Annotated in this window: 201 protein-coding genes, 4 pseudogenes, 1 riboswitch and 1 other annotated feature (2 of these 207 running past the window's edge); of the genes and pseudogenes, 95 read left to right on the top strand and 110 right to left on the bottom strand. The window is 57.9% G+C overall.

What is annotated here, in order from left to right; genetic code table 11:
* From lpxB to rpsB, 14 genes are all read right to left on the bottom strand, one after another.
* On the bottom strand, nt 1-144 hold the start of the coding sequence (gene lpxB, locus KHQ26_RS10445; RefSeq protein WP_004177355.1) for a lipid-A-disaccharide synthase. The gene continues 1,008 nt to the left of window position 1, outside the view; the window shows 144 of its 1,152 coding nt (coding positions 1-144); its start codon is at nt 142-144; its stop codon lies beyond the left edge, outside the window.
* Nucleotides 144-932, bottom strand: a complete 789-nt coding sequence (lpxA, locus tag KHQ26_RS10440) for an acyl-ACP--UDP-N-acetylglucosamine O-acyltransferase (protein ID WP_004177356.1) — start codon at nt 930-932, stop codon at nt 144-146. The genes lpxB and lpxA overlap by 1 nt, the downstream gene beginning before the upstream one ends.
* Nucleotides 933-935: 3 nt before the next feature.
* Nucleotides 936-1,391 (bottom strand): 3-hydroxyacyl-ACP dehydratase FabZ, encoded by a 456-nt coding sequence (gene fabZ, locus KHQ26_RS10435; RefSeq protein WP_004145858.1) that lies wholly within the window; start codon nt 1,389-1,391, stop codon nt 936-938.
* 105 nt (nt 1,392-1,496) lie between these two features.
* On the bottom strand, nt 1,497-2,522 hold the full coding sequence (gene lpxD / locus KHQ26_RS10430) for a UDP-3-O-(3-hydroxymyristoyl)glucosamine N-acyltransferase (protein WP_002889327.1): 1,026 nt from the start codon (nt 2,520-2,522) through the stop codon (nt 1,497-1,499).
* 3 nt (nt 2,523-2,525) lie between these two features.
* On the bottom strand, nt 2,526-3,011 hold the full coding sequence (gene skp, locus KHQ26_RS10425) for a molecular chaperone Skp (RefSeq protein ID WP_002889325.1): 486 nt from the start codon (nt 3,009-3,011) through the stop codon (nt 2,526-2,528).
* 121 nt (nt 3,012-3,132) lie between these two features.
* Entirely contained in the window at nt 3,133-5,562 is a 2,430-nt protein-coding gene (gene bamA / locus KHQ26_RS10420) for an outer membrane protein assembly factor BamA (protein ID WP_004177357.1), read from the bottom strand.
* Between the two features lie 31 nt (nt 5,563-5,593).
* Complete coding sequence (rseP, locus tag KHQ26_RS10415; RefSeq protein WP_211777880.1) at nt 5,594-6,946, bottom strand: sigma E protease regulator RseP; 1,353 nt, start codon at nt 6,944-6,946, stop codon at nt 5,594-5,596.
* Between the two features lie 11 nt (nt 6,947-6,957).
* Nucleotides 6,958-7,815 (bottom strand): phosphatidate cytidylyltransferase, encoded by an 858-nt coding sequence (cdsA, locus tag KHQ26_RS10410; RefSeq protein WP_002889318.1) that lies wholly within the window; start codon nt 7,813-7,815, stop codon nt 6,958-6,960.
* A gap of 12 nt (nt 7,816-7,827) precedes the next feature.
* Nucleotides 7,828-8,586, bottom strand: a complete 759-nt coding sequence (ispU, locus tag KHQ26_RS10405) for a (2E,6E)-farnesyl-diphosphate-specific ditrans,polycis-undecaprenyl-diphosphate synthase (RefSeq protein WP_002889316.1) — start codon at nt 8,584-8,586, stop codon at nt 7,828-7,830.
* Between the two features lie 237 nt (nt 8,587-8,823).
* Nucleotides 8,824-10,026 (bottom strand): 1-deoxy-D-xylulose-5-phosphate reductoisomerase, encoded by a 1,203-nt coding sequence (gene ispC / locus KHQ26_RS10400; RefSeq protein ID WP_020804565.1) that lies wholly within the window; start codon nt 10,024-10,026, stop codon nt 8,824-8,826.
* A 228-nt stretch (nt 10,027-10,254) separates the two neighbouring features.
* Complete coding sequence (gene frr / locus KHQ26_RS10395) at nt 10,255-10,812, bottom strand: ribosome recycling factor (protein ID WP_002889308.1); 558 nt, start codon at nt 10,810-10,812, stop codon at nt 10,255-10,257.
* Nucleotides 10,813-10,962: 150 nt separating this feature from the next.
* The gene (pyrH, locus tag KHQ26_RS10390) at nt 10,963-11,688 is read right to left on the bottom strand and encodes a UMP kinase (RefSeq protein WP_002889306.1); all 726 of its coding nucleotides are present in this window, start codon (nt 11,686-11,688) and stop codon (nt 10,963-10,965) included.
* A gap of 150 nt (nt 11,689-11,838) precedes the next feature.
* The gene (gene tsf / locus KHQ26_RS10385; RefSeq protein ID WP_004151930.1) at nt 11,839-12,690 is read right to left on the bottom strand and encodes a translation elongation factor Ts; all 852 of its coding nucleotides are present in this window, start codon (nt 12,688-12,690) and stop codon (nt 11,839-11,841) included.
* A 119-nt stretch (nt 12,691-12,809) separates the two neighbouring features.
* Nucleotides 12,810-13,535, bottom strand: coding sequence for a 30S ribosomal protein S2 (gene rpsB, locus KHQ26_RS10380; RefSeq protein WP_002889299.1), 726 nt, complete (start codon nt 13,533-13,535; stop codon nt 12,810-12,812).
* Between the two features lie 322 nt (nt 13,536-13,857).
* Here rpsB and map point away from each other — a divergent pair, with 322 nt between their 5' ends.
* The 4 genes from map (at nt 13,858) to KHQ26_RS10360 (ending at nt 18,722) form a co-directional block, all read left to right on the top strand.
* Nucleotides 13,858-14,652: a type I methionyl aminopeptidase gene (gene map / locus KHQ26_RS10375; RefSeq protein WP_004212705.1), complete on the top strand. Its 795-nt coding sequence runs from the start codon at nt 13,858-13,860 to the stop codon at nt 14,650-14,652.
* A gap of 57 nt (nt 14,653-14,709) precedes the next feature.
* Nucleotides 14,710-17,373, top strand: coding sequence for a bifunctional uridylyltransferase/uridylyl-removing protein GlnD (gene glnD / locus KHQ26_RS10370; RefSeq protein WP_004151931.1), 2,664 nt, complete (start codon nt 14,710-14,712; stop codon nt 17,371-17,373).
* Nucleotides 17,374-17,403: 30 nt separating this feature from the next.
* Nucleotides 17,404-18,228 carry a 2,3,4,5-tetrahydropyridine-2,6-dicarboxylate N-succinyltransferase gene (gene dapD, locus KHQ26_RS10365; protein WP_002889295.1) on the top strand — a complete coding sequence of 275 codons (825 nt, stop codon included), beginning with the start codon at nt 17,404-17,406 and terminating at the stop codon, nt 18,226-18,228.
* A 107-nt stretch (nt 18,229-18,335) separates the two neighbouring features.
* On the top strand, nt 18,336-18,722 hold the full coding sequence (locus KHQ26_RS10360; RefSeq protein ID WP_002889292.1) for a DUF3461 family protein: 387 nt from the start codon (nt 18,336-18,338) through the stop codon (nt 18,720-18,722).
* Nucleotides 18,723-18,840: 118 nt separating this feature from the next.
* Here the strand turns inward: KHQ26_RS10360 and cdaR are convergent, their stop codons facing one another.
* From cdaR to dgt, 3 genes are all read right to left on the bottom strand, one after another.
* Nucleotides 18,841-19,998: a DNA-binding transcriptional regulator CdaR gene (gene cdaR / locus KHQ26_RS10355; RefSeq protein WP_002889289.1), complete on the bottom strand. Its 1,158-nt coding sequence runs from the start codon at nt 19,996-19,998 to the stop codon at nt 18,841-18,843.
* Nucleotides 19,999-20,164: 166 nt separating this feature from the next.
* Complete coding sequence (gene degP, locus KHQ26_RS10350; protein WP_004145870.1) at nt 20,165-21,598, bottom strand: serine endoprotease DegP; 1,434 nt, start codon at nt 21,596-21,598, stop codon at nt 20,165-20,167.
* 134 nt (nt 21,599-21,732) lie between these two features.
* Entirely contained in the window at nt 21,733-23,247 is a 1,515-nt protein-coding gene (dgt, locus tag KHQ26_RS10345; RefSeq protein WP_004145871.1) for a dGTPase, read from the bottom strand.
* A gap of 83 nt (nt 23,248-23,330) precedes the next feature.
* Here dgt and mtnN point away from each other — a divergent pair, with 83 nt between their 5' ends.
* From mtnN to KHQ26_RS10330, 3 genes are read left to right on the top strand one after another with little or no spacing between them, the layout of a single operon-like run.
* Nucleotides 23,331-24,029, top strand: a complete 699-nt coding sequence (gene mtnN / locus KHQ26_RS10340; RefSeq protein ID WP_002889282.1) for a 5'-methylthioadenosine/S-adenosylhomocysteine nucleosidase — start codon at nt 23,331-23,333, stop codon at nt 24,027-24,029.
* Nucleotides 24,022-24,822 (top strand): vitamin B12 ABC transporter substrate-binding protein BtuF, encoded by an 801-nt coding sequence (gene btuF / locus KHQ26_RS10335; protein ID WP_020804557.1) that lies wholly within the window; start codon nt 24,022-24,024, stop codon nt 24,820-24,822. Before mtnN ends, btuF begins: the two co-directional genes overlap by 8 nt.
* 36 nt (nt 24,823-24,858) lie before the next feature.
* Nucleotides 24,859-25,482: a TRIC cation channel family protein gene (locus KHQ26_RS10330; RefSeq protein WP_002889277.1), complete on the top strand. Its 624-nt coding sequence runs from the start codon at nt 24,859-24,861 to the stop codon at nt 25,480-25,482.
* 71 nt (nt 25,483-25,553) lie between these two features.
* On the opposite strand, the gene erpA is transcribed toward KHQ26_RS10330, so the two are convergent.
* Nucleotides 25,554-25,898, bottom strand: a complete 345-nt coding sequence (gene erpA, locus KHQ26_RS10325) for an iron-sulfur cluster insertion protein ErpA (protein ID WP_002889275.1) — start codon at nt 25,896-25,898, stop codon at nt 25,554-25,556.
* Between the two features lie 81 nt (nt 25,899-25,979).
* Nucleotides 25,980-27,398: a H(+)/Cl(-) exchange transporter ClcA gene (gene clcA, locus KHQ26_RS10320; protein ID WP_032411169.1), complete on the bottom strand. Its 1,419-nt coding sequence runs from the start codon at nt 27,396-27,398 to the stop codon at nt 25,980-25,982.
* 180 nt (nt 27,399-27,578) lie between these two features.
* Between clcA and hemL the strand changes: the two genes are divergently transcribed.
* The gene (gene hemL / locus KHQ26_RS10315; RefSeq protein ID WP_002889272.1) at nt 27,579-28,859 is read left to right on the top strand and encodes a glutamate-1-semialdehyde 2,1-aminomutase; all 1,281 of its coding nucleotides are present in this window, start codon (nt 27,579-27,581) and stop codon (nt 28,857-28,859) included.
* Nucleotides 28,860-28,995: 136 nt separating this feature from the next.
* Here the strand turns inward: hemL and fhuB are convergent, their stop codons facing one another.
* From fhuB to mrcB, 5 genes are all read right to left on the bottom strand, one after another.
* Nucleotides 28,996-30,978 (bottom strand): Fe(3+)-hydroxamate ABC transporter permease FhuB, encoded by a 1,983-nt coding sequence (fhuB, locus tag KHQ26_RS10310; RefSeq protein ID WP_004147134.1) that lies wholly within the window; start codon nt 30,976-30,978, stop codon nt 28,996-28,998.
* Nucleotides 30,975-31,865, bottom strand: coding sequence for a Fe(3+)-hydroxamate ABC transporter substrate-binding protein FhuD (gene fhuD / locus KHQ26_RS10305; RefSeq protein WP_004178627.1), 891 nt, complete (start codon nt 31,863-31,865; stop codon nt 30,975-30,977). The genes fhuB and fhuD overlap by 4 nt, the downstream gene beginning before the upstream one ends.
* Nucleotides 31,865-32,662, bottom strand: coding sequence for a Fe3+-hydroxamate ABC transporter ATP-binding protein FhuC (gene fhuC / locus KHQ26_RS10300; RefSeq protein ID WP_002889212.1), 798 nt, complete (start codon nt 32,660-32,662; stop codon nt 31,865-31,867). The genes fhuD and fhuC overlap by 1 nt, the downstream gene beginning before the upstream one ends.
* 45 nt (nt 32,663-32,707) lie before the next feature.
* Nucleotides 32,708-34,915 (bottom strand): ferrichrome porin FhuA, encoded by a 2,208-nt coding sequence (gene fhuA / locus KHQ26_RS10295; protein ID WP_004178624.1) that lies wholly within the window; start codon nt 34,913-34,915, stop codon nt 32,708-32,710.
* A gap of 234 nt (nt 34,916-35,149) precedes the next feature.
* Nucleotides 35,150-37,702, bottom strand: coding sequence for a bifunctional glycosyl transferase/transpeptidase (gene mrcB / locus KHQ26_RS10290; RefSeq protein WP_002889208.1), 2,553 nt, complete (start codon nt 37,700-37,702; stop codon nt 35,150-35,152).
* Nucleotides 37,703-38,092: 390 nt separating this feature from the next.
* Between mrcB and KHQ26_RS26035 the strand changes: the two are divergent.
* A pseudogene (locus KHQ26_RS26035) lies at nt 38,093-38,164 on the top strand (hypothetical protein); the annotation flags it as partial.
* A 125-nt stretch (nt 38,165-38,289) separates the two neighbouring features.
* Nucleotides 38,290-38,664 carry a type II secretion system pilot lipoprotein GspS gene (gene gspS, locus KHQ26_RS10285; RefSeq protein WP_032409075.1) on the top strand — a complete coding sequence of 125 codons (375 nt, stop codon included), beginning with the start codon at nt 38,290-38,292 and terminating at the stop codon, nt 38,662-38,664.
* A gap of 38 nt (nt 38,665-38,702) precedes the next feature.
* Here the strand turns inward: gspS and gspB are convergent, their stop codons facing one another.
* On the bottom strand, nt 38,703-39,260 hold the full coding sequence (gspB, locus tag KHQ26_RS10280) for a type II secretion system assembly factor GspB (RefSeq protein WP_004183054.1): 558 nt from the start codon (nt 39,258-39,260) through the stop codon (nt 38,703-38,705).
* A gap of 256 nt (nt 39,261-39,516) precedes the next feature.
* Complete coding sequence (gene pulA, locus KHQ26_RS10275; protein ID WP_023279275.1) at nt 39,517-42,825, bottom strand: pullulanase-type alpha-1,6-glucosidase; 3,309 nt, start codon at nt 42,823-42,825, stop codon at nt 39,517-39,519.
* A gap of 184 nt (nt 42,826-43,009) precedes the next feature.
* Here pulA and KHQ26_RS10270 point away from each other — a divergent pair, with 184 nt between their 5' ends.
* The 14 genes from KHQ26_RS10270 to KHQ26_RS10205 are packed head-to-tail and all read left to right on the top strand — an operon-like array spanning nt 43,010 to nt 54,750.
* Nucleotides 43,010-43,147, top strand: coding sequence for a hypothetical protein (locus KHQ26_RS10270; RefSeq protein ID WP_004219434.1), 138 nt, complete (start codon nt 43,010-43,012; stop codon nt 43,145-43,147).
* Nucleotides 43,132-43,974 (top strand): type II secretion system protein GspC, encoded by an 843-nt coding sequence (gene gspC / locus KHQ26_RS10265; protein WP_029497040.1) that lies wholly within the window; start codon nt 43,132-43,134, stop codon nt 43,972-43,974. Before KHQ26_RS10270 ends, gspC begins: the two co-directional genes overlap by 16 nt.
* Nucleotides 43,975-43,983: 9 nt before the next feature.
* The gene (gene pulD, locus KHQ26_RS10260) at nt 43,984-45,957 is read left to right on the top strand and encodes a GspD family T2SS secretin variant PulD (protein WP_004194880.1); all 1,974 of its coding nucleotides are present in this window, start codon (nt 43,984-43,986) and stop codon (nt 45,955-45,957) included.
* The gene (gspE, locus tag KHQ26_RS10255; RefSeq protein WP_012737417.1) at nt 45,954-47,447 is read left to right on the top strand and encodes a type II secretion system ATPase GspE; all 1,494 of its coding nucleotides are present in this window, start codon (nt 45,954-45,956) and stop codon (nt 47,445-47,447) included. Before pulD ends, gspE (KHQ26_RS10255) begins: the two co-directional genes overlap by 4 nt.
* A gap of 1 nt (nt 47,448) precedes the next feature.
* Nucleotides 47,449-48,663: a type II secretion system inner membrane protein GspF gene (gspF, locus tag KHQ26_RS10250; protein ID WP_004177382.1), complete on the top strand. Its 1,215-nt coding sequence runs from the start codon at nt 47,449-47,451 to the stop codon at nt 48,661-48,663.
* 20 nt (nt 48,664-48,683) lie between these two features.
* The gene (gene gspG, locus KHQ26_RS10245) at nt 48,684-49,106 is read left to right on the top strand and encodes a type II secretion system major pseudopilin GspG (RefSeq protein WP_002889054.1); all 423 of its coding nucleotides are present in this window, start codon (nt 48,684-48,686) and stop codon (nt 49,104-49,106) included.
* Entirely contained in the window at nt 49,106-49,621 is a 516-nt protein-coding gene (gene gspH, locus KHQ26_RS10240) for a type II secretion system minor pseudopilin GspH (RefSeq protein ID WP_020804560.1), read from the top strand. The genes gspG and gspH overlap by 1 nt, the downstream gene beginning before the upstream one ends.
* The gene (gene gspI, locus KHQ26_RS10235; RefSeq protein WP_002889025.1) at nt 49,618-49,983 is read left to right on the top strand and encodes a type II secretion system minor pseudopilin GspI; all 366 of its coding nucleotides are present in this window, start codon (nt 49,618-49,620) and stop codon (nt 49,981-49,983) included. Before gspH ends, gspI begins: the two co-directional genes overlap by 4 nt.
* Nucleotides 49,980-50,576 (top strand): type II secretion system minor pseudopilin GspJ, encoded by a 597-nt coding sequence (gene gspJ / locus KHQ26_RS10230; protein WP_032411156.1) that lies wholly within the window; start codon nt 49,980-49,982, stop codon nt 50,574-50,576. The genes gspI and gspJ overlap by 4 nt, the downstream gene beginning before the upstream one ends.
* Nucleotides 50,573-51,559 (top strand): type II secretion system minor pseudopilin GspK, encoded by a 987-nt coding sequence (gspK, locus tag KHQ26_RS10225; RefSeq protein ID WP_004183041.1) that lies wholly within the window; start codon nt 50,573-50,575, stop codon nt 51,557-51,559. Before gspJ ends, gspK begins: the two co-directional genes overlap by 4 nt.
* Complete coding sequence (gene gspL / locus KHQ26_RS10220) at nt 51,546-52,739, top strand: type II secretion system protein GspL (RefSeq protein WP_020804558.1); 1,194 nt, start codon at nt 51,546-51,548, stop codon at nt 52,737-52,739. The genes gspK and gspL overlap by 14 nt, the downstream gene beginning before the upstream one ends.
* Nucleotides 52,732-53,217: a type II secretion system protein M gene (locus KHQ26_RS10215; RefSeq protein ID WP_004145896.1), complete on the top strand. Its 486-nt coding sequence runs from the start codon at nt 52,732-52,734 to the stop codon at nt 53,215-53,217. Before gspL ends, KHQ26_RS10215 begins: the two co-directional genes overlap by 8 nt.
* Nucleotides 53,207-53,953: a type II secretion system protein N gene (locus KHQ26_RS10210; RefSeq protein WP_004145897.1), complete on the top strand. Its 747-nt coding sequence runs from the start codon at nt 53,207-53,209 to the stop codon at nt 53,951-53,953. Before KHQ26_RS10215 ends, KHQ26_RS10210 begins: the two co-directional genes overlap by 11 nt.
* A complete protein-coding gene (locus KHQ26_RS10205) occupies nt 53,950-54,750 on the top strand; it encodes a prepilin peptidase (RefSeq protein WP_004213441.1) in 801 nt (266 codons plus the stop codon). Before KHQ26_RS10210 ends, KHQ26_RS10205 begins: the two co-directional genes overlap by 4 nt.
* A 47-nt stretch (nt 54,751-54,797) precedes the next feature.
* On the opposite strand, the gene hrpB is transcribed toward KHQ26_RS10205, so the two are convergent.
* Nucleotides 54,798-57,227, bottom strand: a complete 2,430-nt coding sequence (gene hrpB / locus KHQ26_RS10200; RefSeq protein ID WP_020804570.1) for an ATP-dependent helicase HrpB — start codon at nt 57,225-57,227, stop codon at nt 54,798-54,800.
* Nucleotides 57,228-57,299: 72 nt separating this feature from the next.
* Between hrpB and thpR the strand changes: the two genes are divergently transcribed.
* From thpR to panD, 9 genes are all read left to right on the top strand, one after another.
* Nucleotides 57,300-57,836, top strand: coding sequence for an RNA 2',3'-cyclic phosphodiesterase (gene thpR / locus KHQ26_RS10195; protein WP_004177389.1), 537 nt, complete (start codon nt 57,300-57,302; stop codon nt 57,834-57,836).
* The gene (gene sfsA / locus KHQ26_RS10190) at nt 57,836-58,552 is read left to right on the top strand and encodes a DNA/RNA nuclease SfsA (RefSeq protein ID WP_002888848.1); all 717 of its coding nucleotides are present in this window, start codon (nt 57,836-57,838) and stop codon (nt 58,550-58,552) included. The genes thpR and sfsA overlap by 1 nt, the downstream gene beginning before the upstream one ends.
* A gap of 162 nt (nt 58,553-58,714) precedes the next feature.
* Nucleotides 58,715-59,170, top strand: coding sequence for an RNA polymerase-binding protein DksA (dksA, locus tag KHQ26_RS10185; RefSeq protein WP_002888845.1), 456 nt, complete (start codon nt 58,715-58,717; stop codon nt 59,168-59,170).
* Nucleotides 59,171-59,229: 59 nt separating this feature from the next.
* Nucleotides 59,230-60,111: a tRNA glutamyl-Q(34) synthetase GluQRS gene (gluQRS, locus tag KHQ26_RS10180; RefSeq protein WP_004145903.1), complete on the top strand. Its 882-nt coding sequence runs from the start codon at nt 59,230-59,232 to the stop codon at nt 60,109-60,111.
* A gap of 62 nt (nt 60,112-60,173) precedes the next feature.
* On the top strand, nt 60,174-61,568 hold the full coding sequence (gene pcnB / locus KHQ26_RS10175) for a polynucleotide adenylyltransferase PcnB (protein ID WP_071526609.1): 1,395 nt from the start codon (nt 60,174-60,176) through the stop codon (nt 61,566-61,568).
* Complete coding sequence (folK, locus tag KHQ26_RS10170) at nt 61,565-62,044, top strand: 2-amino-4-hydroxy-6-hydroxymethyldihydropteridine diphosphokinase (protein WP_032411151.1); 480 nt, start codon at nt 61,565-61,567, stop codon at nt 62,042-62,044. The genes pcnB and folK overlap by 4 nt, the downstream gene beginning before the upstream one ends.
* Nucleotides 62,045-62,164: 120 nt before the next feature.
* A complete protein-coding gene (panB, locus tag KHQ26_RS10165; RefSeq protein ID WP_002888841.1) occupies nt 62,165-62,956 on the top strand; it encodes a 3-methyl-2-oxobutanoate hydroxymethyltransferase in 792 nt (263 codons plus the stop codon).
* An 11-nt stretch (nt 62,957-62,967) separates the two neighbouring features.
* Entirely contained in the window at nt 62,968-63,822 is an 855-nt protein-coding gene (gene panC, locus KHQ26_RS10160) for a pantoate--beta-alanine ligase (protein WP_002888835.1), read from the top strand.
* A 92-nt stretch (nt 63,823-63,914) separates the two neighbouring features.
* A complete protein-coding gene (gene panD, locus KHQ26_RS10155; RefSeq protein WP_002888834.1) occupies nt 63,915-64,295 on the top strand; it encodes an aspartate 1-decarboxylase in 381 nt (126 codons plus the stop codon).
* Between the two features lie 35 nt (nt 64,296-64,330).
* On the opposite strand, the gene KHQ26_RS10150 is transcribed toward panD, so the two are convergent.
* The 4 genes from KHQ26_RS10150 to KHQ26_RS10135 all read right to left on the bottom strand — a co-directional run bounded on the left by KHQ26_RS10150 (nt 64,331) and on the right by KHQ26_RS10135 (nt 67,899).
* On the bottom strand, nt 64,331-65,584 hold the full coding sequence (locus tag KHQ26_RS10150; protein ID WP_020804568.1) for a polysaccharide deacetylase family protein: 1,254 nt from the start codon (nt 65,582-65,584) through the stop codon (nt 64,331-64,333).
* Nucleotides 65,585-65,642: 58 nt separating this feature from the next.
* Entirely contained in the window at nt 65,643-66,083 is a 441-nt protein-coding gene (locus KHQ26_RS10145) for a PTS sugar transporter subunit IIA (RefSeq protein ID WP_004177394.1), read from the bottom strand.
* A gap of 122 nt (nt 66,084-66,205) precedes the next feature.
* Nucleotides 66,206-66,976, bottom strand: coding sequence for an ABC transporter permease (locus KHQ26_RS10140; protein WP_002888827.1), 771 nt, complete (start codon nt 66,974-66,976; stop codon nt 66,206-66,208).
* On the bottom strand, nt 66,973-67,899 hold the full coding sequence (locus KHQ26_RS10135) for an ABC transporter ATP-binding protein (RefSeq protein WP_002888823.1): 927 nt from the start codon (nt 67,897-67,899) through the stop codon (nt 66,973-66,975). Before KHQ26_RS10135 ends, KHQ26_RS10140 begins: the two co-directional genes overlap by 4 nt.
* 184 nt (nt 67,900-68,083) lie before the next feature.
* On the opposite strand from KHQ26_RS10135, the gene can reads away from it, so the two are divergent.
* The gene (gene can / locus KHQ26_RS10130) at nt 68,084-68,746 is read left to right on the top strand and encodes a carbonate dehydratase (protein ID WP_002888821.1); all 663 of its coding nucleotides are present in this window, start codon (nt 68,084-68,086) and stop codon (nt 68,744-68,746) included.
* A 59-nt stretch (nt 68,747-68,805) separates the two neighbouring features.
* Here the strand turns inward: can and hpt are convergent, their stop codons facing one another.
* Together hpt and KHQ26_RS10120 are read right to left on the bottom strand one after the other, a co-directional pair.
* On the bottom strand, nt 68,806-69,342 hold the full coding sequence (gene hpt / locus KHQ26_RS10125) for a hypoxanthine phosphoribosyltransferase (RefSeq protein ID WP_002888819.1): 537 nt from the start codon (nt 69,340-69,342) through the stop codon (nt 68,806-68,808).
* Nucleotides 69,343-69,346: 4 nt separating this feature from the next.
* Entirely contained in the window at nt 69,347-69,466 is a 120-nt protein-coding gene (locus KHQ26_RS10120) for a hypothetical protein (RefSeq protein WP_012542835.1), read from the bottom strand.
* Between the two features lie 80 nt (nt 69,467-69,546).
* Between KHQ26_RS10120 and KHQ26_RS10115 the strand changes: the two genes are divergently transcribed.
* The gene (locus KHQ26_RS10115) at nt 69,547-71,937 is read left to right on the top strand and encodes a glucose/quinate/shikimate family membrane-bound PQQ-dependent dehydrogenase (RefSeq protein WP_004177396.1); all 2,391 of its coding nucleotides are present in this window, start codon (nt 69,547-69,549) and stop codon (nt 71,935-71,937) included.
* Between the two features lie 83 nt (nt 71,938-72,020).
* Here the strand turns inward: KHQ26_RS10115 and cueO are convergent, their stop codons facing one another.
* Nucleotides 72,021-73,619 (bottom strand): multicopper oxidase CueO, encoded by a 1,599-nt coding sequence (gene cueO / locus KHQ26_RS10110; RefSeq protein ID WP_020804572.1) that lies wholly within the window; start codon nt 73,617-73,619, stop codon nt 72,021-72,023.
* A 145-nt stretch (nt 73,620-73,764) separates the two neighbouring features.
* On the opposite strand from cueO, the gene KHQ26_RS10105 reads away from it, so the two are divergent.
* From KHQ26_RS10105 to speD, 6 genes and pseudogenes are all read left to right on the top strand, one after another.
* A complete protein-coding gene (locus KHQ26_RS10105) occupies nt 73,765-74,112 on the top strand; it encodes a YacC family pilotin-like protein (RefSeq protein WP_002888808.1) in 348 nt (115 codons plus the stop codon).
* A gap of 247 nt (nt 74,113-74,359) precedes the next feature.
* Nucleotides 74,360-74,770 (top strand): hypothetical protein, encoded by a 411-nt coding sequence (locus KHQ26_RS10100; protein ID WP_004145917.1) that lies wholly within the window; start codon nt 74,360-74,362, stop codon nt 74,768-74,770.
* 581 nt (nt 74,771-75,351) lie between these two features.
* A pseudogene (locus KHQ26_RS10095) lies at nt 75,352-75,591 on the top strand (peptidylprolyl isomerase); the annotation flags it as partial.
* Between the two features lie 9 nt (nt 75,592-75,600).
* Nucleotides 75,601-76,793: pseudogene (locus tag KHQ26_RS10090) on the top strand (FKBP-type peptidyl-prolyl cis-trans isomerase).
* 149 nt (nt 76,794-76,942) lie between these two features.
* Nucleotides 76,943-77,803 carry a polyamine aminopropyltransferase gene (speE, locus tag KHQ26_RS10085; protein ID WP_002888741.1) on the top strand — a complete coding sequence of 287 codons (861 nt, stop codon included), beginning with the start codon at nt 76,943-76,945 and terminating at the stop codon, nt 77,801-77,803.
* 24 nt (nt 77,804-77,827) lie between these two features.
* Nucleotides 77,828-78,622 (top strand): adenosylmethionine decarboxylase, encoded by a 795-nt coding sequence (speD, locus tag KHQ26_RS10080; RefSeq protein WP_002888739.1) that lies wholly within the window; start codon nt 77,828-77,830, stop codon nt 78,620-78,622.
* Nucleotides 78,623-78,694: 72 nt separating this feature from the next.
* Here speD and yacL read toward each other — a convergent pair whose 3' ends face one another.
* Both yacL and acnB read right to left on the bottom strand, forming a co-directional pair.
* A complete protein-coding gene (yacL, locus tag KHQ26_RS10075; RefSeq protein WP_002888737.1) occupies nt 78,695-79,057 on the bottom strand; it encodes a protein YacL in 363 nt (120 codons plus the stop codon).
* Nucleotides 79,058-79,243: 186 nt separating this feature from the next.
* Entirely contained in the window at nt 79,244-81,841 is a 2,598-nt protein-coding gene (gene acnB, locus KHQ26_RS10070) for a bifunctional aconitate hydratase 2/2-methylisocitrate dehydratase (protein ID WP_002888735.1), read from the bottom strand.
* A gap of 431 nt (nt 81,842-82,272) precedes the next feature.
* Here acnB and KHQ26_RS10065 point away from each other — a divergent pair, with 431 nt between their 5' ends.
* Together KHQ26_RS10065 and KHQ26_RS10060 are read left to right on the top strand one after the other, a co-directional pair.
* Nucleotides 82,273-83,880, top strand: coding sequence for a DUF3300 domain-containing protein (locus KHQ26_RS10065; protein ID WP_020805132.1), 1,608 nt, complete (start codon nt 82,273-82,275; stop codon nt 83,878-83,880).
* An 11-nt stretch (nt 83,881-83,891) separates the two neighbouring features.
* The gene (locus KHQ26_RS10060) at nt 83,892-84,698 is read left to right on the top strand and encodes a DUF2950 family protein (protein WP_002888733.1); all 807 of its coding nucleotides are present in this window, start codon (nt 83,892-83,894) and stop codon (nt 84,696-84,698) included.
* Between the two features lie 45 nt (nt 84,699-84,743).
* Here the strand turns inward: KHQ26_RS10060 and KHQ26_RS10055 are convergent, their stop codons facing one another.
* The 5 genes from KHQ26_RS10055 to pdhR all read right to left on the bottom strand — a co-directional run bounded on the left by KHQ26_RS10055 (nt 84,744) and on the right by pdhR (nt 92,315).
* Nucleotides 84,744-85,028, bottom strand: coding sequence for a hypothetical protein (locus KHQ26_RS10055; RefSeq protein WP_004177403.1), 285 nt, complete (start codon nt 85,026-85,028; stop codon nt 84,744-84,746).
* Between the two features lie 163 nt (nt 85,029-85,191).
* Complete coding sequence (gene lpdA / locus KHQ26_RS10050; RefSeq protein WP_002888731.1) at nt 85,192-86,616, bottom strand: dihydrolipoyl dehydrogenase; 1,425 nt, start codon at nt 86,614-86,616, stop codon at nt 85,192-85,194.
* 206 nt (nt 86,617-86,822) lie between these two features.
* Complete coding sequence (gene aceF, locus KHQ26_RS10045) at nt 86,823-88,721, bottom strand: pyruvate dehydrogenase complex dihydrolipoyllysine-residue acetyltransferase (protein WP_004178598.1); 1,899 nt, start codon at nt 88,719-88,721, stop codon at nt 86,823-86,825.
* Nucleotides 88,722-88,735: 14 nt separating this feature from the next.
* A complete protein-coding gene (aceE, locus tag KHQ26_RS10040; protein ID WP_002888700.1) occupies nt 88,736-91,399 on the bottom strand; it encodes a pyruvate dehydrogenase (acetyl-transferring), homodimeric type in 2,664 nt (887 codons plus the stop codon).
* Between the two features lie 136 nt (nt 91,400-91,535).
* Nucleotides 91,536-92,315 carry a pyruvate dehydrogenase complex transcriptional repressor PdhR gene (gene pdhR, locus KHQ26_RS10035; RefSeq protein ID WP_002888699.1) on the bottom strand — a complete coding sequence of 260 codons (780 nt, stop codon included), beginning with the start codon at nt 92,313-92,315 and terminating at the stop codon, nt 91,536-91,538.
* A gap of 642 nt (nt 92,316-92,957) precedes the next feature.
* Between pdhR and aroP the strand changes: the two genes are divergently transcribed.
* The 3 genes from aroP to KHQ26_RS10020 all read left to right on the top strand — a co-directional run bounded on the left by aroP (nt 92,958) and on the right by KHQ26_RS10020 (nt 96,869).
* Nucleotides 92,958-94,328, top strand: coding sequence for an aromatic amino acid transporter AroP (gene aroP, locus KHQ26_RS10030; protein ID WP_004147090.1), 1,371 nt, complete (start codon nt 92,958-92,960; stop codon nt 94,326-94,328).
* Nucleotides 94,329-94,512: 184 nt separating this feature from the next.
* Nucleotides 94,513-95,919, top strand: coding sequence for a glycoside-pentoside-hexuronide (GPH):cation symporter (locus tag KHQ26_RS10025; RefSeq protein WP_004145929.1), 1,407 nt, complete (start codon nt 94,513-94,515; stop codon nt 95,917-95,919).
* Complete coding sequence (locus KHQ26_RS10020; RefSeq protein ID WP_004177405.1) at nt 95,919-96,869, top strand: family 43 glycosylhydrolase; 951 nt, start codon at nt 95,919-95,921, stop codon at nt 96,867-96,869. The genes KHQ26_RS10025 and KHQ26_RS10020 overlap by 1 nt, the downstream gene beginning before the upstream one ends.
* A 235-nt stretch (nt 96,870-97,104) precedes the next feature.
* On the opposite strand, the gene ampE is transcribed toward KHQ26_RS10020, so the two are convergent.
* Both ampE and ampD read right to left on the bottom strand, forming a co-directional pair.
* Nucleotides 97,105-97,959 carry a beta-lactamase regulator AmpE gene (gene ampE, locus KHQ26_RS10015; RefSeq protein ID WP_004177406.1) on the bottom strand — a complete coding sequence of 285 codons (855 nt, stop codon included), beginning with the start codon at nt 97,957-97,959 and terminating at the stop codon, nt 97,105-97,107.
* Nucleotides 97,956-98,519 (bottom strand): 1,6-anhydro-N-acetylmuramyl-L-alanine amidase AmpD, encoded by a 564-nt coding sequence (ampD, locus tag KHQ26_RS10010; protein ID WP_002888692.1) that lies wholly within the window; start codon nt 98,517-98,519, stop codon nt 97,956-97,958. The genes ampE and ampD overlap by 4 nt, the downstream gene beginning before the upstream one ends.
* A 133-nt stretch (nt 98,520-98,652) precedes the next feature.
* On the opposite strand from ampD, the gene nadC reads away from it, so the two are divergent.
* From nadC to hofC, 4 genes are all read left to right on the top strand, one after another.
* Nucleotides 98,653-99,546: a carboxylating nicotinate-nucleotide diphosphorylase gene (gene nadC / locus KHQ26_RS10005; RefSeq protein WP_002888684.1), complete on the top strand. Its 894-nt coding sequence runs from the start codon at nt 98,653-98,655 to the stop codon at nt 99,544-99,546.
* Between the two features lie 181 nt (nt 99,547-99,727).
* Entirely contained in the window at nt 99,728-100,159 is a 432-nt protein-coding gene (gene ppdD / locus KHQ26_RS10000) for a prepilin peptidase-dependent pilin (RefSeq protein WP_002888683.1), read from the top strand.
* A gap of 10 nt (nt 100,160-100,169) precedes the next feature.
* Complete coding sequence (gene gspE / locus KHQ26_RS09995) at nt 100,170-101,555, top strand: type II secretion system protein GspE (RefSeq protein WP_020805134.1); 1,386 nt, start codon at nt 100,170-100,172, stop codon at nt 101,553-101,555.
* The gene (gene hofC, locus KHQ26_RS09990; RefSeq protein ID WP_020805126.1) at nt 101,545-102,750 is read left to right on the top strand and encodes a protein transport protein HofC; all 1,206 of its coding nucleotides are present in this window, start codon (nt 101,545-101,547) and stop codon (nt 102,748-102,750) included. The genes gspE (KHQ26_RS09995) and hofC overlap by 11 nt, the downstream gene beginning before the upstream one ends.
* A gap of 36 nt (nt 102,751-102,786) precedes the next feature.
* Here hofC and KHQ26_RS09985 read toward each other — a convergent pair whose 3' ends face one another.
* Entirely contained in the window at nt 102,787-103,830 is a 1,044-nt protein-coding gene (locus tag KHQ26_RS09985; protein WP_004145938.1) for a GMP reductase, read from the bottom strand.
* A gap of 343 nt (nt 103,831-104,173) precedes the next feature.
* Between KHQ26_RS09985 and coaE the strand changes: the two genes are divergently transcribed.
* From coaE to yacG, 3 genes are read left to right on the top strand one after another with little or no spacing between them, the layout of a single operon-like run.
* Nucleotides 104,174-104,794 carry a dephospho-CoA kinase gene (coaE, locus tag KHQ26_RS09980; RefSeq protein ID WP_029496935.1) on the top strand — a complete coding sequence of 207 codons (621 nt, stop codon included), beginning with the start codon at nt 104,174-104,176 and terminating at the stop codon, nt 104,792-104,794.
* A complete protein-coding gene (gene zapD / locus KHQ26_RS09975; RefSeq protein ID WP_004178596.1) occupies nt 104,794-105,537 on the top strand; it encodes a cell division protein ZapD in 744 nt (247 codons plus the stop codon). The genes coaE and zapD overlap by 1 nt, the downstream gene beginning before the upstream one ends.
* A 9-nt stretch (nt 105,538-105,546) precedes the next feature.
* Nucleotides 105,547-105,741, top strand: a complete 195-nt coding sequence (gene yacG, locus KHQ26_RS09970; protein ID WP_002888644.1) for a DNA gyrase inhibitor YacG — start codon at nt 105,547-105,549, stop codon at nt 105,739-105,741.
* 52 nt (nt 105,742-105,793) lie between these two features.
* Here the strand turns inward: yacG and mutT are convergent, their stop codons facing one another.
* The 23 genes from mutT to leuO form a co-directional block, all read right to left on the bottom strand.
* Nucleotides 105,794-106,186, bottom strand: coding sequence for an 8-oxo-dGTP diphosphatase MutT (mutT, locus tag KHQ26_RS09965; RefSeq protein ID WP_004145942.1), 393 nt, complete (start codon nt 106,184-106,186; stop codon nt 105,794-105,796).
* Between the two features lie 58 nt (nt 106,187-106,244).
* Nucleotides 106,245-108,950: a preprotein translocase subunit SecA gene (gene secA, locus KHQ26_RS09960; RefSeq protein ID WP_020805137.1), complete on the bottom strand. Its 2,706-nt coding sequence runs from the start codon at nt 108,948-108,950 to the stop codon at nt 106,245-106,247.
* 62 nt (nt 108,951-109,012) lie between these two features.
* The gene (secM, locus tag KHQ26_RS09955) at nt 109,013-109,510 is read right to left on the bottom strand and encodes a secA translation cis-regulator SecM (RefSeq protein ID WP_002888635.1); all 498 of its coding nucleotides are present in this window, start codon (nt 109,508-109,510) and stop codon (nt 109,013-109,015) included.
* A gap of 322 nt (nt 109,511-109,832) precedes the next feature.
* Nucleotides 109,833-110,750, bottom strand: coding sequence for a UDP-3-O-acyl-N-acetylglucosamine deacetylase (gene lpxC, locus KHQ26_RS09950; protein WP_002888632.1), 918 nt, complete (start codon nt 110,748-110,750; stop codon nt 109,833-109,835).
* Nucleotides 110,751-110,850: 100 nt separating this feature from the next.
* Nucleotides 110,851-112,002: a cell division protein FtsZ gene (gene ftsZ / locus KHQ26_RS09945; protein ID WP_002888628.1), complete on the bottom strand. Its 1,152-nt coding sequence runs from the start codon at nt 112,000-112,002 to the stop codon at nt 110,851-110,853.
* A gap of 62 nt (nt 112,003-112,064) precedes the next feature.
* On the bottom strand, nt 112,065-113,327 hold the full coding sequence (gene ftsA, locus KHQ26_RS09940; protein ID WP_002888625.1) for a cell division protein FtsA: 1,263 nt from the start codon (nt 113,325-113,327) through the stop codon (nt 112,065-112,067).
* Nucleotides 113,324-114,154: a cell division protein FtsQ gene (gene ftsQ / locus KHQ26_RS09935; RefSeq protein ID WP_002888624.1), complete on the bottom strand. Its 831-nt coding sequence runs from the start codon at nt 114,152-114,154 to the stop codon at nt 113,324-113,326. Before ftsQ ends, ftsA begins: the two co-directional genes overlap by 4 nt.
* A 1-nt stretch (nt 114,155) precedes the next feature.
* The gene (locus KHQ26_RS09930) at nt 114,156-115,076 is read right to left on the bottom strand and encodes a D-alanine--D-alanine ligase (RefSeq protein ID WP_002888623.1); all 921 of its coding nucleotides are present in this window, start codon (nt 115,074-115,076) and stop codon (nt 114,156-114,158) included.
* Nucleotides 115,069-116,544: a UDP-N-acetylmuramate--L-alanine ligase gene (gene murC / locus KHQ26_RS09925; RefSeq protein WP_004145947.1), complete on the bottom strand. Its 1,476-nt coding sequence runs from the start codon at nt 116,542-116,544 to the stop codon at nt 115,069-115,071. The genes KHQ26_RS09930 and murC overlap by 8 nt, the downstream gene beginning before the upstream one ends.
* Before the next feature lie 47 nt (nt 116,545-116,591).
* Entirely contained in the window at nt 116,592-117,662 is a 1,071-nt protein-coding gene (gene murG, locus KHQ26_RS09920) for an undecaprenyldiphospho-muramoylpentapeptide beta-N-acetylglucosaminyltransferase (RefSeq protein WP_002888566.1), read from the bottom strand.
* Entirely contained in the window at nt 117,659-118,933 is a 1,275-nt protein-coding gene (gene ftsW / locus KHQ26_RS09915; RefSeq protein WP_002888565.1) for a cell division protein FtsW, read from the bottom strand. Before ftsW ends, murG begins: the two co-directional genes overlap by 4 nt.
* A complete protein-coding gene (gene murD / locus KHQ26_RS09910) occupies nt 118,933-120,249 on the bottom strand; it encodes a UDP-N-acetylmuramoyl-L-alanine--D-glutamate ligase (protein WP_004151364.1) in 1,317 nt (438 codons plus the stop codon). The genes ftsW and murD overlap by 1 nt, the downstream gene beginning before the upstream one ends.
* Before the next feature lie 2 nt (nt 120,250-120,251).
* On the bottom strand, nt 120,252-121,334 hold the full coding sequence (gene mraY / locus KHQ26_RS09905; RefSeq protein ID WP_002888562.1) for a phospho-N-acetylmuramoyl-pentapeptide-transferase: 1,083 nt from the start codon (nt 121,332-121,334) through the stop codon (nt 120,252-120,254).
* Nucleotides 121,328-122,686: a UDP-N-acetylmuramoyl-tripeptide--D-alanyl-D-alanine ligase gene (gene murF / locus KHQ26_RS09900; protein WP_020805131.1), complete on the bottom strand. Its 1,359-nt coding sequence runs from the start codon at nt 122,684-122,686 to the stop codon at nt 121,328-121,330. The genes mraY and murF overlap by 7 nt, the downstream gene beginning before the upstream one ends.
* The gene (gene murE / locus KHQ26_RS09895; protein WP_004147071.1) at nt 122,683-124,170 is read right to left on the bottom strand and encodes a UDP-N-acetylmuramoyl-L-alanyl-D-glutamate--2,6-diaminopimelate ligase; all 1,488 of its coding nucleotides are present in this window, start codon (nt 124,168-124,170) and stop codon (nt 122,683-122,685) included. Before murE ends, murF begins: the two co-directional genes overlap by 4 nt.
* Nucleotides 124,157-125,923 (bottom strand): peptidoglycan glycosyltransferase FtsI, encoded by a 1,767-nt coding sequence (locus tag KHQ26_RS09890; protein ID WP_002888559.1) that lies wholly within the window; start codon nt 125,921-125,923, stop codon nt 124,157-124,159. Before KHQ26_RS09890 ends, murE begins: the two co-directional genes overlap by 14 nt.
* A gap of 15 nt (nt 125,924-125,938) precedes the next feature.
* Nucleotides 125,939-126,304 carry a cell division protein FtsL gene (ftsL, locus tag KHQ26_RS09885; RefSeq protein ID WP_029496936.1) on the bottom strand — a complete coding sequence of 122 codons (366 nt, stop codon included), beginning with the start codon at nt 126,302-126,304 and terminating at the stop codon, nt 125,939-125,941.
* On the bottom strand, nt 126,301-127,242 hold the full coding sequence (gene rsmH, locus KHQ26_RS09880) for a 16S rRNA (cytosine(1402)-N(4))-methyltransferase RsmH (protein WP_002888547.1): 942 nt from the start codon (nt 127,240-127,242) through the stop codon (nt 126,301-126,303). Before rsmH ends, ftsL begins: the two co-directional genes overlap by 4 nt.
* 2 nt (nt 127,243-127,244) lie before the next feature.
* Nucleotides 127,245-127,703, bottom strand: coding sequence for a division/cell wall cluster transcriptional repressor MraZ (mraZ, locus tag KHQ26_RS09875; RefSeq protein WP_002888541.1), 459 nt, complete (start codon nt 127,701-127,703; stop codon nt 127,245-127,247).
* A gap of 640 nt (nt 127,704-128,343) precedes the next feature.
* Complete coding sequence (gene cra, locus KHQ26_RS09870) at nt 128,344-129,348, bottom strand: catabolite repressor/activator (protein ID WP_004145952.1); 1,005 nt, start codon at nt 129,346-129,348, stop codon at nt 128,344-128,346.
* 180 nt (nt 129,349-129,528) lie between these two features.
* The gene (ilvN, locus tag KHQ26_RS09865; protein WP_002888536.1) at nt 129,529-130,020 is read right to left on the bottom strand and encodes an acetolactate synthase small subunit; all 492 of its coding nucleotides are present in this window, start codon (nt 130,018-130,020) and stop codon (nt 129,529-129,531) included.
* Between the two features lie 2 nt (nt 130,021-130,022).
* The gene (gene ilvI, locus KHQ26_RS09860) at nt 130,023-131,747 is read right to left on the bottom strand and encodes an acetolactate synthase 3 large subunit (RefSeq protein ID WP_002888534.1); all 1,725 of its coding nucleotides are present in this window, start codon (nt 131,745-131,747) and stop codon (nt 130,023-130,025) included.
* A gap of 394 nt (nt 131,748-132,141) precedes the next feature.
* The gene (gene leuO / locus KHQ26_RS09855; RefSeq protein ID WP_004192013.1) at nt 132,142-133,110 is read right to left on the bottom strand and encodes a transcriptional regulator LeuO; all 969 of its coding nucleotides are present in this window, start codon (nt 133,108-133,110) and stop codon (nt 132,142-132,144) included.
* 613 nt (nt 133,111-133,723) lie between these two features.
* Here leuO and leuL point away from each other — a divergent pair.
* The 9 genes from leuL to aroD all read left to right on the top strand — a co-directional run bounded on the left by leuL (nt 133,724) and on the right by aroD (nt 143,902).
* Nucleotides 133,724-133,810 carry a leu operon leader peptide gene (gene leuL, locus KHQ26_RS09850; protein WP_004222662.1) on the top strand — a complete coding sequence of 29 codons (87 nt, stop codon included), beginning with the start codon at nt 133,724-133,726 and terminating at the stop codon, nt 133,808-133,810.
* Between the two features lie 95 nt (nt 133,811-133,905).
* Nucleotides 133,906-135,477 (top strand): 2-isopropylmalate synthase, encoded by a 1,572-nt coding sequence (gene leuA, locus KHQ26_RS09845; RefSeq protein ID WP_004178594.1) that lies wholly within the window; start codon nt 133,906-133,908, stop codon nt 135,475-135,477.
* Nucleotides 135,477-136,568 (top strand): 3-isopropylmalate dehydrogenase, encoded by a 1,092-nt coding sequence (leuB, locus tag KHQ26_RS09840; RefSeq protein ID WP_002888487.1) that lies wholly within the window; start codon nt 135,477-135,479, stop codon nt 136,566-136,568. The genes leuA and leuB overlap by 1 nt, the downstream gene beginning before the upstream one ends.
* Nucleotides 136,569-136,570: 2 nt before the next feature.
* Entirely contained in the window at nt 136,571-137,971 is a 1,401-nt protein-coding gene (leuC, locus tag KHQ26_RS09835) for a 3-isopropylmalate dehydratase large subunit (protein ID WP_004177417.1), read from the top strand.
* A gap of 10 nt (nt 137,972-137,981) precedes the next feature.
* Complete coding sequence (leuD, locus tag KHQ26_RS09830; protein WP_002888481.1) at nt 137,982-138,587, top strand: 3-isopropylmalate dehydratase small subunit; 606 nt, start codon at nt 137,982-137,984, stop codon at nt 138,585-138,587.
* 395 nt (nt 138,588-138,982) lie between these two features.
* On the top strand, nt 138,983-141,016 hold the full coding sequence (locus tag KHQ26_RS09825; RefSeq protein ID WP_016529137.1) for an FAD-dependent oxidoreductase: 2,034 nt from the start codon (nt 138,983-138,985) through the stop codon (nt 141,014-141,016).
* Nucleotides 141,017-141,027: 11 nt separating this feature from the next.
* Nucleotides 141,028-141,891, top strand: coding sequence for a shikimate dehydrogenase (locus KHQ26_RS09820; protein WP_020805144.1), 864 nt, complete (start codon nt 141,028-141,030; stop codon nt 141,889-141,891).
* A 10-nt stretch (nt 141,892-141,901) separates the two neighbouring features.
* The gene (locus KHQ26_RS09815; RefSeq protein ID WP_004222656.1) at nt 141,902-143,116 is read left to right on the top strand and encodes an MFS transporter; all 1,215 of its coding nucleotides are present in this window, start codon (nt 141,902-141,904) and stop codon (nt 143,114-143,116) included.
* 30 nt (nt 143,117-143,146) lie between these two features.
* Nucleotides 143,147-143,902 carry a type I 3-dehydroquinate dehydratase gene (gene aroD, locus KHQ26_RS09810; RefSeq protein ID WP_004177420.1) on the top strand — a complete coding sequence of 252 codons (756 nt, stop codon included), beginning with the start codon at nt 143,147-143,149 and terminating at the stop codon, nt 143,900-143,902.
* A gap of 37 nt (nt 143,903-143,939) precedes the next feature.
* On the opposite strand, the gene KHQ26_RS09805 is transcribed toward aroD, so the two are convergent.
* The gene (locus tag KHQ26_RS09805; protein WP_032411141.1) at nt 143,940-144,836 is read right to left on the bottom strand and encodes a LysR family transcriptional regulator; all 897 of its coding nucleotides are present in this window, start codon (nt 144,834-144,836) and stop codon (nt 143,940-143,942) included.
* Nucleotides 144,837-145,067: 231 nt separating this feature from the next.
* On the opposite strand from KHQ26_RS09805, the gene KHQ26_RS09800 reads away from it, so the two are divergent.
* The gene (locus KHQ26_RS09800) at nt 145,068-146,378 is read left to right on the top strand and encodes an MFS transporter (protein WP_004151366.1); all 1,311 of its coding nucleotides are present in this window, start codon (nt 145,068-145,070) and stop codon (nt 146,376-146,378) included.
* A 33-nt stretch (nt 146,379-146,411) separates the two neighbouring features.
* Here the strand turns inward: KHQ26_RS09800 and KHQ26_RS09795 are convergent, their stop codons facing one another.
* Together KHQ26_RS09795 and sgrT are read right to left on the bottom strand one after the other, a co-directional pair.
* Nucleotides 146,412-147,596: a sugar efflux transporter gene (locus KHQ26_RS09795; protein ID WP_004147046.1), complete on the bottom strand. Its 1,185-nt coding sequence runs from the start codon at nt 147,594-147,596 to the stop codon at nt 146,412-146,414.
* A gap of 267 nt (nt 147,597-147,863) precedes the next feature.
* A complete protein-coding gene (sgrT, locus tag KHQ26_RS09790; RefSeq protein ID WP_002888448.1) occupies nt 147,864-148,016 on the bottom strand; it encodes a glucose uptake inhibitor SgrT in 153 nt (50 codons plus the stop codon).
* An 87-nt stretch (nt 148,017-148,103) separates the two neighbouring features.
* On the opposite strand from sgrT, the gene sgrR reads away from it, so the two are divergent.
* The 4 genes from sgrR (at nt 148,104) to thiQ (ending at nt 153,303) form a co-directional block, all read left to right on the top strand.
* Nucleotides 148,104-149,759: an HTH-type transcriptional regulator SgrR gene (gene sgrR, locus KHQ26_RS09785; protein ID WP_002888446.1), complete on the top strand. Its 1,656-nt coding sequence runs from the start codon at nt 148,104-148,106 to the stop codon at nt 149,757-149,759.
* Nucleotides 149,760-149,796: 37 nt separating this feature from the next.
* Nucleotides 149,797-150,016: riboswitch (TPP riboswitch) on the top strand.
* 32 nt (nt 150,017-150,048) lie between these two features.
* A complete protein-coding gene (gene thiB, locus KHQ26_RS09780; protein ID WP_002888444.1) occupies nt 150,049-151,032 on the top strand; it encodes a thiamine ABC transporter substrate binding subunit in 984 nt (327 codons plus the stop codon).
* Entirely contained in the window at nt 151,008-152,618 is a 1,611-nt protein-coding gene (thiP, locus tag KHQ26_RS09775; protein WP_002888430.1) for a thiamine/thiamine pyrophosphate ABC transporter permease ThiP, read from the top strand. Before thiB ends, thiP begins: the two co-directional genes overlap by 25 nt.
* Complete coding sequence (gene thiQ / locus KHQ26_RS09770) at nt 152,602-153,303, top strand: thiamine ABC transporter ATP-binding protein ThiQ (RefSeq protein WP_004145970.1); 702 nt, start codon at nt 152,602-152,604, stop codon at nt 153,301-153,303. Before thiP ends, thiQ begins: the two co-directional genes overlap by 17 nt.
* On the opposite strand, the gene KHQ26_RS09765 is transcribed toward thiQ, so the two are convergent.
* Nucleotides 153,290-154,057 carry a DedA family protein gene (locus KHQ26_RS09765; RefSeq protein WP_002888373.1) on the bottom strand — a complete coding sequence of 256 codons (768 nt, stop codon included), beginning with the start codon at nt 154,055-154,057 and terminating at the stop codon, nt 153,290-153,292. The genes thiQ and KHQ26_RS09765 overlap by 14 nt on opposite strands.
* Before the next feature lie 128 nt (nt 154,058-154,185).
* Nucleotides 154,186-155,031 carry an arabinose operon transcriptional regulator AraC gene (araC, locus tag KHQ26_RS09760; protein ID WP_004145972.1) on the bottom strand — a complete coding sequence of 282 codons (846 nt, stop codon included), beginning with the start codon at nt 155,029-155,031 and terminating at the stop codon, nt 154,186-154,188.
* A 337-nt stretch (nt 155,032-155,368) separates the two neighbouring features.
* Here araC and araB point away from each other — a divergent pair, with 337 nt between their 5' ends.
* From araB to rluA, 6 genes are all read left to right on the top strand, one after another.
* Entirely contained in the window at nt 155,369-157,078 is a 1,710-nt protein-coding gene (araB, locus tag KHQ26_RS09755; protein WP_029496938.1) for a ribulokinase, read from the top strand.
* Between the two features lie 10 nt (nt 157,079-157,088).
* Nucleotides 157,089-158,591, top strand: a complete 1,503-nt coding sequence (gene araA, locus KHQ26_RS09750) for an L-arabinose isomerase (RefSeq protein ID WP_004177424.1) — start codon at nt 157,089-157,091, stop codon at nt 158,589-158,591.
* A 137-nt stretch (nt 158,592-158,728) separates the two neighbouring features.
* Complete coding sequence (gene araD / locus KHQ26_RS09745; RefSeq protein WP_016531719.1) at nt 158,729-159,424, top strand: L-ribulose-5-phosphate 4-epimerase; 696 nt, start codon at nt 158,729-158,731, stop codon at nt 159,422-159,424.
* 175 nt (nt 159,425-159,599) lie between these two features.
* Entirely contained in the window at nt 159,600-161,957 is a 2,358-nt protein-coding gene (gene polB / locus KHQ26_RS09740; RefSeq protein ID WP_049125623.1) for a DNA polymerase II, read from the top strand.
* Nucleotides 161,958-162,144: 187 nt separating this feature from the next.
* A complete protein-coding gene (gene rapA / locus KHQ26_RS09735) occupies nt 162,145-165,051 on the top strand; it encodes an RNA polymerase-associated protein RapA (protein WP_004178574.1) in 2,907 nt (968 codons plus the stop codon).
* Between the two features lie 12 nt (nt 165,052-165,063).
* Nucleotides 165,064-165,723, top strand: a complete 660-nt coding sequence (rluA, locus tag KHQ26_RS09730) for a bifunctional tRNA pseudouridine(32) synthase/23S rRNA pseudouridine(746) synthase RluA (RefSeq protein ID WP_020805145.1) — start codon at nt 165,064-165,066, stop codon at nt 165,721-165,723.
* Between the two features lie 74 nt (nt 165,724-165,797).
* On the opposite strand, the gene citX is transcribed toward rluA, so the two are convergent.
* A complete protein-coding gene (gene citX / locus KHQ26_RS09725) occupies nt 165,798-166,337 on the bottom strand; it encodes a citrate lyase holo-[acyl-carrier protein] synthase (protein WP_002888347.1) in 540 nt (179 codons plus the stop codon).
* A 179-nt stretch (nt 166,338-166,516) separates the two neighbouring features.
* The gene (locus KHQ26_RS09720) at nt 166,517-167,881 is read right to left on the bottom strand and encodes a 2-hydroxycarboxylate transporter family protein (RefSeq protein WP_002888345.1); all 1,365 of its coding nucleotides are present in this window, start codon (nt 167,879-167,881) and stop codon (nt 166,517-166,519) included.
* Between the two features lie 324 nt (nt 167,882-168,205).
* Here KHQ26_RS09720 and KHQ26_RS09715 point away from each other — a divergent pair, with 324 nt between their 5' ends.
* Nucleotides 168,206-169,831 (top strand): ATP-binding protein, encoded by a 1,626-nt coding sequence (locus KHQ26_RS09715; RefSeq protein WP_004192048.1) that lies wholly within the window; start codon nt 168,206-168,208, stop codon nt 169,829-169,831.
* On the top strand, nt 169,821-170,519 hold the full coding sequence (locus tag KHQ26_RS09710; protein ID WP_020805142.1) for a response regulator: 699 nt from the start codon (nt 169,821-169,823) through the stop codon (nt 170,517-170,519). The genes KHQ26_RS09715 and KHQ26_RS09710 overlap by 11 nt, the downstream gene beginning before the upstream one ends.
* 32 nt (nt 170,520-170,551) lie before the next feature.
* Here KHQ26_RS09710 and djlA read toward each other — a convergent pair whose 3' ends face one another.
* A complete protein-coding gene (djlA, locus tag KHQ26_RS09705) occupies nt 170,552-171,379 on the bottom strand; it encodes a co-chaperone DjlA (RefSeq protein WP_002888332.1) in 828 nt (275 codons plus the stop codon).
* A 243-nt stretch (nt 171,380-171,622) separates the two neighbouring features.
* Here djlA and lptD point away from each other — a divergent pair, with 243 nt between their 5' ends.
* Genes lptD through apaH form a run of 6 tightly spaced genes read left to right on the top strand, consistent with a single transcriptional unit; the run spans nt 171,623 to nt 178,358 of the window.
* On the top strand, nt 171,623-173,971 hold the full coding sequence (gene lptD / locus KHQ26_RS09700; protein WP_004147026.1) for an LPS assembly protein LptD: 2,349 nt from the start codon (nt 171,623-171,625) through the stop codon (nt 173,969-173,971).
* A 54-nt stretch (nt 173,972-174,025) separates the two neighbouring features.
* Nucleotides 174,026-175,312: a peptidylprolyl isomerase SurA gene (gene surA, locus KHQ26_RS09695; RefSeq protein ID WP_002888329.1), complete on the top strand. Its 1,287-nt coding sequence runs from the start codon at nt 174,026-174,028 to the stop codon at nt 175,310-175,312.
* A 5-nt stretch (nt 175,313-175,317) separates the two neighbouring features.
* Nucleotides 175,318-176,307, top strand: coding sequence for a 4-hydroxythreonine-4-phosphate dehydrogenase PdxA (gene pdxA, locus KHQ26_RS09690; protein ID WP_002888327.1), 990 nt, complete (start codon nt 175,318-175,320; stop codon nt 176,305-176,307).
* Nucleotides 176,304-177,125, top strand: a complete 822-nt coding sequence (gene rsmA / locus KHQ26_RS09685) for a 16S rRNA (adenine(1518)-N(6)/adenine(1519)-N(6))-dimethyltransferase RsmA (protein WP_002888324.1) — start codon at nt 176,304-176,306, stop codon at nt 177,123-177,125. The genes pdxA and rsmA overlap by 4 nt, the downstream gene beginning before the upstream one ends.
* A gap of 2 nt (nt 177,126-177,127) precedes the next feature.
* The gene (apaG, locus tag KHQ26_RS09680; protein WP_002888323.1) at nt 177,128-177,505 is read left to right on the top strand and encodes a Co2+/Mg2+ efflux protein ApaG; all 378 of its coding nucleotides are present in this window, start codon (nt 177,128-177,130) and stop codon (nt 177,503-177,505) included.
* A gap of 4 nt (nt 177,506-177,509) precedes the next feature.
* On the top strand, nt 177,510-178,358 hold the full coding sequence (gene apaH / locus KHQ26_RS09675; RefSeq protein WP_002888321.1) for a bis(5'-nucleosyl)-tetraphosphatase (symmetrical) ApaH: 849 nt from the start codon (nt 177,510-177,512) through the stop codon (nt 178,356-178,358).
* Between the two features lie 251 nt (nt 178,359-178,609).
* Here the strand turns inward: apaH and folA are convergent, their stop codons facing one another.
* The 12 genes from folA to citC all read right to left on the bottom strand — a co-directional run bounded on the left by folA (nt 178,610) and on the right by citC (nt 192,909).
* Nucleotides 178,610-179,089: a type 3 dihydrofolate reductase gene (gene folA, locus KHQ26_RS09670; protein ID WP_002888320.1), complete on the bottom strand. Its 480-nt coding sequence runs from the start codon at nt 179,087-179,089 to the stop codon at nt 178,610-178,612.
* 173 nt (nt 179,090-179,262) lie between these two features.
* Complete coding sequence (gene kefC, locus KHQ26_RS09665) at nt 179,263-181,128, bottom strand: glutathione-regulated potassium-efflux system protein KefC (RefSeq protein ID WP_004145992.1); 1,866 nt, start codon at nt 181,126-181,128, stop codon at nt 179,263-179,265.
* The gene (gene kefF, locus KHQ26_RS09660; protein WP_002888068.1) at nt 181,121-181,654 is read right to left on the bottom strand and encodes a glutathione-regulated potassium-efflux system oxidoreductase KefF; all 534 of its coding nucleotides are present in this window, start codon (nt 181,652-181,654) and stop codon (nt 181,121-181,123) included. Before kefF ends, kefC begins: the two co-directional genes overlap by 8 nt.
* A gap of 131 nt (nt 181,655-181,785) precedes the next feature.
* The gene (locus tag KHQ26_RS09655; RefSeq protein ID WP_002888059.1) at nt 181,786-182,019 is read right to left on the bottom strand and encodes a YgdI/YgdR family lipoprotein; all 234 of its coding nucleotides are present in this window, start codon (nt 182,017-182,019) and stop codon (nt 181,786-181,788) included.
* Between the two features lie 167 nt (nt 182,020-182,186).
* On the bottom strand, nt 182,187-185,411 hold the full coding sequence (carB, locus tag KHQ26_RS09650; protein WP_020805127.1) for a carbamoyl-phosphate synthase large subunit: 3,225 nt from the start codon (nt 185,409-185,411) through the stop codon (nt 182,187-182,189).
* A 159-nt stretch (nt 185,412-185,570) separates the two neighbouring features.
* The gene (gene carA / locus KHQ26_RS09645; protein WP_004177433.1) at nt 185,571-186,719 is read right to left on the bottom strand and encodes a glutamine-hydrolyzing carbamoyl-phosphate synthase small subunit; all 1,149 of its coding nucleotides are present in this window, start codon (nt 186,717-186,719) and stop codon (nt 185,571-185,573) included.
* A 457-nt stretch (nt 186,720-187,176) separates the two neighbouring features.
* Complete coding sequence (gene dapB / locus KHQ26_RS09640) at nt 187,177-187,998, bottom strand: 4-hydroxy-tetrahydrodipicolinate reductase (protein ID WP_004177440.1); 822 nt, start codon at nt 187,996-187,998, stop codon at nt 187,177-187,179.
* A 228-nt stretch (nt 187,999-188,226) separates the two neighbouring features.
* Nucleotides 188,227-189,135 (bottom strand): triphosphoribosyl-dephospho-CoA synthase CitG, encoded by a 909-nt coding sequence (gene citG / locus KHQ26_RS09635; RefSeq protein WP_004222628.1) that lies wholly within the window; start codon nt 189,133-189,135, stop codon nt 188,227-188,229.
* A gap of 18 nt (nt 189,136-189,153) precedes the next feature.
* The gene (gene citF / locus KHQ26_RS09630; RefSeq protein ID WP_004222627.1) at nt 189,154-190,680 is read right to left on the bottom strand and encodes a citrate lyase subunit alpha; all 1,527 of its coding nucleotides are present in this window, start codon (nt 190,678-190,680) and stop codon (nt 189,154-189,156) included.
* 10 nt (nt 190,681-190,690) lie between these two features.
* The gene (citE, locus tag KHQ26_RS09625; RefSeq protein ID WP_004151372.1) at nt 190,691-191,560 is read right to left on the bottom strand and encodes a citrate (pro-3S)-lyase subunit beta; all 870 of its coding nucleotides are present in this window, start codon (nt 191,558-191,560) and stop codon (nt 190,691-190,693) included.
* Nucleotides 191,557-191,850, bottom strand: a complete 294-nt coding sequence (gene citD / locus KHQ26_RS09620; protein WP_009309208.1) for a citrate lyase acyl carrier protein — start codon at nt 191,848-191,850, stop codon at nt 191,557-191,559. Before citD ends, citE begins: the two co-directional genes overlap by 4 nt.
* Before the next feature lie 30 nt (nt 191,851-191,880).
* Nucleotides 191,881-192,909 (bottom strand): [citrate (pro-3S)-lyase] ligase, encoded by a 1,029-nt coding sequence (citC, locus tag KHQ26_RS09615; RefSeq protein WP_032411128.1) that lies wholly within the window; start codon nt 192,907-192,909, stop codon nt 191,881-191,883.
* A 256-nt stretch (nt 192,910-193,165) separates the two neighbouring features.
* On the opposite strand from citC, the gene citS reads away from it, so the two are divergent.
* From citS to KHQ26_RS09585, 6 genes are all read left to right on the top strand, one after another.
* A complete protein-coding gene (gene citS / locus KHQ26_RS09610; RefSeq protein ID WP_004151375.1) occupies nt 193,166-194,506 on the top strand; it encodes a citrate/sodium symporter CitS in 1,341 nt (446 codons plus the stop codon).
* Between the two features lie 155 nt (nt 194,507-194,661).
* On the top strand, nt 194,662-194,913 hold the full coding sequence (locus KHQ26_RS09605; protein ID WP_020805147.1) for an oxaloacetate decarboxylase subunit gamma: 252 nt from the start codon (nt 194,662-194,664) through the stop codon (nt 194,911-194,913).
* 15 nt (nt 194,914-194,928) lie between these two features.
* Complete coding sequence (gene oadA / locus KHQ26_RS09600; RefSeq protein WP_020805133.1) at nt 194,929-196,713, top strand: sodium-extruding oxaloacetate decarboxylase subunit alpha; 1,785 nt, start codon at nt 194,929-194,931, stop codon at nt 196,711-196,713.
* Between the two features lie 15 nt (nt 196,714-196,728).
* Nucleotides 196,729-198,030, top strand: a complete 1,302-nt coding sequence (locus tag KHQ26_RS09595; RefSeq protein ID WP_004147009.1) for an oxalacetate decarboxylase subunit beta — start codon at nt 196,729-196,731, stop codon at nt 198,028-198,030.
* A 171-nt stretch (nt 198,031-198,201) separates the two neighbouring features.
* Nucleotides 198,202-199,830, top strand: a complete 1,629-nt coding sequence (locus tag KHQ26_RS09590; RefSeq protein ID WP_004151379.1) for an ATP-binding protein — start codon at nt 198,202-198,204, stop codon at nt 199,828-199,830.
* Complete coding sequence (locus tag KHQ26_RS09585; RefSeq protein ID WP_004222618.1) at nt 199,823-200,527, top strand: response regulator; 705 nt, start codon at nt 199,823-199,825, stop codon at nt 200,525-200,527. The genes KHQ26_RS09590 and KHQ26_RS09585 overlap by 8 nt, the downstream gene beginning before the upstream one ends.
* A 5-nt stretch (nt 200,528-200,532) precedes the next feature.
* Here the strand turns inward: KHQ26_RS09585 and KHQ26_RS09580 are convergent, their stop codons facing one another.
* Complete coding sequence (locus tag KHQ26_RS09580) at nt 200,533-201,162, bottom strand: hypothetical protein (RefSeq protein WP_016946248.1); 630 nt, start codon at nt 201,160-201,162, stop codon at nt 200,533-200,535.
* Between the two features lie 92 nt (nt 201,163-201,254).
* Here KHQ26_RS09580 and KHQ26_RS09575 point away from each other — a divergent pair, with 92 nt between their 5' ends.
* Nucleotides 201,255-202,184, top strand: coding sequence for a LysR family transcriptional regulator (locus KHQ26_RS09575; RefSeq protein ID WP_009309189.1), 930 nt, complete (start codon nt 201,255-201,257; stop codon nt 202,182-202,184).
* On the opposite strand, the gene KHQ26_RS09570 is transcribed toward KHQ26_RS09575, so the two are convergent.
* From KHQ26_RS09570 to KHQ26_RS26030, 8 genes and pseudogenes are all read right to left on the bottom strand, one after another.
* Entirely contained in the window at nt 202,132-202,497 is a 366-nt protein-coding gene (locus KHQ26_RS09570; RefSeq protein WP_009309187.1) for a DUF805 domain-containing protein, read from the bottom strand. The genes KHQ26_RS09575 and KHQ26_RS09570 overlap by 53 nt on opposite strands.
* A 30-nt stretch (nt 202,498-202,527) precedes the next feature.
* Entirely contained in the window at nt 202,528-203,442 is a 915-nt protein-coding gene (gene rihC, locus KHQ26_RS09565) for a ribonucleoside hydrolase RihC (RefSeq protein ID WP_002887981.1), read from the bottom strand.
* 66 nt (nt 203,443-203,508) lie between these two features.
* Nucleotides 203,509-204,459, bottom strand: a complete 951-nt coding sequence (gene ispH / locus KHQ26_RS09560; protein WP_049124094.1) for a 4-hydroxy-3-methylbut-2-enyl diphosphate reductase — start codon at nt 204,457-204,459, stop codon at nt 203,509-203,511.
* Between the two features lies 1 nt (nt 204,460).
* The gene (fkpB, locus tag KHQ26_RS09555; protein WP_002887976.1) at nt 204,461-204,910 is read right to left on the bottom strand and encodes an FKBP-type peptidyl-prolyl cis-trans isomerase; all 450 of its coding nucleotides are present in this window, start codon (nt 204,908-204,910) and stop codon (nt 204,461-204,463) included.
* Nucleotides 204,911-205,024: 114 nt separating this feature from the next.
* Nucleotides 205,025-205,525: a signal peptidase II gene (gene lspA, locus KHQ26_RS09550; protein WP_002887973.1), complete on the bottom strand. Its 501-nt coding sequence runs from the start codon at nt 205,523-205,525 to the stop codon at nt 205,025-205,027.
* Entirely contained in the window at nt 205,525-208,341 is a 2,817-nt protein-coding gene (ileS, locus tag KHQ26_RS09545) for an isoleucine--tRNA ligase (protein ID WP_004212580.1), read from the bottom strand. Before ileS ends, lspA begins: the two co-directional genes overlap by 1 nt.
* A 43-nt stretch (nt 208,342-208,384) precedes the next feature.
* The gene (gene ribF, locus KHQ26_RS09540; protein ID WP_002887969.1) at nt 208,385-209,323 is read right to left on the bottom strand and encodes a bifunctional riboflavin kinase/FAD synthetase; all 939 of its coding nucleotides are present in this window, start codon (nt 209,321-209,323) and stop codon (nt 208,385-208,387) included.
* A 7-nt stretch (nt 209,324-209,330) separates the two neighbouring features.
* Nucleotides 209,331-209,536: pseudogene (locus KHQ26_RS26030) on the bottom strand (DUF2575 domain-containing protein); the annotation flags it as partial.
* A gap of 116 nt (nt 209,537-209,652) precedes the next feature.
* Here KHQ26_RS26030 and rpsT point away from each other — a divergent pair.
* A complete protein-coding gene (gene rpsT, locus KHQ26_RS09535) occupies nt 209,653-209,916 on the top strand; it encodes a 30S ribosomal protein S20 (RefSeq protein WP_002887965.1) in 264 nt (87 codons plus the stop codon).
* 119 nt (nt 209,917-210,035) lie between these two features.
* On the opposite strand, the gene nhaR is transcribed toward rpsT, so the two are convergent.
* The 4 genes from nhaR to dnaK form a co-directional block, all read right to left on the bottom strand.
* Nucleotides 210,036-210,932, bottom strand: a complete 897-nt coding sequence (nhaR, locus tag KHQ26_RS09530) for a transcriptional activator NhaR (protein WP_002887961.1) — start codon at nt 210,930-210,932, stop codon at nt 210,036-210,038.
* Nucleotides 210,933-210,986: 54 nt separating this feature from the next.
* Complete coding sequence (nhaA, locus tag KHQ26_RS09525) at nt 210,987-212,162, bottom strand: Na+/H+ antiporter NhaA (RefSeq protein WP_004192071.1); 1,176 nt, start codon at nt 212,160-212,162, stop codon at nt 210,987-210,989.
* Between the two features lie 177 nt (nt 212,163-212,339).
* Nucleotides 212,340-213,473, bottom strand: coding sequence for a molecular chaperone DnaJ (gene dnaJ / locus KHQ26_RS09520; protein WP_002887955.1), 1,134 nt, complete (start codon nt 213,471-213,473; stop codon nt 212,340-212,342).
* Between the two features lie 87 nt (nt 213,474-213,560).
* On the bottom strand, nt 213,561-215,477 hold the full coding sequence (gene dnaK / locus KHQ26_RS09515; RefSeq protein WP_004146997.1) for a molecular chaperone DnaK: 1,917 nt from the start codon (nt 215,475-215,477) through the stop codon (nt 213,561-213,563).
* Nucleotides 215,478-215,862: 385 nt separating this feature from the next.
* On the opposite strand from dnaK, the gene KHQ26_RS09510 reads away from it, so the two are divergent.
* The 3 genes from KHQ26_RS09510 (at nt 215,863) to satP (ending at nt 217,699) form a co-directional block, all read left to right on the top strand.
* Entirely contained in the window at nt 215,863-216,267 is a 405-nt protein-coding gene (locus KHQ26_RS09510) for a DUF2541 family protein (protein ID WP_004182892.1), read from the top strand.
* A 27-nt stretch (nt 216,268-216,294) separates the two neighbouring features.
* A complete protein-coding gene (gene msyB, locus KHQ26_RS09505; protein WP_004146011.1) occupies nt 216,295-217,044 on the top strand; it encodes an acidic protein MsyB in 750 nt (249 codons plus the stop codon).
* 88 nt (nt 217,045-217,132) lie between these two features.
* The gene (gene satP / locus KHQ26_RS09500; protein ID WP_029496939.1) at nt 217,133-217,699 is read left to right on the top strand and encodes an acetate uptake transporter; all 567 of its coding nucleotides are present in this window, start codon (nt 217,133-217,135) and stop codon (nt 217,697-217,699) included.
* 62 nt (nt 217,700-217,761) lie between these two features.
* Here the strand turns inward: satP and KHQ26_RS09495 are convergent, their stop codons facing one another.
* From KHQ26_RS09495 to tal, 3 genes are all read right to left on the bottom strand, one after another.
* A complete protein-coding gene (locus KHQ26_RS09495; protein ID WP_004146012.1) occupies nt 217,762-219,066 on the bottom strand; it encodes an MFS transporter in 1,305 nt (434 codons plus the stop codon).
* A gap of 119 nt (nt 219,067-219,185) precedes the next feature.
* Nucleotides 219,186-219,773, bottom strand: a complete 588-nt coding sequence (mog, locus tag KHQ26_RS09490) for a molybdopterin adenylyltransferase (protein ID WP_002887898.1) — start codon at nt 219,771-219,773, stop codon at nt 219,186-219,188.
* Nucleotides 219,774-219,872: 99 nt separating this feature from the next.
* A complete protein-coding gene (gene tal, locus KHQ26_RS09485; protein WP_002887897.1) occupies nt 219,873-220,826 on the bottom strand; it encodes a transaldolase in 954 nt (317 codons plus the stop codon).
* 202 nt (nt 220,827-221,028) lie between these two features.
* Between tal and KHQ26_RS09480 the strand changes: the two genes are divergently transcribed.
* Both KHQ26_RS09480 and yaaA read left to right on the top strand, forming a co-directional pair.
* A complete protein-coding gene (locus tag KHQ26_RS09480) occupies nt 221,029-222,459 on the top strand; it encodes an alanine/glycine:cation symporter family protein (RefSeq protein ID WP_002887871.1) in 1,431 nt (476 codons plus the stop codon).
* Between the two features lie 77 nt (nt 222,460-222,536).
* Complete coding sequence (gene yaaA / locus KHQ26_RS09475) at nt 222,537-223,310, top strand: peroxide stress protein YaaA (RefSeq protein ID WP_004178561.1); 774 nt, start codon at nt 222,537-222,539, stop codon at nt 223,308-223,310.
* Between the two features lie 68 nt (nt 223,311-223,378).
* Here yaaA and KHQ26_RS09470 read toward each other — a convergent pair whose 3' ends face one another.
* From KHQ26_RS09470 to yjjY, 7 genes are all read right to left on the bottom strand, one after another.
* The gene (locus KHQ26_RS09470; protein ID WP_002887866.1) at nt 223,379-223,756 is read right to left on the bottom strand and encodes a hypothetical protein; all 378 of its coding nucleotides are present in this window, start codon (nt 223,754-223,756) and stop codon (nt 223,379-223,381) included.
* A gap of 314 nt (nt 223,757-224,070) precedes the next feature.
* Nucleotides 224,071-225,351: a threonine synthase gene (thrC, locus tag KHQ26_RS09465; RefSeq protein ID WP_002887863.1), complete on the bottom strand. Its 1,281-nt coding sequence runs from the start codon at nt 225,349-225,351 to the stop codon at nt 224,071-224,073.
* 3 nt (nt 225,352-225,354) lie between these two features.
* Nucleotides 225,355-226,284: a homoserine kinase gene (gene thrB, locus KHQ26_RS09460; RefSeq protein WP_002887853.1), complete on the bottom strand. Its 930-nt coding sequence runs from the start codon at nt 226,282-226,284 to the stop codon at nt 225,355-225,357.
* Between the two features lies 1 nt (nt 226,285).
* Nucleotides 226,286-228,748 carry a bifunctional aspartate kinase/homoserine dehydrogenase I gene (thrA, locus tag KHQ26_RS09455; protein ID WP_002887848.1) on the bottom strand — a complete coding sequence of 821 codons (2,463 nt, stop codon included), beginning with the start codon at nt 228,746-228,748 and terminating at the stop codon, nt 226,286-226,288.
* A 25-nt stretch (nt 228,749-228,773) separates the two neighbouring features.
* Nucleotides 228,774-228,891: a sequence feature (Thr leader region), on the bottom strand.
* Entirely contained in the window at nt 228,830-228,898 is a 69-nt protein-coding gene (gene thrL, locus KHQ26_RS09450; protein ID WP_004222578.1) for a thr operon leader peptide, read from the bottom strand. It overlaps the preceding feature by 62 nt.
* Before the next feature lie 211 nt (nt 228,899-229,109).
* Nucleotides 229,110-229,796, bottom strand: a complete 687-nt coding sequence (locus KHQ26_RS09445) for a tRNA/rRNA methyltransferase (protein WP_020805146.1) — start codon at nt 229,794-229,796, stop codon at nt 229,110-229,112.
* 396 nt (nt 229,797-230,192) lie between these two features.
* A complete protein-coding gene (yjjY, locus tag KHQ26_RS09440) occupies nt 230,193-230,333 on the bottom strand; it encodes a protein YjjY (RefSeq protein ID WP_004146984.1) in 141 nt (46 codons plus the stop codon).
* Nucleotides 230,334-230,428: 95 nt separating this feature from the next.
* Here yjjY and arcA point away from each other — a divergent pair, with 95 nt between their 5' ends.
* Nucleotides 230,429-230,686: the 5' end (the start) of a two-component system response regulator ArcA gene (gene arcA, locus KHQ26_RS09435; RefSeq protein ID WP_002887843.1), read on the top strand. 459 nt of this gene lie beyond the right edge of the window; 258 of the gene's 717 nt are visible here — the first part of the coding sequence; its start codon is at nt 230,429-230,431; its stop codon lies beyond the right edge, outside the window.

Below are 230,686 nucleotides of genomic sequence, written 5' to 3'. Positions count from 1 at the left end.
CGCCTGCATTAGCGGCCCCGCCACGCCGACAAAGCGCGCATTCGGGATGCGTGCTTTAAGCGCGCGGATGAGACCAGCGCCTAGAATATCGCCGGAGGTTTCTCCGGCGACCAGGGCAATCGTCAGGGGACGCTGTTCAGCCATTAACGAATCAAGCCGCGGGTAGAACGAGCGAAGAAATCGACAAACGGCTGAACCTCAGGATGCTGAGCAGCCAGTTCGGCAATTTCCGGCTTGGCTTCTTCCAGCGTTTTGCCGCTGCGGTACAGCAGTTTATACGCGTTGCGGATCGCGGTGATTGCTTCCCGGCTGAAGCCGCGGCGTTTCAGCCCTTCGATGTTAACGCCGAACGGCGTCGCATGGTTGCCCTGGGCAATTACGAACGGCGGAACGTCCTGCGCCACGCCGGAGCAGCCGCCAACCATAACGTGTGAGCCAATGACGCAGAACTGATGCACCGCCGTCATGCCGCCGATAATGACATAATCATCCAGCGAAACATGGCCCGCGAGCGTCGCGTTATTGGCCAGAATGCAGCGATCGCCAAGCGTACAATCGTGCGCCACGTGGGCGTTGATCATCAGCAGGTTATCGTTGCCCACCTTTGTTAATCCACCGCCCTGTACTGTGCCGCGATGAATGGTGACGCTTTCGCGAATGCGGTTGCGATCGCCAATTTCCACCCGGGTCGGTTCGCCAGCATATTTCAGATCCTGGTTAACTTCGCCGATGGAAGCGAACTGATAGATCTCATTGTCACGGCCGATTTTGGTGTGGCCGTTAACGACAACGTGAGACTTCAGCACGGAGCCTTCGCCGATTTCGACGTTAGCGCCAACAATACAAAACGGACCAATGTGGACGTTAGCGCCAATCACGGCGCCTTCTTCTACAATGGCGGTAGGATGAACAAAAGCGGTTTTATCAATCACGTATCAGGCCTCCCGGCTACGCGCACACATCATCGTCGCTTCGCAAACCACTTTACCGTCAACCAGCGCAACGCCTTTGAAACGGGTTAGGCCGCGGCGGGTTTTCTCGAAAGTGACTTCCATAATCATCTGATCGCCTGGTACTACCGGGCGTTTGAAGCGTGCTTCATCGATACCCGCGAAGTAGTACAGCTCGCCTGGTTCCAGTTTTCCGACGCTTTTGAACGCCAGAATCCCGGTGGCTTGCGCCATTGCTTCCAGAATCAGGACGCCCGGCAAAATCGGCTTACCAGGGAAGTGCCCCTGGAAAAACGGCTCGTTTACAGAAACATTTTTTACTGCGCGCAGAAAACGACCTTCTTCAAAATCCAGCACGCGGTCTACCAGCAGGAACGGGTAACGGTGAGGCAGAAGTTCCAGAATCTCTTCAATGTGCAGAGTATGAGTGTCAGTAGTCAAAATACTCTTCCTGTCTAAATGTACTAAAAGGCAATAATAACACGGCCTGCGGCAATCTTTTAGCGAATGCAACAGGCCGGAAATGTCATGTGACCAAATGATGAATTAGTCTTGTTGATTAACCTTGCGCTCAATCGCTTTCAGGCGCTTGCTCATCTCGTCGATATTCATCACCAGCGCAGCGGTTTTACGCCACGCCTTGTTCGGCTGCAGCGGAATACCGGAGGAATATACGCCAGGTTCGCTGATAGGACGCATCACCATCCCCATCCCCGTGACGGTGACCTTATCGCAGATTTCCATATGGCCGTTAATCACGCTGGCGCCGCCAATCATGCAGTAGCGGCCAATTTTCAGGCTGCCCGCCATGATAACGCCGCCAGCGACCGCGGTATTGTCGCCAATCACCACGTTATGCGCAATCTGGCACTGGTTATCGATGATAACCCCGTTGCCAATCACGGTATCGTCCAGCGCACCACGGTCAATCGTGGTGCAGGCGCCGATCTCCACGCGATCGCCAATAATGACGCGACCCAGCTGCGGGATCTTCACCCAGTTACCGCGATCGTTAGCGTAGCCGAAGCCATCCGCGCCAATCACCGTGCTGGACTGAATCAGGCAATTCTCGCCGATCTCAATCTCATGGTAAACGGTCACATTAGCCCACAAACGCGAGCCGGCGCCTATTTTCGTATTTTTCCCAACGAAGCAGCCTGCGCCGATAACTACGTTATCGCCCAGCACTACGCCGGATTCGATAACCGCGTTGGCGCCGATGGCAACGTTACTACCCAGCTTCGCCGACGGATCGATGACCGCGCTCGGCGCGATATCCTGAGCCGGCTGCGGCGTGGTATCCAGAATTTGAGCCATGCGCGCGTAGGTCAGGTAGGGGTTACGCACTACCAGAGCGGCGCTATGGGCAAAAGGTAAATCATCCTGCGTCATCACAACGGCAGAAGCCTGGCAAGCGGCCAGGTGCTCACGGTACTTAGGGTTGACCATGAAAGTGATTTGGCCCGTTTTCGCGCTCTGCATGGACGCAACGCCGGTGATGACGATATCGCCATCACCGTGTAATTCTGCATCCAACTGCTGCGCGAGATCAGCCAGTCGAATTGAAGGCATTACTTATTTAACCTGTTTCAGCACATCAGCGGTGATGTCTTTTACATCGCTGCTGTTATATGCAACGGCATTCGCGTCAACCACCAGATCGATGCTCTGATCTTTCGCTACGCTCTGTACGGCAGTCTGGATACGGGTAACCAGTTTGCCACGCTCTTCGTTGGAACGACGTGCGCGATCCTGTTCAAACGCCTGCGCTTTCTGGGAGAAGGTCTGGCGCTGTGCCATCACGTCTTTTTCCAGTTTGGTACGATCGGCGCCCGGCTTCATGGACTGCAGACGCTGCATTTTGGACTGCAGGTCGCCTTCCATACGCTGCAGTTCGCTAGCGCGGCCTTTGAACTCGTTTTCCAGCGTGTTGGAAACGCCAGTTTTCTGGGCAACCTGTTGGAACAGGCTGTTCATGTTCACCAGGGCAATTTTATCTGCCGCCTGAGCGGAAGTTACCATTGCCAAACCCAGACCTGCAGCTAATAACCACTTTTTCACAATAAACTCCTTACCATCCCATGAGTACCCAGGGGTACCGTTATTTGCGTGGCGAGGCGATAAACGCGTTATCGCCTACGGTCAGCGCTATACTGCACTTGCATTCCGTTGCCGCCAACAATTACCAGGTTTTACCAATGTTAAACTGGAACTGTTCGGCTTTGTCTCCATCGTACTTTTTGAACGGTTGGGCGTAGGAGAAGACCAACGGCCCCAACGGCGACATCCACTGCACGGCAATACCCGCAGACATACGGATGTTGCTCGGATCGCTGTAATCCGGATAACCCGCGTACGCGCTCGAATCCCAGTGAGTATCCCATACGGTACCCATATCCCAGAAGACGGAAGTCCGGACCGAGTTCGCATATTTGTCACTAATAAACGGCGTCGGGGTAATCAGCTCAAGGCTGGCCACCGCCATCGCGTTACCGCCAACCGCATCATCGGATTTACACGGTGCGGATTCGGTGCTCTTACAGTCATTGGTATAACCGCTATCGCCATCATGACGGCTGCTCGACGGGAAGTACACCGCCTTCGGACCAATGGTGTTCGACTGGAAGCCACGCACGGTGCTGGAACCACCGGCATAGAAGTTCTCATAGAACGGCATCTCTTTGCCGCCGATACCATCGCCATAACCAAAGCGCGTACGACCCAGTACTACCCACTGATGATCGTTGTCGATCGGCACGTAGGTCGCGGTATCCAGCGTCGCTTTGTAGTACTCGTTGTCTGAGCCCGGAATGGTCACCTTACCGTTCAGGTTGACGCGCGAACCTTCCGTTGGGAAGAAGCCGCGGTCAAGCTTGTTATAGGTCCAACCGTAGTTGAAGGTGAAGTCATTCGCACTGAACGAGTTCCGGTCGTTGGTGTTGTCCGGATACTGGCCCATCGAGTTAAGGTAACGCCACATTGCCACCTGCGGCTGCATATTGGACAGGGAGTTATGCACATAACCGACGCCGGCGCGCAGCGTGTTGTATTCATTGACCGGGAAGCCCAGCGTAATGTCTGTACCATAGCTTTTGTTGGTATAGTCAGACAGATCCGCATCGTTTGCATCAAAGTCATTATAGAAGACACGACCGCCGAGGCTTACACCGTCTACGGTGAAGTACGGGTTGGTCACCGACAGCTCGGTATAGGTCTGGTAGTCGTTTTTGGTACCGTTGATCCCGACAGCATAGCCAGTACCTAACCAGTTATCCTGCTGAACGCCCGCCTGGAAGCTGACGCCGCTCTCGGTGCCGTAGCCGATACCGAAGTTGAAGCTACCGGTGTTACGCTCTTTCACCTTGTAGACAACGTCGACCTGGTCCGGGCTGCCCGGCACGCGCTGGGTATCAGTATCCACCGTTTCAAAGAAACCTAAACGATTGAGACGGTCTTTACCCTGATCGACGAGGTCGCTGCCCAGCCATGCGCCTTCCATCTGGCGCATTTCGCGGCGCAGTACGGCATCTTTAGAGGTGTCGTTGCCTTCGAAGCGAATTTTACGCACGTAATAACGGTTGCCTGCGTCGACGTTAACGTGCAGCTTAACGGTTTTATCGCTGTCGTTGATCTCCGGCTGCGACTGCACGCGCGGATAGGCGTAACCATAACGACCCAACAGTTTCTTGATGTCGTTTTCCATCTTGGTCACTTTCGCGCCGTTGTACAGTTCGCCTGGCTCAACTTTAGTCAGCGCTTCGATTTCCGCGGAATGGCCAGCGAGGTTGCCCGTCACCTGCACTCCGGAAAACTTGTACTGATCGCCTTCGGTGATGTTGACGGTGATGTAGATCCCTTTCTTATCCGGCGTCAGGCTGACCTGGGTAGAATCGATGTTGAAACGGGCATAGCCGCGATCCAGGTAGTAGCTGCGCAGGGTTTCAAGGTCGCCCGCTAGCTTCTGCTTCTGGTATTTACGGTCGCCGACCACGTTCCACCACGGCACCTCATCGCGCAGCTGGAAGTGGGAGATCAGCTCATCGGTCGAAAACGCATGGTTGCCGACGATGTTGATCTGTTGAATTTTTGCGGAGACGCCTTCCTGGAAGACCAGCTTCAAATCGACACGGTTACGCGGCAGCGGCGTAACGACTGCTTTGACGCTGGCGCTGTATTTACCGACGCTGTAGTAGAAGTCTTCAAGACCCTTCTCGATATCCGCGATGGTCGTGCGGTCAAGCGACTCGCCCACCCGAACGCCTGAGGCCTCAAGGTTCTGCTTCAGCATGTCATCTTTCACCGACTTGTTGCCGGAGAAGGTGATGCTGGCGATCGTCGGACGCTCTTTCACCTGCACCAGCAGGGTATCACCATCGCGCAGGACGCGGACGTCCTCGAAGTTGCCAGTGGCAAACAGCGCGCGAATAGTGTTACTGATATCATCGTCGGTCACCGTATCGCCAGGACGCACTGGCATACTGAGGAGGGCCGCACCAACAGCGACACGCTGCAAGCCTTCGAAATGAATGTCCTTCACCACGAACCCTTCAGCACCGTATACAGTCGCGCTGCTAAACAGCAGCGACGCTATGAGCAACTTTTTCATCGCCATCGTTATTATGCGTTCTTCCTAACAAACTCTCTTATAACCGAGAGAAATCATTGAAAAGTGCAAGCCCCATTAACAGCACCAGCAGTATTGAGCCAATGCGATAACTAAAGTCTTGAACTCGCTCGGATACCGGCCCGCCCTTCAGCTTTTCAATCGCTAAAAACAGCAGATGTCCCCCATCCAGTACGGGTAGAGGGAACAGGTTGATGATTCCGAGGTTCACGCTAATCAGCGCCAGGAACATCAGATAATAAATCAACCCAAACTCCGCTGACATTCCAGCCCCCTGAGCGATAGAGATCGGCCCACTGAGGTTGTTCAGTTTGACATCACCGGTTATCAATTTACCCAGCATCCTGACCGTCAGCGACATCAGCTGCCAGGTTTTATCCGTGGCTTCAGCGATGGCGGCAAACGGTCCGTACTGACGTACTGTCTTGTATTCTTCAGGCAGCGGGATGACCTTTGGCACCACCCCTGCGAACCCTTCCGCCTTACCTTTCACCGTTTTCGCATCCGGCGTCAGGGTTAACGGCAGCACACTCCCCTGCCGTTCAATCTCCAGCGCCAGCGCTTTGCCCGGATTATCGCGCACCAGATTAACAAACGTCATCCACTGCGTTAACGGTTGACCATCGACTTTAACGATCCGGTCGCCCGCTTGCAAACCCGCTTTCTGGGCTGCCGATCCCGCCTGAACCTCAGCCAGCACCGTATCAATCTGCGCGCTGCGCGGCTGGATCCCCAGCGAGGTCACGGGATCTTGCTTGTCTGGCTCAAACGACCAGTGCCGCAGATCGACGATTTTATCCTGGCGCTGATTGGTCCCGAAAGGGGCGACGGTAACTATTGTTTGCGGGTTGCCGATTTTGGCCACCAGCTGCAGACGCACCGCATCCCAATCAGGCGTTTCGATACCATCTATCGCTTTAAGTTCCGTTCCTTTTGCAATTTGTGATTGCGCGGCAACCGAATTGGGCGTTATTTCACCCACCACCGGCCGCACGCCGGGAACGCCGATGATAAAGACCAGCCAGTAAGCAAAGATAGCGAAAATGAAGTTAGCGATGGGGCCGGCGGCAATCACCGCCGCACGCTGACCGACGGTTTTATTGTTGAAGGCATAGTGACGCATCTCCGGCGCCACCGCTTCAACACGCTCATCCAGCATCTTGACGTAGCCGCCCAGTGGGATCAGGGCGATGACGAACTCTGTGCCCTGCTTATCCATCCGCCGCCACAGCGCTTTGCCGAAGCCGATAGAAAAACGCTCAACCCGGATACCGCAGCAGCGCGCCACCCAAAAATGGCCAAACTCATGCACCGTAATCAGTACGCCAAGCGCAATGATAAAAGCCGCCAGATTCCAGAGCACGCTCAGCATATAACCTTCCGTCAAATCGTCCTGAAGACCAACAGTAGCAGACAGGCGAAGACCGGTACCGCCGCCGTCAGGCTGTCGATACGATCGAGAATACCACCATGTCCGGGAATCAAGTGCCCGCTATCCTTAATGCCGGCCTCGCGCTTAAACATACTTTCCGTCAGGTCGCCCAGCACCGAAGCCAGGGCCGCCACCACCGAACAGACCAGCAGCACCGTCGGCGTGACGTCAAGATGGGCCCACACGCCGTAGGCCCAGGAAATCACTGCCGCGGTCAGCAAACCGCCAAAAAAGCCCTGCCAGGTTTTACCCGGTGAGACCTTCGGCGCCAGCTTGTGCTTGCCAAACATTTTACCAAACATATAGGCGCCAGAGTCCGCGCCCCACACCAGGATCATGACGTACAGCAGCCACAGCGCGCCGCTATAGTGGTTATCGGCATAGTGCCAGGCGCGCAGCGCCAGCATGCCCCAGAAAAACGGGACGATGGTCAGAATGCCGAAGATGAGGCGCAGCACCTTAGAGTGGCGCCAGAATGCCGCCGACGCCGGGTATGAGAGCACCAGCAGTAACGCGACGATCCACCAGGCAAAAGAGGCCCATAGCGACCCTTCAACCATCGGTTGATGAACGTCATAGTGGTATTCAGGCAGCAGAAAAAGCATCGCCGCCAGCAGAAGGCCGCACAGCACCGCCAGCCAAACCCGCTGCGACGTCGAGGTAAAACCGCTCAGTTGTCCCCACTCCCAGGCGGCGAGCATACAGACCACCAGGGTGACGATAGCAAAGCCCATCGGCGGCAATAAAAACAATGCCGCAATGACGATGGGGATTAAGACGAAAGCAGATATCAGGCGATACTTCAGCAAAAGTGACCCCCATCAGGCATGACTGCCACCCGGCTCAGTGCCGCCGAAACGACGCTCTCGATTAACAAAGGCATGGAGTGCACCTTCAAAGTCCTGTTCAGCAAAATCGGGCCAAAGAACATCCGTAAAGTAAAGTTCGGCATAGGCAATTTGCCAAATCAGAAAGTTACTTATTCGGTGCTCTCCCCCGGTCCTAATAACTAAATCAACGGGAGCCAGTTCATGCATGCAGACCTGCTGACTCAGCATGTCTTCCGTGATCTGCTCAGGCAGCAGCGTCCCGTCCTGTACCTGTTTCGCCAGCAAACGAACGCCCTGGGTAATATCCCAGCGACCGCCGTAATTGGCTGCAATATTCAGCGTTAAGCCGGTATTGTTTGCGGTTAGCGCTTCCGCTTTGCGGATCCGCTCCTGCAGGCGCGCATTGAAGCGCGTGGTGTCGCCAATAATCCGCAGACGCACATTGTGTCGGTGCAGGCTTTTGACTTCGCTATCCAGCGCCCAGACGAACAGTTCCATCAGCGCACTGACTTCCTGAGCCGGACGGTTCCAGTTTTCGCTGCTGAACGCGTATAACGTTAACGCCTCAATCCCATTATTCGCCGCGAAGGAGACCGCGCGACGCACGGATTTCGCCCCGGCCTTATGCCCGAAAGCGCGAATTTTACCTTGCCGTTTCGCCCAACGGCCGTTGCCATCCATAATAATGGCGACATGACGGCAGCCATGGGTGGGCGATATTTCGCTGACAGTTTGATTAGCAGACAACATCACGCGTTTTAAGTCCATAATAAGGATTAACTAGCCACCAAACAGAGGCCACCGGGCCGCGCTGGATACGCATTTTTATCCGGTGCCGGGGCTGCAGCCAATCGCAGAGAACAACCAAAAGCTTTACGCAAAAAAGCCGTGTTTTGTCACGGCCACCGTAATCTTTAACAACAAAATGCAACGATCGGGTGGCGCAGACTATATCACCGAAGCCTTGCGCCCACAAATATCACCGCGTTACGCCTGCGCAACCAACCGCTGCAGCTGCTGGTGAGCGATTGCGCGCGCCTCGGCGTCGATAACCAGAACATCATCAATGCTTTGCGGCTCCTGCAGGTCCATCTTATCCAGCACCGCCAGGTTAACCGCCGCAATATCGGTAAAGCGGATATCGCCATGCAGAAACGCGGCAACCGACTCTTCATTAGCCGCATTCAGCGTCGTGGTCGCGGCCTGGCCGACGTCAAACGCGTCCATCGCCAGCTTCAGGCACGGATATCGCGTATAGTCCGGCGCGGAGAAGCTCAGATTGCTCAACTGACAGAAGTCCAGCGGTTTAACGCCGGAATTCAGTCGCTGCGGCCAGCCCATGGTATGGGCGATCGGCGTGCGCATATCCGGCTCCCCAAGCTGGGCCAGCACGCTGCCATCCTGATAGCGAACCATCGAGTGGATCACCGACTGCGGATGGATCAGCACTTCCATCTGCTGGGCCGAGGCGTTAAACAGCCAGCGCGCTTCAATATATTCCAGGCCTTTGTTCATCATCGTGGCCGAATCGACGGAGATCTTGCGCCCCATCGACCAGTTGGGATGACGGCAGGCCTGATCCGGGGTCATCGCCGCCAGTTCAGCCACGGCCGTCTCGCGGAAAGGCCCACCGGAGCCGGTCAGCAGGATTGACGAGACGCCATTCCGGGCAAGATCAGCGTATCCCAGATGCTGCTGAATTGTCTCCGGCATACTCTGAAAAATAGCGTTATGCTCGCTATCGACCGGTAGCAATCGCGCCCCCGACTGTTGCACCGCCTCCATGAATAAGCGACCGCAGGTCACCAGCGATTCTTTATTCGCTAACAATACCGTTTTCCCGGCGCGGATCGCCGCCAGCGTCGGCACCAGTCCCGCCGCGCCGACGATTGCCGCCATGACCTGATCGACCTCATCCAGCGCCGCGACCTCGGCCGCCGCCTGCTGGCCGCTTAGCACCTCGGTGCGACTGCCATGCTCATGCAGACCGGTGCGCAACCGCTCAGCGCTTTGCGCATCGTCCATCACCGCGTAACGGGGGGTAAATTCCAGGCATTGTTCAACCATACGGTCAACGTTTTTCCCCGCGACCAGCGCGGCGACGGAAAAGCGACCAGGGTTATGGCGCACCACGTCCAGCGTGCTACAGCCAATGGAGCCGGTCGAACCGAGAACGGTTAATTGCTTCATGAGACGTCCAGAAGAGTGGAAACAGAATAAAAAGCAAAACGCCGCCAGCAAGCCCCTACGCAGCAACTATCGGGGATGAGACGGCGGCATTAGGCCTTCAACTAAGCGCTAAAGGCTACAAGGCCAGCGGTTGCAACGCAATCCCGAGAATTGAGCGTACAGTCTTCTGTACGGCGTTTCAGATTTTACTCAGGCCAGAGCCTGTCTGGCCCGAGTAAGGGCAGAGCATTAGAACTGCATCAGTTCCGCTTCTTTGTCTGCCAGCGCCGCGTCAACTTTTTTGATGGCGGCGTCAGTCATTTTCTGCACGTCGTCCTGAGAACGGCGATCGTCATCTTCGCTGATCTCTTTTTCTTTCAGCAGCGCTTTGACTTTATCGTTGGCGTCACGGCGAACGTTACGCACGGCAACGCGCGCCTGCTCGGCTTCACCACGCACGATCTTGGTCAGGTCTTTACGACGCTCTTCGGTCAGCGGCGGCAGCGGGACACGAATATCGCTGCCGGCAGAGCTTGGGTTCAGACCGAGGTCGGAGGCCATGATCGCTTTTTCAACGGCCGCGGACATAGAACGGTCAAAGACGTTGATTTTCAGGGTACGGGAGTCTTCGACAGTGACGCTGGCCAGCTGGCGCAGCGGGGTCGGAGTACCGTAGTATTCAACAACAATCCCGTCCAGCAGGCTCGGAGAAGCACGACCCGTGCGAATTTTGCTGATTTGGTTTTTGAATGCTTCGACGCATTTTTCCATGCGGATTTCAGCATCTTTTCTGATATCGCTAATCACGTTACGAATCCTTGAAAGCTTGTCTCAGTCAGACCAGACGGGACACCCGTCGGAAAATGAGCTAAGTATAGTCAGATTTAATGAAAATCACCGGGCAATATCCCCGCGAAAGTAAAGCGGAATATTACCCGGATTTGGCGCTGACGGGAATTATTCCGTGATCAATGTGCCTTCTTTTTCGCCCATCACCACGCGACGCAGGGCGCCAGGTTTGTTCATGTTGAAGACGCGAATCGGTAATTTATGGTCACGCGCCAGGGTGAAGGCCGCCAGATCCATGACTTTCAGCTCTTTTTCCAGAACTTCGCTGTAGGTCAGCTGATCGTACATGGTGGCAGAAGGATCTTTTGCCGGGTCAGCGGTGAATACGCCGTCAACCTTAGTGGCTTTCAGCACCACATCGGCTTCAATTTCGATACCGCGCAGGCAGGCTGCGGAATCGGTGGTAAAGAACGGGTTGCCGGTACCAGCGGAGAGGATCACTACGCGGTTGTTGCGCAGCAGGCTGATCGCCTCTGCCCAGCTGTAGTTGTCGCATACGCCGTTCAGCGGAATGGCGGACATCAGACGAGCGTTCACATAGGCGCGGTGGAGCGCATCACGCATTGCCAGGCCGTTCATGACCGTTGCCAGCATGCCCATGTGGTCGCCCACAACGCGGTTCATACCCGCTTTCGCCAGACCAGCACCACGGAACAGGTTACCGCCACCAATTACTACGCCAACCTGAATACCCAGCTCAACCAGCTCTTTGATCTCCTGAGCCATGCGGTCAAGTATGCTTGCATCAATACCGAAGCCTTCTGAGCCCTGCAGCGCTTCGCCACTTAATTTCAGCAGAATACGTTTGTAGACGGGTTTTGCATTGGTAGCCATGTTTCTTTCCTGAGACTGTCAACGAATGAGATGTGTTAATTCCGGCGACATTGTATGTCGCATTTCAGCGCGGCCACTATAAGCAGTTGGCTGAATTTACAAAATGGGCGCAAAAAGAAGCCGCCCTCAGGCGGCTCCTTTTTTTAAAAATTAAGACTGCTTGGACATCGCAGCAACTTCTGCTGCAAAGTCAGTCTCAACTTTCTCAATGCCTTCGCCCACTTCAAAGCGGATGAAGCCAGTCACGTCAGCGTTGTGCTCTTTCAGCAGCTGGCCAACAGATTTGCTCGGCTCCATAACGAAAGGCTGACCAGTCAGAGAAACTTCGCCGGTGAATTTCTTCATGCGGCCTTCAACCATTTTCTCTGCGATTTCTTTCGGCTTACCGGACTGCATCGCGATGTCCAGCTGAACCTGGTACTCTTTCTCTACCACTTCAGCAGACACGTCTTCCGGCTTAACGAATTCCGGCTTGCTTGCAGCAACGTGCATTGCCAGCTGCTTAACCAGCTCTTCGTCAGCGCCTTTAGCGGCAACCAGAACGCCGATACGCGCACCGTGCTGGTAGCTGCCCAGAACGTCGCCTTCCAGAACAGCGATACGACGGATGTTGATGTTCTCGCCGATTTTAGCAACCAGCGCAACACGTTCTTCTTCGAACTGCGCTTTCAGAACTTCAACGTCGGAGATTTTACCTGCAACAGCGGCGTCCAGTACTTTGTCGGCAAATGCCTGGAAACCACCATCTTTAGCAACGAAGTCAGTCTGGCAGTTAACTTCCAGAATGTAACCGTAGTTGCCTTCGATTTTGGTTTTGATCACGCCGTCAGCAGCCACGTTGCCTGCTTTCTTCGCCGCTTTGATCGCGCCGGATTTACGCATGTTTTCGATTGCCAGCTCGATGTCGCCATTCGCTTCAGTCAGCGCTTTTTTGCAATCCATCATGCCTGCGCCAGTACGTTCGCGCAGCTCTTTTACCAGGGAAGCGGTAATTTCAGCCATTCTAAAATCCTCGGGAGATGTGGATACTGCCCGGCCAACGGCCAAACAGCGTAAATTGAAAAAAGGGGCCGATAATGGGCCCCTATTCATACACGGTACTAATAAGGGCTTAAACCTTATTATTCAGCTTCTACGAAGCTTTCTTCCGCCTGAGAAGCCAGGTCCTGAGAGCGACCTTCACGAACGGTAGCAGCAACAGCGCCCAGGTACAGGCTTACTGCGCGGATTGCATCGTCGTTACCCGGGATAACGAAGTCTACGCCGTCCGGATCAGAGTTGGTATCAACGATAGCAAATACCGGGATGCCCAGGTTGTTTGCTTCTTTGATAGCGATGTGCTCGTGGTCAGCGTCGATAACGAACAGTGCGTCCGGCAGGCCGCCCATATCTTTGATACCGCCCAGGCTGTTTTCCAGCTTGTCCAGCTCACGAGTGCGCATCAGCGCTTCTTTCTTGGTCAGCTTGTCGAAAGTACCGTCCTGGGACTGAGTTTCCAGGTCTTTCAGACGTTTGATGGACTGACGAACGGTTTTCCAGTTAGTCAGCATACCGCCCAGCCAGCGATGGTTCACGAAGAACTGATCGCAGCTCAGAGCAGCGTCTTTTACCGCTTCGCTTGCAGCGCGCTTAGTACCAACGAAAAGGATTTTACCTTTACGAGCAGCGATCTTGTTCAGTTCAGCCAGAGCTTCGTTGAACATCGGTACGGTTTTCTCAAGGTTGATGATGTGAACTTTGTTACGCGCGCCGAAGATGAAAGGCTTCATTTTCGGGTTCCAGTAACGGGTCTGGTGACCGAAGTGAACACCAGCCTTGAGCATGTCGCGCATGGAAACAGTTGCCATGTTTAAAACCTCTATAGATTAAATTGGGGTTATGCCTCCACGTATCCCATATTACCGACCCCGAAGGGCACCCCGGAATATGTGCCGATACGTGTGTGTTATTACACAAAGTGAGCTATGTCGCTTACGTCCATCCTTGTGTATCTGAGATGGAACGGAAGTCCGGCGCGCTTTATACCACAAAATCCATCCAGACACCAACTCTTGTTGACGTCGCGTGCTGTTAATGATTCTCAGTTTGGCACCAGCCTGCCCAGACTGTTACCATTGACAGGACTTACTCTATTATTGTCGAAAAAATCGACACTGCTGGACATACTCCATGGCTATCTCTATTAAGACATCTGAAGACATCGAAAAAATGCGCGTTGCCGGCCGTCTGGCCGCCGAAGTGCTGGAAATGATCGAACCCTACGTCAAACCGGGCGTCAGCACCGGCGAACTGGACCGCATCTGTAACGACTATATCGTTAACGAGCAGAAGGCCATTTCCGCCTGCCTCGGCTATCACGGCTATCCGAAATCCGTCTGCATTTCGGTCAATGAAGTGGTCTGTCACGGTATCCCTGATGACGGCAAGCTGCTGAAAGATGGCGATATCGTGAATATCGACGTGACCGTCATTAAAGATGATTTCCATGGCGATACCTCCAAAATGTTTATCGTTGGCAAACCGACGATTCTCGGCGAGCGCCTGTGCCGCATCACTCAGGAAAGCCTGTACCTGGCGCTGAAGATGGTTAAACCGGGGATCAACCTGCGCGCGATCGGCGCGGCGATCCAGAAATTTGTGGAAGCCGAAGGTTTCTCCGTGGTTCGCGAGTACTGTGGCCACGGCATCGGCCGCGGCTTCCATGAAGAGCCTCAGGTACTGCACTACGATTCGCCGGAGACCAACGTCGTACTCAAACCAGGCATGACCTTCACCATCGAGCCGATGGTCAACGCCGGTAAAAAAGAGATCCGCAGCATGAAAGACGGCTGGACGGTGAAAACCAAAGACCGGAGCTTGTCTGCGCAGTACGAGCATACTATTGTGGTGACAGACAACGGCTGCGAAATTCTGACGCTACGCAAGGATGACACCATCCCGGCGATAATCTCGCACGATGAATGATGAAAAGCCGGCGCCCGCCGGCTTTTTTATTAGATAGTTTTTTCTTATGGTGACGCGATGAGCAACTCATTACCTGACACAGCCTCCCCTCTCCTGCCCGTCCCGCCGGAACACCCGGTGAGTTGGCCCCAGGGCGATCTGAACTGTGCCGCAATCAAGGCGCACATCGATACCTTCCAGCACTGGCTGGGCGAGGCGTTTGACTCCGGCATCGTCGCGGAGCAGCTCATCGCGGCGCGCACCGAATTTATCGACCAGTTGCTGCAGCGATTATGGATCGCCTGCGGTTTTGAATCCGTCAGCGACCTGGCGCTGGTCGCCGTCGGCGGCTATGGCCGTGGCGAACTGCACCCGCTCTCAGACGTCGATCTGCTGATCCTCAGTCGTAAAAAACTGCCGGACGACCAGGCGCAAAAAGTCGGCGAACTGCTCACCTTGCTGTGGGACGTCAAGCTGGAGGTGGGCCACAGCGTACGCACCCTCGAAGAGTGCCTGCTGGAAGGTCTCTCGGATCTGACCGTTGCCACCAACTTAATCGAATCGCGCCTGCTGATCGGCGACGTCGCGCTGTTCCTTGAACTGCAAAAACATATTTTTAGCGACGGCTTCTGGCCATCGGAAAAGTTCTTCGCCGCCAAGGTCGAAGAGCAGAACGTCCGTCATCAGCGCTATCATGGCACCAGCTATAACCTCGAGCCGGACGTGAAAAGCAGCCCCGGCGGCTTGCGCGATATCCATACGCTACAGTGGGTGGCTCGCCGCCATTTCGGCGCCACCTCAATGGATGAGATGGTCGGCTTCGGCTTTCTGACCGAAGCCGAGCGCAATGAACTCAATGAGTGTCTGCATCAGCTGTGGCGCATCCGTTTCGCGCTGCATCTCGAACTCACGCGCTATGACAACCGTCTGCTTTTCGACCGCCAGCTCAGCGTGGCCCGCCGGCTAGGCTATGAAGGCGACGGCAACCAGCCGATTGAGCATATGATGAAGGACTTCTTCCGCGTTACCCGCCGGGTGAGCGAGCTGAATCAGATGCTGCTTCAGCTGTTTGAGGAGGCTATCCTCGCCCTGACCGAGGATGAAAAACCACGCCCGATCGATGATGATTTCCAGCTGCGCGGCACCCTTATCGATCTGCGTGACGACACGCTGTTTATTCGCGAACCGCAGGCCATTCTGCGCATGTTTTATATCATGGTGCGCAACAGCACCATCACCGGCATCTACTCAACGACGTTGCGCCATCTGCGCCACGCCCGCCGTCATCTCACCCAGCCGCTGTGCTATATCCCGGAGGCGCGCACGCTCTTTCTTAGTATGCTGCGCCATCAGGGGGCGGTAAGTCGCGGGCTGCTGCCGATGCATCGCCACAGCGTACTGTGGGCCTATATGCCGCAGTGGTCGCATATCGTCGGCCAGATGCAGTTCGACCTGTTTCACGCCTACACCGTCGATGAACACACCGTCCGGGTGATGCTCAAGCTGGAAAGCTTTGCCAAAGAAGAAACCCGCAGCCGCCACCCGCTGTGCGTGGAGCTGTGGCCGCGCTTAACGCACCCGGAGCTGATCTTAATTGCCGCCCTGTTCCACGACATCGCCAAAGGGCGCGGCGGCGACCACTCGATCCTCGGCGCGCAGGATGTGCTGAAGTTTGCCGAGCTGCACGGGCTGAACTCGCGCGAAACGCAGCTGGTCGCCTGGCTGGTGCGTCACCACCTGCTGATGTCGGTCACCGCCCAGCGGCGCGATATTCAGGATCCGGAGGTGATTAAGCAGTTCGCCGAGGAGGTGCAAACGGAAAATCGTCTGCGCTATCTGGTGTGTCTGACCGTCGCCGATATCTGCGCCACCAACGAAACCTTGTGGAACAGCTGGAAGCAGAGCCTGCTGCGTGAACTCTATTTCGCCACCGAGAAGCAGCTGCGTCGCGGCATGCAAAGCACCCCGGACATGCGCGAACGAGTGCGTCACCATCAGCTGCAGGCGCTGGCCCTGCTGCGGATGGACAATATTAATGAAGAGGCGCTGCATCAGATCTGGAACCGCTGCCGCGCCAACTATTTCGTGCGACATACGCCGACGCAGCTCGCCTGGCACGCCCGCAACCTGCTGCGCCACGATCTGAATAAACCGATGATCCTGCTGAGCTCGCAGGCTACCCGCGGTGGTACGGAGATTTTTATCTGGAGCCCGGATCGCCCTTACCTGTTCGCCGCGGTGTGTGGCGAACTTGACCGTCGCAACCTCAGCGTCCACGACGCGCAGATCTTCACCACCCGCGACGGTATGGCGATGGATACCTTTATCGTCCTTGAGCCCGACGGCAGCCCCCTTTCCGCCGACCGCCACGAGGCGATCCGCCAGGGGCTGGAGCAGACCATCACTCAGCGCAGCTGGCAGCCTCCGGCCCCGCGTCGTCAGGCGGCAAAGCTACGCCATTTTTCCGTGGACACCGAGGTGAATTTCCTGCCGACCCATACCGACCGAAAATCGTTTCTGGAGCTGATAGCGCTCGACCAGCCCGGGCTGCTCGCCCGCGTCGGGCAGGTGTTCGCCGACCTCGGGATATCGCTTCACGGGGCGCGAATTACGACAATTGGTGAGCGAGTAGAAGATTTATTTATAATCGCCACCGCCGACCGGCGTGCCCTTAATAATGAGCTGCAACAAGAAGTGCAACAACGGTTGACAGCGGCCCTCAATCCAAACGATAAAGGGTGACGTATTTTTTTTAGTGAATGGAAAGAAACAATGCAGCAGTTACAGAACGTTATTGAGTCCGCTTTCGAGCGTCGCGCCGACATTACGCCGGCTAATGTGGATACCGTGACCCGCGAAGCGGTTAACCAGGTTATCGCCCTTCTTGATTCCGGCGCGCTGCGCGTCGCTGAGAAGATCGACGGTCAGTGGGTAACGCATCAGTGGCTGAAGAAGGCGGTACTGCTCTCTTTCCGTATTAACGATAACCAGGTTATCGATGGTGCGGAAAGCCGCTACTTCGATAAAGTGCCGATGAAATTCGCTGACTACGACGAAGCGCGTTTCCAGAAAGAAGGTTTCCGCGTGGTACCGCCGGCCGCCGTGCGCCAGGGCGCGTTCATCGCCCGCAACACTGTGCTGATGCCGTCCTACGTTAACATCGGCGCCTACGTTGACGAAGGCACCATGGTTGATACCTGGGCCACCGTCGGCTCCTGCGCACAGATCGGTAAAAACGTGCATCTGTCCGGCGGTGTCGGCATCGGTGGCGTACTGGAGCCGCTGCAGGCGAACCCGACCATCATCGAAGATAACTGCTTCATCGGCGCGCGCTCTGAAGTGGTTGAAGGGGTGATTGTCGAAGAAGGCTCCGTCATCTCCATGGGCGTTTACCTCGGTCAGAGCACCAAAATCTACGATCGCGAAACCGGCGAAGTCTTCTACGGCCGCGTACCGGCTGGCTCGGTGGTGGTCTCAGGCAACCTGCCGTCGAAAGATGGTAAATACAGCCTGTACTGCGCGGTGATTGTGAAGAAAGTCGATGCCAAAACCCGCGGCAAGGTCGGCATTAACGAGCTGCTGCGCACCATCGACTAAAGCAAATAAAAAGCGGGAGATATCCCGCTTTTTTTATATTTGATGCTGGCGAAAATGGATTTTTTCGTTAATTATTCAATGGTTATGATGCTATCAAAGGTACCGTTATGTACGATAATCTGAAAAGTCTTGGCATTACCAACCCTGATGAGATCGATCGCTATAGCCTGCGGCAGGAAGCTAACAACGACATTCTGAAAATCTATTTTCAGAAAGACAAAGGCGAATTCTTCGCCAAGAGCGTGAAGTTCAAATATCCGCGTCAGCGCAAAACCGTCGTCGCCGACGGCGTCGGCCAGGGCTACAAAGAGGTCCAGGAGATCAGCCCCAATCTGCGCTACGTTATCGACGAGCTGGATCAGATCTGCCAGCGCGATCGCACTGAAATCGATCTCAAGCGTAAAATCCTCGACGATTTACGCCATCTGGAAAGCGTGGTCACCAATAAGATCAGCGAAATCGAAGCCGATCTGGAAAAGCTCACCCGTAAGTAAGAGCATCCCGGCGGCGCGTTGCCTGGCCGGGCTGGTGGTCTCTATCCACTCCAGACAGCATGCATCGTCCAGGCCGGGTATGGCGCGTCGCTGCCCGGCATTTTTTTGCCTCCACGTCTTAGCGTTGTTCGTCCAGCTGCAGCGCGATATACAGCAGCAGCCTGTCGTCAAAGCTACCGAGATCCAGGCCGGTCAGCTCCGAGATACGGTTCAACCGGTACTCCAGCGTATTGCGATGAATAAACAGCGCCTTTGACGTCGCCAGCGGCTGCACGTTATGGCGAAACCACGCCTGCAGCGTCCGCCGCAGCAGCCCGTTGTTGTCCATGGCCTTCAAACGCGCCAGCGGACGGGCCAGCTCATTGGCCTGCCAGCCGCCGCGCAGGCTGTCGAGCAGCACCGGCAGCATCAGATCCTGATAGAAATAACTGCGGCTCTCCGGCATCCGCTGCTTGCCAACCATCATCGTCGTGCGTGCGGTACGGTAAGAGCGGGCGATACTTCCTGGGCCGGTGAAGAAGTTGCCCAGCGCCACGCGAAAGCGCAGCTGGCCATTCTCTTTCATCCTGGCGATAAGCTGCTCGACGCGCCGGACGTGATCGTCAGCGTCCCAGCGGCCAAAGCTGTTCAGCGCCGGTTTCAGCACCACCATTTCCGTGAGCGAGACAATGGCCACCAGATTATTGCGATCGGGGGTGGTCAGCGCGTTCTGTAACTGTTGCAGTTCCGCCATCGCGCTGTCCACGCCGAGCTGACCGCTGTCTACCTCAATCATCGCCACCACGCGCGGCTGATTGAGATCGATGCCTAAACGCTGAGCCCATTCGTTCAGCGCCGGGGTATGCTCTTCCGCCTGAATCAGGTTCATCACCAGCTCTTCGCGCAGACGGCTGTCCTGGGCCAGGAGATGCATCAGCCGCGACTGCTCCAGCATCATCTCTGCTGTCATGCACACCAGCTCGCCATATTTTCGCAGCGACTCCGGCTCGCCGGTCAGGCCGATCACCCCGACGATCTCCCCCTCCAGGCGCAGCGGCAGGTTAATCCCCTGGCGAACCCCGTGCAGATGGCGAGCGACCGCGTCGTCGATATCCACCACCCGCCCCTGGGAGAGGACCAGCAGCGCGCCTTCGTGCAATTCACCAATCCTTTCCCGATCGCCGCTGCCGATGATCCGCCCGCGGGCATCCATCACGTTGATATTGGTATCGATGATGCGCATGGTCCGCGCCACAATATCCTGCGCCATTTTGGTATCAAGATGCCAGCCAGCCATGTAGTCCTCCCCTTTGCTGGGCACCAGCATAAAAGAGTCATCGTCGCGCTGCATTGTGCATTTGCACTAAGCCGGGGTGAGATATGTGGAGTTGTGGGGGCGGTCACAGAACGAAAAAAGCCCCTGCCCTCGGCGAGGGAAGGGGCTGGGAAGCGAGCGCTGGCGGTTACTGCAACAGCAGATAGATAGAGGCGTCGCCGCGCTGAATGTTCAGCGCCAGTACGGACGGTTTGGCGTCGAAGATTTTCCGCAGATCGGCGATGTTTTTCACCGGCTGCTGATTCGCCCCGACGATGACGTCGCCTTTCTTGAGGCCAATCTGTGCCGCCGGGGTACCGGCTTTCACATTATTGACCACCACGCCCTTATCCTGACCCTTATTGCTCATTTCCGCCCCTTCAATCCCGTTGAAGATGGTGCTGGAGTCAACCTGGGTCTGGTTGCTCTGCTGCAGTTCGACGGTCACGGTCACCGGTTTGCCGTCGCGCAGCAGACCAAGCTCAACTTTGCTGCCGATAGGCATGGTGCCGACCTGGGCACGCAACGCGGCGAAGCTGCTGATCGCTTTCCCGTTGAGGGAGGTGATGACATCGCCGGCTTTAATGCCCGCTTTCGCGGCCGCCGAACCTGGCATTACCTGGCTGACGAAGGCCCCGCGCTGGGCATCGACTTTCATCGCTTTCGCCAGCTCAGAGTTCAGTTCGGTGCCCATAATGCCGAGCTCACCGCGTTTCACCTGGCCATATTTCACCATCTGCTCGGTCAGGTTTTTCACCATGTTGCTCGGGATAGCAAAACCGATACCGATGTTGCCGCCGTCCGGCGCCAGAATGGCGGTGTTGATACCGATCAGCTCGCCGTTGAGGTTCACCAGCGCGCCGCCGGAGTTCCCGCGGTTAATCGCCGCATCGGTCTGGATAAAGTTTTCGTAGTTTTCCACGTTGAGGCCGCTACGGCCCAGCGCGGAGACAATCCCGGAGGTCACGGTTTCGCCCAGACCGAACGGGTTGCCGATAGCCACGGTGTAATCACCGACGCGCAGCGCATCGGAGTCGGCAAGCTTAATCGCCGTCAGGTTTTTTGGATCCTGAATCTGAATCAGCGCGATATCAGAGCGCGGATCTTTGCCGACGACTTTGGCATCAAACTTACGGCCATCGCTCAGCTGAACCTTAATCGTGGTGGCGTTGTCCACGACGTGGTTGTTGGTCACCACATACCCTTTGGCGGCATCAATGATGACGCCGGAGCCCAGCGCCATAAATTTCTGCTGCTGGCCGCCGTCAGGCTGACCGCCCTGTCCGCCGCCCTGGCAAAACGGCGAACTCTGGAAAGGAGAACCATCCTGGCAGAACGGCGAATTATCGCCAAAGAACTGCTGGAAGTTACGTGGCATCCGTGGGGTATTAACGGTGGTGCTACCTTCAACGTTAATGCTCACCACCGACGGCATCACCTTCTCCAGCATCGGGGCCAGGCTTGGCATCTGCTGTGCATTAGTGGCCGAAGATGCCGTTTCTGCCGCGCTCGCAGAGAGCGGGGACAACGCCAGACCTAAACTCAGAGCCAGTGCACTCATTGCTAACGTGGTTTTTTTCATCAGTTTCAATCTCAATATCAGGTAACGAAAGTTGCTGTGTACGTGACTATCAGAGTCATTTTATAACGCTAAGTTCCGGAATTAAGTTTCTGGAAAAAGTAAAAATTTATTGTCCATCTTTACAAAACTCCAGCCTATTCCACCGCCATGAGTCGCCGATATTCATCCCACGCATACAAATCCGTCATCCCGCTGATATAGTCCTGAATCAGACGGCAGCGATAATAGTATTCCATCAGCGCAAATTCGGGCGCCGTACGCGCCAGTTTATTTACCGCTTCAACATAGGCCAGCCGGTGACGGGTCGAAAGTTTCTGATACAGCCGGGAGGCAATGGGTAAACGTCGTACCCGCTCCTGCGCTACTAATTCGCTGAAATCCTCCAGCGATAATTTCAGCAGCGGCTGATAGATATCCAACAGGCCGCTGATCACCCGGTAGCCCTGCAATTCCAGCTGCTCAACATCCGGATGGCTAAAGACCTGTTTCATCGCCACATTTTTATAGAGCTCCAGTAGCTGACTGCAATCGCTGTCGTCCTCCAGCAACGCATGATTAAAGTCCCCCGTGAAGATTGCCGGCAGGTTGTCAATAAATCGGCGCGCCGCGTAGGGCACCAGCTTATTCAGCGTATTCACCCGCAAATACATAAAAAACTGATCTTCCGCGCTCTGCTTCAGATAATTGGCTCGCGATTTCTCCCAGGCATTTTCTACTACCTGCGAAAATAACGAGCCTTTTTCATGACTGCCCCAGGCGTCGTAAAGATGCTGATAGAGCTGTTCTGCGCTAAAAATACGTTTTTCCACCGCGTCCTCGAGATCCGCGACGCAATATGAGATGTCATCCGCAGCCTCCATAATCCAGGTTAATGGAAACCGATTGTAAGGCGCGAGATCCAGTTCTTTACGCAAACGCGCGACATACTCTTCTTCGGCTAAATAATAGCCAGGTTTCTTCATTAAATAACTGTGGCTGGCCGGCGTCTCCTCAGACCACCACGCCGGACGAGTATATTTCAGGATACATCCCACCTGCGCCCAGGTCAGGTTCATACGCATTAGCGTATGGACCAGACGAATGCCCTGCGCGTTGCCCTCAAAGCTGCAGAGATCCTGGCGCACTTTACGGCGCAGCGCATTAAGCGATGTCTCTCCGTCATGCAGGCGTAAGGCCTGCACTTCGCAGCGATCGTCGGTCAGCGGCTGCCCGAGCGCATCGCCGGGCGCCAGGCGCTGACGGAACCAGTCGTTAATCGCCGCTTCGCCAAAATGGCCAAACGGGGGATTGCCGATATCGTGCATCAGGCAGGCCATCTCAACCACGCTCTCGAATGGCCCGGTCAGCTCTTCCAGGCCATACTCTTCCAGCAGCCTCAGCTCTTTCAGCCGGCTCAGCACCTCTTTGGCGATATAGCGCCCCACCTGCTGCACCTCCAGCGAGTGGGTCAGGCGAGTGCGCACCGCCGCGTTGCGCTCGAGCGGGAAGACCTGAGTTTTTTGCTGCAGGCGGCGGATTGCCGGCGAGTTGACGATCCGTCCCCGATCGCTTTCAAAGATCCGCAGGATGTCGCGCTCCGTCTCCACCCGCGGCGGCGAACGGAAGCGTCGACGCCAGTTTATCTTGTTGCGAAAATCAATCTTTGCCATAGCCTCTCCCGCGCGAGCAATACGCTTCCCCTTAAGCGCATGATAGACTATGCAACTAAACCTGACACATCGCGAGTAAATCTATGAAAATTGGCATTATTGGCGCTATGGAAGAGGAAGTTACCCTTCTGCGCGACAAAATCGAAAACCGCCAGACCATCACCATTGGCGGAAGCGAAATCTATACCGGCCAACTTCACGGCGTTGACGTCGCTCTGCTGAAGTCTGGTATCGGAAAAGTAGCGGCGGCGATGGGCGCGACCCTGCTGCTGGAGCGCTGCCAGCCTGACGTGATCATTAATACCGGTTCTGCCGGCGGCCTGGCGTCGACGCTGAAGGTCGGCGATATCGTCGTCTCCGATGAAGCGCGCTACCACGACGCCGACGTCACCGCCTTCGGCTATGAATACGGCCAGCTCCCTGGCTGCCCGGCGGGTTTTAAGGCGGATGAAAAACTGGTGGCCGCCGCAGAGAGCTGCATTAAAGCGTTAGATCTCAACGCCGTTCGCGGCCTTATCGTTAGCGGGGATGCCTTCATTAACGGCTCTGTCGGTCTGGCGAAGATCCGCCATAATTTCCCGCAGGCGATCGCCGTGGAAATGGAAGCGACCGCCATCGCCCACGTCTGCCATAACTTTAAGGTTCCCTTCGTGGTAGTTCGCGCTATCTCCGACGTGGCCGACCAGCAGTCCCACCTCAGCTTTGAGGAGTTCCTTGCGGTCGCCGCCAGACAGTCCACCCTGATGGTGGAGAATCTGGTACAGAACCTGGCACGTGGCTAAGTCGCTATCCTTCGCGCTTGCCGCGCTGCTGTTACTCGCCCCGGCGTGGCTGCTGGCCGCGCCGCGGGTGATCACCCTCTCCCCCGCCAATACCGAACTGGCCTTTGCCGCCGGGATCACGCCGGTCGGCGTCAGCAGCTATTCCGATTATCCTTCGCAGGCCAAAACGATCGAACAGGTTGCCAGCTGGCAGGGAATGAACCTGGAACGCATCGTGGCGCTCAAGCCAGACGTGGTGCTGGCCTGGCGCGGGGGCAATGCCGAACGCCAGGTTAACCAGCTGCAGTCTCTGGGTATTCACGTCCTGTGGGTACAGACCTCGACCATAGAAGAGATCATCGCTACCCTGCGTGAGCTGGCGCAGTGGAGCCCGCAGCCGGAAAAAGCACAGCAGGCGGCGCAGGCGATGCAGCAGGAATACGATGCGTTGAAAGCGCGCTATGCCAACGCGCCGAAGAAACGCGTCTTCCTGCAGTTCGGCTCCGCACCGCTGTTCACCAGCGGCCCCGGTTCGATTCAGGATCAGGTGCTAAGGCTTTGCGGCGGCGAGAATATCTTCGCCACCAGCCGCGTTCCCTGGCCGCAGGTGAGCCGCGAACAGGTGCTGACCCGCCAGCCGCAGGCGATCGTGGTGACCGGGGATGCCAGCCGCATTGCCGAAGCGCAGCGCTTTTGGCAACATCAGCTCACCATTTCGTTGATTGCGTTACACAGCGACTGGTTTGAACGCGCCGGCCCACGTATTATCCTCGCCGCCAAACAACTTTGTGCGGCGCTTGACCAGGTAAAATAATCATCCGGCACACCGGATGTTCAGTGGGAATCAACGATGCTTGTCTATTGGCTGGATATTATTGGCACAGCTGTCTTCGCGATCTCCGGCGTACTGCTGGCCGGAAAACTGCGTATGGACCCATTCGGCGTGCTGGTGTTAGGGGTAGTGACGGCGGTAGGCGGCGGGACCATCCGCGACATGGCGCTGGCGAATGGCCCGGTATTCTGGGTCAAAGATCCCACCGATCTGGTGGTGGCGATGGTCACCAGCATGCTGACCATCCTGCTGGTCCGCCAGCCTCGCCGGCTGCCGAAATGGATCCTGCCCGTTCTTGATGCCGTCGGTCTGGCGGTGTTTGTCGGCATTGGCGTCAATAAAGCTTTTCTCGCTGGCAGCGGCCCGCTGGTCGCGGTGTGCATGGGGGTGGTGACCGGCGTCGGCGGCGGGATTATTCGCGACGTGCTGGCGCGGGAAATTCCTATGATTCTGCGTACCGAAATCTACGCCACCGCCTGTATCGTCGGCGGTATTGTCCACGCCACGGCACACGACACCTTTCATCTCCCGCTGGAGAATTCGGCAATGATGGGGATGGTGGTCACCCTGGTAATTCGTCTGGCGGCTATTCGCTGGCATCTGAAGCTGCCGACGTTTGCCCTGGACGATAACGGTCGGTAATAAAAGCAAAACGGTAACCTTAAGGTTACCGTTTTTAGGGTTTGCTCCCTCCCGCTGGGGGAGAACTCGCTTTAAACGCTGAACGAGGAGCCGCAGCCGCAGGTGCTTTTCGCGTTCGGATTGGTCACGATAAAGCGCGAACCTTCCAGCCCTTCGGTATAGTCGACCGAGCCGCCGACCAGATACTGCAGGCTCATCGGGTCAACCACCAGGCCGACGCCCTGTTTCTCAATGGTCATATCCCCTTCGTTCACCTGATCGTCAAAGGTGAAGCCATACTGGAAACCGCTGCAACCGCCGCCGGTGATATACACGCGCAGTTTCAGGTTCGGATTATCTTCATCCGCAATCAGGTGTTTTACTTTATTGGCTGCGGCTTCGGTAAACTCCAGCGGCAACGCTACGTCATCACTCATTTTCTGCTCCCATTGATACTTCCGGCCGGTTAAAGAATAACCGGACCTTTTGAGCCATTATCTAATACCCTGGTAAATCGTTCAAGTATTCTCCCGGGGAGCCTGCTGCGCTTTTGCCGCCTGCTCGGCTTCCTGCTTCGCCAGAGTACGCTGCAGAATGGTCGAATACAAAGGCTTACCGCCGAGGAATTGCGCCAGTAGTGTTGCGCCAAGGCAGGTAATAATCATTGGCAAAATGAGCTGATAGTTATCGGTCATCTCCAGCACCAGCACGATCCCGGTCAGCGGCGCACGCACCGAGGCGGCGAGCAGCGCCCCCATACCGGCAATCGCGAAGGTGCCGGCATCGAGATGGTAGGCCGGAAACAGCGGAATAGCCGCCATGCCGAACGCCGTGCCCAGCAGCGTGCCGAGCGCCAATATAGGCGCGAAAATGCCCCCTGGCGCGCCGGAAGAGAAGCAGATCAGCGTGGTCACCACGCGGGCAATAAAGATAAACAGCAGCAGTCCGACGGAGAAGTTACCGGCAGCGGCGATAGGGATCAAGTTAAAGCCACCGCCCACCGCGGAGGGCTGCATCAGCCCCAGCAGACCGCAGAGCCCGCCGATTAATCCGCCAATCAACACCCATTTTTTGATGTTGCCGCCGTGGATGCGCTGGAACAGATCCTGAGTGCGCAGCACCAGAAAATTAAACAGCGGGCCAAAGCAGCCAAACAGCATGCCCAGCACCAGATACAGCCATAGGGTATTTACCGGGGCGTTGCTTAGTTTACCCACCTCAATGATCGCCGCTTCGCCGTTGAAAATGCGAAACACAATGCTCGACATGATCACGCCGGTAAACACCGCTTTAATGGAGATCAGATTGTAGCGGAACTGCGGGCGCATCTCTTCGATGATAAACAGAATACCGGCCAGCGGCGCATTAAAGGCCGCCGAAAGCCCCGACGCCGCACCGGTCGCCAACAGCGTATGCCGCGCTTCCGGACTGCGCATGCGGAAAACGTCCAGCACCATGCGCCCAATGTTGCCGCCAAGCTGTACCATCGGTCCTTCACGACCCAGCACCATCCCGGCGCCAAGGGTCCCCATGCCGCCAACGAATTTCACCGGCAGCACGCGCCACCAGCGCACCGGCCGCAGCTCCTCCAGCGCGCCCTCAATTTCCGGAATCCCGGAGCCGCCGGCCTCCGGCGCAAAGCGACGCACCAGAAAATAGCCGACCATCGCCAGCAGCGCCGACAGGATAAACGCCAGCGGCCAGACCAGATACCAGTGGTCCGCCACCTGCGCCAGCGCGCCGATCCGCTGGTTCTGCACCCAGTTCACGCTCTTTTCAAAGGCGACGCCCACCAGCCCCGCCAGCGTGCCGACCACTGCCGCCATAAACAGCACCGCCAGCGGCGTTTTATCGCGTTGAATCAGACGGCGCACCGCATCGCCGCGACGCACCCGCACAAACTGATGTGCTTCAAAAGAGGGAGTTTCTGCTTTCATGCCGTTATCAATTATTGGTAATACAAATGAAGAGAGCGGCATTTTAGCCGTCCCGGCGCGCTGCGTCGTCAAAAAAATGCCCTTGCGGCACATTGTTTCAATTGGGCAAAACTTTCATAACCATCCTGGAATAACTTAGAATAGCCGATAAAACATTTTTCACGAACCAGGACCCTGGCCATGAGCAAATCTGAAAATCTGTACCACGCTGCGCGCGAACTGATCCCCGGCGGCGTTAACTCGCCGGTGCGCGCTTTCACCGGCGTCGGCGGCACACCGCTGTTTATCGAACGCGCGGATGGCGCTTACCTCTATGACGTGGATGGGAAAGCCTATATCGATTATGTCGGTTCCTGGGGTCCGATGGTGCTGGGCCACAACCACCCGGCTATCCGCAATGCGGTGATCGAGGCGGCATCCCGCGGCCTGAGCTTTGGCGCGCCGACCGAAATGGAAGTGAAAATGGCGGCCCTGGTGACCGAGCTGGTGCCGACCATGGATATGGTGCGGATGGTGAACTCCGGTACCGAAGCCACCATGAGCGCCATTCGCCTGGCGCGCGGCTTCACCGGTCGCGACAAAATCATTAAGTTCGAAGGCTGCTACCACGGCCATGCCGACTGCCTGCTGGTGAAAGCCGGTTCCGGCGCGTTGACCCTCGGCCAGCCGAACTCGCCGGGCGTCCCGGCCGATTTCGCCAAACATACCCTGACCTGCACTTATAACGACCTCGCCTCGGTGCGCGCGGCGTTCGAGCAGTATCCGCAGGAGATCGCCTGCATCATCGTCGAGCCGGTGGCCGGAAATATGAACTGCATTCCGCCGCAGCCGGAATTCCTGCCGGGCCTGCGCGCCCTGTGCGACGAATTTGGCGCCCTGCTGATTATCGACGAAGTGATGACCGGCTTCCGCGTGGCGCTGGCAGGCGCTCAGGCTTACTACGGCGTGGAGCCGGATCTGACCTGTCTGGGGAAAATCATCGGCGGCGGGATGCCGGTAGGCGCCTTCGGCGGCCGCCGTGAGGTAATGGACGCTCTGGCGCCCACCGGTCCGGTCTATCAGGCGGGCACCCTCTCCGGCAACCCGATCGCCATGGCGGCTGGCTTCGCCTGCCTGAACGAAGTGGCGCAGCCGGGGGTCCATGAAACCCTGACTGAACTGACTAACCAGCTGGCGCAAGGCCTGCTGGATGCGGCGCGTGACGCTGGGATCCCGCTGGTGGTCAATAACGTCGGCGGCATGTTCGGCATCTTCTTTACCGATGCCGAAACCGTCACCTGCTATCAGGACGTGGTGAAGTGCGACGTTGAACGCTTCAAGCGCTTCTTCCATCTGATGCTGGAGGAAGGCGTGTACCTGGCGCCGTCAGCGTTTGAGGCCGGCTTTATGTCCGTGGCCCACAGCGAAGAAGATATCGACAACACCATCGACGCCGCGCGTCGGGTATTTGCCAAGCTGTAAGGTGCTTGAATGCCTGGTGGCGCAGGGATTTTCCCGGAGGAGGCGCATTGCGCCTTATCCGGGCTACCAAATCGCACAGCGCTGTAGCCCCGGTAAGCGATAGCGCCACCGGGGATGTTGAAGCCATCCAGGACCGTTAGCGACTCTGCTTTCTCAGCAAATAAATAAAATAAGGCGCGCCGATAAAGGTCGACAGTAGCCCCGCCGGGATCTGATACGGGAACATCATCATCCGTCCGCACCAGTCGGCGAAGACCAGCAGCAGCCCGCCAGTCAGCCCGGAGATCACCATATGCGGTAGGGTTCGCCGGAAGCCCATCATCCGCGCGATATGCGGCGCCATCAGCCCGACAAAGCTCAGCGGGCCGATGGTCAGCGTCGCCGCCGCCGTCAGGCAGGCCGCCAGCAGCAGCAGAACAATCCGCGATGACGTCAGCGCCATGCCCACCGCTCGCGCCGCCTCCCCGCCCAGCGGCAGGATGGTTAACCAGCGACGACAGAGCGGCGCCAGCGCCAGCAGCGCCAGCATTACCGCGCCGCTACGCACCACCCTCTCCGGCGTCGCGCTATATGTCGACCCCGAGATCCACGTCAGGATCTGCGCCATACGCGGATCGCCGCTGGCCTGCAGCATCATCAGCAGCATAGTGAAGGCGGTGCTCAGCGCCATCCCCGCCAGCAGCATCCGATGCGGCGAGAAGCCGCCGCGCCCGGCGGCGAGCATAATGATCAGCAAGGTGGCCGCCGCGCCAAGGCTGCCGGCCGGCAGCAGCCAGCCAAAGGCGTCGCCAGGCACGAAGAACAGCATCAGCACCACGCCAAAAGCCGCGCCGGAGCTGATGCCCAGCACTTCCGGGCTGGCCATCGGGTTGCCGGTCAGGCGCTGGATAATACAGCCGGCGACCGCCAGCATGACCCCGGCGAACAGGGCCGACAGCACCCGCGGCCAGCGCCAGGGCAGCAGTTGCTCCAGCAGATCGCCGTGGGCCCACAGCCAGCCGTGGGCATCGCGACCAAAGGCCAGCGCCACGCTCACCGCCAGCAGCAGCAACGCGACGCCTGCGAGAACAAACCATTGCACATGATAGCGCTCAGGCTGCACATTATCGCCGCCGTTCATCACCGGGGCGCTGATGCTGCGCAACCGCGGCAGCAGCCACAGCAGCAGCGGCGCGCCAATCAGGGCGGTGACCGAGCCGGTGGAGACTTCCCGCCATACCCGGCTCAGCCAGAGGATCACCTGATCGGAAAGCCACAGGAGCAGCGCGCCGATCAGCGCCGCCAGCAGCAGCCGCGCCAGCAGCCGACGGGCGCCAAGCATTTTCGCCAGCAGCGGCGCGAACAGGCCGATAAAGCCGATAATCCCTACCGCGTTCACCAGCAGCGCGCTGATGACGATCGCCAGCGTCAGGGCGCCGAGGCGCGCCAGGGACAGCGCCAGCCCGAGGTTACGCGCCACACCGTCATCGAGCCCCATCAGGGTCAGCGGCCGCAGCAGCAGCAAGGTGAGTATTGCCCCGCCAAGCAGCTGCGGCCACAGGCGCTGCGCCACGCTCCAGTCGGTCTGCGTCAGCGTCCCGGTGCTCCACAGGAACATGCTTTGCAGCTGGTCGTGATGGAAAATCACCATCAGCTGGTTAAGCGCGCCACAGTAAAGGCTGACCACCAGCCCCGCCAGGATCAGCGTTACCGGCGACAGGCGCTTGCCCCACGAGACGCCAAACACCAGCGCGCCCACCAGACAGGCCCCGGCCAGCGCGGCGAATTGCGACGCCAGCACGCCGGGAATAGCCCATAACGTGGTGACCGTTATCCCCAGCTGCGCGCCGGTGGCGACGCCAAGGGTGGTCGGTTCCGCCAGCGGATTACGCAGCACCTGCTGGAACAGGACGCCAACCAGTCCCAGCCCGGCGCCCACCAGCAGCGCAACAGCCAGTCTCGGTAACAAACTGTAATGAAACAACATTTGGGCGATATCATCGACATCCGGCTGCCACAGCGCCTGCCGCCACTGCGCATAGGGCAAGGCGACATTGAGGTTGACGATGCTCAGCGCGAAGGCGACGCCCAGCAGCCCGGCCAGCAGGATAATAGCTAACGGCGAGAGACGCGTATTCATGCCGGTCTCCCCTGGGCATCAGCCAGCACGCGGGCAAAATGCATCGCTGACAGCGTCGCGCCGTAGAACCAAACCGCCGGAACGCGCTGGAAGCGGCCCGCGCGCACGAAGGGCATCGCCTGCCATAGCGGCGTCGCCAGCAGTTGAGCCATATCTCGCTCATTGCCATGGTCGAAACAGATGACATCGGCTTCGTTAAATGCCGCCAGCCTGTCGATGCCAACGCTAACGCTTCCCCAGAATGCCGCTTCGCCGTGCCAGGCGTTTTTAATACCGAAGCGATCAAGCACCTCCTGGAACAGGCAGTTTTCGCCAAACACCAGCACGTGGCGGGGATCGAGCAGAGAGATCATCAGCAGCGGACGATCGCCGCGCCCGGCAAAACGCGGACGCAGGCTCTCCATCAGCGCGTCGAACTCCGCCAGATGGCGCTTCGCCTGCTGCGTTTTGCCCAGCAGATCGGCCATTTCCAGTAGCGAACGCTGGGCCATCGCCAGCGGCCGTTTGCCGTCGCTGAAGGTGAAACCGCGGCCGGGCGCGATACGCGCCAGCTTCTCCGGCGACGGGCCGTAGCCCGCCGACCAGACGATAAACGACGGTTTCATCTGCGTCAGCAGTTCAAGGTTGGGTTCGGTACGCAGACCAACATCGATCACCGAGTCGGGCAGCGCGGGTTCGTTCACCCACAAGCGATAGTTGGGAATATCGGCCACGCCATAGGGCGTCACGCCGAGCGCCAGCAGCAGCTCCGCGGGCAGCCACTCCAGGGCGACCACGCGCTGCGGGTCGACGTCGGCCGCCTGCGCGCCGCGCATCTGCCACAGCAGCGGCGAGAGCGCCATCGCGATCAGCAGGCGGCGTCGGGTTATCAGAGTTGGGTTCATCATCAATAGACAAAGCTTACCGGCGCCGCACCGGCCGGGTGTGGCAGGATCCCCATCGGGATGCCGTAGATCTGTTCCAGAGTGTCGCTGCGCATCAGTTCCGCCGGCGTCCCCTGAGCAATCATTTCTCCGCCGCGCAGGGCCACCAGATAGTCGCAATAGCGGGCCGCCATATTAATATCGTGCAGGACGGCGATCACCGTCAGGCCGCGCTGCTGGCTGAGACGATGCACCAGCGCCAGAACATCGACTTGATGAGCAATATCCAGCGCCGAGGTGGGTTCATCGAGCAGCAGGCAGCGACTGTCCTGCGCCACTAGCATGGCGATCCACGCCCGCTGGCGTTCACCGCCGGAGAGGCTGTCCACCAGACGATGAGCGAGCGGCTTCAGCCCCACCAGCGCAATCGCCTCTTCTACTTTCTCACGGTCCGCTGCGCCAAAGCGACCCAGCGCGCCGTGCCATGGATAGCGGCCGATCGCCACCAGCTCGCGCACCGTCATACCTTCGGCCGGCGGCAGCTGCTGCGGCAGATAGGCCACTTTGCGGGCAAAGGCTTTGCTGCCCCAGCTCTCCAGCGGCTGCCCGTCCAGTAGCACTTCGCCTGCGGAGGGCGGCTGATGACGGCCAAGCATTTTCAGTAACGTCGATTTGCCGGAGCCATTATGGCCGATCAGGCCTGTGACTTTTCCGGTCGGGAAGGTGAGCGAGAGCGGATGGAGCAATGTGCGGCCAGGCACACGGAAAGTGACGCGATCCAGCGCGAAGGTGGTTTCTGCGTGCGGAGTCTGTTCCTGCATAGCGATAACCTGATAGAGGGCGCGGCGAACCGCGCCCGTAGGTGGTTAGAAACGGAAGGTGGCGGTGGCGACGACCTGACGTCCGGCGCCCCAGTAGCAGGCGTATTCGCTGTAGCAACTGGAGACATATTCGCGGTCGAACAGGTTGTTGACGTTGACGCCGACCGACGATCCCGGCAGGCCAAAGCGCGCCAGATCGTATTTCACCGTCGCATCCATCAGCGCATAACCGGCCACACTAAAGGCATCATTTTTCTTACCGGTGCTGGTGTCATTTTTGTAGTAGCTGACCGTTGAACCGATATAGCGCGCCCCGGCCCCAATCGTCAGACCACTCAGCGCGGTTTCGTGGAAGGTATAATCCGCCCACAGGGAGGCCATGTTACGCGGCACTTCCGCCGGACGTTTGCCGTTGAACACCGTATCGTGAGTGTACTCCGCATCGGTGTAGCTGTAGGCTGCGGTGACGTTAATATTGGCGTTCACCGCCGCCTTCGCCTCCAGCTCAAGGCCGCGGGAGCGGATCTCGCCGGTCTGGATGCTGAACGCCTGGTTAGCCGGATCAGCCGTCAGGTTCTTGTCTTTGGTCAGCTGATAGACCGCCGCGGTGACCACCACCGGCATATCTTTCGGCACGTATTTCACGCCGGCTTCATACTGCTTACCGCGCGACGGATCGAACGGCTGGCCGCGGCTGTTGGAACCCGATACCGGTTCAAACGATTCGCTGTAGCTGAAGTACGGAGAGATGCCGTTATCGAACAGGTAGTTGATGCCGCCGCGCCAGCTGAACTGCTGGTCGTGATTCTCCGCCAGGCTGTTGGTGGCGCGGGTTAACGTTGAGGTCGTGGCGTAATCGTAACGGCCGCCCAGGGTCATCACCCATTTATCCCACTCCATCTGATCCTGCGCGTACAGGCCGGTCTGCTCCATCCGGTTGAGGACCGCGTACGGGAAGGTGACCTGAATATTCGGATTGCCGTACTGCGGATTGCTCATGCTGATAGGATCCGCCGTCCCGTAGTCGGCATCCACATCGTTACGCATCCGCGAGTAGTCCACGCCGGTCAGCAGCGTATGGCTGACCGCGCCGGTGGCGAAATCAGACTGCAGCTGGGTATCGACGGTGAAGGTGTTCAGGTGCTCGTCGGAGCGCACGTAGGCGCGATTCATGTAGCCCGGCGCGACATAGCCGTTGCCGTATACCGAACGATAGAGCGTATGCACATCGGCATAGCGCAGGTTCTGCCGCACGGTAAAGGTGTCATCGAACTGATGGGAGAAGCTGTAGCCCACCATCTTCTGGCGGCGGGAGATTTTATTATCGGACTCGCCTTCGTTGAAATCGGTCGGCAGCTTGTGCGCCTTACCGTTGGCGTCGTAATACGGCACCACGGTGCCTTCGCGCGGCAGCCAGCCGTAGTAGCCCGCATCCGGGTCATTCTGGAAGTTGCTCAGGAAGGTGAAGTCGGTTTTATCGTCCGGACGCCAGCTAAAGGAGGGCGCCACCGCGTAGCGAGTCGATTTCGCCATCTGCTGCTGGGCATCCTGACTGCGGCCAAGGCCGGTCAGGCGATACGACCAAACGCCGGCATCATCAATGGCGTCGCTAAAGTCAAACCCGGTCTGCCACAGATTGTCGGTGCCCATCTTAAACTGCACTTCTTTCAGCGGCTCGGTAGTCGGGCGCTTGCTGACCATGCTGACGATACCGCCCGGGTTGCTGTTGCCGTACAGCACCGAGGTTGGCCCGCGCATCACTTCCACGCGCTCGAGGAAGTAAGGATCCATGGAGACTTCAGAGTAGTTATTCCCCTGCAGCTTCATGCCGTCCAGATACTGGTTGGTGTTGACGGTCGTCGAGGTGGTGAAGCCGCGAATGGTGACCACGTCATAGGTGGTCGAACTGCCGCGAGTAGAGAAGACGCTTGGCGTATAGGAGAGCGCCTCTTTTACCGTCGTCGGCTGGCGCATCTCCATCTCCTGGCGCGTCACCACCGACACAGACTGCGGCGTTTTTTCAATCGGGGTATCGGTTTTGGTCGCCGTGGCGGAGCGTTTTGCCGCAATAGTCGGCGCCGGTCCCCAGGCGCTTTCCTGGGCGGCCGGGGCGGCAACGACGGTGATAGTTTCTTCTTGCTTCGGTTGTTCTGCTGCCTGTGCGTAGACAGACATGCCGCTAACCGCCGTGGCTACTACAGCTGCGACTTTACGCAGCGAGTGATTTGGCTGAGCAGTTTTTGGACGCGCCATGGGTATATCTCTGATGAAAGTGAATGATAACGTAAACGAGAATTATTATTATGACGGGCGATATAATAGGCGAAACGTCGAAGGCAAGGCAAGCGATATGCCTGTCGCCGCCGGTCGAAGGCTGAATTAATAACCAGATAGTTATTATGGAGTTAAAGAGCCGTTAACTTTTTTACAGGCATAAAAAAACCCCTTAATACTTTCGTATTAAGGGGTCTGGTCGTGCGGTCAAAATCAGTTACTGCCGAACATATCCTTGATCCAGCCCGCGACGCCGTCGCTCTTTTCCTGCTGCTTCGGCGGCTGTTGCTGCTGTTGCTGCTGCGGCGGCGGTTGCTGCCCGGACTGATTAAACGGATTTTTCGCTTCCTGTTGCTGCAACTGCTGCTGTTGCATCATTTCGCCCTGACGGCACAGCGCATCCGGCTGCGTGGTCCAGACCGGCAGCGAACGCATACCGCCGCTGCAGACGAAGTTGCCGTTGCTGTCCACGCCCATATCAACCACGTCTTCCGGCACCGTCAGCACCAGCGGCGTTGGCGTCTGGTTCGCCAGATAGCGCTGGTAAATCGACATCGCGCCGCTGGCGCCGTACAGTTTGGTCGGCTGGTTATTGTCGCGACCCACCCAGGTGATGGTCACCTGACTACCGTCGATGCCGGCGAACCAGGTATCGACGTTATTGTTGGTGGTCCCGGTTTTCCCCGCCAGATGCAGGCCCGGATACTTCGCCCCCAGCTGACGCCCCGTACCGCGCTGCACCACCTGCTGCATAGTCCACAGCGTCATGTAGGCCGCCTGGGCAGGCACCGCGCGCTCCGCCTGCGGATAGCTCTGGTAGAGCACAGTGCCATCTTCGGCAATCACTGACCGCAGCGCGGAAAGCGGCGCACGGTTCCCACCGCTGGCGATGGTCTGGAAGGCCTGGGCCACTTCAATCGGTGTCAGGTTCAGCGCGCCAAGCAGCATCGACGGCACCGCGTTGAGCTGATTCTTCGGCGCCCCCAGTTTAGTCCAGGTATCGACTACCGCCGGCAAGCCCAGCGCCATCCCGAGGTTAACCGTCGGGACGTTCATCGAGCGAGTCAGGGCATCGACCAGCATCACCTGACCGCTGAAACGACGATCGTCGTTCTGCGGGGACCACGTCTGACCGTTGGACAGGCGAATCGTCACCGGCGCATCGGCGATCCAGGTATTCAGGCGATACTGATTCGGCTGGCTCAGCGCGGTCAGATAGGTCGCCGGCTTGGCCAGAGAACCAATCGATCGGCGGGCCTGCATCGCGCGGTTATAACCGGCGAACTGCGGCTCCGCGCCGCCGACCATCGCCCGCACTTCGCCGGTGAAGCGGTCAACCACCACCATGGCGGTTTCCAGGTCTGCCAGCTTACGCTGTTTCTTCAGAACCGGGATCCCTTCGGAGGCCGCTTTTTCCGCCGCATCCTGCGCCACCGAGTCGAAAGTGGTGAAGATCTTCACGCCGGAGAGATCTTTCACTTTATCGCCCAGCTTCGCCTGCAGTTCCTGACGAACCATCTGCATAAACGCCGGCTGCGGTGAAATCACCCCGCCGCGCGGCTGCACGCCCAGCGGACGGGCGCTGAGCATGTCGTACAGCTCCTGGTCGATAACCTGCTGCTGCTGCAGCAGACGCAGCACCAGATTGCGTCGTTCAAGGGCCAGTTTCGGGTTACGCCACGGGTTATAGACCGACGCCCCTTTCACCATCCCCACCAGCAGCGCCTGCTGGTCGAGGCTCAGCTCTTCCACCGGACGGCCGAAGTAATACAGGCTGGCCAGCGGGAAGCCGCGAATTTCGTTATCGCCGCTCTGGCCGAGGTACACCTCGTTCATATACAGCTCAAGGATGCGATCCTTGCTGTAGCGGGCGTCGACGATCAGCGCCATATACGCTTCGTTGGCTTTACGCCAGTAGGAGCGTTCGCTGGAGAGGAACAGGTTTTTCACCAGCTGTTGGGTCAGGGTACTCGCCCCCTGCACCGTTCGGCCTGCCGTCAGGTTCGCCAGCACCGCGCGGCCGATGGAGTAGAGACTGATCCCATCGTGCTCATAGAAGTGGCGGTCTTCGGTCGCCAGCAGGGTATCCACCAGCAGATCGGGGAAGCCGCTGCGCTTCACGAACAGGCGCTGCTCGCCGTTCGGCGACTGCAGCATGGTGATAAGACGCGGATCGAGGCGGAAGAAACCGAACTGGCGGTTATTATCCATATTCTCGATGGTCTCAAGGTGGTCGCCGTCGAAGGTAAGACGCGCGCGCACCTGCCCTTCCTTACTGTCCGGGAAATCGAACGGACGACGGATCATCTCGATGCTGTTAGCCTGCACGGTATATTCGCCGGGGCGCGTCATCGCGCTGACCTGGCGATACTGCGTGGCGTTGAGCAGACGCACCATCTCGTTTTTGCTGATCTGCATGTCCGGCTCAAGGTTGACCATCCGGCCATAGACCGCGGCCGGCAGCTCCCAGACTTTACCGTCAATGCGGCTGCGGATTTTCTGGTCGAGGTAGACGCCATAGGCGGCAATCAGCACCGCGAAGACAATCCCCAGCTTGACCAGCAGCCACAGCCAGCTGCGCTTCCGACGAGGCTTGCCACCTTTGCCTTTGGCTTTTCTCGGCACCGGTTTCTCATCCTCATAATCATCGTCATCATACTCGTCGTCGTAGTCCTCTTCCCGGACCCGGCGACGGGTGACTTTCTGTTTAGTCGGACGTGAGGGTCTTCCCTTACGTCCGATAGGCTCGCGGTCATCTCCCGCCATGCTTTTTCTCCGCAACGTTCAGGCGCAAAGGCCTGATTCTCAATACTTCCCCTGTTCAGAGGAAGAAGAAATCTCTCAAATTAACGTCCAGGCTGCTTATCCTTCGGACGACAACCTGCTGGCAGGCAGGACGCGCCGCCAGCCTTTCAGAGGGTTGGTTTGCTTCATGTTACATGATACTAACAATAAAAATTCACCATAAAATCATTGTGTTAAACGCATCATCGGCAGAATAAGTCAGAACATAGCACGTAATGTTCAGGGCATACAGGATAGCACTAAAATGCGACATTCTTAACCAGCATTTTACCTCCTGCGCACGTAACAAGATGGGAAAGAGTATGTTTTTTAATAACATAAAAAACGGCGCGCTTCCTGCCGGTCAACGCAGTGGCATCATCCGCGGATGAAAATATATTTTCCCAGCGCCAACGTTTATTATTGATAAAAGTAAAGTCGATTTAGCGCCTTTCCGTTGATAAAAATGAGAGCCTGTTAACATTTATGCAGAATAATATTTTATGATGACACCAGGTAAATATTTGTTAAACTAGCGGCCAGTGATTCATTATTTTGATTACTCTATGATGCGTATTCCGCTTATATTTCCGCTTTGCATGGTAGCCCTTCTCTCTGGCTGCCAACAAAAACCCGCCTCAACGCTCAGCCCGGCTATCAGCAGCCAGGCGCAGCTCGAGCAACTCTCGTCCGTGGCGGCCGGGACGCGCTATCTCAAGAATAAATGTAATCGTAGCGATCTCCCCGCTGATGAAACGATATATCGGGCAGCGGTGAATGTCGGTAAAGCGCGCGGATGGGGAAATATTGACGTGGCGACGTTAAGCCCAAATAGCGACCGGCTTTACCAACAGCTATTACAGGACAGTACCCCGGAAGCCACACAGTGCAGTCAATTTAATCGTCAGCTCGCGCCATTTATTGCCAGCTTGCGCAGCGACTAAGCGAAATATCCTCAGCGCGCCGGTTATTGTGCGCGCTTTTATTCCTCTTTCGGCTCCTCGTCAATTTTTCCGCCCGGCCAGTCCTCCAGCGCCGCGAGGGTAAAGGTCGTGCCGTTGAAGCTGAAGATCGTCACATCCTGCTGGATCTGCTCCACCACCAGGTTCGGCAGGGGTGAATCGCCCTCCGTCCACGCTTTGCCGTTTAACACAATGCTGCGCTTTTCCGGTCGCGAGGCGTAGACATGGGCGCTGTAGCGCAGAGGCGGCAGCGTATCGCTGTCCACTTCCGGCGCCGCGGGCGCGCTGGCTTTTGCCGCCGGCGGCGGCGTCTTTGGCGCGGCCTCTCCGGCAGCGGTTAACGGCAGAAGCGCCGCATGCGCCACCGGCAAGGGCAGCGTTTGCGGCGGTGCCGGGTGACGCCACTGCTCGCCGCCAAACCAGCCGAGCGCGATAAATAATCCGGCGTACAGCGGGATAATCCAGCCGGGGATCTGCACCATCCGACCGCGGCTCACCGGCGCATCATCCAGCGAGGACGGCGGCTGATGCGCCACCAGAGGCGGAATGCCTCTTTCACTGTCATCACGAACAATCACAACCGTCTCCTGTTCCCTCACGATAACGAGAAGGCGCCCTTACGGATGCCCCAGACTGCTGACAAAGTGCAATCTTCAGGAAGTGCCCGGCGGCGCTACGCTTGCGCGGGCCTACAGATAACTGCATAACTGTTTGAAATTGCAATCTTTCGTAGGCCGGGTAAGGCGAAAGCCGCCACCCGACAGAAAGGCGAGCACAATAACGAAACAGGTTTGTCATCAGCCAGAGGCGCCCTTACGGGCGCCCTACGTTATGTTATTTACTGCTCACCGGCAGGCCAGCGCCCTGCGACTCGCCCTGCGGCAACTCGAGAACGGCAACCGACCAGGCCGGCAGCGTGACCGAACCGTCAGCGGCAACCTGCACGCCGCTCGCCAGCGACCGGTCGCCCGCCGCCTGCTGAATAGCGCTCAGCTGGAGCGATGTGCCGGCGAAGTCCTGCAGCGTCCGGCTTTCCGGCGCGGCGTTGATCGCCACCACGATGCCGTCGACACGGCTGTCCAGACTGGCGCCAGCCTGCATCCCGTCATCGATGGTCATCACCAGCAGACCCGTCTGCTGATCGGCGCCAGTATTGCGGAAGTCCACGCGCTTCATCACCGTCGCGCCGTCGCCGAGGGTAAACAGCGGAGACGATTTACGCAGCGCGGTCAGCTCCTGATAAAACGCGGTCATCTGCTTGAGCTCCGTTTCACCCGGAGTAGCCACCGCGTCTTTCACCCGGGCGATAATGTCATAATTGCTGCCATCATCGCTGCTGCGCGGCATACCGACGTTGTAGTTGTTGTCCTGCAGGGAGTAGTCCACGCGGTTAAACCAGTCGCCGGAATCATACGAATCGCGGGTAAAGGATTTAGAGCGCAGCAGCTCCGAGCCCTGCTGGTCAAAGGCGATCCCCTGGCCGAGCATCACCGTCGCCAGCGACACCGCCTGCATCCGGACGCGGGTATCGAGATCCGCCTCCTGAGCGGCTTTATAGCTGATCATGTCCCACAGCGTCTGGTTATCGTGTTTTGACACATAGTTCACGACTTCCGTCGGATCAGCCGCATAGCCGCCTGGCGCGCCGTTATAATCAATCTCGCTGCCTCTCTTCACCGCGCCGTCTTTGTCGATCAGCACAAAGTCCGCAAGGTTACCGGCCATGCCGAGACGGGTCAGATCGGCGAGGTGACGCGCCTGATCGTCGCTCAGGGTGGTCAGCTCATTCGGCAGAACGCCAGCCCCGCTGCCCACGCCCTGGTTCTGGCGTAATGCGTCACCGGAGTCGAACGGCCCGCCGCCGCGCACGGCGTCGCGCAGACGATCGGAGAACGTGCCGATCCCGGTGCCTTTGAGATTGATTTGCGAGGCAATTTCAAAGCGATCGCTCTGGTTGGAATCCCAGCCTTCGCCAAAGAAGTAGATATCCGGGTTCAGCGCTTTAATGCGTTCCCAGGCCGAGAGGATCTGCGCTTTCGGGTGGTAGCCCATCAGGTCGAAGCGGAAGCCATCGATCTTATAATCGGTGGTCCATACCGCCAGTGAATCGGCGATAAGCTTGGCGAACATCCGGTGCTCTGGCGCCGAGTCGGAGCAACAGGTAGCCGATTCCACGCTGCCGGTGGTTTCGTTCAGACGCTGGTAGTACCAGGGGACGATCTTATCCAGTACCGAGGTGCGATCGGTCGGGCCGGCGGCGTTGGTGTGGTTGTACACCACGTCCATAATGACGTTCATTCCCAGATCCTGCTTGATCGCCTGAATCATGGTGCGGAACTCTTTAATACGCGCTGTGCCTTCCGGATCGGTGGCGTAGGATCCTTCCGGTACCGTGTAGTGGAACGGATCGTAGCCCCAGTTATAGGAGTCGGTCTGCGCCACCAGCGTATTCAACGCCTGCACCTGCGGGTTATCCTTGCTGTCGTTCTGCTTCAGCTGAGTCAGCACCTCTTCAACCGTCGAACCGCTGTCGCAATAGCCCGCAAACTCGCTGCTCTTCACCGCGCTATTGACCTCGCACAGGCGGCTGAACGGCTGCTGAATATCGGCGACCTTGTCGCTGAACTCATTGACCGTCGCCAGATCGAAGACCGGCAGCAGCTCAATATGGGTCACGCCCGAGGCCGACAGCTGTTTCAGATGCTGGACCATATTGCTTTCCTGGGCGGTGAGCGCCAGATACTTACCGCGCAGCTCCGCAGGCACGGTTTGATCCCAGGCGGAGAGATCGCGAATATGCGATTCGTGAATCGTCATTTTCGCCAGATCGGCTTTGGTTTTCTGCGCGTGCGGCATCGTCAGCCCGTCCCAGCCTTCCGGCTTCAGCGCGCTGTCGTTGAGATCGACCACCTGGCTGTACTCCGAGTTGGTCGACAAACTGTGGGCGTAGGGATCGGTCACTTCGTACTGCTCGACTTTACGCGACTGCGGGTGGTAGACCGTCATCGCGTAGCGGTAGAAGGCGCCCTTCAGGTCGCTTCCCCCCTGCCAGGACCAGGCGCCGGAGGCGCTGTCGCGGGTCATCGGGTGACTGGCTATCACTTTCTTGTCCGCGCTATAGATCACCAGCTCGACCTGCTGCGCCGTGGGCGCCCAGACGCGGAAGGTCACGCCGCTATCGGTTAGCTGGGCGCCATAGCTCAGCGCCTCGGCGGCGGCGGCATAGGTATCGTCCAGCACGCCGGCGGTCTGCACCTGGGTGGCTGAGCTCAGGATCCCATCGCTTTCCGCGGCTATCGCCACCGTCTCGCCCTGCAGCAATTCATCGACGTTAACATCATCCGGCAGTTTAAAGGCTGGATAGCTGGCGAGATGCGGGAAGCGCATGCTTACCTGCTGGTTGACGGTGGTGGGGGTCAGCTTGACATATTTATCGCTAAATTCGCCGTTACTGTCGGCGGCCACCTTACTGCTGTGGCTGTAATAGAGGCGCACAATGGGTTTATTTTCCCCACCCGGCCACAGCAGAGTAGTCTTATCGACCCAGTGCGCATCGGCCAGCGCCACGCCAAAGGCGGCGCGGAAGGCGTCGGCGCGGGAGTCATAGACCGCGCTGTTGCCGGCGATGACCGATACCGTCCGATCGGTGAAATCACTGAAAGAGACGCGCAGGTCGCTGTCGATAAGCTTATTGGTGCCATCGCGGACGATAACGTTGATGCATCCGCTCTCTTTAGTCAGCGGGATCACCCAGTAAGGGCCATATTTGTCGCTGCCGGTCGGCGTGGTGCTGACATCATTCCAGTCCGCCACCGGCGCGCTCAGCGCGTCACAGGTTTCGTTGTTCCATAAATAGAGGTTTTTCGTCGCATAGTCGGCCGGCGTGCTGCTGGTGATGCCGGCGATATCGACGAGATGAATGACAGCCTGCCTGGCGGAAGCCTGCACCGCTTCGCCTGGGACGGCAACGTCCGGTAAGCGGACGACGACATCCTGCGGGTCGGGCGTGCCGGGAGTGCCTGGGTTGCCAGGATTGCCTGGTGAACCCGGTGAGCCAGAGGTAGAAGAGGAAGAGCTGTTATCACAGCCACTCAATAATACTAACGATCCAAGAAATAGGGCATGACAGGTATATCTGAGCATTCGATAGTCCCTAATATGCTTATTAAATTATAAAAGGTAAGAAAGGATGAATATCTTTACAGCGCGCTAATTAGATATTTTTGCTTTCCCAGGCGCAATCATCCCCCACAAATGAGCGGGGGGCGTAGGAAGCCGGGGGAGTAAATCAATAAAGGGAATGACGACCCGAAACCGCAAACTGATTATGATTCGCCACGCTTATCGCCACTCTCCGGCAATAAATAATTCAAAAGCCAATAATCACCTACCTGTTTCGGTAGGGTATTACGCCAACGTGCAGAAAAATAAATTAGCAAAGGAATTAAAATGCCAGTTTCTGTGATGGGGTTAACAAATATAAATAAAGGGATAATTAAATTATTACCACAAATTGTGACGCTCATCATATTAATAACCGCTATCCCACAGCTGGCGAAATTAACCTGGCGCGTGGTATTCCCTGTGAGTCCTGAGGATATTTCCGCCCTACCGTTAACCATGCCTCCGGCGGCAGATCCGGAATTAAAAAATGTGCGGCCCGCATTTACCCTGTTTGGCCTGGCGGTGAAAAATAGCCCCACGCCAACGGATGCTGCCAGTCTCAATCAGGTGCCGGTTTCCAGCCTGAAGCTACGCCTGGCCGGGCTACTCGCCAGCAGCAACCCGGCGCGCTCCATCGCTATTATCGAAAAGGGAAATCAGCAGGTTAGCCTTAGCACGGGCGATCCCCTCCCAGGATATGATGCACGGATCGCCGCCATTCTGCCTGACCGGATCATCGTCAACTATCAGGGGCGCAAAGAGGCCATTTTATTATTTAACGACAGCCGCGCGCCGTCGCCGCCGCCCACCGCCGCGGGCAACCCGCCCCTCGTGAAGCGACTCCGCGAACAGCCGCAAAATATCCTCACTTATTTATCTATTTCGCCGGTACTCAGCGGCGACAAACTGCTGGGTTATCGACTAAACCCTGGCAAAGACGCCTCGCTGTTTCGCCAGTCTGGCCTGCAGGCAAATGATTTGGCGATTGCCTTAAACGGCATCGATTTACGCGACCAGGAGCAAGCGCAACAGGCGCTGCAGAATCTGGCCGACATGACCGAAATAACGCTAACCGTTGAGCGGGAAGGCCAACGACACGATATTGCTTTCGCGCTGGGGGATGAATAATTGCCAACCATGAAACGCCTGCGAAAAATGCTGCCTGCGCTGCTGATATTAACCCCGCTGCTATTTTCTCCGGCCGCCGCGGAGGAATTTTCCGCCAGTTTTAAAGGCACCGATATTCAGGAATTTATCAATACCGTCAGCAAAAACCTGAATAAAACGGTGATTATCGATCCCAGCGTACGCGGTACTATCACCGTGCGCAGTTACGATATGCTCAATGAAGAACAATATTATCAATTCTTCCTCAGCGTGCTGGATGTATATGGCTTCGCCGTGATCAATATGAATAACGGCGTGCTAAAAGTGGTCCGCGCCAAAGACGCCAAGACCTCGGCCGTGCCGGTCGCCAGCGCGGCCGCGCCGGGCGAAGGCGATGAAGTGGTCACCCGGGTGGTGCCCCTGACCAACGTCGCCGCCCGCGATCTCGCCCCGCTGCTCCGCCAGCTGAACGATAACGCTGGCGCCGGCAGCGTGGTCCATTATGAGCCCTCCAACGTACTGCTGATGACCGGCCGCGCGGCGGTTATCAAACGCCTGCTGACCATTGTCGAGCGCGTCGACAACGCCGGGGATCGCAGCGTGGTGACCGTGCCCCTTTCCTGGGCCTCCGCCGCGGAAGTAGTCAAACTGGTTACCGAGCTTAATAAAGATACCAGCAAGTCGGCGCTGCCGGGCTCGATGGTGGCGAACGTGGTGGCCGATGAGCGCACCAACGCGGTACTGGTGAGCGGCGAACCAAACTCGCGCCAGCGCATCATCGCCATGATCAAACAGCTCGACCGCCAGCAGGCGGTACAGGGTAACACCAAAGTGATCTACCTGAAGTACGCCAAAGCCGCCGATCTGGTGGAGGTTCTGACCGGGATCAGCAGCTCGCTGCAGAGCGACAAGCAAAGCGCCAGGCCAGTGGCCGCGATCGACAAAAATATTATTATCAAAGCCCACGGCCAGACCAACGCCCTGATCGTCACCGCGGCGCCGGACGTGATGAACGATCTTGAGCGGGTGATCGCCCAGCTCGATATCCGCCGCCCGCAAGTGCTGGTGGAGGCGATTATTGCCGAAGTGCAGGATGCCGATGGCCTTAATCTCGGTATCCAGTGGGCAAACAAAAACGCCGGCATGACGCAGTTCACCAACAGCGGTTTGCCGATATCGACGGCTATCGCCGGCGCCAACCAGTACAACAAAGACGGTACCATCAGCAGCTCGCTGGCCAGCGCCCTCGGCTCGTTTAACGGTATCGCCGCCGGCTTCTATCAGGGGAACTGGGCGATGCTGCTCACCGCCCTCTCCAGCAGTACCAAGAACGATATTCTGGCCACCCCCAGCATCGTCACCCTCGATAACATGCAAGCCACTTTTAACGTCGGCCAGGAAGTTCCGGTATTAACCGGCTCGCAAACCACCTCCGGCGACAACATCTTCAATACCGTCGAGCGCAAAACCGTCGGCATTAAACTGAAGGTGAAGCCGCAGATTAACGAAGGCGATGCGGTGCTGCTGGAGATTGAGCAGGAGGTATCGAGCGTTGCCGACTCGGCCTCCAGCACCAGCAGCGATCTCGGGGCGACCTTCAATACCCGGACGGTGAATAACGCCGTGCTGGTCGGCAGCGGCGAAACGGTGGTGGTTGGCGGGCTGCTGGATAAAACCGTCACCGATACCGCTGACAAAGTGCCGCTGCTCGGGGATATCCCGGTGATCGGCGCCCTGTTCCGCTCCGACAGCAAGAAAGTGTCGAAACGCAACCTGATGCTGTTTATCCGCCCGACCATCATTCGCGATCGCGATGAGTACCGCCAGGCTTCTTCCGGCCAGTACACCGCCTTCAACAATGCGCAAACTAAACAGCGGGGTAAAGAAAGCAGCGAAGCGTCGCTCAGCAACGACCTGCTGCACATCTATCCGCAGCAGGAGACCCAGGCCTTCCGCCAGGTCAGCGCCGCCATTGACGCCTTCAATCTCGGAGGCCGCCCATGACGCCAGCCGCCGAACGCCGTCCGCTGTTGCCCTTCGCCTGGGCCCGCGCGCACCATCTTGTGCTGCTCAGCGACGGCGAATGCTGCGAAGCGCTGTGCCGCCCCGATACCGCCGCCCGGGCGCTGCTGGAAGCGCGCCGCCTGGCGGACGGCCCGATGCGCGTCAGCCGTCTGGCGCCGGAGGCATTCGAGAAAGTGCTGGTGCTCAGCTATCAGCGTGATTCGGCGGAGGCGCACCGCATGATGGCCGACATCGGCAACGAGCTCGACCTCTATACCCTCGCCGAAGAGCTGCCGGACACCGACGATCTGCTCGACAGCGAGGACGACGCGCCGATCATCCGCCTGATCAACGCCATGCTCACCGAGGCCATCAAAGAGAAAGCCTCGGATATTCATATCGAAACCTACGAGCGCCATCTGCAGATCCGCTTTCGCGTCGACGGCGTGCTGCGCGAAATTCTGCGCCCGCAGCGGCGGCTGGCCGCCCTGTTAATTTCGCGCATCAAGGTGATGGCCAGCCTGGACATTGCCGAAAAGCGGGTCCCTCAGGATGGCCGCATGGCGCTGCGCATCGGCGGGCGAGCAATCGACGTGCGCGTCTCCACCCTGCCCTCCAGCCACGGCGAACGCGTCGTCCTGCGTCTGCTGGACAAAAACAGCGTCAACCTGGATCTGCTGACGCTGGGCATGCCGCCCGCCCTGCTCGATCGGGTCGATGCGCTGATCGCCCGCCCGCACGGCATCATCCTGGTCACCGGTCCGACCGGCTCCGGGAAAAGCACGACGCTCTACGCCGCCCTCAGCCGCCTCGACGCCCGGGAGCGCAACATCATGACCATTGAAGATCCGGTGGAGTATGAGCTGGAGGGCATAGGCCAGACCCAGGTCAACGCCAAAGTCGAGATGACCTTCGCCCGCGGCCTGCGCGCCATCCTGCGCCAGGATCCGGACGTAGTGCTGGTGGGCGAAATCCGCGATGGCGAAACCGCCCAGATCGCCGTTCAGGCCTCGCTGACCGGGCACCTGGTGCTGTCGACCCTGCACACCAACAGCGCGCTGGGCGCCATTTCCCGTCTACAGGATATGGGCGTGGAGCCTTTTTTACTCTCCACCTCGCTGCTGGCGGTGATGTCGCAGCGGCTGGTGCGCCAACTCTGCCCGCACTGCCGTCAGCCCTGGCAGGCGGATGCCAACACCGCCCGGCAGATGGCGGTCCCGGTCGGCGCGCGGCTGTGGCAGCCCAAAGGCTGTCCGGAGTGTAATTTCATCGGCTATCGCGGACGCACCGGGATCCATGAACTGCTGCTGGTTGACGACCGCGTGCGCGCCGCCATCCACCGCGGCGAGAACGAGATCACCCTGATCCAGCAGCTGGGGCCAGCCTGGCAAACCCTGCGTCATGCCGGACGCGACAAAGCGCTGGCGGGGATCACCAGCTGGGAGGAGGTGATGCGGGTCACCGAACAGCAAACGACGGAAAGCGTCTAAGATGGCCCTGTTTCGCTATCAGGCGCTGGACGCGCAGGGCAAAACCCGCCGCGGCCTTCAGCAGGCCGACTCCGCCCGCCACGCCCGCCAGCTGCTGCGGGACAAGGGCTGGCTGGCGCTGGAAGTGACAACTGCCGACCCGGCGCGGCGACTGTGGGCCGGCGGATCCCTTACCCGGCGTACCAGCGCCGGTGATTTAGCCCTGCTCACCCGCCAGCTGGCGACTCTGGTTGCCGCCGGGATCCCGCTGGAAAAGGCGCTCGATGCCGTCGCCCAGCAGTGCGAAAAGCCGTCGCTAAGAACGTTAATGGCCGGGGTGCGCAGCAAAGTGCTCGAAGGCCACTCGCTGGCGGAGGCGATGCGCGGCTATCCCGCCTGCTTCGACGGGCTGTTCTGCGCCATGGTGGCGGCCGGCGAAACCTCCGGCCATCTCGACGGCGTACTGAACCGGCTTGCTGACTATACCGAGCAGCGCCAGCAGCTCCGCGCCCGCCTGCTGCAGGCGATGATCTACCCCATCGTACTGACGCTGGTCGCTATCAGCGTGATCGCCATTCTGCTCTCCACCGTGGTGCCGAAAGTCGTTGAGCAGTTTGTCCATCTTAAACAGGCCCTGCCCTTCTCTACCCGGCTGCTAATGAGCCTGAGCGACATCGTGCGCAGCGCGGGCCCCTGGCTGGCGCTGCTGTCGTTACTGGCGCTGCTGGCGCTGCGCTATCTGCTGCGCCAGCCCGCCCGGCGGCTCGCCTGGGACCGGGCGCTGCTGCGCCTGCCGGTCATCGGCCGCGTGGCCCGCAGCGTCAACAGCGCGCGCTACGCCCGCACCTTAAGCATTCTCAATGCCAGCGCGGTGCCGCTGCTGCTGTCGATGCGCATCAGCGCCGACGTCCTCAGCAACGCCTGGGCGCGCAGCCAGCTGGCGGCGGCCAGCGAATCGGTACGCGAAGGCGTCAGTCTGCATCGGGCGCTGGAATCCACCGCCCTGTTTCCGCCGATGATGCGCTACATGATCGCCAGCGGCGAACAGAGCGGAGAACTGACCGCCATGCTGGAGCGCGCGGCGGAGAACCAGGACCGGGAGCTGAGCGCGCAGATCCAGATGGCCCTCAGCCTGTTTGAGCCTCTGCTGGTGGTCACCATGGCCGGCATGGTGCTGTTTATCGTGCTGGCCATCCTGCAGCCGATCCTGCAACTGAACACCCTTATGAGTATGTAACTGTATTAATGGAGAAAACTATGCAACGGCAACGCGGTTTCACGTTACTGGAAATTATGGTGGTGATCGTCATTCTCGGCATTCTCGCCAGCCTGGTGGTGCCTAACCTGATGGGCAACAAGGAGAAAGCGGACCGCCAGAAAGTCGTCAGCGATCTGGTGGCGCTCGAGGGAGCGCTGGACATGTATAAACTCGACAATAGCCGCTACCCCAACACCGAACAGGGACTGCAGGCGCTGGTGACCGCCCCGGCCGCCGAGCCGCACGCCCGCAACTACCCGGAAGGCGGCTATATCCGCCGTCTGCCGCAGGACCCGTGGGGAAATGAGTATCAGCTGTTAAGCCCGGGTCAGCATGGCGCCATCGACGTCTTCAGCGTCGGCCCGGACGGGATGCCCGACACCAATGACGATATCGGCAACTGGACCCTCGGGAAGAAATAGTGTCTCAGCGCGGTTTCACCCTCCTGGAGATGATGCTGGTCCTGCTGCTGATCGGCGTCAGCGCCAGCATGGTGCTGCTGGCGTTTCCCTCCGCCCGCACCCAGGAGGCCACACAGATCCTGGCGCGCTTTCAGGCGCAACTGGATTTTGTCCGCGAGCGCGGGCAGCAAACCGGTCAGCTCTTCGGCATTATCATCCACCCTGAGCGCTGGCAGTTTATGCGCCTGCAGCCTGCCGACGATAGCGCCCCGGCGGCGGCTGACGACCGGTGGGGCAACGCGCAGTGGCTGCCGCTGCAGGCCGGACGCGTCACCACGGCGGAAACCCTCCCGCGGGCCAGGCTGACGCTGCGCTTTCCCGACGGCCAAGCGTGGACGCCGGACGAGCAGCCCGACGTGCTTATTTTTCCCGGCGGTGAAGTCACGCCGTTTCAGCTGCGGATTGACGCCGCGACGGGCATCAACGTCGACGCCCAGGGCGACAGCCAGCCGCTGGCTGCGCGGGAGCAGCCATGAAGCGTGAAGCCGGAATGACGCTTATCGAAGTGATGGTCGCGCTGGTGATTTTCGCCCTCGCTGGCCTGGCGGTGATGCAGTCCACCCTGCAGCAGACGCGCCAGCTCGGGCGTATGGAAGAGAAAATCCTCGCCAGCTGGCTGGCGGATAACCAGCTGGTGCAGCTGCGGCTGGAGAAACGCTGGCCTGCCCTCAGCTGGTCTGAAACCACCGTGGAGGCCGCCGGGACGCGCTGGTTCGTTCGCTGGCAGGGAGTGGAAACCGCGCTGCCGCAGCTGCGGGCGCTGGACGTGGAGGTCCGGCGGCAAAAAAGCGATCCCGCGCCGCTGGCCACCCTGCGCACCTGGGTGACGCCGCCATGATAACGAAAATGCGCGGTTTCACTCTGATCGAAACGCTGCTGGCGCTGGCTATCCTCGCCGTCCTCAGCGCCGCCGCCGTAATGGTGCTGCAGAACGTCATCCGCGCCGATGGCCTGACCCGCGAGAAAAGCCTGCAGATCGCGGCCCTCCAGCGCGCCTTTCGCCAGATAGCCGACGATGTCACCCACATCATTCCCCGTCGCGCCAGAAACAGCGACACGTTTTTCTTCGCCGGACGTTTCCAGTTGCAGAGCGACGACTGGGGACTGGCCTTCAGCCGCAGCGGCTGGCCAAACCCGCTGGGGATCCTCCCGCGCTCGGAGATCCAGAACGTCAGCTACCGTCTGCGCCAGCAGCAGCTTGAGCGTCTGAGCTTCGATCAGCAGGATCCGCTGACCGGCAGCCAGCCGACGGTCCGGGTGCTGCTGCGCGAGGTAACCGCGTTTCGCCTGCGGTTTTACGCCGACGGGCGCTGGCAGGAAACCTGGGACCGCCCGCAGAGGCTGCCGCAGGGGCTGGAGATCACCCTGACGCTGGCGAACAGCGGGGAGATAACCCGCCTGTTTTTACTCACCCCGGGAGGCGGCCAGTGATAAATCGGCAACGCGGCGTCGCGCTCCTGATGGTGCTGTTCATCCTCGCCCTGATGATGATCCTCGCCAGCGCCATGACCGAGCGCACCGCGGTCATGTATCAGCATACCGCCGTGACCCTCGATAATTTGCAGGCCAGATGGTACGCCCTGGCGGCGGAAAATATGGCCGCCGCGCTGCTGCAACGCGATGCGCTGGACTCGCCCAGTCAAACGAACCTGGCGCAAACCTGGGCGCAGGAGGGGCGCCGCTTTACCCTCGACGATGGCGAAATCCGCGCCACGATCCGCGACGGGCACGCCTGCTTTAACCTCAATGCCATCAACCATCGCACGGATGAGGCTGGCGACGGAACGCCCTACCCGACCGACGTCTTCGTTCGGCTGCTGGCGCTGCTCGGCGAGCCGCCGCTGCGCGCCAGCCAGATCGCCGCCGCCCTTGGCGACTGGACGGACAGCGACGGCCAGCCGCGGCTGAACGGGGCGGAGGACGAGGTCTATATGGCGCAAACCCCGGGCTATCTCGCCGCCAACCAGCCGATGCAGGATGTCAGCGAGTTGCGCCTGCTGGCCGGGATGGACGCCGCGCTCTATCAGCGCCTGCTCCCCTTCGTCTGCGTCCAGCCGGATGACGCGCTGCAGGTCAATGTCAACACCCTGCGCCCCTCCCAGGCCGCCCTGCTGGTGGCCCTCTTTCCCGGCGATCTGACGCTGCAGGAGGCGCAACAGCTGCTGCACAACCGCCCGCGAACCGGGTGGAGCAGCGTCGCCGCCTTTCTCGCGCAGCCGACGCTGCAGAAAACCGATACCACGCTTGCCCGTCCCTGGCTGACGGTGCACAGCGCACGCTTTATCGCCGCTTTTACCGTGGTGACTGGCAATCTCCGCTTTCAGCTGCACAGCGTCCTGCAACAATCGGGGCGCACGTTTACCGTCGTCCAGCGGCGATATGGACTCTCTATGGTGGTCGATGAACAAGATTAATGCTTCTCCCCAGGCCATGCTGATCGTGCGCCTCGCCGCCGCGCAGGCGCCGCTGCACTGGCAACTCTTCGCCCCCGGCGAGCCGCACCACGAGGCCAGCGGCCGGTGGCCGACTGACGACGCCAGCCCTTTCCCGGCGCTGGCTGAGCAGTACCCGGCCTGGGTGCTGATCCCGGCCAGCGACTGCGCGTTTCACTCGCTCACCCTACCGGCGGGCCTGCGTAAACCGCCGCTGCAGGTGGCCCCGTTTCTGCTGGAAGAGCAGCTGGCAGACGATGTGGAAGCCACCCATTTTGCTCTGCTCCACCGCCAGCAGGCCCAGTGCGAGATCGTCGCCGTACAGCGGCAAAAAATGCGCGACTGGCTGGCGCGCTGCGAATCGCTCTCCTTACAGCCCCTGGCGTTGACGCCCGACGTGCTGGCCCTGCCCTGGCAACCGCCGGCGTGGAGCGCGGTGCAGGTGGACGAGCAGTGGCTGATCCGCCACCAGCCGTGGGGCGGCATGGCGGCGGAAAACGTCTGGCTGACGGAGCTGCTGCAGAGCGAGGCGGAAGAGCACGTCATCGACAGCTATTCGCCGCCGCCCGCGGCGCCGGGCGTCTGGCGGGAGCAGCCTGCGCAGACATTGCTGACCCTTGCCGCACGCCATCCGGCAGCGCAGAAACTCAGTCTGCTGCAGGGGGAGTTCGCCGTCCGGCGGCGGTCTGCGCAGGCGAGCTGGCGTCCGGCGCGGTATGCCGCGCTGGCCCTGGCGTTACTGGCAGGGGCAAATAGCGTGCTGGACCATCGCGATCTGGCGCGTCAGGCCGAGGCGGCGCAACAGGCCAGCCGGGCCTTCTATCACCGCTGGTTTCCGACGGAGAAAAAGGTGATTAACCCGCGACTGCAGATGCAGCAGCACCTGCAAACCCTCACCCGTCAGGCGCAGCATGCCCCCCTCGTCGACCGCCTCAGCGCCTTGCAAAACATCCTCAGCGAAACGCCGGGGATCCGTCTGCAAGCGCTGAGCTGGGATGCCGCGGGCAATCGTCTGCAGCTGGATATCGCCGCGGTCTCTTCCCGGGCGCTGGAGCAGTTTACCCAGCGGGCGCAGCCGCGGTTTCGCGTCCGGCCGGGCGACATGATCACGAAACCGGATGGCATTGAGGGACAACTGACGCTGGAGGAAAACGATGGCTAATCTGCTTATCTGGTGGCGGCAGCGCACGCCGTCGGAGCAGCGCCTGTTGCTTGGTCTGACAGGGCTGCTGGCGGCATGCGCCTTCTGGTATGGGCTGTGGCAGCCCTGGCGAGCCCGCGAGGCGCAGTGGCGGCAAACCCTGGTGAAAGAGCAGGCCAGCCTGCGCTGGATGACGGAGCAGGCTCCGCGCCTGCAGCAGCTCAGCCAGCAGCCCGCGCCGGCGGCAAAAGAGGCGCTCACCGCGCTGGTGATGCGCGAGGCGGCGAGCCACGGACTGACGGTCGTCCGCCTGCAGCCGCAGGGAAAACGTCTGCAGATCACCCTTCAGCCCTGCGCTTTCCAGGCGCTGATCGACTGGCTGGACGCTCCGGCGATGCGCGGCGTCAACGCGATCTCGCTGTCCGTGACCGGGCAGCCGTCGCGACCCGGCTGGGTCACGGTCAACCATCTGCTGCTGGAGCGCGACGATGAAGGCTAACTGGATCGCGGGCGGACTGCTGCTGGTCCTCTATCTGTTGTGGCTCACCGCCACGGCTCCGGCGCGCCTGCTGGCCCCCATGCTGCCGCCCGGCGTACAGGTGGGGCAGTTTAGCGGCAGCGTCTGGCGCGGCGCGGCGCAACCGGTCTACTGGCATGGGGAACGGCTTGAACGACTGGCGTGGTCGCTGACCCTGGCGGGCTGGCAGGTCTCTCTCAGCGATCCCCGCGGCGTGATGGGTCAGGCCCGGCTGTGGGGCCTTCGCGATCTGCGCCTACAGGAGGGGCGGCTCACCGCCCCCGCCAGCCTGCTCAGCCGCTGGTTGATGTCGACTATGCCCGTCAAGGCCGCGGGGGAGGTCACCTTCAGCCTGACCGAAGGGCGGTTCAGCGACGGACGCTGCCGGCATATCATCGCCGGAGGCGCGCAGTGGCGGCAGGCCCGACTGCACTCTCCGGTCGGCAGCCTGGAGCTGGCCCAGGTTAATGGCACCTTCCGCTGTACGGTGGACGGCGCCGTGGCGCTGACTCTCCGTCAGGACTCTCATCAGCTGAGCCTCAGCGGCCAGGGGACTCTGTCGCCCGATGGCCGCTATCTGTTTCGCGGCACGCTACAGCCCCGGCAGGGGATGCCGCCGCTGCTGGCGCTGCTGGTCACGCGCCCGACAGCGAATAACGCCCCGGGCCCGACGCCGTGGCAGCTGCAGGGAAAATGGTTACCACAGGAGCAAAAATGACGACACTAGCCGCGTTATCGCTGCACTTTCCCTTTGTCTGGTATGGCTTTCTACTGCTGTTCGGCCTGGCGCTGGGCAGCTTTTACAATGTGGTGATCTATCGTCTGCCGCGCATGTTGACCCAGACCGCGGACGACGAGCGGATAACCCTCAGCACCCCGGGCTCTTCCTGCCCGCAGTGCCGCCAGCCGATCTCCTGGCGGGACAATATCCCGCTGCTCAGTTTCCTCTGGCTGGGCCGTCGCGCCCGCTGCTGTCAGGCGCCCATCGCGTGGAGCTATCCGCTGACCGAGCTGGCCACCGGCCTGCTGTTTATCCTCGCCGGAGCTTTGCTGGCGCCGGGCCTGCCGCTGGCGGGCGGCCTGGTGCTGCTCTCGTTCCTGCTGATACTGGCGCGGATTGACGCCCGGACCCAGCTGCTGCCCGATCGCCTGACTCTGCCCCTGCTGTGGGCCGGGCTGCTGTTCAATCTTAACGAGGTGTACATTGCCCTGCCGGATGCGGTCGCCGGGGCGATGGCCGGTTATCTGGCGCTGTGGTCGGTCTACTGGCTGTTCCGCCTGCTGACCGGGAAAGAGGCGCTGGGCTATGGCGATTTTAAGCTGCTGGCGGCGCTGGGCGCCTGGTGCGGCTGGCAGGTTCTGCCGCAGGTGCTGTTGCTCGCTTCGGCCAGCGGGCTGGTGTGGACCCTACTGCAACGCCTGTGGACCCGGCAGTCGCTGCAGCAGCCGCTGGCCTTCGGCCCCTGGCTGGCGCTGGCCGGCGGGGGTATTTTTCTCTGGCAGCAGATGGTCTAGCGTTTGCGATCCGACTGGCCGGGCAGGATGCCGCCCGGCAGCGGCGGCTACGAGTATTTTTTGCTGCGGCGGGTCGGGGCGGCGTTGGCCGGATCGTCCGGCCAGACGTGCTTCGGATAGCGTCCCTTCATCTCTTTCTGCACCTCGCGGTAGCTCCCTTGCCAGAAGGCGCTCAGATCGCGGGTGATCTGCAGCGGACGCTGGGCAGGCGACAGCAGCTCCAGCACCAGCGGCACCCGCCCCTCGGCGATCACCGGCGTCGTGGCCTCGCCGAACATCTCCTGCATACGCACCGCCAGCGCTGGCGGGTTCTCCGCATGGTATCGGATCGCCAGGCGGCTGCCGGTCGGCACGGTATAGTGCGTCGGCAGCTCGCGATCCAGCTTTTGGCGCAGCGGCCATGGCAGCCAGTCCTGTAGCGCCTGACGCAGATCCAGCGCCTTCAGCGCCCGCAGGGAATGAACGCCGTTCATCTGCGGCAGCAGCCATGTCTCCAGCGAGGCCAGCAGCGAAGCGTCATCCACTGCGGGCCATGCCTCTTCCGGCAGCCACTGCGCCGCACAGTGCAGCCGCAGGCGCAGCTGCTCAGCCTCTGGCGTCCAGTTGAGCACCCCGAGGCCTTTCTCACGAATACCGTTGAGCATCGCCTGATGCAGCTCTGCCTCAGAGGGCTTCGCCAGCGGCTGGGTCTTGATCACCAACTGGCCGATCACCGTCCGCCGCCAGGCTTTCAGCGTCCCCTGCGCTTCATCCCACTCCACCGTGTCGGAACTTTTCGCCAGTTCAGGGCGGGCGGCGATCAGCTCGCCGATTTCCACTGGCAGAGCCAACAGCATGCGGGCATCCGGCGAAGCGCTGCCCTGCAGCAGCAGCGGAGCGATAAGCCATTCATGACGGCCCAGCGCGTCGTCGGCGTCCAGCATCGCGCCCATGCCGTTCGCCAGCTGGTAGCGCCCCTCCTGACCGCGGCGGCGGGCGATGCGATCGGCGAAGGCCGACGCCAGCAGCCCCGCCATTAGCCCGGCATCGGGCTGGCCGCCGCGGCGGGCCAGGCGTTTCATCAGCTGCTGCGCTCGCTGCTGCCAGTTGGCCTGCTGACGGGAAAAGACGGCCCCCAAATCCACCAGTCCGCCGCGCGGCGGCTCCTCGAGGATCGCCGCCAGCTTTGCCGCTGTCGCCGCCTCGTCATCGGTCTGCGCGGCGGCCAGCATCGCCGCCAGCCGCGGCTCGTTGCCAAGCGCTGCCATTTTGCGGCCAAACGCCGACAGCCGCTCGCCGTCCAGCGCCGACAGCGCCTCCAGCAGGCGACGCGCGGCGGCCAGATTGACCGCGGGCGGCTGATCCAGCCAGGCCAGCGCGGCCGGATCGTGGCAGCCCCACTGCAGCAGCTCCAGCAACAGCGCCGACAGATCGCTGTGCAGGATCTCCGGCTCGCTCTGCGCCGCCGCCCGTTCCGCCTGTTCTTTGCCGAGCAAATGCAGGCAGATCCCCGGGGAGAGACGACCGGCGCGTCCGGCACGCTGCGTCATCGATGCCTGGCTGATGCGCTGCGTCACCAGCCGGGTCAGGCCGGTGCGCGGGTCAAAGCGGGCGACCCGCTCCTGGGCGCTGTCGACCACCAGGCGGATCCCCTCGATGGTCAAACTGGTCTCGGCAATATTGGTGGCCAGCACCACTTTGCGCTTCCCGGCCGGCGCCGGGAGGATCGCTTTGCGCTGTTCGCTTAAGGGCAACGCGCCATACAGCGGGCAGAGAATGACATCCTCCGCCACACGCTCCGTCAGCTGTTCCAGAACGCGCTGGATCTCGCCGACGCCGGGCAGAAACAGCAGCATCGATCCCTGTTCATGCCGCAGGAGCTCCGCCGCCGCTACCGCCACCGCCTCATCAAAACGCTGCTGCGCGGAGAGCGGGCTGAAGCGACGCTCCACCGGATAAATGCGCCCCTCCGAGACCACCACCGGCGCCTCCGGCAGCAGACGCTGCAGGCGATCGTTATCGAGGGTCGCCGACATGATCAGCAGCTTGAGATCGTCACGTAACCCCTGCTGGACGTCGAGCAGCAGGGCCAGGGCCAGATCCGCCTGCAGGCTGCGCTCGTGAAACTCATCGAGGATCACCAGCCCCACGCCCGTCAGCTCCGGATCGCGCTGGATCATGCGCGTCAGGATCCCCTCCGTAACCACCTCCAGGCGGGTCTGCGGTCCGACGCAGGTTTCGGCGCGCATGCGGAAACCCACGGTCTCCCCCGGCTTTTCGCCAAGCAGTTCAGCCAGCCGCTGCGCGACATTACGCGCCGCCAGGCGCCTCGGCTCGAGCAGGATAATGCGTCCCGCGATGTTGCCCTCGGCGAGGATCTGCAGCGGCAGCCAGGTCGACTTCCCGGCGCCGGTCGGCGCGTTGAGCAAAACCTGCGGCGCATGCTGCAGGGCGGATAACAGTTCTGGAAGGACAGCGGCAACCGGCAATGAGGACACAAAAGGCTCCGGGGGTTAACATTCTGGGGTTCGCATTGTAGCATCCCCCTAATTCATTACCGAGTCTCTATCATGTCTGAGCCGAAAAGGCTGTTTTTTGCGCTTGAACTGCCGTCTGCCGTCCAGAAGCAGATTGTCCAGTGGCGGGCAACGCACTTCCCCGAAGATGCCGGCAGGCCCGTCGCGGCGGATAATCTTCATCTGACGCTGGCGTTTCTCGGCGAGGTGAGCGCGGAAAAACAGCGGGCGCTGGCCGCTCTCGCTGGTCGCCTGCGCCAGCCGGGCTTTACCCTGACGCTGGACGATGCCGGACAGTGGCTACGTTCGCGAGTGGTGTGGCTCGGAACCCGCCAGCCGCCGCGCGGCCTGCTGCAGCTCGCCAGCATGTTGCGCGCTCAGGCGGCGCGCAGCGGCTGCTATCAGAGCCCGCAGCCGTTTCACCCGCATATTACCCTGTGGCGCGATGCTCGCCAGGCGGTGCCGATCCCGGCCCCCGGCTTTCGCTGGACATTTCCGGTGAACGAGTTCGTGCTCTATGAGTCCAGCTTTAGCCGGGGGCGCACGCGCTACACGGCGCTGGAACGTTATCCGTTTGATAAGGAAAGTTGATGCAGTTTGATCCGCCGTTGCAGCCCGCCATTTTGCTTAAACGTTACAAACGATTTCTTGCTGACGTGGTCACCCCCGATGGCCGCGAGCTGACGCTCCACTGCCCGAATACCGGGGCGATGACCGGCTGCGCCGCCCCGGGCGACACCGTCTGGTATTCCACCTCAGACAATGCGAAGCGCAAATATGCCCACACCTGGGAATTAACTGAAACCCAGCAGGGCGCAGTTATTTGCGTCAATACGCTGCGCGCGAATTCTTTGGCGAAAGAGGCGATTTCCGCCGGAATAATTCCTGAACTTTCAGGCTATAACCAGCTGAAAAGCGAAGTGAAATATGGCGAAGAGAATAGCCGTATCGATATTATGTTACAGGCAGATGACCGACAAAACTGCTATATTGAAGTGAAATCGGTTACGTTGGCGGAGAAAGAATACGGTTATTTTCCCGATGCGGTGACCACGCGCGGTCAGAAGCATCTGCGGGAACTGATGGCCGTCGCGGCAAATGGCGACCGCGCGGTGATTTTATTTGCCGTCCTGCATTCGGCAATTGACCGTTTTTCTCCCGCGCATCATATTGATGCCAGATACGCACAGCTGTTAACAGAAGCCCAGGACAAGGGGGTGGAAATTCTCGCCTGGAAAGCGGAACTTTCTACGACGAGGATGACTCTGAATAAGCCGATCGCCGTGGTGTTAAACCCCGGTAAATAAGTGGCTAAATAGTGTTCGGGTCGCAAGCGCGAATACGCTTTTCTTCACAGGGTTGTCAAGTGTAACGTTTAGATAATTGCTATCCGGAAAAGCATCTGCTATTTATAGCGGCCTGATTTTCCCCCACATGGGGATCGATAGTGCGTGTTAAGGAGAAGCAACATGCAAGAAGGGCAAAACCGTAAAACATCGTCCCTGAGTATTCTCGCCATCGCTGGGGTGGAGCCGTACCAAGAGAAACCGGGCGAAGAGTATATGAACGAAGCCCAGCTGGCGCACTTCAAGCGTATTCTTGAAGCATGGCGTAATCAACTCAGGGATGAAGTGGATCGCACCGTATCGCACATGCAGGATGAAGCAGCTAACTTCCCGGACCCGGTAGACCGTGCCGCCCAGGAAGAAGAGTTCAGCCTGGAACTGCGTAACCGCGACCGCGAACGTAAACTGATCAAAAAGATCGAGAAAACGCTGAAAAAAGTTGAAGACGAAGACTTCGGCTACTGCGAATCCTGCGGCGTGGAGATCGGCATTCGCCGTCTGGAAGCGCGTCCGACAGCGGATCTGTGCATTGACTGCAAAACCCTGGCGGAAATTCGCGAAAAACAGATGGCGGGCTAATCCCCTGCTGCCTCACTCTCTGGCGGGAGTCTCTCCCGCCTGGTTCTGTTGTCCGTACCATGACTGACTCACGCTATATAGGGCGCTTCGCCCCCTCCCCCTCCGGCGAACTCCACTTCGGCTCTCTGATCGCCGCGCTCGGCAGCTACCTGCAAGCCCGCGCGAACCAGGGTATCTGGCGTGTTCGTATTGAAGATATCGACCCGCCGCGCGAAGTCCCCGGCGCCGCCGATACCATCCTGCGCCAGCTTGACCACTACGGTCTGCACTGGGATGGCGACGTGCTGTGGCAGTCGCAACGGCACGAAGCCTACCGCGAGGCGCTGACGTGGCTGGGCGAGCAAGGGCTGAGCTATTACTGCACTTGCACCCGCGCGCGGATCCACGCCGTGGGCGGGATCTACGACGGCCACTGCCGCGATCTCGGGCTGGGGGCGGAAAACGCCGCGCTGCGCCTGCGCCAAACCCGTCCGGTGCTGCAGTTTAGCGACCGTCTGCGCGGCACGCTCATCGCCAATGAGCCGCTGGCGCGTGAGGATTTTATTATCCACCGTCGCGACGGGCTGTTCGCCTACAACCTGGCGGTGGTGGTCGACGACCACTTTCAGGGGATCACCGAGATTGTCCGCGGCGCAGACCTGATTGAGCCGACGGTGCGGCAGATTTCGCTGTATCAGCATTTTGGCTGGCAGGCGCCGGATTACCTCCATCTGCCGCTGGCTCTCAATGGCGACGGCAATAAACTCTCTAAACAAAACCACGCGCCGGCGCTGCCGGAAGGCGATCCGCGCCCCGAAATCGTCCGGGCGCTCCGCTTTCTGAATCAGGCGATCCCCGAGGAGTGGCAGGCCCTGAGCATCGATGATTTACTCGCCCAGGCCGTCGCCAACTGGCAGCCGGCGAAAATCGAGCATTCTCAAATGGCTCCCGCTGAGCTATGATTAGCCGCTATTTTTACACTGTACAGTTGATCTGAAGTCCGTCTGACACTACGAGGTGCACCATTTTTACCCGAGTCGCTAATTTTTGCCGTAAGGTGCTAAGCCGTGAGGAGCGCGAGGCAGAAGCCGCCGTCGAACCAACGCCTATGACGGTGATCCCGCGTGAGCAGCATGCTATTTCCCGCAAAGATATCAGTGAAAACGCCCTCAAGGTCATGTACCGCCTCAACAAGGCGGGCTACGAATCCTGGCTGGTCGGCGGCGGCGTCCGCGACCTGCTGCTTGGCAAAAAGCCAAAAGATTTTGACGTTACCACCAACGCCACGCCGGATCAGGTACGCAAGCTGTTCCGCAACTGCCGTCTGGTTGGGCGACGTTTCCGCCTGGCGCATGTGATGTTCGGGCCGGAAATCATTGAGGTCGCCACCTTCCGTGGCCATCACGAAGGGCATACCACCGATCGCGTCACCTCCCAGCGGGGCCAGAACGGCATGCTGCTGCGCGACAACATCTTCGGCTCGATCGAGGAGGATGCCCAGCGTCGCGACTTCACTATCAACAGCCTCTATTACAGCGTGGCGGACTTTACCGTTCGCGACTACGTCGGCGGCATGAAGGATCTGCAGGACGGCGTGATCCGTCTGATCGGCAACCCGGAAACCCGCTATCGCGAGGATCCAGTGCGCATGCTGCGCGCGGTGCGCTTTGCCGCCAAGCTCAATATGACCATCAGCCCGGAAACGGCTGAACCGCTGCCGCGCCTGGCCGCCCTGCTCCACGATGTGCCGCCGGCGCGTCTGTTCGAAGAAGTGCTCAAGCTGCTGCAGGCCGGGTATGGCTACCAGACCTACATGCTGCTGCGGGAATACAGCCTGTTCCAGCCGCTGTTCCCGACCATCACCCGCTACTTTACCGAGCGCGGCGACAGCCCGATGGAGCGGATCATCAGCCAGGTGCTGAAGAATACCGATACCCGCATTCATAACGATATGCGCGTCAATCCGGCCTTCCTCTTCGCGGTGATGTTCTGGTATCCGCTGCTGGAGACGGCGCAAAAAATCGCTCAGGAGAGCGGCCTGGCGTACTACGACGCCTTCGCCCTGGCGATGAACGATGTGCTGGACGAAGCCTGCCGTACGCTGGCGATCCCTAAGCGCATCACCACCCTTATTCGTGATATCTGGCAGCTGCAGCTGCGCATGTCCCGTCGTCAGGGCAAACGCGCCTGGAAGCTGATGGAGCATCCGAAATTCCGCGCCGCCTATGACCTGCTGGAGCTACGCGCCGGCGCCGAGAACAACCACGAACTGCAGCGCCTGACCAAATGGTGGGGCGAATTCCAGGTCGCCGCGCCGCCGGCGCAAAAAGATATGCTCAACGACCTCGGGGACGATCCGGCGCCGCGCCGTCGTCACCGTCGTCCGCGCAAGCGCGCGCCGCGCCAGGGTAGCGCATGACTCTGGTCTATATCGCTCTTGGCAGCAACCTTGCTTCTCCACTGGAGCAGGCGCAGGCGGCTATCCGCGCCCTGGGCGAAATTCCGCACAGCCGCGTGGTCGCCGTCTCTTCGTTCTACCGCACGCCGCCGCTGGGCCCGCAGGATCAGCCGGACTATCTCAACGCCGCCGTTGCGCTGGAAACCGCCCTGCCCCCCGCGACGCTGCTCGATCATACTCAGCGCATCGAACTGCAGCAGGGGCGAGTGCGCAAAGCCGAACGCTGGGGGCCGCGCACGCTGGACCTCGATATCATGCTGTTTGGCGATGCTGTCATTAACAGCGAGCGCCTGACCGTTCCGCACTACGATATGAAAAACCGCGGCTTTATGCTCTGGCCGCTGTTCGAGATCGCCCCGGACCTTCACTTTCCTGACGGCCTGGCGCTGCGCGCCGTGCTGGATAATCTCGGCGCGGAAAAGCCCGCCAGCTGGTAATCCCCTCTCCCTTTTTTAGCATTTGCGGCGATCGTCGTAATCGGTTGCCCAAAATCATTGCCCCTCTGAATGCTGCTGTTAGAATGCCGGTTAATATGACTTTCATCATCAGGAAATGTTATGAAACCGACCACCATTGCCCTGCTGCAGAAATGCAAACAGGAAAAGAAGCGCTTTGCCACCATTACCGCCTACGATCACAGCTTCGCGAAGCTGTTCGCCGATGAAGGCATAAATGTGCTGCTGGTAGGCGACTCGCTGGGAATGACGGTGCAGGGTCACGACTCCACCCTGCCGGTTACCGTGGAAGATATCGCCTATCACACCCGCGCCGTCCGCCGCGGCGCGCCAAACAGCCTGCTGCTTGCCGACCTGCCGTTCATGGCCTATGCCACCCCCGAGCAGACCTTTGCAAATGCCGCCATCGTGATGCGCGCTGGCGCCAATATGGTCAAACTCGAGGGCGGCGCCTGGCTGGCCGACACCGTGAGGATGCTGGCGGAGCGCGCGGTGCCGGTTTGCGGCCATCTTGGCCTGACGCCGCAGTCGGTGAACGTATTCGGTGGGTATAAAGTGCAGGGTCGCGGCGATGCGGCGCAGACCCTGTTTGAAGACGCGTTAGCGCTGGAGGCGGCGGGTGCGCAGCTGTTGGTCCTGGAGTGCGTGCCGGTTGAACTGGCGAAGCGCATCACCGACGCTCTGACCATTCCAGTGATCGGCATCGGCGCGGGCAACGTCACCGACGGGCAAATCCTCGTGATGCATGACGCTTTCGGCATTACCGGCGGCCACATTCCTAAATTTGCCAAGAATTTCCTTGCCGAAGCGGGCGACATCCGCGCCGCGGTGCGGCAGTATATTGCCGAAGTCGAATCCGGAGTCTATCCGGGCGAAGAACACAGTTTCCATTAAGGAGTCTTGTTGTGCTGATTATTGAATCCGTACTGCTGCTGCGGCAGCATATCCGCCGTCTGCGTCAGGAAGGTAAGCGTATCGCGTTGGTCCCGACAATGGGCAACCTGCATGATGGTCATATGAAGCTGGTTGATGAAGCCAAAGCCAGTGCGGACGTGGTGGTGGTCAGTATTTTCGTCAATCCGATGCAGTTTGACCGCGTCGACGACCTGGCGCGCTACCCGCGCACCTTACAGGATGATTGCGAAAAGCTGAACAAACGTCATGTCGACTTTGTCTTCGCGCCGACGCCGGCGGAAGTGTACCCCCAGGGTACTGAAGGCCAGACCTACGTCGACGTTCCGGGATTGTCCACCATGCTCGAAGGCGCCAGCCGCCCGGGCCATTTCCGCGGCGTGTCGACCATCGTCAGTAAGCTGTTCAACCTTGTTCAACCAGACGTCGCCTGCTTCGGCGAGAAAGACTTCCAGCAGTTGGCGCTGATCCGCAAGATGGTCGCCGATATGGGCTACGACATTGAGATCATCGGCGTGCCGATCGTCCGCGCGAAAGATGGCCTGGCGCTGAGTTCGCGTAACGGCTACCTGACCGCCGACCAGCGCAAAATCGCGCCTGGTCTGTATAAAGTGCTGAGCGCGGTGGCGGAAAAGCTGGCCGCCGGCGATCGGCAGCTCGATGAGATCATCGCTATCGCTGAACAGGAGCTGAATGAGAAAGGCTTCCGCGCCGACGACATTCAGATCCGCGATGCCGACACCCTGCTTGAGCTGACCGATGCCAGCCAGCGCGCGGTGATCCTGATGGCCGCCTGGCTGGGGCAGGCTCGCCTGATCGACAACCGGATCGTCACGCTCGCTCAGTAGACAGCGGGTAAAAATCGGGCAATACTGCCCGGGCTTTTCTCAGGGCGGGCGCCGTGTCCGCTCTGCTACATTAAGGTTGAAGGGTAGAAGTTATGATGCGTAATATGCTGCAGGGCAAGCTCCACCGCGTAAAAGTCACGCAGGCGGACCTGCACTATGAAGGTTCTTGCGCCATTGACCAGGACTTCCTGGATGCGGCCGGTATTCTGGAGAATGAAACTATTCACCTCTGGAACGTCACCAACGGCAACCGTTTCTCCACCTACGCCATTGCCGCCGAGCGGGGCTCCCGGATCATCTCCGTTAACGGCGCCGCCGCGCACTGCGCCAGCGTCGGCGATATTTTGATCATCGCCAGCTTCGTTACCATGTCGGACGAAGAGGCGCGCAGCTGGCAGCCTAACATCGCCTACTTCGAAGGCGACAACGAAATGAAGCGCCAGGCGAAAGCTATTCCGGTACAGGTCGCCTGATGGCCGCGACGCTGCGCTCAGGCGCAGCGTCGGTATTACCCCTGCGGCTGGTTACTGATCAGCCGCGACATCGTCTCCAGCGAATCCGTGCGTAAGATATATAACCGCTTTAACAGAAACGGATTGTCCCCCGGCTTCACCTTCCCACGCACCGTCGTTACCGCCATATGAAACCCGGCGTCATTCGCCGCCTGCACCGCCGTAGCGTTATAGCCGCCGAAGGGATAGGAAAGGTAGAGAACGTGCGGATTAAACTGGCTCAGCGCCCGGCGCGAGCGGGCGAAATCAAACAGAATATTATGGTAATTGCGACTGAATAAAATCGGCCGCCGGCCGGCGTCAACCCGATGCAGGAAGTGAGTATGCGACTGAATATCAAAGACGTCCTGGAGCTGGCGTAGCTCGGAAATGCTCATAAACTGCAGGGATTTCGGATCCCACTTCTGCGGATGGCGCTTAATACGCGAGGAGATAATAAACGCGGTGGCATGGAAACCGTACTGTTTCAGCACCGGATAGGCGTAGCGGTTCACCGATTTCAAGCCATCATCGAAAGTGATCGCCACCGCCCGCGCCGGGAGATTGATTTTATTACGCACATAGCCTTCCAGCTGATACAGGGTCAGCGTGGTATAGCCCTGATCGCGCAGCCAGGTCATCTGATTCGTGAAGGCGCGAACCGAGGTGGTGGTCGACGTATGACGAAAACGGGTGTTCTCTTCATCGCGCAGAATATGGTGATAGGTCAGCACGGGAATACCGTGATCCTCCTGCGCGTCCAGACTACTGACCCACGCCAGCCGGTCGCCAATGCGGATCTGAAACCAGGTCTGATTGAGCCGGTCCTTCAGCTTGCTGAGGATCGGATAGCGCAGATTGTTGGCCAGCGTGCCGAACGGCGCGCTGCTTACCGAGGGAGCGTCATAGAGCGGTGTATCTTTCCAGGTGAGTAAATTTTGGTTACTCAGCGGTTTATTAAGATCCCCCAAACGGTCCTCCACCCGCTGCTTGCCCTGCACCGGCTCGAGATGCCCTTTATCAATAAACCCGGTGCCAAAGCCGAAACGAAACTCATAGTAGTCAGCCGCCGTCGGGACGACTGCGAGGATCTGCCCGGCACGAACATTGCCGACGCTGACCACATGGTTTCCCACCTGCGCCCAGATGACCGCGTCTTCGGTGGTTTGCATATAGCGCACAGCCTTGCCGTGCTGGCTAAGCAGGCTGGCGGAGGCGCTGAGTGAGGTCAGGAAAAGAAGCAGGGTCAAAAATCGGGCAAGCATACGCATCAAACCGTTATACCATCAACGGCGGTTATTGTAACAAAAGCGGTATCTGTCCCGCTGCTTAATTTCCCCAGGCATCATGGCGCAACCGGAACGGGGGGTTCTTCTGCTGCTGATGCCACAGGCTGCTCACCATCGGCCCGCCCGCGCTGACGATCGCCTGGCGAAACGCCACGCTGCTTAACGTGCCTCGCAGGAGATACATTCGCTCAAGGAGTGGATAGCTGACGCCGGAGATCACTTCGCAGTGGGTATGTTTGTGACTCATCAGCGCCGCGGCCCGATAAGGCGCCGCACCGGTTTTGTCAGTGAGAAAAATGACCCCGTCCCCGGAGTCGGTGGCATGCAGCGCATCGCACATCATCCGGCTCAACATATTGCTGCTGAGATTGCGCCAGTAATTGACCGCCCGGCACTGGGCCAGCGGACCAAACTTTTGTTCAAGACGATCCAGCATCTCCTGCGCCAGCTCATCGTGACAGGTAATGACCCATCCGAGCATGCTTCCCTCCTTAGCCAGCGAATAATGTAGCAAGGTGAAGATGACGTATCGGTGATGGGAGTCAAAGATAAGCGGTTAGCGCTTCGCATATTTACTTCAGGAAGCGCTAACCATGATGAGTATCAGCTACGCAGGCCGCGACCGCGCTGAATTAACGACCAGCACAGCAGATAGAAGGCGACAATGAACACCACCAGCACGGCGAAGGTGGTCGCCAACGGGACGTCGTTGATACCGAGGAAGCCGAAGCGAAAACCGCTGATCATGTAGACGATGGGGTTCAGATGCGACAGCCCCTGCCAGAACGGCGGCAGCAGGGTCAGCGAGTAGAACACCCCGCCGAGATAGGTCAGCGGCGTCAGCACAAAGGTCGGGATCAGGCTAATGTCATCGAAGGTCTTGGCAAACACTGCGTTCAGCAGCCCGGCCAGCGAGAACAGCACCGCGGTGAGGAGCAGCGTCAGGGCGACAAACAGCCAGGAGTGAACCTGGAACGGCACAAAGAATAGCGACACCGCGGTCACCAGGATACCTACGCACAGTCCTCGCGCTACCCCGCCGCCCACGTAGCCGGCGATAATCACATGCGTCGGCACTGGCGCCACCAGCAGCTCTTCAATATTGCGCTGAAACTTGGCGCTGAAGAAGGATGAGGCGACGTTGGCGTAAGCGTTAGTGATCACCGCCATCATGATCAGGCCTGGGACGATAAACTGCATATAGGTAAAACCATGCATCTCACCAATGCGCGAGCCGATCAGGTTGCCAAAGATCACGAAATACAGGGTCATGGTGATCACCGGCGGCACCAGCGTCTGCACCCAGATGCGCATAAAACGGTGGATCTCTTTGGTCCAGATGCTTTTCAGCGCGACCCAATAAAGCTGCATCATGCTGATTCTCCTTTTCGCTCATGCACCAGCGTGACAAACAGCTCTTCCAGACGGTTGGCTTTGTTACGCATACTCAGTACCTGCACCCCCTGGGCGCTCAGCTGCGCGAAGACGCTGTTAATTCCCTGCTCACGCAGAACCTCCACTTCCAGCGTCGAGGTATCGACCAGCTGGTACTGGTAGCCTTCGAGCTTCGGCACCGGGCTTTTTGGCGCGAGGTCAAGAATAAAGGTCTCTGACTTCAGCTTCGACAGCAGCGCTTTCATCGAGGTGTTTTCCACCAGCTCGCCGTGCTGGATGATGCCGATGTTGCGACATAGCATTTCGGCCTCTTCGAGATAGTGGGTGGTCAGGATAATGGTGGTTCCGCGATCGTTGAGATCCTTGAGAAAGCCCCACATCGAGCGACGCAGTTCAATATCGACGCCGGCGGTCGGTTCGTCGAGGATCAGCAGCTTCGGCTCATGCATCAACGCGCGGGCGATCATCAGACGGCGCTTCATCCCGCCGGAGAGCATTCTCGCGCGTTCGTTGCGTTTTTCCCACAGGTCGAGCTGTTTTAAATACTTTTCACTGCGGGAAAGGGCTTCTTTACGCTCAACGCCGTAGTAGCCCGCCTGGTTAACGACGATCTGCTGCACGGTTTCGAACGGGTTGAAGTTAAACTCCTGCGGCACCAGGCCAAGCTGGCGCTTGGCATTGACGACGTCTTTCTCCAGATCGTAGCCAAAGACATTGACCTGACCAGAGGTTTTGTTCACCAGCGAGCTGATGATGCCGATGGTCGTGGATTTTCCGGCCCCGTTCGGGCCCAGCAGGGCATAAAAATCCCCCGCTTCGACCTGCAGGTCGATCCCCCGCAGCGCCTGAACCCCGCCGGGATAGGTTTTTTTGAGCTGTTTTAATTCCAGAGCAATGGTCATTAAATATCTCTTCTCGTGTCGTGACACGTCATTAACCCGCCTGACTCACGTTTGCGCTGGACCGGCGCTGACGCCGCCAACGCATCTGCAGCCTGAAGTATCACGGGTTAAGATGGTTTTAAAAAAGGTGAGCTTACCCTATATTAGCGCAACGCACTTACTTGGTTACAGGCCGATAACGTCCATGAATGATATAGATACACTCATCAGCAACAATGCACTATGGTCAAAAATGCTGGTGGAAGAGGACCCCGGCTTTTTTGAGAAACTGTCGCAGACGCAGAAACCGCGCTTCCTGTGGATTGGCTGTTCGGACAGCCGCGTTCCCGCTGAGCGACTCACCGGCCTGGAGCCTGGCGAACTGTTCGTGCATCGTAACGTAGCGAACCTGGTGATCCACACCGATCTCAATTGTCTGTCGGTGGTGCAGTATGCCGTCGATGTCCTGGAAGTCGAGCACATTATTATCTGCGGCCACTACGGCTGCGGCGGCGTGCAGGCGGCGGTGGAGAACCCGGAGCTGGGGCTTATCGACAACTGGCTGCTGCATATCCGCGATATCTGGTTTAAGCACAGCTCGCTGCTCGGTGAAATGCCAGAGGAGCGCCGTCTGGATACCCTTTGTGAACTGAACGTGATGGAACAGGTGTACAATCTGGGACATTCGACGATTATGCAATCCGCGTGGAAGCGCGGACAGAAGGTGACCATCCACGGCTGGGCTTACGGGATTCACGACGGACTGCTGCGCGATCTGGATGTCACCGCTGTGAGCAGGGAAACCCTCGAACAGCGCTATCGCCACGGGATCTCCAACCTCAAGATCAAGCACATCAACCACAGATAGCCTTCAGACTTCGCCACCCTGGAGAGCGCGGCGCGCGCTGTCCAGAGTGGGATATCCCCTTACTCGTCCAGCAGGGTGACTTTGCCGATATACGGCAGATGGCGGTAGCGCTGAGCATAGTCGATACCGTAGCCCACCACGAACTCATCCGGAATCGCGAAACCGACGTATTCAACCGGGACGTTCACTTCGCGGCGGCTGGGTTTATCAAGTAGCGTACAAATGGCCAGCGATTTCGGCTCGCGCAGGCTGAGGATTTCGCGAACTTTAGACAGGGTATTGCCGGAATCGATGATGTCTTCCACGATCAGAACGTCTTTACCACGGATGTCTTCATCCAGATCTTTAAGGATTTTCACATCACGAGTGGTGGACATGCCGCTGCCGTAGCTGGAGGCGGTCATAAAATCGACTTCATGCGGCACCTGCACTTCACGGCACAGGTCGGCCATGAACATAAACGAGCCGCGCAGCAGCCCCACCAGCACCATTTCGCTGCCGCTGTTCTGATAATGTTCGTTGATTTGACGACCCAGTTCCGCGATACGCGCTTTGATCTCGGATTCCGGGATCATCACTTCTACAGTATGTTTCATAATACTAACCATTTGATTCTAAATATAAATCATCAAAGCCGCTGCTTTCGCCCCGACGATGACCGGCAAGCCATCCAGTATACCAGCAAAAAGAAATCTTCGGTGCAGGGATTAATAAAGCCATATTTGTGATTCCGATCACACTTGTTAAATCCTATAATTAATTGCAGTTAAAAAATTTAACAAACACATGAGTAACTTTTTATGGCTGAAACAAAGTCTCAACAATCAAGGCTCCTGGTGACGCTGACTGCGCTATTTGCAGCGTTCTGCGGCCTCTATCTATTAATCGGCGGGGCATGGCTGGTCGTGCTTGGCGGCTCCTGGTACTACCCTATCGCCGGGCTGGTGATGCTGGGCGTGACCGTAATGCTGTTCCGCGGCAAGCGCGCTGCGCTGTGGCTGTACGCCGCGCTGCTGCTGGCGACCATGATCTGGGGCGTCTGGGAGGTTGGTTTCGACTTCTGGGCGTTGACGCCGCGTAGCGATATCCTCGTCTTCTTTGGCATCTGGCTGATCCTGCCCTTTGTCTGGCGTCGTCTGCCGGTGCCTTCCGCTGGCGCCGTTGGCGCGCTGGTCGTCGCCCTGCTGATCAGCGGCGGCATGCTGACCTGGGCTGGTTTTAACGACCCGCAGGAAGTCAACGGCACCCTGAGCGCCGACGTTACGCCGGCCGCACCGATTTCCACCGTCGCCGACGGCGACTGGCCGGCCTATGGCCGTAACCAGGAAGGCCAGCGCTTCTCCCCGCTGAAGCAGATTAACGCCGATAACGTGAAGAACCTGAAGGAAGCCTGGGTGTTCCGCACCGGCGACCTGAAACAGCCGAACGATCCGGGTGAAATCACTAACGAAGTGACGCCGATTAAAGTCGGCGATACGCTCTTCCTGTGTACCGCTCACCAGCGCCTGTTTGCGCTGGACGCCGCCACCGGTAAAGAGAAGTGGCATTTTGACCCGCAGCTGAACGCCGATCCGTCGTTCCAGCACGTCACCTGCCGCGGTGTTTCTTATCACGAAGCGAAAGCGGATAACGCCCCTGCCGACGTCGTCGCCGACTGTCCGCGCCGCATTATCCTGCCGGTGAACGATGGTCGCCTGTTCGCGGTAAACGCCGACAACGGTAAGCTGTGCGAAACCTTTGCTAATAAAGGTATTCTCAATCTGCAGACCAACATGCCGGTCACCACGCCGGGCATGTATGAACCCACTTCACCGCCGATCATCACCGATAAAACCATCGTGATTGCCGGCGCGGTCACCGATAACTTCTCTACCCGCGAGCCGTCAGGCGTGATCCGCGGCTTTGATGTGAATACCGGTAAACTGCTGTGGGCCTTCGATCCTGGTGCGAAAGATCCGAACGCCATCCCGAGCGATGAACATCACTTCACGCTCAACTCGCCGAACTCATGGGCGCCTGCCGCCTACGACGCTAAGCTGGATCTGGTCTATCTGCCGATGGGCGTGACCACTCCGGACATCTGGGGCGGCAACCGTACGCCGGAGCAAGAGCGTTATGCCAGCTCGATTGTGGCACTGAACGCCACCACTGGTAAGCTGGCCTGGAGCTATCAGACCGTCCATCACGATCTGTGGGATATGGACATGCCTTCCCAGCCGACGCTGGCTGATATTGAGGTCAACGGCAAAACCGTACCGGTCATCTATGCCCCGGCGAAAACCGGCAACATCTTCGTGCTGGATCGTCGTAACGGCGAGCTGGTGGTCCCGGCGCCTGAAAAACCGGTTCCGCAGGGCGCTGCCAAAGGTGATTACGTTACCAAAACCCAGCCCTTCTCCGATCTGAGCTTCCGTCCGAAGAAAGATCTGACCGGCGCGGACATGTGGGGCGCCACTATGTTCGACCAGTTGGTGTGCCGCGTGATCTTCCACCAGCTGCGCTATGAAGGTATCTTCACCCCGCCGTCTGAGCAGGGCACGCTGGTGTTCCCGGGTAACCTGGGGATGTTTGAATGGGGCGGTATCTCCGTCGATCCGAACCGTCAGGTGGCTATCGCCAACCCGATGGCGCTGCCTTTCGTCTCAAAACTGATCCCGCGCGGGCCAGGCAATCCGATGGAGCCGCCGAAAGATGCGAAAGGCTCTGGTACCGAGTCCGGCGTGCAGCCGCAGTACGGCGTCCCGTACGGCGTAACGCTGAACCCGTTCCTGTCGCCGTTCGGCCTGCCGTGCAAACAGCCGGCCTGGGGGTATATCTCCGCCCTGGATCTGAAAACCAACGAAGTGGTATGGAAAAAACGTATCGGTACTCCGCAGGACAGCCTGCCGTTCCCGATGCCGGTTAAACTGCCGTTTACCATGGGGATGCCGATGCTGGGCGGTCCGATTTCCACGGCCGGTAACGTCCTGTTCATCGGCGCGACTGCAGATAACTACCTGCGCGCGTACAATATGAGCAACGGCGAGAAGCTGTGGGAAGCCCGTCTGCCAGCCGGCGGTCAGGCGACTCCGATGACCTACGAAGTGAATGGCAAACAGTATGTTGTCATCTCTGCCGGCGGTCACGGCTCGTTCGGTACCAAAATGGGCGATTATATTGTCGCCTATGCGCTCCCGGATGACGCCAAATAAAACGCAAAACGGCAACGAAAGTTGCCGTTTTTTTTGGTGTTCCGTCCTTCTTCCCGTAGGGGATGGCAGCAGGTCGCAGAGACTTAAACCGTGAACCCCAACATCATCCCGGTGTCTTCATGTTCCAGCAGGTGGCAGTGGGCCATATAGGCAAACTCCTTCGGCGCCGGATGATCAAACTTCACTAATACTTCACTCACGTCCCCTTCCACACGAACGGTGTCTTTCCAGCCGCGACGATGCGCCGCTGGCGGCTTGCCGTTTTCGCTGAGGATACGGAACTGGGTGCCGTGGATATGGAACGGATGCAACATCATGTCGCCCTTACCAGAAATCACCCAGCGCTCATACTGGCCTCTGGCGGCGGCAAACATCGGCTCATTCATGTCGAAGGCTTTGCCGTTGATGCGGTTGGCGTTATGGAAATCAAAGCCCTTGCCTGACGACATGCCATGCTCCATGCCGGATCCGTGGTTCATGCTCATGTCGCCGTGATGCATATTCCCCATGTCGCTCATGTCGCCATGCCCCATCCTGCCGTGATCCATTCCGGCCATCGCCTGGTCGCCATACTTCTCCATCAGCGCCTGCATGCCCATCCGGTCGAGCATCGGATCCATCGACAGCTGGAGCTGACGCTGCGTCAGCCCCGTCAGGGACGGTAACGCCGGGAGAGCGGCCAGAGTATCCAGCAGCTTGCCGGAGGCGGGAATGACCAGCGGCTGGACGCGCAGTACCGGCTGTGGTTTATCAAAAGGCGCAATCGCCATGCCCATCTGGCTCACCGGCAGAGTCACCAGATCGAAAGGTTTACCGTCGCTGGTGTCCACCAGCACCTCAAAGCGTTCCCCCATCAAGACCGGCAATTCATCGACCTTGACCGGCTCGGCCAACAGACCGCCATCGCTGGCCACTACGTACAGCGGGCGCTTATCGCTGGTGGCAAAATTGAGGGAACGGGCATTACAGCCGTTCAGCAAGCGCAGGCGCAGCCAGCCGCGCGGCGCGGCATGTTCGGGATAGAGGGCCCCATTGGTCAGTAGCGTATCGCCAAACCAGCCGACGGCGGCGCTCATCACATCCAGCTGATAGTCGATCTCGCCGGCGGCGGTGAACTTCTTATCCTGGACGATCACCGGCACATCATCGATTCCCCACTGCTTAGGCAGCAGCAGGCGCCCGCTCTCTTCATCCTCGATCAGCACCAGGCCGGCCAGCCCCATCGCCACCTGCCGGCCGGTGCTCCCATGCTGATGCGGATGAAACCAGCAGGTCGCCGCCCGCTGCGTTGGCGTGAAGCTTACCGTGCGGGTGGCGCCCGGCGCGATAACCCCCTGTGGCCCCCCGTCGACCTCGCCCGGTACCTCCAGACCATGCCAGTGCAGCGTGGTCTCTTCCGCCAGCTGGTTAGTAATATCCACCGTGACGGTCTTCCCCTGCGTCAACTGCAGCGCAGGGCCCAGCAGCGACCCGTTGTAGCCCCAGGTAGTGGCATTCAGGGCGCCAAACCGCGTTTTGCCCGCCTGGATCCTGAGCGCGATGCGGTTGCGCGCATCGGCGGCTAACAGCGACGGTATCGGCAGAGCCGGGCGACTGGCGGCAAAGACCGCCCGGCTCCATAACGGCAATGCGCTGGCCATGCCGACCGCGGCGGTCAGTTTGAGGAAGTCTCGACGTTGCATATTCACATCCTTTTATTCTGCGGGCGAATATTTGAGCTTAAACCCTACCGTAACGGGAAGGTCAAGCAGAAGAGTAAGAATAAAGATCGGCGCTGTGTAACGAAGTATGCTAATTTGAAGCGTCGGTGATCTAATGGTAGAAAAAATGAAGACGCTTTTCAGAACAATGGTACTCGGCAGCCTGCTTGCTCTCTCCGCCAACAGCTACGCGCTCAGCGAATCCGAAGCGGAAGATATGGCTGATTTAACCGCGGTTTTTGTGTTTCTGAAAAACGACTGTGGCTACCAGAACCTGCCCAACACGCAGATCCGTCGCGCGCTGGTGTTCTTTGCCCAACAGAACCAGTGGGACCTGAGCAACTATGACAGCTACAACATGAAAGCGCTAGGCGAAGACAGCTATCGCGATCTTAGCGGCATTAACATTCCGACGGCGAAAAAATGTAAAGCGCTGGCCCGCGATTCGCTCAGCCTGCTGGCTTACGTTAAATAATTCCCTGCGCGGGCGGCAACGCTCCGCGCCTTTAGCATTTCAATTTCCCCCTTTAAATATTTATATTTATTATTGTATATAAACAAATCTTATTTAATTGCGAACCTATCAATTTGCCAAATAAAGTAAACCCATAATAATGAAGAATGACTAAAAAACTAATAAAATATCATTATTCATATATTGCAAAATAAAAAGCACCCTTCTAGAATCCGGTAAAAATATACCTACTTCATGGACTGAAATTGTGAATATCTCGCTGACTCTTCGTGTTATCCCACTCGCCGCGCTGTTAGTAGCCGGCTGTAGCAATACCTCTTCCCGCCAGCCGGTTAAACCGATCGCCACGCCGCTGACGTCACAGCAGCAGGCAGAGCAGGAGCGGGCGGCCAGCGAACAAGCGCGCATTGAATCCTGTCGCCAGGCGTTGGATTCGCTAAAAGAGGTTAACCCACAGCAAGCCACTAAACTCAGTAATGACTTTAACGCTTTAGTGCGCGCGGCGTCACAATACAATAGCGTGCGCGAGAAAGTGGCGGATCCTACCCGGCTTGGCATTGACTCCATGTATCAGTTTAAATCCATCAAACTGTGCGCCGATATCCAGAAAACGCTAATCGATAGCCTGGTACAGCGTGGTGAAAGCAAACAGCCATGAACAGAGCCGCCACGCTGACCCTCAACGCGCCCCTGCTGATGCTCGTCGCTGCGCTGGCGCTTTCAACCCCCTTCACCGCCGGCGCCGCGCCGGCCTTTCTTGATTACGCCCAACAGCAAACCCAGCAATCTCAGGCGCAAGAAAAAAACGATGCCGCAAGCGCAAAACAAACACAAGAAAGCCGCCAGAGCGCAGATAATAAAAAAACCGGTACCAGCACCTCACAATTACAAAAAAGAATCACCAGCCAGCAGGCGGCGATTGCACAAAAAGATAAGCTTATACAGCAATTAAAAAAACAGCTTGCCGCTACGCCGCAAACGGATACTGCCGGAGCGAATGAGCAAGCGGCGTTGAATAAGAGAATTAATGAATTACAGGTCGCCTTAAGCGCCGCTACTGCAGAAAAAGAGGCATTAATAAAAAAAGCAGGCGTTGTGCAGAATAATAATCTACAGCAAAGCCAGGCCGCGGCGCGTCAGCAGATCCAGCAATTAACGACACAGATTCAGCAAGCCGAAGCTGAAAATAAACGCCTCAGCGCCAGCTTTACCACGCTTAATAAAGATAAACACGCGCTAATGACCCAACTGGCCGCTGCGGAAAAAGAGAAACAGGCCGCTCTTGAGCAGGTCAAAGCGCTTAACGCTGACAAACAGCCGCTGACGACCCGGCTGGCCGCCGCGGAAAAAGAGAAACAGGCCGTCCTCGAGCAGGTTAAGGCCCTTAACGCCGATAAACAGTCGCTGACTATTCGCCTCGCCGCTGCGGAGAAGGCGCAGCAGGCCGCTCTTGACCAGGCTAAAGCGCTTAACGCTGACAAACAGCCGCTGACGACCCGGCTGGCCGCCGCGGAAAAAGAGAAACAGGCCGTCCTCGAGCAGGTTAAGGCCCTTAACGCCGATAAGCAGTCGCTGACTATTCGCCTCGCCGCTGCGGAGAAGGCGCAGCAGGCCGCTCTTGACCAGGCTAAAGCGCTTAAGCTGACAAACAGCCGCTGGCGACCCGGCTGGCCGCCGCGGAAAAAGAGAAACAGGCCGTCCTCGAGCAGGTTAAGGCCCTTAACGCCGATAAGCAGTCGCTGACTATTCGCCTCGCCGCTGCGGAAAAGACGCAGCAGGCTGCCCTCGATCAGGTCAAAGCCCTTAACGCCGATAAACAATCACTGTCCACCCGGCTGGCCGCCGCGGATAAAGCGCCGCATGGCCCCGCTAACGACGCCGCTGCGCCAAAAAATGAGCCACCAGAGATGGCGGCCATAGTGGCAGCCTATCGCCTGCAGGCGGATAAAGACAACGCCCAGCTACGGATGAAAGAAGATGAAATCGAACTGCTGAGAACGCAGCTTTCTGTACAGTCCAAAACGCGCAGCGGCGAGAGCGCCGCTGCCAAACTCAGCGCATCGGGAGAACAGCAGGCTTATGCGATCGGCGCCTCGATGGGAAGCGAGGCGCTCAACGTCCTTACCACCCGTCGCACTCAGGGAGTTACCGTCGACGCAGGCCTGGTGTTGCAGGGCATCGAAGATGCCTTTCGCGGCCAGCTTCGTCTCGGAGAGCAGGAACGTAACAAGGCGCTGTTTGATGTGTCGCAGCAGGTTTTTCAGAACCTGAATAAAATAGAGCAGAAAAACATCAGTGCCGGCAAGAAATATCAGCAGGCGTTTGCGCGCAAAAAAGATGTGGTTTTTAAAGAGGGCGTCTACAGCCGCGTCGATTACCCGGGTAAAGGAAAAATAAGCGGTAATGACCTGGTTACCGTGGTGATCAAAGAGATGCTGACGGACGGGACGGTGATCAACGATATGGAAGCGAAAGATCAGGCGCTTACGCAAAAGCTGGATGCCTATCCCCCGGTGTTTCGCGAACCGCTGAAGCGTCTACAGAACCACGGCTCTGTGACGCTCGTCGTCCCGCCTGAAAAGGCCTATGGCAGTAAAGGATTACCGCCAAAAATCCCGCCAGGCGCCACCATGGTTTATTCCGTGCGGATAGTAGATAGCCAACCCGAGCCGGCAAAATAGCCTCATCCTCTCCACCGCCCTTCCGGGGCGGTGGCTGTTATTCCTGCCTCATTGCTGCAATAACCGCCGTGCATCCTCATCTATAGTTGTCTATGATGTTGCACTCGTTTTACGGGTGTAACAGATGTTAACGAAGGAGGAGCCTTATCGTGGCCGATAATCCACTGTGGCATGAAACGCTGCATGACCATTTTGGTCAGTATTTTAGCGTTGATAACGTGCTGTACCACGAAAAAACCGATCATCAGGATCTGATCATCTTTGATAACCGCGCTTTTGGCCGGGTGATGGCGCTGGATGGCGTCGTACAAACCACCGAACGCGACGAGTTCATCTATCACGAAATGATGACCCATGTGCCGCTGCTGGCTCACGGCAACGCGAAGCATGTGTTAATCATTGGCGGCGGCGATGGCGCGATGCTGCGCGAAGTCTCTCGTCACCGTAGCATCGAAACCATCACCATGGTGGAAATCGACGCCGGGGTAGTTTCATTCTGCCGCCAGTACCTGCCGAACCATAACGCCGGCGCCTATGACGATCCGCGCTTTACGCTGGTGATTGATGATGGCGTCAATTTTGTTAATCAGACGACGCAAACGTTTGACGTGATCATTTCGGACTGTACCGACCCTATCGGCCCGGGAGAAAGCCTGTTCACCTCGGCTTTTTATGAAGGCTGCAAACGCTGCCTGAACCCGGGTGGGATCTTTGTTGCCCAGAATGGCGTCTGCTTCCTGCAACAGGATGAAGCGGTAGGCAGCCATCGCAAGCTAAGCCACTATTTTCGCGACGTCAGCTTCTACCAGGCGGCAATTCCAACCTATTACGGCGGGATCATGACCTTTGCCTGGGCGAGCGACAATGAGGCGCTGCGCCATCTCTCCAGCGAAATCATTCAGGCGCGCTTTCACAAAGCCAACCTGACCTGCCGTTACTACAATCCGGCAATCCATACGGCGGCCTTCGCCTTACCACAATATCTGCATGATGCTCTGTCCGCACCGTGACGCGAAATAAGGGGGTGAACTAAATTGAAAAAATTGAAGCTGCACGGCTTTAACAACCTGACCAAAAGCCTGAGTTTTTGTATCTACGATATCTGTTACGCCAAAACGGCAGAAGAGCGCGACGGCTACATCGCCTATATCGACGAACTCTATAATGCCAATCGCCTGACGGAGATCCTGACAGAAACCTGTTCTATTATTGGTGCCAATATCCTGAATATCGCCCGTCAGGATTATGAACCCCAGGGCGCCAGCGTGACCATTCTGGTCAGCGAAGAGCCTGTCGATCCCAAGCTGATTGACCAGACCGAACATCCTGGCCCGCTACCGGAAACCGTGGTCGCCCATCTCGATAAGAGCCATATCTGCGTGCATACCTACCCGGAGAGCCATCCGGAGGGCGGCCTGTGCACCTTCCGCGCCGATATCGAAGTTTCAACGTGCGGCGTCATTTCCCCGCTTAAAGCGCTGAACTATCTGATTCACCAGCTGGAATCGGACATTGTGACCATTGACTACCGTGTGCGCGGCTTTACCCGCGATATCAATGGGATGAAGCATTTTATCGATCATGAAATCAATTCGATTCAGAACTTTATGTCCGACGATATGAAGTCGTTGTATGACATGGTCGACGTCAACGTTTATCAGGAAAATATCTTCCATACCAAAATGTTGCTCAAGGAGTTCGACCTTAAGCACTACATGTTCCATACCCGACCGGAAGAGTTGACTGCCGAAGAGCGCAAGGTCATTACCGACCTGCTATGGAAAGAGATGCGCGAGATTTACTACGGCCGCAATATTCCTGCCGTGTAATCTATGAAATGCCCGGCGGCGCTTTTGCTTGCCGGGCCTGTAGTTCTGCGCCGCCCGACATAAAAGGCGTCATTAACGCTGCTGCATAAACTCACGATAGGCGGCGACCACCTGCAGGAAATCCTCAACACCGCACAGAGAGAGACTTTCTTCGTCGTAGTAGCTCATCCCCTCCTCGATTTCGTCGCCGGAAAACTCCAGCTGATTGGCGCGGATCATCACCTCTTCGCCATCCAGCCACAGCGTATATTCATGCCCGGCACGCTGCCAGGAACGCTCGCTGCCCTTCACGGTGCGCGCAGCCTGCTCCACTTCGTCCAGCAGAGCAAGATTGCCTTTCACCTCCTCGTTGAACCAGTGGCCGATCGCCTCGTGATCCATCGACATTCGCACCTTTACCACTCCGGTAATATCGCGCAGAAATTCGTAATCCATAGTCTTTTCCTCTGCAAGGGCAATGCGTCACCGCTGCACTGTACCCATGCAGTAATTATCGCAGCAGACAGAAAGAAAAAAAGCGTAGCGGGCGGGAGGTTTGGAAATAAAAATGCCCGGTGATGCAATGTTCACCGGGCATTGGAGAGTTTATCGCCAAACGGTCAGCCGGGCTGACCGAATGGTTTACACCGCGGTCTGGAAGATCACGCCGTCAGCTTTTTCAGTGTACTGATCCAGCTGGTTGAAGTTCAGATAACGGTAGGTATCTTCCGCCGTCTTATCCACCTGCGCCACGAAGGTCTGGTACTCTTCCGGCGTCGGCAGTTTGCCGAGCAGCGAAGCCACCGCTGCCAGTTCGGCAGAGGCCAGATAGACGTTAGCGCCGGTACCTAAACGGTTCGGGAAGTTACGGGTAGAGGTGGAAACCACCGTCGCGCCGTCGGCCACGCGCGCCTGGTTACCCATACACAGGGAACAGCCAGGGATTTCGATACGCGCCCCGCTCTTACCAAACACGCTATAGTAGCCTTCTTCGGTCAGCTGCGCGGCATCCATACGGGTTGGCGGCGCCACCCACAGGCGAGTCGGCAGTTGGCCTTTGTGGCTGTCCAGCAGCTTACCGGCGGCACGGAAGTGGCCGATGTTGGTCATGCAGGAGCCGATGAACACTTCGTCGATCTTCTCGCCCTGCACATCAGACAGCAGGCGGGCATCGTCCGGATCGTTCGGCGCGCACAGAATCGGCTCTTTAATATCCGCCAGATCGATGTCGATCACTGCCGCGTATTCCGCGTCAGCATCGGCTTCCAGCAGCTGCGGATCCGCCAGCCATTTTTCCATGCCCTGGATACGACGCTCCAGGGTACGGCGGTCGCCGTAGCCTTCGGCGATCATCCACTTCAGCAGAACGATGTTGGAGTTCAGATACTCAACGATCGGCTCTTTATTCAGCTTGATGGTGCAGCCGGCGGCAGAACGCTCCGCCGAGGCATCGGTCAACTCGAACGCCTGCTCGACTTTCAGATCCGGCAGACCTTCGATCTCGAGGATGCGACCAGAGAAGATGTTTTTCTTACCTTTCTTCTCCACGGTCAGCAGGCCCTGCTTGATGGCGTACAGCGGGATGGCGTGGACCAGGTCACGCAGGGTGATCCCCGGCTGCATTTTACCTTTGAAACGCACCAGCACCGATTCCGGCATATCCAGCGGCATCACGCCGGTCGCGGCGGCGAAGGCCACCAGACCAGAGCCTGCCGGGAAGGAGATGCCGATTGGGAAACGGGTGTGGGAGTCACCGCCGGTACCCACGGTATCCGGCAGCAGCATGCGGTTCAGCCAGGAGTGAATCACGCCATCGCCCGGACGCAGAGAAACACCGCCGCGGTTCATGATGAAGTCCGGCAGAGTGTGGTGCGTGGTAACGTCAACCGGCTTCGGGTAGGCCGCGGTGTGGCAGAAGGACTGCATCACCAGGTCTGCAGAGAAGCCCAGGCACGCCAGGTCTTTCAGCTCATCACGGGTCATTGGACCGGTGGTGTCCTGAGAACCGACGGAGGTCATTTTCGGTTCGCAATAAGCGCCCGGACGGATACCGGCAACGCCGCAGGCGCGGCCAACCATTTTCTGCGCCAGCGAGAAGCCGCGGGTGCTTTCCGCCACGTCTTTCGCCTGACGGAAGACATCGCTGTGCGGCAGGCCCAGCGCTTCACGCGCTTTGGTGGTCAGACCGCGACCGATGATCAGCGGAATACGGCCGCCGGCGCGCACTTCGTCGATCAGCACATCGGTTTTCAGCTCGAAGCTGGCCAGCAGTTCGTTGGTCTCGTGGTTACGCACTTCGCCTTTGAACGGGTAAACGTCGATTACGTCGCCCATGTTCAGGTTAGACACATCAACTTCGATAGGCAGCGCGCCCGCATCTTCCATGGTGTTGAAGAAAATTGGCGCGATTTTACCGCCCAGACACAGGCCGCCGCCGCGCTTGTTCGGCACGTTCGGGATATCGTCGCCCATAAACCACAGCACCGAGTTGGTGGCGGATTTACGTGAAGAACCGGTCCCGACCACGTCGCCGACGTAGGCCAGCGGGTAGCCTTTCTGCTGCAGGGCTTCGATCTGTTTGATTGGGCCAACCACGCCCGGCTGATCCGGCTCAATGCCTTCGCGGGGGTTTTTGAGCATTGCCAGCGCATGCAGCGGGATATCCGGACGCGACCACGCATCCGGCGCCGGAGAGAGATCATCGGTGTTCGTTTCGCCGGTGACCTTGAAGACGGTAACAGTGATTTTCTCTGCCAGCTGCGGACGGTTCAGGAACCACTCGGCGTCAGCCCAGGATTGCATAACCTGTTTAGCATGCTCGTTACCCGCTTTGGCTTTCTCTTCCACGTCGTAGAAGTTATCGAACATCAGCAGGGTGTGGGAGAGCGCTTTCGCGGCAATCGGCGCCAGTTTCGCGTCGTCCAGCGCATCGATCAGCGGATGGATATTGTAACCGCCCTGCATGGTGCCCAGCAGTTCAACGGCTTTTTCAGGGGTAACCAGGGGGGAGGTCGCTTCGCCTTTGGCGATCGCGGCAAGGAATCCAGCTTTAACATAGGCGGCTTCATCGACGCCCGGCGGTACACGGTTAATCAGCAGGTCTAACAGGAATTCTTCTTCGCCCGCAGGCGGGTTTTTCAGCAGTTCTACCAGCGCGGCCATTTGGGTTGCATCTAAGGGTTTGGCAACAATCCCCATGGCGGCACGCTCAGCTACGTGCTTACGGTATTCTTCTAGCACGACGGTTCTCCTCGCTCTCATTGTCATAATGCGGCCTACACGTCTTCAATCAATCTGCCTCTGTCCTGGCTTAGCTTGCCGCGTGACGCATCTTGAAGGATTTAGTGGCTGGGCGATTTTCTTCACGCTCCTGTGAGACAGCAGTTTGTAGGGTAAATGCCCGATACCGCGTCGGCAGCATAGCAGGATTTTTGAAAGGTGTTAATCTGTTTACAAAAAAGCAACATTAAAATTTAGCTGAATCGTTAAGGGCAGGATATTGCAGGCTTTCTGTTCAAATCCCGCGACAAAAATTCCTTTCCGCGTACAACGCCACGGGCCGATCCCAACAATAATCAATAAAAAGCCATACCGCTTACTTATACTCAGCAAACGCGCCGTTTTCGCAGATACTTTAGCGAGATGGGTTACTTTTTGGGTCAGGAGTTTCCATGTCACTGCCGTTCAAACCCCATATTATCGCCCTGCTCTGTAGCGCTGGCTTACTCGCGGCGGCAGGAACACTCTATGTGCAAAGCCGAACCCCAGCGACGATCGCTGAACCGCCTGCGCAGCAAGCGCCAGCGCCCGCAGCGTCGACGACACAGCCGGTGGCCGCCACTTACACCCAGGCGCAAATTGATCAGTGGGTCGCCCCTATCGCGCTCTACCCGGACAGTCTGCTGTCGCAGGTGTTGATGGCCTCCACTTATCCCGACAACGTCCTGCAGGCGGTCCAGTGGTCCCAGGATAACCCCGCGATGAAAGGGGATGCGGCCGTGCAGGCGGTTGCCAGCCAGCCGTGGGACCCTAGCGTCAAATCTCTTGTCGCTTTCCCTGCCCTGCTGGCGATGATGGGCGAGAATCCGCCCTGGGTGGAAAATCTTGGCAATGCGTTTTTGGCCCAGCCGCATGATGTGATGGATTCAGTGCAGCGCCTGCGCGCCATTGCCCAACAAACCGGGACGCTGAAATCCACACCGCAGCAGAAAGTGATTGTCACCCCTGCCGCACCGGTTTCAGCCAGCAGCAGCACGGCAGCAACCGCAACCGCCCACACAGCGGCGCCTGCGCCCACGCAGGTCATTAAAATAGAGCCGACCAATCCACAGGTGGTCTATGTTCCCAGCTATAACCCCTCCACCGTCTATGGTACCTGGCCGAACAGCGCCTATCCGCCGGTCTATCTGCCGCCCCCTCCCGGGGAGCAGTTTACCGATAGCTTCGTCAAAGGCTTCGGGTACAGCCTCGGCGTGGCCACCACCTGGGCGCTGTTCAGCAGTATCGACTGGGATGATGATGACCATCACCATCACGATGACGACTACCACCACGGCGATTACTCGCATAATGGCGATAACATCAATATTAATGTAAATAATTTCAATCACATAACAGGAGAAAACCTGCCGGGAAACCACGTTAACTGGCAGCACAATCCTGCCTATCGCGGACACACACCGTATCCCGATAATACGGTAGCTCAGCGCTTCCATCAGACCAACGTTTCCGGCGGACTGAGCGCGACCCAACATGCGCCAGTCGATCGCGAAGCGCAGCGCCAGGCAGCGATGACCCAGCTGCAGCATAACGTACCGACGGCCACAGCGGGCAACCTGGCGGCAAACAACGCCTCACGCGACGCCCAGCGTCAGGCGGCCTCGGCGCAGCTGAAGCAAGCCACCCAACGCAGTAATTACCGCGGTTACGACAGCACGCCGACCCAACAGCAGCGTCGCGAGGCGGCAAAAACGCAGCTGAAAACCCCCACGCCGCAGCAACAGCAGCGTCGAGAAGCCGCCAGGAGCCACGAGCAGAACCGCACACCTCAGCAGCAGCAGCGCCGCCAGCAGTTCCAGTCCGCCACGCCAGCCCAGCGTCAGCAGACGCTCAGCCATCTGCGCGCCAACGCCCTTAGCGGCAACGAAAGCCGCGCCCCCTCCTGGCAAGCGCAGCAGGAACGAGGACTGCAGAGCCGCCAGTTATCCGGCGTAAACCGCGAGTTACGCGAGGGCGCCAGAGAACGTCTTTCCGAACACCATGAACTGCGTCGCCGCTAAGGATGAGCAGAATGAGAAACCCATTATCCGTTGCCCTGTTTACGTTAATGCTGTCGCCGCTTGCCGCCTTCGCCCAACAGCAGTTTGCCACGCCGGAACAGGCCGCAACTGCGCTGGCCGAAGCGATCAGCCAGCCTAATGAAGCCGCGCTGAGCGAAGTACTCGGCGATAACTGGCAGCAGTTTTTACCCACGGACGGGATCGACCCTGCCGCCGTCGATCGCTTTCAACGCGACTGGCAGGTGAAACATGTCATCATCCAGCAGGGTGACAAAGCCTGGCTCGATGTCGGTAGCGAGGCATGGCGTCTGCCCGTGCCTATCGTAAAAGCGTCTGAGGGATGGCGCTTTGATATGGCCGCTGGCGAAGAGGAGATCCTCACCCGCGCCATCGGCCGCAATGAGCTTTCGGCGATCGCCGCCATGCATGCCTATGTTGATGCCCAGCAGGATTATTATCATCTGAACCACCGCTGGGCGCAGAAAATCATCAGTAGCGAAGGCAAAAAAGATGGCTTGTACTGGCCAACTTCACCGGGCGAAGCGCCAAGCCCGCTCGGTCCGGCCTTTAGCCCGACGGTACCCGGTAGCGGCTACCATGGCTATCGCTTTCGAATTATCGCCGGTCGCGATGACCAGAGCGTCGCCTTGCTGGCCTGGCCGATAGCCTGGGGTGAAACCGGCGTGATGAGCTTTATGATCGATCAGCAGGATAGGGTCTATCAGGCCAATCTCGGTGAAGAGAGCGCCGCAAAGGCACAAGAGATAACGCGCTTTACCCCCGACGCTGACGCCGGCTGGCAGGTGGCAGAACCTTAAAAAAAACGCCCGGTTGCACTCACGCAACCGGGCGTTTTCATTCACTTAGCCCTGGTGAGGCATCAGAGAAGGATCGCCGGCAAAGGCTGGTTTTGTGCTGGATAATGCCGCTTCGTCAGCGCTGATGCTACCGGAATTCGCCGCCCATACCCCTTCATTGGTCTTCGTCACCTGCTGATGCTGGGCATTCAGATCCTGGCCCATCGCCGCAATGTGGGTCGTTTCCGTACCGCCGCTGTTGTCCGCCCAGGGAATGTTGGCGTCAGCGGCGTAAGCCACACCGGTAAAAAACGTTGCAGCGACCAGCGCTGTGGTTAAAAAGCGTTTCATCTCACACCTCATCGATATCGTTAACTACCTATAAGTTTACTGAGTGACTATTTTCAAAGTATGTATGAGGTGTAGCGGTTTATGAACAGTGACATAGTTCTAAACATCAGGCATAAAAAAGCGGCTCCCGGAGCCGCTTATGCTTTTTTCCTGAAAGAAAAAGTTACTTTTTCTTCGCTTTGGCGTTTGGCAGGTCGGTGATGCTGCCTTCGAACACTTCCGCCGCCAGGCCAACGGACTCGTGCAGAGTCGGGTGAGCGTGGATGGTCAGGGCGATGTCTTCAGCGTCACAGCCCATCTCGATAGCCAGGCCGATCTCACCCAGCAGCTCGCCGCCGTTGGTGCCGACAATCGCGCCGCCGATAACACGGTGGGTCTCTTTGTCGAAGATCAGTTTGGTCATACCATCTGCGCAGTCAGAAGCGATAGCACGGCCGGAAGCAGCCCACGGGAAGGTGGCGGTTTCGTAGCTGATGCCTTTCTCTTTCGCTTCTTTCTCGGTCAGACCGACCCATGCCACTTCTGGTTCAGTGTAGGCGATGGATGGGATCACTTTCGGATCGAAGTAGTGTTTCAGACCGGAGATAACTTCTGCGGCAACGTGGCCTTCATGGACACCTTTGTGCGCCAGCATCGGCTGGCCGACGATATCGCCGATAGCAAAGATGTGCGGCACGTTGGTGCGCATTTGTTTGTCAACGCGGATGAAGCCGCGATCGTCAACTTCCACGCCCGCTTTACCTGCATCGAGGTTTTTACCGTTCGGTACGCGGCCGATAGCGACCAGCACTGCGTCGTAACGCTGCGCTTCCGCCGGTGCTTTTTTACCTTCCATGGAAACGTAAATACCGTCTTCTTTCGCTTCAACGGCAGTCACTTTGGTTTCCAGCATCAGGTTAAATTTCTTGCTGATGCGTTTGGTGAAGACTTTCACCACGTCTTTGTCGGCAGCCGGGATAACCTGGTCGAACATTTCCACCACGTCAATCTCTGAACCCAGCGCATGGTATACGGTACCCATTTCCAGACCGATGATACCGCCGCCCATCACCAGCATGCGTTTCGGTACAGATTTCAGTTCCAGCGCGTCGGTGGAGTCCCATACGCGCGGATCTTCATGCGGGATAAACGGCAGCTGAATCGGACGGGAACCCGCCGCGATGATGGCGTTGTCGAAGTTGATCACGGTTTTGCCGTTTTCGCCTTCCACTTCCAGGGTGTTAGCGCCGGTAAATTTACCCAGACCGTTAACCACCTTCACTTTACGACCTTTGGCCATGCCAGCCAGACCACCGGTCAGCTGAGTGATGACTTTTTCTTTCCAGGTGCGGATCTTGTCAATGTCAGTTTTCGGTTCGCCGAAAACGATGCCGTGTTCGGCCAGCGCTTTCGCTTCTTCGATAACTTTTGCCACGTGCAGCAGCGCTTTAGAAGGGATACAACCCACGTTCAGACAAACACCACCGAGGGTGCTGTAACGTTCTACGATGACGGTTTCCAGACCTAAATCAGCGCAACGGAAGGCTGCAGAGTAACCTGCGGGGCCTGCCCCAAGTACCACGACCTGAGTTTTGATTTCAGTACTCATCATGACCTCTGTAATTTATATCCGGCGGGTCTGACGCTATTATTCTTACGCCCAAGTCCACCGGGACGTTCTATCCGCGTGTATTTTACAAAATTGTTAACAATTTTTAAACAACAAACGGCAAACGATTTTGTCCTTTGTTGCTGATAATCCCCAACAGCCTGAGGTTATCAGAAAAAAGCCGGCCGTCAGGCCGGCTTTTTCGATTACATCACCAGGCGGCGAATGTCGCTCAGGGTGTTGTTAATGATGGTAATGAAGCGGGCACCATCAGCACCGTCGATGACGCGGTGGTCGAAGGACAGAGAGATCGGCAGCATCAGGCGCGGCACAAACTCTTTACCATTCCATACCGGCTCCATCGCGGACTTAGACACGCCGAGGATGGCCACTTCCGGCGCGTTAACAATCGGCGCGAAGTGGGTGGTACCCAGGCCGCCGATGCTGGAGATGGTGAAGCAACCGCCCTGCATTTCGCCAGCCGTCAGTTTGCCATCGCGCGCTTTCTTCGAGATGGTGGTCAGTTCACGAGACAGCTCGGTGATGCTCTTCTTGTTCACGTCTTTGAAGACCGGAACCACCAGACCGTTCGGGGTATCCACCGCCACACCGATGTTGATGTATTTCTTCAACGTCAGGCGCTGACCATCTTCGGAGAGCGAGCTGTTGAAGCGCGGCATCTGCTCAAGCGCAGCGGCAACCGCTTTCATGATGAAGACCACTGGAGTGAATTTCACGTCCAGTTTACGCTTCTCAGCTTCGGCATTCTGCTGCTTGCGGAACGCTTCCAGATCGGTGATATCGGTTTTGTCGAAGTGGGTAACGTGCGGAATCATCACCCAGTTACGGCTCAGGTTGGCGCCAGAGATTTTCTGGATACGACCCAGCTCCACTTCTTCGACTTCGCCAAACTTGCTGAAGTCAACCTTCGGCCACGGCAGCATGCCCGGGATACCGCCGCCTGCGGCAGCAGCCGGTGCGGATTCAGCGCGTTTAACCGCTTCTTTCACGTAAGCCTGAACGTCTTCGCGCAGGATACGACCTTTACGGCCGGTGCCTTTCACTTTCGCCAGGTTAACACCGAACTCGCGCGCCAGGCGGCGAATCAGCGGGGTCGCGTGAACGTAGGCATCGTTTTCAGCGAATTCGCTTTTACCTTCTGCTTTCGCAGCCGGCGCAGCGGCAGGCTTAGCGGCCTGAGCCGGGGCAGCAGCTGGTGCCGGTGCAGCAGCCTGAGCCGGAGCGGCGGCAGGCGCAGCGCCTTCCACTTCGAAGACCATGATCAGGGAACCGGTTTTGACTTTATCGCCGGTGCTGATTTTGATCTCTTTAACGGTACCCGCGAACGGCGCCGGAACTTCCATAGAGGCTTTGTCGCCCTCTACGGTGATCAGGGACTGTTCCGCCGCGACTTTATCGCCGACTTTAACCATCACTTCGGTGACTTCAACTTCGTCGCCGCCGATGTCCGGGACGTTAACATCTTTCACGCCTGCTGCGGCAGCCGGAGCCGCAGCAGCCGGCGCGGCAGCCTGTGCCGGAGCGGCTGCAGGCGCAGCGCCCGCCACTTCGAAGATCATAATCAGGGAGCCGGTGGAAACTTTATCGCCGGTATTGATTTTGATCTCTTTGACGGTACCGGCGAACGGCGCCGGAACTTCCATAGAGGCTTTATCACCTTCTACGGTGATCAGGGATTGCTCAGCGGCGATGGTGTCGCCCACTTTAACCATGATCTCGGTGACTTCGACTTCATCGCCGCCGATATCCGGGACGTGAACTTCTTTCGCTGCCGCGGCAGCCGCTGGAGCAGCGGCGGCCGGAGCGGCTTCTTTCTTCTCTTCCTGCGCAGGTGCAGCGGCGGCTGCACCTTCGGCGGAATCGAAAATCATAATCAGTTTGCCAGTCTCGGTTTTGTCGCCGACGGAGACTTTAATCTCTTTCACGACGCCAGCCTGCGGAGACGGGACTTCCATAGAGGCTTTGTCGCCTTCTACGGTGATCAGCGACTGTTCAGCTTCTACTTTGTCGCCAACTTTGACCAGGATCTCGGTGATTTCAACTTCATCAGCCCCGATGTCCGGTACTTTGATTTCGATAGCCATTATTCTTTTACCTCTTACGCCAGACGCGGGTTAACTTTTTCTGCATCGATGTCGAATTTCGCGATAGCGTCAGCCACCACTTTCTTATCGATTTCACCACGTTTAGCCAGTTCGCCCAGCGCTGCTACGACCACATAGGAAGCATCGACTTCGAAGTGGTGACGCAGGTTTTCACGGCTGTCGGAACGACCGAAGCCATCGGTACCCAGTACGCGGTAATCATCAGCCGGTACGTAAGTACGAACCTGCTCAGCGAACAGTTTCATATAGTCAGTGGATGCCACTGCCGGAGCGTCGTTCATTACCTGAGCGATATACGGCACGCGCGGGGTTTCCAGCGGGTGCAGCATGTTCCAGCGTTCGCAATCCTGGCCATCACGCGCCAGTTCGGTGAAGGAGGTAACGCTATACACGTCGGAACCCACGCCGTAGTCTTTCGCCAGGATCTGCGCTGCTTCACGCACGTGACGCAGGATAGAACCGGAGCCCAGCAGCTGAACTTTACCTTTGCTACCTTCGATGGTTTCGAGTTTGTAGATACCTTTACGGATACCTTCCTCGGCGCCTTCCGGCATGGCCGGCATGTGGTAGTTTTCGTTCAGCGTAGTGATGTAGTAGTAAACGTTCTCTTGCGCTTCGCCGTACATACGGACCAGACCATCATGCATGATGACAGCCACTTCATAGGCGTACGCCGGGTCGTAAGAGATACAGTTCGGGATAGTCAGCGACTGAATGTGGCTGTGACCATCTTCGTGCTGCAGACCTTCGCCGTTCAGGGTAGTACGACCGGAAGTCCCGCCAATCAGGAAGCCGCGAGCCTGCTGATCGCCAGCCGCCCAGCACAGATCGCCGATACGCTGGAAGCCGAACATCGAGTAGTAGATGTAGAACGGGATCATCGGCAGGTTGTTGGTGCTGTAAGAGGTCGCAGCAGCCAGCCAGGATGCGCCTGCGCCCAGCTCGTTGATCCCTTCCTGCAGAATCTGGCCTTTCTCGTCTTCTTTGTAGTAAGCAACCTGCTCACGGTCCTGCGGGGTATACTGCTGGCCGTTCGGGCTGTAAATACCGATCTGACGGAACAGACCTTCCATACCGAAGGTACGCGCTTCGTCGGCGATGATCGGCACCAGACGATCTTTGATCGACTTGTTCTTCAGCATCACGTTCAGGGCGCGAACGAAAGCGATAGTGGTAGAGATTTCTTTGTTTTGCTCTTCCAGCAGCGCGCTGAAGTCGGCCAGGGTCGGCAGCTCGAGTTTCTCAGTGAACTTCGGCTGACGAGTCGGCAGATAGCCGTTCAGCTTCTGACGCTGAGCGTGCAGGTAAGTGTGCTCTTCGGAACCTTCCGGGAAGGTTACGTACGGCAGTTTTTCGAGATCGGCATCCGCCACCGGCACATTGAAACGATCGCGGACGTAGCGAACACCGTCCATGTTCATTTTCTTAACCTGGTGCGCGATGTTCTTACCTTCAGCGGTATCGCCCATACCATAACCTTTAATGGTATGCGCCAGGATCACGGTCGGCTGACCTTTGGTCTCCTGCGCTTTCTTCAATGCAGCGTAGACTTTCTTCGGATCGTGACCACCGCGGTTCAGAGCCCAGATCTGCTCGTCAGTCCAGTCAGCGACCAGGGCAGCGGTTTCCGGATATTTGCCGAAGAAGTGCTCACGAACGTAAGCGCCGTCTTTGGATTTGAAGGTCTGGTAGTCGCCGTCAACGGTTTCGTTCATCAGCTGAATCAGCTTACCGCTGGTGTCTTTACGCAGCAGCTCATCCCAACGGCCGCCCCAGATAACCTTGATAACGTTCCAGCCAGCACCACCGAAGATGCCTTCCAGTTCGTTAATGATTTTGCCGTTACCGGTGACCGGGCCGTCCAGACGCTGCAGGTTGCAGTTGATGACGAAGACCAGGTTGTCCAGTTTTTCACGGGTGGCGATGGTGATAGCGCCTTTTGATTCCGGCTCATCCATCTCGCCGTCGCCCAGGAAGGCGTAAACGGTTTGTTCGGAGGTGTCTTTCAGACCGCGGTGTTCCAGATATTTCAGGAATTTGGCCTGATAGATAGCGCCCAACGGCCCCAGACCCATGGATACGGTCGGGAACTGCCAGAATTCCGGCATCAGTTTCGGGTGCGGATAAGAGGACAGACCCTTGCCGTGAACTTCCTGGCGGAAGTTGTCCATCTGCTCTTCGGTCAGACGGCCTTCCAGGAACGCACGTGCATATACGCCCGGAGAGATGTGACCCTGGAAGTACACCAGATCGCCGCCATCTTTCTCAGTGCGCGCACGGAAGAAGTGGTTGAAGCAGACTTCGTAGAAGGTCGCGGAAGACTGATAGGACGCCATGTGGCCGCCCAGTTCGAGATCTTTTTTCGACGCGCGCAGAACGGTCATGATGGCGTTCCAGCGAATCGCAGAACGAATGCGACGTTCCAGATCCAGATTGCCCGGGTATTCCGGCTCATCTTCAACGGCAATAGTGTTGACGTAGTTGCCGGCGGAAGCGCCTGCAGCAACCTTCACTCCGCCTTTACGGGCTTCAGAAAGGAGTTGGTCAATCAGATACTGAGCGCGCTCAACACCTTCTTCACGGATGACCGATTCGATCGCCTGTAGCCAGTCGCGAGTTTCGATCGGATCCACGTCATTGTGTAAACGTTCTGACATGGGGGTATTCCTTATCTATCTAATCGTTGATTAATCTGGAACCTGTCCCATTGAACTCTCCGTTCTTCACGCTGGAACAACCAAAAATTCAATAAGACAGGTTCTGCGTTTAGTTGCCGCGCTCTAAAAATGGCGCTTAAGAACCGGAGTTCTCGTCCTTTCGTTGCTGTAAACGACGCAGTGAGCGCTCTCGACGGCTCTGCTCACGACTACGATCCAGCAAAATTTCCTCAATGAACGCCAGGTGACGGTGCGACGCTTCACGCGCCTGCTCCGGCTCCCCGGCCATTATCGCCTCGAAAATGCGAGTGCGATGGTTGCTGACCAACGGGAGCATTTCCCGCCGGGCATACAGCAATTCAAAGTTCTGACGCACGTTTTGCGCCAACATCGGCTCCATACACCTTAGCAGATGAAGCAACACCACATTGTGTGCCGCCTCGGTGACGGCGATTTGATACTGGACGACGGCGCCGGACTCAGCGTCCAAATCGCCCGACTGCTGAGCGCGTTCAATAGCCTGATGCAGCTCACGGATACGGTCGCGATCCTCATCATTGCTGCGCAGCGCCGCGTAATAGGCCGCGATGCCTTCCAGCGCGTGACGGGTCTCAAGCAGATCGAATTGGGATTCAGGGTGATCGGACAGCAGCTCAACCAGCGGATCGCTGAAGCTCTGCCACAGGCGGCTCTGAACAAACGTTCCACCTCCCTGACGACGAAGCAACAAGCCCTTGGCTTCGAGGCGTTGAATCGCCTCACGCAGCGAGGGGCGGGAAACGTCGAACTGTTTAGCCAGTTCGCGTTCTGGCGGGAGTTTTTCACCGGGGCGCAAGGTCCCCTCAAGAATCAGAAACTCCAGCTGCTGCTCTATCACATCGGATAATTTTGGTTGGCGGATTTTGCTGTAGGCCATATTCCCTGTCTCTGCCATTAGCCCGGAGTCAATTGGTCTTACCAATTTAAAGTTCGTAGCGCTAAAGTAACAAAGTATTCACCTTCTGTCCATACAGGTTTTGATTGAAATCAGTAAACCCGGGACATTTTAACAACCTTACAGAAATAACATTTCAGAAATGTAACCTTGCACAAATGTTACGTTTACTCACAAAGAGGTAGCCTTAACTTTATAGAAACGAAAAATTACGCTTTCTGAACCGATTCAACGCTGCAATAAATGAATACAGAGTCATTTACAGTGAATAAATAATGACAAAGCAGCATGCATCAAAATACGACAGATTGTGACTATTGATGTCTTTTTAGACACATCGTCATCATCCCTTCATAAAGCAGGTGCATTCAAACGCGCTTACCACTATTCTGCCGGAGACGAAAGGCCTTTTTCGGAATTACCACACAGCCTTCCGTAAACAAAACAATACAGAAACGGAAGTTCCTGAATACACAAACACAACAATATGTGCGCGCCATCACTCAGGTAAAAAGTGGGCCACTTCGCCCAAATTTTCGCTGGCTATGCTTTCAGGCAGGGACAGCAGTGAAGCAGCAACCTGACGGATGACGTACACAAAAAATAACACACACGAGGTTTCATATGGAAGGTCAACAGCACGGCGATCGGCTGAAGCGCGGCCTGAAAAACCGTCACATTCAGCTCATCGCGCTGGGCGGGGCTATCGGCACCGGCCTGTTTCTGGGGAGCGCGTCCGTCATTCAGTCCGCCGGCCCGGGTATCATTCTTGGTTACGCTATCGCCGGTTTTATCGCTTTCCTGATCATGCGTCAGCTGGGCGAAATGGTGGTGGAAGAGCCGGTGGCCGGCTCATTTAGCCACTTTGCTTACAAATACTGGGGCGGTTTTGCCGGCTTCGCCTCCGGCTGGAACTACTGGGTACTGTATGTCCTGGTGGCCATGGCGGAACTGACCGCCGTTGGCAAATATATCCAGTTCTGGTGGCCGGAAATCCCTACCTGGGCCTCGGCGGCGGTCTTCTTCATCGCCATCAACGCCATTAACCTGACCAATGTCAAAGTGTTCGGTGAAATGGAATTCTGGTTCGCGATTATCAAAGTGGTCGCCGTAGTGGCGATGATTTTGTTCGGCGGCTGGCTGCTGTTCAGCGGCAACGGCGGCCCGCAGGCGACGGTACGTAACCTGTGGGACCAGGGGGGCTTCCTGCCGCACGGCTTTTACGGGCTGGTGATGATGATGGCGATCATCATGTTCTCCTTTGGCGGCCTGGAGCTGGTGGGGATCACCGCCGCGGAAGCGGATAATCCGGAGCAAAGCATTCCTAAAGCCACCAATCAGGTTATTTACCGTATTCTGATCTTCTATGTTGGTTCGCTGGCGGTGCTGCTCTCCCTGCTGCCGTGGACCCGCGTCACCGCGGACACCAGTCCGTTCGTCCTGATCTTCCATGAACTTGGCGATACGCTGGTGGCAAACGCTCTGAACGTGGTGGTGCTGACGGCAGCACTGTCGGTTTATAACAGCTGCGTGTACTGCAACAGCCGTATGCTGTTCGGCCTTGCTCAGCAGGGCAACGCGCCAAAAGCGCTGCTCAGCGTCGACAAACGCGGCGTGCCGGTGAATACCATTCTCGTCTCGGCCCTGGTCACTGCGCTGTGCGTGCTGATCAACTACCTGGCGCCTGAATCTGCTTTCGGTCTGCTGATGGCGCTGGTGGTCTCAGCCCTGGTCATCAACTGGGCGATGATCAGCCTCGCGCATATGAAATTCCGTCGCGCCAAAAAGCAGCAGGGCGTGGTCACGCGTTTCCCGGCCCTCTTCTATCCGCTGGGCAACTGGCTGTGCCTGCTGTTTATGGCGGCGGTGCTGGTGATTATGCTGATGACCCCGGGGATGGCGATTTCCGTCTGGCTGATCCCGGTATGGATTGCGGTGCTGGGCGTGGGCTACCTGTTTAAAGAGAAAGCCGCCGCCACCATAAAAGCACAATAATACATCTCATCAATACTTCACTTTGCTCTGCGCCCTCCCCTGAATAATGGGCGCAGAGCATTGTTATCTGCTTCACACTTTCCCCTCCATAGCTTATTTATCCATATCGTCAACGAGTTCCTGCAACGTATTTCTGCCAACCGCAGCCAATAATTCTCTCCATACTGCAACGGAGAGACCGCACATGGCAGAGAACACGCTTTCAATAAGAGAAAAGATTGGTTACGGGATGGGTGATGCCGGATGCAATATTATCTTTGGCGCCATCATGCTGTTTGTGAACTATTTTTACACTGATATATTCGGACTGGCGCCGGCGCTGGTCGGCGTACTTCTGCTCTCGGTGCGAGTCATCGATGCGGTAACCGACCCTATCATGGGCGCTCTTGCCGACCGCACCCGTAGTAAATATGGTCGCTTTCGTCCATGGCTGCTGTGGATCGCCTTCCCCTACGCCCTGTTCAGCGTCCTGATGTTCACCACTCCTGAGTGGACCTACAATAGCAAAGTCATCTATGCGTTTGTGACCTACTTTCTGCTGTCGATTACCTATACCGCGATTAATATTCCCTACTGCTCGCTGGGAACGGTGATGACCGCCGATCCGAAAGAGCGTGTTGCCTGCCAGTCTTATCGTTTCGTCATGGTGGGTATCGCCACGCTCCTGCTGTCATTGACGCTGCTGCCAATGGCCGACTGGTTCGGCGGCGCCGATAAAGCGAAGGGCTACCAGATGGCGATGACCGTGCTGGCTTTTATCGGTATGTGTATGTTCCTGTTCTGCTTCGCCACCGTGCGCGAACGTATCCGCCCGGCGGTGCAGACGAATGACGAACTGAAAAAAGATCTGAAAGACGTCTGGAAAAATGACCAGTGGGTGCGCATCCTGCTGCTCACGCTGTGCAACGTCTGTCCGGGCTTTATCCGCATGGCCGCCACCATGTACTACGTCACCTGGGTGATGGGACAAAGCACCCATTTTGCCACCCTGTTTATCAGCCTCGGCGTAGTTGGGATGATGATTGGCAGCATGCTGGCGAAAGTCCTGACCGACCGCTGGTGCAAACTGCAGGTTTTCTTCTGGACCAATATCGTGCTGGCCGTGTTCTCCTGCGCCTTCTATTTCTTTAATCCACACGCCACCACGCTGATTATGGTGCTCTACTTCCTGCTCAACATTCTGCATCAAATCCCTTCCCCGCTACACTGGTCGCTAATGTCCGACGTTGATGACTACGGCGAATGGAAAACCGGCAAGCGCATCACCGGTATCAGCTTCTCCGGTAATCTGTTCTTCCTCAAGGTCGGCCTGGCGGTCGCCGGGGCAATGGTCGGTTTCCTGCTGTCATGGTACGGCTACGACGCCGGCGCGAAAGCGCAAAGCGCCTCCGCGCTGAACGGTATCGTGCTGCTATTCTCAGTCATTCCCGGCGTCGGCTATCTGATCACCGCCGGCGTGGTGCGCCTGCTGAAGGTTGACCGTACCCTGATGCGCCAGATTCAGAGCGATCTGGAGAAGCGCCGCAGCAACTACAGCGAGCTGAACGAATACCAGGAACTGAAAACCAGTGAACACGTAAGGAAAGCCTGATGAACAACTGGCCAAACCCCTTTATTGAACAGCGTGCAGACCCCTTTATCCTGCGCCATCTTAGCCACTACTACTTTATTGCCTCGGTGCCGGAATACGACCGGCTGGAGATCCGGCGCGCGGTAACCCTTGAAGGATTACGCGATGCTGAGCCGGTCGTGGTTTGGCGCGCGCCGCAAAGCGGGCCGATGAGCCAGCTGATTTGGGCGCCGGAGCTGCATGAAATAGACGGTAAGTGGTATATCTATTTTGCCGCCACCCATACTCACGATCTGGATGCGCTGGGGATGTTCCAGCATCGCATGTTCGTTCTCGAGTGCGCTGACAGCGATCCGCTGACCGGCCGCTGGCAGGAAAAAGGCCAGGTGGTCACGCCTTTCGATACCTTCGCCCTCGATGCCACCACTTTTACCCATCAGGGGAAACGCTGGTATCTGTGGGCGCAAAAATCCCCGCATATCGAAGGCAACTCAAACCTGTATCTCGCCGAAATGGCTAACCCGTGGACGTTAAAAGGCGAGCCGGTCATGCTGAGCAAGCCGGAGTTCGACTGGGAGTGCCGGGGATTTAAGGTCAACGAAGGGCCTGCGGTACTGATGCATGGCGATAAGCTATTTATCAGCTATTCCGCCAGCGCCACCGATGAAAACTACTGCATGGGGTTGTTATGGATCGACCGGCAGGCCGATCCGCTGCAGCCGGCAAACTGGCATAAAGCTCCGCAGCCGGTGTTCCGCACCAGCTATGAAAACCGCCAGTATGGCCCAGGTCATAATAGTTTTACCCAAACGCCGGAAGGGGAAGATGTGCTGGTGTATCACGCGCGGAATTACACCGAGATAGAAGGCGACCCGCTGTATGATCCCAATCGCCATACGCGGTTAAAGCTGGTCAGCTGGCGGGAAGACGGGATGCCCGACTTCGGTATTCCACCGGCGGATACGCTGTAGCGGTTCGGAATGTTACCCGCTGGCGCGGGTTCTCCAGGCCGGGTCAGGCGAAGCCGCCACCCGGCAACATGACCAGCACGGCGTCTGATATATCGCCCGGCGGCGCTGTTGCTTGCCGGGCCTACGTGACGTGAGCCTGCGGGTGACTCGCCAGGCCGGATAAGCGCAGCGCCATCAGGCAACAAAAGCCCCGCAGGTACGTACATCGTGGCAGGCAGCGCGCGGGCTCAGGCCGTTAAACCAGGGTACCGTAAATCGTCAGCAGCGCCATAATCACCACTACCACCAGCGAAGTCTTCTTAGCCATCGATACCGCAGCCTTCGGCGTCGCTACTTTATCCACGTGCGGCTCACGGGCCAGGGAATACTGCGCCAGGCGGGTCAACACCTGATACTGCGACGAATGGCGGTCGCCCAGCGAAGCAAACCACGCCGGGAGCGCTTTTTCACCATGGCCCACCAGGGCATAGACCACCCCCACCAGACGCACCGGCAGCCAGTCCACAATATGCAGGATACCATCGATCCCGGACTGCAACCGGTGGTGCGGCGTCTGGTAGCGCGCCAGCCATGTCTGCCAGGCGCGCAGTACGCTGTAGGCGATAAGCGTCAGCGGGCCCCAGGCGCCCCCCACGACAAACCAGAAAAGCGGCGCCAGATAGTATCGATAGTTAATCCACAGCAGCGCATTTTGCAGTTCGCTAAGGTACTCACGCTCATCACAGCCCGGCGGCACGCCGTGAATAAGCGTCAGCTCGCTGGCCATGGCATCGCAGGCGCGACTGTCATTGCGCGACGCCGCTTTCAGATAGGCATGGTAGTGCAGCCGAACTTTGCCGGCGCCAATGCATAGCAGGCCCAGTAAAATCCAGAACACCAGCAGCGGTATGTTAAACAGCTGCCCCTGCAGCAGACGCTGAATGATATACACGACCGCGACGGCCACCAGCGTCATCAGCAGCGTGCCCGGTAACGAGAAATGTTTTATCCGGCGAAACGCCACCTCCAGCCGATGATCAAGCTGCCAGTGTTCGCCCAGCTTAAACAGCCGTTCGGCGATAAGCACCAACAGCGTCGTAAACAGCGTCATGAGGTCTCCTTTTCTGACGGGGCGCTGAGCAGCGCACGGTATTTTATCCAGTCAAAGGCCGGTCCTGGATCGGTTTTCCGCACGGGCGCGATATCGCTGTGGCCCGCAATGTTTTCGGCGATAGCCGGATAAAGCGCGATCAGCAGATCCGTCACCGCCGCCAGCTGCCGGTACTGCGCGTCGGTATACGCCAGAGTATCGGTGCCTTCCAGCTCTATGCCGATGGAAAAGTCATTGCAGCGTTCGCGTCCCTGATAACAGGAGACGCCCGCATGCCACGCCCGCTTATCGAAAGGCACATACTGCACGATTTCGCCATCACGGCGAATCAGACAATGCGCCGAAACGCGCAGATGAGCAATCTCGGCAAAGAAAGGATGCGCGTGCGGATCCAGGGTACCAGTGAACAGCGCATCAATCCACGGACCACCAAATTCCCCCGGTGGCAGGCTAATGTTATGCACCACCAGTAAGGAAGGGGTCTCTTCATCCGGACGGCAGTCATGGTGCGGCGAGGGAACCCGACGCGCGCCGACCAACCACCCCTCGTTCAACTGCATGCGGGATCTCCTTTCGCGAACTCATGCTTCCGGGCCACACGCCGGCCCAAAGGATGAAGTGTGTATGGTACTGAAACGTCGTTCAGGTTAGCATGTTTCCCACTTCTGAATCTTATCTATCTGGAGCTTTATCATGTCGCCTCGTCGTTACAACCCCGACCGCCGCCGTGACGTGCTGCTGGAACGTATTAATCTCGATATTACCGATGCTGTCGCACACTCCCTGCGGGAAGATCTGGGCGGCGAAGTCGACGCCAACAACGATATTAGCGCGCAATTATTGCCGCAGGATGCACGCTCCCATGCGGTGGTCATTACTCGTGAAGATGGCGTCTTCTGTGGCAAACGCTGGGTGGAAGAGGTCTTTATTCAGCTCGCCGGTGACGATGTGAATATCACCTGGCACGTGGCCGACGGCGATGCGGTCAAAGCCGACCAGCCGCTGTTCGAATTGGAAGGCCCGTCGCGTATTCTCCTCACCGGCGAACGCACGGCGCTGAACTTTGTGCAAACCCTCTCCGGCGTCGCCAGCGTCGTCCGTCGCTATGTTGACCTGCTCGCCGGCACCAAAACCCAACTGCTGGATACGCGCAAAACGCTGCCAGGGCTGCGTACCGCGCTGAAATACGCGGTACTCTGCGGCGGCGGCGCCAACCATCGACTGGGCCTGTTCGACGCGTTCCTGATTAAAGAAAACCACATTATCGCCTCCGGATCGATCCGTCAGGCAGTGGAAAAGGCGTTCTGGCTGCATCCTGATGTGCCGGTGGAAGTGGAAGTGGAAACCCTGGATGAACTGGAGCAGGCGTTAAAAGCCGGGGCCGATATCATTATGCTCGATAACTTCACCACCGACCTGATGCGCGAGGCGGTGAAAATTACCGCAGGCCAGGCGGCGCTGGAGGTCTCCGGCAACGTTACCTTTGACACCATCCGCGAATTCGCCGATACCGGCGTCGACTATATTTCCGTCGGCGCCCTGACCAAACATGTGCAGGCGCTCGACCTGTCGATGCGCTTCCGCTGAGCAACAGGCCTTCACGCTTCCGGGCGTGAAGGCCTGAATTTGCGGCCCGCCTCGCAGTCGCCCGTGCTCACCATGAAATCCAGATAAAAACCCTGGAACCCGCTTTCCCGGATCGTTTTCGCCCCCTCGCCTGCGCCCCTCAATCCCTTCACAGTGCTCCTGTCACAACAAGGAGCGACTTATGGATAAACAACGAGGTTTTACCCTGATTGAACTGATGGTGGTTATCGGAATCATCGCCATTCTTAGCGCCATCGGCATCCCGGCCTACCAGAACTACCTGCGTAAAGCCGCCCTCACCGACCTGCTGCAGACCTTTGTCCCTTACCGGACAGCCATCGAACTTTGCGCGCTCGATCATGGCGGCCTAACGCCATGCGACGGCGGCAGCAACGGCATTCCCTCGCCGACAACCACGCGCTACCTCTCCGCCATGAGCGTGGCCAAAGGGGTCGTCACCCTCACCGGTCAGGAGAGTCTGAACGGACTGGGGGTCACCCTGACGCCGACCTGGGACAATGCCGAGGGCGTCACCGGCTGGCAGCGCGTCTGCACCATCACCGGCAATAGCGCGCTTCAGCAGGCCTGCGAAGACGTTTTCCGGGTGAAGTGAGGGCTAATGCATGAAAACAGAACAGCTGATCCCCCTCTGCCGTCGCTACCACGCCATGCTGCTGAATAGCGATGAACAGACAATCTCTATTGCGGTGGTTAATACCCCGCCGGCGGAGTTGATGGAGGCGCTACGCTTCGCGACGCAAAAGCGGATCGACATTGAATGCTGGAGCCAGGAGCAGATGGATAAGCGTCTGCAGGCCCAGGAAAAGCAGGCGCAACTGGCGCAGAACGACGGGCCGGAAAATATCGCCGAACGGGTCAACCAGATCCTCGAACAGGCCTTGCGTCAGCGGGCGTCTGATATTCATATCGAGCCCACGGAAACGCACTTACGCATCCGCCTGCGGGTCGATGGCGTCCTTCACGCCCTACCGTTGCTGGCTCCCGAACTGGCCGCACCGGTTATCGCGCGACTCAAGGTCCTGGCCAGTCTCGATATCGCCGAGCACCGTTTACCGCAGGATGGCCAGTTCGCGCTGAATCTTGCGGGACGACCGCTCTCTTTTCGCATCGCCACTCTGCCCTGCCGCTATGGCGAAAAGATTGTCCTGCGCCTTCTGCATCAGGTTGACCAGGCGCTGGATCTGGAAGCACTCGGACTCTCATCCTCCCAGCTGGCGGCCTTTCGCCAGGCGCTGAACCAGCCGCAGGGTCTGCTGCTGGTCACCGGCCCAACCGGAAGCGGGAAAACGGTGACCCTCTACAGCGCCCTGCAGGCCAGAAACCGTGAGCAAGTGAATATCTGTAGCGTGGAGGATCCACTGGAGATCCCCATCGCCGGGATGAACCAGACGCAAATCAATCCCCGCGCCGGACTCACTTTTCACAGTGTGCTGCGCGCCCTGTTACGCCAGGATCCGGATATTGTCATGGTGGGCGAGATCCGCGATGCCGAGACCGCTGAAATCGCGCTCAAAGCCGCCCAGACCGGTCATCTGGTGCTATCCACCCTGCACACCAATTCCACCAGCGAAACCCTGACCCGCCTGCAGCAAATGGGCATCGCCCGCTGGATGATTTCCTCTGCGCTCTCGCTGGTCATCGCCCAGCGTCTGGTCCGCAAGCTGTGTCCCCACTGTCGGCGTAATGCCGGCAGCGCCGCCGACCTGCCGCACAGCCTGTGGCCCCGCCCGCTGCCACGCTGGCAGGCAGCGGGCTGCGAACATTGTTACCACGGATATTACGGCCGGCTGGCGCTGTTCGAAGTGCTGCCTGTTACCCCCGGGCTACGCCAGGGGATAGTCCAGGGACTTAACGCCATTGAGATTGAATCTCTGGCGCGAGCCGCAGGGATGATGACGCTTTTTGAAAGCGGCTGTCAGGCTATCGAACAGGGATTGACCAGCCTCGAAGAGGTGGTGCGGGTGCTGGGGATCCCCCATGGCGACTAAGCGTCTCTGGCGCTGGCGCGGTATTGATGTGCAGGGCGCCCCCTGTCAGGGGATGCTATGGCAAACCAAGCGTCTGGAGGTCCTGCAGCACCTTCAACAGCAGCGAGTCATACCGCTGGCCGTACGCCGCTGTGCGGTGAAGCAGAGCCTCTGGCACCCGCGCTACAGTTGCGAAACGATCCGCCAGCTGGCGTCCCTGCTGCAGGCCGGCCTGCCGCTGGCGGAAGGGTTATCGCTGCTGGCGCAGCAGCAGTCGCATGCCCAGTGGCAGGCGCTGCTTGAGGCGCTGGGCCGCGAGCTGGCCCAGGGCGTGGCGTTCTCTGCCGCGCTGGCGCAGTGGCCCCAGGCTTTTCCGCCCCTATATCTGGCGATGATTAGCACCGGCGAACTGACGGGCAAGCTCGATATCTGCTGCCTGCAGTTGGCGAATCAGCAGCAGGAGCAGCAGCGGCTCGCCAGCAAAGTCAAAAAAGCGCTGCGCTACCCGCTGATCGTGCTCTCTCTGGCGCTGTTGGTGGTGCTGGGGATGCTCTATTTTGTCCTGCCCGAGTTCACCGCCATCTACCAGACGTTCAGTACGCCGCTACCGCTATTGACGCGGATGGTCGTTGCGGCAGGCGACATGCTAAGTCGCGGCTGGCCGCTGCTGCTGGCCTCGCTGCTGAGCCCGCTGCTGCTCAACCAGCTGATCCGGCGGCGCAGCGACTGGTTGCTGCGCCGCCAGCGGTTGCTTAACGCGCTCCCTCTCATTGGCTCCCTGATCGGCGGACAACAGCTGAGCCTGATCTTCACCATCCTGGCGTTAACCCAAAGCGCCGGTATTAGCTTTCTGCAGGGGCTGCAAAGCGTTGAAGAGTCCCTGTCGTGCCCGCTATGGCGCCAGCGTCTGGCGCAGGCCCGCGCGCTGATCGTTCAGGGGGAGCCGATTTGGCAGGCGTTAAGCCGCTGCGGCGGTTTTACACCGCTGTGCCTGCAGCTCATCCGCACGGGGGAAAGCGCGGGAGCGCTGGATCAGATGCTGGAAAACCTGGCGCATCACCATCGCGAGCAAACCTATCAGCGAGCCGATAGTCTGGCTGCGCATCTTGAACCCATGATGCTGGTGATAACCGGCTCGCTGGTCGGGATTCTGGTGGTGGCAATGTATTTGCCCGTTTTTCACCTGGGCGATGCCATTGGCGGGGCGGGAGGATGAGAAACACTGGCGCCGCGCAGGCGCCAGTGCAGCCGATTACAGGCTATTGAATACCCGGTTCTCTTGTTCCTGAACGCGGATAAAGGTCGTACGCTTGGTCAGCTCTTTCAGACGCGAGGCGCCAACGTAGGTGCAGGCAGAACGCAGGCCGCCGAGAATATCACGTGCGGTATTCTCCACCGGTCCACGCAAAGGCAGCTTAACGGTTTTGCCTTCCGCCGCGCGGTATTTCGCGACACCGCCCACATGGCGGGTCATCGCCGACTCGGAGCTCATGCCGTAGAACAGCATGAATTTCTCTCCGTTTTCTTCAACGATGGTTCCGCCGCTCTCTTCATGGCCCGCCAGCATGCCGCCAAGCATCACGAAATCAGCGCCGCCGCCGAAGGCTTTCGCCACATCGCCCGGCATGGTGCAACCGCCGTCGCTGATGATCTGGCCGCCAAGGCCGTGCGCCGCATCGGCACACTCAATCACGGCGGAGAGCTGCGGATAGCCGACCCCGGTCTTAACGCGGGTGGTGCAGACGGATCCCGGGCCGATGCCAACTTTGACGATATCGGCGCCGGAGAGGATCAGCTCTTCGCACATTTCACCGGTGACCACGTTCCCGGCGATGATAGTTTTTTGCGGCCAGGCTTCGCGCGCCTTCGCCACGAACTGTACAAAGTGCTCAGAGTAGCCGTTGGCGACGTCGATACACACAAAATTCAGCTGTGGGTTCTGAGAGAGGATCTGCTGGGTTTTTTCGAAATCCGCATCGGACGTGCCGGTGGAAACCATCACATGCTTGAGTACGTCTGCGGATGCGCCCTGGGTAAACGCCAGCCATTCTTCAGCGGTGTAGTGCTTATGTACCGCGGTCAGAATACCAAAAGTGGCCAGCGCTTTAGCCATGCTGAAGGTGCCGACGGTATCCATGTTAGCCGCAATAATCGGCACGCCGGACCAGGTCAGGCCTGAATGTTTAAAGGTGAATTCACGTTCCAGCTCAACATCAGAACGGCTTTTGAGGGTAGAGCGTTTCGGGCGGATAAGAACGTCTTTGAAACCAAGCTTCAGATCTTCTTCAATACGCATGTGCGAATTCCTGGGGTTAATGGCATGAATGTGAGAGCACAACTCCAGTGACGTTATCATACGCGTGAATCAGGCCCGCGCAAGACTGCGATTTTCACTTTTTTTACGCTACAATCGTATAAATTTACCTGGTGAATGGAGAAAAAGGCGCCTATGCCTTCCCCTGCCGGAGTATTGTTTTTAACCATTTGATTTGCTTGATTAAAACAAACAGTATAGCGGACGGCGATCCCGGTTGGCGCGGGGCCCTCACGACATGCTCACTGTCGCCTCCCCGGCGCGCTGCCAGTCATCGCTGTCTGCCTGCAAAAAATACGAGCAATCCGTTTCAGGGTCAGAAGATATGGGGTACACAGTCGCGTTAACAGGCGGGATCGGCAGCGGTAAAAGTACGGTCGCCGACGCCTTCGCGCAGCTTGGAGTTAAGGTTATCGATGCCGATGTTATCGCCCGTCAGGTGGTCGAGCCCGGTACCCCGGCGCTCCAGGCCATTGTCGGCCACTTTGGACCACAGATGATTGCCCCCGACGGCACGCTGAACCGCCGCCTGCTGCGGGAAAAAATTTTTGCTCACGTGGAGGAAAAAGCCTGGCTCAATGCGCTGTTGCACCCGCTGATTCAGCAGGAAACGCGCCGCCAGATGCAGGCCGCCACCTCCCCTTATCTCCTCTGGGTCGTACCTTTGCTGGTCGAAAACCACCTGTCCAGTCTGGCCGATCGCGTACTGGTCGTCGATGTGCCGAAAGAGACGCAAATCGAACGCACCATGCTGCGCGATAAGGTCAGTCGCGAACATGCTGAACATATTCTTGCCGCCCAGGCCACGCGCCAGCAGCGCCTGGCCGTCGCGGACGATGTTATTGAAAACACTGGCACGCCGGATGCAGTGGCATCGGATGTTGCCCGCCTGCACGAAAAGTATTTAACGCTGGCATCGCAGGCCGCCTCACAGGAAAACTCGTAATGCATACCCCCGTTCTGTTTGAACATCCTCTTAATGAGAAAATGCGCACCTGGCTGCGCATCGAATTTCTGATCCAGCAGATGGCTTTCCGTCCGCAGATTGCCAGCCATGCCGATGCGCTCCATTTTTTCCGTAACGCCGGCGATCTGCTGGATGTCCTGGAGCGCGGCGAGGTGCGCACTGACCTGGTTAAAGAGCTGGAACGCCAGCAGCGTAAGCTCCAGTCATGGGCAGAAGTGCCGGGCGTCGATCAGGAGCGCATTAACGAGCTGCGCCACCAGTTGAAGCAGTCCTCCAGCACCCTGATGGCCGCGCCGCGCATTGGTCAGTTTCTGCGTGAAGATCGCCTGATTGCGCTGGTGCGTCAGCGCCTGAGTATTCCTGGCGGCTGCTGCAGCTTCGATTTACCGACCCTGCATATCTGGCTCCATATGCCACAGGCGCATCGCGACGAGCAGGTGGCCAGCTGGCTTGCCAGCCTCGATCCGCTGGTCCAGTCCCTGAGCCTGATCCTCGATCTTATCCGCAACTCCGCGCTGTTCCGCAAACAGACCAGCCTCAACGGCTTTTATCAGGATAATGGCGAAGATGCCGATCTGCTGCGCCTGCGTCTCGATCTGGCTCACCAGCTTTATCCGCAAATTTCCGGCCATAAGAGCCGTTTCGCCATCCGTTTCCTGGCGCTGGACAGTGAATATGGGATCGTGCCGGAGCGCTTTGATTTTGAACTGGCCTGCTGTTAAGGAGATAACATGTCAGAAGAGACTATCGTCAACTGCCCGACCTGCGGCAAAACTGTGGTGTGGGGCGAGCAGAGTCCGTTTCGTCCGTTCTGCAGCAAGCGCTGCCAACTGATCGATCTGGGAGAATGGGCAGCGGAAGAGAAGCGCATCCCCAGCGCGGGGGATCTCTCCGATAGCGATGACTGGAGCGAGCAGCAACCCTGATTTGATGGCAAGCTAACCCGGCGCCTGGCGGGTTAGCCTCGCGCCCCGGGGCTCAGCCCTGGGCGATAAGTTTGCTGATAACCGGTTCATTCGCCGGAGGAAACGCCGCCGGATCCAACGTTGGTCCCGCCATCCACCGACCCGGCTGCCCTTCTTTACCCCACGGCTCGCCTTGCCAACTTTCCACGAGGAAAAACCACAGCGTAATATGGCGATCGGGGAACTGATACTCCAGCTTATCAAAGAGCGAAGAGGTGGTGACCGTAATCCCAACCTCCTCCTGCAGTTCGCGGATTAGCGCCTGCTCAGGCGTCTCATCAGATTCAATCTTCCCGCCCGGGAACTCCAGCTTATTCGCCATATGGGCATCGGCGGCGCGCTGGGTAATAAAGATTTCGCCTTGCGGATTGCGAATTATCCCGACGGCGATTTGCAGTTTTTTCATTGAATGCGCTCCATAAAAAAGGCGCAGAACTCTGCGCCTTTGTTTGTTTTATCAGACCTTAGCTCAGACGGCCGTGGCACTGTTTGTACTTTTTGCCGGAGCCGCACGGGCACGGATCGTTACGGCCCACTTTACGTTCGCCGGTTTGCGCCGCCAGATCCTGGGCTGCGGCTTCATCATCGCTCTGATGGCTGAGCTGCTGCATCTGCGCCAGGCGCTCGGCCTCTTCACGACGCTGCTGTTCCATCGCCTCGACTTCTTCCGGCATCCGCACCTGGACTTTGCTCAGGGTGCTGATCACTTCATACTTCAGTGACTCCAGCATCGCGGCAAACATCGAGAACGATTCGCGCTTGTACTCCTGCTTCGGATCTTTCTGCGCATAGCCGCGCAGGTGGATACCCTGGCGCAGGTAATCCATCGCCGCCAGGTGCTCTTTCCACAGCGAATCCAGAGTCTGCAGCATCACGCCTTTCTCGAAGTGGCGCATCATCTCGGCGCCGACCACTTCTTCTTTACGCTGGTAGGTTTCTACCGCGCTCTGCAGAATACGTTCGCGCAGGGTCTCTTCATGCAGCTCCGGCTCTTTATCCAGCCACTCTTTGATTGGCAGGTCGAGGTCGAAGTCGTTTTTCAGACGCTCCTGCAGACCTTCGATATCCCACATCTCCTCCAGCGACTGCGGCGGAATATGGGCATCGATCGTCGCCTTAAAGACGTCTTCGCGGATGCTGTTGATGGTTTCGCTGACGTCAGACACGTCCAGCAGCTCGTTACGCTGGGTGTAGATCGCCCGGCGCTGGTCGTTGGCCACATCATCATATTCCAGCAGCTGCTTACGGATATCGAAGTTACGGCTTTCCACTTTACGCTGGGCGTTGGCGATCGCCTTGGTGACCCACGGGTGCTCAATCGCCTCACCTGGTTTCATTCCCAGTTTACGCATCATGCCAGACACGCGATCGGAGGCGAAGATACGCATCAGGGCATCTTCCATTGACAGGTAGAAGCGGGAAGAACCGGCATCCCCCTGACGACCAGCACGGCCGCGCAGCTGGTTATCGATACGGCGAGATTCATGACGCTCGGTACCGATGATGTGCAGACCGCCTGCGGCCAGTACCGCATCGTGGCGTACCTGCCAGTCGGCTTTGATTTTCTCAATCTGCTCTGGCGTTGGGTTTTCCAGCGCAGCGACTTCCGCCTGCCAGCTACCGCCGAGCATAATATCGGTACCACGACCCGCCATGTTGGTGGCGATGGTCACCGCGGAAGGGTAGCCCGCCTGGGCGACGATATCCGCCTCGCTGGCGTGGAATTTGGCGTTCAGGACGTTGTGCTTGATGCCGGCTTTAGTCAGTTCGCGGGAAACCACTTCAGATTTTTCGATCGAGATAGTCCCCACCAGCACCGGCTGACCGGCAGCGGTACGAGTTTTGATATCTTCGATAATTGCCTGAATTTTTTCCGCTTCGGTCATATAGACCAGATCCGCCATGTCTTTACGGATCATCGGACGGTTGGTCGGTACAACCACGGTATCCAGCTTATAGATAGAGCTGAATTCAAAGGCTTCGGTATCGGCTGTACCGGTCATCCCCGCCAGCTTCTCGTACAGACGGAAGTAGTTCTGGAAGGTGATAGAGGCCAGAGTCTGGTTCTCGTTTTGGATCTCCACGCCCTCTTTGGCCTCAACGGCCTGGTGCAGACCATCGGACCAGCGGCGGCCCTGCATCGTACGGCCAGTGTGCTCATCGACGATGATAACTTCGCCATCTTTGACAATGTAGTCAACGTCGCGGGTGAACAGCGCATGGGCGCGCAGCGCGGCGGTAACGTGGTGCATCAGCATAATGTTGGTTGGAGAGTACAGGGACTCACCTTCATCCATAATGCCTTCCTGTACCAGCAGCTCTTCAATCAGCACCAGACCACGTTCGGTCAGGTTAACCTGACGCGCTTTTTCATCCACCGAGAAGTGGCCTTCGCCAGTGAAAGTATCCGAATCCTCTTTTTCCTGGCGGATCAGATGCGGGATGATTTTGTTTACCTTGCGGTACATTTCAGAGCTGTCTTCCGCCGGGCCGGAAATGATCAGCGGCGTACGCGCCTCATCGATCAGGATGGAGTCCACCTCATCCACCAGCGCATAGTGCAGTTTACGCTGAACGCGCTCTTCCGGGCTGAAGGCCATGTTGTCGCGCAGGTAGTCGAAGCCGTATTCGTTGTTGGTGCCATAGGTGATATCGGCAGCGTAAGCTTCACGCTTCGCCGGCGCCGGCAGGCCGGACATGTTGATGCCAACTGTCATGCCCAGGAATTCAAACAGCGGGCGGTTATTTTCGGCGTCACGCTGGGCCAGATAGTCGTTGACGGTCACTACGTGAACGCCTTTGCCGGTTAGCGCGTTGAGGTACGCCGGCAGGGTCGCGGTCAGGGTTTTACCTTCACCGGTACGCATCTCGGCGATGCAGCGATCGTTAAGCACCATACCGCCCAGCAGCTGGACGTCGAAGTGGCGCATGCCGAATACGCGCTTACTGGCTTCGCGAACGACGGCGAAAGCTTCAGGGATCAGGCTTTCCAGCGTTTCGCCTTTTTCCAGGCGCGCGCGGAATTCAGTGGTTTTCGCTTTCAGCTCGTCATCAGAGAGCTTTTCCATCGCCGGTTCCATGCCGTTGATGATATTGACGACTTTGCGCATACGACGCAGCGTACGGTCGTTACGGCTGCCGAAAACCTTGGTTAACATTTTGATAAGCATAATAAAATCTCAAACGCCCCGCGGTGCGGAGTCACAAAAAATAGGATGGTCCGTGGTTATTTTCAGCTGAGACGTTGAGGCCCTGCGCGGATCCCCGCCACCTGGCTTATCCAGGCGCTGACGCGGAAGGCAGAATATGAAGAAGGGATGTAACCCGCCTGGCGGATCACCACCGGCGGCGTGCTGTCCTGCGTCAGCAGCGCGCTGAGGGTGTCGAGCAGCGCCAGATGCTGAGCCTGCAGCGGGGAAGTTTCTTCCGCCACCGGCAGCGCCTGCGGCGCCATGGCGAAGGAGAGATGACGAATAACGGTGCGAATGGCGTGCTGATGCCAGTAGTCGACGGTAAAGCTGGGCCGGCGATTCGTCTCCAGCAGCGCCAGCTGAGAGAAATTAACCTTGCTCGGATTGTGATTGCTGGCGGTCGCCTTCGCTGGCGCCGCGGTCTCGTGACCGTTGCTTAGCGCAGGCAGGCCGAGGCTGGCCGCGACCATCCCCAACAGGAGATGCGGCCAAAAATACCGTCTGCCAAACTGTCGCCAGCGCGTCAGCAATCCACTCACGTTCATTACCTTTCTTTGCTAGACCCGTCGTCGTTCAGGCTGTCTCTTTATTGATGTTTTTCGCAGGACAACCTGATGTCCACGTGGTAAAGCAACCCTGAGAAATAATTTTGCGCTCAAATACTAACATTAATACCGGCCTGAGGCAGCATGAATGAAGGCGATTGCCCGGCGAAAACGCTTAATAAAGCAGCGAACGCACGCTAAGTATTATCCAGGGATCGCAGCGAAAATAACTGGGGGGTGCTATAAAAGAAAAACGACTGGCTCCCTGGTCGGAGAGAGTACCAGGTTACCAGTCGAATTTACTGGATGGTCAGGCTTACGCCAGAACCATCGACGGTGCGCGGAACGCCATTGGCAGTTTTGCGTCGTCTTCGAAGGTCACATACTCCCAGGCTTCCTGTTTTGCCAGAACCGCCTGCAGCAGTTTGTTGTTCAACGCGTGACCCGATTTGTACGCCGTGAATGCGCCGATAATGTTGTGACCACACATAAACAGGTCACCGATCGCATCCAGCATTTTGTGGCGAACAAATTCGTCTTCAAAGCGCAGACCGTCTTCGTTCAGTACGCGATAATCGTCAACAACGATGGCACAATCGAAGCTGCCGCCCAGGCACAGGCCGCGGGACTGCAGATATTCGATATCGCGCATAAAACCGAAGGTACGCGCACGGCTAATCTGACGCATGAACGCATCGGCCGAGAAGTTCAGCGTATAGCGCTGGGTGCTGGCATCAATCGCTGGATGGTTAAAATCGATGGTGAAGTCCAGCGAAAAACCATTGTACGGTTTGAATTCAGCCCATTTGTCGCCATCTTCGACGCGAACCGTCTCTTTGATACGTACAAATTTCTTGGCGCAGTTCAGTTCATCAATGCCGGCGTCCAGCAACAGATAAACGAACGGAGCCGCACTGCCGTCCATAATCGGGATTTCCGGCGCATCGACTTCAACAATAATGTTGTCGATACCCAAGCCAGCCAATGCGGCGTTCAGGTGTTCAACCGTAGAAATCCGCACGTCATGCTCATTAACCAGGCAAGTACAGAGCATGGTATCACGCACAGATTTGGCATCAGCCGGAAAATCTACCGGTGGATTCAAGTCGGTGCGACGATAGATGACCCCGGTATTTGCCGGCGCAGGGCGTAACGTCAGTGTGACTTTCTTGCCGGTATGCAAACCGACGCCAGTCGCCTGAACGATACGTTTAAGAGTCCTTTGTTTGATCATCGTATAATCTCGCCAATTTACCTATCCAACCGAAGTGTACACCACTATCGGGAGGCCAGTTTAGCACAAAGAGCGCAGATGCCCAACTTCCAGTCGATTCTTAATCGGCTTGCTTACGCAGGAAGGCTGGGATATCCAGATAATCCGGCTCTTTCGCGGTTTGCGGCGTATTGTCGTTCACCACTTTGGCTGCCGGCTTCTGCTCTTGCGTCAGCGGCGACATACCATGCTGCTGGTAACGATCCATCACCGGCTGCTGAACCTGCTTGTTGGTTACCAGGGTGATTTCCGGACGCTTATCCATGCCAATACCGGTCGCCACTACGGTCACTCGCAGCTCGTCGTTCATATCCGGGTCCAGAGAGGTACCGATAACCACGGTCGCATTATCCGAGGCAAAAGCACGGATGGTGTTACCCACAGTTTCGAACTCGTCCAGACGCAGGTCGAAGCCCGCAGTAATGTTGACCAGCACGCCGCGCGCGCCTGACAGGTCGATATCTTCCAGCAGCGGAGAAGAGATAGCCATTTCAGCCGCTTCTTCCGCACGGTCTTCACCGCTCGCCACCCCGGAGCCCATCATCGCGTAGCCCATTTCAGACATCACGGTACGGACGTCCGCGAAGTCGACGTTCATCAGACCCGGACGGGTGATCAGTTCGGCGATACCCTGCACCGCGCCTTTCAGGACGTCGTTTGCCGCGCCGAATGCGTCGAGCAGGGAAATTCCACGACCCAGGACCTTCAGCAGCTTGTCGTTCGGGATGGTGATCAGTGAGTCAACGTGCTTGGACAGCTCGGTGATCCCCTGCTCAGCGAACGCCATGCGCTTCTTACCTTCAAAATTAAACGGCTTAGTGACCACCGCAACGGTGAGGATCCCCAGATCCTTCGCCACTTCCGCGACTACGGGCGCCGCGCCGGTACCGGTACCGCCGCCCATGCCTGCCGCGATGAACACCATGTCTGCGCCATCAAGGGCTGCGCGCAGCGCTTCACGGTCTTCATCAGCCGCGTTACGGCCGACTTCCGGGTTCGCGCCCGCGCCCAGACCTTTGGTAATACCGCTACCGATCTGGATAGTCTGGCCAACCGCCGTCTTACGCAGCGCCTGCGCATCGGTGTTTACCGCGAAGAATTCAACACCCTCAATGCGCTCGCGCACCATGTGTTCAACGGCGTTACCGCCGCCGCCACCGACGCCGATGACTTTAATCACCGCGTCGTTGGTCAGTTCCATAGGTTCAAACATAGTTTCTCTCCGTCTTGTGCCTGTCGCCTGAGAACGCTAATTGTCTGCGTTCTCTTAAAAAATTAAAACTCTTTTCGCAGCCAGCTGTTGAGTCGCTTAATCCACGAGCCCACTGAGGCCGTCACGCGTTTTTCTACTTCCGCTTCACCACTGAGATGTGACTCTTTTCCGTAGTGCAGCAGCCCCACCGCCGTTGAATAATACGGCTCCTGGGCATAGTCGGTTAAACCGGTGATGTTCAGCGGCGCGCCAATGCGCACCTGAGTATGGAACACGCGCTGCGCACAGGCCGCCAGACCTTCAATTTGCGCCGCGCCGCCGGTTAACACAATCCCCGCCGCCAGATGATGTTTAACACCCTGCTGGCGGAGCTGTTCCTGCAGCTGCAGGATCTCTTCATTGACCAGGTTAAGCAGCTCGGTATAGCGCGGTTCAATCACCTCTGCCAACGTCTGACGCTGCAGGCTACGCGGAGGACGTCCACCAACGCTCGGTACTTCGACGTTTTCGTCTTTACCGACGATGGAACCCAATGCGCATCCGTGACGAACCTTGATGGCTTCGGCATCGCTCGGCGGCGTACCGAAGGCATAGGCGATATCGCTGGTCACCACGTTACCGGCATACGGGATCACTTTGGTGTGACGCAATGCGCCGCCGGTGTAGACGGCGATATCCATTGTACCACCGCCGATATCCACAACGCAGACGCCCAGCTCACGTTCGTCTTCTGTTAATACCGAATAACTGGCCGCTAACCCGGCGAAAATAAGTTGGTCAACTTTCAGACCACAACGTTCCACTGCTTTAACAATGTTTTTTGCCATATCGTTATGGCAGGTGATCAGATGCACCTTCGCCTGCATACGCACGCCGGACAGCCCTACCGGGTTTTTAATCCCTTCCTGGTAGTCGATAGCATATTCCTGCGGAATCACGTGCAGGACACGATGTTCATCGCGAACGCGAACCGACTTCGCGGTGTGGACCACGTTCTCGACGTCGTCCTGCGTCACTTCTTCTTCCGAAATCGGTACCATCCCGATTTCATTCTGACAGCTTATATGTTTACCCGAAAGTGCCAAATAAACTGATGAAATCTGGCAATCCGCCATCAGTTCGGCCTGGTCGATGGCGCGCTGTACGCATTTCACCACCGACTCGAGGTCGTTCACACCGCCTTTATCCATACCACGCGATGGGCAACTGCCCACGCCGATGATATTGATCATGCCGTCGGGCAGAACTTCCCCTACTAAAGCGGCCACCTTGGCGGTGCCAATCTCCAGTCCAACTACCAGTTTTCTGTCCGTCGCCTTGATCATTGTTGTTCTGCCTGTGCCTGATTCTGTTGTTGATTAGTTTCCTCTGCGGGAGCAGGTACCCAGCCCACTGCCGCACCCGAGTCATAACGCAAATCAACGTAGCTAATCCGTTTGCCGTCGGTCTGCGCCTGCTGCTGAAGAACCGGGTAGAGTTCCATAAAGCGCTGAAGCCGTTTCATGGTATCGCCACGGCCAAGGTTGAGCTTGATGTCATTATTAAGCGTCAACTGCCAGGAGCGACGGGCGGTCATCGCCGCCACTTTCAACGTGAATTTATCCTTTGCCAGCACCTGCCCCATGTCACGATACCCCTGCAGCACTTCGTTCTCGCTGCCTTCGGGACCGTATAACATCGGTAAATTCTGTTTGCTGGTGCGATCCGCCGGCACGCTGAAGGCATTTCCTTCTGCATCCACCATATGTTGATCATTCCAGCGCGCAATCGGCACATATTCAACCAGATGAATCTTCAATTCATCGGGCCACTGCTTTCGGACGCTCGCCTGCTTAATCCACGGCAGACGTTCAATCTGGCTCTGGATGATGTTCACATCCTGAGTCATAAAGGTACCCGGCGAACCCAGCGCCAGGATCGCCTGACGGATGTCATCATTGCGCGTATAGTGACGCTCGCCGGTCACCACCATCTTCGACAGCGGTAAGCGCTGCGCATCTTCCATCCAGCCAAGAACCATCCACCCGCTGACCAGCACGGTAAACAGCACCGCCAGCAGGAAAACGATCCCTGCCAGCCGCGTTCCATTACTCCGACGCGAAGAAGAAGCCTCTTCTTCATGGTTCCGCGTATTCAGCGCAGCCTGCGACATATCACCCCGCCAGGTCCAGAATTCGTACAACAAGCTGGGAGAAGCTCATTCCTGCCTGACGCGCCGCCATTGGCACAAGGCTATGGCTGGTCATGCCCGGGGAAGTATTCGCTTCCAGCAGATAAAACTGGCCATCGCTGTCCAGCATCACGTCAATACGGCCCCAGCCTTTGCAACCCAGAACATTCCAGGCTTTAAGCACCAGGTTCTGAATAGCTGACTCACGCGCGGGATCTTCAAATCCTGGGCAGAAATATTGCGTCTCATCAGAGAGATACTTCGCCTCATAATCATAGAAGGTTCCCGCGGCCTGGATACGTATTGACGGTAAAATTTCTTCACCGACTATGGCGACGGTAAATTCCGGTCCACTGAGCCATTTTTCGACCAAAACTTCATCATCATGCTGAAAAGCCAACGCCAATGCACTTGCTAAATCACAACTTTCGCTGACTTTCGACATCCCGACGCTGGAGCCTTCACGGCTCGGCTTGATGATGACCGGCAGACCCAGCGCCGCAATTTGCTGTTCGACGTCAGTAGACAGCCCGGCGGCAAACTGGGCGCGGGTCAGCGCCACCCACGGCGCGACCGGTAATCCGGCACCCTGCCACAGCCACTTGCTGCGCAGTTTATCCATTGAAATCGCCGAAGCCATCACGCCGCTGCCGGTATAAGGCAGCTGGATTAACTCCAGCAGCCCCTGCAGAGTGCCATCTTCCCCGCCGCGGCCGTGGAGGGCAATAAACGCTTTCTTAAAGCCCTGCTTTTTTAGCTGGGTAATATCAACATCGCGCGGGTCGACCGGATGGGCGTCCACCCCGCCTTCACGCAGCCCGGCCAGCACCGCCGCACCTGAATTCAGCGACACTTCACGTTCAGCGGAGGTTCCACCGAAAAGCACCGCGATTTTATCAGCCATGGCGCTCCTCCTCCGTTTTTTGCGGGATCAGTTTGATTTCAGCCAGGTGGCGGGCGATTTTACCGATGTTACCGGCGCCCTGCACCAGTACTAAATCGTTGCCGGTCAGGACTGACGCCAGCATCTCCGCGGCCTGGGCCGAATCGGGCACCAGGATCGGATCCACTTTCCCGCGACCGCGAATGGTACGGCACAGCGAGCGGCTGTCGGCGCCCGGGATCGGCGCTTCGCCCGCCGGATAGACGTCCAGCATCAGCAGGGCATCCACCTGGGTCAGCACGTTGGCAAAATCATCATACAGATCGCGGGTACGGGTATAACGGTGCGGCTGGAATACCATCACCAGGTTTTTATCCGGCCAGCCGGCGCGCGCTGCTTTAATGGTGGCGTCCACTTCCGTCGGGTGGTGACCGTAATCATCGATCAGCATCGCGCTGCCCGGTTTGCCGTTGACTTCGGCCAGCGGAAACTCGCCAAGAAAATCAAAGCGGCGTCCTGTTCCCTGGAAGCTCTCCAGTGCGCGCAGAATAGCCCGATCGTCAATCCCCTCTTCCGTCGCCACGGCGACGGCCGCCGCCGCGTTCAGCGCGTTATGGCGTCCCGGGGCATTGAGCGTCACCTGCAGGATCGCTTTATCCTGGCGCACCAGGCGGAAATGCCCCTGCGCCCCAACCTGACGATAGTCCTCGACGCGTACGTCGGCGTCGTCGCTAAAACCGTAGGTGGTGATCTGCCGGCCAACGCGCGGCAACAGTTCCCGGATCACCGGATCGTCCACGCACATCACCGCGCGTCCGTAGAACGGCAGGTTGTGCAGGAAGTTGATAAAGGTCTGCTTCAGATTCTCGAAGTCGCCATGGTAGGTATCCATGTGATCGGCTTCGATGTTGGTGACAATGGCCACCATCGGCTGCAGATGCAGAAACGACGCGTCGCTCTCATCCGCTTCCGCGATCAGGTAACGGCTATGGCCAAGGCGGGCATGTACGCCCGCCGCTTTTACCAGCCCGCCGTTGACAAAGGTCGGGTCCAGCCCGGCCTCGGCGTAAATGCTGGATACCATCGCGGTGGTGGTGGTTTTGCCGTGGGTCCCGGCAATGGCGATCCCGTGGCGAAAGCGCATCAGCTCCGCCAGCATTTCGGCACGACGGATCACCGGGATACGCGCCTCATGCGCGGCAACGATTTCCGGGTTATCTGCCGAAATCGCGCTGGAAACGACAACCACGCTGGCATCACGCACGTTTTCCGGGCGATGGTTGAAATAAATGGTGGCGCCAAGCTGCGACAGCTGCTGGGTCACCGGATTCGGCGCCAGGTCGGAGCCGCTGATCTGGTAACCTTCGTTAGCCAACACTTCGGCAATACCGCCCATACCGGCACCGCCGATGCCGACAAAGTGAATGTGCCGAACGCGACGCATCTCGGGCACTATGGAACGCAGTTTTGCCAAATCTTGTGTATTCATTCTTTACGCCATCAACTTCTGTATTCGGGCGGTGAAAATCACCGCAATTAGCGCGCCAAAGCTACGGCGCTGACCTCTTCTGCTACCCGCTCGGTAGCGTCCGGAATCGAAGCGCCACGCGCTCGTTCCGCCATATCCAGCAAGGTTTCCCGATCCCAGCTCGCCAGGGTAGAGGCAACCGCCTCTACCGTGAACTCAGGCTGTTCAAGAATTTTCGCCGCGCCGGCTTTCTCCAGCGGCAGCGCATTCCAGTACTGCTGACGATCTTTGTGCTGGAACGGGACAAACAGCGCTGGTAAACCTGCGGCCGCGATTTCGCTAACCGTCAGCGCGCCGGAACGGCAAACCACAACATCTGCCCAGGCATACGCCGCGGCCATGTCATCAATAAATTCCGTCACTTTATGCTGCGGCTGTCCGGCGGCGGCATAGGCCTGCTGCACGGTTTGCTGGCCGCCTTTGCCGCTTTGATGCCAGATGGTCACCGTAGCGCCGAGCTTCGCCGCCACCTGCGGCATCGTCTGGTTCAGGACGCGCGCGCCCTGAGAGCCACCGACCACCAGCACGCGAATCGGTCCCTGACGGCCAACCAGACGCTGACCTGGCAGCGGCAGCGCCAGTACATCGGTGCGCACCGGGTTCCCAACGACGTCCGCATGCGGGAACGCGCCGGGAAACGCCTGCATCACTTTCTTCGCAATCTTCGCCAGCCACTTGTTAGTCAGGCCGGCAATGCCGTTTTGCTCGTGGAGGACCACCGGGATCCCCAGCGACCACGCCGCCAGACCGCCAGGCCCGGAAACATAGCCGCCCATGCCCAGCACCACGTCCGGCTGGAAACGCTTCATGATCGCCCGCGCCTGACGCCAGGCGTTAAAGATACGCACCGGCGCCAGTAGCTGCGCTTTGATACCTTTGCCACGCAGGCCGGAGATGCGGATAAAATCAATTTCGATGCCGTTTTTCGGCACTAAATCCGCTTCCATACGATCGGCGGTACCCAGCCAGCGAACCTGCCAGCCCTGGTCCATTAAATGGTGCGCGACCGCCAGTCCCGGGAACACATGCCCGCCGGTACCGCCCGCCATCACCATCAACCGCTTTTCCTGACCGCTCATCGCACACCCCGTGTAAACGCCTGGGCTTTTTCCAGACGCGTTTCATAATCAATTCGCAACAACAACATAATGGCCGTCGACATAATCAACAGACTGGAACCACCATAACTGATCAGCGGCAGCGTCAGACCTTTCGTCGGCAGCATCCCCGCCGCCGCGCCGACGTTAACTAACGCCTGGAAGCTAAACCAGATACCAATCGCACAGGCGAGGAAGCCGGAAAAGCGATGATCGATCTCCAGCGCTTTACGGCCAATCGACATGGCGCGGAAAGCGACGAAGAATACCATTAAAAGCGCCAGTACCACACCGATATAACCGAGTTCTTCGCCGATAATGGCGAAGATAAAGTCAGTGTGCGCTTCCGGTAAATACTCCAGTTTTTGCACCGAGTTGCCGAGGCCCTGCCCCCACATCTCGCCGCGGCCGAAAGCCATCAGCGACTGGGTCAGCTGGTAGCCGCTGCCGAACGGGTCTTCCCACGGGTTCCAGAAGGAGGTCACGCGGCGAATACGGTATGGTTCGGCGAGGATCAGCAGGACCACCGCCGAAATACCCATGCCGATAATGGCGATGAACTGCCACAGCTTCGCGCCGGCGAGAAACAGCATCGCCAGCGTGGTGACGAACAGGACCACCACGGTACCGAGGTCAGGCTGCGCCAGCAGCAGGATGGCCAGTACGAAAATCACGCCCATCGGTTTTAAGAAGCCGCGCAGGTTGTTACGCACTTCGTCGGCTTTACGCACCAGATAGTTGGCGATGTAGCAGAACAGCGACAGCTTGGTGAACTCCGCCGGCTGAATACGCAGCGGACCAAGGGCTATCCAGCGCGATGCGCCGTTTACCGAGCTGCCTACTACCAGTACGATCAGCAGCATGACGATCGAGGCGATCAGCATCGCGGTACTGTGGCGCTGCCAGAAATCCATCGGCAGACGTAGCGTAATCATCGCCAGCGCGAAGGCCAGTACAATGTACAGGCCGTCACGCTTGGCGAAGAGGAAAGGATCGTTCGCCAGGCGCTGTCCGACCGGCATCGACGCCGAGGTCACCATAATAAAGCCGATCGCCGCCAGGCCGAAGGTCAGCCATAGCAGCATCCGGTCATACATCACCAGACTGTCGTTATCTTTCGGGCGCGAGCCCATCACCCAGCCTTTCAGCGCAGCGAATAGCCAGGCGAAAATAAACATCCCCGGCAGTCGCGGCAGTCTCAGCCGAGGCAGGCTCAGCTGCGGCATTCTCAGGCGTGGGAGAGAGAAACGCATCAACCTAACTCCTTCGCCAGACGGGCAAACATCTCGCCCCGTTGTTCAAAGTTCTTAAACTGATCCAGGCTGGCGCAGGCCGGCGACAGGAGCACCATGTCCCCCGCTTTCACCAGGGGAGCAATCTGACGCATCGCCTGTTCCATAGTCTCAGTTTGTACCGCCACCTCAGGACGCAGCTCAGCGAGCTCGGCGCCATCGCGACCAAAGCAGTACAGGCGAATACGATCGCCGCCGAGGTAGCGCTTCAGCGGGGTAAAATCAGCGGACTTGCCGTCGCCGCCCAGCAGCAGATAGAGCGTGCCGTCCAGCTGCAGGCCGTTCAGCGCCGCCTCGGTGCTGCCGACGTTGGTCGCCTTCGAGTCGTTAATCCAGCGTACGCCGTTATGATCCAGCACCAGCTGGAAACGGTGCGCCAGACCGGTAAAGGTGGTCAGCGCCTTCAGGCTGCTGGCCCGCGGCAGACCCGCGGCATCGGCCAGCGCCAGCGCCGCCAGGGCGTTGCTGTAGTTATGCTGACCGGTGAGAGGCATCTCTTTCACATTGAGGACTTTCTCACCTTTAACGCGCAGCCAGGTTTCGCCCTGCTGGCGGTTAAGGTGGTAGTCACCGACATCGACGCCAAAGCTAATGCAGCGTTCGTCCGCCCCGCGTACCGGCATGGTGAGCGCATCGTCCGCATTCACCACGCAGGTCTTCGCATTCTCGTAAATCCGCAGCTTCGCCGCGCGATACTGCTGCAGCCCCAGCGGGTAGCGGTCCATATGATCCTCAGTCACGTTGAGGATGGTTGCCGCCACCGCCTGCAGGCTGGAGGTGGTTTCCAGCTGGAAGCTGGAGAGCTCCAGCACATACAGCTCTCGATCGGTGTCCAGCAGCATCAGCGCCGGCAGGCCGATATTGCCGCCCACGCCGACGTTAACTCCAGCGGCTTTCGCCATCTCGCCCACCAGGGTAGTAACAGTGCTTTTGCCGTTAGAACCGGTAATGGCGATAATCGGCGCCTGCGCTTCGCGGCAGAACAGTTCGATATCGCCAACGATCTCTACGCCAGCGTCGGCCGCTGCGCTGAGCGAAGGATGGGCCAGCGCAATTCCCGGACTGGCGACAATCAGGTCCGCCGCCAGCAGCCAGGTATCATTGAGTCCGCCGACATGGCATTCGACCGATTCGGGTAATTTATCCAGCCCCGGAGGCGCGACGCGGGTGTCCATCACGCGCGGGGTTACGCCGCGCGCCATGAAAAAGTCCACGCATGACAGGCCGGTCATACCCAGCCCAATAATGACGACTTTTTTACCCTGATAATCTGCCATGATTAACGTACCTTCAGCGTCGCCAGGCCAATCAGCACCAGCATCAGCGAAATAATCCAGAAGCGCACGATAACGCGCGGCTCCGGCCAGCCTTTCAGTTCATAGTGGTGGTGGATCGGCGCCATGCGGAAGATGCGCTGACCGCGCAGCTTAAAGGAGCCGACCTGCAGAATAACCGACAGCGTTTCCACCACGAAAACCCCGCCCATGATCACCAGCAGGAACTCCTGACGCAGCAGCACGGCGATAATGCCCAACGCGCCGCCGAGCGCCAGTGAACCGACGTCGCCCATAAAGACTTGCGCCGGGTAGGTGTTGAACCACAGGAAGCCCAGCCCCGCCCCGACAATCGCCGTACAGACGATCACCAGCTCGCCAGCGTGGCGCAGATACGGGATATGCAGGTAGTTGGCAAAATTCATGTTGCCGGTGGCCCATGCCACCAGCGCAAAGCCTGCCGCGACGAAAACGGTCGGCATAATCGCCAGGCCGTCGAGGCCGTCGGTCAGGTTGACGGCGTTGCCGGTACCGACGATAACGAAGTAGGCCAGCAAGATATAGAACAGCCCCAGCTGCGGCATTACGTCTTTAAAGAACGGCACCACCAGCTCGGTTGCCGGGGTATCTTTCCCCGCCAGATACAGCGCGAAGGCCACGCCCAGGGCGATCACCGACATCCAGAAATACTTCCAGCGGGCGATCAGGCCTTTGGTATCTTTGCGCACGACTTTACGGTAATCATCAACGAAACCGATGATGCCGTAGCCGATTAATACCGTCAGTACGCACCAGACGTACGGGTTAGATGGATAGGCCCACAGCAGAACGGAAACGGTGATCGCGGTGAGGATCATGATCCCGCCCATGGTCGGAGTACCGCGTTTACTGAAATGAGACTCCGGGCCGTCGTTACGTACGACCTGGCCAAAGGCGAGTTTTTGCAGACGGGCGATCATGCGCGGGCCCATCCACAACGAGATGAACAGCGCGGTCAGCAGGCTGACGATGGCGCGAAACGTCAGATATGAAAAGACGTTAAAGCCGGAATAATATTTGACCAAGTGTTCGGCCAGCCATACTAACATGTCCCAGTCTCCTGTAATGCGCGTACTACCTCTTCCATGGCGGCACTACGTGAACCCTTCACTAAAATGGTCATTATTTTGTGCTCCGCCAGCAGCTCGCGCAGGCGAGCCACCACGGCGGCTTTATCGTTAAAATGTTCGCCCACGCCGCTGGCGCGGCTGATATCCGCGCTCAAGGCGCCGACGCTGAGGACGCAATCCAGACCCGCCGCTTTCGCCGCTTCGCCGACTTCGCGATGGCAGGCCGCGCTCTCCGCGCCAAGCTCTGCCATATCGCCGACCACCATCGTGCGAAAGCCGGGCATCTCTGACAGCACCTGCACCGCCGCGGTCATCGAACCAACGTTAGCGTTATAGGAATCATCCAGCAGCAGCTGGCTCTCGGTCAGCCGGATCGGGAACAGACGTCCCGGAACGGCCTGCAGCTGCGCCAGTCCGGCTTTCACCGCCGCCAAATCGGCGCCTACCGCCATCGCCAGCGAAGTGGCGGCCAGCGCATTAGCGATGTTGTGGCGTCCCGGCAGCGGCAGCAGTACGTCAACGTTGCCGGTTGGGGTCTGCAGCGTAAATTCGGTGCCGTGGCTGGTGATCTGCACGTTGGTCGCCGTGAAATCGCTGTTCGCCGCGTTCGGCGAGAAGCGCCACACTTTGCGATCGCCAATCACCGCCTGCCAGTTCAGCCAGTCGTTATTGTCGGCATTGAGGATGGCGATGCCATTTTCCGGCAGACCGGTATAGATTTCGCCCTTCGCCTTCGCCACGCCCGCCAGCGAACCGAAACCTTCCAGGTGCGCCGCAGCAAGGTTGTTGACCAGCGCCGCTTCCGGACGCGTCAGGCTGACGGTCCAGGCGATTTCGCCCTGGTGGTTGGCGCCGAGTTCGATCACCGCGTACTGATGCTCTTTGCTCAGCCGCAGCAGCGTCATCGGGACGCCGATATCGTTGTTCAGGTTGCCGGCGGTATACAGCGTGTTGCCGCACTGGCTGAGGATCGCCGCGGTCATCTCTTTAACCGAGGTTTTACCAGACGAGCCGGTCAAGGCGACGACGCGAGTCGGCACCTGCTGACGCACCCAGGCGGCTAACTCACCGAAAGCCTGCCGGGTATCGTTCACAATCACCTGCGGGAGATCGCAGGCCAGCGGACGACTCACCAGCAGCGCGCCGGCGCCCGCCGCTTTCGCCTGTTCGGCAAAATCATGGGCGTCGAAACGCTCCCCTTTCAGCGCCACAAACAGGCAGCCCGCCGTCACTTTACGGGTATCGGTGGTCACCTCGTCGATAGCGACATCGCTACCCTGCCGTTCGCCATGGGCGATCGCGGCAAGTTGACTTAACGTAAAGCGAATCATGCTACCGCTCCCAGCAGACGCGCGACGGTCACGCGGTCGGAATAATCCAGACGGCGGTTGCCGACGATCTGGTAATCTTCATGGCCTTTACCCGCCACCAGCACCACGTCGTTCTCTTTCGCCTGCATCACGGCGTTGGTCACCGCTTCCGCGCGGCCTTCCATCACCTTCGCCTGACCTGCATCGAGCATGCCGGCCAGAATATCGTTGATAATCGCCCGCGGCTCTTCGGTGCGCGGGTTATCGTCAGTAACGACCACGATGTCGGCAAATTCTTCCGCGATAGCGCCCATCAACGGACGTTTACCTTTGTCGCGGTCGCCGCCGCAGCCGAAGACGCACCACAGCTTGCCGCTGCAGTGCAGGCGTGCCGCCTGCAGCGCTTTTTCCAGCGCGTCAGGCGTATGGGCATAATCTACCACCACGGCAGGTTTACCCGGCGCGCTGAACACTTCCATACGGCCGCACACCGGCTGTAAACGCGCTGCGCTCTTCAGCAGATCGGCCAGCGGATAGCCCAGCGCCAGCAGCGTGGCCAGCGCCAGCAGCAGGTTGCTGACGTTAAATGCGCCCATCAGGCGGCTTTCGATTTCGCCCTTGCCCCAGCTGGAGTCAAACTGGATGGTCGCCCCGCTGTCGTGATAGTTCACCGCGGTGGCCTTTAGCCAGCGGCCGTGGCAATTCGGGTTGATATGATCTTCCATCGATACCGCCACCGCGTCCGGCAGCTTCGCCAGCCAGCGACGACCGACTTCATCGTCAGCATTGACGATGGCCTGACCGCAATGATGGGTGGAGTACAGCAGCCATTTCGCCGCTTCGTAGTGCTCCATGTCGCCATGGTAGTCGAGATGATCGCGGCTGAGATTGGTAAACACCGAGGCGGCAAACTGCAGGGCCGCTACGCGGTGCTGTACCAGACCGTGGGAGGAGACTTCCATCGCGCCGAAGGTAGCCCCCTGCCCGACCAGACTGGAGAGCACATGTTGAACGTCCACCGCGGAACCGGTGGTGTTTTCAGTTGGAACGACTTTATCCAGCAGACCGTTACCGACGGTCCCCATCACCGCGCTGGTTTCGCCGAGCAGCTTTGCCCACTGCGCCAGCAGCTGAGTGGTGGTGGTTTTCCCGTTGGTGCCGGTGACGCCCACCAGACGCAGCTGCTGCGACGGCTGATGATAAAAACGCCCGGCCAGCGCCGATAAGCGTTCGTTAAGCTGGCTCAGGTAGATAACCGGCACGCCGTGCATTTCACGGATCTCACCGTCTTTAGCTTCGCCCTGCGCTTCAGCAATAATGGCAGCCACACCTTGCGCTATCGCCTGCGGGATATAACGACGCCCGTCCGCCTGATGACCCTGTACCGCGATAAAGAGATCGCCGGAAGCAGCCACCCGGCTGTCCAGCGTCATCTCTCGCAGAATGCGCTCCGGTGCGTTTGGCACCCATGGAGCGAGTAGGTCGCGCAAATTACGATCTGCCACCTGTTCCCTCGCCTTGATTAATTACAAATTCACTTTTTTCGCCCGTTGCCAGCGCATCCGGCTCGATGTTCATGGTGCGCAATACGCCGCCCATGATGGCACCGAAGACCGGCGCGGAAACGGCGCCACCGTAGTATTTACCTGCCTGCGGGTCGTTGATCACCACCACCAGCGCGAAGCGCGGATGGCTGGCGGGCGCAACGCCTGCGGTGTAAGCAATATATTTGTTGATATAGCGGCCATCCGGCCCCACTTTTTTCGCCGTACCGGTTTTAATCGCGATGCGATAGCCTTTGATCGCCGCTTTCACACCGCCGCCGCCGGGCAGCGCCACGCTTTCCATCATATGAACGACGGTACGAACGAGTGATTCCGGGAAGACGCGCTCGCCCGGAACCGGAGGATCAACCTTGGTAATCGACAACGGGCGATAGATGCCATAGCTGCCAATCGTTGCGTAGACTCGCGCTAACTGTAACGGGGTTACCATTAGCCCATAGCCGAAAGAAAAGGTGGCCCTCTCTATGTCAGACCACCGTTGTTTTTGAGGATATAAGCCACTGCGTTCTCCGACCAACCCCAAATTGGTCGCCTTTCCAAGCCCAAAACGTGAGTAAGTATCTACTAACGCTGAGGACGGCATCGCTAACGCCAGCTTAGAAACACCGACGTTACTCGACTTCTGTAGCACCCCGGTCAGGGTCAATTCGCTGTAGCGCGCCACGTCTTTGATTTCGTGGCCGTTAATTCGATAAGGCACGGTATTGAGCACGGTATTTTCGTTGACGATACCGCGCTGCAGCGCCGTCATGACCACCATCGGTTTCACCGTCGAACCCGGCTCAAACACGTCGGTAATCGCACGGTTACGCATGGTGTCTTTTGCCGTACCGGCGAAGTTGTTCGGGTTATAGGATGGGCTGTTGGCCATCGCCAGCACTTCACCGGTGTTAACATCCACTAACACGGCGCTGCCCGACTCGGCTTTGTTAAAGGCCACGGCGTTGTTTAGCTCGCGATAGACCAGCGCCTGCAGGCGTTCGTCGATACTCAGCGCCAGGTTGTGCGCTGCCTGGCTATCGGTAGAAGAGATGTCTTCAATTACCCGGCCATAGCGGTCTTTACGTACGATACGCTCGCCCGGCTGGCCGGTAAGCCATTTATCAAAGCTTTTCTCAACCCCTTCAATCCCCTGGCTATCGACGTTGGTAAAGCCGATGAGGTGAGCGGTTACTTCCCCGGAAGGGTAGTAACGACGGGATTCTTCGCGCAGATGAATGCCCGGCAGCTTCAGCTTCTTGATGTAATCGGCCATGTCAGGATTAACCTGACGCGCCAGATAGATAAACCGCATCCGCGGATTGGTATTGATGCGCGTCGCCAGCTGATCCAGCGGCATATTGAGGGCATCCGCCAGCGCTTTCCAGCGCGTATCCAGGGTAACCCCACCGGCGTCATGGAGCTCTTTCGGGTCGGCCCAGATAGCCTTCACCGGCACGCTGACCGCCAGCGGACGTCCGGAGCGATCGGTAATCATCCCGCGCGCGGTGGACACTTCCTGTACGCGCAAAGAACGCATATCGCCCTGGCGCACCAGCATATCGGGGCTGATCACCTGTAGCCAGGCGACGCGACCCAGCAGAAAAGCCAGCGCCAGCAGAATACAGCCGCACAGCAACGCAAAACGCCAACTGATAAAGTTGGCCTGTTCTTCCTGACGTTTTGCTTTAGGCGTTTTTGGCGCTGCTTTCATCCGTCGCAATAATCCTTATTTCTGTACAACGATATTTTCTTGTGATGGATCGACGTGTTGCATCTGTAACTTCTCGGTCGCGATCCGCTCAACCCGACTGTGATCGCCGAGCGCGTTCTCTTCGAGGATCAGGTTGCGCCACTCAATATCCAGGGCGTCGCGCTCCAGAACCAGCTGTTCACGCTGCGCGGTCAACAGGCGCGTGTGATGCGCAGTGGTGACCACGGTAATCGCCGTAATAATGATGCAAATGAACAGGCAGAGTGGCAGTTTCCCAAACCGCAGAAGGTCGTCCCCGATCACGCCAGGCAAAGCATGGCGCTCGTTGCTTCCAATCGACCCTTTAACCTTGTTTAAGGCCTCTGTCACTCTGCCGATCATGCGTTCGTCCTCTCTGCGATACGCAGCACTGAACTACGGGCGCGTGGATTCTCTGCCACCTCTTCTTCGCCCGGCATCAACTTGCCTAGTGCTCGCAACTCACGGCCGCCCAGTTTTTTGAGCTGCGCTTCGGTCATCGGTATTCCCGCCGGAACCTGCGGACCGCGGCTTTGCTCACGCATAAAGCGCTTCACAATGCGGTCTTCCAGCGAATGAAAACTAATGATCGACAGCCGCCCGCCCGGGGCCAGCACGCTGAGCGAGCTTTTTAGCGCCTGCTCTATCTCCTCCAGTTCACTGTTTACCCATATGCGCACCGCCTGGAAGGTACGGGTCGCGGGATGTTTGTGCTTATCTTTTACCGGCATCGCCGCGGCGATGACTTCCGCCAGCTCTTTGGTGCGGGTCATCGGCTGAATGCGATTACGTTCGACGATCGCGCGGGCGATACGTTTGCCGAAACGCTCTTCGCCAAAGGTTTTAATCACCCAGGCGATATCGTCTTCTTCAGCCGTCTGCAGCCATTCGGCCGCGGACTGACCGCGCGTCGGATCCATGCGCATATCCAGCGGCCCGTCACGCATAAAGGAAAAGCCGCGTTCCGCATCGTCAAGCTGCGGGGAAGAGACGCCGAGATCGAGCAGAATGCCGTCGATCTTACCGGTAAGATTGCGCTCGCCGACGTACTCAGCGAGTTGTGAAAAGGGACCATGTACGATGGAAAAGCGGGGGTCATCGATGGTTTGCGCGACGGCAATCGCCTGCGGGTCGCGATCGATGGCCAGCAAGCGTCCTTCCGCACCCAGCCGGGAGAGGATCAGGCGCGAGTGACCGCCGCGGCCAAAAGTACCATCAATATAGATACCGTCTGGACGAATATTGAGGCCGTTGACGGCTTCATCCAGAAGTACCGTAGTATGTTTATAATTTTCCATCATTTTTATAAGGACAAATCCTGCAGGCGCTCCGACAGTTCACCGGTCGCGGACTGCTCAGCGTCGATATCTTCCTTGACCCGTTGATACCAGGTCGTTTCATCCCACAGTTCAAATTTATTAAACTGCCCGACCAGCATCACTTCTTTTGTCAGCCCGGCATGCTGCCGTAACACCGGCGCAATCAGCAAGCGGCCGGCATTATCCATCTGACATTCGCTGGCATGACCCAAAAGCAAACGCTGTACGCGCCGCTCAACGGGATTCATGCTCGATAAACGCGACAATTTCTGCTCGATGACTTCCCATTCAGGCAATGGATAAAGCAGCAGGCACGGGTGATGGATGTCAATGGTGCATACCAATTGACCGGCAGCGTCCTCGATCAGCCCTTCGCGATAGCGCGTTGGCACGGCCAGGCGGCCTTTGCTGTCGAGATTGACTAACGTTGCTCCACGGAACATGCCAGCCTCACCCCTTTTCGCCACTTTACCCCACAAATTCCCACCAGAAGGAGTTTACGGAGCGGAGGAAAAGCTTGTCAAGCCAGCACGGATGCCAACGGAGCTCAAAAACCCATTATTTACAGCCGACATTAGCCCTGATGAAAAAATCATCAACAGGCGAGGCAAATTAACGTTATGAATACGTGTAAGAAAATAACCAACAAACTCGTAACAGTTATAAACAACAGAATATCTTCGGCGGGAAAATATAAAGTGTCAGTTTGCGACGCGAGCGGCATTTTAGGCCATTATGCCGGCCGTTAACAGTACCTGTTGCTGGCAGAGGGACTGGCCAGGCGCGGGATATGACGGGGATGAAAGCGTGGCGCGTACAAAATGAGTGTTAATTCAGCAATTAACCTGATGAATGTAACAAAATAATACAATTAAAGTCCGCGCAGTCATTTTTTGTACCCCATTTGGAGTCACAAAACGATGGTCAGTGAATAAAATAAAATAACGCGTAAAGAAGTTTAGGGATTTGTCTGAAATATATTCAGTTTTGCATTTTGCACGTCAATTGCCTGATTTATCGCCAGCGGCCTGCTTACGGTCAGGCCTGCCAGGTTTATACCTGGGCGCTGGCGATATGGCGCCCTTAGCGGCGATTCAGGCTACCGCGACGATAGAGATTACGGCGAATGCGGCTAAGACCCGGCTTCGGCTTGCGAGGTTCGTCGAGGCTGGCGAGGACGATCTCCAGCACCCGCTCAGCGACATCGCGATGACGCTGGGCCACGGCCAGTACCGGACACTGCAGAAAATCGAGCAGCTCATTATCACCGAAGGTGGCGATCGCCAGCTCGGAGGGCAGTTTACCCTCGCGACGCAAGGTCACATCCATTACGCCCTGCAGCAGCGGGAAAGAGGTGGTAAACAGCGCCTGTGGCATCGGATGGGTTTCAAGCCATTTCTCAAACAGCTGGGCCGCCGCTTCGCGCTCATAGCTGTTGGCATAGAGATAATGCACCTCACGCGGATCGTCCTGCCAGGCTTTACGGAAGCCCTGTTCACGCAGGAAGCTCACCGACAGCTCCGGCAGCGCGCCGAGATAGAGCACCGTTTCGCCAGGAAACGTCCGCAGCTCAGCTGCGAGCATCTCGGCGTCATCCTGGTCAGCGCCAACCACGCTGGTGAAGTGCTCGCGATCGAGGGCGCGGTCGAGGGCGACAATCGGAAACGGGTCGTTAGCCCAGCGCTGATAAAAAGGGTGCTCCGGCGGCAGCGAAGTAGAGACAATGATAGCGTCCACCTGGCGCTGCAGCAGATGCTCGATACAGCGCATCTCGTTATCGGGCTGATCCTCCGAGCAGGCAATCAGCAGCTGATAGCCGCGCTGACGCGCCTGACGTTCGAGATAATTTGCAATCCGGGTATAGCTGGTGTTTTCCAGATCCGGGATCACCAGACCGATAGAGCGTGTGCGTCCTGCACGCAGGCCAGCAGCGACCGCATTTGGGTGATAGTTGTGCTCTCGCACCACAGCCATCACTTTTTCGACCGTTTTATCGCTTACGCGGTACTGCTTCGCTTTGCCATTAATCACATAGCTCGCGGTGGTTCTTGAAACACCGGCCAGCCGGGCGATTTCATCCAGTTTCACAATTGCCCCTTGGGTAAGAAGTGCCAAACATAACCATTATTCAGGTATGGAATCCTTTTTATAACATCTAAGCGCAGAATAGTTAGCGCAGCAACCGCTTTCGCTTACAGTTCCTACTGATTTCGCAAAAAAAAAGCCCGACAGTCTCTGCCGGGCTATTTTTACAGCAGTTCCCGATCCTTAGCGCATGATTTTATCACCGCGAGACAGGCCGACCACGCCGGAGCGAGCCACTTCCACAATCCGAGCGACATCGCGCAGCGAGGCCAGAAATGCATCCAGCTTATCGCTGGTGCCGGCGAGCTGGACGGTATAGATAGAAGGCGTCACGTCGATAATCTGTCCGCGGAAGATTTCGGTGTTGCGCTTCACTTCTTCACGGCCATAGCCGCTGGCCTGAACCTTCACCAGCATAATTTCGCGTTCAACATGAGCCCCCTGCCCCAGCTCGCTGACCCGCAGGACATCCACCAGCTTGTGCAGTTGCTTTTCAATCTGCTCAATCGCTTTTTCATCGCCCACGGTCTGAATGGTCATTCTGGAGAGAGTGGGATCGTCCGTCGGCGCGACAGTCAGGCTTTCTATATTATAGCCACGCTGGGAAAAGAGGCCGATAACGCGGGACAATGCGCCCGATTCGTTTTCCAGTAATACCGATAATATCCGGCGCATAATCAGGTCCTCTCCGTTTTGCTCAACCACATTTCATCCATGCCGCCGCCGCGGATCTGCATGGGGTACACATGCTCACTGCCGTCGACGGTCACATCGACAAACACCAGCCGACGCTGGCGCACCTGCTCCAGAGCTTCAGCAAGCTTCGTCTCCAGCTCCTGCGGCTCGCTGATGCGGATCCCGACGTGGCCATAGGCTTCCGCCAGACGGACAAAGTCCGGTAGCGATTCCATATAGGACTGCGAGTGACGCCCGGAATAGAGCATATCCTGCCACTGCTTCACCATCCCGAGATAGCGGTTGTTGAGGTTAAGCACCAGGACCGGCAGCTCATACTGCAGCGCAGTGGAGAGTTCCTGAATGTTCATCTGGATACTGCCGTCACCGGTCACGCAGACAACCATTTCGTCCGGCAGAGCCATTTTGACCCCCAGCGCAGCCGGTAGGCCAAAGCCCATGGTGCCGAGACCACCGGAGTTAATCCAGCGCCGCGGTTTATCGAAGGGGTAATACAGGGCGGCGAACATCTGATGCTGACCCACATCGGAAGTGACGTAGGCATCGCCCTGGGTCAGCCGCCAGATAGTTTCAATTACCGCCTGCGGTTTGATTTTATCGCTCTGGTCGTCGTAGCGCAGACAATGACGGGCACGCCACTGCTCGATCTGTTGCCACCAGTCGCGAATGTCGTCCAGCGGCTGCTGCGCTTCCTCCTGCTCCAGCAGCTCCAGCATCTGCTCCAGCACCAGCCGGGCATCGCCGACGATCGGCACATCTGCCGGCACGGTTTTCGAGATTGAAGTCGGATCGATATCAATATGCAGTACCGTCGCGTTCGGACAATACTTGGCCAGGTTATTGGTGGTCCGGTCGTCAAAGCGAACGCCGACGGCAAAAATCACGTCCGAGTGGTGCATAGTCATGTTGGCTTCATAGGTGCCGTGCATCCCCAGCATCCCCAGCGCCTGCGAGTGTGTCGCCGGGAAAGCGCCAAGTCCCATCAAGGATGAGGCCACCGGCAGCTTCAGTTTTTCCACCAGCTCGCGCAGCTGAGGTTCGCAATGCGCATTGATCGCCCCGCCGCCGACGTAGACGACCGGCTTACTTGCGGCCACCAGGGTCTGCAGGGCGCGTTTAATCTGCCCTTTATGGCCACTGGTGGTTGGGTTATACGAGCGCATGCTCACTGCGTCCGGCCAGACGTAAGGCAGCTTCTTCGCCGGATTGAGAATATCCTTCGGCAGATCGACCACTACCGGACCGGGGCGACCGCTGGCCGCCAGCCAGAAGGCTTTCTTCAGCACGCCGGGAATATCTTCGGTCTGCTTCACCAGGAAACTGTGCTTCACCACCGGACGGGAAATCCCCACCATGTCGCACTCCTGGAAGGCATCGTAGCCGATAAGCGAGGTGGCTACCTGCCCCGAGAGGATCACCAACGGAATAGAGTCCATATAGGCTGTCGCAATGCCAGTGATGGCGTTCGTCGCCCCAGGCCCAGAGGTCACCAGCACCACGCCGACCTCCCCGGTCGCCCGCGCCAGGCCATCCGCCATATGCACCGCCGCCTGCTCGTGACGAACCAGCACATGATCGATACCGCCAAGGGTATGTAACGCATCATAGATATCGAGGACTGCGCCTCCGGGATAGCCGAATACTTGCTTGACGCCCTGATCGACAAGCGATTGGACGACCATCTCGGCTCCTGACAACATCTCCATGGTTTGCCTCCAGGCTTATTGTTTTACGACAGCGGAACTCAATTTCCGCGCGCTCGCACGATGCGAAGGAGTGGTCCTCCGCATTGAGGTGAATGTACTGCATGCCACTACCATAACTGCTCGCCAGCAGGCAGGCAATTCGCCGCAGCTGAGGCCTTATTTCTTGAATAAGAAGAAAAGAAAGCGGTGAGGGGAAAATATGGTGAATTGCTTCAGAGATAAGAAAAGAGAATGGTAAATACTCGGCGAAAAAGGGTGATAACAGGAATAGATCCATTTTTCACGAACACAACGAACCCCTCGCGCAAGGTAAACAGAATAAAATTCTGCTTTATTTGATTTATGTCATATAAAAAAAGGAGCCGAAGCTCCTTTGCTATCTATCGTCGTTGGGTCAGCGCTTGCAAATGTCCACCAACAGCTCTTCCATCCACTGGTGGCCTTTATCACGACCAGCGGCTTCGTGCCAGGAGAGATAGCAGGTCCGACTGTTGACCTTCAACGGCAAAGGTAATATTTGCAGGGCAAGCTTGTCAGCAAATTCATCTGCCAGCCAGCGCGGGGCAATGGCCACCATCTGGGTTTGCGATACTACGTTTAATACGCTGACCATCGCATTACCCTGATAGGCGATACGCGCTTGTTTATCGGCCGTGTCATACCACGGCAAACTAAATGAGGCATACCGGTCGAGAGCAACGGCGGCATGCTCCTCGCGATAAATATCCGCCTCCATCATCGGCCCGGAAATACGCGGATGGTTGCGACTGGCGACCAGGACCATTTCGTCTTTAAATAACGGAACGCAGGCAAACTCAGGGCGACGGAACTCTTCATAACCGATTACGAATTCTGTTTCCTGATAACGTAGCTGATGTTCCGTATTTTGATTCAGCGCAGACTTAAAGACTAAATGAATATTGGGTGCTATCTCTGCAACTTTATTAAAAATAACCGACGTCAGGATGTTATCCAGCGGGCTGCAGACGCACAGATGGAACACGCGCTCACTGCTCAGCGGTTCAAAACCGGAGCCTGGCAATTCGTTTTGGACCAGCTGCAGCGCCTGGCGTACCGAGCCAAACAGCTGATAGGCGCGCGCCGTCGGCTGAATACCGCGGCCATAGCGCACAAAAAGCTCGTCATTAAACATCACTTTCAGTCGTGAAACCGCATTGCTCACCGCGGGTTGTGACATGCCGAGCGTATGGGCGGCACGAGTAATATTCTGCTCTTGCATAACCGCATCAAAAACGGTAAGCAGATTGAGATCAACCATCCGTAGTTGAGGTTTAACGACTTCCTGTCCGGGGGCTGATTTATATTCTGGAGTTTCAATTAACATATCTAATTCCGCCGTCACGATGAATTCCCTTCACTAAACCGCTATAATTAGCGCCGAAAATATCATTTACCATGCAAATGACATTTACAAAATAGCAAAAGAAATTTTTAGGAATATATCAAGGCTATGAGTGGCAGTGAAGAAACGGTCCTGATCAAAAAATTGAGCCGCTCAAACCATACTGATTACTTAATGATGATAAGTGTAACCATAATCCATAAAAATAAAAACAGCACCACGAGTTAACTGTAACTTAAGCAATAATAAAGTATTTTATTTTTCCCTCCATAAAATTAACAAATCCTTATCATTGAAAAATAATCCGCTAGCGTTCGAATACATTCACAGGAAAAATAAATTTAATATTTTCATCCAGATACCGTTTTTTGTCCCTTCATTGGCGACACCTGTTCGACGATGCCTTGAATGCAAAGCACTTTTTCAAATGAAACAAATGGGGATAAACCGCCTTCGGTCCAAAATAGGATCTTCTGCAAAATGGGGCTTCCATCAGCACATTTTGCTAATTCATTTAGTCAGCCCAAAACGCTTTTTCCATGCCAGGGGTTGACTTTAAAACGGCTATCCAGTAACTCTAAAAGCATAACGATTTCATCTGGAGTTTGACGCAATGATTCGCACCGCTCGTATCACCAGCCTACTACTACTAAACGCATGCCATTTGCGCGGTAGGCTGTTGGGCGACGTTCAGCGTTAAGTCATCTTCCAGCAAGACTATAAAACCCGCGCCTTGGCGCGGGTTTTTTTATGCTCGTCAACAAGGCGCCAGGACACAGACTAAGGATCCAAACCATGAGCCAGCAAGTCATTATTTTCGATACGACCTTACGTGATGGCGAACAAGCGTTACAGGCAAGCCTGAGTGTCAAAGAGAAGCTGCAGATCGCACTGGCCCTTGAGCGAATGGGGGTCGACGTAATGGAAGTCGGTTTCCCGGTATCCTCGCCGGGCGATTTTGAATCGGTGCAAACCATCGCGCGCACCATTAAAAACAGCCGCGTGTGCGCTCTGGCGCGCTGCGTTGAGAAAGATATCGACGTGGCGGCGGAATCGTTAAAAGTGGCCGAGGCTTTCCGTATTCATACCTTTATTGCCACCTCGCCGATGCATATCGCCACCAAACTGCGCAGTACGCTGGATGAGGTTATTGAGCGCGCGATCTATATGGTGAAGCGGGCACGCAACTACACTGACGACGTTGAGTTCTCCTGTGAAGACGCCGGCCGTACGCCGATTGCCGATCTGGCTCGCGTCGTGGAAGCGGCGATCAACGCCGGCGCCACCACCATTAATATCCCGGATACCGTCGGCTATACCATGCCGTTCGAATATGCCAACATCATCAGCGGCCTGTATGATCGCGTGCCGAATATCGACAAAGCAATTATTTCCGTCCACACCCATGATGATCTGGGCATCGCTGTCGGTAACGCCCTCGCCGCGGTCCACGCCGGTGCGCGCCAGGTAGAAGGTGCGATGAACGGTATCGGCGAACGCGCCGGCAACTGCGCGCTGGAAGAAGTGATCATGGCGATCAAAGTGCGCAAAGACATCATGAACGTGCACACCAACATTAATCATCATGAAATCTGGCGCACCAGCCAGACCGTCAGCCAGATCTGCAATATGCCGATCCCGGCGAACAAGGCCATCGTCGGCACCGGCGCCTTCGCCCACTCCTCCGGCATTCACCAGGACGGCGTGCTGAAGAACCGCGAAAACTACGAGATCATGACCCCGGAATCTATCGGCCTGAACCAGGTGCAACTGAACCTGACTTCCCGCTCCGGCCGCGCGGCGGTGAAACACCGGATGGAAGAGATGGGCTACCAGGAGAGCGATTACAACCTGGATCATCTGTACGACGCATTCCTGAAGCTGGCGGACAAAAAAGGCCAGGTCTTCGATTACGATCTGGAAGCGCTGGCCTTTATCAACAAGCAGCAGGAAGAGCCAGAGCATTTCCGCCTGGATTACTTCAACGTCCAATCCGGATCCAGCGATATCGCCACCGCCTCGATCAAACTGGTCTGCGGGGATGAGATCAAAACCGAAGCCGCCAACGGCAACGGTCCGGTCGATGCTATCTACCAGGCGATTAATCGCGTCACCGACTACAACATTGAATTAGTGAAGTATGGCTTAAGCGCGAAAGGCCACGGCAAAGACGCCCTGGGCCAGGTGGATATCGTCGTTGACTACAATGGCCGCCGCTTCCATGGCGTTGGTCTGGCAACGGATATCGTAGAGTCGTCAGCCAAAGCGATGGTTCACGTGCTGAACAACATCTGGCGCGCCGCCGAAGTCGAAAAAGAATTGCAACGCAAAGCTCAGAATAAAGAGAACAATAAGGAAACCGTGTAATGTCGAAGAATTACCATATTGCCGTTTTGCCGGGTGATGGCATTGGCCCGGAAGTGATGAACCAGGCGATGAAAGTACTGGAAGCCGTGCGCCAACGTTTTGCCATGCACATTACCACCAGCCAGTATGACGTTGGCGGGGCGGCCATCGACCGTCAGGGAACTCCCCTGCCGCAGGCGACCGTCGCCGGATGCGAGCAGGCGGATGCGATCCTGTTCGGCTCCGTCGGCGGTCCGAAATGGGAGCACCTGCCGCCGGCGGAACAACCAGAGCGTGGCGCGCTGCTGCCGCTGCGTAAACACTTTAAACTGTTCAGCAACCTGCGCCCGGCCAAACTGTATCAGGGGCTGGAAGAGTTCTGCCCGCTGCGCGCCGACATCGCTGCTAACGGCTTCGACATTCTCTGCGTACGCGAACTGACCGGCGGCATCTACTTCGGCCAGCCGAAAGGCCGCGAAGGCAGCGGTCAGCATGAGAAAGCCTTTGATACCGAGGTGTATCACCGCTTTGAGATCGAGCGTATCGCGCGCATCGCTTTTGAATCCGCCCGCAAGCGTCGTCACAAAGTGACTTCCATCGATAAGGCCAACGTTCTGCAGTCCTCCATCCTGTGGCGCGAAATCGTCAGCGAGATCGGCAAGGAGTATCCGGACGTTGAGCTGGCGCATATGTATATCGATAACGCCACCATGCAGCTGATTAAAGATCCGTCCCAGTTCGACGTGCTGCTGTGCTCCAACCTGTTTGGCGACATCCTCTCCGACGAGTGCGCGATGATCACCGGCTCGATGGGTATGCTGCCGTCCGCCAGCCTCAATGAACAAGGTTTTGGCCTGTACGAGCCGGCGGGCGGTTCCGCACCGGATATCGCCGGCAAAAATATCGCCAACCCGATCGCGCAGATCCTCTCCCTGGCTCTGCTGCTGCGCTACAGCCTCGACGCTGACGAAGCGGCGACCGCCATTGAAAACGCGATCAACCGCGCCTTAGAAGAAGGGGTTCGAACCGGCGACTTAGCGCGCGGCACGGCGGCGGTCAGCACTGATGAAATGGGCGATATTATTGCCCGCTATGTCGCAGAAGGGGTGTAATCATGGCGAAGACGTTATACGAAAAATTATTTGATGCGCACGTAGTGTATGAGGCGCAGAACGAAACCCCGCTGCTGTATATCGACCGCCATCTGGTGCACGAAGTCACCTCTCCGCAGGCGTTTGACGGTCTGCGCGCCCATGGCCGCCAGGTGCGCCAGCCGGGTAAAACCTTCGCTACCATGGATCATAACGTCTCGACGCAGACCAAAGACATTAACGCGTCCGGTGAGATGGCCCGCATTCAGATGCAGGAGCTGATTAAGAACTGTAAAGAGTTCGGCGTTGAACTGTACGACCTGAACCACCCGTATCAGGGCATCGTCCACGTCATGGGCCCGGAACAAGGGGTTACCCTGCCGGGGATGACGATCGTGTGCGGTGACTCCCATACCGCCACCCACGGCGCGTTCGGTGCGCTGGCGTTCGGTATCGGCACCTCCGAAGTGGAGCATGTGCTGGCGACCCAGACCCTGAAACAGGGCCGCGCGAAGACCATGAAAATCGAAGTCCAGGGCAAAGCGGCGCCGGGCATTACCGCCAAAGATATCGTGCTGGCCATCATTGGTAAAACCGGTAGCGCCGGCGGCACCGGCCATGTGGTTGAGTTCTGCGGCGAAGCGATCCGCGATCTGAGCATGGAAGGGCGTATGACCCTGTGCAACATGGCGATCGAGATGGGCGCCAAAGCGGGCCTGGTCGCGCCGGACGAAACCACCTTCAATTACGTACGCGGCCGTCTGCATGCGCCGAAAGGCAAAGATTTTGACGATGCCGTAGCGTACTGGAAAACCCTGAAAACCGACGACGGCGCGACGTTTGATACCGTGGTGACGCTGCAGGCGGCGGAAATTGCCCCGCAGGTGACCTGGGGCACCAACCCGGGCCAGGTGATCTCGGTGACGGATAACATCCCCGATCCAGCGTCGTTCAGCGATCCGGTGGAACGCGCCAGCGCCGAAAAAGCGCTGGCCTATATGGGGCTGAAATCCGGGATCCCGCTGACGGAAGTCGCTATCGATAAAGTGTTTATCGGCTCCTGCACCAACTCGCGCATCGAAGATTTACGCGCCGCGGCGGAAATCGCTAAAGGGCGTAAAGTGGCGCCGGGCGTCCAGGCGCTGGTGGTGCCGGGTTCTGGTCCGGTGAAAGCGCAGGCGGAAGCGGAAGGTCTGGATAAGATCTTTATCGAAGCCGGCTTTGAGTGGCGCTTACCTGGTTGCTCTATGTGTCTGGCAATGAATAATGACCGCCTGAATCCGGGCGAACGCTGTGCCTCAACCAGCAACCGTAACTTTGAAGGCCGTCAGGGCCGCGGCGGACGCACGCACCTGGTGAGCCCGGCAATGGCCGCGGCGGCAGCCGTTACCGGCCATTTCGCCGATATCCGTAATCTGAAGTAAGGAGACCATCATGGCAGAGAAATTTACCCAACATACCGGCCTGGTGGTTCCGCTGGATGCTGCAAACGTCGATACCGACGCGATCATCCCTAAGCAATTTTTGCAGAAGGTCACCCGCACCGGCTTTGGCGCGCACCTGTTTAACGACTGGCGCTTTCTCGACGATAAAGGTCAACAGCCGAACCCGGAGTTCGTGCTGAATTTTCCTGAGTACCAGGGGGCATCGATACTGCTGGCGCGGGAAAACTTCGGCTGCGGCTCCTCGCGCGAGCACGCGCCGTGGGCGCTGACCGATTACGGCTTTAAGGTCGTTATCGCCCCGAGCTTTGCCGATATCTTTTACGGCAACAGCTTCAATAACCAGCTGCTGCCGGTGACCCTGAGCGACGAGCAGGTCGACGAGCTGTTCAAGCTGGTGCAGGCCAACCCGGGCATTACGTTTGAAGTGGATCTGGAAGCGCAAGTGGTTAAAGCCGGGGATAAAACCTACAGCTTTAAGATCGACGATTTCCGCCGCCACTGCATGCTCAACGGCCTGGATAGCATCGGCCTGACGCTGCAGCATGAAGCGGCGATCTCCGACTATGAACGCAAGCTGCCGGCGTTTATGAATTAACCTTTGGGCCCGGTCATTTGATCGGGCTTTTTATTTTGTTGCGGAGAAAATTGCGATCTCACGCACAAAAACCAATTTTAATTTGCTGATTGTCAGACCTTACCGCCACCCTGCCCTACCGCCTAAAGAAGAATTATTCCGCTTTCCTCCCCTTCTCCAGCACTGTTTATGTATTTTCCCTGCACTGCAAGTAAAAATAAGGCACGAGTATTTAATATAAAAATATAAGAATGTGAAGAAAGCGTTAATCTCATAGAGAACCCCTATGGCTATGCACAAAAAAAAACATTATTTTTCGATTTTTCCCCTCGTTATCTTTTGCCACAGAGAAATATTAACTAAGGACACGCCTGGGCCCCGCATATCGGCCTCCCGGCCTCCTGTGGAGAGAAGAGATGAGCCACTATCCGCACCTTTTCAGTCCGTTGACCATCAACGGTATGACGTTAAAAAACCGCATTATTATGCCCCCTATGGGCACCAATATGGCCACGCTCAATGGCGAGGTGTCGCAGGAACAGCTGGAATACTACGAACTGCGGGCCAAAGGCGGCACCGGGCTTATCACCATCGAAAATATTTGTATTGATTTCCCCTTCGCCTCCAACGGCACCACCCAACTGCGCATCGATAACGATCAATATATTCCACGGCTGTTTAAATTAACCGAGACCCTGCATAAACATGGTGCCTGCGTATCCATTCAGTTAAATCATGCCGGCGCTTCCGCTTATGCCTACCGACTGGAAGGCCAGACGCCGCTCTCCTCTTCTACAACGCCGTCGAAGAAGCACGGTAATATTCCGCGTCCGATGACCCATGAGGAAATTTATCATGCGGTAGAGAAATTTGGTGACGCCGCGGAGCGCGTTCGGCGCGCAGGTTTTGACTGCGTCGAAATTCATGCCGGTCACTCCTATTTAATTAGCCAGTTTTTATCGCCGCTGTTTAATAAGCGCACTGATGAATTTGGCGGCAGCGTCGAAAATCGCACTCGGATACTGAGTCTGATTGTCGATAAGGTTCGCGCCTGCGTGGGGCCGCGTTTTCCGGTCAGCCTGCGCATCAGCGCCGACGACTTCCTCAAGGGCGGCAATACCCTCGAAGATTCCCTGCGTATTCTTGAGCTCTGCCAGGAGAAGGTCGATATCATCAACGTCTCTGCGGCGCAGAACGACAACCTGAATCTGCAAATCGATCAGATGTCGCTGGAGGATGGCTGGAAGCGCTATCTCTCCCGCGCGGTGCGCGATAAATTCCATAAACCCACGGTCATCGCCGGCAATATTCGCACTCCACAGGTAGCCGAAGATATCCTCGCCAGCGGCGATGCCGATCTTATCGCCATTGGCCGCGGTCTGATTGCCGAGCCGGAGTGGGTGCAGAAAGTGCAAGGCGGAAAAGAGCGTCTGATGCGCAAATGTATCTCCTGCAACATCGGCTGCGCCGACCATCGCATCGCCCGCTCGCGCCCGCTGCGCTGTTCGATTAACCCGGATATTATTCACGGTGACGCCTATAAAATGCGGCGCGTGAATCGCGACACTAACGTGGTGGTCATCGGCGCCGGCACCGCCGGGATGGAAGCCGCCTGCACCGCGGCGGAAGTTGGTTGCCATACCTGGCTGCTGGAAGCGAAAAACCACGTCGGCGGCCTCGCCAACGAAATCTCCCGCCTGCCGGAGAAAAAACGCATCGCTGATTTCCCGCAGTTTATGAAAAATCGTATCGCCTCGCTGGACAACCTGATGCTGCAGATCGGCAAGCGGGCCGACGTGGCTTCAGTTTCCGCCCTGCGTCCGCATCTGATTGTCAACGCCACCGGCTCAACGCCGCTGCTGCCGCCCATTGAAGGCTTGCGGGAAAACATTGACGTCGAGAACGGCAAGATCTTTTCCATTACCGGCATGATCGACAATCTGGCGAAATTTACCGATATCAAGGGCAAACGCATCGCCGTAGTCGGCGCCGGCGCCGTTGGCCTTGACGTTATCGAATACTTTACCGCTCGCGGCGCACAGGCGGTGCTAATCGAGATGCAGGACGCCGCCGGTCGCGATCTCGACATCATTACCAAAAATGCCATGTTGACCATGCTCGACGAGCACCAGGTCGAACAGCACATGAATACCCAACTGATGGCGGTCGCTGCCGACCATTTCCAGGTGAAAAATACACAGCAAACCTTCGATATTCCCTTCGACTACGGCTTTGTCTGTCTGGGGATGCGCGCCAACCGGACGGGTCTCGACGAGATCGAGCGCTGGGCCAATGCCAATAACGTCAAAATCATGAACATCGGCGACAGCGTGATGGCGCGACGCATTATCGATGGCGTCCGCGAAGGCCGCAACGTACTGGATGCACTGGAAGACATGGGTGCGCTGGGCAGCCGCGAAGCACAACGAATTCCCTTTCTAACTTATTGAGGATTTTTGTCATGGCAGAACGTATTACTGGACACACTGAGCTGATTGGCCTGATCGCCACCCCGATTCGTCACAGCATGTCGCCCACCATGCACAACGAGGCTTTCGCCCATCTCGGGCTGGACTACGTCTATCTCGCTTTTGAAGTCGGTAACCAGGAGCTAAAAGACGTGGTGCAGGGCTTCCGGGCGATGAAGCTGCGCGGCTTTAACGTCTCTATGCCGAACAAAACCGAGATTTGCCAGTATCTCGATAAACTGTCGCCGGCGGCACAGCTGGTCGGGGCGGTCAATACCGTGGTCAACGACGACGGCGTACTGACCGGACATATCACCGATGGCACCGGCTACATGCGCGCCCTTAGCGAAGCCGGTATCGATATCATCAGCAAGAAGATGACCGTACTCGGCGCCGGCGGCGCGGCAACGGCGCTCTGCGTCCAGGCAGCACTGGATGGCGTGAAGGCGATCTCCATCTTTAACCGTCGCGATAAATTCTTCGCTAACGCAGAAGAAACCGTGGCCAAGATCCGCCACAACACCGACTGCGAGATCCATCTGTTCGATCTCGACGATCATGACAAACTGCGCGCCGAAATTGACAGCAGCGTGATCCTGACCAATGCCACCGGGGTCGGCATGAAGCCGTTCGAAGGCCAGATGCTGCTACCTGACGACAGCTTCCTGCGTCCGGACCTGATCGTCTCCGACGTCGTCTACAACCCGCGCAAAACCCACCTGCTGGAAGTGGCCGAGAAAAAAGGCTGCCGCACGCTGAACGGCCTGGGGATGATGCTGTGGCAAGGCGCGCGCGCGTTCGAAATCTGGACGGGCAAACAGATGCCGGTTGATTACATCAAGAGCATTCTGTTCTAAGAGGCGAATGATGAAAAATAAATACATCCCTACTGCGGCAGGGCTGTATCTCAACTACCTGATCCACGGTATGGGGGTGCTGTTAATCACCCTCAACATGGCCCATCTTCAGGAACAGTGGGGAACAGACAAAGCCGGCGTATCGATCGTTATATCTTCGTTAGGTATTGGTAAGTTAGCGACCATCGTGACCGGATTTCTCTCGGATCGCTTCGGTCGCAAGCCCTTTATCTATCTTGGGATCCTGAGTTACCTGATCTTTTTCGTCGGCATCCTGCTGACCAAAAATATCTATCTGGCTTACGTGTTCGGCATTATGGCGGGCCTGGCGAACAGCTTCCTCGACTCCGGTACCTATCCGGCGCTGATGGAATCTTTCCCGCACTCTGCCAGCCGGGCCAACGTGCTGATCAAAGCCTTCGTCTCTGCAGGGCAGTTCCTGTTGCCGTTCATTATCAGCTTCCTGATATGGGCAAATCTGTGGTTCGGCTGGTCGTTCGTGATTGCGGCAGCGCTCTTTGTACTGAGCGGGATTTATCTGCTTAAAATGCCGTTCCCTGACAGCCAGGCGGCGAAAAAAGAGGAAGCCCCTACGGCACAGGCGGAAACAGCCGTCCAGCCACAGGCTAATAAGCTGGATATGGTGATCTTCACCCTGTACGGTTATATCGGCATGGCGACCTTCTATCTGGTCAGCCAATGGCTGGCGCAGTACGGCCAGTTCGTCGTCGGCCTGCCCTATGCCTCGGCGATTAAACTGCTTAGCATCTATACCGTCGGCTCGCTGGTCTGCGTCTTTGTAACTGCCGCCTTCGTCAAAGAGGTGTTTAGCTCGGCCATTGCGATGATTATTTATACTGGCCTGTCGATGATTTCGCTGCTGTTGGTGTGCCTGTTCCCGACGCCGATGATGGTGACCGGCTTTGCTTTTGTCATCGGCTTTGCCGCCGCTGGCGGAGTGCTGCAGCTGGGTGCGACAATCATGGCGATGAGCTTCCCGAACGGAAAAGGCAAAGCAACCGGCATCTTCTACACTGCCGGCAGTATCGCCAGCTTCACGATCCCGTTGATCACCGCAAAGCTTTCGCAGATCAGTATTGCCAGCATTATGTGGTTTGATTTTCTGATCGCCGTTATCGGCTTTGTGATCGCCCTGTACATCGGCTATCGTCAACTGCAGGCTCGGGCGGCGCAAAAAGTATCACGCACCGCAGTCACCGCCTGAAGTACAACGCGAAAAATAATGGATACCTACATGACAAATGCAGTAACCGTAAAGAACATCACCTTTCAGGAAGGGGAAACCCTCATTTGTGTACCGCTGATCGGTAAAACCCTGGATGAGATACTGGGTAACGCCCACGGCCTGGTCGATGCCGGCGCTGATATTATCGAATGGCGCGTTGACCACTTTGCCCAGGTCAGAGAGATGGCCCAGGTGATGGCCGCGCTGGCGGAAATCCGTGGCGCGCTGAAAGCGCTTCCGCTGCTGTTTACCTTCCGCAGTAAGAAAGAAGGTGGCGAAACCGAGCTCAGCGACGAAGCCTATTTTGCGCTCAACCGCGAGGCCGCACGCAGTGGACTGGTTGATGTTATCGATATCGAACTGTTCAATGATGAAGCGCAGATCCGCGCGCTGGTTGACGATGCGCATGCCGCGGGCGTCAAGGTGATCATGAGTAATCATGATTTCCATAAGACCCCCGCTCAGGAAGATATTATCTATCGCCTGCGCCGCATGCAGGATCTGGGGGCCGATCTGCCGAAGATCGCGGTGATGCCGCAGTCGCCGCAGGACGTACTCACCTTGCTCGCCGCCACGCTGACCATGAAAGAGAAGTATGCGACGCGTCCGCTGATCACCATGTCGATGGGCAAATCCGGTGGCGTTAGCCGGGTCACCGGGCGCTTGTTCGGTTCGGCGATGACCTTCGGTACCGTTGGTCAGGCCTCCGCGCCGGGGCAGATCGCCATCGCTAAGCTGCGTGAAGTGATGGATATTCTCTCCTGATATCCGGATGGCCCGGAGGTCACATCCGGGCCATCCGTTAACAGATCTTCTGGCTGTCGTGGATAACCACATTTTTAAATGACTCCAGCGCCGGAGAGAGCCCCTTGTCTTTCATGGTCGCCAGATAGATATAGCGGGGGGGGATGGTGTTTTTAATCTTCAGGATATGGACATTGTAATAGGAGAGCGCGGTGATGCGCGGCATAATCGCGATCCCGTAGTCAATACTCACCAGCCCGGCCATCGCCGTATCCTCATCCACATAGCAGGCGATCTCCGGCACCAGCTTTTGCTGCATAAATACATTATCGATAAACGGACGTAAGCCGCTATTTTCTGAAAAATAGATATACGGATAATGAATCGTCTCCACCAGATCGACTTCATGTTCATATAGCCGGGCCAGCGGATGATCCTTTGCCGTGACCACCACCAGTTCCTGCTGGATCACCGGAATAAAATCGATATCGGGTTCATCGGCAATATAAGAGCAGATCGCCAGATCGACTTTTCCGGCCTTCAGCTCCTGCAACAGCGTCAGCGATGTCCCTTGAGTAAAAGAAAAAGTCACATTGTGACATTCAGGTGAAAGAGAATATTTATTAATTAACTGTGGAACAACATACTCCCCCATCGTGTAAATAAAGGCGATGCGAATATTCTCTTTATTCTCAGCGCCATTTTTTTGCAATATCATGCGTCCGTTCTCCAGCGAGGCCAGCGCATCTTCAACATACGGCAAAAAACGCTTGCCGTTTTGGGTAATTTTTACGTTCCGCCCCTGTCTGGCGAATAGCGCGACCCCTAACTCCTTCTCCAGCTCCGATATCGCGTGGCTTAGCGAGGGCTGGGTGATGCACAGACTGGAGGCGGCTTCGGTGTAATGCTCAGTTTCAGACAGACGTTTAAAATAACAAAGTTGCTTTAGGTTCATTATTTTTACCCGTATAATATAAGAATAAATGCACTGACGCTAATATACCATGCAAGCCACCAATAATGCGCATGAACGGGTAAATATCGGCGTTACATCAAATATTATTTGGCGAAGGGCATGAATGTGCCACAAGGCATTGCCATTCATAGATACTACCTATAGCTCCTTGAGATATTTTTGCATATTAGAATATATGCAAAAATATTTTAAACTTTAAAGGAACTCGCTATGAGTATGTCAAACTCTCAGGAAGTCCTCACTTCCACATCGGGGGCGAAAAAAAGAAGCCGCGTACGGATAGTTATTCTGCTGCTACTCTCCGTCGGAACGATGATAAATTATCTCGACCGTACCATCCTGGGTATTGTAGCGCCACAGTTAAGCAAAGAAATCCATATCGATCCGGCGATGATGGGCATCATCTTCTCCGCCTTCGCCTGGACTTATGCGCTGGCGCAGATCCCCGGCGGGATGTTTTTAGACCGCTTTGGCAACAAAGTGACCTATGCCCTGTCAATTTTCTTCTGGTCGCTGTTTACCCTGCTGCAAAGTTTCACCCTCGGCCTAAAATCCCTGCTGCTTCTGCGCCTGGGACTCGGCGTCAGCGAAGCGCCCTGCTTTCCGGCCAACAGCCGCATCGTCAGCACCTGGTTCCCTCAGCATGAGCGCGCGCGGGCAACGGCAACGTATACAGTTGGTGAATATATAGGGCTGGCCGCTTTCTCGCCGCTGTTATTTTTAATTCTCGAACATCATGGCTGGAGAACGCTTTTTTTCCTCACCGGCGGATTAGGTATTTTATTTACTTTAGTGTGGTGGCGTTTTTATCATGAACCGCATGAATCGCGCACGGCTAATCAAGCGGAGCTGGAGTATATCGGCGCAAGCAGCATTAACAATAAAATCCAGAACGTTCCATTTAACTGGCGTGACGCCAGACGCCTGCTGGGCTGTCGCCAGATCCTCGGCGCCAGCCTGGGTCAGTTCGCCGGCAACACCACACTGGTCTTTTTCCTGACGTGGTTTCCCAGCTACCTCGCCAACGAGCGCCATCTTCCATGGCTGCACGTCGGCTTCTTCGCCACCTGGCCCTTCCTTGCCGCCGCGATTGGCATCCTCTTCGGCGGCTGGATCTCCGACCGGTTGTTGAAGCGAACCGGCTCCGTCAACATCAGTCGAAAGTTACCAATAATTTCCGGTTTATTGCTGTCCAGCTGTATTATCGCGGCGAATTGGGTAAGCGCCAATAGCACCGTAATTATTATCATGTCGGTGGCTTTTTTTGGCCAGGGGATGGTCGGTCTGGGCTGGACCTTAATTTCGGATATTGCCCCGGAAAATATGGCAGGCCTCACCGGCGGCATATTTAATTTCTGTGCCAATATGGCCTCGATTATCGCACCACTGATAATTGGTGTGATTATTTCCGCCACGGGTAATTTCTTTTACGCGCTGATCTACGTCGGCCTGACGGCGCTGATTGGGGTGATTGCCTACATTTTTATCATCGGCGACATTAAGCGTATCGAACTCAAGTAGGCCTGGTCGCCCCGGCGATGCCGGGGCGAGTAGTCAGATATCCTTCACCTTGCTGGTCAAAAACAGCGTCACCAGCGAAATGGCCGCGATCGTCCAGTAGACGCTGGCGTGACCATAGCTCTGGGACAGCGCCCCCTGCATCACGCCGGCAAGGATCACGCCGGTGGAAATACTGTTGGTGAACAGGGTGGTCGCCGCTCCCGCCCGTCCCGGCATTAAATCCTGGAACCACAGCATGCCTATCCCGGCGATAATGCCGATAAAGATGGCATTGAACAGCTGCAGAGCCAGCAGCGCCGTGCGACCATGAAACAGGATCAGTCCGGCATAAAACAGCACGCCGGCGGCCACCGCCGCCACCATCATTTTACGTTTGCCAAAGCGCTTTACGTAGTAGCCGGCGAGGATCATCGCCGGTATCTCCAGCCCGGCGGCAGTGCCCATCAGGATCCCGGCCAGGCTGTCGGGAAGCCCGAGATCGCTGCTGATCCACAGCGGCATATCAATGATGTACATGGTGTTGCAGGTCCACATCAGGGTGGAGGCGATAAACAGCATACGCACGTTCTTGTCCTGCCAGCCGCCGGCCTGCGCTAGCGCCGCCGCCTCCTCCGAGGGCTGTTCCACACGCGGAACCGAAGGCAGTTTGATGGCAATCAGAGCGAGGCTAATGACAAAAATGCCCGCCGCAATGGAGAACATGGTGGTGAAGCCATAGTTGAGCGCCAGCATAAAGGCCAGCGGCGGGCCAATCACCCAAGCCAGCGACAGCTGGGCGCGCATGACCGAGCTGAACATCACCACTTCCCGCGCCGAGCTGTCGGCGTACTCCCGCGCCAGCGCGAAGAGCTGCGGCATGGCGGCGTTGGCAATGGATGCCAGCATCACGCCGCAGGTGATCAGCGTCAGATAGTGGCGGTTGAAGGCAAACAGCAGCGCATTACCCACCGCCATCAGACAGCAGAACATAATCAACCGCCGCCGGTCGCCGCGGCTATCGGAGCGCTTGGCCAGCCACAGGCTAACCAGGATCCCGGCGATGGCGTTTACGGTATAGAACAGGCCCACCCAGAACGGTTGCGCCCCCACTTCGCGGCTAAGAAACAAACTCAACGTCGGCGCCTGCAACGCGCCCGCCACGCCCATCATAAAAGCAACCAGCATAAAGGCGGCATAGACGCCGTTAAGCCGTCGTCCCATCGTCATCAACCACAGCATGGAATGTCCTTAACACACGCGAAGAAAACGAAAAAAGCCAGCAGAGGCATTCTGCTGGCGGGTGATTCTATACTCTATGGATTTCATGCTGCAGGACAAAACGGTTAACCATTTTGCGCCGCGCTCGCGCTGGCCCTGAAAAGGTGAGTCCCGTAGAGGCGAATCACGCAGCCAGAACATACGGCCCAGGAAACATCGACAGCGCACCTGCAGTTTGAAAAACGACGAGTATAACACCAATACTCAGTCACACATGATGTCTGCAAGTCAATGATCAGAGGTCGTTGACGTCACTCCCCACTGCATCAGTTCCCCCAGAATTTCCTGCTGTCGTCCTGCCATCAGGCGGGCCAGCCAGGACGCTTCCTGCGTCGCAGAAAAGTAGCGTTGGTAGAACGATTTTGCGGTAGACCTCATCATATTCACCTCCTCGCTTCATCGGGATTCATTATTGGCTTAATATAGGAAGTAATAAATTGCTGAGTTTTGCGCAGGAGTTCCCCTTTTATGTCTTCCGGCCGTCTGCAACAACAGTTCATTCGCCTATGGCAGTGCTGCGACGGCAAGTCGCAGGAGACCACCCTTAACGAGCTGGCGGAAATGCTGAGCTGCTCGCGCCGCCATATGCGCACCCTGCTCAATATGATGGAGTCCCGCGGCTGGCTGACCTGGGAAGCGGAGGCAGGCCGCGGCAAGCGTTCGCGGCTAACCTTTCTCTATACCGGCCTCGCCCTGCAGCAGCAACGTGCCGAAGATCTCCTTGAGCAGGATCGCATCGATCAGCTGGTGCAGTTGGTCGGCGATAAGGCTGCCGTCCGCCAGATGCTGGTCTCGCATCTCGGCCGCAGCTTCCGCCAGGGGCGGCACATCCTGCGCGTGCTCTACTACCGACCAATGAAGAATTTGCTGCCCGGTAGCGCGCTGCGGCGTTCGGAAACGCATATTGCCCGGCAGATTTTCAGCGCCCTGACGCGGGTAAATGAGGAAAATGGGGAACTGGAAGCCGATATTGCCCACCACTGGCAGCAGTTGTCGCCCACCCACTGGCGCTTTTTCCTCCGCCCGGGCATCCATTTTCACCATGGCCGTGAGCTGGAGATGGCCGATGTGATCGCCTCTCTGCAGCGCAGCAATGCCCTGCCGCTCTATTCACATATCGAACGCATCGAATCGCCCACCGCCTGGACCCTGGATATTCATCTGCGCCAGCCCGACCGCTGGCTGCCCTGGCTGCTGGGGCAGGTGCCGGCGATGGTGCTGCCGCAGGAGTGGCAGACCATGAACCACTTTTCCTCCATGCCGGTCGGCACCGGCCCCTATGCCGTGGTGCGTAACAACCAGAATCAGCTCAAGATCCATGCCTTTGAGGACTATTTTGGCTACCGGGCGCTGATCGATGAGGTGAACGTCTGGGTGCTGCCGGAGATTAGCGAAGAGCCCAACGGCGGCCTGACGCTGCAGGGCAATACCGAAAGCGAAAAAGCGGTGGAGAGTCGCCTGGAAGAGGGCTGCTATTACCTGCTGTTCGACTCGCGAAGCCCGCTGGGGGCCAACGACGCGGTGCGCCGCTGGCTAAGCTATCTGTTTCAGCCCGCCAACCTGCTCTACCATGCGGGCGAACACTACCAGGGCAACTGGTTTCCCGCCTACGGCCTGCTGCCGCGCTGGCATCACGCCAGCAACCACGCCTGCGAGAAGCCGGCGGGGCTGGAGACAGTCACCCTTACCTACTACCGCGATCACGTCGAACATCGGGTGATCGGCGGGATCATGCGCGACCTGCTGACGGCGCATCAGGTAAAGCTGGAGATCCAGGAGCTGGAGTACGATGCCTGGCATCGCGGCGAGGTGGTCAGCGATATCTGGCTCAACAGCGTGAACTTCACCTTACCGATCGAATTTTCGCTCTTCGCCTATCTGTACGAAGTCCCGCTGATTCAGCGCTGCATCCCCATTGACTGGCAGGCAGACGCCTGCCGCTGGCGAGCAGGAGAGTTTAATCCGGCCACCTGGAGCCAGCGGCTGCTGGCCGGGCAACATATCGTGCCGCTGATCCACCACTGGCTGATGATTCAGGGTCAGCGCAGTATGCGCGGCGTGAGGATGAATACCCTCGGCTGGTTCGATTTTAAATCCGCATGGTTTGCGCCGCCGGAGCCGTAAGCGCTTTCCGTCATCTGACAAAATCATTACACTAAGGCCGTTCTCAACGGGGTGCTAATAAACATACGCAATATCATTCAAGTTGCATCAAGGCAGCAAGCGGGTGAATCCCCTGGAGCATAGATAACTATGTGACTGGGGTGAACGCGCGAAGCTAACGCAGATGCGGCTTGAAGGATGAAGCGCATGGGCTGAGAAAATACCCGTCGAACCTGATCCGGATAACGCCGGCGAAGGGATTTGAGGCTCACTCAAAATCCTTTGCCACCCCTTTTTTCTGAGGTGCAAAGTGTTGAAAAAATTACTCCCGCTGCTGGCGCTGGTCGCCATGCCCGCTTTGGCTAAGCCTGTTCTTACCGTCTATACCTATGACTCCTTCTCTGCCGACTGGGGCCCCGGCCCGGCGGTCAAAAAAGCCTTTGAAGCGGAGTGCGGCTGCGAGCTGAAGTTCGTCGCGCTGGAAGATGGCGTTTCGCTACTGAATCGCCTGCGCATGGAAGGCAAAAACAGCAAGGCCGACGTTGTGCTTGGCCTTGATAACAACCTGCTGGAAGCCGCGGCGCAGAGTAAACTGTTTGCCAAAAGCAACGTACCCGCCAGCGCGGTCAGCGTGCCGGGCGGCTGGGATAATGACACCTTTGTTCCCTACGACTACGGCTATTTCGCCTTCGTCTATGACAAAAACAAACTGGCTAATCCACCGAAGAGCCTGAAAGAGCTGGTCGAGGGCCCGCAAAAATGGCGGGTCATCTATGAAGATCCGCGTACCAGCACCCCGGGACTGGGCCTGCTGCTGTGGATGCAAAAGGTCTATGGCGATCAAGCGCCCGAGGCCTGGCAGAAGCTGGCCGCGAAAACCGTTACCGTCACCAAAGGCTGGAGCGAAGCCTATGGCCTGTTCCTGAAAGGGGAAAGCGACCTGGTGTTGAGCTATACCACCTCGCCGGCCTACCACATGATTGAAGAGAAGAAAGACAACTATGCGGCGGCGAGCTTCGCCGAGGGCCACTATCTGCAGGTCGAAGTTGCCGCGCGTACCGCCGCCAGCAAGCAGCCGGAACTGGCGGAAAAATTCCTCAAATTTATGGTATCTCCTGGCTTCCAGAACGCCATCCCTACCGGCAACTGGATGTATCCGGTGACCCAGGTCACCCTGCCGGCCGGGTTTGATACCCTGGTGAAGCCGCAGACCACCCTGTCCTTTACCCCGCAGCAGGTCGCCAGCGAGCGTCAAACCTGGATTAGCGCATGGCAACGCGCCGTCAGCCGCTAAACCTTCGCGGGCTGATGCCGGGCCTGTTCGCCGCTACGCTGCTGTGCGCTGTCGCGCTGGCGGCGTTTCTGGCGCTGTGGTTTAGCGCCCCCGGCGCGGGCTGGCAATCGGTCTTCAGCGATAGCTACCTGTGGCATGTGGTCCGCTTCTCCTTCTGGCAGGCGTCGCTGTCAGCGCTGATCTCGGTGGGACCAGCCATCTTTCTCGCCCGCGCGCTTTACCGGCGTCGCTTCCCGGGCCGTACGTTGCTGCTGCGCCTGTGCGCGATGACCCTGATCCTGCCGGTGCTGGTGGCGGTGTTCGGTATCCTCAGCGTCTATGGCCGCCAGGGCTGGCTGGCCTCACTATTTAACGCGCTCGGCTGGCAATGGGAGTTCTCGCCCTACGGTCTGCAGGGCATCCTGCTGGCGCACGTCTTTTTCAATATGCCGATGGCGACCCGCCTGCTGCTGCAGGCGCTGGAGAACATTCCCGGCGAGCAGCGGCAAATTGCCGCCCAGCTTGGCATGCGCGGCTATGCCTTCTTCCGCCTCGTCGAATGGCCGTGGCTGCGCCGGCACATTCCCGCCGTCGCCGCGCTGATTTTTATGCTCTGCTTCGCCAGCTTCGCCACCGTGCTCTCGCTGGGCGGCGGCCCGAAAGCCACCACGATCGAGCTGGCTATCTACCAGGCGCTGAGCTTTGACTACGATCCGGCGCGAGCGGCAATGCTGGCGCTGATCCAGATGCTCTGCTGCCTTGGGCTGGTGCTGCTTAGCCAGCGTCTGAGTAAAGCCGTCGCCATCGGCGTCAGCCATGTGCGCGGCTGGCGCGACCCTGACGATCGCCTGCATAGCCGCCTGAGCGACGGGTTGCTGATCGGCGCCGCCCTGCTGCTGCTGCTCCCGCCGCTGCTGGCGGTCATCGTCGACGGGATCAACCGTAATATGCTGGACGTGCTGGCGCAGCCAGCGCTCTGGCAGGCATTGAGCACCTCTCTACGCATCGCCATCGCCGCCGGGCTATTGAGCGTGACCCTGACGATGATGCTGTTATGGAGCAGCCGGGAGCTGCGCGCTCGCCAGCGGCCGTTGGCCGGGCAGGCAATGGAGCTGAGCGGCATGCTGATCCTTGCGATGCCGGGAATTGTGCTGGCGACCGGCTTCTTCCTGCTGCTCAATAACACTATCGGCCTGCCGGAGTCCGCCGACGGCATCGTCATCTTCACTAATGCCCTGATGGCGATCCCCTATGCGCTGAAAGTACTGGAAAACCCGATGCGCGACATTGCCGCCCGCTACAGCATGCTGTGCCAGTCGCTGGGTATTGAAGGCTTTGCCCGGCTGCGGGTGGTCGAGCTTCGCGCTCTCCGGCGCCCGCTGGCCCAGGCGCTCGCCTTCGCCTGCGTACTGTCGATTGGCGATTTCGGCGTGGTGGCGCTGTTCGGCAACGAGGCGTTCCGCACCCTGCCTTTCTATCTGTACCAGCAGATAGGCGCCTACCGCAGCCAGGACGGGGCCGTCACCGCCCTGCTCCTGCTGCTGCTCTGTTTCTTGTTGTTTACGCTGATTGAAAAACTTCCGGGGCGTGATGCTAAAACTCAATGATGTGACCTGGCTATACCAGCATCTGCCGATGCGCTTCACCCTCGACGTCGCGCGCGGGGAGCGCATCGCGGTGCTCGGTCCCAGCGGCGCCGGAAAGAGCACCCTGCTGAATCTGATCGCCGGGTTTCTGCCACCCGCCAGCGGCAGCCTGCTGATTAACGGCGAGGCGCATAACGCGACGCCGCCGGCGCAGCGTCCGGTCTCGATGTTGTTTCAGGAGAATAACCTGTTTAACCATCTGACCATTCGACAAAATATCAGCCTCGGGATCCACCCAGGCCTTAAACTGAGCCGCGAGCAGCAGGCGCAGGTCACGGCGATAGCTGGACAGATGGGAATTGATGCGCTGCTGGAACGTCTGCCCGGCGAGCTCTCCGGCGGTCAGCGGCAGCGCGCGGCGCTGGCCCGCTGTCTGGTGCGCCAGCAGCCGGTGCTGCTGCTGGATGAACCCTTCTCGGCGCTCGATCCGGCACTGCGCCAGGAGATGCTGTCCCTGGTCGCCGATGTCTGCGAGCAGCAGCAGCTCACCCTGCTGATGGTCTCCCACAGCGTAGAGGACGCCGCGCGCATCGCGCCGCGCTCGATGGTGGTCGCCGAAGGGCGCATTGTCTGGGATGGCGCCACCGCCGAGCTGTTAAGCGGCCACAGCAGCGCCTCGCATTTGATGGGGATCAGCGCGCGATGACTTTGTGCAGGATCGCCAGATAGACCGGCATCAGCGGATGGCGGAAGACAAATGTTAACGCTGTAGCCGCCAGCGCGACCATCAGCGGCGACAGCCACAGCAGTCGGCCGCGCGGCAGCCAGCGGGTCAGCCGATCGCCTGAGGTTTTCGCGCTCCGCCACAGCCGCCAGCACAGCCATCCCGCCAGCCAGGCCAGCAGCGCCGCCCCCAATAGCAGCCATTTAAAGCTGGCGCTGTTTTCATCAGCCGGAATATCAATCGCCGCCCCGGCGAGAATGCCCGGAAGGAAATAGAGCGGCGGCCAGAGCAGGCAGCCGATAATATTCGGTAGCACGAACTTGGCCACCGGCAGGTCGAGCATCCCGGCGACCATTGGCACCAGCGGACGCGTCGGTCCGACAAAGCGGCCAATCAGAATGGTGATCATGCTGTGCTGATGCAGCGCATGCTCGGTTTTCTCCAGCAGGGCGCGGTTTTTCTTCATAAACGACCAGCGGTGCAACGGCTTCTTAAAGCGCCAGCCGAGCCAGAATGAGATCCAGTCGCCCAGCAGGCAGCCGACAATCCCCGCCAGCCACGCCTGCCAGAAGTTAACTTCGCCGCCGCCGATGAGCGCCCCAAGGCCAGCCATCATCACCGTGCCGGGTAAGATAAGCCCCACCAGCGCCAGCGACTCGAGAAAGGCCACCAGCATCACGGCTAACAATGAGTAGACCGTGGATTGGGTAATAAAGTGTTCGAGCAATGCTTGCATAATGTACCCGGTTAAAAAACGAAGCCCGGATTCTCCGAAGCCATCGCGCCGTCGTCAAGCCATCAATTGTCTTAATAGTTTACTGGCTGTGACATTTAAGCGGGTCATCATTTCACTTTCTTTACTTTTTATTCACAACCCGCGCGGAATTCGCTCGGGCTGGCCCCGGTGCATTTTTTAAACACGCGGGAAAAATAGAGCTGATCTTCGAAGCCGACGTTGCGCCCAACGGTGGCGATCGGCATCCGCGTGGTGCTGAGCAACAGTTTGGCCTGGCTGATGCGCTGATCCTCCCGCCAGCCGAGGACGCTGACCCCCAGCTGCTGGCGGAACAGGTGCGACAGACGCGAGGGCGACAGGCAGACGTGCTGGGCGACGCTGGCGATATCAAAATGGCTGTCCGCCAGATGGTCGCTGATGTACTGGCAGGCGTCGCGCACCCGGTTGTCCAGCGGAGGATGCAGCGATTCGTTGATCGCCTCCATCCGCCGCAGCAGCAGCTGTTCCAGCAGGTTTATCGCCAACAGTTCGGAATAGCGCCCCGCCCCCTGCCCGGCATCAACGATCTGGCCGAACAGCTCGCCAAAGCGCGCCTGCCACTGTTCATCCGGACGGAAAAAGCCGGTCTGGGCAAAAATCGTTGGCCAGTTGAGCCACTCGTGCCAGTAGGCGCGCGGGCGGAAGTAGACCCACTGGTGATACCACTCGCTGGCGTCGGGATGGCGGCCATAGTGATGAATTTCCCCGGGCGGGAACAGCAGCATATCGCCCGGCCGGCAGACAAACTGTTCGCCGTGGTTGTTGATCACCCCCTCGCCGCGAATCGTCAGATTGAGAATATAGCCTTTCATACCCAGCGGGCGGTCGATAAAGAAATCCAGGTATCCCTGCGCCTCAATCGGCGTCAGGCCGGTAACCAGATGAGCGTTAAAAGAGTAGCCCGGCAGCAGCGGATCGTTTTGCGTTTCGGCCATACGCGTGGTTCTCCCCGAAGGTATCAGTGGCACCAATTGTCCATATTCATCATTTTATCGCTCTCGGCCCTGTCGCGACTGCGACGGCGGTGGGAATTTGGCGAAAAACCCGCACAGCAAGCGAAAAAAGCGCCAGTAGCGTGCATTCCACCGTGATATGCCGGGTAACAAAAGTGTCTATAAATACGGCAGAAAAGTCCACATCGAATATTTGCACGGCGTCACACTTTGCAAGGTAACAGCAAAATAATCCATAAGATTAGCGAATCCGGCCTGACGGATTTTGCCGGGGATATCTACTGTTGCTGCATGAATGATTTCTGCATGGAGTAACAAGATGGCAATTGCGATTGGCCTCGACTTTGGTAGTGACTCAGTCCGCGCTCTGGCGGTGGAATGCGCGTCCGGCGCAGAGCTGGCGACCAGCGTGGAGTGGTATCCGCGCTGGCGGGAAGGACAGTATTGCGATGGCGCTAACAACCGCTTCCGCCATCACCCGCGAGATTACATCGAGTCCATGGAAGCGGCGCTGAAAAGCGTGCTCGCTTCGCTGAGCGCCGAACAGCGCGCCGACGTCGTGGGCATTGGCGTCGACAGCACCGGCTCAACTCCGGCTCCCGTCGATGCCGAGGGCAACGTGCTGGCGCTGCGCGAAGAATTCGCTGACAACCCTAACGCCATGTTTGTCCTGTGGAAGGATCACACCGCGGTCGAGGAAGCCGAGGCGATCACCCGCCTGTGCCACCAGCCGGGCAAAGAGGATTACTCGCGCTATATCGGCGGGATCTACTCCAGCGAATGGTTCTGGGCCAAAATCCTCCACGTCACTCGCGAAGATAGCGCTGTCGCCCATGCAGCCGCCTCGTGGGTAGAGCTTTGCGACTGGGTGCCCGCCCTGCTCTCCGGTACTACGCGTCCGCAGGATCTGCGCCGCGGCCGCTGCAGCGCCGGACATAAATCGCTGTGGCATGAGAGCTGGGGCGGTCTGCCGCCGGCCAGCTTCTTCGATGAGCTTGATCCCATCATCAACCAGCATCTGGCCTGGCCGCTGTTCACCGATACCTGGACGGCCGATGTGCCGGTCGGCACGCTGAGCGCAGAGTGGGCCCAGCGCCTGGGTCTGTCGCAGAGTGTGGCCATCTCCGGCGGCGCCTTCGACTGCCACATGGGCGCCGTTGGCGCCGGCGCGCAGCCTAACGCGCTGGTGAAAGTCATCGGCACCTCCACCTGCGACATTCTGATCGCCGATAAAGAGAGCGTCGGCGAGCGCACGGTCAAAGGCATCTGCGGCCAGGTCGACGGCAGCGTGGTTCCACACTTTATCGGCATGGAGGCAGGCCAGTCCGCCTTCGGCGATATTTACGCCTGGTTTGGCCGCATTCTCGGCTGGCCGCTGGAGCAGCTGGCTCAGCAGCAGCCGGCGTTGCGCGAGCAAATCAAAGCCAGTCAAAAACAGTTACTGCCGGCGCTCACCGAAGCCTGGGCCAACAATCCATCGCTGGAGCATCTGCCGGTGGTGCTCGACTGGTTCAACGGCCGCCGCACGCCGAATGCCAACCAGCGCCTGAAAGGGGTGATCACCGACCTTAACCTGGCCACCGACGCGCCGGCGCTGTTCGGCGGTCTGATCGCCGCCACCGCCTTCGGCGCTCGCGCCATTATGGAGTGCTTCACCGAGCAGGGGATCCCGGTTAACAACGTCATGGCGCTTGGCGGTATCGCGCGGAAAAACCAGGTCATCATGCAGGCCTGCTGCGACGTGCTGAACCGTCCGCTGCAGATTGTCGCCTCCGATCAGTGCTGCGCGCTGGGGGCGGCTATCTTCGCCGCCGTCGCCGCCGGCATCTATGAGGATATTCCAGCCGCCCAACAGCGGATGGCAAGCCAGGTGGAAACTACCCTGCAGCCGCGTCCGGCGCAGGCACAGCGTTTCGAACAACTCTATCAGCGCTACCAGCAGTGGTCGGTCAGCGCGGAACAACACTATCTCCCTTCGGCTGCAAAGGCGGAAAAAGCCCCGCAATCTCAGGCAGCGCTCACCCATTAAGGATACGAAAATGACGATTTTTGATAACTATGAAGTATGGTTCGTTATTGGCAGCCAACATCTGTACGGCCCGGAAGCCCTGCGCCAGGTGACGAAGCATGCCGAACATGTGGTGAACAGCCTGAATGCGGAAGCCAAACTGCCGTGCAAACTGGTCCTTAAGCCGCTGGGCACCACCCCGGACGAGATCACCCATATCTGCCGCGACGCCAACTACGATGACAAATGCGCCGGGTTAGTGGTCTGGCTGCATACCTTCTCGCCGGCAAAAATGTGGATCAACGGCCTGACCATCCTCAATAAGCCGCTGCTGCAGTTCCATACTCAGTACAACGCCGCGCTGCCGTGGGACAGCATCGATATGGACTTTATGAACCTGAACCAGACCGCGCACGGCGGCCGCGAGTTCGGCTTCATCGGCGCCCGTATGCGCCAACAGCACAGCGTGGTCACCGGCCACTGGCAGGATAAAGAGGCCCACCAGCGTATCGGCGGCTGGATGCGTCAGGCGGTCTCCAAACAGGATACCCGTCATCTGAAAGTGTGCCGTTTCGGCGATAACATGCGCGAAGTGGCGGTGACCGACGGCGATAAAGTCGCCGCGCAGATTAAGTTTGGCTTCTCGGTGAACACCTGGGCGGTCGGCGATCTGGTGCAGGTGGTGAACAGCATCAGCGACGGCGATATCAGCGCCCTGGTCGATGAATATGAGAGCAGCTACCGTCTGACCCCGGCAGCGCAGGTTCACGGCGAGAAGCGCCAGAACGTGCTGGACGCCGCGCGCATTGAGCTGGGGATGAAACGCTTCCTCGAACAGGGCGGTTTCCACGCCTTTACCACCACCTTTGAAGATCTCCACGGCCTGAAACAGCTCCCGGGTCTCGCCGTACAGCGCCTGATGCAGCAGGGCTACGGCTTTGCCGGCGAGGGCGACTGGAAAACCGCCGCTCTGCTTCGCATCATGAAGGTGATGTCAACTGGTCTGCAGGGCGGCACCTCCTTTATGGAGGATTACACCTACCACTTCGACAATGGTAACGATCTGGTGCTCGGCTCGCACATGCTGGAAGTGTGCCCGACGATCGCCACTGCCGAGAAACCGATCCTCGACGTTCAGCCGCTGGGCATCGGCGGCAAAGCGGATCCAGCGCGCCTGATCTTCAATACTCAAACCGGCCCGGCGATCGTCGCCAGCCTGATCGACCTGGGAGACCGCTTCCGTCTGCTGGTCAATACCATCGAAACCGTCCCAACGCCGCACGATCTGCCGAAGCTGCCGGTGGCCAACGCCCTGTGGAAAGCGCAGCCGGATCTGCGTACCGCGTCGGAAGCCTGGATCATCGCCGGCGGCGCGCACCATACCGTCTTCAGCCATGCGCTGAACCTCGACGATATGCGCCAGTTCGCCGAGCTGCATGATATCGAGCTGACCGTCATTGACAACGATACCCGTCTGCCGTCCTTCAAGGACGCGCTGCGCTGGAATGAAGTGTATTACGGTTCAAAACGCTAAGAGGCTGTCCCCTCACCCTTCCCCTCTCCCCGTTGGGGAGAGGGGACCGACCGGGCGCCATGCCGCCTTTCTCCCTCTCCCGCCGGGAGAGGGTCGGGGTGAGGGATACCCGACTCGCCTGCTATTCGGAGCACACTATGTTAGAAGATCTTAAACGCCAGGTGCTGGAAGCTAACCTGGCCCTGCCAAAGCATAATCTGGTGACCTTAACCTGGGGCAACGTCAGCGCCGTCGACCGCGAGAAAGGGGTGTTCGTGATCAAACCCTCCGGTGTGGATTACCGCGTGATGACCGCCGACGATATGGTGGTGGTCAGTCTGGAGAGCGGCGAAGTGGTAGAGGGTAATAAAAAGCCCTCGTCGGATACCCCGACCCATCGCCTGCTGTATCAGGCTTTCCCGACGCTGGGCGGCATTGTGCATACCCATTCGCGCCACGCCACCATCTGGGCGCAGGCCGGGCAATCTATTCCCGCGACCGGCACTACCCATGCCGACTACTTTTATGGCCCGGTGCCCTGCACCCGGTTAATGACTGATGCGGAGATCAACGGCGACTATGAGTGGGAAACCGGCAACGTGATTGTCGAAACCTTCCGCCAGCAGCGAATCGACCCGGCGCAGATGCCCGGCGTGCTGGTCCATTCCCACGGCCCGTTCGCCTGGGGCAAGAACGCCGAAGACGCGGTGCATAACGCCATCGTGCTGGAAGAGATCGCCTATATGGGGATTTTCTGCCGCCAGCTGGCGCCGCAGCTGCCGGCTATGCAGCAGACCCTGCTGGATAAGCACTATCTGCGTAAGCATGGGGCCAAAGCCTACTACGGCCAATAATCACCCTGCTCGCGCTGCGCTTAGCAGGGCCAGGGCTCTGCGCCATCTGGTAACCGGGATAAGGCGCAAGCCGCAATCCGGGGCAACATTAGCGCCGAACACCTGTATAAAACCCCAGCGCCCCTCATGAAACCAGGCTATAATCAGGCCTGGTTTTTTATCGGCGAGAATACCCGTGACCCAGCCACGAGCAGGATTTTTACTCACCCGTCACTGGCGGGACACTCCGCAGGGCACCGAGCTCTCCTTCTGGCTGGCCACCGACGACGGTCCGCTGCAGGTAACCCTCCCGCCGCAGGAGTCCGTCGCCTTTATTCCCGAAGCGCAGCGGGCGCAGGCTGAACGGCTGCTGCAGGGGGAGAAAGGGCTCCGCTTCGCCCCGCTGGCCCTGAAAGATTTCCACCGTCAGCCAATTGTTGGCCTCTACTGCCGCGCCCATCGCCAGTTGATGCGTCTGGAGAAGATGCTCCGCGACAGCGGCGTCACCGTTTACGAAGGCGATATCCGCCCGCCGGAGCGCTATCTGATGGAGCGCTTTATCACCGCCCCGGTGTGGGTGGAAGGCGAAACGCGCGGCTCGCAGCTGGTCAACGCGCGCATGAAGCCGAACCCTGACTATCGTCCGCCGCTGAAATGGGTGTCGCTGGATATCGAAACCAGCCGCCACGGCGAGCTGTACTGCATCGGTCTGGAAGGCTGCGGCCAGCGGGTGGTCTACATGCTGGGCCCCGAACCGGAAACGCCGCCAGACGTCGACTTCGAGCTGGTCTTCATCGCCAGCCGTCCCCTGCTGCTGGAAAAGCTTAACGCCTGGTTTGCCGAACACGACCCAGACGTGCTGATCGGCTGGAACGTAGTGCAGTTCGATCTGCGCGTTCTGCAAAAGCACGCCGAACGCTATCGTATCCCGCTGCGGCTCGGCCGCGGCAACAGCGAGCTGGAGTGGCGTGAGCACGGCTTTAAGAACGGCGTCTATTTCGCCCAGGCCAACGGGCGGCTGATTATCGACGGCATCGACGCGCTAAAATCGGCGTTCTGGAATTTCTCCTCCTTTTCGCTGGAGGCGGTGGCCCGCGAGCTGCTGGGAGAAGGCAAAGCCATCGACAACCCATGGGATCGGATGGATGAGATCGAGCGCCGGTTTCATGAAGACAAACCGGCGCTGGCCATCTATAACCTGCAGGATTGCGAGCTGGTGACGCGGATCTTCCACAAAACGGAGATCATGCCGTTTTTGCTCGAACGGGCGACGGTCAACGGTCTGCCCGCCGACCGCCACGGCGGCTCGGTCGCCGCCTTCAGCCATCTCTATTTCCCGCGCATGCACCGCCTGGGCTACGTGGCGCCGAATCTCGGCGACGTACCGCCGCAGGCGAGCCCCGGCGGCTACGTGATGGACTCCCGCCCCGGCCTGTATGACTCGGTGCTGGTGCTGGACTATAAAAGCCTGTATCCGTCGATTATTCGTACCTTTTTAATCGATCCGGTCGGCCTGGTTGAAGGGCTGGCGCAACCCGATGACCAGCACAGTATCGAGGGCTTCCTCGGCGCCCGCTTCTCGCGAGATAAGCACTGCCTGCCGGGGATTGTCAGCCAGATCTGGCACGGCCGGGATGAAGCCAAACGCCAGCACAATAAGCCGCTCTCCCAGGCGCTGAAGATTATCATGAACGCCTTCTACGGCGTGCTGGGCACCAGCGCCTGCCGCTTCTTCGACCCGCGTCTCGCCTCGTCGATTACCATGCGCGGCCATGCGATCATGCGCCAGACCAAAGCGCTAATTGAAGCCAAAGGCTACGACGTTATCTACGGCGATACCGATTCCACCTTCGTCTGGCTGAAACGCCCGCATAGCGAAGCCCAGACGGCGGAGATCGGCCGCGAGCTGGTCAGCGACGTCAACGCCTGGTGGGCGCAGGAGCTTGGTAAAAGCCAGCTGACCAGCGCCCTGGAGCTGGAGTATGAAACCCACTTCTGCCGCTTTTTAATGCCGACGATCCGCGGCGCCGATACCGGCAGCAAGAAGCGCTATGCCGGGATGATTCAGGAGGGCGATGCCCAGCGCATGGTGTTCAAGGGGCTGGAAACGGTGCGTACCGACTGGACGCCGCTGGCCCAGCAGTTTCAACAGGAGTTATACCTGCGCATCTTCCGCAACCAGCCGTATCAGGATTATGTGCGGGAGACTATCGCCAGGCTGATGAACGGCGAGCTCGACGAACAGCTGGTTTATCGCAAACGCCTGCGCCGGCCGCTGGCGGAGTATCAGCGCAACGTACCGCCGCACGTGCGCGCCGCCCGGCTTGCCGATGAACACAACCTGAAGCTTGGGCGGGCGCAGCAGTATCAGCAGCGCGGCACCATCAAATACGTCTGGACCACCAGCGGCCCGGAGCCGGTGGATTACCAGCAGTCGCCGCTCGATTACGATCACTATTTAACAAAGCAGTTGCAGCCGGTGGCGGAAGGGATCCTGCCCTTCGTCAACGATGACTTTGCTACAATAGTGACAGGACAGTTGGGGCTATTTTGATTTTTTGTCACCCATTCCACGGGCACGAAAGCCTAAAAATGAAGCGTGAGGAGAACGTGACGAACGTTCTGCCATCCAGTAATATAGCGCCCTTTCCATTCCTGGCCCCAATTTTGACGCATCTCCGATTGTTCATGGAGATGATCAACTATTGCCTGCAATTAAAGAACTAAAGAGCCGAACATATATGCCTTTTACACTTGGTCAACGCTGGATTAGCGACACAGAGAGCGAACTAGGATTAGGGACGGTGGTAGCGCTGGATGCGCGCATGGTCACTCTCCTTTTCCCCGCCATCGGCGAAAACCGTCTGTACTCTCGCAACGATTCCCCGATCACCCGCGTAATGTTTAACCCGGGCGACACCATCACCAGCCATGAAGGCTGGCAGCTCCACGTTGACAAAGTGAATGAAGAGAACGGGCTGCTGTCCTACACTGGCACCCGCCTGGACACCCAGGAAGCGAACGTCACCCTGCGTGAAGTGCTGCTCGACAGCAAACTGGTATTCAGCAAACCGCAGGACCGCCTGTTCGCCGGCCAAATCGACCGTATGGATCGCTTTGCCCTGCGCTACCGCGCGCGCAAGTTCCAGAGCGAACAGTACCGCATGCCGTGGAGCGGCCTGCGCGGCCAGCGCACCAGCCTGATCCCGCACCAGCTGCATATTGCCCACGATGTGGGCCGTCGTCACGCGCCGCGCGTCCTGCTGGCCGATGAAGTGGGCTTAGGTAAAACCATTGAAGCCGGGATGATCCTGCACCAGCAGCTGCTCTCCGGCGCCGCAGAGCGCGTGCTGATCGTGGTCCCGGAAACCCTCCAGCACCAGTGGCTGGTGGAGATGCTGCGCCGTTTCAACCTGCGTTTCTCGCTGTTCGATGACGAGCGCTACGCCGAAGCGCAGCACGATGCCTACAATCCGTTCGAAACCGAACAGCTGGTGATCTGCTCTTTAGACTTCGTGCGTCGCAGCAAGCAGCGCCTGGAGCACCTGTGCGACGCCGAGTGGGACCTGATGGTGGTCGACGAAGCGCACCACCTGGTGTGGAGCGAAGAGGCGCCGAGCCGTGAATATCAGGCTATTGAACAGCTGGCTGAGCGCGTGCCGGGTATCCTGCTGCTGACCGCGACGCCGGAACAGCTGGGAATGGAGAGCCATTTTGCGCGCCTGCGTCTGTTGGATCCGAACCGCTTCCACGATTTTGAACAGTTTGTCGAAGAACAGCAGAACTACCGTCCGGTGGCCGACGCCGTCGCGCTGCTGCTGGCGGGCAACAAGCTGAGCGATAGCGAACTCAATACCCTGGGCGATCTGATCGGCGAGCAGGATATCGAGCCGCTGCTGCAGGCCGCCAACAGCGATCGCGAAGATGCCCAGGCCGCGCGCCAGGAGCTGATCTCGATGCTGATGGACCGCCACGGCACCAGCCGCGTGCTGTTCCGTAATACCCGTAACGGCGTCAAAGGTTTCCCGAAACGCGAGCTGCACACCATTCGTCTGCCGCTGCCGACCCAGTACCAGACGGCCATCAAAGTGTCCGGCATTATGGGCGCGCGCAAAACCGCGGAAGAGCGCGCGCGCGACATGCTCTATCCGGAGCAGATCTATCAGGAATTTGAAGGTGATACCGGTACCTGGTGGAACTTCGACCCGCGCGTCGAGTGGCTGATGGGTTACCTGACCAGCCATCGCTCGCAGAAGGTGCTGGTAATCTGCGCTAAGGCCGCCACCGCCCTGCAGCTGGAACAGGTGCTGCGCGAGCGCGAAGGCATCCGCGCCGCGGTGTTCCATGAAGGGATGTCGATTATCGAACGCGACCGCGCCGCGGCGTGGTTTGCTGAAGAAGACACCGGCGCCCAGGTGCTGCTGTGCTCCGAGATCGGCTCCGAAGGACGCAACTTCCAGTTCGCCAGCAACCTGGTGATGTTCGACCTGCCGTTTAACCCGGATCTGCTGGAGCAGCGTATCGGTCGTCTCGACCGTATCGGCCAGGCGCACGATATCCAGATCCACGTTCCGTACCTGGAAAAAACCGCGCAGTCGGTGCTGGTGCGCTGGTATCACGAAGGGCTCGACGCCTTCGAACATACCTGCCCGACCGGTCGCACCGTCTACGACAGCGTGCACGATGAACTGATCAACTATCTTGCGGCGCCGGAATCCACCGACGGCTTTGACGATCTGATCAAATCCTGCCGCCAACAGCATGATGCCCTGAAGGCGCAGCTGGAGCAGGGCCGCGACCGTCTGCTGGAGATCCACTCCAACGGCGGCGAGAAAGCCCAGGCCCTGGCGGAGAGCATCGAAGAGCAGGATGACGACACCAGCCTGATCGCTTTCTCGATGAACCTGTTCGATATCGTCGGCATCAACCAGGACGACCGCGGTGAAAACCTGATCGTCCTCACCCCTTCCGACCATATGCTGGTGCCGGATTTCCCGGGCCTGCCGGAAGACGGTTGCACCATCACCTTCGAACGTGACGTGGCGCTGTCGCGTGAAGATGCGCAATTTATTACCTGGGAACACCCGCTGATACGCAACGGTCTGGACCTGATCCTTTCCGGCGATACCGGCAGCAGCACCATTTCCCTGCTGAAGAACAAGGCGCTGCCGGTCGGCACCCTGCTGCTGGAGCTGATCTATGTCGTCGAAGCGCAGGCGCCGAAGCAGCTGCAGCTCAACCGCTTCCTGCCGGCGACCCCGGTTCGCATGCTGCTGGATAAAAACGGCAACAACCTCGCCGCGCAGGTGGAGTTCGAAAGCTTCAACCGCCAGCTGAGCGCGGTCAACCGCCATACCGGTAGCAAGCTGGTCAATGCGGTGCAGCAGGACGTTCATGCGATTCTGCAGCAGGGTGAAGCGCAGATCGCCAAAGCGGCGCAGGGGCTGATCGACGCGGCGCGTAACGAAGCCGATGAAAAGCTGACGGCGGAGCTGTCGCGTCTGGAAGCGCTGAAGGCGGTGAACCCGAACATCCGTGACGACGAACTGGCGGCGATCGAAAGCAACCGTCAGCAGGTGATGGATGCGCTGGCGCAGGCCGGATGGCGTCTGGACGCGCTGCGTCTGATCGTCGTCACTCACCAGTAACGGAACGCGAACATGGCGATGGAAAACTACAATCCGCCGCAGGATCCCTGGCTGGTGATCCTGTATCAGGATGAGCACATCATGGTGGTCAACAAGCCGAGCGGCTTGTTGTCCGTCCCCGGTCGTCTTGAGGAGCATAAAGACAGCGTGATGACGCGCATTCAGCGCGACTTCCCGCAGGCCGAATCGGTGCATCGCCTGGATATGGCCACCAGCGGCGTGATTGTGGTGGCGCTGAATAAAGCCGCCGAGCGTGAACTGAAGCGTCAGTTCCGCGAGCGCGAGCCGAAGAAGCAGTACGTCGCCCGCGTCTGGGGCCATCCGCAGCCGGCGGAAGGCCTCGTGGATTTACCGCTGATTTGCGACTGGCCGAACCGGCCAATGCAGAAGGTGTGCTATGAAACCGGCAAAGCGGCGCAAACCGAATATGAGGTGCTGGAGTACGCAGAAGATAACACCGCCCGCGTGCGCCTGAAGCCGATTACCGGACGGTCGCACCAGCTGCGCGTGCATATGCTGGCGCTGGGGCATCCGATCCTTGGCGACCGCTTCTATGCCACGCCGGAGGCGCTGGTGATGGCCCCGCGCCTGCTGCTGCACGCCGAGACGCTCACCATCACCCATCCTGCCTACGGCAACGCGATGACCTTTCGCGCGCCGATCGACTTTTAACGCTCACACTTCGAGTTGCATGCGGGTTGGCTGCGTGCAACTCGGATTAGTGAGGATACAGAAAACAATCCCGATTAATCGCGGGCGAACCACGCGTCAATCATCTGCTCAACGCGGGCGACGACGAGATCGGTGTCGTGACGACGGCTGCGCGCACAGGCGTGCGCCGGCTCATCGCACAGCAGGCAGCGGCGCTGCGATTCGCCCAGCGACTGGCGTCCCACCAGCCCGTTCTGCGGACAGATTACATCGATATCCCACAGGCGTCCCAGCGGATGGCTCTGCTCCAGCGTACTGCACATCGCTTTGATTTCGCTGGCCGGATGCGCTACGCACCACAGCGCTTCTGGCCCGGTCGGCAGCCATAGCACCTGACGATCCAGCGTTTGCCAGCGGTGCTTCCACAGCAGCTGATCGCAGGCCTGGAGGGCAACGCCCATCATATTGCGATAGCGAATGCTGTCCTTCACCGCCCCCGGGGTCACCAGGGTCAGGGAAATAACAGGCTGCTGATAATGGGCCAACCAGTCGGCCTGGCGGGCTGCACGCTGCTCTTTCGCCGCCAGCAATGCGTCGATGCTGACGCCCGCCTGGGCGGGAGTATCCACTGACATTAATTCCTCTCCTACATATGATAAATACGACAGCGCCTGGACTGTCATGATGATGGTTGCGATAGCCGATCGCGCGCTGATTGTAACGCTAAATGCGGAGCATTTAGGATACAGAACGCAGATATTTTCGGCGTTCTGTAGCGGAAAATAGCAGATTTATCGCTGAGCGTAGCGTTATATCACGCCAGATAGTGGCTGAGGAACAGCAACCCCAGCGAGACATTTATCGCCCCGCCGATGCGGGTAGCGATCTGCGCGAACGGCATCAGGCTCATGCGGTTGCCGGCGGTCAGGATCGCCACATCGCCGGTGCCGCCCTGCCCGCTCTGGCAACAGGAAACAATCGCCACATCGATCGGGTGCATCCCTATCTTTTTACCAACCAGGAAACCGGTCGCCACCAGCGCGGAGACGGTACTGACGATCACCAGCAGGTTGGTTAAAGTGAAGGCGTTTACCAGTTCCTGCCACGGGGTGATCGCCACGCCGACGGCAAAGAGGATCGGGTAGGTGACCGCGGTGCGGAAGAATTTATACACCATCTGCGACCCCTCCTGCAGACGCGGAGACACCACGTTAGCCAGCTTTAACAGCACCGCGAGGAACAGCATGCCTACCGGCGCCGGCAGACCAATCAGTTTGTGGCCGAGCATCCCCATCATATACAGCAGTACCGCCAGCAGCGCGCCGGAGGCGAGGGTCCCAACGTCGGTCTTACCGCTCACGCCTTCGCTCTCGCTGAGGCTGCGGGTTTCATGGCTGCGGTTCGGCATCAGTTGCCCTTCGCCGGTCAGATGCGGGAAGCGCTTGCCGAGCTGGTTGAGGCAGCCGGAGATGACGATCGCCGTCAGGCTGCCAAGCATCACCATCGGCAATACCCGGCCCAGGGCCACGCCCTGCTCCATATGCATCAGCGCGGCATAACCCATTGACAGCGGGATCGCCCCCTCTCCCACGCCGCCGGCCATAATCGGCAGCACGATAAAGAAGAACACCTGGAACGGCTCCATGCCCAGCAGCGTGCCGACGCCGATGCCCACCAGCATGCCGACCACTTCGCCGCACAGCATCGGGAAGAAGATCTTCAGAAAGCCCTGAATCAGCGTGGTGCGGTTCATACTCATGATGCTGCCGACAATGATGCAGCAGATATAGAGATAGAGGATGTTAGTGGATTTATAGAATTTGGTCGTGGATTCAATAACCACGTCAGGCAGCAGACCATAGTGGACCAGCGCGGAAGGAATAAAGGTGGCGCAGATCGCCGCCGCACCGAGTTTCCCCAGCACCGGGAGGCGTTTACCAAACTCGCCGCAGGCGAAGCCAAAGAAAGCCAGGGTGGCCACCATCACCACGATATCGCTCGGCAGTTTGCCGCCAAGGCAGTCGAGGGCAATCAGTCCTCCGGCCAGCAGAAACAGCGGCAGCGGGACGATCCCCACCTTCCAGTTATCCATAATATGCCACCAGCGCTGCTTGAGCGTGGTTTTCGGCGTATCGATCGGTTCAAGGGTTGCAGAGAATGCATTGTCTGTGGTGCTCATAAATTCAGCCCTGTCGTTATTATTCATTTTCAGCGTAAAGGGACAGCGGCGTCGTTAATGTGAAGCTTCCCAGATTAAAAAAGAAGTTTTAATGGTCACTATGGTTTTTATGGTTTCTATTCGCTGAACTGCCCGAGAGTGATATATCTCTGATTTATGACTGTGGTTTTTATGGTTTTTATTTCCCGCCGGCCGCCTATTTCCGCCGCGACCGCTGGCGGCAGCCCGCGCCTGCGCCGCTGATCACAACTTTCCCTTAACATTTACGTCACGTGACAGAAAAATGATAGAGTGCCGGTATGGTTAATACGTCGTCCGGGGCCTATGAAATTATCTTTTCAATATAAGCTGTTTATTTCTCTGGTCGCTTTTTTCTCGGTCCTTTTTATCGCGCTGGGCATTTATTATTATTTTGACGCCAGCCGCCAGCTTTATCAGGAGATGAGCGCCCGGGCCAAAATACAGGCCGAAGAGATAGCCCTGATGCCGAATTTACGTCAACAGGTCAGCCGGCACGATCCACAGGCGATTCAGGCGTTTATGCAGCAAATCGCCGCCCATAGCGACGCCAGCTTTATCGTCATCGGCGACCGTCAGGGAGTTCATCTGTTTCATTCCGTCCATCCGGAGTGGGTTGGCACCCGACTGGTCGGTGGCGACAACCAGGCGGTACTGGAAGGGAAATCCATCACCACCATTCGCAAAGGCGGCCTCGGGGTCTCGCTGCGCAGCAAAACGCCCATCGTTGATGACGCAGGGCGAGTGATCGGTATTGTCTCCGTCGGCTACCTCACCAGCTATCTCGACAGCATTACTCTGACTAAAGTGATCAATATTTTTATCGCCGCCGTCCTGCTGCTCATCGCCCTGTTTATCTTCTCCTGGTACTTTACCCGCAGCATCAAGAAGCAGATTTTTTCGCTCGAGCCGCGGGAAATTGGCCTGCTGGTTCGCCAGCAAAAGGCGATGATGGAGTCGATCTTTGAGGGGGTGATCGTCATCGATCGCCAGCGGCGTATTGAGGTGATAAACCATGCCGCCCGCAGCCTGCTGGGGCTCAGCCAGCCCGCCCGCCAGCTGCGCGGTCAGTCGATCGACAGCGTCATTTCGCCGCAGCCCTTTTTCGCCAGCGGCGACATGCTCGAACGCGATACCCACGATGAGCTGTGCCGCTTCAACCAGTTGACCGTGCTCGCCAGTCGGGTGCGCATTATGCTGGAGAATACCCTGCAGGGCTGGGTGATCACATTCCGTGACCGCAATGAAATCAATGCCCTCACCGCCCAGCTGAGCCAGGTGAAGCGCTATGTCGACAATCTGCGCATCATGCGCCACGAGCAGCTCAACCGGATGACTACCCTCTCCGGCCTGCTGCATATGGGCCATTATGACGAAGCGATCCGCTATATTCAGGCCCAGTCGGAACATGCTCAGGAGCTACTGGACTTTATCTCCTCGCACTTCCACTCGCCGACGCTATGCGGTCTGCTGCTCGGCAAAGCCACCCGCGCCCGCGAAAAAGGCGTGGCGCTGAGCTTCGACCCGGCCTGCCGTATCGACCGCCCCCTGCCGTCGCTAATGGAATCCGAGCTGATCTCCATCATCGGCAACCTGCTGGATAACGCCATCGAAGCCACGCAGCGTGCCGAGCTGCCGCATGAGCCGGTTGAAGTCCTGATCCAGCTCAACGCCCGGGAGTTGATTATCGAAGTGGCCGACCGCGGCGTCGGCATCCGCCCCGATATCCGCGAGCGCATTTTTGAACGCGGCGTCACCACCAAAACCCGTGGCGATCACGGCATTGGTCTGTATCTTATTGAACATTATGTCACTCAGGCGGGCGGCACCATCGAAGTCGCCGATAACGCGCCGCGGGGAACGATCTTCACCCTATTTATCCCGGCCGACGCGCACGCCTGTCCGCAACCGGAGGTCCACGATGCATCATGACCTGGTCGATGTGCTAATCATTGAAGATGAGAGCGAACTGGCGCGCCTGCACGCCGAGCTTGTGCAAAAACACCCGCGACTGCGGCTGGCAGGCATGGCGACCTCCCTCGCCCAGGCGCGGCAGCTGCTTCACGCCACGCCGCCGCAGCTGGTGCTGCTGGATAACTATTTACCGGACGGCAAAGGCGTCACGCTGATGACCGACCCGGCGCTGGCGACCAGCCAATGCTCGGTGATCTTTATCACCGCCGCCAGCGATATGGAAACCTGCAGCCAGGCCATCCGCAACGGCGCCTTCGACTATATCCTTAAGCCGGTATCATGGAAGCGGCTGAGCCAGTCGCTGGAGCGCTTTATCCAGTTCTACGATCAGCAACGGGAGTGGAAAATCGTCGATCAGCAAAACGTCGATTCCCTCTATCAACTGCAGGCGAAGAACTATCGCGTGGATAGCGGCAGCAAGGGGATTGAAGAGAAAACGCTGGCGCTGGTGCAGGGACTGTTTAGCGACCGGGAAGCGCACTGTTTTTCCGTTGATGAAGTGGTCAGCGCCGCCGGGCTTAGCAAAACCACCGCCCGTCGCTATCTGGAGCACGGCGTTGAGACCGGTTTTCTGGAAGTGGAGATGCTGTACGGAAAAATTGGCCATCCGCGGCGGCTGTATCGCCGCGCTAAGGTCAAAAGTTAAAACCCCTCGCCGGACGGGAGGGGCTGGAAACGTCAGAAGCCGCGCTGCTCTTTGATCAGCTCCCAGGCCTTCTGGATCTCCTGGGCCTTCTGTTTGGCCATCTCCATCATCTCCGGCGGCAGACCTTTCGCTACCAGCTTGTCCGGATGATGTTCGTTCATCAGCTTGCGATAGGCGCGCTTCACCGTCGCCGCATCGTCGGTCGGTTTTACTCCCAGCACATTGCAGGCATCTTCGAGGGTCGGCCCACGCTGCGCCTGCTGCCAGCCGGCGTTGCCGCCATGCTGGCCATAAGAGCGCTGCTGCGAACCGCCGCCAAACTGGGCGCCGCCCTGCATCATCCGCAGGAATTGATCGAACTGGGCGCGGGAGATGCCGAGCTCGTCGGCAATGACGAACAGCACTTCACGTTCGTTAGGATGCAGTTCGCCATCAGCGAACGCCGCCTGCAGCTGAATTTCCAGAAACATCCGAATCAGATCGAAACGGCCAAAGCAGACGCTGCGCAGCTGACGCATTTTCTCGCGCAGGGGATAGTTGTCGGCCTTACCGTCGCGAAACGCCTGCTGCGCCGCGGTGCGCGAGGCGCCATGCAGGTTCATGCGATCCATTAGCACATTGGCGACATGAATATCCGCTTCGGTAACGCGGCCCTTGGATTTGGTCAGGTGCCCCATCACTTCGAAGGTGGTGGAAAAGAAGAGCGACTGACGCTCCTGCTGATTGGCGAAGAGATTTAACCGGCGGCTGCGCGCCCGGTCAAACATATGGCCGACCAGAAAGCCAAGCACCACGCCCCAGAACCCACCACCCATCAGCAAAGCCACTGCCACGCCAATCACTTTACCCAAATACTGCATAGACTCCCCAACTGTTTATCGCCGTTAAGCTCGAATATGACCGCACGTTACCCGGCACTCGCGCCTCGGTCAATTGTGGGACATAGCCTATAATTTGCTTTATCATACTCGTCATTCAACAGGGTGCCTAACGCTCGGGCTCGAAACGGGCAGGATTAACACTAGCGTGATAATGTTGAGTAAGTTAGGCTCTGACCGTTTGCAAGCCGCTGTCACAAGATGATGGAACAATAAATACAACGTATGAAAAAACGTATTCCCAGCCTCCTGGCTACGATGATTGCCAGCGCCTTGTATAGCCAACAAGGCCTCGCTGCCGATCTCGCAACGCAATGTATGCTTGGCGTGCCAAGCTATGATCGTCCGCTCGTGGAAGGTCGTCCTGGCGATCTGCCGGTGACGATTAACGCCGATCATGCGAAGGGCAACTACCCGGACAACGCCGTCTTTACCGGCAACGTCGATATTAACCAGGGGAATAGTCGCCTCCGCGCCGACGAAGTTCAGCTGCATCAGCAGCAGGCCGCGGGCCAGGCGCAGCCGGTGCGCACGGTGGACGCGCTGGGCAACGTGCATTACGACGATAACCAGGTGATCCTCAAAGGGCCAAAAGCCTGGTCGAATCTGAATACCAAAGATACCAACGTCTGGCAGGGCGATTATCAAATGGTCGGACGCCAGGGACGCGGCACCGCCGACCTGATGAAACAGCGCGGTGAAAACCGCTATACCATTCTCGAAAACGGCAGCTTTACCTCCTGTCTGCCGGGCTCCGACACCTGGAGCGTCGTCGGCAGCGAAGTTATCCACGATCGCGAAGAGCAGGTTGCCGAGATCTGGAACGCCCGCTTCAAGCTTGGCTCTGTGCCGATTTTCTATAGCCCCTACCTGCAGCTGCCGGTGGGCGATAAGCGTCGTTCAGGCTTCCTGATCCCGAACGCGAAATACAGCACCAAAAACGGCGTGGAATTCTCCCTGCCGTACTACTGGAACATCGCGCCAAACTTCGATGCCACTATTACTCCGCACTATATGAACAAACGCGGCGGCGTGATGTGGGAAAACGAGTTCCGCTATCTGACCCAGCTCGGCAGCGGCTTAACTGAATTCGACTACCTGCCGTCGGATAAAGTCTACGAAGACGACCACTCGAGCGACAGCAACAGCCGCCGCTGGCTGTTCTACTGGAACCACTCAGGGGTTATCGATCAGGTATGGCGTCTGAACGCTGACTACACCAAGGTCAGCGATCCTGACTACTTCAACGACTTCAGCTCGAAATATGGTTCCAGTACCGACGGCTATGCGACGCAGAAATTCAGCGCCGGTTACGTCAACCAGAACTTTGACGCCACGGTATCGACCAAACAGTTCCAGGTCTTTGACCGCGAATCGAGCAACTCCTATTCGGCTGAGCCGCAGCTCGACGTCAACTACTACCAGAATGATGTCGGTCCGTTCGATACCCATCTCTATGGACAGGTTGCCCATTTTGTTAACTCGAATAACAACATGCCGGAAGCGACCCGCGTTCACTTCGAACCGACGATCAACCTGCCGCTGTCCAACGGTTGGGGCAGTCTGAATACCGAAGCCAAGCTGCTGGCGACTCACTACCAGCAGAGCAACCTCGATAAGTACAATGCCGCCAACGGCACTGACTATAAAGAGTCCGTCAGCCGCGTAATGCCGCAGTTTAAAGTCGACGGCAAAATGGTCTTTGAACGCGACCTGCAGGAGGGATTCACCCAAACGCTGGAACCGCGCGTGCAGTATCTGTACGTGCCGTACCGCGATCAGAGTGAAATCGGCAACTACGACTCCACGCTGTTGCAGTCGGATTACACCGGTCTGTTCCGCGACCGTACCTATAGCGGTCTGGACCGCATCGCGTCGGCTAATCAGGTCACCACCGGGCTCACCTCGCGCGTGTATGATGCCGCCGCGGTGGAACGTTTTAATATTTCCGTTGGTCAAATCTACTATTTCACCGAGTCACGCACCGGTGATGACAACATCAACTGGGAGAACAACGATACCACGGGTTCACTGGTCTGGGCCGGCGATACCTACTGGCGCATTGCCGATGAATGGGGTCTGCGCGGAGGGATCCAGTACGATACGCGTCTGGATAACGTTGCCACTGGTAACGGCACCATTGAATACCGTCGCGATGAGAACCGCTTAGTTCAGCTTAACTATCGTTACGCCAGCCCGGAATATATTCAGGCCACGCTGCCGTCATATTCCACCGCGGCACAATATAAACAGGGTATTTCGCAGGTGGGGATGACCGCCAGTTGGCCGATTGTCGATCGCTGGTCCGTGGTCGGGGCCTACTACTACGATACTAATACCCGGAAAGCAGCAAACCAGATGTTGGGTGTGCAGTATAACTCCTGCTGCTACGCCATCCGTCTTGGCTACGAACGTAAAGTCAACGGCTGGAACAGCAACGACAACGGCGGCGAGAGCAAATACGATAACACCTTCGGAATCAATATCGAATTGCGCGGTCTGAGCTCTAACTACGGCCTCGGCACCCAGCAGATGCTGCGCTCGAACATTTTACCGTACCAGAGCTCCCTGTGATGCGGCTGGTCTACAACATCTTCCGCATTTGCGGTTAATCGAAATGGAAAAAGTATGAAGAACTGGAAAACGCTGCTTCTCGGTATCGCCATGATCGCGAATACCAGTTTCGCTGCCCCCCAGGTGGTCGATAAAGTAGCGGCCGTCGTCAATAATGGCGTCGTGCTGGAAAGCGACGTCGATGGTTTGATGCAATCGGTTAAGCTCAATGCTGGTCAGGCTGGCCAACAGCTGCCGGATGACGCCACCCTGCGCCATCAAATCCTCGAAAGACTGATCATGGACCAGATCGTGTTACAGATGGGGCAGAAGATGGGCGTGAAGATCTCTGACGACCAGCTCGATCAGGCTATCGCCAACATCGCCAAACAAAATAATATGACCTTGGATCAGATGCGCAGCCGTCTGGCCTATGAAGGCATCAACTACAACACCTACCGTAACCAGATCCGTAAAGAGATGCTGATTTCGGAAGTGCGTAACAATGAAGTGCGTCGTCGCATCACCGTGCTGCCGCAGGAAGTGGAAGCGCTGGCGAAACAGATCGGCGACCAGAACGACGCCAGCACCGAGCTCAACCTGAGCCACATCCTGATCCCGCTGCCGGAGAACCCGACCTCTGACGAAGTCGCCGCGGCCCAGGAGCAAGCAAACTCCATCGTTGAGCAGGCGCGCAACGGCGCCAACTTCGGCAAACTGGCGATCACCTACTCCGCTGACCAACAGGCGCTGAAGGGTGGCCAGATGGGCTGGGGCCGTATCCAGGAGCTGCCGGGCATTTTCGCTCAGGCGTTAAGCACCGCGAAGAAAGGGGATATCGTCGGTCCAATTCGTTCCGGCGTTGGTTTCCACATTCTGAAAGTCAACGACCTGCGCGGTGGTACCCAGAATATCTCCGTTACCGAGGTTCACGCCCGTCATATTCTGCTGAAACCGTCGCCGATCATGAACGACGCCCAGGCTCAGGCTAAGCTGGAACAGATCGCAGCCGAGATTAAGAGCGGGAAAATCACGTTTGCTCAAGCGGCGAAAACCTATTCGGAAGATCCGGGCTCGGCAAACCAGGGCGGTGATTTAGGCTGGGCCACGCCGGACATCTTTGACCCGGCGTTCCGCGATGCGCTGATGCGTCTGAACAAAGGGCAGACCAGCGGACCGGTGCACTCTTCCTTTGGCTGGCATCTGATCGAACTGCTGGATAGCCGTCAGGTCGACAGAACCGACGCCGCGCAGAAAGATCGTGCTTACCGCATGCTGATGAACCGCAAATTCTCTGAAGAAGCGGCAACCTGGATGCAGGAACAGCGCGCCAGTGCGTATGTTAAAATTCTGAGCAACTAATATCGATGCCTGAAACCCGTAAAGTTGTTATCACTCCCGGCGAACCCGCCGGGATTGGCCCTGACCTGGTCGTGCAGCTTGCCCAGCGCGACTGGCCAGTTGAGCTGGTGATTTGCGCCGATGGCGCCCTGTTAACTGACCGAGCCAAGCGGCTCGGTCTTCCTTTATCTCTCCTCCCTTACGATCCCGCGCAACCTCCTGTTCCTCAGCGCGCCGGTACCCTGACGCTGCTGAACGTGCCGCTAAACGTCCCGGCGGAGCCCGGCGTGCTGAACGTGCAAAACGGCGCCTACGTAGTGGAGACGCTGGCGCGCGCCTGCGACGGCTGCCTTAGCGGCGAGTTTGCGGCGTTAGTGACCGGCCCGGTGCATAAAGGCAACATCAACGACGCCGGTATCGCCTTTACCGGTCATACCGAGTTCTTTGAAGAGCGCGCGAAGGCCAGCAAAGTGGTGATGATGTTGGCGACCGAGGAGCTGCGGGTGGCGCTGGTCACCACCCATCTGCCGTTGAAAGCCATCAGCGAAGCGATTACCCCCGAGCTACTGCGCGAGATCATCACCATTCTCGATCACGACCTGCGCACGAAATTTGGCATTGCCCAGCCGCATGTGCTGGTTTGCGGGCTTAACCCGCACGCTGGCGAAGGCGGCCATATGGGAACAGAAGAGATAGACACCATCATTCCGGTGCTGGAAGAGATGCGCGCAAAGGGGATGAACCTCAGCGGTCCGCTGCCGGCAGACACCCTCTTTCAGCCGAAATATCTTGATCATGCCGATGCGGTACTCGCGATGTACCACGATCAGGGCCTGCCCGTGCTAAAATACCAGGGCTTTGGCCGCGGCGTGAACATTACGCTCGGTTTACCTTTTATTCGTACCTCCGTCGACCACGGCACCGCACTGGAATTAGCGGGCCAGGGAAAAGCGGACGTCGGCAGTTTTATCACGGCGCTTAATCTCGCCATCAAAATGATTGTTAATACCCAATGAATAATCGAGTCCATCAGGGCCATTTAGCCCGTAAACGCTTCGGGCAGAACTTCCTCAACGATCAGTTTGTGATCGACAGCATCGTCTCGGCGATTAACCCGCAGAAAGGCCAGGCGATGGTTGAAATCGGCCCCGGCCTGGCGGCCCTGACCGAGCCGGTCGGCGAACGCCTTGACCAGCTGACCGTCATCGAACTGGACCGCGATCTGGCGGCTCGCCTGCAGACGCATCCGTTCCTCGGTCCAAAGCTGACCATCTATCAGCAGGATGCGATGACCATGAACTTTGGCGAACTGGCGGAGAAAATGGGCCAGCCGCTGCGCGTCTTCGGCAACCTGCCGTACAATATCTCGACCCCGCTGATGTTCCATCTGTTCAGCTATACTGATGCCATCGCCGATATGCACTTTATGCTGCAGAAGGAAGTGGTGAATCGTCTGGTTGCCGGACCGAACAGTAAGGCGTATGGTCGATTAAGCGTGATGGCGCAATATTATTGCCAGGTGATCCCGGTACTCGAAGTGCCGCCGAGCGCGTTTACCCCGCCGCCTAAGGTCGACTCCGCGGTGGTACGCCTGGTGCCGCACAGCACCATGCCGTATCCGGTCAAAGAGATCCGGGTGCTGAGCCGCATCACCACCGAAGCGTTCAACCAGCGCCGCAAGACTATCCGCAACAGTCTCGGCAATCTGTTCAGCGTGGAAGTGCTGACCGAGCTGGGCATCGACCCGGCCATGCGCGCCGAAAATATTTCCGTGGCGCAGTACTGCCTGATGGCCAACTGGCTGTCTGACAATCTGCCAACGAAGGAGAGCTAACCATGATTCATTCGCCCCGGGTGTGTGTCCAGGTACAGAGCGTCTATATCGAATCGCAGTCTTCCCCGGAAGAAGAGCGCTACGTCTTCGCTTACACCGTCACCATTCGCAACCTGGGGCGGAGTCAGGTTCAGCTGCTTGGCCGCTACTGGCTCATCACTAACGGCCACGGTCGTGAGACTGAAGTTCAGGGTGAAGGGGTGGTCGGCGAGCAACCGCATATTCCCGCCGGCGGTGAATATCAATATACCAGCGGCGCAGTGATTGAAACGCCGCTGGGAACCATGCAGGGTCATTATGAGATGATCGATATCGACGGCGCGCCGTTCCGTATTGAGATCCCTGTTTTCCGTCTCGCAGTTCCAACGCTCATTCATTAAAACAATGTCAACATACCTTATTGGCGACGTTCACGGTTGCTACGATGAACTGATCGCATTATTAGCGCAGGTTGAATTCGATCCGCGGAGAGATACGCTGTGGCTGACCGGCGATCTGGTGGCCCGAGGCCCGGGATCGCTGGAGGTCCTGCGCTATGTCAAATCTCTGGGCGACAGCGTACGACTGGTGCTGGGCAACCATGACTTACACCTGCTGGCGGTCTTTGCCGGTATCAGCCGCAACAAGCCAAAGGATCGTCTGAAACCACTGCTGGAAGCGCCGGATGCCGATGAGCTGCTCAACTGGCTGCGTCGCCAGCCGCTGCTGCAGGTGGATGAAGAGAAAAAGCTGGTGATGGCCCATGCCGGCATTACGCCGCAGTGGGATCTGGAGACCGCCCAGCAGTGCGCGCGCGATGTTGAAGCAGTGCTCTCCAGCGACTCCTATCCTTTCTTCCTCGATGCCATGTACGGCGACATGCCGAACCACTGGAGCAACGAGCTGAGCGGCCTGGCGCGCCTGCGCTTTATCTCTAACGCCTTTACCCGCATGCGCTACTGTTTCCCGAACGGCCAGCTGGATATGTATTCGAAGGAAGCGCCCGAGGACGCCCCGGCGCCGCTGAAGCCGTGGTTTGCCATTCCCGGCCCGGTCAGCAATGCCTACAGCATTGCCTTTGGCCACTGGGCTTCGCTGGAGGGACGCGGCACGCCGGAGGGGATTTACGCCCTGGATACCGGCTGCTGCTGGGGCGGGGAACTCACCTGCCTGCGCTGGGAAGATAAGCAGTACTTCACCCAGCCGTCAAACCGGCAGAAAAGCCTCGACGAAGGCGAAGCCGTCGCGTCCTGACTCTTCCCGGATAGCGGCGCGTTGCGCCTTATCCGGGCTACCTGCGGCGTCGTTTTGTCGGGTGGCGGCTAACGCCTTACCCGACCTACATTTCCTTGCCATTTGTAGCCCGGGCAGCGCTCCAGGAAGACGAAGCCCGCGACGGGAAACACGACGAGATACTGAGTGCGCCATCGTCGCGCAATTCATGCAAAAGAAAACCCCGGTCACGCCAGACGCGACCGGGGTTTTTTTATCGCTATCCTGCCCGCTTAACGGCGTTCGAGGATCTCAAAGCAGTAGCTATGGGAGTTCTGCGCGTCGGCGTCATGAAACTCGCTGAACACCGACTCCCATTCGTCCGGATCGTAATCCGGGAAATGGGTATCGCCTTCCACTTCCGCATCAATATGGGTCAAGTAGAGCTTCTGCGCTTTCGGCAGGAACTGCTCATACACCCGGCCGCCGCCGATCACCATAATCTCTTCCACATCGCCGCAGGCGGCAATTGCTTCTTCTACGGAGGAGACCCACTGCACGCGATCGTCGCTGCCGGGTTTGCTGCTGATCACGATATTTTTACGCCCCGGCAATGGGCGCCCAATGGATTCCCAGGTCAGACGCCCCATCACCACCGGCTTATTTAACGTGTTGCGTTTGAACCAGGCGAGATCGGCAGGCAGGTTCCATGGCATGGCGTTTTCCATACCAATGACGCGATCTACCGCTAACGCCGCAATCAGACTGATCATTCATTCATTCCCGAGTGCAAAAAATTGTCGCCACTATACGGAAAGCGTACAACTTCGTCGACTGGCCGGAGGGTAAAGAATGAGAAAATTTTCTGATTTGCTGGCAAGCCCACGTTCACACCGTGGGCCGCCAGAAGAGGATCCAAACGAAAACAAAATGTTACTGGTCAGCCTCAGGCTGAGGGCTTATTTTCCGGCTCATCGGCGATATCCCCGGTGTGCCTGCCCTCTTCCGTACCCTGCCAGCCATGACGCTGCACCAGCGACAGATGATGACGATCTTCGTTGATGATGCCGGTCAGCATATCGCTGGTCCGCTTGAAGACCGCCACCCGCGACGCGGCATCGTTTTCCGCCATCGCCACCATCTCTTCGACCATCTGCAGGTTGAATCGACGAAACAGATCGGCCCGCTCGCGCGCTTCATAGGCGCCGAGCCCCAGCGCCTCCAGCGTCATTCGGCCGGACTTCAGCGCCGCCTCGAAGGTTTCACGCTCCGGGGCCTCGACGCCAGCCTGGCGCAGCTGAATGTAATGATCGACATCGCGGGCGCGGGAGATGATCTGCAGATGCGGAAAATGCTCTTTTACCCTCGCCACCAGCTCCAGGCTGACGTGCGGATCGTCAATGGCATTGATCAGCACTTCCGCCTTTTCGGCCCCGGCCGACTCCAGCAGATCGACCCGGGTGGCATCGCCGTAGAAAACCTTCATATCAAATTTGCGCAGGGTATCGACATGGTCCGGGTCATGATCGAGGATCACCATCTTCACCCCGCTCGAGAGCAGCAATCGCCCGGCAATCTGCCCGAAGCGGCCAAAGCCGGCGACAATCACCCGCGGCTGCTCTTCATCAATCTCGTCAGCATCACGCGCCTGGCCGCTGGACGATTTCTCCAGACGGGTCAGCAGCACCAGCAGAATGGGGGTTGCCGCCATCGACAGGGCCACCGCCAGGGTCAACGCTTTTGCCCATTCGCCGTCCAGTACATCCGCCATCCGCGCGGCGCCAAACACCACAAACGCGAACTCACTCCCCTGCCCCAGCAGCACCGCAAACCAGCGGCGCTGGGCGCGCGGTACGCCAAGCGGCCTGGCGATAAGCCACAGCATCAGCATTTTTATCGCCAGGAAACCGACCAGCAAAATCACAATACGCAGCGGATGGGTGACCAGGGTGCCGAAATCAATCGACATGCCGACGCCGATAAAGAACAGCCCCAACAGCAGTCCTTTAAACGGCTCAATATCACTCTCCAGCGCATGACGATATTCGGAGCTGGCCAGCAGCACCCCGGCGAGAAACGCCCCCATCGCCATCGACAGCCCCACCTCTTCCAGCAATAAGCCAAAGCCGAAGACCAGGAACAGGGCCACGGCGCTGAACACTTCGCGCAGGCCGGAACGGGCGACAAAGCGCAGCAGCGGGCGGGTCAGATAGCGCCCAAGGACCACCACCAGCGCCAGCGCTGCGGCCACTTTCAGCGCGGAGAGGGCAAAAGCCATCAGCGAAGTGGCGCCGCCGCTGGCCGCCAGCAGCGGGATCATCGCCACCAGCGGGATCGCGGCGATATCCTGGAACAGCAGCACCGCAAAGGCGCTGCGCCCCATCTGCGACACCGTCAGATTGCGCTCATTCATCGCCTGCATAGCAATGGCTGTGGAAGAAAGCGCCAGAGTCATACCAATCAGCTCGGCCACCTGCCAGCGCAGGCCCAGCAGCATGCAGAACAGACCGATTAACACCCCGCAGGCCACCATCTGCAGTGCGCCGCCGCCAAACACCGAGGCGCGCAGCTTCCATAAGCGCTGCGGATCGAGCTCCAGACCAATGACGAACAACATCAGCACCACGCCAATCTCGGCAAAGTGCAGAATCGCCTCGGCATCGGTCACCAGCCGCAGCGCCCACGGGCCGATAATACAGCCGGCGATGAGATAGCCCAGCACTGACCCCAGCCCCAGACGGACGGCGATGGGCACAATCAGCGCCGCGGCGCCGAGGTAAATCAACGCCTGTATCAGCGTATGGCTATCCATTCTGGTGTGCCTCCTGCCAGTCGATTAAGCGTTGACGATAGCGGCGGGCCTGCGCCTGCAGCGTTTCATCATCGCAGATAAAGGTGCAGTGCATAGCGAACGGCGGCAGCCATTTCATCCCGCAGTAAAGCGCGGTTGCCTGCAGAGGCTGCGCCAGCACCGGGAAACCGGGAAACGAACCGATATCAAAGTGGCTTTCCCCGCCGCCGGTAGTGACCGCCCACATCAGCGATTTACCGCGCAGGGCAATACCGTTATGGCCATAGGCCCAACCGTGCGACAGCACCTTGTCCATCCACAGCTTGAGCAGCGGCGGTACGCTATACCATTGCATAGGGTGCTGCCAGATAACCAGATCGGCACGGGCCAGCGCCGCCTGCTCGGCGGCGACATCGATATTAAAGTCGGGATAGAGTTGATAGAGGGAGCGTATCTCTACGCCTTCAAGCGTCCCTGCCTGTTCAAGCATTCGCTTATTCGCATGAGAATGCTGCGGATAAGGATGCGCATAAATTATCAGAATCATTGATTGGCCTGCGTTTGCTCTTGTCGTAATCAGCAAGAGTGTAGACAGTTAAGCGAACCGCTTACAATGATAACTGTGATTTATGTCGCGATGGCTTACGCAACGCGCGCCCTGAGGGTTAACGTCAGGCCTTAGTTATCCAGCTCGTCCATGGACTTCACCTGGTCGCGGTTAATCTGCTCCACGCGGCCGGTTTCGGCATTTTTGTATGAGACGAGGCCGGTGTCATCATCCACCTGCGGTTTGCCGCTGGTGACAATGGTCTTACCGTCGGTGGTTTTGATCGATTGATTCGATGAGCAGCCGGCCACGAACATGATTGCCGTCGCTGCCAGTGCGGATGCCACCAGAATATTGTTCCGCATTGTATCCTCCTGTCTTTTCATCAATAGGTATCGTTATGGTGCTAACTATAGTTAGCCTGACCCGACAGGGGGTTAAAAGCAGAACTCTCTGAAGATGGCTGCGGCCAAAAAAAAGGCTGACGATGTCGTCAGCCCAGGATTGTTGCTATCCGGCCAGGCCGGGAAGCTTATTTAGTGATTTGCGCGTGCATTTCCTGAACCGAAATCACCTTCTCGGTGGCGTCAGCGTTCAGCGCCATCGCGGTGGCAAAGCCGCCATTCAGGGTGGTGTCGTAATGCACTTTGTACTGCAGCGCGCTGCGGCGAATCAGCTTGGAGTCTTCAATCGCCTGGCGACCTGCGGTGGTGTTGATGATGTAGGTATATTCGCCATTCTTGATGCGGTCCTGAATGTGCGGACGACCTTCATGCACCTTGTTCACCAGACGCGGATTAATGCCTGCTTCACCCAGCACAATCGCCGTACCGTGAGTCGCATCCAGCTCGAAGCCAAACTTCAGCAGCTTCGCCGCCAGGTCAACCACGCGCTCTTTATCGCCTTCGCGGACGGAGAGCAGCGCGCGACCCTGTTTCTTCATGGTCGAGTTGCTGCCCAGCTGCGCTTTGGCGAACGCTTCGGCAAAGGTGCGGCCGACGCCCATCACTTCCCCGGTGGAGCGCATTTCTGGCCCTAACAGCGGGTCAACGCCCGGGAATTTATTGAACGGCAGGACCACCTCTTTCACCGAGTAGTACGGCGGGATGATCTCTTTGGTCACGCCCTGCTGCGCCAGCGTCTTACCGGCCATCACGCGCGCCGCCACTTTCGCCAGCGGGACGCCGGTGGCTTTGGAGACGAACGGTACGGTACGCGCCGCACGCGGGTTGACCTCAATCAGATAAACTTCGTTATCTTTCACCGCGAACTGGACGTTCATCAGGCCGCGAACCTGCAGCTCGAAGGCCAGCTTCTGCACCTGCTCGCGCATCACATCCTGAATCTCTTTGCTCAGGGTGTAGGCCGGCAGGGAACAGGCGGAGTCGCCGGAGTGAACGCCTGCCTGCTCGATATGCTCCATGATGCCGCCAATCAGCACCATTTCGCCATCGCAGATGGCATCGACATCCACTTCAATCGCATCGTCGAGGAAGCGATCCAGCAGCACCGGCGCGTCGTTGGAGACGCTGACCGCGGTCTGGAAGTAGCGGCGCAGATCCTGCTCGTCATAGACGATCTCCATCGCCCGGCCGCCGAGCACATAAGACGGACGCACCACCAGCGGGTAGCCAATCTCTTTCGCTTTCTCTACCGCCTGCTCAATGGCGGTGACGGTGGCGTTCGCCGGCTGCTTCAGCTTCAGACGGTCAACCGCGTGCTGGAAGCGCTCACGGTCTTCCGCCCGGTCGATAGCGTCCGGACTGGTACCGATAACCGGCACGCCGGCAGCTTCCAGGGCACGAGCCAGCTTCAGCGGGGTCTGGCCGCCGTACTGGACGATAACGCCTTTTGGCTTCTCGATGTGCACGATTTCCAGCACGTCTTCCAGGGTCACCGGCTCAAAATACAGACGGTCGGAGGTGTCGTAGTCGGTAGAGACGGTTTCCGGGTTACAGTTGACCATGATGGTCTCGTAACCGTCCTCGCGCAGCGCCAGCGAGGCGTGTACGCAGCAGTAGTCGAATTCGATACCCTGACCGATACGGTTCGGGCCGCCGCCGAGGACCATGATTTTATCGCGGTCAACGGACGGGTTGGACTCACACTCTTCTTCATAAGTGGAGTACATGTAGGCGGTATCGGTAGCAAATTCCGCAGCGCAGGTGTCCACGCGCTTGTAGACCGGGTGCAGGTCATACTGGTCGCGCAGCTTGCGGATTTCCGCTTCCCGCACGCCCGCCAGCTTCGCCAGACGCGCATCGGCAAAGCCTTTACGCTTCAGGGTGCGCAGGAAGTCAGCGTCGAGGCCGTTGATGCCCACTTCCGCCACTTTCTCTTCCAGACGGACCAGCTCTTCAATCTGTACAAGGAACCAGCGGTCGATGTTGGTCAGGTTGAAGACGCCGTCAACCGAGAGGCCCGCGCGGAACGCGTCAGCGATATACCAGATACGCTCAGCGCCGGCATCTTTCAGCTCGCGGCGGATTTTGGTCAGCGCTTCCGGGTCGTCGAGGCTCACTTTCGGGTCGAAGCCGGTAGCGCCCACTTCCAGACCGCGCAGCGCTTTCTGCAAGGATTCCTGCTGGGTACGGCCAATCGCCATCACTTCGCCGACAGACTTCATCTGGGTGGTCAGACGGTCGTTGGCGCCGGCGAATTTTTCGAAGTTAAAGCGTGGGATTTTAGTGACCACGTAGTCAATGGACGGTTCAAAGGAAGCCGGGGTGCGGCCGCCGGTGATGTCGTTCATCAGCTCGTCAAGGGTATAACCTACCGCCAGCTTGGCTGCCACTTTAGCAATCGGGAAGCCGGTGGCCTTAGAGGCCAGCGCCGAGGAGCGGGAGACGCGCGGGTTCATTTCGATAACGATCAGGCGACCGTTTTTCGGGTTGACCGCGAACTGCACGTTAGAGCCGCCGGTTTCGACGCCGATTTCACGCAGCACCGCCATCGAGGCGTTACGCATGATCTGGTACTCTTTGTCGGTCAGGGTCTGCGCCGGGGCAACGGTGATGGAGTCACCGGTGTGGATCCCCATGGCGTCGAAGTTTTCGATGGAGCAGACGATGATGCAGTTATCGTTCTTATCGCGCACCACTTCCATCTCGTACTCTTTCCAGCCGATCAGCGATTCATCGATCAGCAGTTCGTTGGTCGGAGAGAGATCCAGGCCGCGTTCGCAGATTTCTTCGAACTCTTCGCGGTTATAGGCGATACCGCCGCCGGTGCCGCCCATGGTGAAGGACGGACGGATGATGCACGGGAAACCAACGTCGGCGGCAACCGCCAGCGCCTCTTCCATCGTGTGGGCGATACCAGAGCGCGCGGTGTCGAGGCCGATTTTTTTCATTGCGATATCGAAACGGCGACGGTCTTCGGCTTTATCAATCGCATCGGCGGTGGCGCCAATCATGGTCACGCCGAATTCAGCCAGGACCCCCTGACGCTCCAGCTCGAGCGCGCAGTTCAGCGCCGTCTGGCCGCCCATGGTCGGCAGCACCGCATCCGGGCGCTCTTTTTCGATGATTTTACGCACCACTTCCCAGTGAATCGGCTCGATGTAGGTGGCATCGGCCATTTCCGGGTCGGTCATGATGGTCGCCGGGTTAGAGTTCACCAGGATAACGCGGTAGCCCTCTTCGCGCAGCGCTTTACAGGCCTGGGCGCCGGAGTAGTCAAACTCACACGCCTGACCGATAACAATCGGGCCCGCGCCCAGAATCAGGATACTTTTTATGTCTGTACGTTTTGGCATTGCTTTCTTCTCCGAAGAACCTGTTTATGGTCGTCGCGAGCGATGGGTAGACAAGGAAAAAATTTGTGAGAAAGCGCAGTTTACAAAACGTAAATGAGCATTTTGAACAAATTTTTAACGCCGTATTCCCGAGCACAGCAGAACATAAACAGGTTCTGATTATTTCGCGGACTGACGGTAGAGCTCAATTAACTCGATAAAGTGGTCGAACAGCGGCGCGGCATCGTGCGGCCCCGGGCTCGCTTCAGGGTGCCCCTGGAAGCTGAACGCCGGTTTGTCGGTACGATGGATCCCCTGCAGGGTGCCGTCGAACAGCGACTTATGGGTCACGCGCAGGTTGGCCGGCAGCGTCGCCTCATCTACAGCGAAACCGTGGTTCTGGGCAGTGATCATCACCACGTTGTTATCAATATCTTTCACCGGGTGGTTGCCGCCGTGGTGGCCGAACTTCATCTTAATGGTCTTGGCACCGCTCGCCAGCGCCAGTAGCTGATGGCCAAGGCAGATGCCGAATACCGGAATATCGGTCTCAAGGAATTTTTCAATCGCCTCGATAGCGTAATCGCACGGCGCCGGGTCGCCAGGGCCGTTGGAGAGGAAGATACCGTCCGGATTGAGCGCCAGCACGTCCGCGGCGGAGGTCTTCGCCGGCACCACCGTCAGGCGGCAGCCGCGGTCAACCAGCATGCGCAGGATGTTGCGTTTCGCGCCGAAGTCATATGCCACAACGTGGAACGGCAGCTCGCTTTCCGCTTTCGCTTCCGGCAGGTCGCCCGCCAGGGTCCAGCTGCCTTGCGTCCAGCTATAGGTTTCTGCGGTGGTCACTTCCTTCGCCAAGTCCATGCCGTTCAGGCCTGGGAACGCTTTCGCTTTTTCCAGCGCCAGCTGGGCATCCGGGCTGTCGCCCGCGATGATGCAGCCGTTTTGCGCCCCTTTCTCACGCAGCAGACGCGTCAGCTTGCGGGTATCGATATCGGCAATCGCCACGATGTTATGGCGCTTCAGATAAGAAGAGAGGTCTTCAGTACTGCGGAAGTTGCTGGCAATCAGCGGCAGGTCGCGAATAACCAGACCCTGCGCATGTACCTGAGAAGATTCTTCATCGGCGGCGTTGGTGCCGACATTACCAATATGAGGATAAGTAAGAGTGACGATTTGGCGGGAATAGGAAGGATCAGTGAGGATTTCTTGATAACCGGTCATTGAAGTATTGAAAACGACTTCCCCAACCGCCGTGCCGGTTGCCCCGATGGCCCGACCGTGAAACTGGGTTCCGTCTTCCAGAACCAATAGCGCTGACTTAATCAAAACATCCTCCAGAGAATATCCACTCACTTTATTTGCATATTAATTCATAAACACGATCTGAATCAATGCAAATCTGTTGCCCGCAGATTTTTGGCAAACGGCGGCATTCTGGAGAGATGTCGGATAAAAGTCAACTTAAAGCGGAGATTTTTAATGTCATTTTACGCCACTGGTGCGTAACACGTGATTTTTACGCCAAAAAGATCAACAAACCTGGCTGAGAAAACGCTTGCGGATGTGGAAGAGTGTAAAACAGAGCGATGATCGACAAAAAAGTGGACCAAATGGTCAAAATTTACATTTTATTCACTAAAAAACACGCCAATACTGTATTTTTTACGCATTAGACTTAAAACATCCACCGTAATTCGCAAAAATAAAAAAGGGCAACAAAATATTGCCCTTTGCATCAATAACTTATTGATAGCAATAACCACATCACGATGGGTAATAATCGTTATAAACTATTCAGATCCAGCACATCACGCATATCAAACAAGCCATTTTTCTTGTCTTTCAGCCATAAAGCTGAACGAACGGCGCCATTTGCAAAGGTCATGCGGCTGGACGCTTTATGGGTGATTTCAATACGCTCACCGATGTCAGCAAACATTGCCGTATGCTCCCCGACAATATCCCCCGCGCGAACGGTCGCGAAGCCGATGGTGCCCGGGACGCGTTCGCCAGTGTAGCCTTCACGACTGTAGACCGCGCAGTCCTTGAGATCTTTGTTCAATGCCCCGGCGATCGCTTCGCCCATCGCCAGCGCGGTGCCTGACGGCGCATCCACTTTATGCCGGTGGTGCGCTTCGATAATTTCGATGTCGGTATAGTCGCCCATCACCTTCGCCGCCTTCTCCAGCAGCTTCAACAGGACATTGACGCCAACGCTAAAGTTAGCGGCGAAGACAATGGCAATGTCCTGCGCGGCATCGCGAATCGCCTGTTTGCCAGCGTCGTCAAAACCGGTGGTGCCGATGACCATCCCTTTGCCGTGCTCGCGGCAAAACGCCAGATGGTTCAGCGTGCCTTCCGGGCGGGTAAAATCGATCAACACGTCGAAATCATCTTTTACCGCCGCCAGGCTGCTCTGCACCGCGACGCCCGCTTTGCCGGCGCCCGCCAGCTCGCCGGCGTCGCTGCCCACCAGGCTTGACCCTTCGCGCTCCAGCGCCGCGCCCAGCGCCACGCCTTCCATCTGCAATGCAGCCTGAATTAACTGGCGTCCCATCCGGCCGCCCGCGCCGGCGATGGCCACGCGGATTTGTGCATCATGCATAGCTATTCTCTTTTGTTAACATTACGTAAATTGTTTTCAGAGTAACCAGCCCGTCAGCGGGCCGCTACTCAAAAACGCCGATAATTAGAAATTTATGACAAACAGCGGACGATATCAGTAAAAACTATACGATTGTGCCGCGATTCTGTGTTTACCTGATGACAACCGGGAAGGCTAATGATGGCGCCTTCGCCCGTACTGTGCGGGCGAAGGCGGTATTGCAGTGGGTTACAGCGGGAAAAGCGCGCCGGCGGGAAACGCGGATAAAAACCAGGTCACCGCCAACAGATCGGCGCTGCCGCCGGGGCTGAGATGGCGGGCAATCAGCTCATCGTCAAACTGTCGCAGCGCCTCCAGCCCGCCGTCCGCCAGCACGCCGCCCTGCCACAGCAGTCGCTGCGCCTCCTGCTGGACAAAGTTCAGCCCGGCAAGCCCGCCGCGCGAGACCAGGTTGGTGTCATCATTCCACGCCATCAGATGCAGCAGGGTTTGCAGTAGCGCCAGATTACTGTCGCCGGTCTCTTCCATCATGCGGGTAAATACTGGCATGGCCTGGGTACGCACCGTCAGGAAACCGCTCTCCGCCTCGCCGCGGGCCCCGGAGAGACCATAGCGCAGAAAATGAGCCTCGCCTTTACTGAGCCGTTCCCCGCCAGCAGAAGACAACTCCTGCATAACCATGCCGCGACAGAAGCGCGCCACCTGGTCGCAAAGCCGGTGCTGCTCTATCGGCTCACCTTTCGACACCAGCCTGCCCGCCGCCGCGCTGAGCAGGCCAAAAGCGAAGATCGCCCCGCGATGGGTATTCACCCCGCCGGTGGCCTCCAGCATATCGTTCTCACAGGCCATCCCTACCGGGCGCAGCATCATCAATACCTGCTCCGGCGCGACCGCCGCAGTATCGTGGCCCATGATGAAAAATTTCTCCATCCACGGAGCCACCACCGCGGTGCTGGCCTCAAACGAGGCCAGATCCATATCCCAGTGCGCGCCAGCGTTACGAATATCCACCAACCCGGGCTTTGGGGTCAGGCGAACTTCGGTCAACAGCGCGCGCTCTACCGCGCTGACCACCTCTTCGGCACTCAGTGGCTTCACGCGCCGCACACGCGCAGGATTAATTAACACGTCGCTCATGGCCTTTCCCCTCTGCGTTTAGTCGCTGTTTTTCACCTGACGAATCACATCGATGACCGAACCGTCGCGATAGCGCACCACCGCCACCACCCGATCGGTGAATTCGATCGGCTGCGGCTTGCCAGTCAACAGCTCAGCACGCTGCTGCAGTTCCTCAATGGTCATCAGCGGAATGCCTGCGCTGCGCAAATTGTCGATCAGGTCCTGACGTGCCGGGTTGACCGCAATGCCGTGGTCAGTGACCAGCACATCCACGCTGGCCCCCGGCGTGACGCGGGTCAGCACCTTTTCCACGACGCAGGGAATACGGCCGCGAACTAACGGCGCGGTAATAATGGTCAAATCCGCACCGGCGGCGGTATCGCTATGGCCACCGGACGCCCCGCGCAGCACACCGTTAGAACCGGTCATCACGTTAACGTTAAAGTCGATATCAATTTCCAGCGCGCTGAGCATCACCACGTTTAAGCGCTCGCAGGAGGCGCCTTTGGAGCCTGGGCTGGCATACTGATTGGTGGAGATCTCGACATGGTTCGGGTTCTGCGCCAGCGAACGCGCCGCGTCGCCATCGAAGGACTGGGTATCGAGCAGCGTTTTGATCAACCCTTTTTCGTGCAAATCGACCATCGTCCCGGTGATACCGCCGAGGCCGAAGCTGGCGGTAATGCCGTTACGGCGCATTTTATCTTCAAGGAAGCGAGTTACTGCCAGCGAGGCGCCGCCGGTACCGGTCTGCAGCGAGAAACCCTCTTTAAAGTAACCGGAGTGCTCAACGACTTTCGCCGCCTGGCGGGCGATCAGCAGCTCGCGCGGGTTGCTGGTCAGACGGATGGCACCCGCGGTAATTTTTTGCGGATCGCCGACTTCATCTACCTGGACTATCAGATCCACCTGATCCTGGGCAATACTGGCCGGATAGTTAGGATAATCCACCCACTCTTCGGTCAGCAGCACCACGCATTTAGCGTGCTCGGCATCGACGCGCGCGTAGCCCAGCGAACCGCAGCGTGATTTACCGCTAAAGCCGTTGGCGTTGCCAAACTCATCGCAGCAAGGAACGCCGAGAAACGCGACATCAATCGACAGCTCGCCGCTTTGAATCAGCTGTACGCGACCGCCGTGGGAGTGGATCTGCACCGGGTTTTCCATTAAACCGGCGGAGATCTCCTCGCCCAACTTGCCGCGCAGGCCGGAGGTGTAGATCTGGCGGATCACGCCATTTTTAATATGCTCGATCAGCGGCCAGTGGGCGTCGATCAGCGAACTGGACGCCAGGGTGAGATCGCGAAAACCCATTTCCGCCAGCTTCGCCACTACCATATTGACGACTTTGTCACCGCCGCGAAACGCGTGGTGAAACGAGATGGTCATGCCGTTTTGCAGGCCGGAGCGACGGATTGCCGTTTCCAGCGAATCGCAGATTTTGCGCTGGCGCTTTTCGCTCTCACTCGCCAGCCAGGGACTTTTCGCCGTTACGCCGGCATAAGGTGTCAGTCCATTCGGCATCACGTACTGCTGATTAAGCATTGCTACTGTCTCTTTCATCTTATTCCCCTTAATCACGAATACCGGAAGCCGAGAGCGCCACCACTTTGCGAGCATGGTCGATAATCGGTCCATCGATCATCTTGCCGTTCAGCGATACCACACCCAGACCTCGCGTTTCGGCTTCTTCCGCCGCGGCAATCACTTCCAGCGCGTGATCGACCTCTTTGCGCGTCGGGGCATAGACCTGATGCAGGAGTTCAATTTGTCGTGGGTTAACCAACGATTTGCCGTTAAAGCCGAGGTTTTTGGCCAGATTCGCTTCCGCCAGGAAGCCCTCTTCATTATTGATATCCGACCACACCACGTCATAGGCGGCGATGCCGGCAACGCGGGCGGCATGCAGTACAGCGCAGCGGGCGTAGAACAGTTCAGTACCGTCGCCGCGGGAGGTGCCCATATCCATCACGTAATCGAAGGCCGCCAGCGCGATCGCCGCCAGACGCGGGCTGGCACGGGCGATTTCCACCGCGTTCACCACGCCCAGCGCCGACTCGATCGCCGCCATTAACTTGGTGCTGCCCACTTCCCGGCCGCACTCGCGTTCAATCCGCTCAACATGCGCTTCCAGCTCATGGATATCTTCTTTGCTGTCGGTTTTCGGCAGACGCACCATATCCACGCCCGCGCGGACTACCGCTTCAAGGTCGGCAAGACCGAACGGCGTATTCAGCGGGTTAATGCGCACCACGGTTTCGATATCCTGATACAGTGGATGCTGCAGCGCCTGATACACCAGCAGACGAGCGGTATCTTTCTCGCGCAGCGAAACGGCATCTTCCAGGTCGAACATCACCGCATCGGCGCCGTAGACGAATGACGTGCTTAACATGGCGGCATTGGCGCCAGGGATGAACAACATACTGCGACGTGGTTTCATAGCTGGCTCCATTGTAATTGGGTCTGTTGCGCCGCGCGCAGCGCCGCGGCCTGTACGCGAGCTCGCAAAACACATTCCAGCGCGCCTTTATCATCGACCACCACGCTGGCCTGTTTCACGCCAAGCTGAGCCAGCGTTTCTCTCACTACCTGCTCAATCGCAGCGCCAAACTGTTGTTTCACAATGCTGTCGATTTCCAGCTGAATGCCCGGCTGCGCCGCGGGTCCAATCCTGACCATCACATCGCTGGACTCCAGCGTGCCGGCCAGGGCGTCAATCTTCATTTCCATAGGGGAAAATCCTTAGTTAGGGCATAAAAATCAGGCGGTTTGATGTTCGCTTTCCGCCAGTTGCATCAGAAAAGAGAGGGTCCCCGGCGGTACCAGCGCCGCGACCGCCTGCCAGTTGCGCTGTCGATAGAGTTCGCGCACTCGGGAGGCCGACACGGGTCCACCATTTTTTTCGATTCGCGCAAGCTCAACTACTTCAATGGGCGGCGCGTCGCCTGGCGCTTCCAGTAGTGACTTCATGCGCTGGTTGTAATTACGGGTCAGGGGACACAACGGCTCGGTGCCGACAAAACGATGGGTAATCTGCAGCGCCGGGGCCAGGCGCTCGCGGAAGAGCTGCAGGTCAATCTGGCTGTGGCAGTCATCAACCACCCCCTGCTCTTTCAGGAAATAGCCGGGGAACGTCGCCCGCGAGATCAGATACGCCGAACCGGGATGCAGCGTCACCTTATCGATGCCGGTAATCCCCTGTTCAATGAGCTTGAAGCGATCGTGATAGGAAAAGCAGGACGCATCTTCTTTGACCACAAACAGATGCAGCCAGTCGCACTGGCTGGCCGCCTGTTCTACCAACCAGCGGTGGCCGAGGGTGAAGGGATTGGCGTTCATCACGATAGCGCCGATTTTTCTTCCCGGCTGACGGTACATCGCCAGCTGTCGGCAGTAACGAGTCAGCCGTTCGCGGCTATTTTCCATTAGCACGGCGCGGTCGCCCGCCTGGGCTATCGGCCAGAAGCCGGCGCCGGAAAATAACGCGGCATTGCAAGGTTTAGTGAACAAAAACAGTTCGCTGCGCCCCAGCTCATAGGCCAGCGTCATGAGCTCGGTCAGTAATTTAAGGCTCAGCCCCTCCCCCTGCAGCGAGGGATCGATGGCGATGCATTTCAGCACATTGCCGGCGATAGCACCGCAGCCGACCAGCCGCTGCTGATACTCGGCGATAATCGCCATTTCGCAGTCGGCCTCTAACGACAGTTGATGCTGGCGGAGAAACCGATCGATCGCCTCTCGCCGCGGTTTATCTTTTAATAGCTGAACGCGTTTTAATATCAGTGTCATTTTTTAGCGCTTCGTCATTTCAAAACGAACTGTATTTCGCCAGCGTTCGGCTATGGATTCTTGTATTTAAGTCACAGTTTTTCTCGTGGCTTAATTGGCTTTATGGTTTTTATGTTGTTAATTAATTCAGAATCATAAAAACAATTAAATTAATAAAAAACACGAGTATTCAGTGAAGATAATCACACCTTACCCCTGGGTCTATTTATTACTATGCGCCGGTCTTACTACTCCATCAATAAACAGGATAACGTTTATGACTAACATGAGTCAGGCTCCGGCGACGGAGAAAAAGGGCGTTAGCGATCTGCTGGGATTTAAAATCTTCGGCATGCCGCTCCCCCTTTACGCATTTGCGTTAATTACACTATTACTTTCACATTTTTATAACGCTTTACCCACCGATATCGTCGGCGGCTTTGCCATCATGTTTATTATCGGCGCTATATTCGGGGAAATTGGCAAGCGCCTGCCAATATTCAACAAATATATCGGTGGCGCTCCGGTGATGATTTTCCTGGTGGCGGCTTATTTTGTCTATGCCGGTATTTTTACGCAGAAAGAAATCGATGCTATCAGCAACGTTATGGATAAGAGTAACTTCCTTAACTTATTCATCGCGGTATTAATTACCGGAGCAATTCTGTCGGTAAACCGCCGCCTGCTGCTGAAATCACTGCTCGGCTATATTCCAACTATCCTGATGGGCATTGTCGGCGCGTCTATTTTTGGCATCGCTATCGGCCTGGTGTTCGGTATTCCAGTGGATCGCATCATGATGCTGTACGTCCTGCCGATCATGGGTGGCGGCAACGGCGCGGGCGCGGTCCCCCTGTCGGAGATTTACCACTCCGTCACCGGTCGTTCTCGCGAAGAGTATTACTCAACCGCTATCGCTATTCTGACCATCGCTAACATCTTCGCCATCGTCTTTGCCGCCGTCCTCGATATCATCGGCAAAAAACACACCTGGCTGAGCGGCGAAGGGGAACTGGTGCGTAAAGCCTCGTTCAAAGTGGAAGAAGATGAGAAAGCGGGACAAATCACCCATCGCGAAACCGCCGTCGGTCTGGTGCTGTCCACTACCTGCTTCCTGCTGGCCTACGTCGTGGCGAAAAAAATTCTGCCCAGCATTGGCGGTGTGGCTATTCACTATTTCGCGTGGATGGTGCTGATCGTCGCCGCGCTGAACGCCTCCGGGCTGTGCTCACCGGAAATCAAAGCCGGTGCTAAACGCTTGTCTGATTTCTTCTCCAAACAGCTGCTGTGGGTGCTGATGGTCGGGGTCGGCGTCTGCTACACCGACCTACAGGAAATTATCAACGCCATCACCTTCGCTAACGTTGTTATCGCCGCCATTATCGTTATCGGTGCGGTGCTCGGCGCGGCGATCGGTGGCTGGCTGATGGGTTTCTTCCCAATAGAATCGGCCATCACTGCAGGCCTGTGTATGGCCAACCGCGGCGGCTCCGGCGACCTGGAAGTTCTCTCTGCCTGTAACCGTATGAACCTTATCTCTTATGCGCAAATCTCCTCCCGTTTGGGCGGCGGTATTGTGCTGGTCATCGCCAGCATCGTGTTCGGCATGATGATTTAACCCATACGCACGATGGCACGTTGAACTGACAGGTGAAGAACGAATCAGGGTCCCATGCCGGGAGCGGCAGAGGGAAATCCACCCTGCTCCTTAGCCGGAAACGCCAGAAACCTTGTCATACAGCGCGTCATCGTGCCCCTATTTGAGATGTATAAATGACTGACAATGCCATCCTGTTAGGCGAAGGCTTCACCCTGATGTTTCTCGGCATGGGCTTTGTACTGGTGTTCCTGCTGCTGCTCATTTTCGCCATCCGGGGAATGTCCCTCGCCGTCAACCGCCTGTTTCCCGAGCCGCCCGCCGCCCCCGCAGCGGCGCCGGCCGCCGTCGCGCCCGCCGACGATTTCGCCCGCCTGAAGGCGGCGATTGTCGCCGCCATTCACCACCATCGCCGTCTTCACCCTTAATTCACGGAGGAATTCATGACCGTTGCCATTACCGATGTCGTCCTGCGCGACGCCCACCAGTCCCTGTTCGCCACCCGTCTGCGTCTCGACGATATGCTGCCTGTTGCCGCTCAGCTGGACGACGTCGGCTACCGCTCGCTGGAGTGCTGGGGCGGCGCCACCTTTGACGCCTGCATCCGCTTTCTCGGCGAGGACCCGTGGGTCCGCCTGCGCGAGCTGAAAAAGGCGATGCCCAAGACCCCGCTGCAGATGCTGCTCCGCGGCCAGAACCTGCTCGGCTACCGCCACTACGCCGATGACGTGGTGGAGCGCTTCGTGGAGCGCGCCGTCAAAAACGGCATGGACGTCTTCCGCGTCTTCGATGCCATGAACGACCCGCGCAACATGCAGGCCGCCCTGCAGGCGGTCCGCCGCCACGGCGCCCACGCCCAGGGTACGCTTTCGTACACCACCAGCCCGGCCCACACCCTGCAGACCTGGCTCGACCTCACCGAACAGCTGCTGGAGACCGGCGTTGACTCCGTCGCCATCAAGGACATGTCCGGCATTCTGACGCCGCATGCCGCCTTTGAGCTGGTCAGCGAAATCAAGAAGCGCTACGACGTCACCCTGCACCTGCACTGCCATGCCACCACCGGGATGGCGGAGATGGCCCTGCTGAAGGCCATTGAAGCCGGGGTCGACGGCGTGGATACGGCGATTTCGTCCATGAGCGCCACCTACGGCCACCCGGCCACCGAGGCGCTGGTCGCCACCCTCGCCGGCACGCCGTACGACACCGGCCTCAATATCCACAGGCTGGAGAGCATCGCCGCGTACTTCCGCGAGGTGCGCAAAAAATACCACGCCTTCGAAGGCCAGCTGAAAGGCACCGACAGCCGTATCCTCGTCGCCCAGGTCCCGGGCGGGATGCTCACCAACCTCGAAAGCCAGCTGAAGCAGCAGAGCGCCGTCCACCGTCTGGATGAGGTGCTGGCGGAAATCCCCCGCGTGCGCGAGGACCTCGGCTTCATCCCGCTGGTGACCCCGACCTCGCAGATTGTCGGCACCCAGGCGGTGCTCAACGTCCTGACCGGCGAGCGCTACAAAACCATCGCGAAGGAGACCGCCGGTATCCTGAAAGGCGAGTACGGCCGCACCCCGGCCCCGGTGAACGCCGCCCTGCAGGCGCGGGTGCTCGACGGCGCCGACCCGGTGACCTGCCGCCCGGCCGACCTGCTGAAGCCGGAGCTGGCGCAGCTGGAAGCGGATGTGAAACGCCAGGCACAGGAGAAGGGCATCACGCTTGCCGAAAACGCCATCGACGACGTGCTCACCGTGGCGCTGTTCCCGCAGCCCGGCCTGAAGTTCCTCGAAAACCGCCACAACCCGGCGGCCTTTGAGCCGGTACCGCAGGCGGAAGCCGCGCAGCCAGTGGCAAAAGCAGAAAAACCTGCCGCCTCCGGCGTCTACACCGTGGAGGTGGAAGGCAAAGCCTTTGTGGTCAAAGTCAGCGACGGCGGTGACGTCAGCCAGCTGACGGCGGCTGCTCCTGCTCCTGCTCCTGCTCCTGCCTCTGCACCCGCCGCTGCCGCCCCGGCCGGCGCCGGTATCCCGGTGACCGCCCCGCTGGCGGGCACTATCTGGAAGGTGCTGGCCAGCGAAGGCCAGACGGTGGCCGAAGGCGAGGTGCTGCTGATTCTGGAAGCCATGAAGATGGAGACCGAAATCCGCGCCGCGCAGGCCGGGACCGTGCGCGGTATCGCGGTGAAAGCCGGCGACGCGGTGGCGGTCGGCGACACCCTGATGACTCTGGCGTAAGGACGAGGAGCGGAAATGGAAAGTCTGAACGCCCTGATCCAGGGCATGGGGCTGATGCACCTCGGCGCCGGCCAGGCGGTGATGCTGCTGGTCAGCCTGCTGCTGCTCTGGCTGGCCATCGCGAAGAAGTTCGAGCCGTTACTGCTGCTGCCGATTGGCTTCGGCGGCCTGCTCTCCAATATTCCGGAGGCCGGGCTGGCGCTCACCGCCCTGGAGAGCCTGCTGGCCCACCACGACCCGGCGCAGCTGGCGGTGATTGCCGCGAAGCTCCACTGCGCGCCGGACGTCCACGCCATTAAGGAGGCGCTGGCGCTGGCCCTGCCGTCGGTGCAGGGGCAGATGGAGAGCCTCGCGGTGGACATGGGCTACTCCGCCGGGGTGCTGGCCATCTTCTATAAGGTGGCGATTGGCTCGGGTATCGCGCCGCTGGTCATCTTTATGGGCGTCGGAGCGATGACCGATTTCGGCCCGCTGCTGGCTAACCCGCGCACCCTGCTGCTGGGGGCGGCGGCGCAGTTCGGGATCTTCGCCACCGTGCTCGGGGCGCTGACGCTGAACTACTTCGGCATCATCAGCTTCACCCTGCCGCAGGCGGCGGCCATCGGCATCATCGGCGGCGCCGACGGCCCGACGGCGATTTACCTGTCGGGCAAGCTGGCGCCGGAGCTGCTGGGGGCCATCGCGGTGGCGGCGTACTCCTATATGGCGCTGGTGCCGCTGATCCAGCCGCCGATCATGAAGGCGCTGACCACGGATAAGGAGCGGAAGATCCGCATGGTGCAGCTGCGCACGGTGAGTAAGCGGGAGAAGATCCTGTTCCCGGCGGTGCTGTTGCTGCTGGTGGCGCTCCTGCTGCCGGACGCCGCGCCGCTGCTGGGGATGTTCTGCTTCGGCAACCTGATGCGCGAGAGCGGGGTGGTGGAGCGGCTGAGCGATACAGTGCAGAACGCGCTGATCAACATAGTGACCATCTTCCTCGGGCTGTCGGTGGGGGCCAAGCTGGTGGCGGACAAGTTCCTGCAGCCGCAGACGCTGGGTATCCTGGTGCTGGGGGTGATCGCCTTCTGCGTGGGGACCGCCGCCGGGGTGCTGATGGCGAAGCTGATGAACGTGTTCAGCCGGCACAAAATCAACCCGCTAATCGGCTCGGCGGGGGTGTCGGCGGTGCCGATGGCGGCGCGGGTGTCGAACAAGGTGGGTCTGGAAGCGGACGGGCAGAACTTCCTGCTGATGCACGCCATGGGCCCGAACGTGGCGGGGGTGATCGGCTCGGCGATCGCCGCCGGGGTGATGCTCAAGTACGTGCTGGCGATGTAGGCCGGCATCCTTCCCGGAGGTGTGGCTGTCGCCCCACCTCCGGGCTGATTTGATACCCACTCCTGGCATGACGGGGCCGGGCACATGTCTGAAATTTTCTGTTCTGTGCTCCACCTGTCGGCGCCGGGGGCGCAAAACGGGGAGAATAACAATTTAATGTCTATCTACCCAATGTATACCCGAAAAATCACCCACTGGTTTGCCAGGCGATCGTTTCAGAATCGCATCTTCCTGCTGATCTTATTCACCTCGACGATCGTCATGCTGGCGATGTCATGGTATCTGACAGACATTACCGAGGAGCGTCTGCATTATCAGGTCGGGCAACGGGCGCTGATTCAGGCGATGCAGATTTCGGCGATGCCGGAGCTGGTGGAGGCAGTGCAGAAACGCGATCTCGCCAGAATCAAAGCCCTTATCGACCCCATGCGTTCGTTCTCCGACGCCACCTACATCACCGTCGGTGATGCCAGCGGCCAGCGCCTCTATCACGTCAATCCTGATGAAATCGGCAAATCGATGGAAGGCGGCGATAGCGATGAGGCGTTGATAAACGCTAAAAGCTACGTGTCAGTGCGCAAAGGCTCGCTGGGATCGTCGCTGCGCGGTAAATCGCCGATTCAGGACGCAACCGGCAAGGTGATCGGCATTGTGTCGGTAGGCTATACCATTGAGCAACTGGAAAACTGGCTCAGCCTGCAGATAAGTTCGCTGCTGATCCCGATGGCCATCATGTTACTGCTTCTGCTCTTTTGCGCCCGCCGCTTCTCACTGCATATCAAAAAACAGATGCTCAATATGGAACCCCAGCAGCTGTCACAGCTGTTGATCCAGCAAAGCGTGCTGTTTGAATCGGTGTTCGAAGGTCTTATCGCCATCGACTCCGATTATAAAATCACTGCGATTAATCAGACTGCGCGTCGCCTGCTCAATTTGAGTCAGCCGGAACCGACGCTTATCGGCAAACGGATCAGCAGCGTTATCTCGCAGGAGGTCTTCTTCTACGATGCGCCACAGACCAATAAAAAAGACGAGATCGTTACCTTCAATCAGATCAAAGTGATCGCCAGCCGGATGGCGGTGATCTTAAACAATGAGCCACAGGGCTGGGTGATCAGCTTTCGCAGCAAAGACGATATCAACACCCTTAGCCTGCAGCTTAGCCAGGTACAACAATATGCCGATAACCTGCGCGCCGTACAGCATGAGCATCGCAATCTGATCTCCACTATCGCCGGTCTGCTGTTTCTTAAACGCTATAACCAAGCGCTGGAACTGATCCAACAGCAGTCGGAAAGTCACCAGAAGGTGATCGATTTTATTGCACGCAATTTCCAGGACAACCACCTGGCCGGGCTGTTGATCGGCAAATATTACCGGGCCAAAGAGCTTGGACTTGAGCTGATTTTCGATCCGGCCTGCTTCGTTGATAGATTACCTACCGCCCTTTCGCACAACGAATGGATCTCGATCGTGGGGAATCTACTTGATAACGCCTACAATGCCAGCCTGCGTCAACCGCAGGGTTCAAAACAGATCGAATGCCTGATCAACAGTGATGGCCAGGAGGTGATCATTGAGATCGCCGACCAGGGATGCGGCATTGACGAGGCGCTGCGCGATCGGATCTTCGAGCGCGGCGTCACCAGCAGCGCCAGCAAAGATCATGGTATCGGACTCTGGCTGGTACGCAGCTACGTGGAACAAGCAGGCGGCAGTATCGTCGTCGAAAATAATATTCCTTTTGGCACCATTTTTACGCTTTATATCCCCCTGACCCGAGATGAACATCATGGATAGCATCACTACTCTTATTGTTGAAGACGAACCTATGCTGGCGGAGATCCTGGTGGATAACATTAAACAGTTTCCCCAGTTCGACGTCATTGGTATTGCGGATAAGCTTGAGAGCGCCAGGAAACAGCTCAGACTGTATCAACCGCAGCTGATCCTGCTGGATAATTTTTTACCCGACGGCAAAGGTATCGATCTGATCCGCCATGCAGTCAGTACACATTACAAGGGACGGATTATCTTTATTACCGCGGATAATCACATGGAAACCATCAGCGAAGCGCTGCGTCTTGGGGTGTTTGATTACCTGATTAAGCCGGTGCACTATCAGCGCCTGCAGCACACGCTGGAGCGCTTTGCCCGCTATCGTAGCTCGCTGCGCTCCAGTGAACAGGCCAGCCAGCTCCATGTCGACGCGCTGTTTAATATTCAGGCCCGGGAACAAACGGAACCCGCCAGCGCACCACTGCGCGGGATCGATGAAAGCACCTTTCAGCGCGTGCTCCAGCTGTTTGCCGACCCGACGGTGGTGCATACCGCCGACTCGCTGGCCCGTATCCTCGGCAGCAGCAAAACCACCGCTCGCCGTTATCTGGAACAAGGAGTAAAGAACGACTTTCTGGAAGCGGAAATCAGCTACGGCAAGGTTGGCCGACCTGAGCGTATCTATCACGGCAAGCAGACCTATCCTGAGCAGAGATAAAACGCTTACGCCAGGGTGTAGCTGACCACCAGCTGCCCCTTCTTCATCTTAATCTGACTAATGACAATGTCGCCCAGCTCCGCCAGACGGGCGACGTGGGTGCCTCCGCAGGGATAGGCTGGCAGCTCGCCGAATCCCACCTTGCGCATACCATTAGCGAACGTCACCTGACGCGGTAAGTCCTGCGCCTGCCATGCCTTTACTAGCGCCAGTAGCGCACTGGCGTCCGGCAGCGCGGCGCTATTCCTGCTGGCAAAGGTTATCCGCCCTTCGCCGGGCCAGTGGTGCGCTTTCACCGGTTGCCAGCCAAGCTGTTCGCCCGCCAGGCCAAGCAGGTGGCCGGCAGAATGCAGACGAGCATGCAGCTGTCTCGCGGAGGCATCAATTTTCATCTCCACTTCACCGAGGGGAAGGGGTTGCGACAGAATATGCAGCACCCTTTCGCCGCGCACAACCACCGTCTCAACCAGCTGCCCGGCAATCCATCCGCGGTCCGCCGGTTGACCGCCCCCTTGCGGGTGAAACAGCGTCCGATCCAGTTCGATGGCGTAACGGCCATCCGCTTCTGCAGTGCAGGCGATGATCTGGGCGCGCCCGTCGGTAGCATCGCTGGTGTAATAAACCCGTTCAGTCATAGTGATTCTCCTCTCTGTCCGCCCAGTATATTATTAATGCCGACAGCGATAATCCCACCATCCGCCAATGCACTCTTGCTCCGGGAGCACAAATGAATCTGAACCTCCTGCCCGACCTCGCTCTTTTCGTTCAGATAGTCGACCAGGGCAGCTTCTCCGCCGTCGCCCGCCAGAACGGCATTACCCCTTCAGCCGTTAGCCGCAGCGTGTCACGGCTGGAGCGAGAGATGGGCTGCAAACTGCTGCAGCGTACCACCCGCAAGCTGCGTCTTAGCGATGCCGGGGAAACGATATATCAGCATGCCCAGCAGATGCTGGAAGCGGCGCGACAGGCAATGGATTCCGCAGGCAGTCGCCAAACGGTCGCCCAGGGAAAGCTGACGCTCAGCGTCCCGAAAGCCGTCGGCCGCTTTGTGATCCACCCGCTGATGATGGCGTTTTTCCACCGCTACCCGCAGGTGGACGTCTGCCTGCGGCTGGAAGATCGCCCTCTCGATTTTATCGATGACGGTATTGATCTGGCGCTACGCATCACCGATACCCCCTCCCCCGGCCTGCATGGCAAACCGCTGATGCCAATCAGGCACGTTATCTGCGCCACTGAGGCCTATTTACAGCAGCACGGTACGCCGTACACGCCGCAGGATCTGCGCTCGCATAGCTGCATTAGCCTTGGCGAAACGCCCGCCGATGCGCGCTGGAAGTTCCGTCGGGAAGGCAAAACAGAAACGGTGCAAACCTACGGGCGGTACGCCGCCAACCATACCGCCGTACGCCTCGACGCGGTCAGACAGCATTTAGGGATCGGCAGCCTGCCTCTGTTCACCGCCCGTGAGGCGCTGGCGAACGGCGACATCGTGCAGGTGTTGCCCGAGTGGGAATTTATCAGCAGCTACTCAGGCGACCTGTGGCTACTGTGGGCGGGAGATAAGCATATGCCCGCCAGGATGCGGGCGATGATCGATTATCTCAGCGAGACGGTGCCGGCGCTGAACGCAGGCAGCACAGAGCCAGCGAAATAATTGCAAACCACGGAATGATAACTCCCAACACAAACCAGATCCCGGAGCGGCCGATATCATGCATCCGCCGGCAGCCTACAGCCAGCAGGGGGAGCGCCATCAACAGCAGCCAGAGCGCGGCAAAGGGAATGACAACAAAACTGAGGATCCCGTAGTGAGGGTCAACAAGGGTGGCCAGACTCCAGGCGGCCACTGGCGCGGCGGCGATCAGCACATTGATAAGAAAAAACGTCCAGAACTGCTGCCGGCTGGCGCGTCCGCTAAAATTAAAGGTCTCTTTCCAGCCGCTCAAATACGCCTGTCCATAGGTCATTGCTTCTCTCCTTGAAAATCGAGTGATATATCACGGCGCCAGGGCAATCACCTCCGCCGCCCAGCGCTGAAACCCTTCGACGTCGATATCCAGCGCCACCTGGGCGTTCGCCGGCTGACCCAGTCGCCCTTCGATATCCACCACCGTGGTGCCGGCGGTCCAGGTCCCCTGCGTCTCCACCGCCACAAAGCACGGCTGGAGAGTGAACAGTTCCGGGCGGGCCAGCCACGCAATAGCGCACAAGTCGTGCATGCGCAGACCACTGCTCATGCTGCCGCTGCGATAGTGGCTAAACAGCGCATGGAGCATTTTACCGGTCTGGTTCAGCGTCGGCAGCGTTGCCAGATAATCCGCCGCCAGCAGCGCCCGGTTGGTGACGTCCAGCCCGCACATCACAATCTCCAGCCCGCTGTGGAACACTTTCGCGGCGGCCTCCGGGTCGATAGCGATATTGAATTCCGCATTCGGCGTGAAGTTGCCGCGGCCCGCCGAGCCGCCCATGATCACCAGCCGACGAATATTAAACACGCATTCCGGGTACTGGGTCAGCAGCAGCGCTATATTGGTCAGCGGACCAATCGCCACCAGGGTGATCGGCTCGGCAGCATGCATAAGCGCATCACGGATCGCCTGGAAGGCCGGCTTCGCCAGCGGTTGACGTTGATGCTCAACAAAGTCATACCCCTCCATGCCGGATTCGCCATGCACCGAGGCGGCGTCGCGCAACGGACGCACCAGCGGCATCGACGCGCCCTGCGCCAGCGGTACATCGGCATTCCAGAAATGCAGCAATTGCAGCGCGTTACGGGTCGTCTTCTCCACCGAGACATTGCCCGCTACGGTGGTCATCAGCTGCAGATCCAGCTCAGGCGCGAACAGCGCCGCGGCAATGGCGGCGGCATCGTCGATGCCCGGATCGGTATCAAGAATGATTGGTAAGCGCATGGTTTCTCCCTAAAAAAATGCCAGACGTTAAGTCTGGCATCTTCTCATACTGCTGGAGGAAAGAACTTACTCTACTTCACGGACATCCACACGCAGCTCTTTCGGCACTTCAAAGACGATATTCTCTTCCCGGCCTTCCAGCGGCACGGCTTCGCCGCCGCCCAGCTCCTGCAGGCGGGTAATGACGTTCTGCACCAGAATATCCGGCGCCGACGCGCCCGCCGTCACGCCGACGCTGGCCGCATCCTTGACCCACGCTTCCTGGATATCGGAGGCGTCGTCAATCAGGTAAGCCGCCTTACCCATCCGCTGCGCCAGCTCGGCGAGGCGGTTAGAGTTGGAGGAGTTTTTCGACCCGACCACCAGCACTACGTCAGCCTGCTCCGCCAGCGCGCGCACGGCTTCCTGACGGTTAGTGGTGGCATAGCAAATGTCGTCTTTGCGCGGGCCGACGATTTTCGGAAAACGCGCGCGCAGGGCGTCAATCACATCCGAGGTATCGTCGACGGAGAGCGTGGTCTGGGTCATAAACGACAGCCGGGCGTCATTTTTCACTTCCAGCTTCAGCACGTCTTCCGGCGACTCGACCAGGTACATCCCCCCTTGCGGGTTGTTGTACTGTCCCATGGTGCCTTCGACTTCCGGATGGCCGGCATGGCCAATCAGAATCGACTCTTCGCCGCGGCGGCTGGCGCGGGCGACTTCCATATGGACTTTGGTCACCAGCGGACAGGTGGCATCGAACACCGTCAGGTCGCGGCTCTTCGCTTCGTTGCGTACCGCCTGCGACACGCCGTGGGCGGAGAAAATCAGGATCGCGCCGTCCGGCACTTCGCTGATCTGTTCGATAAAAATGGCGCCACGCTTGCGCAGGCTATCCACCACATAGCGGTTGTGCACCACTTCATGACGAACATAGATCGGTGCGCCATACAGCGTCAGCGCGTTTTCTACAATGCTGATAGCGCGGTCAACGCCAGCGCAAAAACCGCGCGGGTTAGCCAACAGGATCTGCATGTTACTCCTCCAGCGCCGGATCGATCTCCAGCACTTCAATATCAAAATGAACAGTGCGCCCGGCCAGCGGATGGTTGAAGTCAACGGTGATGGAATCGCCGTTCACTTCGCGGATCACGCCAGGCATTTCGCTGCCATCCATTGCGGTAAAGAGCATAATCGCGCCGATCTCCGGCTCGCCAGCGTCGATAAACTCGCGGCGAGAGAAATACTGAATCAGGTCCGGGCTGGGTACGCCAAAGGCGGCGTCAGGCTCCAGCGAAAAGGCCTTTTTCTCCCCCTCTTTCAAACCGAGAAGCTGTTGCTCCAGCCCTTCAGACAAAGAGGTGTCGCCGAGGCGAAACAGCGCCGGTTTGCCGTTGCTGCGGGTGGACTCGGCAGTGGAGCCGTCGTCCAGTTTCAGAGTGAAGTGCACCAGTACCGCGCTGTTGCTCTGTACGGATTTAGACATGCAAATTGCTCGCTTGTTTAGGTCACCCGGTGCCCGGCGGCATTACGCTTACCGGGCCTACGGGGCCAAAAATTCTGTAGGCCGGGTAAGCGTCACGTCACCCGGCATTGAGATTTACGCCTGCTCTTTCACAGTCGGTTTCGGCAGGAAGCCTTCCAGCACAATCAGCGCTGCGCCGATGCAGATCGCGCTATCGGCGAGGTTGAAGGTGGCAAAATGCCAGTCGCCGACGTAGAAGTCGATCATATCGACCACAAAGCCATGCCACAGGCGATCGAACAAGTTGCCCAGCGCGCCGCCGATAATCAGCGCGTAGGCAATATTGTTCAGCTTTTGCGTCGCCTTCGAACGGTACATCAGCACCGTCAGCACCACGCAAATGCCGATCGCGATCCCGGAAAAGAACCAGCGCTGCCAGCCGCCGCTGTCGGCGAGAAAGCTAAAGGCCGCGCCATAGTTGCGGGCATAATGCAGATTAAGCGACGGGAACAGCGGAACCGTCTCCCCCAGAGCGAAGTTCTGGAGGATCAGGAATTTGCTGCCCAGATCGATAATCAGCACGGCTACGACCACCCACAGCCAGCGTAGCCCCGTTGAACAGATCGATTTACTCATCAGGCGAATTTACGTTGCTCGCCGTCACCGGCGACGTTGCTCACACAGCGTCCGCAGATTTCCGCGTGTTCCGCCACCTTGCCGATATCGGTGGTGTAATGCCAGCAGCGCGGGCATTTCTCACCTTCAGCTTTACTCAATGCGACTTTCAACCCTTTGAGCAGTTCGCTTTGCTGCGCATCAGCGGACGCGCTCGCATAGTCTGCGACGTTCGCCCCGGAGGTCAACAGGACAAATCGCAATTCATCGCCCAGCGCATTTAGCTTAGCCGCCAGATCGGCATCAGCATACAGCGTGACTGCCGCTTCCAGCGAGCCGCCGACTTTCTTATCCGCACGCGCCTGCTCGATCACCTTGTTGACTTCGCCACGCACCTTCAGCAGCTCATCCCAGAAATCGTCGTTCATCGCTTCGTCGTCGGCCAGGCCGAACAGACCTTCATACCACTCGCCGGTGAAGACATATTTCTCACGCTCGCCCGGCAGATAGCCCCAGATTTCATCTGCGGTGAAGGACATGATCGGCGCCATCCAGCGCACCAGCGCTTCCACGATATGGAACAGCGCGGTCTGGCAGCTGCGACGCGCCACGCTGTCCGCCTTGGCGGTGTACTGGCGGTCTTTGATGATGTCGAGGTAGAACGAGCCCATCTCGATGGAGCAGAAGCGCATCAGGCGCTGCACCACTTCATGGAAGTCGTAGGATTCGTAGGCTTTCAGGATATCTTCCTGTGCCGCCTGCGCGCAGCCGACCGCCCAGCGGTCCAGCACCACCATCTCTTCCGGTTTAACCATGTCTTTCGCCGGATCGAAACCGTTAAGGTTCGCCAGCAGGAAGCGCGCGGTATTACGGATACGACGATAGCTGTCGGCGGCGCGTTTGAGGATCTCGTCAGAGACCGCCATTTCGCCGGTGTAGTCGGTGGAAGCCACCCACAGGCGCAGGATATCGGCGCCGAGCTTGTTCATCACGTCCTGCGGGCTAACGGTGTTGCCGATAGACTTGGACATTTTGCGGCCCTGACCGTCGACGGTGAAGCCGTGGGTCAGTACCTGACGATATGGCGCTTTGCCTTTCATCGCCGTGGAAATCATCAGCGAGGACATGAACCAGCCGCGATGCTGGTCAGAACCTTCCAGATACATATCGGCGGCGTGACCGGCGAATTCCGGACGCACGTCAACCACGGAAGAGTGGGTCGACCCGGAGTCAAACCAGACGTCGAGGGTATCCGGCACTTTCTCGTAGCTGTCGGCGTCATCGCCAAGAATGTCGCGGGAATCGAGATCCCACCACGCCTGGATGCCGTCAACTTCAACGCGTTTTGCCACTTCTTCCATCAGCTCAAGGGTACGCGGGTGCAGTTCGTGGGTTTCTTTATGCACGAACAGCGACATCGGCACGCCCCAGGTGCGCTGACGGGAGATACACCAGTCAGGGCGGTTAGCGACCATCGATTCGATACGCGCCTGGCCCCAGTCCGGGATCCACTGCACGCCTTTGATCTCTTTCAGCGACTGCGCGCGCAGGCCTTTCTGATCCATGCTCACGAACCACTGCGGAGTGGCGCGGAAGATGATCGGCGACTTGTGGCGCCAGCAGCATGGATAGCTGTGCTGCAGTTTCTCAACGTGTAACAGCGCGCCACGCTCACGCAGCATCTCAACGATGATGTCATTGGCTTTGAAAACATTAATGCCGTCCAGAGACGGCCAGGTGCCAGGCAGGTAAGCGCCGTCCGGGCCAACCGGGTTGGCGATTTCCAGACCGTATTTCTGGCTGATGGTGTAGTCGTCCGGACCGTGGCCGCCAGCGGTATGCACCGCACCGGTACCGGCGTCCAGCGTCACGTGGTCGCCAAGGATCGCCGGCACGTCGAAATCGAGGAACGGATGCTTAAAGCGCATCAGCTCAAGCTCAGAACCTTGTACCGCCGCCAGAATAGTGTAGTCCGTCGCGCCAACGCGCTTCATTACGCTCTCAACCAGGTCTTTCGCCAGGATCAGCGCCTGGCCGTCAACCTGCACCAGCGCATAGTCGAACTCAGGAGACAGAGAGATAGCGCGGTTGGCCGGCAGGGTCCACGGCGTGGTGGTCCAGATAACCAGCGACACCGGACCGTTGACGTCGGCTACGCCGAATTTCGCCAGTACCGCGGCTTTGTCTACCGCGTGGAACGCGACATCGATAGACGGAGAGGTTTTGTCGTAATACTCCACTTCCGCTTCCGCCAGCGCGGAACGGCAGTCTACGCACCAGTGCACCGGTTTGGCGCCTTTATGCAGGTGGCCATTACCGATGATTTTGCCCAGCGCGCGGATGATGTTGGCTTCGGTTTTGAAGTCCATGGTCAGGTACGGATGCGACCAGTCGCCCAGCACGCCGAGACGGATAAAGTCTTTACGCTGGCCATCGATCTGCTCGGCGGCATATTCGCGGCACTTAGCGCGGAATTCGGCAGCGGTAAATTTCTCACCCGGCTTGCCGTATTCCTGCTCCACTTTCAGCTCGATCGGCAGACCGTGGCAGTCCCAGCCCGGAACGTAAGGCGAGTCATAGCCCGTCAGTCCTTTGGACTTAACGATAATGTCTTTCAGAATCTTGTTTACCGAGTGACCAATATGAATGCTGCCATTCGCATAAGGAGGGCCATCATGCAGAATGAAGGTTTTTTTGCCTTTTTTGGCTGCACGAATGATGCCGTACAGGTCATCATCGGTCCAACGCGCCAGCATTCCCGGTTCGCGTTTGGCGAGGTCGCCACGCATAGGGAACCCTGTTTCCGGCAAATTCAGGGTCGATTTATAGTCACTCATCAGATTCTCGGTTCCGTATTTCGGTTTGATAAACACCAGTGGCTCAGGCCTGGCTGGTCAGCCCAAATAATTCGCGGGCCGTTAACTCATCACGTGCGATTTGCGCCTTCAGCTCGTCCAGCGACGCAAACCGCTGCTCGTTACGTATCTTTTTACGCAGTATTACATTGATATGGCGACCGTAGAGGTCCATTACAACGTCCAACAGATGTACTTCGAGCTGCTGACGCACGCCCGCAACCGTTGGACGGGTGCCAATATTGGCGACGCCCGCTATCGGTTTGTCACCCAGCCCTGTCACTTCTACCGCATAGACCCCTTTAACCGGGGAAACCTGACGACGCAGCGGTAAGTTCGCCGTCGGAAAACCTATGGTTCGGCCTAGTTCATCACCATGCACGACGCGTCCGGAGATGCTAAACGGATGGCCGAGCAGCGTCTCCGCCAGCAGGAGATCGTCATCGGCCAGCGCCTGGCGTACCGCCGTGCTGCTGATTCGCACCCCGCCTTCGCAGAAGGTTTGGGTACTGGTGACGTCGAAGCCATATTCCGCCCCCGCCTTTTGTAATAACAAGAAATCCCCCTGGCGACCAGCGCCAAAGCGGAAATCGTCACCAACGGCGAGGAACTGCACGCCCAGGCGACGCACCAGCAGTTCACTGATAAAATCCTGCGCGGTTAGCGCGGCGAACCGGCGGTCAAAGCGAACGCACAATACATAGTCAACCCCGCTTTCAGCCAGATAGCCCAGCTTTTCACGCAGGCGGGTCAATCGCGCCGGGGCTTTATCAGCGGCAAAGAGCTCCAGCGGCTGGGGTTCAAAAATCATCACCACGACCGGTAAACCGCGCTGGCGGCCCTCTTCGCGCAACCGCTGCAGCAGCGCCTGATGCCCACGATGCACGCCGTCGAAATTACCAATGGTCAGCACGCACCCGTGCGGGGCCTGACTGAGATTATGTATGCCGCGTATCAGCTTCATGTCTGGCTCAAAACAGTGAAAATCGTCCGAGTATACCTTGTACAACTGTCAACGTTAACCAGCGATTGCACCTCGGCAACGAAAGTTCTCAGGAATTCATTCACTCAGCGCGAGAAAGCGTGAAAACTGGCCGCGCCCGGCGATTTTTATGGTGGAAAAGCTGTATTCGCCTGCAACAAGCTGGTAGAATCTTGCGCCATCACTACGTAATGAAGCGCTGTGGTGTTAAACGGCGCTTATTTGCACAAATCCATTGACAAAAGAAGGCTAAACGGGCATATTCCTCGGCCTTTGAATTGTCCATATAGAACACATTTGGGAGTTGGACCTTGGCTAATATCAAATCAGCTAAGAAGCGCGCCGTTCAGTCTGAAAAGGCTCGCAAGCACAACGCAAGCCGTCGCTCTATGATGCGTACTTTCATCAAGAAAGTATACGCAGCTATCGAAGCTGGCGACAAAGCTGCTGCACAGAAAGCATTTAACGAAATGCAACCGATCGTGGACCGTCAGGCTGCTAAAGGTCTGATCCACAAAAACAAAGCTGCGCGTCATAAAGCAAACCTGACTGCACAGATCAACAAACTGGCTTAATCGCCTGCTTGCTGAACTTTGTTAAAGAAACCCGCGAAAGCGGGTTTTTTTATGCCTATCATCTTCCCCCGGTAGCGCACGCTGGCGCGATCTGAGCCACGCCAGCCCACGCCTTCCGGCTATCGGGGTTCGGTGAACAGCGACGAATAATCGCGATTACAGATACGCTGTACCGCCGGGTGCTGAATCATTCGTTCAGCGAAAATAGCGTGATATTCCTCCATCACGCTATCCATACGGCCAATTTCGACAATCGATTCATCATGGTAGAAATCATGCGCGTAGAGCGTCGGCGCGACAAATATCGCATTATGTGCGGCGCCGAAGGCTTTCATGAGCGCCGCGTCGTCAAACTCGCCGAGGATCTCCACCTTCAGGCCCTGCACGTTAATCCAGTTCAGCAGCTTACGTCCCAGCATCGATCGCCGGCCGGGGATCAGCAGCCGCCGCTCTTCGAGGCAGGCCGGGAACGGCTTCGTCGGCGCCGGATTCATGCACCAGAAGCTGACGCTGCACTCGCCGATCTTCACCGAAAATAGCCCTTCCTGCTGCGTCGAGTCGATCGGGCAGTCAGAGATAATCATGTCGAGCTTATGCTGGCTCAGCTGCTCCAGCAGCAGCTCATGAGTGGATTCAAAACAGCGCAGATGAATCTGCTCGCTCTCAACGACAGCGGCATCCAGCACGCCGCTGACCAGCCGTTTCGAGAGCGCATCGGCCACGCCGACGTCAAACAGCAGGTTCGACTCTTTGCGATAGTTGACGATGTCGAGCATCTCCTGGCTGAGGGTAAACATCCTGTCGGCATAGCGAAAAACCAGCTCCCCCAGCTCGCTCGGCTCAAGCCCCCTTCCCTTTCGCTTAAATAATTTCCCCTGCAGGCGCTCCTCCAGGGCTTTGATCTGCCCGGTAATGGTCTGCGGCGTCAGAAACAGCGCCTCCGCCGCGCCCACGACGGACCCTTCTTTATACACGTGCCAGAAGTAGTACAGATGATTGTAGTTAATATGTGACATGCTTCTCTCCCTGATAATGTCCAGGAGAGCCTGTCGGGCTCTCCTGCAGAAAGGTTATACCGCGAGGCGAGTATCCGTCACGCGCTGACGCAGTATGAGGTAGCCGACGACCGCTGATAGCACTGAGCCGATCAGAATGCCAAGCTTGGCCCAGTTGATCAACGCGGGATCCACGCTGCCAAAGGCCAGGGTGGCGATGAAAATCGACATCGTAAAGCCAATCCCGCACAGGATCCCCACCGCCATAATTTGCTTGCAGGTGGTTCCCTCCGGCAGCGAAGCCCACTTCAGCTTCAGGGCCAGCCAGCAGAACAGGCTAATCCCCAGCGGCTTACCGATAAACAGGCCAGCCATAATGCCCAGCGGCAGGAGCGACGTCAGCCCGGCAAGGGTGACCCCCTGCAGTGAGACCCCCGCGTTCGCGAAGGCAAACAGCGGCAGGATCATAAACGCCACCCACGGGTGCAGGACATGCTCAAGCGCTTTGGCCGGCGACTTGCCATGCTTTTCTTCGAGCGGGATCATAAAGCCGACAATCACCCCGGCAAGGGTCGCGTGAACGCCAGACTTCAGCACCGCCGTCCACAGCACCGCGCCAACCAGAATATAGATCCCGGTACGCCGCACGCCGCTCAGATTCAGGGCCACCAGCACCGCGATCGCCGCCGCCGCCACGCCCAGCGAGAGCATGGACAGGTCGTGGGTATAAAACAGCGCGATAATCACGATAGCCCCGAGGTCATCAATAATCGCCAGCGCCATCAGGAAAATCTTCAGCGCCGTCGGGACCCGGCTACCTAACAGCGCCAGCACGCCGAGGGCAAAGGCAATATCCGTCGCCGCCGGGATCGCCCACCCTTCTCTGGCGACAGGATCCTGGGCGTTAAAGGCCAGGTAGACCAGGGCCGGGACGATCATCCCGCCCAGCGCGGCGATTACCGGGAAGACCGCCTGACGGCGGCTCGCCAGCGACCCCTGAATCAGCTCACGTTTGACCTCCAGGCCAATCAGCAAAAAGAACACCGCCATCAGGGCATCATTGATCCATAACAGCATGTTCTTGTTGATCTCCAGCGCGCCCACACGCAGCTGTACTGGCGTCTCAAGGAAGGAGTGATACAGACCGCTGGTCACGCTGGTATTGGCCATCACCATCGCCAGCGCGGCGGCGATAATTAAGACAATGCCGCCGGAAGCATCGCTACTAAAGAATCGTTGCAGATGTTTCACTTTTACTTTCATCCTGTTGGTGAATAACTCGATAAAAGCATAATACACATACTGATAACTCGAAAAAATCAGATTTAAGTTGCGCTAATATTCGCTTTTTACGAGTCAACGGGGAGTTCTAAGGCGAAAAAAAGCCCGGGCAGCAAAGGCCCGGGCCGGATATCAACAAAGGTGGAATTAGCGGGTCAGGTCGTCGAAGAACTTCTTCACGCCGTCAAAGAAGCTTTTCGAACGCGGGCTGTTGTTTTCCCCGGTCGGACCGCCGAAGCTCTCCTGCAGCTCTTTCAGCAGCTGCTTCTGCTTCTCATTCAGCCCCACCGGCGTCTCCACCACTACGCGGCACAGCAGATCGCCCTGCGCGCCGCCGCGAACGGATTTCACGCCTTTTCCACGCATGCGGAACAGCTTGCCGGTCTGGGTTTCACCTGGAATTTTCAGGTTCACGCGGCCGTCGAGCGTTGGGACCTCGATCTCACCGCCCAGCGCCGCCATGGTGAAGTTGATCGGAACTTCGCAGTACAGGTTATTGCCTTCACGTTCAAAGATAGCGTGCTGCTTCACCTGAACCTGAACGTACAGATCGCCTGCCGGCGCGCCATGTTCGCCGGCCTCGCCTTCGCCCGCCAGACGGATCCGGTCACCGGTATCCACGCCCGCCGGAATTTTAACCGACAGGGTTTTGGTTTTTTCTACGCGGCCATGGCCATGACATTTATTGCACGGATCTTTAATTAGCGTACCGCGTCCCTGGCAGTGCGGACAGGTCTGCTGTACAGCAAAAAAGCCCTGGCGCATCTGCACCTGGCCCGCGCCATGACAGGTCGGACAGGTCTGCGGTTTGCTGCCGGCCTTGGCGCCGCTGCCGTGGCAGACGTCGCACTCTTCCAGCGTCGGAATACGGATCTCTTTAGTGACGCCGCGCACCGCTTCTTCCAGCGTCAGCTCCATGTTGTAACGGAGATCGGCGCCGCGTGCCGCGCGCTGACGACCACGTCCGCCACCAAAGATATCGCCGAAAACATCGCCAAAGATATCGCTGAAGTCGGCACCGCCGCCAAAACCGCCGCCGCCGCCCATGCCGCCCTGTTCGAAGGCCGCGTGGCCGTACTGATCGTAGGCCGCACGCTTCTGGGCATCAGTCAGGATTTCATACGCTTCTTTGATTTCTTTAAATTTGGCTTCAGCCTCTTTATCACCCTGGTTGCGGTCCGGGTGATATTTCATGGCCAGGCGCTTATAAGCCTTTTTGATTTCACGCTCTTCCGCTGTTTTGGAAACGCCTAAAATCTCGTAGTAATCTTGCTTTGCCATCGGTGTTTTTCAGCCCCTTAACATGCGTGCACGGGCGGAGAGGAAACCTCTTCGCCCGTGCCAGTGTTTTACCCGTTCAAAGGGCGATTATTTTTTATCTTTCACTTCTTCGAACTCAGCGTCGACAACATCGTCGTCTTTCGCGTTGCTCGCCTGAGCGTCAGCGGAACCCGCCTGCTGCTGAGCGTGCTGCTGCTGAGCAATTTCCATCAGCTTCTGAGAAGCCTGCGCCAGCGCCTGCATTTTCGCTTCGATATCCGCTTTGTCTTCGCCTTTCAGAGAAGATTCCAGCGCGGTCAGCGCAGACTCAATGGCAGTTTTGTCGTCAGCCGGCAGTTTATCGCCTGCTTCTTCAACCTGCTTACGAGTGCTGTGCAGCAGATGGTCGCCCTGGTTGCGGGTCTGTACCAGCTCTTCGAACTTACGGTCAGATTCGGCGTTAGCTTCTGCTTCGCGAACCATTTTCTGAATTTCTTCTTCATTCAGACCGGAAGACGCTTTGATGGTGATCTTCTGCTCTTTACCGCTGTTTTTGTCTTTCGCGGAGACGTGCAGGATACCGTCAGCATCAATGTCGAAGGTCACTTCGATCTGCGGCATGCCGCGCGGCGCCGGGTTAATACCATCCAGGTTGAACTGACCCAGAGATTTGTTATCAGACGCGCGTTTACGCTCACCCTGCAGCACATGGATGGTTACCGCAGACTGGTTGTCTTCAGCGGTAGAGAACACCTGGCTGTGCTTGGTCGGGATGGTGGTGTTTTTGCTGATAAGCGCAGTCATCACGCCGCCCATGGTTTCGATACCCAGCGACAGCGGGGTTACGTCGAGCAGCAGAACGTCTTTCACATCGCCAGTCAGTACACCGCCCTGAACGGCAGCACCGATCGCCACGGCTTCATCCGGGTTAACGTCTTTACGCGGTTCTTTACCAAAGAACTCGGCCACTTTCTTCTGCACCATCGGCATACGAGTCTGACCACCAACGAGGATCACGTCGTTGATATCGGAAACGGACAGACCGGCATCCTGCAGAGCGACTTTCAGCGGCTCGATGGAACGGTTAACCAGGTCTTCTACCAGGCTTTCCAGTTTCGCGCGAGTCACTTTGATGTTCATGTGTTTCGGACCGGTCGCGTCTGCAGTGATGTACGGCAGGTTAACGTCGGTCTGCTGAGCAGAAGACAGTTCAATCTTCGCTTTCTCAGCGGCTTCTTTCAGGCGCTGCATGGCCAGCGGGTCGTTGCGCAGGTCAATGCCCTGATCTTTCTTGAACTCATCAACGAGGTAGTTGATCAGACGAGTATCGAAGTCTTCGCCGCCCAGGTGGGTATCACCGTTGGTCGCCAGAACTTCAAAGGTTTTTTCGCCATCAACTTCGTCGATTTCGATAATCGAGATATCGAAAGTACCACCACCGAGGTCGTAAACCGCGATAGTACGGTTGCCCACTTCTTTATCCAGACCGTAAGCCAGCGCGGCCGCGGTTGGTTCGTTGATGATACGTTTAACTTCCAGACCGGCGATACGGCCGGCATCTTTGGTTGCCTGACGCTGCGCATCGTTAAAGTAAGCCGGTACGGTGATAACCGCTTCAGTTACCGGTTCACCCAGGTAATCTTCAGCCGTTTTCTTCATTTTCTTCAGCACTTCAGCAGAGATCTGCGGCGGTGCAGTTTTGGTGCCTTTCACATCCAGCCATGCGTCGCCATTGTCTGCGGCAACAATTTTGTATGGCATGATAGAAACGTCACGCTGAACTTCTTCGTCCTGGAAGCGGCGGCCAATCAGGCGTTTAATCGCAAACAGGGTGTTTTGCGGGTTTGTCACTGCCTGACGTTTAGCCGGCTGACCAACCAGAGTTTCACCATCCTGGGTATAGGCAATGATAGAAGGCGTGGTGCGATCGCCTTCGGCGTTCTCCAGCACGCGTGCAGTAGTGCCATCCATAATCGCTACACAAGAGTTGGTAGTACCCAGGTCGATACCAATAATTTTACCCATCTAAACGTCTCCACTAAAAATTCGATCAACATGTGGTTGTGAACCTGTAATAAGGGCGAAACGTGCGGTTTCAACTGCCCAGACATCATTTTTTTTCAGGTTCTTCACTGCGGTTGACTACAAGATGGGGTCGCCCACTCCGGCATCAAGGGGCAAGCATAAAAATTTTTTGCCTCGGATTCGCACAGGGTTACGGATGACTTGCCGAACAAGGTTGTTGGATGGCAAAAACGACGGCGAAATATACATACAAAAAACGGATTAAAATAGGAAATACATTCATAATATCATTGACATAACCCGCAATACTTGCGCGCTAAAAGCCCCGTTTTCGCAGTGATAAACTTCCCCGCCATCGCACTTCGCTTATTCAGGGGACAAATTAATGAAATCGCTATACCGGCTTTCCGTAGGGCTTATCCTCGGCGTGTCATTTATCACCTCGGCGGCCGCTAACGACCATAAAATTCTCGGCGTGATAGCTATGCCGCGCAATGAAACCAACGACCTGACGCTGACGCTCCCCGTCTGCCGGGTAGTCAAACGCATTCAGCTCAGCGCCGACCGCGGCGATGTACAGCTCTCCGGGGCGACGGTCTACTTTAAGGCCAGCCGCGGCGCCAGCCACACGCTGAACGTCCCCGCCGGGATCAAAGAGGGCAGCACCACCGGCTGGATCAACATCAATAGCGATAACGACAGCAAACGTTGCGTGAAGAAAATCGCCTTCTCCGGCCACACGGTGCACTCCTCAGATATGGCATCACTGAAAATTATCGGCGATGACTAACGTCGCCCCTGCCCGAGAGAAAACGTTATGCATATTAATTACCTGGAGGATGACGATCTCGCCTTTCTGCCTGAGTGCAGCGAGGCGCATCTGGAAGCCTTTACCCGCATTCTGACCCACGGGGAAAATGGCAAACCCCGTCTCTCCAGCACGCTCCTGCGCAACGAGACATTTTTAGCGATGGAGGGTCACCCGGAGCGTTATCGCCGCAACTGGCAGCTAATCGCCGGTGAGCTACAGCATTTTGGCGGCGATAGCATCGCCAACACGCTGCGCCGCCATGGCAAATTTTATCGCGCGATCCTGCTGGATGTATGTAAACGACTGAAAGCGAAGGTCGACAAACAGCTGTCGACGCCGCAGATCGAGCAGCAGTTGCTGGCGCATTTTCTGCAGCACAGCTGGAATAAACTGAACGCGGAGCAAAAAGCGCAGTTTCTCGCCGCGGTGGAGTGCCGGAGCCATGAGCTGGACAGCCTGATGGCTCATCTGCTGAGGCATCGCAAGCTAAGCGAAGGCGTCACTTTGTTGCTGGACGAACGCTTAACCGCCATCCTGCGCACGCACGCCGCGGTGAGCGTCATCGGTCATGGCCTGGTGCGCGGCGCCGGGCTGGGCGGACCGCTCGGCGCCGCGCTGAACAGCGTTAAAGCGGTGAGCGGCAGCGCCTACCGGGTCACCATCCCCGCGGTCCTGCATATTGCCTGTTTACGGCAAATGCTCCAGCCGCCGTCAGACACCGCGGAAATTGGTGAAAAATACCCCGCCAGATCATAGACAGCCCTTCAGCGCCTCATTATTATGCCGCGCCCCGCCGCCAAGTCGCGGGGTAATGCTTCCCTTTTAATGATAATTTTGAGGAATTATGGGCAACACTAAGTTGGCTAATCCGGCACCGCTGGGCCTTATGGGCTTCGGCATGACCACTATTCTGCTTAACCTGGCGAATAGCGGCCTGTTCGCATTCGATGTAGCTATCCTGGCGATGGGCATTTTTTACGGCGGCATTGCGCAAATTTTTGCCGGCCTGCTGGAATACAAAAAAGGCAACACTTTTGGCTTAACCGCTTTTACCTCCTACGGCAGCTTCTGGCTGACGCTGGTGGCGATTCTTCTGATGCCGAAAATGGGCCTGGCAGACGCGCCAAACGCGCACTTCCTCGGTATGTACCTCGGCCTGTGGGGCGTCTTTACCCTGTTTATGTTCTTTGGCACCCTGAAGGCAGCCCGCATGCTGCAGTTTGTCTTCCTGAGCCTGACCGTACTGTTCGCGCTGCTGGCGATTGGCCATTTGGTCGATAACGAAGGCATTGTGAAGGTAGCCGGCTGGGTCGGCCTGATTTGTGGCGTCAGCGCTATTTACCTGGCGATGGGTGAAGTGCTGAACGAACAGTTCGGCCGCACCGTGCTGCCGATCGGCGAACCGCGCTAATCTTCCGCCGCCGTCCGGTCACAGGGCGGCGGCAGGTCATTATCAGCATCAGCTAGCCATCGTTAACGCTGCAGCTCCCCTTCCGGCATCCCCGTCGGCGCCGTCAGCTCCTGACGCAGCCAGATACCTAATCCTAGCCCCATCAGCGACAGGGCCAGCACATACCAGGCCGGCGCCATCGGCGACACCCCCATCAGCATGGTGACCGCAATCGGCGTCAGGCCGCCAAAGATCGCGTACGACAGGTTGTAGGAGAAAGAGATGCCGGTGAAGCGTACTTCCGCCGGGAAGGCCCGCACCATCACATAGGGCACCGCCCCCACCACGCCGACGCAAAGCCCCACCGTACCGTAGAGCAGAAACAGCCGCTGCGGGCTGGCGCCGGCAAGATGGTAAAATGCCCAGCTGGCAACCGCCAGCAGCAGGCTGCCGACGATAAAAGTGCGGCTGGCGCCGAAGCGGTCCGCCGCCAGCCCGGCGAGCAGACAGCCGATGCACAACATAATGGTGGCGATGCTGTTGGCCTGCAGGGTAATGGCCGGCGCAAAACCATAGTGCTTCTGCAGCCAGACTGGCGACATCAGGATCACCACCACCACGCCAGCCGACAGCAGCCAGGTCAGCAGCATAGAGATCACCACCGCCTTCTGGTGCTTGAGCGCCACCGCTTTTACCGGCAGCTCCTGCGCCAGCGCTTTGCGCTGCTGCATCTCAAGAAAAATCGGCGTCTCCTGCAGCCAGCGGCGCAGATACATCGCTATCAGACCAAATACGCCGCCCAGCAGGAAGGGGATCCGCCAGCCGCCGTCGTGGATCCCCTGCGGCGTCAGACTGGTATTGATAAGCGTGGCCACCACCGACCCCAGCAGAATGCCAACCGTCAGGCCGGCCGTCAGCGTGCCGCAGGCGATACCAATGCGTTTTTCCGGGACATGCTCAGCGACAAACACCCAGGCGCCTGGAACTTCACCGCCGATCGCCGCTCCCTGCAGAATGCGCATCAGCAGCAATAGCAGCGGGGCGATGATACCTACCGAGCTATAGGTCGGTAGCAGACCGATCGCCAGGGTTGGCAGCGCCATCAGCAGGATGCTGAGGGTGAACATTTTCTTGCGCCCCACCAGATCGCCAAAGTGGGCCATGATGATGCCCCCCAGCGGACGCGCCAGGTAACCGGCGGCGAAAATGCCAAAAGTTTGCACCTGGCGCAGCCATTCGGGAATATCTGCGGGAAAGAAGAGCTCGCCGACGACGGCGGCGAAGAAAACGAAAATGATAAAGTCATAAAACTCCAGCGCGCCGCCCAGGGCGGCCAGCGTCAGCGTTTTATAATCCTGGCGGTTGAGCGGTCGGTTTGCATATGACATAACGCAATTTCATCCTGAGGTGTGCAGCGTGTTTTATAGTGTGTAAAGTAAAAATCACTATATCGTAAATAAAACGGCACACCATTAGCGATGCAGGTTATATCAAAAATGCATCAAATTCAGGATAAAGTTTCGCGTCTGGCACTCTTGGGACGAAAAGCTTCTACTACACGGCCATCGGTTTCCACATAAGGCCCTTCAAGCAACTGTACACAATAAGGTACACTTGCGAAAATACCGTGCACCAGCACGTTGCCGTCAGCATCTTTCACCCCTTCCAGAGTCTCCTGAATTGCTTTCGGTTGCCCGGGAAGGTTGAGGATCAGCGCCTGCTTGCGGATCACACCGACCTGCCGGGAAAGGATAGCCGTCGGCACAAAGTGTAGGCTAACCTGGCGCATTTGCTCGCCGAAGCCCGGCATCTCGCGATCGGCGATCGCCAGCGTTGCGTCGGGCGTCACATCGCGACGCGCAGGGCCGGTTCCGCCGGTGGTCAGCACCAGATGGCACCCCATTTCGTCAACCAGTTCGCACAGCGTTTGCTCAATGATGGCCTGCTCATCCGGAATCAGACGGGTTTGCAGCTCGAAAGGGGTGGTCAGGGCGCGTGCCAGCCACTCTTCCAGTGCCGGGATGCCTTTGTCCTGATAGACGCCGCTGGAGGCGCGATCGGAAATGGAAACTAAGCCGATTCGTAAGGTATTCATGGTTATTCCGTTCAAACTGTGGCGTTAAACGAAATGATACACTGCCGGAGGCGGGACAGACAGTGTAATGTGGCCGACGGGCGTCGGCCACCTGCGCGATTACAGCAGTTCGTCGATCATTTTTTCCAGTTTTTCCTGGTCGATCGCAAACTTACGGATACCTTCCGCCAGTTTGTCTACCGCCATCGGATCCTGGTTATGCTGCCACAGGAACTCAGATTCGGTAATACGCTCCGGACGCGCTTTCACTTCACCGGTATATACCAGCTTACGCTCAACAGCGCCTTCGCTTTCGGACAGCTCTTTCAGCAGCGCCGGGGCGATGGTCAGGCGGTCACAGCCAGCCAGTTCCAGAATTTCGCCAACGTTACGGAAGCTTGCGCCCATCACGACGGTTTCATAGCCGTGCTGCTTGTAATACTCGTAGATTTCGCTGACGGAAACCACGCCCGGATCTTCTGCCGGTGCGTACTCTTTCTTGTCGGTGTTGGCTTTGTACCAGTCGAGGATACGGCCAACGAACGGCGAAATCAGGAAGACGCCCGCTTCGGCGCAAGCGCGAGCCTGAGCGAAGGAGAACAGCAGCGTCAGGTTACAGTTAATGCCTTCTTTTTCCAGCTGTTCAGCGGCGCGAATGCCCTGCCAGGTGGAGGCCAGTTTGATCAGAATGCGATCGTTGCTGATGCCCGCGTCGTTGTACAGCTTGATGATGCGCTTGGCTTTCGCGATAGACGCTTCGGTGTCATAGGAGAGACGTGCGTCCACTTCGGTGGAGATACGGCCCGGGATCAGTTTCAGAATTTCGAGACCGATGTTCACCGCCAGCTTATCGGAAGCATCGAGGATCTGCTGCGCGCGATCGCTGCTCTGGCTACGAGCCCAGGCGACAGCGTCGTCAATCAGCTTACGGTACTCAGGGATCTGAGCCGCGCCGAGAATCAGGGAAGGGTTAGTGGTGGCATCCTGAGGCTGATACAGCTTCATTGCCGCAATATCTCCGGTGTCAGCGACGACAGTGGTGTACTGACGCAGAGAAGTTAATTTATCCGTCATGATATATTTCTCTTAAACAGCAGTTAAGGGGATGTAACCGGTCTGCCCAGATGATAACACGCTGCCGGGTCAGCGCAACCGCCGACGAGAGAAGAGCGCAGAGTGTGATAAACTATGCAGATTAATTTGCTGAAAGCGAAAGGATTGTCACTTAATTGGTAACGCTTACACTGGCGTACCGGCATGGACAAGAGGATGTTTAATGCCTGATTTTCTCTCATTTATCAATGAAATACTCTGGGGCTCAGTGATGATTTATCTGCTACTGGGCGCCGGTATCTGGTTTAGCTGGCAAACCCGGGGTATTCAGTTTCGTTACGTGCGCAAATTCGGCCGCAGTCTAAAAAAAAGCCTGCACCCGCAGCCGGGTGGTTTAACGTCCTTTCAGGCGCTCTGTACCAGCCTTGCCGCCCGGGTCGGCAGCGGCAATCTTGCCGGGGTGACGCTGGCGATCGCCGCCGGTGGGCCCGGCGCCGTATTCTGGATGTGGGTTTCCGCCCTGCTCGGCATGGCCAGCAGCTTTGCTGAATGTTCCCTTGCTCAGCTGTATAAAGAACGCGATAGCCGCGGACAGTTTCGCGGTGGCCCTGCCTGGTACATGGCGCGCGGGCTCGGCATGCGTTGGATGGGCGTCCTGTTTTCGATCCTCCTCCTGCTGGCCTATGGTTTTATCTTCAATACCGTGCAGGCTAACTCCGTGGCCCATGCCTTGCGCTATGCGTTCGATCTGCCGGCGGCGGTCAGCGGCGGCGTGCTGGCCGTTGTCGTTTTGCTGGCGATCCTCCGTGGTTTACGCGGCGTGGCGCGTCTGATGCAATGGATCGTTCCCTTTATGGCGCTGTTGTGGATCGCCACCAGCCTGCTCATCGGCCTGTGGCACATCACCGCCCTGCCGACGATTTTCGCCACCATCTTTCGCTGCGCCTTCGGCTGGCAGGAGGCCGCCGCCGGCGCGGTGGGCTACACCATCAGCCAGGCGCTGACCAGCGGCTTCCAGCGCGGCATGTTCTCCAATGAAGCAGGGATGGGCTCTTCGCCTAACGCCGCCGCGGCCGCCGCCTCCTGGCCGCCGCACCCGGCGGCGCAGGGGATCGTGCAGATGATTGGCGTGTTTATCGATACTATCGTGATCTGTACCGCAAGCGCGATTATCGTCATGCTGGCGCCGCGGCCCGACAATGAATATACGCTCAACGGTATTCAGGACTTGCAACACGCGATGAGCGTGCTGGTCGGCGGCTGGGGAGCGGGTTTTATCGCCCTCATCGTGCTGCTGTTCGCCTTTAGCTCTATCGTAGCCAATTACGTGTACGCGGAAAATAATCTGGTCTTCCTGCGCCTGGATAAGCCGCGCTATATCTGGGGGCTGCGAATACTCACCGTCCTGATGGTGCTGTTGGGGACCATGGTTAGCCTGCCTGTCGTCTGGCAGAGCGCGGATATCATCATGGCGCTGATGGCGATGACCAACCTGACGGCCATTCTGTTGCTCTCCCCGACGGTGCGGATTATCGCCAGCGATTATCTGCGTCAGCGGCGGCTGGGTATCCAGCCGACTTTCGATGCCACTCGTTACCCGGATATTGACCAACAGCTGGCCCCGGGCGCCTGGAATGAATTGCCGCGCGAATAGCGCGGCAATTGCAGCTATCGATCCCACCATGCACTTTTTTTGTTAAAATTCGTCGAAATTACCTGCAAGGACTGGATATGCTGATTCTGATTTCACCTGCTAAAACGCTCGATTATCAAAGCCCGCTGGCAACGACTCGCTATACCCAGCCCGAACTCCTCGAGTATTCTCAGCAGCTTATCGGCATCGCCCGTAAGCTGACCGCGCCGCAAATCGGCAAGCTGATGAGCATTAGCGACAAGCTGGCGGATCTAAACGCCACCCGCTTCCACGACTGGCACCCTGACTTTACGCCGCAAAATGCCCGCCAGGCGATCCTCGCCTTTAAAGGCGATGTCTACACTGGCCTGCAGGCAGAGACGCTCACCGAGGACGACTTTGACTTCGCCCAGCAACACCTGCGCATGCTCTCCGGGCTGTATGGCGTGCTGCGCCCGTTAGACCTGATGCAGCCCTACCGCCTGGAGATGGGGATCCGTCTGGAAAATCCGCGCGGCAAAGATCTGTACCAGTTCTGGGGGGATACCATTACCGAGAAGCTGAATCAGGCGCTGCGCGACCAGGGCGACGATATCGTCATCAACCTGGCTTCCGATGAATATTTTAAATCGGTGAAAACGCCAAAATTGCAGGGTCAGCTGATCAAGCCGGTATTCCTCGATGAGAAGAACGGCAAATTCAAAGTGATCAGTTTTTATGCGAAGAAAGCCCGCGGCCTGATGAGTCGCTACATTATTGAAAACCGCTTAACCCAGCCGGAGCAGCTCAAAGCCTTTAATAGCGAAGGCTATTTCTTTGATGCGGATGCCTCAGAGAAAGGCGAACTGGTGTTTAAACGCCACGAGCAGTAACACGTTACGGTAATAAAAAAGGGGAGTTATTCCCCTTTTCAATATAATTAAGCAGATTATTACTTATTTTAACGCACCCAGTTTTCCACCACGCCTTTTTCATCGAAGAAAATCATCAGCGAGTTCGAATCTTTTTGGCTGGACTTATCGACCGCATCGGCAGCTTGCGATGCCCCGGTTACCGGGATCATGGAACCCGCGAGGCTGACCAGGTTGATCCCTTTATCTACTGAATAATACCAGCTCTCTTTACCCGACGCCGTCACCGTCGTATGACCAGAATCCGGGGCACCAAAATACTGACGAACCTCGGCCTTGGTGGTTTTTCCGACAATGAGATGTTGTTTCAGATAGGCTGGCGTTAATTTATCTTCATTACCGCCAATCGTTGTCCCGGAGCAGCCTGTTAAAGCGAACACCACCAAAAAAAGAGATAAAATACGCATGTTTCCTCCTTGAAAACCTTGTGCATTAACAATGCATCTATATCAAATGATATCTATAGCTGCTTCATAATAAAATCAGCAGCATAAATATAAGCAGCATGAAATAATAAATAAAAAAGATAATCCAGTGGAATTATCCGGCAAAGATGACAATCCGTAAAAGAGTTTGCAATAAAAGCAGTGCGCTGACAATACAATAGTGTGGGGAATTTTATGGAGAGAAATTTTACTGATATGGAAAAGTGCGTTAAATATAAAAACCGGGCAATAGCTGCCCGGTTTGGTCGATCATGTTGCCGATATTATTGCCTGGCTTAGCCCATCATCAGCTTACGCAGCGCGGCGAAATCCGCCGGCAGGTTGTGAGACAGCAGCGGCAGGTCGGCGCGGTCGGCCAGCTCCTTCGGCAGCGGCAGAGTCTCCTGCAGGATCTCCTCCACGCTCTCTTTGAACTTCGCCGGATGGGCGGTGCCGAGGAACAGGCCGTACTCTCCCGGCTGCAGCTGATCGCGCAGCGCGCGCCAGGCAATCGCCGCATGCGGTTCAGAGATGTAGCCGATGGCCTTCAGCTCGCGCATCGCTGCTTTGGTGGTCTCATCATCGACCGCGGCATAGCCCAGCTCGCTGAGACGCCAGATTTTACGGCGGAACAGCTCTTCAACGCGCGGCCAGTTGTTCGGCTGGCTGACGTCCATGGCGTTGGACAGCGTCGCCTGGGTGGCTTTTGGCGCCCACTCGCCGCCCTGCAGATAGCGCGGAACGGTGTCGTTGGCGTTGGTGGCGGCGATAAAGCGCTTGATCGGCAGCCCCAGCGACTTGGCCAGCAGACCGGCGGTCAGATCGCCGAAGTTGCCGCTCGGCACGGAAATCACCAGCTGATTGCGGGCTTCCTGCGGCAGCTGCGCCGCCGCTTCGAAGTAGTAACAGATCTGCGCCAGCAGGCGGCTGATGTTGATGGAGTTAGCCGAGTTGAGACCCAGCGTCGCCTTCAGCTCTTCATCGTCAAACGCCTGCTTCACCAGCGCCTGGCAGGCATCAAAGTCGCCATCAATCGCCACGGTTTCAATATTGCCGCCGAGGGTACAGAACAGCTTCTCCTGCAGCGGACTGATCTTGCCGCGCGGATAGAGGATCACTACCTTGACGTTCGGCAGGCCGTAGAAAGCATGCGCCACCGCCGCCCCGGTGTCGCCAGAGGTCGCGGTGAGGATGGTGACCGGCTTATCGCCTGCGATGTGGGTCAGCATCTGCGCCATAAAGCGGCCGCCGAAATCCTTGAACGCCAGCGTAGGGCCATGGAACAGCTCCAGACAGCCGACATCTTCCTGAACCTTGCTTACCGGCGCCGGAAACGCAAACGCCGCGCGCACCCGCTGCTGCAGGACATCCTGCGGGATCTCATCGCCGATAAAGGCGGATAGAATTTTGGCGCTACGGGTGACAAAGTCCTGCGCCAGCATGTCGTCGATTTCAGTCAGGCTGAATTCCGGCAGATCGTGCGGAAAGAACAGGCCCTGATGCTTGCCAAGTCCCTGGGTGACGGCCTGCGCAAAGCTGACCTGCTCGTTATGATCTTTTAAGTTATACAGTTTCATTGGTTATCCCACTACGCGTGCGCCCGCCGTGTCCAGCCGGCAAATATGAACAAAGCCTTCCTGATTCTGCAGATAGTGCGCGCCAAGCCAGTCGGCGACGCGCTGTGCGGTATCCGGTTTATCACACAACGCGAACAGCGTTGGGCCAGAGCCGGAGATGCCGCAAGCCTGGGCGCCCATCTCCATGGCCGCCTGACGCGCTTCGCTAAAGCCCGGCAGCAGTTTGGTTCGGTACGGTTCGGCAATCACATCTTTCATCAATTTTGCCGCCAGCTGCGGCTGGCGGGTGTAGCAGGCGTGAATAAAGCCCGCGAGGTGGCGACCATGGGCGATACAATCCTGGCGGCGATACTGCGCCGGCAGAATCGCCCGCGCTTCAGCAGTAGAGACTTTAATCCCCGGATAGGCCAGCACCCACAGCCACTCATCAAACCCGGGCACCTGCTGACTGATAATCCCATTCTCTTCGATCATCAACTGCATGCCGCCAAGATAGCACGGCGCCACGTTGTCGTAGTGAATGCTGCCGGAGATACGCCCTTCCATCTCTCCCATCAGCGCCAGCATGCGCGTCTCGTTCAGCGGCTTGCCGCAGAACTCGTTCATGGCCACCAGCGCAGCGACCACCGAGCAGGCGCTGGAACCCAGCCCGGAGCCAATCGGCATGTTTTTTTCCAGCGTCATCGCCACCGGCACCGTCTTGCCGATCTCCCGGCAAAAGCTTTCCCAGCACTGGTAAACAATGTTCTCCTGCGGCGCCGTCGGCAGTTTGCTGGCGAAGCGTCCAAGATTCTGCAGGCTAAATTGCTCCGCCGCTTCGACAGTGACGTTGTCGCCAAGCAGCGTGCCATCGACCGGCGTGACCGCCGCGCCCAACACATCAAACCCGACGCTCATATTGGCACTGGAAGCCGGGGCATATACTTTGACCATCTTAAACTCCTAACTTCCAGGACAGGGTGCGCAGCAGGTCGGCGAATACGCCGGCCGCCGTGACGTCGTTCCCGGCGCCATAGCCGCGCAGCACCAGCGGCAATGGCTGATAATAATGGCTATAAAAAGCCAGCGCGTTCTCACCATTCTTAACTTTGAACAGCGGATCGTTGCCGTCAACCGCGGCTATTTTTACCCGGCAGGTACCATCCTCTTCGATGTTACCGACGTAGCGCAAGACTTTACCTTCATCGCGCGCCTTAGCAACCCGCGAGGCAAAACCATCGTCCAGCGACGGCAGGCGGGCCATAAAGGTCTCGACATCGCCGCTGGCGTCGAAGTCCGGCGGCAGCGCCGACTCGACGATAATGTCCGCCAGCTCCAGTTCACGCCCGGTCTCACGGGCCAGAATCAGCAGTTTACGCGCCACATCCACCCCGGATAAATCGTCGCGCGGATCCGGCTCGGTATACCCCATCTCACGGGCCATCGCCGTCGCCGCGGAGAAACTCACCCCCTCGTCCAGCTTGCCGAAGATAAACGACAGGGAGCCGGACAGGATCCCGGAGAAGTGGCGCAGCTCATCGCCGGCGTTGAGCAGGTTCTGCAGGTTCTCAATCACCGGCAGGCCCGCGCCAACGTTAGTGTCATAGAGGAACTTACGCCGCGAGCTGCTGGCCGCATGGCGCAGCTGGTGATAGTAATCCAGCGAAGAGGTATTGGCCTTTTTGTTCGGCGTCACCACATGGAAACCTTCGCGCAGGAAGTCGGCATACTGATCGGCGACCGCCTGGCTGGAGGTACAGTCTACGATCACCGGATTGAGCAGGTGGTACTCTTTCACCAGGCGGATCAGGCGGCCAAGATTAAACGGCTCTTTCGCCTCCGCCAGTTCCGCACTCCAGTTTTCCAGATTCAGGCCATGCACGCTGGTCAGCAGCGCCTGAGAATTGGCTACACCGCAGACGCGCAGATCGATATGTTTGTTCTTCAGCCACCCCTGCTGGCGCTTGATCTGCTCTAGCAGCGCGCCGCCGACGCCGCCGACGCCGATGACAAACACTTCAATCACCTGGTCGGTGTTGAACAGCATCTGATGGGTCACGCGCACGCCGGTGGTGGCGTCGTCATTGCTGACCACTACCGAAATTGAGCGCTCGGAAGAGCCCTGGGCAATCGCCACGATATTGATATTGGCGCGGGCCAGCGCCGCAAAGAATTTCGCCGAGATACCGCGCAGGGTACGCATTCCGTCGCCCACCACGGAGATGATCGCCAGACGCTCCATAATCGCCAGCGGCTCCAGCAGCCCCTCTTTCAGCTCCAGATAAAACTCATCTTCCATCGCCCGTTTGGCACGTGCGCAGTCGCTCTGCGGCACGCAGAAACTGATGCTGTACTCCGAAGAAGATTGAGTGATCAACACCACCGAGATGCCGGCGCGGGACATGGTGGCGAAGACGCGGGCCGCCATGCCGACCATCCCTTTCATCCCCGGCCCGGAGACGTTGAACATCGCCATGTTGTTGAGGTTAGAGATGCCTTTCACCGGCAAATCGTCCTCGTCGCGGCTGGCGCCGATAAGCGTTCCCGGCGCCTGCGGGTTGCCGGTATTTTTAATCAGGCATGGGATTTGGAACTGGGCGATAGGGGCAATGGTGCGCGGGTGCAGCACTTTCGCGCCAAAGTAGGAGAGCTCCATCGCCTCCTGATAAGACATCGATTTCAGCAGGCGCGCATCCGGCACCTGACGCGGATCGCAGGTGTACACTCCGTCGACATCGGTCCAGATTTCGCAGCAGTCAGCGCGCAGGCAGGCGGCCAGTACCGCAGCCGAGTAGTCGGAGCCGTTACGCCCCAGCACCACCAGCTCGCCTTTCTCATTGCCGGCGGTAAACCCGGCCATCAGGATCATATGGTCTGCCGGGATCTGGCTGGCGGCAATGCGGCGGGTGGATTCGGCGATATCGACGGTGGATTCCAGATAGTGGCCCACGGCAAGCAGTTTTTCGACCGGGTTAATGACACTGACTTTATGTCCACGGGCTTCCAGCAGACCCGCCATGATGGCGATGGAGAGCTTTTCGCCGCGGCAGATCAGCGCGGCATTGACGCTGTCCGGGCACTGACCCAGCAGGCTGATGCCGTGCAGAACATGCTTAATCTGAGCAAATTCCTGCTCCACGAAGGCTTTTAACTGGGCAAGCGGGAAAGCGGGCTGGGCGTCGGCAAGGCCCTGAAGAAGTTCGGCAAAAATGCGTTCGGCGTCGGCAATATTGGGGAGGGCATCCTGGCCGCCAATGGTCTTTTCAATCATTGCTACCAGGTGGTTAGTGATCTTCGCCGGGGCAGACAGGACCGTCGCTACCTGCCCCTGCCTGGCATTACTCTCCAGAATATCGGCAACCCGCAGAAACCGTTCCGCATTTGCCACTGATGTACCGCCGAACTTCAACACTCGCATGGTTCTTACCCCTTGATCTCTTGTCAAAAAAAAAGCCCGCACTGTTCAGGTGCGGGCTTTTTTCTGTGTTTCCTGTACGCGTCAGCCCGCACCGTTACCTGTGGTAATGGTGGTGGTGATAATGGTGGTAATCATGCCGATGCGATTCATGGATGTTGTGTACTCTGTATTTTTATCTGTCTGTATGTCCTGCCTATATTGGTTAAAGTATCTGCCGTCTTAAGTCAATGAATTTCTCAATTTGCCCCATTTCAGCAGGCTTACGTATTTTCCCGCTGCCGTGAGAAAAAACATCCAGATCGGCGGAAAACCAGCTCATAGAACAGCATACACATCCATAAATAAAAAATATGACAGAGTTTTATTCTGGCAGGTTTTTTTCAATATCATGCAGCAAACGATGCAACATTGCCGTGTCGCGCTGCTGCAGCAGGCCCAGCCGTTGCGACAACCAGTCGGCCAGTTTGGCATCATCCTCCACGCCCAAACGCGAAAGTAACGCCAGGGTACGAGTACGTAAGGCCTGCAGCTGATGATGGTCTGCCGCAGCGGCGGCGGGCGCCGTTTGTTGCATTAGCGATGCTAATTGATAACAGTAGACCATCACCGACTGGCCGAGATTCAGCGACGGATAATCCGCAGCCATCGGCACACCGGTCAACACATCAGCCAGCACCAGCTCCTCATTGGTCAATCCGGCGTCCTCACGACCAAATACCAGGGCAGTATGGTTCATCCACTGCGCCTTCTCCTCCAGCAGCGGCAACAGCTGCTGCGGCGTGGCGTAATAGTGAAAACGCGCGCGGCTGCGGGCGGTGGTGGCGACGGTAAAATCAACGTCATGCAGCGCCTCGGCAAGGGTGGGATAGGTGGTGATACCATCGAGGATGTCGCCTGAGCCATGCGCCACCCAGCGTGCCGGAGGCGCCAGGTGGGCTTCGCTATCGACGATCCGTAGTTCGCGAAATCCCATGGTTTTCATCGCCCTGGCGGCAGCGCCGACGTTCTCGGCCCGGGCAGGACCGACTAAAATAATCGTTAAACGCATTGCGGTTTCTTTCTCTCTCTCAGGCGTTATCGAGGCGCAGCGCCCCCCATTTTACGCGGTGAAAATTTACAAATTTGCAACAAAAATCACTAAAATTGCGTTTTCTTACCCATAAAAAAATCTAAACTGTTCTCAGGAGGCCGTGACAAGGAGTATGTTAACAGAACCCATTTATCCATATGATGGGCAATGCAATTTCATCTGATGCATCGTTTCAGGCTTTGGATTCACTGTATTTATTAATTTATCCACGCAACTAGTTGAGCCGGGTAAAGATTGTGACTATAAAGAGCATGGCGATGCAATGATTTCACAAGACTGTTAACGTGCTACAATTGAACTTGATATATGTCAACGAAGCGTAGTTTTATTGGGTGTTCGGCCTCTCTTAGCCTGTTATGTTGCTGTTAAAATGGTTAGGATGTCAGCCGTTTTTGACACCGTCGGGTCCAGAGGGAAAGTACCCACGACCAAGCTAATGATGTTGTTGACGTTGATGGAAAGTGCATCAAGAACGCAATTACGTACTTTAGTCATGTTACGCCGCGCATGTTAATTTGCGACATGCAGCAGGCAGGTCAGGGACTTTGGTACTTCCTGTTTCGATTTAGTTGGCAATTTAGGTAGCAAACATGCAGACCCCGCACATTCTTATCGTTGAAGACGAGTTGGTAACACGCAACACGTTAAAAAGTATTTTCGAAGCAGAAGGTTACGATGTATTCGAAGCGACCGATGGCGCGGAAATGCATCAGATCCTGTCTGAAAATGATATCAACCTGGTGATCATGGATATCAACCTGCCGGGTAAAAATGGTCTTCTGCTGGCGCGCGAGCTGCGCGAGCAGGCAGACGTCGCGCTGATGTTCTTAACCGGCCGCGACAACGAA

Origin of the sequence: Klebsiella sp. 10, from assembly GCF_018223925.1 — a bacterium.
GTDB lineage: Bacteria > Pseudomonadota > Gammaproteobacteria > Enterobacterales > Enterobacteriaceae > Klebsiella > Klebsiella pneumoniae.
Note: the sequence above shows the minus strand (reverse complement) of the source record. Positions and strands in the feature narration are given on the sequence as shown.

What these genes read in the sequence shown, in the direction of transcription:
- mraY (WP_002888562.1), bottom strand. Translation starts at nt 121,334, where the DNA reads ATGTTAGTATGGCTGGCCGAACACTTGGTCAAATATTATTCCGGCTTT.
- sgrR (WP_002888446.1), top strand. Translation starts at nt 148,104, where the DNA reads ATGTCTTCCGGCCGTCTGCAACAACAGTTCATTCGCCTATGGCAGTGC.
- yacG (WP_002888644.1), top strand. Translation starts at nt 105,547, where the DNA reads ATGTCAGAAGAGACTATCGTCAACTGCCCGACCTGCGGCAAAACTGTG.
- sfsA (WP_002888848.1), top strand. Translation starts at nt 57,836, where the DNA reads ATGCAGTTTGATCCGCCGTTGCAGCCCGCCATTTTGCTTAAACGTTAC.
- KHQ26_RS09815 (WP_004222656.1), top strand. Translation starts at nt 141,902, where the DNA reads ATGAAAAATAAATACATCCCTACTGCGGCAGGGCTGTATCTCAACTAC.
- ilvI (WP_002888534.1), bottom strand. Translation starts at nt 131,747, where the DNA reads ATGGAGATGTTGTCAGGAGCCGAGATGGTCGTCCAATCGCTTGTCGAT.
- djlA (WP_002888332.1), bottom strand. Translation starts at nt 171,379, where the DNA reads ATGCAGTATTTGGGTAAAGTGATTGGCGTGGCAGTGGCTTTGCTGATG.
- satP (WP_029496939.1), top strand. Translation starts at nt 217,133, where the DNA reads ATGGGCAACACTAAGTTGGCTAATCCGGCACCGCTGGGCCTTATGGGC.
- ispU (WP_002889316.1), bottom strand. Translation starts at nt 8,586, where the DNA reads ATGTTGTCTGCTAATCAAACTGTCAGCGAAATATCGCCCACCCATGGC.
- thpR (WP_004177389.1), top strand. Translation starts at nt 57,300, where the DNA reads ATGTCTGAGCCGAAAAGGCTGTTTTTTGCGCTTGAACTGCCGTCTGCC.
- sgrT (WP_002888448.1), bottom strand. Translation starts at nt 148,016, where the DNA reads ATGATGAGGTCTACCGCAAAATCGTTCTACCAACGCTACTTTTCTGCG.
- citX (WP_002888347.1), bottom strand. Translation starts at nt 166,337, where the DNA reads ATGTCAGTGGATACTCCCGCCCAGGCGGGCGTCAGCATCGACGCATTG.
- thrA (WP_002887848.1), bottom strand. Translation starts at nt 228,748, where the DNA reads ATGCGAGTGTTGAAGTTCGGCGGTACATCAGTGGCAAATGCGGAACGG.
- KHQ26_RS09715 (WP_004192048.1), top strand. Translation starts at nt 168,206, where the DNA reads ATGAAATTATCTTTTCAATATAAGCTGTTTATTTCTCTGGTCGCTTTT.
- panB (WP_002888841.1), top strand. Translation starts at nt 62,165, where the DNA reads ATGAAACCGACCACCATTGCCCTGCTGCAGAAATGCAAACAGGAAAAG.
- apaH (WP_002888321.1), top strand. Translation starts at nt 177,510, where the DNA reads ATGTCAACATACCTTATTGGCGACGTTCACGGTTGCTACGATGAACTG.
- gluQRS (WP_004145903.1), top strand. Translation starts at nt 59,230, where the DNA reads ATGACTGACTCACGCTATATAGGGCGCTTCGCCCCCTCCCCCTCCGGC.
- gspF (WP_004177382.1), top strand. Translation starts at nt 47,449, where the DNA reads ATGGCCCTGTTTCGCTATCAGGCGCTGGACGCGCAGGGCAAAACCCGC.
- cueO (WP_020804572.1), bottom strand. Translation starts at nt 73,619, where the DNA reads ATGCAACGTCGAGACTTCCTCAAACTGACCGCCGCGGTCGGCATGGCC.
- citF (WP_004222627.1), bottom strand. Translation starts at nt 190,680, where the DNA reads ATGAAAGAGACAGTAGCAATGCTTAATCAGCAGTACGTGATGCCGAAT.
- dnaJ (WP_002887955.1), bottom strand. Translation starts at nt 213,473, where the DNA reads ATGGCAAAGCAAGATTACTACGAGATTTTAGGCGTTTCCAAAACAGCG.
- citE (WP_004151372.1), bottom strand. Translation starts at nt 191,560, where the DNA reads ATGAAACCACGTCGCAGTATGTTGTTCATCCCTGGCGCCAATGCCGCC.
- KHQ26_RS10115 (WP_004177396.1), top strand. Translation starts at nt 69,547, where the DNA reads ATGGCTGAAACAAAGTCTCAACAATCAAGGCTCCTGGTGACGCTGACT.
- KHQ26_RS10330 (WP_002889277.1), top strand. Translation starts at nt 24,859, where the DNA reads ATGCTTGTCTATTGGCTGGATATTATTGGCACAGCTGTCTTCGCGATC.
- citC (WP_032411128.1), bottom strand. Translation starts at nt 192,909, where the DNA reads ATGACACTGATATTAAAACGCGTTCAGCTATTAAAAGATAAACCGCGG.
- leuL (WP_004222662.1), top strand. Translation starts at nt 133,724, where the DNA reads ATGATTCGCACCGCTCGTATCACCAGCCTACTACTACTAAACGCATGC.
- rseP (WP_211777880.1), bottom strand. Translation starts at nt 6,946, where the DNA reads ATGCTGAGCGTGCTCTGGAATCTGGCGGCTTTTATCATTGCGCTTGGC.
- nadC (WP_002888684.1), top strand. Translation starts at nt 98,653, where the DNA reads ATGTCGCCTCGTCGTTACAACCCCGACCGCCGCCGTGACGTGCTGCTG.
- pdxA (WP_002888327.1), top strand. Translation starts at nt 175,318, where the DNA reads ATGCCTGAAACCCGTAAAGTTGTTATCACTCCCGGCGAACCCGCCGGG.
- KHQ26_RS09480 (WP_002887871.1), top strand. Translation starts at nt 221,029, where the DNA reads ATGCCTGATTTTCTCTCATTTATCAATGAAATACTCTGGGGCTCAGTG.
- zapD (WP_004178596.1), top strand. Translation starts at nt 104,794, where the DNA reads ATGCATACCCCCGTTCTGTTTGAACATCCTCTTAATGAGAAAATGCGC.
- ftsQ (WP_002888624.1), bottom strand. Translation starts at nt 114,154, where the DNA reads ATGTCGCAGGCTGCGCTGAATACGCGGAACCATGAAGAAGAGGCTTCT.
- KHQ26_RS09765 (WP_002888373.1), bottom strand. Translation starts at nt 154,057, where the DNA reads ATGCAAGCATTGCTCGAACACTTTATTACCCAATCCACGGTCTACTCA.
- araC (WP_004145972.1), bottom strand. Translation starts at nt 155,031, where the DNA reads ATGGCCGAAACGCAAAACGATCCGCTGCTGCCGGGCTACTCTTTTAAC.
- mtnN (WP_002889282.1), top strand. Translation starts at nt 23,331, where the DNA reads ATGAAAATTGGCATTATTGGCGCTATGGAAGAGGAAGTTACCCTTCTG.
- citG (WP_004222628.1), bottom strand. Translation starts at nt 189,135, where the DNA reads ATGAGCGACGTGTTAATTAATCCTGCGCGTGTGCGGCGCGTGAAGCCA.
- araA (WP_004177424.1), top strand. Translation starts at nt 157,089, where the DNA reads ATGACGATTTTTGATAACTATGAAGTATGGTTCGTTATTGGCAGCCAA.
- dapB (WP_004177440.1), bottom strand. Translation starts at nt 187,998, where the DNA reads ATGCATGATGCACAAATCCGCGTGGCCATCGCCGGCGCGGGCGGCCGG.
- gspG (WP_002889054.1), top strand. Translation starts at nt 48,684, where the DNA reads ATGCAACGGCAACGCGGTTTCACGTTACTGGAAATTATGGTGGTGATC.
- murG (WP_002888566.1), bottom strand. Translation starts at nt 117,662, where the DNA reads ATGAGCGGTCAGGAAAAGCGGTTGATGGTGATGGCGGGCGGTACCGGC.
- pulD (WP_004194880.1), top strand. Translation starts at nt 43,984, where the DNA reads ATGAAACGCCTGCGAAAAATGCTGCCTGCGCTGCTGATATTAACCCCG.
- hemL (WP_002889272.1), top strand. Translation starts at nt 27,579, where the DNA reads ATGAGCAAATCTGAAAATCTGTACCACGCTGCGCGCGAACTGATCCCC.
- aceE (WP_002888700.1), bottom strand. Translation starts at nt 91,399, where the DNA reads ATGTCAGAACGTTTACACAATGACGTGGATCCGATCGAAACTCGCGAC.
- KHQ26_RS10105 (WP_002888808.1), top strand. Translation starts at nt 73,765, where the DNA reads ATGAAGACGCTTTTCAGAACAATGGTACTCGGCAGCCTGCTTGCTCTC.
- mog (WP_002887898.1), bottom strand. Translation starts at nt 219,773, where the DNA reads ATGAATACCTTACGAATCGGCTTAGTTTCCATTTCCGATCGCGCCTCC.
- fhuB (WP_004147134.1), bottom strand. Translation starts at nt 30,978, where the DNA reads ATGAATACGCGTCTCTCGCCGTTAGCTATTATCCTGCTGGCCGGGCTG.
- bamA (WP_004177357.1), bottom strand. Translation starts at nt 5,562, where the DNA reads ATGGCGATGAAAAAGTTGCTCATAGCGTCGCTGCTGTTTAGCAGCGCG.
- gspI (WP_002889025.1), top strand. Translation starts at nt 49,618, where the DNA reads ATGAAGCGTGAAGCCGGAATGACGCTTATCGAAGTGATGGTCGCGCTG.
- coaE (WP_029496935.1), top strand. Translation starts at nt 104,174, where the DNA reads ATGGGGTACACAGTCGCGTTAACAGGCGGGATCGGCAGCGGTAAAAGT.
- KHQ26_RS10135 (WP_002888823.1), bottom strand. Translation starts at nt 67,899, where the DNA reads ATGACCATTGCTCTGGAATTAAAACAGCTCAAAAAAACCTATCCCGGC.
- ampD (WP_002888692.1), bottom strand. Translation starts at nt 98,519, where the DNA reads ATGCAGTTGAACGAGGGGTGGTTGGTCGGCGCGCGTCGGGTTCCCTCG.
- KHQ26_RS09445 (WP_020805146.1), bottom strand. Translation starts at nt 229,796, where the DNA reads ATGCGTTTAACGATTATTTTAGTCGGTCCTGCCCGGGCCGAGAACGTC.
- fkpB (WP_002887976.1), bottom strand. Translation starts at nt 204,910, where the DNA reads ATGTCTAAATCCGTACAGAGCAACAGCGCGGTACTGGTGCACTTCACT.
- KHQ26_RS09890 (WP_002888559.1), bottom strand. Translation starts at nt 125,923, where the DNA reads ATGAAAGCAGCGCCAAAAACGCCTAAAGCAAAACGTCAGGAAGAACAG.
- mutT (WP_004145942.1), bottom strand. Translation starts at nt 106,186, where the DNA reads ATGAAAAAACTGCAAATCGCCGTCGGGATAATTCGCAATCCGCAAGGC.
- rsmA (WP_002888324.1), top strand. Translation starts at nt 176,304, where the DNA reads ATGAATAATCGAGTCCATCAGGGCCATTTAGCCCGTAAACGCTTCGGG.
- ppdD (WP_002888683.1), top strand. Translation starts at nt 99,728, where the DNA reads ATGGATAAACAACGAGGTTTTACCCTGATTGAACTGATGGTGGTTATC.
- kefF (WP_002888068.1), bottom strand. Translation starts at nt 181,654, where the DNA reads ATGATTCTGATAATTTATGCGCATCCTTATCCGCAGCATTCTCATGCG.
- murD (WP_004151364.1), bottom strand. Translation starts at nt 120,249, where the DNA reads ATGGCAGATTATCAGGGTAAAAAAGTCGTCATTATTGGGCTGGGTATG.
- msyB (WP_004146011.1), top strand. Translation starts at nt 216,295, where the DNA reads ATGCATATTAATTACCTGGAGGATGACGATCTCGCCTTTCTGCCTGAG.
- ispC (WP_020804565.1), bottom strand. Translation starts at nt 10,026, where the DNA reads ATGAAGCAATTAACCGTTCTCGGTTCGACCGGCTCCATTGGCTGTAGC.
- leuC (WP_004177417.1), top strand. Translation starts at nt 136,571, where the DNA reads ATGGCGAAGACGTTATACGAAAAATTATTTGATGCGCACGTAGTGTAT.
- KHQ26_RS10055 (WP_004177403.1), bottom strand. Translation starts at nt 85,028, where the DNA reads ATGAAACGCTTTTTAACCACAGCGCTGGTCGCTGCAACGTTTTTTACC.
- hofC (WP_020805126.1), top strand. Translation starts at nt 101,545, where the DNA reads ATGGCGACTAAGCGTCTCTGGCGCTGGCGCGGTATTGATGTGCAGGGC.
- lpdA (WP_002888731.1), bottom strand. Translation starts at nt 86,616, where the DNA reads ATGAGTACTGAAATCAAAACTCAGGTCGTGGTACTTGGGGCAGGCCCC.
- lpxC (WP_002888632.1), bottom strand. Translation starts at nt 110,750, where the DNA reads ATGATCAAACAAAGGACTCTTAAACGTATCGTTCAGGCGACTGGCGTC.
- KHQ26_RS09495 (WP_004146012.1), bottom strand. Translation starts at nt 219,066, where the DNA reads ATGTCATATGCAAACCGACCGCTCAACCGCCAGGATTATAAAACGCTG.
- KHQ26_RS10065 (WP_020805132.1), top strand. Translation starts at nt 82,273, where the DNA reads ATGTCACTGCCGTTCAAACCCCATATTATCGCCCTGCTCTGTAGCGCT.
- KHQ26_RS09570 (WP_009309187.1), bottom strand. Translation starts at nt 202,497, where the DNA reads ATGACCTATGGACAGGCGTATTTGAGCGGCTGGAAAGAGACCTTTAAT.
- carB (WP_020805127.1), bottom strand. Translation starts at nt 185,411, where the DNA reads ATGCCAAAACGTACAGACATAAAAAGTATCCTGATTCTGGGCGCGGGC.
- araD (WP_016531719.1), top strand. Translation starts at nt 158,729, where the DNA reads ATGTTAGAAGATCTTAAACGCCAGGTGCTGGAAGCTAACCTGGCCCTG.
- glnD (WP_004151931.1), top strand. Translation starts at nt 14,710, where the DNA reads ATGAGCAACTCATTACCTGACACAGCCTCCCCTCTCCTGCCCGTCCCG.
- fhuD (WP_004178627.1), bottom strand. Translation starts at nt 31,865, where the DNA reads ATGATGAACCCAACTCTGATAACCCGACGCCGCCTGCTGATCGCGATG.
- degP (WP_004145870.1), bottom strand. Translation starts at nt 21,598, where the DNA reads ATGAAAAAAACCACGTTAGCAATGAGTGCACTGGCTCTGAGTTTAGGT.
- gspS (WP_032409075.1), top strand. Translation starts at nt 38,290, where the DNA reads ATGCGTATTCCGCTTATATTTCCGCTTTGCATGGTAGCCCTTCTCTCT.
- yjjY (WP_004146984.1), bottom strand. Translation starts at nt 230,333, where the DNA reads ATGACTAAAGTACGTAATTGCGTTCTTGATGCACTTTCCATCAACGTC.
- ribF (WP_002887969.1), bottom strand. Translation starts at nt 209,323, where the DNA reads ATGAAGCTGATACGCGGCATACATAATCTCAGTCAGGCCCCGCACGGG.
- KHQ26_RS09510 (WP_004182892.1), top strand. Translation starts at nt 215,863, where the DNA reads ATGAAATCGCTATACCGGCTTTCCGTAGGGCTTATCCTCGGCGTGTCA.
- leuB (WP_002888487.1), top strand. Translation starts at nt 135,477, where the DNA reads ATGTCGAAGAATTACCATATTGCCGTTTTGCCGGGTGATGGCATTGGC.
- lptD (WP_004147026.1), top strand. Translation starts at nt 171,623, where the DNA reads ATGAAAAAACGTATTCCCAGCCTCCTGGCTACGATGATTGCCAGCGCC.
- ftsZ (WP_002888628.1), bottom strand. Translation starts at nt 112,002, where the DNA reads ATGTTTGAACCTATGGAACTGACCAACGACGCGGTGATTAAAGTCATC.
- KHQ26_RS09720 (WP_002888345.1), bottom strand. Translation starts at nt 167,881, where the DNA reads ATGAGCACCACAGACAATGCATTCTCTGCAACCCTTGAACCGATCGAT.
- clcA (WP_032411169.1), bottom strand. Translation starts at nt 27,398, where the DNA reads ATGAAAGCAGAAACTCCCTCTTTTGAAGCACATCAGTTTGTGCGGGTG.
- rsmH (WP_002888547.1), bottom strand. Translation starts at nt 127,242, where the DNA reads ATGATGGAAAATTATAAACATACTACGGTACTTCTGGATGAAGCCGTC.
- KHQ26_RS09825 (WP_016529137.1), top strand. Translation starts at nt 138,983, where the DNA reads ATGAGCCACTATCCGCACCTTTTCAGTCCGTTGACCATCAACGGTATG.
- folK (WP_032411151.1), top strand. Translation starts at nt 61,565, where the DNA reads ATGACTCTGGTCTATATCGCTCTTGGCAGCAACCTTGCTTCTCCACTG.
- KHQ26_RS10145 (WP_004177394.1), bottom strand. Translation starts at nt 66,083, where the DNA reads ATGCTCGGATGGGTCATTACCTGTCACGATGAGCTGGCGCAGGAGATG.
- thrB (WP_002887853.1), bottom strand. Translation starts at nt 226,284, where the DNA reads ATGGTCAAAGTATATGCCCCGGCTTCCAGTGCCAATATGAGCGTCGGG.
- KHQ26_RS09590 (WP_004151379.1), top strand. Translation starts at nt 198,202, where the DNA reads ATGTATACCCGAAAAATCACCCACTGGTTTGCCAGGCGATCGTTTCAG.
- KHQ26_RS10020 (WP_004177405.1), top strand. Translation starts at nt 95,919, where the DNA reads ATGAACAACTGGCCAAACCCCTTTATTGAACAGCGTGCAGACCCCTTT.
- KHQ26_RS09470 (WP_002887866.1), bottom strand. Translation starts at nt 223,756, where the DNA reads ATGCGTATTTTATCTCTTTTTTTGGTGGTGTTCGCTTTAACAGGCTGC.
- dksA (WP_002888845.1), top strand. Translation starts at nt 58,715, where the DNA reads ATGCAAGAAGGGCAAAACCGTAAAACATCGTCCCTGAGTATTCTCGCC.
- cdaR (WP_002889289.1), bottom strand. Translation starts at nt 19,998, where the DNA reads ATGGCTGGCTGGCATCTTGATACCAAAATGGCGCAGGATATTGTGGCG.
- gspJ (WP_032411156.1), top strand. Translation starts at nt 49,980, where the DNA reads ATGATAACGAAAATGCGCGGTTTCACTCTGATCGAAACGCTGCTGGCG.
- dgt (WP_004145871.1), bottom strand. Translation starts at nt 23,247, where the DNA reads ATGGCAAAGATTGATTTTCGCAACAAGATAAACTGGCGTCGACGCTTC.
- KHQ26_RS09805 (WP_032411141.1), bottom strand. Translation starts at nt 144,836, where the DNA reads ATGAACCTAAAGCAACTTTGTTATTTTAAACGTCTGTCTGAAACTGAG.
- KHQ26_RS09655 (WP_002888059.1), bottom strand. Translation starts at nt 182,019, where the DNA reads ATGCGGAACAATATTCTGGTGGCATCCGCACTGGCAGCGACGGCAATC.
- gspC (WP_029497040.1), top strand. Translation starts at nt 43,132, where the DNA reads ATGCCAGTTTCTGTGATGGGGTTAACAAATATAAATAAAGGGATAATT.
- KHQ26_RS09605 (WP_020805147.1), top strand. Translation starts at nt 194,662, where the DNA reads ATGACTGACAATGCCATCCTGTTAGGCGAAGGCTTCACCCTGATGTTT.
- map (WP_004212705.1), top strand. Translation starts at nt 13,858, where the DNA reads ATGGCTATCTCTATTAAGACATCTGAAGACATCGAAAAAATGCGCGTT.
- can (WP_002888821.1), top strand. Translation starts at nt 68,084, where the DNA reads ATGAATGATATAGATACACTCATCAGCAACAATGCACTATGGTCAAAA.
- rpsB (WP_002889299.1), bottom strand. Translation starts at nt 13,535, where the DNA reads ATGGCAACTGTTTCCATGCGCGACATGCTCAAGGCTGGTGTTCACTTC.
- KHQ26_RS09575 (WP_009309189.1), top strand. Translation starts at nt 201,255, where the DNA reads ATGAATCTGAACCTCCTGCCCGACCTCGCTCTTTTCGTTCAGATAGTC.
- fhuA (WP_004178624.1), bottom strand. Translation starts at nt 34,915, where the DNA reads ATGGCGCGTCCAAAAACTGCTCAGCCAAATCACTCGCTGCGTAAAGTC.
- aroP (WP_004147090.1), top strand. Translation starts at nt 92,958, where the DNA reads ATGGAAGGTCAACAGCACGGCGATCGGCTGAAGCGCGGCCTGAAAAAC.
- KHQ26_RS10120 (WP_012542835.1), bottom strand. Translation starts at nt 69,466, where the DNA reads ATGGCTTTATTAATCCCTGCACCGAAGATTTCTTTTTGCTGGTATACT.
- rluA (WP_020805145.1), top strand. Translation starts at nt 165,064, where the DNA reads ATGGCGATGGAAAACTACAATCCGCCGCAGGATCCCTGGCTGGTGATC.
- murF (WP_020805131.1), bottom strand. Translation starts at nt 122,686, where the DNA reads ATGATTCGCTTTACGTTAAGTCAACTTGCCGCGATCGCCCATGGCGAA.
- KHQ26_RS10360 (WP_002889292.1), top strand. Translation starts at nt 18,336, where the DNA reads ATGTACGATAATCTGAAAAGTCTTGGCATTACCAACCCTGATGAGATC.
- gspL (WP_020804558.1), top strand. Translation starts at nt 51,546, where the DNA reads ATGAACAAGATTAATGCTTCTCCCCAGGCCATGCTGATCGTGCGCCTC.
- pulA (WP_023279275.1), bottom strand. Translation starts at nt 42,825, where the DNA reads ATGCTCAGATATACCTGTCATGCCCTATTTCTTGGATCGTTAGTATTA.
- KHQ26_RS10210 (WP_004145897.1), top strand. Translation starts at nt 53,207, where the DNA reads ATGAAGGCTAACTGGATCGCGGGCGGACTGCTGCTGGTCCTCTATCTG.
- KHQ26_RS09985 (WP_004145938.1), bottom strand. Translation starts at nt 103,830, where the DNA reads ATGCGTATTGAAGAAGATCTGAAGCTTGGTTTCAAAGACGTTCTTATC.
- dnaK (WP_004146997.1), bottom strand. Translation starts at nt 215,477, where the DNA reads ATGGGTAAAATTATTGGTATCGACCTGGGTACTACCAACTCTTGTGTA.
- tal (WP_002887897.1), bottom strand. Translation starts at nt 220,826, where the DNA reads ATGACGGATAAATTAACTTCTCTGCGTCAGTACACCACTGTCGTCGCT.
- surA (WP_002888329.1), top strand. Translation starts at nt 174,026, where the DNA reads ATGAAGAACTGGAAAACGCTGCTTCTCGGTATCGCCATGATCGCGAAT.
- KHQ26_RS09930 (WP_002888623.1), bottom strand. Translation starts at nt 115,076, where the DNA reads ATGGCTGATAAAATCGCGGTGCTTTTCGGTGGAACCTCCGCTGAACGT.
- KHQ26_RS10205 (WP_004213441.1), top strand. Translation starts at nt 53,950, where the DNA reads ATGACGACACTAGCCGCGTTATCGCTGCACTTTCCCTTTGTCTGGTAT.
- murC (WP_004145947.1), bottom strand. Translation starts at nt 116,544, where the DNA reads ATGAATACACAAGATTTGGCAAAACTGCGTTCCATAGTGCCCGAGATG.
- thiP (WP_002888430.1), top strand. Translation starts at nt 151,008, where the DNA reads ATGGCAACGCGCCGTCAGCCGCTAAACCTTCGCGGGCTGATGCCGGGC.
- pyrH (WP_002889306.1), bottom strand. Translation starts at nt 11,688, where the DNA reads ATGGCTACCAATGCAAAACCCGTCTACAAACGTATTCTGCTGAAATTA.
- panD (WP_002888834.1), top strand. Translation starts at nt 63,915, where the DNA reads ATGATGCGTAATATGCTGCAGGGCAAGCTCCACCGCGTAAAAGTCACG.
- rapA (WP_004178574.1), top strand. Translation starts at nt 162,145, where the DNA reads ATGCCTTTTACACTTGGTCAACGCTGGATTAGCGACACAGAGAGCGAA.
- thiQ (WP_004145970.1), top strand. Translation starts at nt 152,602, where the DNA reads ATGCTAAAACTCAATGATGTGACCTGGCTATACCAGCATCTGCCGATG.
- hpt (WP_002888819.1), bottom strand. Translation starts at nt 69,342, where the DNA reads ATGAAACATACTGTAGAAGTGATGATCCCGGAATCCGAGATCAAAGCG.
- citS (WP_004151375.1), top strand. Translation starts at nt 193,166, where the DNA reads ATGACTAACATGAGTCAGGCTCCGGCGACGGAGAAAAAGGGCGTTAGC.
- ispH (WP_049124094.1), bottom strand. Translation starts at nt 204,459, where the DNA reads ATGCAGATCCTGTTGGCTAACCCGCGCGGTTTTTGCGCTGGCGTTGAC.
- pdhR (WP_002888699.1), bottom strand. Translation starts at nt 92,315, where the DNA reads ATGGCCTACAGCAAAATCCGCCAACCAAAATTATCCGATGTGATAGAG.
- oadA (WP_020805133.1), top strand. Translation starts at nt 194,929, where the DNA reads ATGACCGTTGCCATTACCGATGTCGTCCTGCGCGACGCCCACCAGTCC.
- nhaR (WP_002887961.1), bottom strand. Translation starts at nt 210,932, where the DNA reads ATGTCACATATTAACTACAATCATCTGTACTACTTCTGGCACGTGTAT.
- KHQ26_RS10025 (WP_004145929.1), top strand. Translation starts at nt 94,513, where the DNA reads ATGGCAGAGAACACGCTTTCAATAAGAGAAAAGATTGGTTACGGGATG.
- yaaA (WP_004178561.1), top strand. Translation starts at nt 222,537, where the DNA reads ATGCTGATTCTGATTTCACCTGCTAAAACGCTCGATTATCAAAGCCCG.
- KHQ26_RS10270 (WP_004219434.1), top strand. Translation starts at nt 43,010, where the DNA reads ATGATTCGCCACGCTTATCGCCACTCTCCGGCAATAAATAATTCAAAA.
- citD (WP_009309208.1), bottom strand. Translation starts at nt 191,850, where the DNA reads ATGGAAATGAAGATTGACGCCCTGGCCGGCACGCTGGAGTCCAGCGAT.
- aroD (WP_004177420.1), top strand. Translation starts at nt 143,147, where the DNA reads ATGACAAATGCAGTAACCGTAAAGAACATCACCTTTCAGGAAGGGGAA.
- dapD (WP_002889295.1), top strand. Translation starts at nt 17,404, where the DNA reads ATGCAGCAGTTACAGAACGTTATTGAGTCCGCTTTCGAGCGTCGCGCC.
- mrcB (WP_002889208.1), bottom strand. Translation starts at nt 37,702, where the DNA reads ATGGCGGGAGATGACCGCGAGCCTATCGGACGTAAGGGAAGACCCTCA.
- secA (WP_020805137.1), bottom strand. Translation starts at nt 108,950, where the DNA reads ATGCTTATCAAAATGTTAACCAAGGTTTTCGGCAGCCGTAACGACCGT.
- KHQ26_RS10150 (WP_020804568.1), bottom strand. Translation starts at nt 65,584, where the DNA reads ATGCGTATGCTTGCCCGATTTTTGACCCTGCTTCTTTTCCTGACCTCA.
- folA (WP_002888320.1), bottom strand. Translation starts at nt 179,089, where the DNA reads ATGATCAGTCTGATTGCGGCGTTAGCGGTAGATCGCGTCATTGGTATG.
- lpxD (WP_002889327.1), bottom strand. Translation starts at nt 2,522, where the DNA reads ATGCCTTCAATTCGACTGGCTGATCTCGCGCAGCAGTTGGATGCAGAA.
- lspA (WP_002887973.1), bottom strand. Translation starts at nt 205,525, where the DNA reads ATGAGTAAATCGATCTGTTCAACGGGGCTACGCTGGCTGTGGGTGGTC.
- gspE (WP_020805134.1), top strand. Translation starts at nt 100,170, where the DNA reads ATGAAAACAGAACAGCTGATCCCCCTCTGCCGTCGCTACCACGCCATG.
- erpA (WP_002889275.1), bottom strand. Translation starts at nt 25,898, where the DNA reads ATGAGTGATGACGTAGCGTTGCCGCTGGAGTTTACCGAAGCCGCAGCC.
- KHQ26_RS09585 (WP_004222618.1), top strand. Translation starts at nt 199,823, where the DNA reads ATGGATAGCATCACTACTCTTATTGTTGAAGACGAACCTATGCTGGCG.
- ilvN (WP_002888536.1), bottom strand. Translation starts at nt 130,020, where the DNA reads ATGCGCCGGATATTATCGGTATTACTGGAAAACGAATCGGGCGCATTG.
- KHQ26_RS09800 (WP_004151366.1), top strand. Translation starts at nt 145,068, where the DNA reads ATGAGTATGTCAAACTCTCAGGAAGTCCTCACTTCCACATCGGGGGCG.
- KHQ26_RS09595 (WP_004147009.1), top strand. Translation starts at nt 196,729, where the DNA reads ATGGAAAGTCTGAACGCCCTGATCCAGGGCATGGGGCTGATGCACCTC.
- gspE (WP_012737417.1), top strand. Translation starts at nt 45,954, where the DNA reads ATGACGCCAGCCGCCGAACGCCGTCCGCTGTTGCCCTTCGCCTGGGCC.
- ftsA (WP_002888625.1), bottom strand. Translation starts at nt 113,327, where the DNA reads ATGATCAAGGCGACGGACAGAAAACTGGTAGTTGGACTGGAGATTGGC.
- yacL (WP_002888737.1), bottom strand. Translation starts at nt 79,057, where the DNA reads ATGGATTACGAATTTCTGCGCGATATTACCGGAGTGGTAAAGGTGCGA.
- mraZ (WP_002888541.1), bottom strand. Translation starts at nt 127,703, where the DNA reads ATGTTCCGTGGAGCAACGTTAGTCAATCTCGACAGCAAAGGCCGCCTG.
- kefC (WP_004145992.1), bottom strand. Translation starts at nt 181,128, where the DNA reads ATGGATAGCCATACGCTGATACAGGCGTTGATTTACCTCGGCGCCGCG.
- ileS (WP_004212580.1), bottom strand. Translation starts at nt 208,341, where the DNA reads ATGAGTGACTATAAATCGACCCTGAATTTGCCGGAAACAGGGTTCCCT.
- leuD (WP_002888481.1), top strand. Translation starts at nt 137,982, where the DNA reads ATGGCAGAGAAATTTACCCAACATACCGGCCTGGTGGTTCCGCTGGAT.
- KHQ26_RS10060 (WP_002888733.1), top strand. Translation starts at nt 83,892, where the DNA reads ATGAGAAACCCATTATCCGTTGCCCTGTTTACGTTAATGCTGTCGCCG.
- fhuC (WP_002889212.1), bottom strand. Translation starts at nt 32,662, where the DNA reads ATGCAGGAACAGACTCCGCACGCAGAAACCACCTTCGCGCTGGATCGC.
- ampE (WP_004177406.1), bottom strand. Translation starts at nt 97,959, where the DNA reads ATGACGCTGTTTACGACGCTGTTGGTGCTTATCGCCGAACGGCTGTTT.
- ftsL (WP_029496936.1), bottom strand. Translation starts at nt 126,304, where the DNA reads ATGATCGGCAGAGTGACAGAGGCCTTAAACAAGGTTAAAGGGTCGATT.
- KHQ26_RS10215 (WP_004145896.1), top strand. Translation starts at nt 52,732, where the DNA reads ATGGCTAATCTGCTTATCTGGTGGCGGCAGCGCACGCCGTCGGAGCAG.
- thrC (WP_002887863.1), bottom strand. Translation starts at nt 225,351, where the DNA reads ATGAAACTGTATAACTTAAAAGATCATAACGAGCAGGTCAGCTTTGCG.
- KHQ26_RS10140 (WP_002888827.1), bottom strand. Translation starts at nt 66,976, where the DNA reads ATGATGCAGCTTTATTGGGTCGCGCTGAAAAGCATCTGGACCAAAGAG.
- KHQ26_RS09710 (WP_020805142.1), top strand. Translation starts at nt 169,821, where the DNA reads ATGCATCATGACCTGGTCGATGTGCTAATCATTGAAGATGAGAGCGAA.
- tsf (WP_004151930.1), bottom strand. Translation starts at nt 12,690, where the DNA reads ATGGCTGAAATTACCGCTTCCCTGGTAAAAGAGCTGCGCGAACGTACT.
- KHQ26_RS09580 (WP_016946248.1), bottom strand. Translation starts at nt 201,162, where the DNA reads ATGACTGAACGGGTTTATTACACCAGCGATGCTACCGACGGGCGCGCC.
- apaG (WP_002888323.1), top strand. Translation starts at nt 177,128, where the DNA reads ATGATTCATTCGCCCCGGGTGTGTGTCCAGGTACAGAGCGTCTATATC.
- araB (WP_029496938.1), top strand. Translation starts at nt 155,369, where the DNA reads ATGGCAATTGCGATTGGCCTCGACTTTGGTAGTGACTCAGTCCGCGCT.
- rihC (WP_002887981.1), bottom strand. Translation starts at nt 203,442, where the DNA reads ATGCGCTTACCAATCATTCTTGATACCGATCCGGGCATCGACGATGCC.
- leuA (WP_004178594.1), top strand. Translation starts at nt 133,906, where the DNA reads ATGAGCCAGCAAGTCATTATTTTCGATACGACCTTACGTGATGGCGAA.
- KHQ26_RS09820 (WP_020805144.1), top strand. Translation starts at nt 141,028, where the DNA reads ATGGCAGAACGTATTACTGGACACACTGAGCTGATTGGCCTGATCGCC.
- ftsW (WP_002888565.1), bottom strand. Translation starts at nt 118,933, where the DNA reads ATGCGTTTCTCTCTCCCACGCCTGAGAATGCCGCAGCTGAGCCTGCCT.
- KHQ26_RS09795 (WP_004147046.1), bottom strand. Translation starts at nt 147,596, where the DNA reads ATGCTGTGGTTGATGACGATGGGACGACGGCTTAACGGCGTCTATGCC.
- aceF (WP_004178598.1), bottom strand. Translation starts at nt 88,721, where the DNA reads ATGGCTATCGAAATCAAAGTACCGGACATCGGGGCTGATGAAGTTGAA.